The organism is Streptomyces sp. WMMC500 (assembly GCF_027497195.1).
GTDB lineage: Bacteria > Actinomycetota > Actinomycetes > Streptomycetales > Streptomycetaceae > Streptomyces.
On the sequence record NZ_CP114905.1, the window covers coordinates 5,071,994 to 5,298,086 of the forward strand.

The following is a 226,093-nucleotide window of genomic DNA, read 5'->3' on the forward strand; positions in this document are numbered from 1 at the left end:
AGGCGCAAACGCCTATCTGGCCCGCCAGTTGCGCACGATCGGCATCTTCGCCGTCGTGGTGTTCTTCCTGCTCATGCTGCTGCCCGCCGACGACTGGTCGGAGCGGGCCGGACGCTCGCTCTTCTTCCTGGTGGGCGCCGCCTTCTCGGCCGCGACCGGGTACATCGGCATGTGGCTCGCGGTCCGCAGCAACGTGCGCGTGGCCGCCGCCGCGCGCGCCGCCACTCCGCGCGAGGGCGAGCCCGCCAAGGACCTCACCGCGGTGAGCCACGAGGCGACCAAGCTCGCGTTCCGCACCGGCGGTGTCGTCGGCATGTTCACCGTCGGCCTCGGCCTGCTCGGCGCGTGCAGCGTCGTGCTCGTCTACGCGGCCGACGCGCCCAAGGTGCTGGAGGGCTTCGGCCTCGGCGCCGCGCTGATCGCGATGTTCATGCGTGTCGGCGGCGGCATCTTCACCAAGGCCGCCGACGTCGGTGCCGACCTCGTCGGCAAGGTCGAGCAGGGCATCCCCGAGGACGACCCGCGCAACGCCGCCACCATCGCCGACAACGTCGGCGACAACGTCGGGGACTGCGCCGGCATGGCGGCCGACCTCTTCGAGTCGTACGCCGTCACCCTGGTCGCCGCGCTCATCCTGGGCAAGGTCGCCCTGGGCGACGCCGGCCTGGCCTTCCCGCTGATCGTCCCCGCGATCGGCGTCGTCACCGCCATGATCGGCGTCTTCGTCGTGGCGCCCAAGGCCAGCGACCGCAGCGGCATGACCGCCATCAACCGCGGCTTCTTCATCTCCGCGGTGATCTCCCTGGTGATGGTCGCCATCGCCGTCTTCGCGTACCTCCCCTCGTCGTACGCGGACCTCGACGGCGTCGGCGCGGGCATCGCCGAGCACGACGGCAACCCGCAGGTGCTCGCGCTCGTCGCGGTCGCCATCGGCATCGTGCTCGCGGCGGTCATCCAGCAGCTCACCGGCTACTTCACCGAGACCAACCGCCGTCCCGTACGGGACATCGGCAAGACCTCGCTGACCGGCCCGGCCACCGTCGTCCTCTCCGGCATCTCCATCGGCCTGGAGTCCGCCGTCTACACCGCCGTCCTCATCGGCCTGAGCGTCTACGGCGCGTTCCTGCTCGGCGGTACGTCCGTCATGCTGGCGCTCTTCGCGGTCGCCCTGGCCGGCACCGGCCTGCTGACCACCGTCGGCGTCATCGTCGCGATGGACACCTTCGGCCCGGTCTCCGACAACGCCCAGGGCATCGCCGAGATGTCCGGCGACGTCGAGGGCGAGGGCGCCCAGGTCCTCACCAACCTGGACGCGGTCGGCAACACGACCAAAGCCATCACCAAGGGCATCGCCATCGCCACCGCGGTCCTCGCGGCGGCGGCGCTCTTCGGCTCGTACCGCGACGCGGTCAACGAGGCGGTGGCGGAAGCGACGAACGTCGGCAACCCACTGGGCCTCAGCCTGGACATCGGGCAGCCGAACAACCTCGTCGGCCTCATCCTCGGCGCCGCGGTCGTCTTCCTCTTCTCCGGCCTGGCGATCAACGCCGTCTCGCGCTCCGCGGGCGCGGTGGTCTACGAGGTCCGCCGGCAGTTCCGCGAGCGCCCGGGGATCATGGACTACTCGGAGGAGCCGGAGTACGGCAAGGTCGTCGACATCTGCACCCGGGACGCGCTGCGCGAGCTGCGTACGCCCGGTCTGCTCGCCGTCATGGCGCCGATCGCGGTCGGCTTCACGTTCGGCGTCGGCGCGCTGGCCTCGTTCCTCGCCGGCGCCATCGGCGCGGGCGTGCTGATGGCGGTCTTCCTGGCCAACTCGGGCGGCGCCTGGGACAACGCCAAGAAGCTCGTCGAGGACGGCCACCACGGCGGCAAGGGCAGCGAGGCCCACGCCGCCACGGTGATCGGCGACACGGTCGGCGACCCGTTCAAGGACACCGCGGGCCCGGCGATCAACCCGCTGCTGAAGGTGATGAACCTCGTGGCGCTGCTGATCGCGCCGGCGGTGGTGAAGTTCTCGTACGGCGACGACTCCAACGTCGGCGTGCGGATCGTCATCGCGGGCGCGGCCATCGCGGTCATCGCCGGCGCCGTGTACATCTCCAAGCGCCGCGACATCGCGGTCGGTGACGAGGAGGCGGAGCCCGCGGCGTCCACCGGTTCGCCGCCGAAGTCGTCGACCGATCCGGCGGTGGTCAACGGCTGAGACGGAGTTCTACGGCACCACACCCCGCCGGCCGGGAGGCGAGAGCGCTCCCGGCCGGCGGGGTGCGGTGTGAGCGGCGGGACCGCGGTCGGGAACGCTGCGGGGACTGTTACCGCTGTGACTGTCGTGGCAAATGGTGCATGACGCGGCGTGCGCGCCCGACCATTCGTCGTACCGGCGGGGCGCCGGTGTATGTTCCGGGTGTCTCAGTCTCGAAGGGATGACCCGGTGAACAAGAAGCATGCCGCCGCCCTGGCCGGCGCCGCCGTGACGCTGCTTGTGGCGACCGGCTGCGGCGAGGACAACGGCGCGGAGGTCCAGAAGTGGGCGGGCTCGCTCTGCGACCGGATCCAGCCGGAGTTGCAGAAGCGGGATCAGGCCAACCTCGCCATCAGCGAGGCGACGGCGGAGAAGGACCCGCGGAAGGTGCAGGAGGCGGACGCCCGGGCGTTCGGCGAGATCTCCGAGGCGTACACGGCCATGAGCAAGGCCGTGAACAAGGTGGGCGCGCCGCCGGTCGACGACGGCAAGAACACCCACGGCGGGGCCGTGACCGAGCTGCAGCAGGTGGCGGCCGCGTACGCGGACCTGCAGAAGCAGGTGCAGGACCTGGACGTCAAGGACCAGGCGGCGTTCGCGGAGGGCCTGCGGGAGCTGGCCGGCGAAGCGGACAAGATCAGCAAGAGTGGCGACGAGGCGCTGAACCAGTTGCAGGCGGGCGAGGTCGGCGAGGCGCTGGCCGAGCAGGAGGGCTGCCAGAAGTCGAAGGCCGAGCCGTCCCAGAAGGCGTAGCGGTCCGCGGCGGACCGGTCGGCGGGGCGGTGGCGGCGGCAGCACAATGGTGCCCGTGAGCGCGACCGACGACCTTCCCCGCCCGGACCTGACCCGACCGGATCCTCCCGGTCGGGACCTTCCCCGCCCCGACGGCGCCGCCGGACTGCGCGCGGCGCTGCTGGCGGCGGGCTTCACCGCCGACGGCCTGCTGGACCTCCTGGGCGCCCCCGCGTACGCGGCCCTGGCCCGCAGCGAGACCGTCCCCGCGGAGCGGGCGACCCGCTGGCCGCCCGGCGACACGCCGCCCGGACTCGCCACCCTGACCCGGCTCTTCCTCCTCCAGCACGCCGTCCCCCGCGCGCACGCCGCGGCGGTGCTGCCGCTGCCGGCGTGCCTCGCGGACGGCTGGGTGCGGGAGGACGGCGAGGCGGTACGGGCCGTGGTCGACGTCCGGCCGTACAGCGGCCCGGCGGGCCAGGACTGGTGGATCGTCTCCGACCTGGGCTGCGCGGTGGGCGGTGCTGCGGGGGCCCGCAGGACCGGCTCGTACGGTGCCGGGGGCGCCGGTTCGTACGACGCGGATCTCGTCCTCGGCGTCGGCGGCGCCTCGACCACGCTCGCCGGGCTCACCGTGCCCCTCGACGGCGGGCGCGTGCTCGACGTCGGCACCGGCTCCGGGATCCAGGCGCTGCACGCCGGTGCCCGCGCCGACGCCGTCACCGCCACCGACGTCAACCCCCGCGCCCTCGCCTGCGCCCGGCTCACGCTCGCCCTCTCCGGCGCGCCGGCCGCGGACCTGCGCGCCGGGTCCCTCTTCGAGCCGGTGGCCGGCGAGCGGTACGACCTGATCGTCTCCAACCCGCCGTTCGTCATCTCGCCCGCCGCCCGGCTGACGTACCGCGACGGCGGCATGGCCGGCGACGAGCTGTGCCGCACCCTCGTCCGCGAGGCGGCCGGCCACCTCGCCGAGGGCGGTTACTGCCAGCTCCTCGCCAACTGGCAGCACGTGGAGGGCGAGGACTGGCGCGAGCGGGTCGCGGACTGGGTGCCGCCCGGCTGCGACGCCTGGATCGTGCAGCGGGAGGTGCAGGACGTCACGCAGTACGCGGAGCTGTGGCTGCGCGACGCGGGCGACCACGCCGACCCCGCGGCCTACGCGGCCCGCTACGACGACTGGCTCGACGCCTTCGCCGCCGCCCGCACCCGGGCCGTCGGCTTCGGCTGGATCACCCTGCGCCGTACTGACGCGGCGGAGCCCGCGGTCACGGTCGAGGACTGGCCGCACGCCGTCGAGCAGCCCCTCGGCGAGGCCGTGGTGGAGCACTTCGCGCGGCAGGACTTCCTGCGCCGTACGGACGACGCGGCGCTGCTGGCGACGACGTTCCGGCTCGCGGAGGACGTGGTGCAGGAGCAGGTGGGCCGGCCGGGTGAGGAGGACCCGGAGCACGTGGTGCTGCGGCGGCAGCGGGGGATGCGGCGGGCGACGCGCGTGGACACGGTCGCGGCGGGGTTCGCCGGGGCGTGCGACGGCACGCTGCCGGCGGGGGTCATCCTGGACGCCATCGCGCAGGTGCTCCAGGAGGATCCGGCGATGCTGCGGGAGCGGACGCCGCGGGTGATCCGGCGGCTGGTGGAGGAGGGGTTCCTGGCACCGGCGGGCTGAGCGCGCGTGGGGGTCACGCAGCCGGCCCCGGCCGCCGCCGGGGCGGGGCTACGCCACGTTCCGTACGACGGCCCACACCAGGGCCACCCCCAGCACCGCCGCCGTGCCGAGCCGCCCGAAGGACGGCTGCCAGCGGCGCCCGCGCAGGCCCTCGTAGAGCCAGCGGCCGTAGAGCACCGTCGCGAGGGGCAGGCCGAGCAGCAGCAGCAGGGCGTTGCTGTGGAAGGCGGAGCCGAGGTCGCCGTGGAGGATGTCGTACGCCATACGGGTAGCGCCGCAGGCGGGACAGTCCAGGCCGGTGACCCAGTTGAACGGGCACCGGGGCAGCCAGTGCCCCGGCTCGTGGGGGTTCGTGCCGTAGAGGTACGCGGCGCCGGCCGCCCCCGCCACGGTGAGCGAGAGCGGCAGCGCGGCCGGATGGGCGCGCCCGAGGCGCCGCCGGGCCCACCGGCGGCTGCCGGCGGGCCCTTCGGCGGTCCTGCGGGCGGTCGGCCCGTCCTCAGTAGCGGAGAGGCCGGCCCTGCGCATCGGTCTTTTCCTTGCTCGTCAGCAGGATGATCCCGTCGATGAAGCTCCAGATGAACAGCCCGCCGCAGGTGAAGAGCTGGGCTATCGCCATGCCGGTGTGCCCGGTGTAGAAGCGCCCGGCCCCGATGTTGCCGAGGGTCATCTGGAGGACGCCGGCGACGATGGTCGACTTGTCGGAGAACGGACGGCCGTGGTGGTCGTAGCCGTACGGCGCGTTCGGGTCGGCCGTCGGCTGCCCCGTGTTCTGCGGCAGACCCGGGGCCTGCGGCAGGTTCGCCGGCGGCGCCGCGGGCTGGCCGTACGGGTTCTGCGAGGGGTCGACCTGCCCCTGCTGCGGATAGCCATAGCCCGGCGGCTGGCCGTAAGGATTCTGGTTCGGATCGGACACTGGTCGTCCCCCCGGTCGGATGTCTGAAGTGGTGGGCTCCGACCGGCCTCGCAGCGCGGTCGGAGGCCCATACTCCCACTTGTAGTACTGGCTGCTGTCAAGGGGCTGTGCGATAGAGACCGCCGCGACCGGAATGTGCCCTGTGCGGGAGCTAGGCGGCTTGTCGGGTTACCGTTCGAGTGGCGCCCCGGGTTTTGGCCGCTTGACACGGGGGCGGGTTGTACCGTCACACTCCGCAGCAACGCCCAGCACAGCGGCGTACCACCCGCACAGCCGTCCACAAGAGTGCCCACAAGGCCACCGATAACGACCACCGGCAAGATCGCCGCGAATCCCCCCACCAGATCGCTGCCAGCTTCCGACCGGAGAAGAGAGAGCCGAAGTTGTCCGCCACCAGCAAGACCCGCCGACTCGTCATCGTGGAGTCGCCTGCCAAGGCGAAGACGATCAAGGGCTATCTGGGCCCCGGCTACGAGGTCGAGTCGAGCGTCGGGCACATCCGCGATCTCCCGAACGGCGCCGCCGAGGTGCCGGCGAAATACAAGGGAGAGTCCTGGGCGCGGCTCGGGGTGAACGTCGATCATGACTTCGAGCCGCTCTATGTGGTGAACAGCGACAAAAAACAACAGGTCAGCAAGTTGAAGAAATTGCTGGCCGAGTCGGACGAGCTGTATCTCGCGACGGACGAGGACCGCGAGGGCGAGGCCATCGCCTGGCACCTGCTGGAGGTGCTGAAGCCCAAGGTGCCGGTGCACCGGATGGTCTTCCACGAGATCACCAAGGACGCGATCCGCCAGGCCGTCGCCAACCCGCGCCGGCTGAACCAGAAGCTGGTCGACGCCCAGGAGACCCGCCGCATCCTCGACCGGCTGTACGGGTACGAGGTCTCGCCGGTGCTGTGGAAGAAGGTCATGCCCCGGCTGTCCGCCGGCCGGGTGCAGTCCGTCGCCACCCGTCTGGTCGTCGAGCGGGAGCGCGAGCGCATCGCGTTCCGCTCCGCCGAGTACTGGGACCTGGCCGGCGTCTTCGCCACCGGCCGCGCGGGCGACGCCACCGACCCGCGCAGCTTCGGCGCCAAGCTCTCCGCGGTCGACGGCCGCCGGATCGCCCAGGGCCGCGACTTCGGTCAGGACGGGCAGCTCAAGAGCGGCTCCTCGGCCGACGTGCTGCACCTGAGCGAGGAGAGCGCCCGGGCGCTGGCCGCCGCGCTGCAGGACACGGCGTTCGCGGTACGCAGCGTCGAGGCGAAGCCGTACCGGCGCTCGCCCTCGGCCCCGTTCCGTACGACCACGCTGCAGCAGGAGGCGTCGCGCAAGCTGGGACTCGGCGCCAAGGCCACCATGCAGGTGGCCCAGCGGCTGTACGAGAACGGCTTCATCACCTACATGCGCACCGACTCCACGACGCTGTCGGAGACCGCGGTCGCCGCCGCGAGGGCGCAGGTCACCCAGTTGTACGGACGGGACTACCTGCCGGACCGGCCGCGGAACTACGCCGGCAAGGTGAAGAACGCCCAGGAGGCGCACGAGGCGATCCGGCCCTCCGGCGACCGCTTCCGCACGCCGGCGGACACGGGGCTGTCGGGCACGGAGTTCCGGCTGTACGAGCTGATCTGGATGCGTACGGTGGCGTCCCAGATGAAGGACGCCACCGGGCAGTCCGTGACGGTGAAGCTGGGCGGCACATCGGCCGCTGGAAGCGGGGAGTGGGCCGGCCGGGACGCCGAGTTCTCCGCGTCCGGCCGGGTCATCACGTTCCACGGCTTCATGAAGGCGTACGTCGAGGGTTCCGACGACCCCTCCGCCGACCTCGACAACCGTGACCGGCCGCTGCCGCAGCTCGCCGAGGGCGACCGGCTGAGCGCCGAGGAGATCACCGCGGACGGGCACGCCACCAAGCCGCCCGCCCGCTACACCGAGGCGACGCTGGTCAAGGAGCTGGAGGAGCGGGAGATCGGCCGCCCGTCCACGTACGCCTCGATCATCGGCACGATCCTGGACCGCGGGTACGTCTTCAAGAAGGGCACGGCCCTGGTGCCGTCCTTCCTCTCCTTCGCCGTCGTCGGCCTGATGGAGAAGCACTTCGGCCGTTACATCGACTACGACTTCACGGCCAAGATGGAGGACGACCTCGACCGCATCGCGCGCGGCGAGGCCGAGGCGGTGCCGTGGCTGCGGCGCTTCTACTTCGGTACGGACGACGTCGCCACGCCCGCCGAGGAGCGGGCCGGCGCCGCCGACCACCTCGCCGGGCTGAAGGAGCTGGTCACCGACCTGGGCGCGATCGACGCCCGGGAGGTCTCCACGTTCCCGGTGGGCGAGGGGATCGTGCTGCGCGTCGGGCGCTACGGGCCGTACGTGGAGCGCGGCGAGCGGGACACCGAGGAGCACCGGCGCGCGGACGTGCCGGACGAGCTGCCGCCGGACGAGCTGACCGTGGAACTGGCCGAGGAGCTGCTCGCCAAGCCCAGCGGGGCGTACGAGCTGGGCACCGACCCGGACAGCGGGCGCGAGATCGTCGCCAAGGACGGGCGCTACGGGCCGTACGTGACCGAGGTGCTGCCCGAGGGCACGCCGCAGTCCGGCAAGAACGCGGTGAAGCCGCGGACGGCGTCGCTGTTCAAGTCGATGTCGCTGGACACGGTGACGCTGGCGGACGCGCTGAAGCTGCTGTCGCTGCCGCGGGTCGTCGGCACCGACCCGGAGAGCGGCACGGAGATCACCGCGCAGAACGGGCGCTTCGGCCCGTATCTGAAGAAGGGCACCGACTCGCGCTCGCTGCAGAGCGAGGACCAGCTCTTCACGGTCACCCTGGAGGAGGCGCTCGCGCTCTACGCCCAGCCCAAGCAGCGCGGGCGGGCCGCGGCGAAGCCGCCGCTGAAGGAGCTGGGCGAGGACCCGGCGAGCGGGAAGCCGGTGGTGGTCAAGGACGGGCGCTTCGGGCCGTACGTGACGGACGGCGAGACGAACGCGACGCTGCGGCGCGGGGACGAGCCGGAGTCGATCACGCCGGAGCGCGGGTTCGAGCTGCTGGCGGAGAAGCGGGCGAAGGGGCCGGCGAAGAAGACCGCGAAGAAGGCGGCGAAGAAGGCTCCCGCGAAGAAGGCGCCGGCCAAGAAGGCGGCGGCGAAGAAGACCGCCGCGAAGAAGACGGCGACGAAGACCGCGGCGCAGAAGACGGCGGCGGCGAAGAAGGCGACGACGAAGAAGACGGTGTCGGCGAAGGCGGACGTGCCGGACGACGAGGCCTAGGGGGTACGGGGCGCGGTCGGGGGTCTGGGGGCAGAGCCCCCGGGCTCCTTCCCGCTCCCGGCCCGGCGGACCGGTCCGGGGGTGCACTCCCGTGGGTACGGCTTGTGGGCCCTGCCCGCCGCCCGGGCCCTGTGGCCGCCCACCGGCCCGGAGGGCGGTGCGCGGAGGCCGCGGACTGTCCACAACCGGCCGGTAATCCACAGAACCGGGCAAGTGTTCGTGCGGAGCTCGCCGGTCCGGTCCGTCCCGCTAGGCTGGCCGCATGCGAGCCGACCAGCCGACGACAGCGCCGGACCCCACCGAGAGCCTTGTCGCGGACTCGCGCGAGCGCGCCGTGCGGGCGCTGCTGCGCGTGCCGTCCCTGAGGCGGATGTGGGGCGCCCATCTCACGAGCGCCACAGCGGACGCGCTGGCGCTCCTCGTCCTCGTGCTGCTCGCGCTGCAGGCGGGGCTCGCGGCCGAGTCGTTCGGCGGCGGCTATCGCGGCGCGGCGGTCACGGTCAGCGTGGTCTTCGCGGTCCGGCTGCTGTCGACGGTCGTCTTCGGCGCCGTGCTGCTGGGCCCGGTCGGGTCGCTGCTTTCCGGCTCCGGGGCGCTGGACCGGCGCTGGACGATGGTCGGCGCGGACGTGGTGCGCGCGGGGCTGCTCATCGTCGCCCCGCTGTGGATCGACTGGACGCCGGACTCGGCGCTGACCTGGATCCTCGTCACCGTCTTCGTCGCCGGCGCGGCCGAGCGGGTGTGGATCGTCGCCAAGGACAGCGTCGCGCCCGCGCTGCTGCCCGGGCCGCCGCCCGAGGGCGCGGCGATCAGGCCGCTGCCCGACCACGGCGCCGCGCTGCGCCGGCTGTCGCTGCGCACGGGGTACGGGGCGCTGCCGCTCGGTGCCGCCGCGCTGCTGGTGACGGCGTGGATCGGCCGGCTGCTGGGCTCCGGGTTCGACTGGTTCGACGGGCACCCCGGCGCCGTGGGCTCGTATCTGGCCGCCGGGCTCTTCGCGGCGTCGGTCTCGGTGCTGCTCTTCATGGAGCTGCCCGACGGCGGGGCGCGGGCGCGCTCCCCGCTGGAGGGGCTGCGCCGGCCGCGGGGCGCGGACGGCGGCCCGGAGCGGGGGCGCACGGGCGCCGTGCCGCTGCTCGTCGGCGCCTGCGCGGCCGCGGCCGCGGCGCTCGCGGCCTCCGTGGCGCTCGCCGTCCTGCAGGCGCAGGAGGCGTACGACATCGACGGCACCATCGCGTACGCGCTGCTGGCGCTCGCCGCCACCGCCGGTCCTGTGCTCGGAGTGCGGACCGCGCCGCGGGTGCTGCCCGGGCTGTCGCGGCGCCGGCTGCTGGCGCTGGCCCTCGGCGTCGCCGGGATCGGGCTGCTGCTCGTCGGCCTGGTGGGCGACGCGGCGACCGGGGTGCTGTGCGTGCTGCTGGCCGGGACCGCCGCGGGCGTCGCCGCCGCCACCGGGCACGCGCTGCTGGAGCAGGAGACCGAGGACGCCCGCAGGCCCCGACTCGTCGACCATCTGCACGCCGTCTCCCGGGTCGCCGTCGCGCTCGCGCTGATCGGCGCGCCGCTGATGGCCGCGGCCATCGGCCGGCACCGCCTGGAGGCGGGCGACCTGGTCTTCGCGCACGGCGGCGCGGCGTTCACGTACATGCTGGCCGGTGCGCTGCTGCTGCCGGTGGCGGTGCTGGTGCTGGTGCGCACGGACGACCGGCAGGGCGTGCCGCTGCGCGTCGACCTGCGCGAGGCGCTGCGCGGCGGGGACCCGGACGAACGGCTGTCGGACAGCGGGTTCTTCATCGCCGTCGAGGGCGGCGACGGGGCCGGGAAGTCCACCCAGGTCGAAGCGCTCGCGCAGTGGATCAGGGACAAGGGGCACGAGGTCGTCGTCACCCGCGAGCCGGGTGCCACCTCCATCGGGCAGCGGCTGCGCTCCATCCTGCTCGACGTCTCCACCGCCGGGATCTCCCACCGCGCGGAGGCCCTGCTGTACGCGGCGGACCGCGCGGAGCACGTGGACGGCCTCGTCCGGCCCGCGCTGGAGCGCGGCGCGGTGGTCATCACCGACCGGTACATCGACTCCTCCGTCGCGTACCAGGGCGGTGGTCGTGAGCTGTCGCCGACCGAGGTGGCGCGCATCAACCGCTGGGCCACCGGCGGGCTCGTGCCGCATCTGACGGTGCTGCTGGACATCGCGCCGGAGACGGCGCGTGAGCGGTTCACCGAGGCGCCGGACCGGCTGGAGTCGGAGCCGCCGGAGTTCCACGAGCGGGTGCGCGCGGGGTTCCTGGCGCTGGCCGCCGCCGACCCGGGGCGCTACCTGGTGGTCGACGCCGGGCAGGACCCCGGGGTCGTCACCACCGCCGTGCGGCACCGCCTGGACCAGATCCTGCCGCTGTCGGAGCAGGAGGTGCGCGCCCAGGAGGAGGCCCGCCGCCAGGCGGAGGAGGAGCGCAAGCGCCGGGAGGCCGAGGAGGCCGCGCGCAGGGCCGAGGAAGAGCGGCTGGAGCGGGAGCGGCAGGAGCAGTTGGAGCGGCTGCGCCGCGAGGAGGAGGAGCGCAAGCGCCGCGAGATCGAGGAGGCCAAGCGGCTGGAGGCCGAGCGGGAGGCGGAGCTGGCCCGGCAGCGCGCCGAGGAGGCCCGCCGCCAGGCGGAGGAGGAGCGCAAGCGCCGCGAGGCCGAGGAGGCCGCCCGCCGCGCCGAGGAAGAGCGGATAAGGCGGCAGGCCGAGGAGGAGGCGCGGCTGCGCCGGGAGGCGGAGGAGCGCCGCAAGGAGAAGCAGCGCAAGGCGGAGGAGGCGCTGCTGCGCGCGGAGCAGGAGCGGCTGGCGGCGGAGGCCGCGGCAGCGGAGGCCGCCGCGGCGGGGTCCGCGGAGCAGGCGGGCGGCGCCGGGCCCGGCATGGGGAACGACACCACGCAGCAACTGCCGGTGGCCGGTGACCCGGATATACAGGACACGTCGCAACTGCCGCCGATCCGCCCGGACGACGGCCCGGACGCGTCGGAGACCCGCGTCATGCCGCAGGTGCCGGACCCGGACGTGGAGGAGACGCTCCAGGTGCCCCGGGTCCCGGCCCCGGAGGAAGGGGACCGCCGCCGTCCCCGCCCGGAGTGGGCGGAGGAAACCCCGATGGACGACCTCCCGACCCTGGCCGACGAACTCCTGGGCCCGCGCGGCGAAGACGACCGCGACGACCGCCGCTGACCCCCTGCGGAACGCCCTGCCGGGCAGGGCCCGCTGACGGCGAGCGCCGCGGAGCACCGGCGTACGCGGCGCTCCGCGCCGCGACGCCGCGGGCTGCGCCGCGGGCTGCGCCGCGGGCTGCGCCGCGGGCTGCGCCGCGGGCTGCGCCGCGGGCTGCGCCGCGGGCTGTCGGTGGCGCCGTACGCGCCCTTACGACGGTTCTCGCGTCCGCGGCGTAGGGCGCACTACGACGGGGTCGTGCCGACCGCTTACGCGCGTCGGCCTTACCGGCCCGGTTCCGGCGTAGACGCGTCGGCGGCGGACGCCCTGCTGCCCCGTGGCTCGCTCACCCCGTCCGCCGCCCTGCTTCACGAACCCGTCGTCACGGCCCGGCCGCCCGCCGGCCCGCGCAACCGACCCCCGCCTCAGCGGATGAACTGCTCCACGTAGTCCGCCCCCAGGCCGTTGCCGGCATAGTGCGCACGGGCCATGTCGATCTTGGTGAACACGTCCTCGTAGCCCGTGTTCCGGTTCTCCTCGTCCAGGTAGATCATCGCGCCGCTGATGTTGAAGAACGTGATCATCTCCGCGCAGTCCTCCGGCACCGCCAGCGTGTGGATCTCGCCCGGCGGCTCGTAGACGAAGTGGCCCTCCTCGGCCACCCACGGGTGCTCGTAGTAGTGCCACTTGCCCTTGATCACGTACCCGAAGACCGCGCCCGGGTGCCGGTGCCGGGAGACGATGCCGGCGGCGGTGACCTTCAACAGGTTGCACCACTGACCCGTGACCGTATTGAACAGCAGCGGCCGGAACCACACATCGGGCGCCTGCGGTACCCACACGCGATCGTCCTCCGGGACGGCGGCGACGGCGAGTTCGGGCGGCAGCGACGTGGTCGCGGCGATGACGGCGGGGGCTGCTTCATTGGCCATCCCCCCACGAAGCCACCTTGTCCGAATGCCGGTCAAGGGCCGTCTTTCGAATAGCGGCATTCGCCGGACGGATATCGCTGTCACGAGCATTACGCCGTGCACGACTGTTGCCCCCCGGTAGTCCGCAACTTAGCCTGAGGGCGGCTGTTGATCACTGGTGTCCTGGTGCTGATCGGGCTGGTCGGGCTGGTTTGGGCGGGAAAGACGCGCTCCTTGGGTGCGGGGTGAGGGCAGGATGTTGAACCCGGATGTCAGGCTGGAATGGTTCGTCTCGTTCCTTGCGGTCATCGAAACGGGGAGCTTCGTCGCCGCGGCCGAGTCCACCAAGCGCTCGCAGCCCCGCGTCAGCATGCATGTCGCCGCGCTGGAGCGCGAGATCGGCCTCCCCCTCTTCGACCGCCGCAAGCGCCCCGTGGAGCTGACCGAGGCCGGCGTCGTCCTCGCCGACCACGCCCACGAGATCCTGCGCGCGCTGGAGTCCGCCGAGGCCGCGATGGCCCCGTGGCGCAGCGGCGCCCGCGGCGTGGTGACGCTCGGGTCGTACCCGAGCGCGAGCGCCGCGTTCGTCCCGGCCCTGCTCCAGGGGCTGGCGCGGACGAGCCCCGAGGTGCGCGTGGTGCTGGTGGAGCGGTCGACGCTGGAGTTGGACGACGCCCTCACCTCCGGAGCCGTGGACGTCTATCTGCGCCCGATGTCGCCGCCGCCGTCCTCCGCGTCCGTGCGCAGCCGGCTGCTGTGGGGCGAGTCGCTGGTGGCGATCCACCCCAGCGAGCACCCGCTGTCCGACGTGCCCGACCCGCTGCCCGTCGACGCCGTCGCCGAGCACCCGATCGTCTCGATCGGCCGCCTCGACGCCCCGGAGACCCCCGACTTCGAGACGTACCGGACCTTCCGCGACTGCGGCCACGAGATCGAGCCCGTGCAGGCCACCAACCAGCCGCAGACGCTGGTGTCGATGGTCCGCCAGGGCCTCGGCATCGGCGTGACCAACTCGCTGGCCGCCCAGGTCGCCGACGTCGATGGCGTCCGCGTACGGCGACTGAAGGGGGCGCCCGAGCGGCGCGTGGCGGTCTGCTGGGACTCCTCGCGGCCGCTCACGCCCTCGGCCCGTACGCTGCTCCGCGCCATCGTCCGGGCCCGGATCCCGGCCGGCACCCACGCGGTGCCCGCCGCCGCGTGACCGGGCGTGCGTACGTGTCCGTCCGGTGCGCACCGGTATCCGTCCGGCCTGGCCCGGCACATCAGCTTTGCGAATACTGTCATTCGCAATTCAGTCTTAACGCCCTGGCAGTCCGCTTCTAATGTTTCCGTAGCCGGAACCATGCACGGCTGGGACCGAATGAAGGGAGAGGGGCGTTGACGGAGGAGTCCGATTCCCGGACCGGGGATCTGCGCGGCCGTCGTGCGCTCATTACGGGAGCGGGCAGCGGAATCGGGCGCGCAGTTGCGCTCGGACTCGCCGCCGTCGGCGCCGACTTGGTATTGCTGTCGGAGCGCGACAATCTCGACCCGGTGGCCAAAGAGGCCGCTGAATGGGGAGTTTCCGTCACTCGCGTGCACGTCGACCTGACCGATGCCGAGGCCCGCAGAGGTGAGATCAGACAACTGGTCGAGAGATTCGACCTGGACATTCTGGTCAACAATTCAGGACTCATTCGCAGAGCCCCGGCCGCGGAATTCCAGGACGCCGACTGGTATGACGTCGTGGAGTTGAACCTGCACGCCGCTTTCGAGCTGACCCGGGCCATCGGCGCGGGCATGCTGGAACGCGGTTACGGCAAGGTCATCAACATCGCGTCGGTGCTCAGCTTCCAGGGCGGGATGTACGTCCCGTCGTATACGTCGAGCAAGCACGCCCTCGTCGGGCTGACCCGCGCGCTGGCCAACGAATGGGCCGGCCGCGGCGTCAACGTCAACGCCGTGGCCCCCGGCTACATCGACACCGCCGTGACCTCGGAGCTGCGCGCCGACGGCGTCCGTAGCAGCGAGATCCTCGCCCGCATCCCCGCCGGCCGGTGGGGCCGCCCCGCCGACATCGCCGGACCCGTGGTGTTCCTCGCCTCGCCCGCCGCCGACTACGTCCACGGCCACGTCCTGGCCGTCGACGGCGGCTGGCTGTCGCGCTGAGCCCCCCGCCGCGGACACCGCACGCACGTACCAGATCGGAGCCAACACGAGATGACGACGACCATCCCGCCGGAGACCATCGCGGCCTTCCACGGCATAGCCACCGCGTCGGTGGCCGACGCCGTCGAGCAGAAGGGCGTACGGGGTTACCTCACCGGAGGCATCAAAGCGGTGCTGCCGGGCAAGCTGGTGGGCCCCGCGGTGACGGTGCAGGAGGTGCCCTCCCACGTGTCGGAGCCCCCCACGCACGCGCTGCGCGCCATCGACGAGTCGGCGCCGGGCAGCGTCATCTGCATCGCCGCGGGCGGCGCCGACGTCGCGGTGTGGGGCGGGCTGATGGCCGCGGGCGCCGTCACCAACCAGATCGCCGGCGCCGTCCTCGACGCGGGCGTCCGGGACGTCGAGGAGATCCGCCGCGACTACCCCGAACTCCCCATCTACGCCCGCGGCGCCGTCCCGGCCACCACCGTCGGCCGCTACCGGACCGTCTCGCTCAACGAGCCGGTCGAGGTCGGCGGCGTGTCCGTACGCCCCGGCGACCTCATCGTCGCCGACAGCGACGGCGTCGTCTGCGTGCCGCTGGAGCTGGTCGGCGAGGTGCTCGCCCTGGCCACGGACATCGAGGAGCGGGAGCGCGAGCAGACCCGGCTCATCCGCGAGTCCGGCTCGCTGCAGGGCGGGCTCGAGAAGTACCAGCGGATCTGAGCGGCGGCCGACATGGACAACGACATCCTCGCGATCGGCGAGCCCCTGCTGGAGTTCAACGCCCGCGCCGAGGGCCGGGAGCCGGTCGGTCCCGGCGACGACTTCGCCGTCGGCTACGGCGGCGACTCGTCGAACTTCGCGGTGGCCGCGCAGCGCTCCGGCGCGCGCGCCGGCTACGTCACCCGCATCGGCGACGACGACTTCGGCGACGCCCTGCTGCGGCTGTGGCGGCGCGAGGGTGTCGGCACCGAACACGTCGTCCGGGAGGCCGGCGGGCGCACCGGGATCTACTTCATCTCCCGTACGCCCGCGGCCAGCAGGTTCACGTACTACCGCGCGGACTCGCCGGCCAGCCGGCTCACCCCGGCCGACGTGCCGGCCGGGGCCATCGCCCGGGCGCGCATGCTGCACGTCACCGGGATCACCCAGGCCATCAGCCCGTCCGCCTGCGACGCGGCCTTCCACGCCATGGAGCTGGCCCGCGGCAGCGGCACGCTGATCGGCTACGACCCCAACTACCGCCCCGCGCTCTGGCCCGTCGAACGGGCCCGCGCGGTGGTCATGCGCAGCGTCGAGCTGTGCGACGTGGCACTGCCGAACCTGGAGGAGGGCAGGCTGCTCACCGGCCTGCACGAACCCGAGGAGGTCCTCGGCGCCTTCGTGCGCCGCGGCCCCGGCATCGTCGTGCTCAAGATGGGCGACCAGGGCGCCCTGCTGGCCCACGAGGGCACCGTGACCCGCATTCCGCCCCACCCGGTGCGGGCCGTCGACCCCTCCGGGGCCGGCGACACCTTCGACGGCGCGTTCGCGGCCCGGCTCCTGGAGGGTGCCGTACCGCTGGAGGCGGCCCGCTACGCGGCCGTCGCCGCCGCGCTCACCACCACCGGACCGGGAGCGGTCCTGCCGATTCCGCACCGGGCCGCGGTGGACGCGCTGCTCCCCGGCGCTCCCACACCAGCCCCGTAGCCGTACGGATCAGGAGAGACTCATGTTTCGCGCAACACGTCACACAGCAGTGGCGGCGGCTTGTTCGGGAGCCCTGCTGCTGGCCGCATGCGGCAGCGACTCGACAGTGGACGATGACGTCAGCGGTGCCGGTGGCGCCGGCGGCGCCGAGCCGACCAAGCTGTCCGCCGGCTACGTCTCCGCCATCGACCAGATCGGCCTGCCGGCCGGCGTCGAGGCGGGCTACTTCGACGAGCAGAACCTCAACGTGAAGCTGAAGGAGCCCTACCCGACCGGCGTGGACGCGCTCAACGCGCTCCAGGCCGGCGAGGTCGACGTGGTCCAGGTCGGCACCCCGGCCATCGCCGCCGCCCAGCAGGGCATCGACCTGGTGCTCGTCGGCAACTACACCGGCTCGTCCTCGCAGCTCAGCATCGACGAGACGATGGCCGTGGTGGCCGGCGCCGACTCCGGCGTCGACGGCAAGGACCTCTCGACGCTGCGCGGCAAGCGCATCGGCGTCTCCGAGGGCTCCATCAACCACCTGTACCTGCTGGGCCTGCTGGACGACGCCGGACTGAAGGCCGGCGACGTCGAGATCGTCAACACCGAGCCGCCGGACATGGCGGTCGCGCTGGAGACCGGCGGCATCGACGCGGGCATCGTCTGGGACCCGTGGCCGATCACCATGACCGAGCAGGTCGACGGGGCCGAGGAGGTGCTGCGCGGCGGCGGCTACATCCCGTTCATCGGCTACCTGGTCACCACGCGCCAGTACGCGGAGAAGAACCCCGACGTCGTCGAGCGGTTCCTCACCGCCCGCGCGCAGACCGACCAGTGGATGCGCGAGAACCCGGACGACGCGGCCGACTCGGCGACGCGCTGGCTGCCGGGCACCGAGAAGAACGTCGCGCAGCAGGCGATGAAGCACAACGTCAAGCAGCTCGACGGCCGCTTCTCCGCCTGCAACTACCTGGCGCTCGACACCCTCGCCGGCCTGCTGGCCGAGCAGGGCAACGTCGAGAAGGGCTTCGACGTCAACAAGTACTTCCAGCCCAAGCCGATCCTCAAGGTCATGAAGGACAACCCCGACCTCTTCGGCGACCTGCCGCCGGTCCCGGATGCCGCGGTGATCGACGGCGGGTACACCTTCGACCGCGACACGGCCGCCGAGGCCTGCCCGTCGTGACCACGCCCCGTACCGAGAAGCAGGCCACGGCCGCGACCGCCCCCGCCCGGGGACGGCCGCGGCCGGGCGGGCGACCGCCGGGGCGGCAGCGCAAGCGTGGCGCGGCCAACACGCCCGCCGCCCGCGCGATCTCCGCGCTGTGGTTCCTCACCCCGCTCGCGCTGCTCGTCGTGGTGTGGCTGGTGGTCGTCGCGATCACCGATCCGCCGCTGCGGGTCTTCCCCCAGGTCGGCGACGTGCTCTCGGCGCTGGGCGACATGTGGTCCAGCGGCGAGCTCGTCGACCACCTCGGCGCGAGCCTGCGCCGCATGGGCATCGGCTCGGCGATCGCCATCGCCACCGCCCTGCCCTTCGGCATCGCACTCGGCTCCAGCGCGGCGCTGTCGGCGTTCTTCTCCCCGCTGCTGCGGTTCTCCGTGGCGCTCGCGGGTATCGCCTGGATCCCCGTCGCCACGCTGTGGTTCGGCTACGGCGACCGGGCCGTGATCTTCATCGTGTGGAACGCGATGTTCTTCGCGATCACGTACAACGCGATGCTCGGCGTCCGGCAGATCCCGACCCAACTGCTGCGCGCCGCGCGCAGCATGGGGACGAGCAGGCTGCGGATGTTCTGGGAGGTGCTGCTGCCGGGCGCGCTGCCCAGCGTCGTCACCGGCCTGCGCGTCGGCCTCGGCTACGGCTGGCGCGGGCTGGTCGCCGCCGAGATCATCGCGAGCAACGCGGGCCTCGGCTACGCCCTGTTCCAGGCGCAGAAGTACTTCCAGACCGACGTGATCATCGCCTCGATGGTCATCATCGGCGTGCTCTGGCTGCTGATGGACCGGCTGATGCTGGCCCCGCTGGAGAAGCGCACGGTGGAGCGCTGGGGCATGACGGGAGGGAGGGGCTGATGGCGTCGGACACGACCGGCCCGGCCGGTTCGGCCGGGGCCGATACCGCGCGTACGGCCAAGCCCGTACGGCGCGCGCCCTCGGGGCGTACGCCGCGCAAGGGCGGCGCGAGCCCGGGCGTGGTACGCGCCCGGAAGGTCTGGCTCTGGCTCACCCGCCGCCCCACGTTCCGCACCCTCGGCCCGTTCGTGCCGGTCATCGCGCTGTGGTGGCTGGTCGCGGAGATGGGCGTGTTCGACGAGGCGTTCTTCGTCGGCCCGCCGCGGGTGGTCGAGGAGTTCGCCGACCTGATGGAGAAGGGCATCCTGCCCGGCTACCTGACGGACTCGCTGACCAGGCTGGCGTACGGCGTCGGCTTCGGCCTGGCCATCGGCCTGCCGATGGGCTTCGTGGTGGCGATGTTCGCCAAGGTCCGCCGGTTCTTCTGGCCGATCCTGCTGTTCTTCCAGGCCGTCGCCGACATCGCCTGGCTGCCGATCGTGATCGTCTGGTTCGGCTTCAGCCTCACCGCGGTCACCTTCGTGATCGTCTACACGATCGTCTTCCCGCTGATGCTGAGCGTCGTCGCGGGTGTGGAGCAGGTGCCGCGCGAGCTGCTGCGCGCCGCGCGCAGCCTCGGTGCGAGCAGGACGCGGGTGTTCTTCGAGGTCATCCTCCCGGGCGCGCTGCCGTCCGTGGCGGGCGGCGTGCGCACCGGCCTCGGCTACGGCTGGCGGGCTCTGGTCGCCGCCGAGATCATCGTCGGCACCAGCGGCGTCGGTTTCATGATGTTCGACGCCCGCCGGGTGGGCGACATCAGCCAGGTGTTCCTGGGCATGGCAGTGCTGGGAATCCTGTGGTACGCGCTCGACGCCATGGTCCTGGCGCCGTTCGAGCGAGCCACCGTCGAACGGTGGGGCATGGTACGGAGTTTGGAGGCCGACGGATGACGGCGCTGGAGATCACAGGACTGCACAAGAACTACGTCGACGCGTACAGCGGCGAGGAGGTCACCGCCATCGGCGACGTCTCGTTCAGCGTCGACGAGGGCGAGTTCGTCTCCGTGCTCGGCCCGAGCGGCTGCGGCAAGACGACCGTGCTGAACATCGTCGCCGGCTTCGTGAACCTCACGGAGGGCGAGGTCGTCGTCGACGGCCAGGCGGTCGGCGGGCCGGGACCGGACCGCGGCGTGGTGTTCCAGAGCCACGCGCTCTTCCCCTGGAAGACGGTCCTCGGCAACGTGGTCTTCGGGCTGCGGATGAAGGGCATGCCGCGCGCGGAACGGGACGCCAGGGGCAAGGAGTTCCTGGAGCTGGTCGGGCTCGGCGGCTTCGAGCACAAGTACCCGCACGAGCTGTCCGGCGGCATGCAGCAGCGCCTGGGCGTGGCCCGCGTGCTGGCCAACGAGCCGGCCGTGATGCTGATGGACGAGCCGTTCGCCAGCATCGACGCCCAGACGCGGCGCAAGCTGCAGGAGGACCTGACCCGTATCTTCGAGAAGCGGCGCCCGACGGTCTTCTTCGTCACCCACGACGTGGACGAGGCGGTGTTCCTCTCCGACCGGATCGTGGTGCTGTCCAAGCGGCCGAGCCGGGTGCGGGAGATCGTCACCGTCGACCTGCCGCGGCCGCGGGAGTGGCGTACGGCGCTGGAGCTGCCGGAGTTCCGGGAGATCGCGAACCGGGTGAACGAGCTGCTCGTCGACGACGAGGCCGCGAACGGCGGTCCGGGAGGTGAGACCGATGGCGACGGAACGGCAGTCGCTGGCGTTTAGGGCGCTTCGCAGCCCCACCATCCGCCGGCTGGCCATCCTGGTCCTGCTCATCGTCGCGTACCAGGTCTGGCTGAGCGTCCAGGCGAGCGGCAAGGTCGACCCGGCGGTCGGCGACGAGCGCGACGTGCGCGGGCGCTTCTCCGCCGACGTCGAACTGGGCTTCCCGCCGGAGCGCTACCACATCCTGCGGATGCAGAAGCACGGCCGCATCGCCGGCACGGACGGCAACGTCGTGCACCTGCGCGGCGTGGCGCCGGCGGGCGTGGACGCGCTGGCGCGGGAGTACTGGATCGAGCGCATCGTGCCGCCGGAGGACGAGACGCCGGCGGCGCGGTGAGCGCGCGGGCGGCGCGCTGACGCCGGGAGCCCGTACGCACCCCGCTGGTCGGGTGCGTACGGGCTCCACTGCTTCCGGGGCGCTGCGGGCTCAGCTCCAGGTGCGGTCCCAGGCCGGGTTCTCGTTCCACTCCTTGGTCGGCGCGAACAGCTTCTCGCCCTCGGCCAGGTGCTTGGCCATCTCCTTCTCGTCCAGTTCCACGCCGAGGCCGGGCGCGTCGGTCAGGTGGTAGAAGCCGTCCTTCAGCAGCGGCTCGCCGCCCGCCATGAGGTCGTTCCAGAACTTCACCTCCGTGGCGTGGTACTCCAGGCAGACGAAGTTCTCGGTGGCGGCGGCGATGTGCGCGCTGGCCATCGCGCCGATCGGCGAGCCCGCGTAGTGCAGCGGCATCGCCATGCCCTGCTCGCGCGCGTAGTCGCCGATGCGCTTGGTCTCCAGGATGCCGCCGGCGGTGGCCGGGTCGGGCTGGATGAGGTCGACGGCGCCGGCGTCGACGAGCGTACGGAACGACTCAAGACCGTACATGTCCTCGCCGGTCATGGTGGGCACGTTGACGGCCTTCGTGATCTCCTTCCAGTCCTCGGTGCGGAACCACGGCACCAGGTCCTCCAGCCAGGCGAGGTTGTAGCGCTCGAAGCGGTTCGCCAGCCGGATCGCGGTGTTGACGTCGAAGTGGCCGAAGTGGTCCATGCCCAGCGGGATGTCGTAGCCGACGGCGTCGCGCACCGCCTCCACGTACTCCGCCATGGCGTCCAGGCCCTTGTCGGTGATCTGCACCATGGTGAGCCCGTGTTCGGTCATGCCGTAGCCGCCGGGCGTGCCGTCGTACTGCTGGAGGTTGTCGTTCCACAGGCTCTTGCCGACGACCGCGCCCGGCAGGTCCTGCACGATTTCCAGGCCGAGGTCCATCTTGAGGAACGTGAAGCCCATCTCCACGCGCTCCTTCATGCGCTGCGCGTAGACCTTCGGGTCCTCGGACTCGGTGGTGTCGGTGTAGAGGCGTATCTTTCTGCGGTACGCGCCGCCGAGCATCTGGAACACCGGCACGCCGTACGCCTTGCCCGCCAGGTCCCACAGCGCCATCTCGACGCCGGAGACGCCGCCGCCGCGGCGGCCGTGGTTCCCGAACTGCTTGAGGCGCCTGAAGAGCATCTCGACGTTGCACGGATTCTCGCCGAGAAGCCTGCTCTTCAACTCCAGCGCGTAGCGCTTGTCGGCGTCGTCGCGGACCTCGCCCCAACCGGAGATGCCCTGGTTGGTGTCGATGCGGACGATCGGGCTGGTGAACGGCACGCCGTCCAGCACCGCCACCCGCATGTCCGTGATCTTCAGCTTGCTCGGCTTCGACGCCCTGCTGACTTTCTGGGTGAGGAACTCGACCTGTTCCTCGGCCGGTCGGAATGCGAGTGCGCCGAGCCCGAGGCCGCCCGTGGCGGCGGCAGCCCCGAGTCCCAGGACGGTGCGCCTGGAACGCGTGCCGGTGCCGTTCTCGGATTCCTGCATGTGGGGGCCCTCCGTAGGGATTCCGGAAATTCTGCGGGATCACCATAGGTGGGGGACCGAGGGCCCTGGGAGCGGTCCCGCAGAATGGTTTCCGTATGCATTTATCAGGAAAGCGAATGTGTGCAGGGAAGGCCGCTGGATTCGCTTCACGAATGGCTGTATACGCAACTCGCCCTTAACGGCGGGGGATCCCGGTACGTACGCTGCGCCCATCCCCGGGTCGCCCCACCCCGGCACGACGCAGTAGCTGTAAGCACCATGTACTGCGCACCACGTACGACGCGCCATGCGCGACGCACCACCGCGGCATCTGGCAGCCGGCAGAGCACAGAAAGCGAAGGTGACGTATGGAATCCCCAGCGCACGACGGCAGTTCGCGCCGCTCGTTCCTCAAACGCGGCTCGACCGCCGCCGCGGCGGCCGCGATCGGCGCCTCGGCGGGCGCCGCGGGTACGGCGTTCGCCGCCCCGGGCGGCCACGGAGGCGGCCACGGCCCCGGCGGCAACGCCCCGTTCCCGCAGCTCAACTGGCCCGACGAGGTCCGTGAAGGACCCGACACCCCCAGGCTCTGCCAGTGGATCGACCGCCGCCCCGACGAGGCGACGGTCCGCAAGTGGCGGCAGGCCGGCGTCACCGGAGTGGTCTCCGGCGCCCCCGACTCCCCGTGGACGGTCGAGGAGCTGACGGCGGACCGCGAGAACCTGGAGGCCAACGGCCTGCACGTGACCGCCTTCCTCATCAGCGCCCCCGACTCGGTCGTGCGTGGCGAGGACGGCCGCGACCAGGCCATCGAGGACATGAAGACGTCGCTGGTGGCCGCGGGCCGGGCCGGCATCCCGGTGGTCGAGTACAACTGGTACGTCCACCGGCTGAAGGAGGGCTACTACGAGGAGATCGACGAGACCGACCGCATCGGCGCCGGCTACACCGCCTTCGACCTCGACCACGAGGTGGACGGCGTCAAGGTCCGCGACCTCCCGCGCCCCGACGGCGTGCCCGCCTTCACCCGCGAGGAACTCTGGGAGCACTACGAGCACTTCCTGCGCGAGGTCATGCCGGTCGCCGAGGAGGCCGGCGTGCGGATGGCGGTCCACCCCAACGACCCGCCCGCCGCGATCAGCCGCGGCACCCCGCAGATCATGGGCTCGGTCCCGGACTGGAAGCGGATGGTCGACACCGTCGACAGCCCGGCGAACGGCATGACCGTGCACGCGGGTGTGACGGCGGAGGTCGGCTTCGACTCCGTCGACTTCCTGCGCTGGATGTGCCGCAAGGACCGGGTCAACCACATCCACTACCGCAACGTCCGGGTCGACAAGCCGCGCGTGAAGTACGCGGAGGTCTTCCCGGACAACGGCGAGACCGACATGTTCGGCTTCATGCGCCAGCTCATCCGGGCGGGCTACGCGCGGGGCATCCTCGCCGAGCACCCGCGGGCGAACGACTTCGACCGCGAGAACGGCTCCGACCAGAGCAACCAGTACAAGGACGTGGGCGGCGGCGGCCACGGCATGGAGCTGTACGACACCGGCTACGCGCGGGCGATGATGCAGGCCGCGCTGATCATGGAGCGGGGCCGGTTCGGGCACGGCGACGACGACCACGACGACGACCGCTAGGGAGACCGGTGAGCGGGCTGCTCTTCGAGGACGCCGCGCGGGCCGCCCTGCGCCGCGGCGTGGACGCGGTCGCGGACGCGGCGCGGGTCACGCTGGGGCCGCGGGGGCGGCTGGTGGTGCTGGGCGGCGGTACGGGACCGGGGTCGGCCGGCTCCCGGGGCGCGGGCCCGCGCCCCGACCGCTCCGGGGCGGGCCGCTCCGGTGCCGGCCGCTCCGGCGCCGGCTCCGACCGCTCCGGGGCCGGCGCCGGAGGCGCCGCTCCGGGGGCAGGGCGCGGGGCCGGGGGCGCGGGTACCGGCGGCGGGGCCGGCACCGCCTCCGGCCCCGTCGCCACCCGCGACGGGGCCACCGTCGCGTCCGCCGTCACCGAAGCCGTCCGGCTCTCCGACCCGTACGCGAACCTCGGCGCCTCCCTCGTCCGCCAGGCCGCCACCCGCACCCGCCGCGCCGCCGGCGACGGCACGACGACGACCATCGTGCTCACCCAGGCGCTGTACGCGGCCGGGCTGCGCGCGGTGACCGCCGGGGCCGATCCCGTCGCCGTTCGCCGCGGCCTCGACGCCGCGGCGGCGGCGGCCGTCGCGTACCTGACCGACACCGCCCGCCCCCTCGACGGCGAGCACGACGCCGCGCGGGTCGCCGCCGCGGCGGGCCGCGACCCCGCGCTCGGCGAGCTGGTCGCCGGCGCCTTCGCCAAGGCCGGGCGGAACGCGGCGATCTCCGTCGAGGAGGCGCACGTGGCGGGCGTGGAGCTGGAGTTCACCGACGGCCTGCGGCTGGACCGCGGCTTCCTCAGCCCGTTCATGATGACCCACCCCGAGCAGGGCACGGCGGTGCTGGAGGACCCGTACGTCCTGCTGCACCACGGCCGCATCGCCGGTCCCGACGACCTCCTGCCGGTCATGGAGCGGGTCGCGGCCACGGGCCGCCCGCTGCTGGTCGTCGCGGACTCCGTCCAGCAGGACGCGCTCGCGGCGCTGGTCGCCAACCGCCTGCGCGGCACGCTGCTCTCCGCGGCCGTCCCGGCGCCGGCGCTGGGCGCGCGGCGGCTCGCGCACCTGGAGGACCTGGCGGCGCTGACGGGCGCGGAGGTGGTGGTGCCGGAGAAGGGGATGCCGACCGGGGCGACGGAGCTGTCGTCGCTGGGGCGCGCGGAGCGGGTGGTGGTGACGAGGCGGACGACGACGGTGACGCGGGGCGCGGGGTCGCCCGAGGCGGTCGCGCGGCAGGTGGCGCACCTGGAGTACGCGCTCGCCGGGGCGGTGTCCGACTTCGACCGGGAGGTGCTGGAGCTGCGGCTGGCCCGGCTGACGGGCGGGGTGGCGGTGCTGCGGGTCGGCGGTGCCACGGACCCGGAGCGCGCGGAGCGGCGGGAGCGCGTCGCGGGCGCGGTGGCGGCGGTACGGGCGGCGCTGGCGGAGGGCGTCGTGCCGGGCGGCGGCACGGGGCTGGCGGGCGCGCGGGAGGCGGTGGACGGTCTGCTGAGCGGCGGTACGGGGCAGGGCGACGGGACCGGGCCGGGCGACGGGACGCCCGCACGCGCCCTGTCCCCCGACGAGCGGGCGGGCGCCCTGGCCGTACGGGCCGCCCTCACCGCCCCGCTGCGGCAGCTCGCCGACAACGCCGGCGCGGACGGCGCCCGCGTGGTCGCCGAGACGGCCGGCCTCCCGCCGGGCCACGGCTGGAACGCGGACACCGGCACGTACGGTGACCTGCCCGCGGCCGGCGTACTCGACCCGGTCCGCGTGCCCCGTACCGCCCTGGAGAACGCCGCCTCCGTGGCGGGGCTGATGCTCACCGCCGGCGCCCTGGTGGTCGACCGGAAGCCGCGCGACCCGGACGCGGTGAGCTGGCGCCGCAGAGGCCACGGCCACCACCACGGCTCGGGTCACAGCCACGGTCACAGTCACCACCACTGACCAGCCGAAAGGCTGAAAGTTGAGTCTGGACTTGTCAACTAACTTCCCCTTGAGCTATATACATTTGGCGTAGGGCATCGCACCAACGCAAGCCTCAAGGAGGGAGAGACCGTGATGCTCATGCGTACCGACCCCTTCCGGGAGTTCGACCGCCTCACCCAGCAGCTCTTCGGCACCGCCGAGCGCCCCGTAGCCATGCCGATGGACGCGTACCGCGCCGGTGACGACTTCGTGATCCACCTCGACCTGCCCGGCGTCGACCCCGAGACCATCGACCTCGGTGTCGAGCGCAACGTCCTCACCGTCCACGCCGAACGCAGGTCCGCGGCCCCGGACGGGACGGAGCTGGTCGTGGCGGAGCGCCCGCGCGGACGCTTCAGCCGCCAGGTCTTCCTCGGCGAGATGCTGGACACCGACCGCATCGAGGCGCGCTACGACGACGGAGTCCTCACCCTGCGCATCCCGGTCGCCGAGCAGGCGAAGCCGCGCAAGATCCGGATCGTGGGCGGCGACTCGAAGAAGCAGATCGCGAACTGAGGCGGGACGAGGCGGCCGAGCCGCCCACCGCACCCACCCGGAGAATCGCCCCCGTGCCGCTGCCCGGCGCCAGGGCATGCCCCACGCGGCGGCACGGGGACACGCACACCTCGAAAGGAGCAAGACGCGCCCATGCGATGGACGCAGTTCACAGCCCAGGTCAAGGACTTCGGTCAGTACCCGACGGCGCGCGAGGCAGAGCGCGTCACACGGGTCGTCCTCTCGGCGCTCGGCGGGCACCTGCCCCCGCCCGAACGCGCGGAGCTGGCCGCCCGCCTGCCGGTGGAGGCCGCCCGTACGCTCGCCGACCAGGTTCCCGCCACGCGGCGGCCGGCGGGGGCGGCGGAGTTCGTGGAGTCGGTGGCGCTCCGCATCGACGGCGCGACGACGGCCACGGCGCGGTGGGACGTCAGCTCGGTTCTGTGCGTGATCGCGGAGGCAGTGGGCGACGACGACCTCCTCACCCGCGTGCTCGCCACCCTCCCCCCGGGCTTCGCGCTGCTCTTCGGCCGCGCGGACCTGACGCAGGCCAGGGCAACGGCAGCCTGACGAAGCCGCCGCCTGCCGCCCCCGCCCGAGGCGGCGGCAGGCGGCCGGCCCCGTGGTGCACGCCCTCCGTGCGGGCGGTCGGCTGTCGGTGGCGTGCAGCACAATGGGCGGCGGATGACGGAAGGCGGCGCCATGACGGTGTGGGACGAGTTGGTCGGGCAGGAACGGGTCGGTGAGCAGTTGGCCGCCGCAGCCCGGGCGGCCGACGCACGGGTCACGGCGGAAGCAGGGCAACCCGCCTCGGCCTCAGCGCCGGGGGATGCCTCCGACCGCCCCTCCACCTCGGCGATGACGCACGCCTGGCTGTTCACCGGCCCGCCCGGCGCCGGCCTGGCGACGACCGCCCGCGCCTTCGCCGCCGCGCTCCAGTGCGTCAGCCCGGACCGCGCCGCCGCCGGTCCCGGATGCGGCTTCTGCGACGGCTGCCACACCGCCCTCGTCGGCACCCACGCCGACGTCACCGTCATCGCCACGGACCTCCTCACCATCGGCGTCAAGGAGACGCGCGACCTGGTCCGCCGCGCCCAGCTCGCCCCCTCCGGCGGACGCTGGCAGGTCATCGTCGTCGAGGACGCCGACCGCCTCACCGAGGGCGCCGGCAACGTCCTGCTGAAGGCCGTCGAGGAGCCCGCCCCGCGCACGGTCTGGCTGCTGTGCGCGCCGTCGCTGGAGGACGTGCTGCCCACGATCCGCTCCCGCTGCCGCCACCTCTCCCTCAGCACCCCCGCCGTCGCGGCGGTCGCCGCCGTCCTCGTCCATCGCGACGGCGTCACCCCCGCCGTCGCCGAGTCCGCCGCCCGCGCGGCCGGCGGCCACCTCGACCGCGCCCGCCGCCTGGCCACCGACGACCGCGCCCGCGCCCGCCGGGCGGCGGTGCTGCGGATACCGCTGCGGGTCGAGGACATCGGCGGCTGCCTGCGCGCGGCGCAGGAGCTGGTCGACGTCGCGGCGGACGCGGCGAAGGAACGGGCCGAGGAGCTGGACGAGCAGGAGACGGAGGAGATGCGCACGGCGCTCGGCGCGCAGCCGGGCGGCCGGATGCCGCGCGGTACGGCGGGCGTGATGAAGGACCTCCAGGAGCGCCAGAAGCGCCGGGCCACGCGCAGCCAGCGCGACAGCCTCGACCTGGCCCTCACCGACCTCGCCGGCTTCTACCGCGACGTGCTCGCGCTCCAACTGGGCGCGGTGGCCGACGCCTCGCTGCTGCCCTGCGCGGACGTGGGGGAGGGGCTCCGGCGGATCGCGGAGGACAGCGGTCCGGAGATGACGCTGCGGCGGATCGACGCGATCATGGAGTGCCGGGAGGCGCTGGAGCGGAACGTGGCCCCGCTGCTGGCGCTGGAGGCGATGACGGTGACGCTGCGCAAACCGTAGAAGAGCGGAAACGGCACCGCGCCCCGTCAACCCGTCACCCGTACGGGGAGAGGGTGACCGGGCGGCGGCCCCTCCCCCAGCGGCTACGCTCAGGCGCATGGACTTCCGCAGCCTGTTCCGCACGGCCGCACCCGTCACCGCACTGGCGGTGCTGGTCGCCGCCGCCGGGTGTGACTCCGCCGGCTCCGACGGCGGCGGCACGGGCACCGGCGGCAGCGGCGCCGACGCCGCCCGCGCCGGCAGCGTCAGCCGGGTGCTCGAACCGCTCCCGGTGCAGATCCCCGCGGACCTGAAGCCGTACTACGAGCAGAAGCTGCGCTGGACCGAGTGCGCCGCCCCCGGTTTCGAGTGCGCGACGCTGCGCGTACCGCTGGACTACGCCGCCCCGGGCGGCGAGGACGTGGAACTGGCGGTGGCCCGCAAGCCGGCCGAGAACCCCGCCGAGCGCCTGGGCTCACTGCAGGTGAACCCGGGCGGCCCGGGCGCCTCGGCGATCGAGTTCCTGCAGAACTTCGCGGGCGTCGGCTACCCGGAGGAGGTCCGGGCCGGGTACGACATCGTGGCGGTGGACCCGCGCGGCGTGGGCGGCAGCCAGCCGGTGCGGTGCCTGACGGACGCCGCGTTCGAGGCGCACACCCAGGTCGACCAGACACCCGACGACGAGCGCGAGGTCGAGGCGCTGACCGCGTCGTTCGACCGCTTCGCGCAGGGCTGCGCGGAGCGCGCGGGCAAGCTGCTGGGCCACGTCTCGACGGAGGAGGCGGCCCGGGACATGGACGTGCTCCGCGCCGTCCTCGGCGACAAGAAGCTGACCTACGTCGGCGCCTCGTACGGCACGATGCTCGGCGCCACCTACGCGGGCCTCTTCCCGCAGCGCTCCGGCCGCCTGGTCCTCGACGGCGCCATGGACCCGTCCCTCACCTCCCGCCAACTGAACCTCGACCAGAACGCGGGCTTCACCACGGCCTTCGACGCCTTCGCCGAGGACTGCGTCCAGCGCTCGGACTGCCCGCTCGGCACGGACAGCGCCGAGGACGCGGGCCGGCAGCTCCGCAGCTTCCTGGACCGCCTCGACGCGAAGCCGGTGCCCACCGGCGAGGAGCGCCGGCTGGGCGAGCCGCTGGCCACGATGGGCGTGCTGATGGCGATGTACCAGGAGGACTTCTGGCCGCAGCTTCGCGACTCGCTCACGGACGCCATGGAGCGCAAGGACGGCAGCGGGATGCTGGCGCTGGCGGACATGTACTTCGAACGGGAGCCGGACGGCTCGTACGGCAGCATGATGTACGGCTTCGCGGCCGTGAACTGCATCGACCAGCCGCCCCCCTTCGAGACCCCGGCGGACGTCGAGAAGCTGGTCCCTGCCTTCGAGGCGGACTCCCCGGTCTTCGGCCGCGACTTCGCCTGGGCGGCCCTGAACTGCGCCGACTGGCCGGTCCCCGCCACCGGCGAGGCCAACCGCATCGAGGCGTCGGGCACCCCCCCGATCCTGGTCGTCGGCACCACCCGCGACCCGGCGACCCCGTACGTCTGGGCGGAGAGCCTGGCGGCCCAGCTCGACGAGGGCGTGCTCCTCACGTACGAGGGCGACGGCCACACCGCGTACGCGCGGGGCAACACCTGCATCGACACCGCGGTCGACACCTACCTCCTGGAAGGCACCCCACCCCAGAACGGCAAACGCTGCCGCTGACCCGCCGGGGCCCCACCCGCAAACCGCGTGCGGAGGACCCCGGGGAACTGTGTAAACTTGTCGCCGTTGCCAGGGCCACGGCCCGCAACCTGCCGCCTTAGCTCAGTCGGCCAGAGCGACGCACTCGTAATGCGTAGGTCAAGGGTTCGATTCCCTTAGGCGGCTCCACCGAAGGCCAGGTCACGTAGCCCGTGACCTGGCCTTTTGCCTGAGTATCGCGCGTACCGGAGCCGGGGCTCCGGCCTCCGATGAGAGCGCGGCCCGGCGCATCGCTGTCCTTCCGGAGGGAGGGCCTGGTGGGGCGCCTGGGGGTCGGGCAGGGAGGGGTCCCGTGACGCTCGGCCTAGAGTCCGAGCATGCCGACAGCCCTCACCCGCAAGGCATCCTTACTCTTCAACCTCGCCGGACTTGCCACCGTCGCGGCGCTCGTCACCGGACTTTACTTCCTGCTCAACGACACGAAGGTCGACCACGATTCCAGTGACGGCACGTTCGTGATCTTCACCCGTGCGAATTGCGGGGACGCGTTCTCCGACGGGCACTATGCCGCTGAAGCCGATTCCAATCCCGACGACGCCTTCGCCGCCGAAGTGGGCGCCGCATGCGAGGACGCCAAGCGTCCCAAGTTGATCGTCGGCTGGTCCCTCACGGCCGTGGGCGCACTCGGTCTGCCTGCGGCCGCGGTCTACGCCCGCCGCCGTGCCGCCGACCTCCGCAGTGGATGATGTTCCACCAGACTGCGGCTGCCTATCGCAGATGTCCCCGGCCGACACGGTGCGCGATGTCGTAAAGGTCGTTGTACCCCGGAGTGTGCGTTGAAACGGGCCGAGGTGGGCGGAATGTGCGCTACCGGGACAAACTTGCGATGAGCCACCCCGAGAACCGGGTCAAATCGGGCGCGCAGCCTGACTTTTTCCCGTCGACACGCGCTCGCTGGTCAGGTGAGGAGTTTGGCGAGGTGGGTCATTTCGGTGGGTGGGTCGATTACCGGTTGGATGATGAGTTCGTCGATGCCGGCCTGTTCCAGGGTGGTGAGGCGGGCGCGGAGATCGTCGCCGGTGCCGACGAGGGCCACGGTGTTCATCAGGGAGGGGAGGATCAGGTCGCGGTCGTGGGGTGCGATGCGGCCGAGGTAGTTGGGGTAGATCTTGGTGTAGCGGTCCGGGGCGGTGGCGGTGGTGCCGCGGCGGTCCAGGAGTCGGCGTACCGCCTCGCGTTCGTCGGGGGCGAGTTGTGCGGCGAAGTCCGGGGTGTCGGCGGCGAAGTCCAGCAGCGACATGACGAGGTGGCCGGTCGCGTCGCGGGCCGCGTCGCCGGTGGCGTCCTCGTTCTCGTCGAGCAGGTGGAGCGGGGTGACCAGGTAGCAGTCCCCGTTGGCGTCGCCTGGGGCGGCCTCGCGGCGGGCCTCGCGCATGGCCTGCCAGGCGGCGGGGTCGAGGAGGCCGACCGAGATGAGGCCGGTGCCGCGGCGGCCGGCGACGGCGGCTGCCTTGGGGCCGTGCAGGGCGGCCACGACGAACTCGATCGGGTCGGTGGTGTTCACGTGTGCCCCACTGTGCAGGAACCGGATGTCGCGGACCCGGTCTCCTTCGCGGTACGTGGTCGGGCGTCCCGCGCAGAGGTCCTGTAGGGCGGCGACGAAGTTCTCCAGCTCGGCCACCTTGCTGGGCGGCATGCCCAGCGTGCGCCGGGCCGTGTTGCCGGTGCCGACGCCGCAGATGATCCGGCCCGGCGCCAGGGCGTTGAGGCTGGCGAACGCGCTCGCCGCGGCCGGGGCGGAGCGCAGCGCCGGTGAGGTCACGCCGATGCCGAGTCTGATGCCGCGGGTGGCCTTCGCGCAGAGGCTCAGGGCGACGAAGGGATCCCCGTGGACCATCGGGGTGTCGTACACCCAGAAACTGTCGAGGCCCAACTCCTCGGCCCGTAAGGCGAGATCTTCCACTCCGGGTTGTGCGGCGACCACGACACCTGCGCGCATGGCGACCTCCAGGCCGCGAGGTTGGATCTGACTCGCTCATAGTGGCAGCCGCCGGGCGGCAGTTCCTGCGGCTTCATCCCGAGGTCGGCGTGTGTACCGGCCAGCGTTTCCAGACCACGACGTGCAGGATCACCGCCGTGCTCGTCGCGTTCAGCATGACGTGCGTGGTCCAGCTCCACTCGCGCGCTTCCGGCACGTCGAGGGCGTGGGCGAGCTTCGGCAGGAGCCAGACCAGCAGGGCGGTGAGGGCCACCGCGGTCAGCACCGCGAGGGTACGGCCCGGGGCCGGGGTCAGGCGGATCGCCGGCCATGCCTCGAACAGCATCGACACCAGCAGGATGCAGCCGATGGCGGTGCCCGCGGTCGCGGTGATCCGGGGGTCCGGCCAGTCGAGGGCGTGGCGGGCGAGCAGGTAGGCGGCCCAGCCGCAGGCGACGACGACGACGTTGCCCAGCAGCAACCGCAGCCACGTCCGGTCGATCCGGGCGAACGGCCAGCCGCGTAGCGCGACCCAGAAGAACATCTGCCACGCGCCGATCGACGTGAACCAGGCGCCGTAGCTCTCCCCCTCGATCGCGTCCGAGTCCACCGCGGCGTACCAGGCGATCAGGCCGAGCACCCAGCACAGCCCCACGGCGGCGAGGCCGGCGGGGGCGGGGGCCAGGCGGCCCAGCGGGCGGCGTTCGCAGACGAGGGTGAGTTGCAGCACGAGGGTGAAGATGCTGCCGGCCAGGGAGTTCGCCGCCGGGTCGAGGCCGGGGTGGTCGGGGCCCGGGTCGAACACGCCGACCAGGTCCGAGCCGTTGACGACGAGTTGGCCGAGCACGGCCAGCACCGCGCCGCCGGCCACGACGAGCGCGGTGTCGGACAGGCCGGACCAGGGGCGGGGGAACAGCGTGCCGGGCCAGTCCTCCCACCAGAACGCGATCATCGCCATGATCGGCAGCGCGAACGTGGTGATCGGCCCGAGTACGACCACGGAGTGGAGGGCGCCGCCCGCGGCTGCGGACAGCAGTACGGCCACGGGGACGACGAAGGCCAGCCCGATCAGGCCGCGGACCGGCTGGTGCCGCCGGGCGTCGGCCAGCGCGGCCGGACTCAGTGCGTCCGGCCTGCTGACCGACGGCCGGGTGGGGTGGGAGCCGGGGGTTCCCGGGGTGCCTGCGGGGCGTGTGGTCTGCAGTCCTTCAGAGGACATGTTCCAGCCGGATCGGCAGCCGGCGTACGCGCCGGCCGGTCGCGTGGTGCACGGCGTTCGCGATCGCCGCGGCCACGCCGACCATGCAGACCTCGCCCGCGCCCTTCACCCCGGCCGCGTTGAACCGCAGGTCGGGTTCGTCGATGAAGTCGACGTCGATCTGCTGGATGTCCAGGTTGACGGGCACCGCGTAGTCCTCCAGCGTCGTGTTGAGGAAGCCGCCGAACCGGGTGTCCACCTCGCTCTCCTCGCGCAGCGCCTGCCCGATCCCCCACACCACGCCGCCGCGGACCTGGCTTTCCGCCGTGACCGGGCTGGCCACCCGGCCGCAGTCCACGACGCTGACCACGCGCGGCACCCGGATGCGCCGCGTGGTCCGTTCGACCCGGACCTCGACGAAGTGCGCGACCCAACTGAACGTGACGAACTCGGGGTAGACCGGTCCGCCGATGGCGAGGCCGCCCTTGTCGAGCTGCCCGCGGTCCTGCTCGCCCTGGCCGGGTGCGAGCGAGGTGGCCTCGACCGCCACCTCCGGCCTGTTCGTGGCACGGACCGCGGCCGGGACGTCCACGTCGCCGGAGTCGGGGACGCCGAGGGCCCGGCGCAGTTCGCCCAGGGCGGCCAGCACGGCGGGCAGCGCGCTTGCGGTGCCCCAGGAGCCGGCGGTGAGGTGCTGCGGCGCCACCCGCGTGTCGCCGGCCTGCACGATCACCGTGTTCACCGGTACGCCCAGGTCCCGCGCGACCAGCAGCGCGACGGCCGAGCGGATCCCCTGGCCCATCTCGTGTCCGCCGACGCCGACGACGATCGTGCCGTCGGACGCCGCGGACAGGTGCGCGACGACCGGCACCATGTCGCCGGGATAGCAGCCGGCCGCCACGCCCCAGCCGATGTTCGAACCGTCCTCTGCGGTCATCGATCCCGGCTCGGGGTCGCGTGCGTCCCAGCCGAACCGGGCCGCGCCGCGGCGCAGGCACTCGGCCAGGTGCCGGCCGGAGAACGGCAGGCCGGTGACCGGGTCGGTGGCGGCGTCGTTGGCCAGCCGCAGTTCCACCGGGTCGCGGCCCGTCGCGTAGGCGAGTTCGTCCATGGCCGACTCGAACGCGAACATGGACGGGCTCTCGTGCGGCGACCGCATGAAGCCGGGGGTCTGCACGTCGGTACGGACCAGGCGCTGCTCGCCGCGGAACGCGGGCGCCGCGTAGAGGCGGGACGAGACCGTGGTGATCTCCGTCGGGAACAGGTCGTGCCGCGAGGTCTGCTGGTCGACCTCGTGGATCGCGGCGAGGAGTTCGCCGTTCTCGGTCGCGCCGAGCCGCACGTGGTGCACCGTGTTCGGCCGGAACGCGCCGAGGTGGAAGACCTGCGGCCGGGGCAGCACCATCTTCACCGGCCTGCCGAGCCGGCGCGCGGCGAGGGCGATCGGCCCGAGGTGCAGATGCATGGAGTTCTTCTGGCCGAATCCGCCGCCGACGTACGGGGAGCGGACCTCGACGTCGGCCGGGTCGATGCCGAGCTGGGTGGCGAGCCCGAACCGTACCGCGTTCGAGTTCTGGGTGGTGTCGTCGACGATCAACCGGTCGCCGTCCCAGTGCACGACGCTCGCGTTCGGCTCCATCGGCATGGCGTGCTGGGCGGGGTTCTCATACGTGCCGTCGACCTGCACCGGGCTGGCCGCGAACGCCGCGTCCGCGTCGCCGACCTTGACGTCGGCCAGGAACGGCAGCGGGATCGCCTGCTCCTGGAGCACGGTGTCGGTGCCCTCACCGTCGATCTTCGCGGTGAACGGTTCGTCCTCGTACTCGGCGGTGACGAGCTGCGCCGCCTCGGTCGCGGCGACCAGGTCGTCCGCCAGGACCAGCGCGATCGGCTGGCCGCGGTAGGCGACATGGTCGTCGCGCAGCGGCACCAGGCTCTGCACGGCGTGCCCGCCGGCCATGACGAAACCGGGGTCGCCCAGTTCGTCCGGCCCGAACCGCGTGATCACCAGCCGGACGCCGGGCACGGTTTCCGCGGCGGAGGTGTCGACGCGCACGATGCGCCCCTTGCCGGTACGCGCGGTGGCCCACTGCCCGTACGCGACGTTGTCGGGTACGCGGTCGGCGGCGTAGCGAGCGCGGCCCGTGACCTTCTCGCGGGCGTCGACGCGGCGGGTGTCCAGCGACCGGGTACCGGTGGCGGGGGCCTGGGTGGCGGTCATCGGGTGGCTCGCTCTCCGGCGATGCGCAGCGCGTCGGCGACGGTGCGGATGCCCAGTTCGATACGGAATCCGTTCTCGGCGCCGGGGCGCGCCGCCGCGAAGGCGGCCTCCCCGGCCTCCCGGGCGGTCTGCGGGGTCAGCCGCCGGCCGAGCACGGTCTGCTCGGCCTCGGTGGCCCGCCACGGCCGGGTGGCGACGCCGCCCAGCCCGATGCGGCACTCCCCGACCGCGCCGTCCGCGTCGAGGGTCAGGCCGACGGCCGCGGCGGCGAGGGCGAAGGCGTAGGACTCGCGGTCGCGGATCTTGAGGTACGTGGACCCACGCCCGGCGGGGGTCGCGGGCACGCGGATGCGGACGACGAGTTCGTCCGGGGCGAGCACGTGTTCGCGGGTCGGGTCGTCGCCGGGCTCGACGTGCAGGTCGGCGAGCGGCACGGTGCGTTCCCCGCCGGGGCCGACGACGTCCACGACGGCGTCGAACGCGATCAGCGCGACGGCGAAGTCGCCGGCGTAGGTGGCGATGCACGCGTCACTGCCGCCGAGCAGCGCGTGCCCGCGGTCGTGGCCCCCGACGGCGGCGCAGCCGCTGCCCGGGTCGCGCTTGTTGCACGGGAACTCCGTGCCGTTGCGGAAGTACGCGCAGCGCGTGCGCTGCAGGAGGTTGCCGCCGACCGTCGCCATGTTCCGCAACTGCTGCGACGCGGCGCGCCACAGCGACTCCGACAGGCCGGGGTACGCGTCGCGGAGCGCCGGGTGGTCCGCCACGTCGGCCATACGTGCGCCGGCCCCGAGGACGAGTTCGCGCTCGCCGACGTCGATGGTGTCGAGCTCGGCGATCCGGTGCACGTCGACGACGGCGGGGGGTGTCTCGATCTCCAGCTTCATCAGGTCGTACAGGTTGGTGCCGCCGGCCAGGATCCTGGTGCCGGGCCGCGCGCCGCGCAGCGCGTCCAGGGCGGCGTCCACGGTGTCCGGCGCGGCGTAGGTGAAGGCACGCACGAGGTCACGCCCCCTTCGGCGCCGCGTCCGCGGTCTCGCGTACGGCGGCCACGATGCCCACGTAGGCGGCGCAGCGGCAGATGTTGCCGCTCAGGTACTCGCGGATCTCGTCGTCCGTCCCGCAGTGGCCCTCTTCGATGCACGCGATGCCGGACATGATCTGGCCGGGAGTGCAGTAGCCGCACTGCAGCGCGTCGTGGTCGATGAACGCCTGCTGCAACGGGTGCAGGGCGCCGTCCTTCCCGCCGACGCCCTCGATCGTGGTCACCGGCCGACCCGCGACCTGCACCGCGGGGGTCAGGCAGGACAGCACCCGGCGGCCGTCCACGTGCACCGTGCACGCGCCGCAGTGGCCCTGATCGCACCCCTTCTTCGTGCCGGTCAGTGCGAGCCGCTCACGCAGCGCGTCCAGGAGGGACTCCCGGGGATCCAGCGTGAGCGACACATCCTGGCCGTTGACCGTGCAGGCCAAGGGCACTTTCACATCATTTGTGGGCATACCTGGAGATTGTAGGGAAGCCGGATGATCCCGGAGCGGAGCAGCGGTTTCGGCGCGCCTCGCGGCGGAGGCCCCGTGGTCACTCCCGGTGGAAGACGTAGCCGCCGTGATGGAGGGTGTCGATGTCGACGAACTCGCCGTCGGCGGTGAAGCCGGTGTCGTCGCGGTAGTCGATGCGGGTGCCGTCCACCCGGTAGCTGCCGGTGTACGCGCTGCGGCGGTCGCCGCGTGCCTCGTCGTAGCGCCCGTCGGCACGCAGCTCCTGACGGATGTGCCCGTCGGCGGTCACCCACATCCCCACGTAGGGGTGAGGGCGGCCGGGGGAGCCGGCGGGCGGGGCGGTGCTGCTACGCGCCGGTCCCGGGCCGTCCGCCTGGGGGCCGGTACACGCGACCGAGGTGACCAGCCAGGCGAGCGCCAGCAGGGGAAGTCGTTTTCTCATGACTCGACGGTCGCCCCCGGGCCGGCCGGCAGCCAGTGCCCCGGCGCTCCTGGGAGTGGGACCCCCAGGCAGCAGCCGGGGACGGGCTCGGGGCGGGGTCGGGGGTGGTCAGACGATGCCGGCGCGGATCTCCTCGTACAGGCGGGTGGGGTCCTCGGCCAGGGACTTCTTGACGTGGGTGCTCCACTCGTCGGCGAGCACCTCGGCCGCGCCCGCCTCGATCCCGTCCAGGCCGGCGCGGACGACGGGGGCCGGGTCGCCCTTGGGGCCGTCGTAGGCGGCGCTGAAGTCGGTGTCCACGGCGCCGAGGTGGAGGGCGGTGACGAGGGTGCCCTGGCCGGCGAGTTCCATGCGGACGGCGTTGGTCAGCGCCCACTGGGCCGCCTTGCTGGAGTGGTAGCCGTTGGTGGCCGGGTAGGCGTGCCAGGACTGGGCGGACAGCACGTTGAGGATCGCTCCGCCCCCGTGGGCCGCGAGCGCCGGGGCGAAGGCCCGTACGACGTGGAGCGTGCCCCAGAAGTTCGTCTCCATCTCCGCGCGCACGGCGGCCAGGTCGCCGGTGACGAGGTCGGTCCAGTGGCTGACCCCCGCGTTGTTCACCACGAGGGTCACGTCGCCCGCGGCGTCGGCCGCGGCCCGTACCTGGTCGGGGTCCGTGACGTCCAGCCGCAGCGGTACGGCGCCGGGCAGGTCGATGGTCTCCGGGCGCCTGGCGGTCGCGTACACGCGGCGCGCGCCGCGGTCCAGGAGCTGCCGGGCGAAGTGGCGGCCCAGGCCCCGGTTGGCGCCGGTGACGAGCGCGACCGCGCCGTCGAGCGGGAGGCCGGGGGAGGGGTGGGTGGTCGGTGCCGAGTCGGGTGTGCTCATGCCGGTACGCTAGGACCTACCGTTGACGTCAGAGGCAAGTCCTCCGTCCGGACCTGCGGAAAGGGGAAGGCGCGTGCGTATCGGAGAGGTCGCCCGGCGCTCCGGAGTGAGCGTGCGGGCGCTGCGCTACTACGAGGAGCAGGGGCTCCTCACCCCCACGCGCACCCCCGGCGGTCAGCGCGAGTACGCCGACGACGCCGTCGGCCGGGTCGGCTTCATCCAGCAGCTCTACGCGGCCGGCCTGCCCAGCCGCCGCATCGCCGAACTGCTCCCCTGCGTCGACACCGGCACGACGACCGCGGAGCAGCGCGCCATGCTCGACGCCGAACGGGCCCGTATCAGCAAGCAGATCGAGGAGCACACCGCCGCGCTCGCCCGCCTCGACGAGATCGTCGAGGCAGCCGCCGAGCGCCGGGCCTGAGCGCCGCTCAGCCCCTGGCGCGGCGCTCGGTGTGGGTGGAGCGGGGAGCGGGCCAGGTCGCGGGGGGTTCCTGGGCCAGGCCCGTGAGGAGGGCCTCGACCACGCGCTCGGTCTGCCGGCCGGCGGCCTCGGGGGTGTCGAGGGTCATGAGGCCGTCGGCGAGGAGGGTGGCCACCCCGTGGACGGCGGCCCAGACGGTGAAGTCGGCCGCGGCGCGTGCCTCCGGGCCCAGTTCGCCCGCCGCGGCGAGGCGGTCAAGACCGGCGTCGACCACGTCGTGCGGGTGCGGGGAGATCGTGGTGTCGGGGTCGCGGGCGGGGGCGGCGAAGGCGAGGCGGGCCACGGCGGGGTCCGCCAGCGTCCAGCGGACGTAGGCGCGGCAGGCCGCGACGAGCCCGCGGCGGGCGTCCTCCTCCGCGGCGGTCGCCTCCGCCATCCGTTCGCCCAGCCCGGCAAGGACGCGTACGGACAGGGCGCGGACCAGTGCGTCGCGGGAGGAGAAGTGGTGGTACGCGGCGCTCGGGCTGACGCCGACGCGGGCCGACGCCTCCCGCAGCGACCAGCCCGCGACGCCGCGCTCGCGGACGAGTTCCTCGGCGGCGTCCAGCAGCGCGCCTCGCAGGTCCCCGTGGTGGTAGCGCCTCTTGCCCATGGCGAGGATCTTAACAGTGTTCAGATGCGTGGTACGGTCGGACGCGGAACCGGATCTCAACACCGTTCAGATCGGAGTGCCATGTCCCCCAGCGCGTCGCCCCCCGTCGTACGCGGTGAGCCGGTCCAGGTCGCCGACGGCGTCCACGTGATCCCGGACGGCCGGACGGAGCTCGTGCCGAACGTCGGCATCGTGGTCGGCGAGGAGGCCGCGCTCGTCGTCGACACGGGCCTGGGGCCGCGCAACGGCGCGTACGTCCTGGAACGGGCGCGCCGGCTGGCCGGCGGGCGGCGCCTGTACCTGACGCTCACCCACTTCCACCCCGAGCACGGCTACGGCGCGCAGGCGTTCAAGGGCGTGGCGACGATCGTCGCCCCCCGGGCGCAGCGCGACGAGCTGCGACGCAAGGGCGCCGCGTACCTCGACATGTTCCGGGGCCTCGGCCCGGCCGTCGCGGCCGAGCTGGAGGGCACCGAACTCGTCGCCCCCGACGTGGTCCACGACGGTGACGCCGCGATCGACCTCGGCGGGCACACCGCGGTGCTGCGCCCCGTCGGCCCGGCGCACACCGTGGGCGACCAGGTCGTGCTGGTCGACGACCGCGTGCTCTTCGGCGGCGACCTCCTGGAGACCCGGATCTTCCCGATCACGCCGTACTTCCCGCCGCACGACACCGACGTCGACCCGCGCCGCTGGATCGACGTCCTCGACCGCCTCGCCGCACTCGCCCCCGAGGTCGTCGTCCCCGGCCACGGGGAGGTCACTGACTCCTCGGTGATCGGCGACGTCCGCGACTACCTCACGTACGTCCGTACCGAAGCGGACCGCCTGCGCGCCGCCGGCGTCCCCGCCGACGAGGCGGCCACCGCGATCGACCGCTCCGCGCGCGACCGCTGGCCCACGTGGGAGCGCCCCGAGTGGATCACCCTGGCCGTCCGCGCCTTCTATGACGCCGCCCCCGGCCACTGAGCCCTCACGATCGCCTGGCTGTCGGCCTCAAATCCCCTACGCTGACCGGGACTTCAGTTCTCCGAGCGAGAGCGGGACGGTCTTCTATGACGGTGGGCCCCGAAGCGACAGTCGTCGCCAAGGCAGCAGGGAGCGTGCTGAAGAAGGTGTCGGACCACACTTCCGGCACACCGACATGGCCGAACATGCACGAAGCGCTGCTGGAGCTGCACGAGATCCTGAGCGACTGGTGCGAGGCCGCGAGACGGACCGGCGAGGCCCTCGGGCACCTCAGATCCCGGCACCTCACGCGCGTCACGGTGGAGCGTGAGGGAGGGACGTCCAACTCCGGGGTGCCGACGAGAATGTGGACGATGCTGGGGATCCCCGTGAAGCCGGGCTATATCGAGTCGGCGCGGCGGGACATCGACGCGGTCATGTCCCCGGCGGCCCCGCTGACCCAGCGGTGGAGCGTCACCAAGCGCCGCCAGGCCGCGCGTCGTTCGTTGCGCGGTCTGATGCGGATCTACTGCGCCGACCTTCTCGAAGAGTTCGAGGCCGCGGTGGAAGCCCGCTCCAGATGGGTGACGGATCATCGCCACAAGATCGACCGTGCCCTCAAGCAGGGGATCGACGCCGACGAGCTCGACCGCCTGATCCGTGAGACGGCCCGCAGCACTTCCCGGTTGGACGCCGTACGGGAGAAGCTGAAGCGACTGATCCAGGAGCGCTACCCGATGGGGAGCCCGGCCGGACAGAGCGGGTAGCGTCGATCACCTCGCTGATCCGGGGTTCTTGCGCTGGTTGGCATGAAAGCGTGCCTTCTTCTGGCGATTCCCGCACGTGTTCATCTCGCACCATCTGCGGGTGCGGCTCTGGCTCGTGTCGAAGAAGGCGGCCTGGCAGGTCGGTGAGGCGCACAGGGCCAGTCGTCCGGCCCGTTCACCCGAGATGATGTCGATGGCGTCGGCGGCGATCACGCTGAGGGCGTCTTCCACGCGGGAACCCGAGCTGAGCCGCCACTGCCGCGTGCCCTCGGGCGTGAGGATCGCGGCGGCCCGGCCGGCAGCGCTGCGGTCGTTGATGACGTGGACGGCCGACGCGGGCAGAGCCTCCTGGAGCGCGGCGGCCGTCGCGGCGGCGTGAATCGACTCCCTCAGTTCCCGGGCGCGGTCGAGCTGGGTGGTGGTGCAGTCGTCCACGGGGAGGCCGCTCACCGCCAGCCAGTCGACGAGTCGCTGGGGGGTGGGGATGCGCTCCACGGGGTTGCCGCGACGCTCCGTCAGGGTCGCCGTGAAGCTGGTCGCCAGCACGCTGCCGAGGCGGAATTCAGGGAACTCAACACGCATGGAACCACCTTAGCTGGTTGCATGCTGACATGATGACATGCTAGAACCGTCTTAGACGGTTCCATGATGGACAGGAGGTCTCATGCCCCCCTCGACCAGCGACGTGCACCCCTTCGAAGCCCACGCAACGGATGCCGACCTCGACGATCTGCGCGCGCGACTGGCCGCGGCGCGACTGCCGGAGGCCGAGACGGTCTCCGGCGCCGCACCCGGCCCTCGCCGGTGGGAACAGGGCGTTCCGCTCGCCGCCCTCGTCGATGTCGTGAACTACTGGCGCACCGGGTACGACTGGCGGCCGTTCGAGGAACAGCTCAACCGGATCGGCCAGTTCCGTACGACCATCGACGGTCTGGGTATCCACTTCCTGCACCGCCGATCCGCGCGCGCAGATGCCACTCCGCTGATCCTGACGCACGGCTGGCCGGACAGCGTCGTTCGCTTCATCGACATCGTGGACGAGCTGGCGGATCCGGATGACGCGGACGCGCCGGCGTTCCATGTCGTGGTCCCCTCGCTGCCGGGCTTCGGTTTCAGCGACAAGCCGACCGTCACCGGGTGGGGAACGGAAAAGATCGCGGCCGCCTGGGTGGAACTGATGGGAAGGCTCGGCTACGGCACGTTCGTCGCCCACGGCGGCGACTGGGGCGGCAACATCACCACGGTCCTCGCCGGCCGGTTCCCGGCACACGTTCTCGGCATCCACACGACGTTCGCGGAGGGGCCGCCCGGACTGACGACGGACGGGCTGACGGCGGTCGAGCGCGAGTGGGTCGAGGACACCCGCGATTTCTGGCGCCGGCGTGCGGCGTACGCGAAGCAGCAGGCGACCCGGCCGCAGACCATCGGCTACTCGCTCGTCGACTCACCGGTCGGGCTTCTCGCGTGGATCCTCGACAAGTTCGCGGAGTGGTCGGACACGGAGGACAGCCCGTTCGAGAGGATCTCTCTGGACCGCGTCCTGGACGACGTCACCCTGTACTGGCTGACCCGGACCGGTGCCTCGGCCGCCCGCCTCTATTACGAGAGTCACAACGCGCTCGACCCCGAACTCCGGGTCGACGTCCCGTCGGCACTCACCATGTATCCGCGCGACGTCGAGAAGTGCCCGCGCCCCTGGGCGCAGGAGCGGTACCGGCAGATCGTCCGGTGGGAGCTGCCCGAGAGCGGGGGACACTTCCCGTCGCTGGAGGTGCCCGAGTATTTCGTCAAAGACCTGCGAGAGGGCCTTGCGGCGGTGCTGGCCGCTCAACGTTGAGCTCTCCGCTCTTTACGGCCGAGCTCCGCCCTGCGCTTCCTGTCCGCCCGGCTGCGGGACCACCGCCGGCGACGCGGTACCCGCTGGAGGCGGCTGACCCCCGGTCGTCAGGCCCTGCTGACACTCGCGCACCTGCGGTGCGGACACACCTACGCCCAGCTCGCCGCCGGGTTCAGCGTCGGCACCACCACCGCCTACCGGCCCTCCTACTCCGGCAAACACAAGAAGCACGGCATGAACGTGCAGGTCATCACCGACCCCGCAGGGCGGCTGCTATGGGCATCCCCAGCGCTGCCCGGAGCCGTCCACGACATCAGGGCCGCGCGAACCCACGGCATCATCGACGCCCTGGACCAAACCGCCGTGGATAGCTGGGCCGACAAGGGCTACCGCGGCGCCGGCGGCACCCTCCGCCTGCCGTACTGGGGTCGGGGGGAACGCTCTCCGCAGGCCAGCAAGCCGTCAACCGCTCGCACGCGAAGATCCGCGCACTCGCCGAACAGGCGATGGCCACCCTCAAGACCTGGCGGCTTCTACGCAAACTGCGGTGCTCCACCACACGCATCACCGCACTCGTCCAAGCCATCCTCACCCTGCACCTGACCTGCCCAAACTGAGGTTGGAAAGGCTCACCGTCTAACGGCCGCCAGCTGGGCCGCGTCCCATTCCACGCCCTCCTGAAGGCGCGTGAGGGTAACCCGGGTAGCCCTGCCCCGACTGCGGATACGGAGCCGGACCGCCTGGACCGGTCCCGTAGCCGTACTGAGCGTATTGCCCTGACGGTGCGTGACCACCCGTATGCGAAGGCGGGCCGTACACGTAAGCCGTCGAATCGACGAGCGGCGGAGGAGCGGGAACCCCAGAGCCGTGTTCCGTGCCCGGGCTCCGATGGCTGTACGCAGCCACCTGACTCTGCGAATAGCCGGGCGGCCCTTGCACCGATGCAGGCACGTAAGGAACCGTTGGCCCCAGAGGTACCGGGTCCCTTGCGGCATTGAGGCCGTATGGCGTGGTGTAGTTGACGTGCCTGTCCTGGACACCTCCGGGAAAGGCGATCTCATGTTGGTCGGGATAGGACTGCCTGCCGAGTGATGCGGTTACGTCGATGCCGCCGGGCGCCGACGATTGGTAGCGAGTCACCGGAGCGTCGGGATCCCGGCTGGGGTCAAGACTGTGCGAGATGGACTGTGCACGTTCAATCATTTCGGTCGAAGGGTTCGGGTCCCGGGTAAAGCTGACCAACGAGGATTGCTGCGTGGTGTTCTGGTACGACTGCAAGCTCACCGGCAGCCTGTCGTTGTGCGGCCGAAATCCACCGGCTGCGGCGATCTGATGCGGCTCACGTCCGTCAATTCGGTAAAGCGGCTGGGAGTCTGCGCGGTATACGACTTGCCGCCCGGCGGCGGGACCGGTTCTGGCGACGATGATATCGCTCGGATGGGGTCCATACGTGCTGGATCCGTAGCCAACGGCTTGAGGTGGATTGTGACTGACGGCTCGAGGGAATCGCGAATATTGCTCAGCGAACTCCGCCGCGGAGACCACCCGGTCCATAGAGCCGTCACTGTCCTCAGGGTCGGACGCGTACCTCTGAGGGGAATAATCCCGACGATTCGACATGACCGCTTCCCTTCCATCTGTGACCGTGCGCCTGCTGACACTGCCGCGCGGGGACGTCTACCTCTGAGTACCCGCCCGGGTTACAACGGCCCCGCTGCGCGACCGGTTCACTGAGCGTTTTCCAACCTCAGTTTGGGCAGGTCAGGTGCAGGGTGAGGATGGCTTGGACGAGTGCGGTGAGGGTGGGTGCGAGGGCGGCCAGGACGTCGATGGCTTCGGCGATGTACCGGTAGGCGGTGGTGGTGCCGACGCTGAACCCGGCGGCGAGCTGGGCGTAGGTGTGTCCGCACCGCAGGTGCGCGAGTGTCAGCAGGGCCTGACGACCGGGGGTCAGCCGCCTCCAGCGGGTACCGCGTCGCCGGCGGTGGTCCCGCAGCCGGGCGGACAGGAAGCGCAGGGCGGAGCTGGACACGTCGATCCCGGACGGGTAGCAAGCACGCGAAGCCTCTGGCGGAGACGGTTCTCTTGGTCGAAAACCCATCTACCAGGGGCTTCACCGCGCTGTCAGCCCAACACCCCATCACCCACGCGAGGTTGGAAAAAGCTCAAGCCCTCGCTGTACGCCACCGGCGGCTGGTCCTCGAACCACATCAGCGTCAGCATGCTCTCCATGAGTGGATGAGACCCGAGGCCGAACGGCAGCACGTGCACGCGCACCCCTCGACCTCGGAAAGTCCGACGAGGTGCGTGATCTGATCGGCCATGGTGTCGGGGCCCGCCGACCGGGCGTCGCAGCACCGCCTCGTCCAGTAGCGCCCACACTACGGGGCTTGCCGGATCGTCGAGCAACTGCGCGCGGTTGATGCGATTCCCAGGCTCGCACGGGCGTATGCCTCTGTCCGGAGGATGCCCGGGACGAAACTCAGACCGAATTCCCGGATCATCGTTGCCTGTTTCTCGAGTTGCCGTGCCGCCTCGAAGAATTCGGCGACTGCCGCGTCCTCGTCCGGCAGGAAGCTGGTCAGCACGTCTCCCGTGCCCAGTACCTTGTCCAACCGCCGCGCGTCGTTTCTGGAGGGTGTGCGGCGGCCCGCTTCGATGTGGGCGATGTGCGAGCGGGTCATCAGCGCTATGTCCGCCTCCCGTCTCACTCTGTAAGCGGATCGCTACACAGCGACGTCCGTGCGGCTCGGCTGCACGAGAGACCCCAGGAGTTGACGACATGCGCGACCGTACGGCCTCCGTCATGCGGCTGTTGCCGTGGAACTCGCCGGAGGGCAAGCCCTGCTATCTCCTCGGGGGCGGGTCCGGCTACGTCTCCCGGGTTGCGGACGACATCGAGCGGGTGCAGCTCAAGATGGCGGTCGAACTTCTGGGCCACGCCGGCGGCATGCCCGATGACGACGCGACCACTCTCCCGGAGTTCCGCTACCTCGTGGCGCGCATGGCCGAGTCGTTGACCGACGTACACCGGGTCGCCGAGAGCCGCGGCGCCCGGATCCCCGCGCCCCACGACGACGACCAGTAGCACGCGCCCCGCTGGTGCGGTGACCACATACCCCGGTCAACCTGAGCTGTCACCGCACTACCCTGGTGCCGGAACGCGGACGGAGGCGCGGACTCAGATGAGCAAGACCGATCCGCACATTCACGTAGAGCAGAAGGTGGTGCAGGCCGGCTCCGACGTCCGCAACCTGATCGTGTCGACGTTGGGCCGCGTGCCCGACGCACCAAGCGTCGTCACCACCGGTTGCGGACAGCAGGTGCCCTACGCCATGACCTCTGCCCGTCCGGAACGTGTCACGTGCCTCGCCTGTCGGGAACATGCTCACCGGGAGTACCTGCGCTTTGCCGACCAGGTCGAGAGCCTGAGCCGGATGCCCGGTACGACCATCACCGGTGACCAGGCGGCCACGGCCGTGACACGGCTTCGGGACCTCGCGGTGAGGTTCTCTGCCTGAGGCGCTGTGAACGCATCGGTTCGCCGGGTTGTCACCGCATGTCCAACCGCCACGACCACCGACCCGGCGAACCTGCGCGGTCACCGCACTTAGCCGCACCGGGCCGGGGGTTTCGCGTCCTCCGCGGGCGTGCGGTACGCCCTCAGCGGGGAGTTGGCGGCGGCCGTCGCCGCTATCGCCGCCACCGCCGCCAGGCCGCCCGTCACCAGGGAGACCGTCGCGGAGGTGGCGGAGGCGACGAGGCCGCCGCGGAAGTTGCCGAGTTCCGGGCCCGCCACGCCTATGACGTGCTCGACCGACGAGACCCGGCCCCGGTAGGCGTCCGGGGTTTCGAGCTGGACCAGGGCGCTGCGGGTGATGACGGAGACCGTGTCGGCCGCGCCCGCGACGGCGAGGCAGGCGAGAGCCAGCCAGAGAGGGCCCGCCAGGCCGAAGGAGGCGAGGGCCAGGCCCCAGACGGTGGCTGCCGTCAGTTGGACCAGGCCGCCGCGGCGGACGCGGGTGACCGTGCCGGAGAGCAGGCCCGCCGTGATGCCGCCGACCGCGACGGCCGAGAGGAACAGGCCGAGGGTCTGCGGGTTGCCGCCGAAGCGGGCCTCGTTGACGAGGGGGAAGAGCGCGATGGGCATCGCGAGGAGGGTGGCGGACAGGTCGGTGGCCAGCGAGCCCCACAGCGTGGGGCGGGCGAGGACGATGCGCCAGCCGCCGCGTTCCGCCCGGCGTCTGCCGCCCTTGGCCCGTACGCCCTCGGGGGGCATCGCGGGGAGGCGGAGGACCGCGAGCATCGCGACGGCGATGGCGGCGGCCTGGGTGGCGTACGCGGCGGGCAGGCCCCACCGGGCGATGATCAGGCCGGCCGTGGCGGGTCCCGCGAGCATGGCCGCCTGGAAGGAGACGTTGTTCAGCGCGAGGCCCGCCGCGACCTGGTCGGCCGGGAGCAGGCGGACCGGGAAGGTGCGCCGGGCGGGGGCGCCGAGGGCGGCGAAGGCCGTGGCGCACGCCACCAGGGCGAGGAGGAGGACGACGTTGGTGTTGTCCGCCAGCGCCTGGGTGCACAGGGCGCCCGCGGCCAGCAACTGGCCCGCGGTCGTGGCCCGTACGAGCGCGCGGCGGTCGACGGTGTCCGCGAGGGTGCCGCCGAGGAGGCCGAACAGGATCATCGGCAGTCCGGTGGCCAGGCCGATGGCGCCGGTGCCGACGGGGCTGCCCGTCAGGTCCCAGACCTGGGCGAGGACGGCGACGAGGGTGATCTGCGCGCCGAGTTGGGAGGCCGAGGTGCCTGCCCACAGGGCGCGGAACGCAGGACTGCCGCGCAGCGGGCGGGTGTCGAGGAAGCGGACGCGCCGGCTCATCGGGGTGGCTCGGCGAGGTGCTGCTCGATGCGTGCGCGCATCGACCGGCGCGCCAGCGCCTGCTGGACGTCCTCCACGACCGCGGGCATCGCGTACGGCAGTTCGCCGTTCAGCTCGGTGACCGCCGCGTGGGTCGCGCGCCACTCCGCCTCCAGGAACGGCACGAGCGACCGGCCGCGCTCGGTGAGGTCGATCCGCCGGGTGCGGGCGTCGGGTCCCGGCTCGGAGGTGACCAGGTCCTCCTTGCGCATCGCGGCGACGGTCTGGCTGACCGCGGAGTGCGAGCGGTGCAGGGACTCCGCGAGCTCGCGGATGGTCAGGGGTCCGGTGTGGGCGAGCCGGATCAGCGGATACGCGAACCGGGGGCGTACGCCCTCGATGCCGCGGTCGGCGTAGACCTGCTCGATCTCGGCGTCGAGGGAGGCCAGCAGCGCGTGGAGGGATTGCCAGGGGTCGGGCAGCTTGGTGGGATCCGGAGATGTCACAGCGCTAATATAACAGCGCTGTCGTAATTAGTGAGGCGCGTGTCTGTCGCGGAAGGCGCCCGGGGGCAGGCCCACCCGGCGGGTGAACAGGCGGGTGAAGTGGCCCGGGTCGGCGTAGCCGACGCGGCGGGCGATGGCCGCCACCTTGAGGTCCGTGGTGGCGAGGAGGTTCTTGGCGGTGTTCAGGCGGGTGCCGAGGACGAAGTCCTTCGGGCTGCACCCGGCCGTGTACTGGATCTCCTCGCGCAGCTCGGCCGGCGGGAGCGACAGCCTGCGGGCGTGCTCGGTCACGGTGAGGGGGAGGTGGGCGGCGCGGGCCAGTTCCTCGGCGACGGGCGGCTGGGGCGGCGGGTCGGCGCGGGAGTGGCGCAGGGTGGCGAGGAGTTCGTGGAGGGCGGCGGCGGAGGTGGCGTCGTAGGCCGGCTCGGTCTCGTTGCAGACGGTGGCGAGCTTGCGGATCGTACGACGCGCGGGGGCGCCCGTGGTGAGGGGGACGACCGCCTCCTCCGGGGCGGGGACGAGGCCGCGCAGGGTGCAGGCGGCGACGGCGGGGCCCGTGAAGCCGGCGAAGGCCACCGTCCAGCCGGGCTTTCCGGGCCCGTAGCGGTGCGGGACGCCCGGCAGCAGCCACAGCAGCGTCGGGGCGCCCACGTGCACGCGCTCCCGCCCGCCCCCGGAGAACCAGCCGGAGCCCGCCAGCAGGACCAGCGCGACGTGGTGCTCCACCACCCGCGGCCCCACGGCGCGCGGCGGCACGTCCTGGACGCCGAGGTCCGTGCACCACAGGCCCGCGGGCCGCCCTGCCGCCGTCGGCACCGGCCGCCGCCGCCACCGCTCGCGGCGCTCTGACCCCGGGGCCCAGTCGGTGTTCCCGACGTCGAGCCGCGCAACGCTGCCCATGCCTCTCCCGTACGGACTCGGTGACCGGTTCCGCAGGGGAAGAGCGCGGGCGGGGCCGGCCGTCCCGCGGCTTTGCCGGTGCTTTACCAAGCCGCGGGCTGCCGTTCGTCAGTAGCCGAAGGCGGGGCCCCGGTAGAAGAAGCGGAGCGAGGGCGTGGCCTCGTAGTTCGCGGTCGTGCCGATGTCCGGGGCGTGCGGGCGGCCTTCGGCGGCGGCGCGCCAGTCGTCGAGGCCGAGGAACTGCCCGGAGGAGTCCCGCTGGGTGAAGACGACCTTGTCGTCGCCGTCGAGGAAGTACTTCCAGTGGGCGGTGGCGGCGTCGGACGCGCAGGCGCCCGGCTGCTGGCGGACCGGGGCGCCGTCGGCGTCGGTGCCGGAGTGGGTGAGGCACATGCCGGTCGCGTGGTTGCGGAGGCGTACCTCCTGGACGGGGGGCAGGGAGACGAGGAGTTCCCACTGCTGGCTGCGGGTGCCGTCGCAGTCGGCCTCGTACGGCTGGGCGCCCGCGGCGGCGGCGATGTCCATGCAGCGGCCTGTCGCGGCGACGGGCAGGGTGGTGCGGTCGTCGGCGGGCGGGGACCAGTCGGGCGGGGGGCCGGTCTCGGCGTCGCCGGCGGGCGGCGCGCCCGAGGCGGTCGGTTTGCGGTCCGGGTCGCCCTTCGCGTCGCCGTCGTCGGCCGCGCCGGCCTCGGGTCCGCCGGTGCGGTCGGCGGAGGCGGTGGGCGGCGGGTCGTCCGGGTCGTCCTCCCCGTCCTCGCGTGCCGGGTTGCTCCGCTCCGCGGTGGGGGTGGGGGCCGCGGTCGTCGCGGTGGGGACGGGCTGGGGCGGGGGGTCGCCGCCGCCCGGGAGGGTGGTGTAGCCGGTGACGACGACGGCGAGCACGGCGGCGCCGACGGAGGCGGCCTTGACGGCGGCGGCGAGCCCGCTGGACGCGGCGGCGCCGGATGCTCCGCCGGCGGAGACGGACGCGGAGGTGGAGGCGGAGGTGGAACCGAGGGTCGCGACGGCGCCGTGCGCACCGCCGGTGCCTGCGCCGCCCGCGGCCGCGCCCGCCTCGGCCACCTCGCCGCCGGGCGCCGCGGTGCCACCGGCGGCCCCCGCCGTCGCGGCGTCCGCGGTACCCGCCGCTCCCGCGGCCGTGGGGTCCGAGGCGCCGTTGGCGCCGGGCGTCCCCGCCCCCGTACCCGGCGTCGAACCCTCCGCGCCTGTACCCGGCGCTCCCGTATCCAGCGCCGCACCCGCCTCCCCCGAACCCGGCGCACCCTCCGGTCCGCCCACCCCGTACGACGCCCCCGCCCACAGCAGCAGGCTCGCCGGCAGCGCCGCGGCCAGCGAGCCGTTCAGCTCCCGCAGCTCCGCGCTCGTCCGCCGGCACCGCCGGCACACCGCCAAGTGGTGCTCCAGCCCCCGCTGTCCGCGCCGCCGGCCCCCGCGCCGTACCGACGCGGCCAGCAGCCCCGTGTAGTGCCGGCACTCCGCCGGCGCCCCGGCGTCCCCCGCGCGCTCCGCCAGGTACGCCTCGCGCAGCCCCTCCCGCGCCCGCGCCGTGAGCGACGCGACGCCGCTCGTCGTCAGGCCCAGCAGCGGCGCGATGCGGTCCGGCGACTCGCCCTCGACCGCCGAGTGCCACAGCGCCGTCTGCCACCGCTCCGGCAGGCTGCGGAACGCGCGCAGCACCAGGTTCGCGTCCTCCCTGCGCAGCGTGCCCTCCTCGCTGCTCTCCACCGTCGGCGCCCGCGTCAGCCAGCTCTCGAAGTCGGGGGACAGCTCGGTGCGCCGGGCCGTACGGGACCACGCGGCCGCGGTACGCCGGACGGTCGCCAGCAGGTACGGCCGCCACGGTCCGTCGGGCCCGCTGCCGCCGCGTACCGCCCGCAGGGCCCCGGCGAACGCCTCCGACGCGAGGTCCTCCGCGGTGTGCGGGTCGCGCGTGCAACTGCGCGCGTACGCGAGGACGGCGGCGCGGTGCCGCCGGTACAGCTCGTCGAGCGCCGCGTCGGCGGCGCCGGGCGGCGCGGCGCGGACCCGGGCGGTCAGGTCGGCGTCGGCGGTCGGGGTCTCGGACATGGCGGTCATTCCATGAGGGGGAGAAGGGCGGAGGAACGCTTGTCAGGCGGAGAGCGGGCTACGGGCGGCCCGTCCCGCGACGATGCGAATCCGTTATGCGGCCGGGGAGTTCACCGGGACAGAAGTGCAAGTGCCCGCGGTGACCGGGGACTTGGTCCGCCATGTGACGTGTGTAATTTTACATGGCACCAAAGTCTCGTGTGCATGACAGCACTCGGCACCCACTCGGAGGCTCACGTGATAGCCAAACCCCCCACGGCGAGAACGGGGTTCACCCTGCTGATCGCCGCCCTCGTCATGTGTCTGGGAGCGGCGTACGCCCTCGTCGTCCCCGCCGGCGCCACCGCGGCGCCGGACCGGGCCCCCGCGCCCGTATCGGCCCTCGCGCCCAGCCCGGCCACCCCCGACGCGATCGCCGCCGGCCTCGCGCCCGCCGACCCGGCGACGACCGCCGAGCCGAAGGCGGAGGCCACCCTCCTCCCGCCCGTGGCGGCCACCGCCGACGCCGCCGCGCGCAAGCTGGCCCGTACCGCGGCCGGGCCCGGGGAAGCTGCCTGCAACGTCGCCGATTTCACCTCCAAGACCGGCGCCGCGCTGGTCGACCAGATCAAGGCGTCGGAGACGGCCTGCGTCAACACGCTGTTCGGCGTCACCGGTGCCGACGCCCGCGCGCTCTTCCAGGAGTCGCAGATGGTCACGGTGGCCAACGCCTACCGCGACACCGCCTCGTCGTACCAGGGCGACAACAGCGCGTCGATCACCCAGATCGTGCTGTACCTGCGCGCCGGCTACTACGTGCAGTACGGCGATCCCGACGGCGTCGGCGAGTACGGCCCGGCGCTCAAGAGCGCCGTCCAGGGCGGCCTGGACGCCTTCTTCGCCTCGCCCCGCGCGTACGACGTGACGGAGGCCAACGGCGAGACGCTGTCCGAGTCGGTCGTCCTGATCGACAGCGCCGTGGAGAACGCCCGCTACCTCGACGTGGTCAAGAAGCTGCTGACCGGCTACGACTCCTCGTACGACGAGTTCTGGTGGATGGTCAACGCCGTCAACAGCACCTACACCGTGATCTTCCGCGGCAACTGGGTGCCCGAGTTCATCGACGCCGTGGCCGCCGACCAGAGCCTGCTCGCCCTTCTGCGGGACTTCGCCGTGAAACACAAGGACCTCGTCGGCACCGACAAGCAGTTCCTCGCCACCAACGCCGGCCGCGAACTGGGCCGCTTCCTCCAGCACGACCAGCTCCGCGAGGCGGTCCGCCCGCTGGCCAGGGAGCTGCTCGACGCCACCTCCCTCGACGACCCCGCCACCGCCGCGCTGTGGGTCGGCGTCGCCGAGATGACGGACGCCTTCGACAAGGAGAACTGCGACTTCTTCGGCACGTGCAACCTCCAGGAGCGCGTGCGTCAGGCGGTGCTGCCGGTCACGCACACGTGTGCCGACAGCCTGGAGATCGTGGCGCAGAAGCTGACCGACGAGCAGCTCGCGCAGTCCTGCACGAGCATGCTCGGGCAGGACGAGTTCTTCCACGGCGTGGCCAAGGACAGCGGGCCGGTGGCGGACGACCACAACACCAAACTGGAGGTCGTCGCCTTCGACTCCAGCCTCGACTACCGGACCTACGCCGGCGTCGTCTTCGGCATCGACACCAACAACGGCGGCATGTACCTGGAGGGCGACCCGGCGCAGGAAGGCAACCTGCCGCGCTTCATCGCCTACCGCGCGGAGTGGGCCGACGAGTTCGAGATATGGAACCTCAACCACGAGTACACGCACTACCTCGACGGCCGGTTCAACATGTACGGCGACTTCGCGGAGAACATGAAGACCCCGACCGTCATGTGGATCGAGGGCTTCGCCGAGTACGTCAGCTACGCGTACCGCGACCTCCCCAACGAGGACGCGATCGCCGAGGCGGGGAACAACACCTACGCCCTCAGCACGCTCTTCGGCACCACCTACGAGAACGCCGACTCCACCCGCATCTACCAGTGGGGTTACCTCGCGGTCCGCTACCTCCTCCAGTCCCACCCGGAGGACGTCGCCGCGCTGCTGGGCCACTACCGCACCGGTGACTGGGAGGCCGCGCGCACGCTGCTGACCGGCACCATCGGCAACCGCTACGACGCCGACTTCGCCGCCTGGCTGAGCAGGTGCGCGGCCGGCGACTGCGGCACAGCCGCGGCGCGCTAGCCCTCGATGATCCGATGCCCCGTCCGCGACCCGGCGGGCGGGGCACCGCCGCGCGTGGCTTCAGCGCCGGGAGCGGCGCAGGAACTGGTCGAGGGTGACGGCGGTGAGGATCAGCAGGCCCTCGATCGCCTGCTTGTACGTCGGGTTCCAGCCCAGCAGGTTGAAGCCGTTCGAGATCAGGCCCAGCAGCAACACCCCGATCAGCGTGCGCCAGATCGTGCCCTCGCCGCCGAGGATGCTCGTGCCGCCGATGATGACCGCGGCGATCGCGGTGAGTTCCAGCAGCGTCCCCGTGCTGGCCTGCGCCGAGCCGCTGCGGGTCGCCGTCACCAGGCCCGCGAGGCCCGCGCAGGTCCCGCTCAGCGCGAGGGTGACCACCCGCACGACGCCCGTTCTGACCCCCGACAGCCGGGCCGCCTCCGGGTTCCCGCCGACCGCGTAGATGCTGCGGCCCAGCGTCGTACGGGACTGGAGGAGCCAGCACGCCGCCGCCACCCCGAGGAACAGCAGCGAGGGTGCCGTCACGTCGGCGAGGACCGTGGGGCTGCTCAACTCGGCGAAGGAGTCGAGCTGGTCGGCGTGCGGGTACACGATCGCGCCGCCGGTGAGGATCACGGCCAGGCCGCGGTAGACGATGCTCAGCGCCAGCGTCGCGATGAACGAGTGCACCCGGGAGACGACGGTGACCAGCCCCGTCACCGTGCCCATCAGCGCGCCCGTGGCGACCGCCGCCGCGTAGCCCGCCGGGACGCCCGCGGCGCGCGTGGTCTCCACAGCGACGATCGCGCTGACGGCGAGGACCGCGCTGACCGACAGGTCGAACATCCCGCACGTGATGCAGAGGGTCAGCCCGCACGCCAACAGGCCGATCACCACCGCCTGGTCGAGGACGTTCACGAGGTTGCCCGAGGTCAGGAACGTGTCCGTGGAGAGCGAGAGGGCCGCCGCGAGCAGCAGCGGGGCGGCCACGATCCCGTAGTCGCGGATCTCCAGCCCGCCGCGGGGCGCGGGGGGACGGCTCATCGCAGGCCCGCCAGCGCCAGTACGTCCCGCGCGTCCGCCGTCCCCCGCGCGAACTCCCCCGCCACCCGTCCCTCCCGCATCACCAGCACCCGGTGCGCCAGCCCCAGCACCTCGTCGATGTCCGACGACGCGACGAGCACCGCCACCCCCTCCGCCGCCGACTCCGCCAGCAGCCGGTGGATCTGCGTGCGCGCCGCCACGTCCACGCCGCGGGTCGGCTCGTCCGCCAGCAGCAGCCGCGGGCGGCGGATCAGCCACTTGCCGAAGAGCGACTTCTGCTGGTTGCCCCCCGACAGCGTCCACGCCGGGCGGTCCAGTCCGGCCCCGCGGATGTCCAGTTGGTCCGCCGCCGCGCCGGTCGTCCGGCGCTCCGCGTCCCGTCGTACGAAGCCCAGCCGGCGCCTGTCCGCCAGGCTGGCCAGCGCCAGGTTCTCGGCGGTGGACCGGACGAGGACGAGCCCCTGGTCCGCGCGCGACGCCGGGATCAGGCCGGCGCCCAGCGCCATCGCGCCGGTGACGCCGGTGACGCGGCGGCCCCCGACCGTCACCTCGCCGCCGTCGCGGCGGTCCGCGCCGAAGACCGCGCGCAGCGTCTCCGTACGGCCGCTGCCCGCAAGCCCCGCCAGGCCGACGATCTCGCCCGCCCGCACCTCAAGGCTCACGTCGCGGACCGTGCGCCCGCGCGACAGCCCCCGCACGGCGAGCACCACCGGCGCGTCCGCGGGCACCGGCGCGGGCTCGGGGTAGAGGGTCGCGACTGGTGTGCCCACCATGTCGCGCAGCAGGTCCTGCGGCGTCGTCCCGGCCGCGGGCACGGTCGTCACGCGCCGCCCGTCGCGCAGCACGGTGACGGTGTCGCAGGTGGCGATCACCTCGTCCAGGCGGTGCGAGATGAGCACGAAGGCGATGCCCGCGTCGGCGGCCAGCCGCCGCACGGTGGCGAGCAGCCGGGCTGCGTCGGCCTCGGCGAGCGCGGCGGTCGGCTCGTCGAGGACGACGAGGCGGGCGTCGTGCGCGAGTGCGCGGAGGAACTCGACCTGCTGGCGGGCGGGGAACGGCAGGTCGCCGGCGCGGGTGTACGGATCCGGGGCGCGGGCGGCGTACGGGGCGGCGGTGTCGGCGCCCTGGGTGCTCGCGTCCTTGGCGCCGGCCTCGGCGGTGTCCGCCTGAGTGGTGCCTGCCTCAGTGGTGTCCGCCTCGGTGCTGCCCGCGACGGCGCCGTACGAGCCCGCGCCCTCCGCGCCGCCGCCGTCTCGACCCGCCGGGTCCCCCCACCCCGTACGCGCCACCAACTCCCCGTACCGGCGCCTCTCCGCGGCCCCGTCCCGCAGCCCGTACCGCCGGCTCGGCGTCCCCAGCAGCACGTTGTCCAGCACGCTCAGCCCCGGGACCACCGTCCCCTCCTGGGTGACCAGTACGATCCCCGCCCCCAGCGCGTCCCGGGGGCCGCGTATCCGGATCTCGCGCCCGTCCACCAGGACCCGCCCCCGGTCCGCCCGCGCCGCCCCGCACAGCACCCGGGCCAGCGTGCTCTTGCCCGCGCCGTTCTCGCCCACGAGCCCGTGCACCCGGCCCGCGCGCAGGCTCAGGGACACGTCGTGGAGGACCGGCGTCCCGCCGTAGCTCTTGCCGATCCGGTCGAGCGCGACGTGCATGCCGCGGGCCGCCCCCGTCAGTCGTCGTATTCGCCCTTGATGCCGAGGGAGGTGATGTCCTTCTTGGTGTACACGCCCTCCTTCTCGGCGAGCGACGCCATGTCCGTCGACGCCGGCACGTCCTCGCCCCGCGCGTGCGCCAGCCCCAGTTCCGCGGCCTTCGCGCCGGACGTCGTCACCGGCAGGTACGGAATGCCGTACCAGCGGCCCTCCTCGACCGCCGCCACCGCCTGTCGCGAGGCGCCGTTGCCGACGTACGCGATGTCCTTGCCGTCCGCCGCCGCCTCCGCGCCGAGCACCGCCTGCGAGGAGCCGATGACCACGTCCACGTCGGGGTGCGCCTGCATGATGTCCTGCATGGCCGTCCGGCCCGACTCGCGGGTGTAACCGCCCTCGACGCGCGCGACGACCTCGACCCCGGACTCCGCCTCCAGCGCGTCGACGACCGCGTCGGTGCGCGCGTTGTCCAGCGGGAGGGTCTTCAGCCCTTCCAGGTACGCGACCTGGCACGTGTCCGCGCCCCGGTCCGCGCACGCGCCCGCGCCCAGCTCGCCGAGCCTGCGGCCGTTCTCCACGGGGACGTCCACGAGCGAGATCGCCCCGTCGACCTGCGGCGCGGCGGTGTCGTACGCGGTACCGACCGGGGTGAACTCGACCACCACGGCGATGTCCTCGCGGAGCGCGGCGCGTACCGCCGGGACGACGGCGCCGCCGTCGACGGCCTGGACGACGAAGACGTCGAAGCGCTGCGACGTGACGGCGTCCTGGATCTGCTGCACCTGGGTCTGCGCGTCGAACTCGGCGTCGAAGAACTCCGCCTCCGTGCCCTCTTTGCGCGCCTGCTTCTCCACGCCCTCGAAGGTGGCGGCGGTGAAGGAGTTGGCCTTGGCGAAGCCGAAGAACGCGACCCCCTCGGGCGCCGCACCCCCGTTCTTGCCGCCGTCCTTACCGCCGGCCCCGCCGCCGTCGTCCTCGTCGGCGCATCCCGCCACGACCAGAGATAACAACAGTGCCGCGGCCGAAGCCCGCTTCCCGATCAACTCTTCCGCCCCATTCCCACGTAGAACCACTCTCCGCCCGGACGCCGCCGGTCCATGTCGTCTTCCGGCCGCCACTCGTTGACCTGCGTCACCCCCGGCTCCAGCACCTCGAAGCCCTCGAAGAACCGCGCGACGTCGGCGTGCGAGCGGTGGATGAGCGGTGCCGTCGCCTTGTCGTAGACCTCCCGCGCCGCCGCGCCCTCCTCGGGGTGGGCGTCGTCGGTGAGGTGCGAGACGGCGATCATGCTGCCCGGTACCAGCGGTCCGGTGAGGGTGCGCAGCACGCCCCACGGATCCTCCTCGTCGGTCAGGCAGTGCAGGATGGCGATGAACAGCACCGCCACCGGCTGGGAGAAGTCGATCGTGTTCTGGGCGTCCGGGTGGTTCAGCACCGCCTCGGGGTCCCGTACGTCCTGCTCGATGACGGTGACGGTCTCGTCCAGCATCCGCAGCGCCTGCGCGTGCGCGCGCACCACCGGGTCGTAGTCGACGTAGACGACCCGCGCCTCCGGGTCCTCCCGCTTGGCGACCTCGTGCACGTTCTCCTGCGTCGGCAGCCCCGTGCCCAGGTCGAGGAACTGCCGGATCCCCCGGGCCGACGCCTCCCGCACGGCCCGGCCGAGGAAGCGCCGGTTGGCCACGCAGATGTGCCTGCTCGGCCCGAGGGCCATGATCTTCTCGGCGGCCTCCCGGTCGACCTTGTAGTTGTTCTTGCCGCCCAGGTAGTAGTCGTACATGCGCGCGGCGTTGGGGACGGTGGTGTCGACGCGGAGGAGCGGGGAGTCGGGATCGGTCACTGCGAGCCTTCGGCAGGAGACAGAAGGGGTGGCGAGGTGCCAAGTGGGCGCACGATAGCAGGGGTTGAACCGGGCGCTCCAGGGTGCCCCCGGGTTCAGGCGGGCACCGTCCGCCCGGCGAGGAAGTCCTCCCACGTGCGGTGACCCACCGCGTGGCCCGGGGTCAGGTTGGCGCCCGCGCGGAACGCCGCCGCCGCCTTCCCGGGCAGGCGCACCGGCAGGACCGGGCGGCGGCGGCCGGTGGCCTTCAGATAGCCGCGCAGGAGGTCCTTCATGTCGTACGTGCGCGGGCCGCCCATCTCCGCCACGAGCCCCGCGGGCCCGGCGAGCGCCAGCTCCGCGAGGCGCTCGGCGACCTCGGCGGCGGCGATCGGCTGGATGCGGAAGCCGGCGGGGGCCGGGACCACCGGCAGGCGAGCCATCGCGCGGGCCGTCGTCAGCGTCAGCTCGTGGAACTGGGTGGCGCGCAGCGTCGTCCACGGCAGCCCGGACTCGGCGACGATGACCTCGGCGGCGCGCTTCGCGGCCACGTAGCCGAACATGGCGCGGTCCGGGCCGCTGACGACCGGGGTGCGGTCGGCGCCGACGACGGAGATGTAGACGAGGTGCGGCCTCCCGGCGGCGGTGGCGGCGTCGACCAGGTGCCGGGTCTTCACGTCGTCGCCCTTGGAGGTGCCCGCGCAGTGGACGATGACGTCCACACCGGCGACGGCCTCGGCGGCGCCCTCGCCGGTGGTGAGGTCGCCCGTCACGTACTCGATGCCGTCGGCGGACGCGCGGGCCTGCCGGCTGAGCACGCGCAGCGTCGTGGCGGCGGGCCGCAGGTGCGGTGCGACGAGCCGGCCCAGCGTGCCCGTACCGCCGGTGAGCAGAATGGCCGATGTCATGATCACTCCAGATGGTTCCGCGGTCGTGTACCTGCCCCCCGATCACAACCCGCAGGTCGGATGGGGTCTACTGCAGGGACCCCCCGCGAGTGAGGGATGTGACAGATGGACGAGCACCACGTGCCGGCCGAGCATCCGGACGACCGGCTGGCGGCGCGTTTCGAGGCCGAGCGGAGCAGGCTGCGGGCGGTCGCGTACCGGATGCTGGGCTCGGCGGCGGAGGCGGACGACGCCGTGCAGGAGACCTGGCTGCGGCTGAGCCGGTCCGACGCCGACGCGATCGAGGACCTGACGGCGTGGCTGGTCACCGTCGTCTCGCGGGTGTGCCTGAACATGCTGCGGTCCCGCGCGCGCCGGCGGGAGGAGCCGCTTGAGGTGCGCACGGAGTCGTACGGGGACGGGGGTGCCGCCGCGCCGGGGGGCGGCGGGGCCGGCTCCGGGGACCCCGAGGAAGAGGCGCTGCTCGCCGACTCGGTGGGCGTCGCCCTGCTCGTCGTGCTGGACACGCTGGCGCCCGCGGAGCGGCTCGCGTTCGTGCTGCACGACATGTTCGCCGTGCCCTTCGACGAGATCGGGCCGATGCTGGAGCGCACCCCGGCCGCCGCCCGCCAGCTCGCGAGCCGCGCCCGCCGCCGCGTGAAGGGCGGCACCCCGGCCGCCGCCGCGCCGGGCGAGGACCTGCGCCGCAGGCGGCGGATCGTCGCCGCCTTCCTCGCCGCGACCCGCGGCGGGGACTTCGAGGCGCTGGTGTCCCTCCTCCACCCCGACGTCGTGCTACGGGCCGACCGCGCGGCGACCCCCACGCCGGAACCGGTCGAGGTCCGCGGCGCGGCGCCGGTGGCCCGGGGCGCGATGGCCGCGGCGGGCCGGGCGCGGTTCACGGGCCCCGCGCTGATCGACGGGGTTGTGGGCCTCGTCATGGCGCCGCGGGCGCGGGTGCGGCTGCTGCTGAGCTTCACGGTGGCGGACGGGCTGATCACGGAGATCGACATCATCGCGGACGCGGACCGGCTGCGGGGGGTCGACGTGGGCGTACTGGAGGAATGATCCGCAGGCCCGCCGGCGGGCGGGCGGCCGGGGCTACGCTCGGCGGCATGAGCGAGACGTGGGAGCCCACTGGGGCGGGGGTGTTGCGGCTGCCGTCCGGGCGGTACGTGCGCGGGCGCGGCCTGCGCAAGCCGGCGCCCGCGGGCCCCGACCCGGAGCTGGGCGTGTACCTGCTGGGCCGGCCGGCGCCGGAGACGGCCTGGGACAGCCGCTGGGTCCGGTGGCCCGACTTCCGGCTCCCGGCCGACCGCCCGGCGGCGGAGGAGGCGCTGCGCGAGGCGTGGGAGCGGGCGGAGACGGAGCGGGTGGAGGTCGCGTGCGGCGGCGGGGTGGGCCGTACGGGCACGGCGCTGGCCTGCCTCGCGGTGCTGGACGGGGTGCCGGCGGGCCGGGCGGTGCGGTACGTACGGGAGCACTACAACCGCCGCGCGGTGGAGACGCCCTGGCAACGCCGGTACGTGACCCGCTTCCCGGAGAGCCGCGACGCGCGGGCCCGGTAGCCCGCGCGCGGTCGCGGCCGTTTCTGCCTACTCCAGCCCCGCCACCAGGATCTCGCCGTTCTCCTCCCGTACCTCGTACACCCTGATCGGCTTCACCGCCGGCGGTGACAGCGGCTCCCCCGTGGCGAAGTCGAAGACGCTGCCGTGGCACGAGCACAGCAGCCCGTCCTCCGTGACCTTGCCCGACGACAGATGGCAGGCCAGGTGCGTGCAGTAGTTGGCGCTCGCGTAGACCTCGCCCTCGAAGCGGGAGACCGCCAGCTCGGTGTCGCCGACGAAGAAGCGGCGCACCACTCCCTCCGGGACCTGACCGGAGCGGGCGACTCTCACATACGTCGTGTTCTCGGTGCCGGGCATCGTCACTTCCCTCCCGCCAGCGCCGGCTCCGCCGCCGCCTCGTCCACCAGCTCCATCAGGTCCACGTCGTCGTCCCCCAGCCGCACCGGATCCGGCGCGGCCCCGCGCGCGATCAGCTCCCTCGCCGCCGCCACCTCGTCCCCGCGCTCCGCCGCGAACGCGGCCCGCAGCACGCCGTCTTCGAGGTAGAACGCGGTGAAGTCGCGCTCCGCCACCGAGCCGCGGACCACCAGCCGGTCCCAGGCCCGCGCGTGCCCGCAGTGCTGGAGGTTGAGGCCGAACTGGTCCGACCAGAACCAGTGCGGGTCACCGTGTACGGCGCTGCGGCCCAGGATGTTCTTCGCCGCCGCCATTCCCTGCTTGTTCGCGTTGTCGAAGTGCTCCACCCGCACCCAACGCCCGTACAGCGGATGCCGGTGGTTGGCCACGTCGCCCGCGGCGAAGATGCCCGGGACGCTCGTACGGCAGTGTTCGTCGACGAGGACGCCGTTCTCCACCGCGACGCCCGAGGCCCGCGCGACCGCCGTGTTCGGCACCGCGCCGACCGCGACGACGACGGCGTCCCCCTCGACCCGCAGCCCGGACTCCGCGGTGACCACGACGCCCGCGGGCCCGGTGCGTACCGACGCGACGGTCTCGCCGGTGTGCAGTTCCACCCCCGCGGCGCGCTGGACGTCCGCGCAGAAGCGGCCCATCTCCTCGCCGAGCACGCGCGACTGCGGCACCGCGGCCTGCTCGACGACCACCGGCCGCACCCCGCGCGCCAGCGCCGTCGAGGCCACCTCCGCGCCGACGAAGCCCGCGCCGACGATCACCACCCTGCTGCCGGGGCGCAGCAGCGACCGCAGCCGCAGCGCGTCGTCCAGCCCGCGGAGGTGCACGATCCGCTCGTCGTCCGCCGGCACGCCCGGCAGCCGCCGGGCGCTCGCGCCGGTGGCGAGGAGGAACCGGTCGCCGGGCACGGTCGTGCCGTCGGCCAGCTCCAGGGCGCCCGCTGCGGTGTCGATGCGCCGCGCGGCGGTGCCGAGGTGCAGCTCGACGGCGTTGTCGCGGCACCACTGCGCGGACAGCAGCGCCGCGTCGGCGTCGTCGGCGGCGCCCTCCAGCAGTTCCTTGCTGAGCGGGGGCCGCTGGTACGGGGCGTGCGGCTCGTCGCCGACGAGGACGACGCGGCCGTCGAAGCCGCGGCGGCGCAGGGTGCGCGCGGCGACGGCCGCGGTCTGGCCGGCGCCGATCACGACGACGCTCCTGGGGGTGTCGGACATGGGGTCACTCCTGGGTGGCGGCGGTGGGTGGGACCGGGGAGGGGGCAGAGGGCGCGGTGGCAGGCCAGGCGGAGAGTCCGGTGGAGGATCCGGTGGCAGGAGCGGCGGGCCGGGTTGTGGAAGCCGCGCCTGGGCCCGGGGCCGCGCCTGGGCCCGGGGCCGCGCCTGGGCCCGGGGCCGCGCCTGGGCCCGGGGCCGCCGCCGACGCGGCGAGGGCCGCCGGGCGCAGCCACACGCCGCCGTCCGCGACCCGTACCTCGTACCGCGGCTGGCACTCCTCGCGGTCGTCCGCCTGCCCGGTGCGCAGGTCGAACGCCCACTGGTGCCCCGGGCAGACGACCCGGCCGTGCAGCACGGTGCCGCGCGCCAGCGACTTGCCCTTGTGCACGCAGGCGTCGCGGAACGCGAACACCTCGCCGTCGGCGTAGAAGAGCGCGACCCGCTCCTCGCCGAGCACCACCAGTTTCTTTCTGCGCCGGCTCACGTCGGTGAGTTCGGCGACCCGCGTCCACGCGGACATGTGCTCCTCCGGATATGAAGAGACGGCGGCGGCCGGAATGTCGCGTCCGGCCGCCGCCGTCTGCCGGCTCGCGGTCCTTTCAGGCGGCGGCCGCGGCCGGCTCCAGGTCCGGCCGGACGTAGTGGTCGTAGAGCGCCTGGGTGTACGAGAAGCGCATCTCCGCGCCCCAGCGCACGAACTGCAGGCACCGCTGCTGCAGCCGCGGGGTGTCGGCGTGGTCGAGCACGATCTGGTATCCGCGCTCGCCGTGCACCACGTCCGAGGTGATGTGCAGATCGAAGAACTCGATCTCGTCCTCGGTGAATCCGTAACTCTCCCGCAGCGGCACGATCTGCTTCTTGTAGATGCTCGGCACCTGCGACTCCAGGCCCACGACGAGCGCGGCGGTGGCGACCACGAAGTGCTCGCGCATGGCGACCGCGTAGCACCAGGACTGCAGTCCGCGGGTGACGGGGTTCATGTTCGAGGGGTCCTCGATGCGCTCCCTGGTGGTGCCGCACGCCTCCGCGAAGCGGATGAGGAGATCGGTGTGGCGGATGTCGGCCAGCTCCTCCTCGTACATGTTCTGGAGCGTGAAGTCCTTGGCGCCGGTGAATTCGTCGGGGGTGTTTCCGTAGATGTACCCCAGGTAGTCGGCGAACGGGCCGACGTAGTGGTAGTGGTTCTCCGCCCAGCGGGCGAAGTGCTCGCGCTTGAGCTGCCCTTCCGCCCACGCGGTGCTGAAGGAGGCGTTCTTCGCCTCGCGGCCCTTGATGGCCTCTTCGAGCGCGCTGCGGAATGCGTCCCTAGAGAGCAGTTCCGTCATCTGCTGCGTCCTTTCCGCGGTCCGTGTGCCACCAAAGTAGGCAGCGTGCGGGGGAGTCGAGGATGGTGTTTGTGCACAGGCCGGTGCGGAATCTCTGTGCACTGTGCCGGTACGCCGGCGGGTGTGAAACGGGTGCGCGTCAGAAGAGGACGGTCGCCAGCGCCGTGGCCGTCACCAGCCCGGCGACGACCGGCACGAAGCAGTGCCGTACGACCTCCTGCACCGGCACCCGCGCCACCCCCGCGACCGCCAGCAGCGAGGACCAGGCGATGAGCACCCCGCCGCCGGTCCACACCGAGCCCATCTGCCCCACGGCGGCCAGCGTCGCCGGGTCGACGTCCGCGGCCGGGCCGAGGGAGCCGGAGAGCGAGCCGGTCAGCGGCAGGCCGGCGAAGCCGGAGCCCTCCAGGCCGGTGATCATGCCGATGAGGAGGATGGCGAACGCCACGACGAAGCCGACGTCGGGGATGTACTGGTCGACGGCGGTGACGAGGTCGAAGAGCAGCGCCGGCGGGTCGTCGTCCTGCACGCCGGTGATCTGGGTGATGAAGTCGACGTTGCCGAGGAAGAAGAATCCGGCGATGGGCACGACGACGCCCATGGCCTTGAACGCGAAGACCAGCCCGTCGACGACGTGGTCGGCGGCGGTGGTCAGGCCGTCCTTGCCGTCGATGCTGAAGACGGCGGCGAAGAGCAGCAGCATCGCGACGCCGCCGACGAGCCCGGCGGCCTCGCCGCCCTGGACCTCGGTGACGGCGCCGGTGAACTTGCCGAGGAGCATGTAGCCGACGATGGCGGCGAAGGTCAGCGGCACGAGGACGGCGAACGCGCGGGAGCGGCGCACGGGTTCGCCGGTGGTGCCGTCGGGGCCTGGGCCCGGGTCTGGGTCGGGGGGAGGCGTACGGCCCGCACCCGAGCCGGCGTCCGGGCCCGTACCCGAGCCGCGGCCGTCCCCCGGCGGGCTGAGCAGCTTCGTCGCCGCGCCCGCGCCCCCGCCGGACGCCGCCGCCGTACGCGCCGCGCGCCCCGTCCCCGTACCCCCGAGGGACGCCGCCGAGCCCCCGCCCTCCGCCGGCAGCGACTCCGCGTCCGCCTCCGCCTCCCAGCGCAGCCGGTGCGCGTCGTCCACCGTGCCGAAGGAGCGCCGCGCCTTCAGATACACCAGCGTCAGCGCCACCACCCCCGTGATCACCGACAGCACCATCGCCCGGTCCGCCACCGCGGACGTCTCCACGCCCGCCGCCTTCGCGGACAGCCCCGGTGCCACCTGGATCACGTAGTCGCTGGACAGCGCCATGCCCTGCCCCGCGATGGCGATGGCCGCCGCGGCGCTCACCGCCGGCAGCCCGGCCCGTATCGCCGCGGGCAGCAGAATGGCGCCGATGAGCGGCACGGCGGGCGTCGGCCAGAAGAACAGGCTGATGAAGTACGTGACGCCGGCGATGGCCACGAACGCCATCCGCCCGTTGCGCATCAGCGCCCGGAACGGCACCACCATCCGCCGCTCCGCGCCCATCGCGCGCATCGCGCCGAGCAGCGCGGTGATGAGGGCGATGATGAGGAAGATGCTGAACAGCTCCCCGGCCGCCGTCAGGCTCGCGGAGAAGATCGAGGCCAGACCCTTCACCAGGCTGCCGCTGTAGAACCAGGCCGTGAGAAAGGTCGCGACGACCGCGGGAACGACGACGTTACGCCGCGCGATCATCACGCCGATGATGACGACGACCCCCGCGAGATACGTCCAGTGCGCAGCAGTCAGCTCCACGTCCGCACTCCCTACCCGGCGCCCGGCACCGCTGCCGGACGGCCGAAGTCCGATGGTTGTGCGGCACTCTGGCGACCGTTTCTGCCAGGCCACAGGGGGAGGGTGCACATTGTCCGGCACATTATTTGTGCACTGTGCGGGCGGGAAGACCTGGGAGTTTCCGCGCCGTTTCCCGGCGGGGTCCGGGCCGTTGCCCGGTGGCCGGAATGTGCGGTACGCACAAGGAGGTCGCCGGATCCGGGGGCAGATTGCACATGGATCTTCGGGTCGGCCGGACGGATACTCGCCGTATGGCCGAGTCGTACGAGTCGCAGCAACCGTCCGTCCAGGGGCAGCCCGGGCGGCAGCGCCCGCCCCGTGCCCCCGTGCTCGCCGCCGGCGGCATGGCCGCGAGCGCGCACCCCGCCGTCACCTTCGCCGGCGCCGCCGCGCTGCGCGACGGCGGCAACGCCGTGGACGCGGCGCTGGCGATGGCCGCGATGTCGTGGCTCGCGCTGCCCGGCCAGTGCGGCGTCGGCGGCGACGCCTTCGCCGTCGTACGGGAGCCGGACGGCCGGGTGTGGACGGTGTGCGGCAGCGGCTACGGGCCCGACGGCGGCGACCTCGACTTCTACACGTCCCGGGGGCACGGCGCCGTGCCGCTGGCCGGCCCGCTGGCCGTCGCCGTGCCCGGCGCGCCCGCCGCCCTCGCCGCCCTGCACGCCGAAGGCGCCACCCGTGAACTCGCCGAGCTGTGGGCCCCCGCCGCCCGCGCCGCCGAGGGCGGCCTGCCCTGCACGGCGAAGACCCGCCGCGACATCACCGAGGAGGAGCAGCTCCTCGCCGCCGACGCCGACGCGCTACGGAACCTGCTGCCCGCCGGCCGCCCGCCCGCCGTCGGCCACCGGCTGGCGCAGCCGGACCTGGCCGCGACGATACGCACCCTCGCCGCCGATCCCGCCGCCTTCTACACCGGCGCCTTCGCGGAGCGGGCCGTGGCCGCCCTGCGCGCGGCGGGCGCGCCGTTCAGCGGGGAGGAGTGGGCGCTGACCGGCGACGTGGCGCCGCAGCCGGCGATCAGCACCGGCTACCGGGGCCGTACCGTGCACCAGACCCCGCCGCCCACCCCCGGCTGGACGGCCCTCCAGCAACTCGCCCTCTGCGACGGCACCCTCGGCGCCCTCGCCCCGCTCGGCGCCGACGCCGTGCACCTGCTTGCGTCGGCCGCGCGGCTGTCGTTCGCGGACCGCGTGGAGCGCTGCGGGAGCGACACCGAGGTGTGGCGCGAGACGCTGACGGCCGACGCGATCGCCGCGGGCCGCGCACGCCTCGCGCGCGGCGGGGTGCCGGCGGGCGCGGCGGGTCCCGCGGACGGCGACACGACGTCGATGGTCGCCGTGGACGCGGACGGGCGGGCGGTGAGCTTCATCCACTCGCTGGCGTTCACCTTCGGCGCGAAGGTCACGGTCCCCGGCACCGGCGTGCTGCTCAACAACCGCCTGGGCCGCGGCGCGTACCTCATACCCGGCCACCCCAACGCGGTCCGGCCGCGCCGCCGGCCGCTGCACACGCTCAACGCCTGGGTCGTCACCGACGCGGCGGGCCGGCTGGAGCACGTCGGGAACACCCCGGGCGGCGACGGCCAGGTGCAGTGGAACACGCAGCTCGTCTCGCACCTGCTGGACCACGGGCTCGACCCGCAGGCGGCGGTGGAGGCCCCGCGCTTTTACATCCACCCGGGCAGCGACGCGGACGTCCTCGGGCAGCCGGAGGAACTGCGCTGCGAGTCGCGGCTGGGCGACACGGTGCTGGCGGGGCTGCGGGAGCGGGGGCACGAGGTGACCGACGCGGGGCCGTGGGGCGCGGGAGGCAGCGCGATGGTGATCTCGGTGGACGCGGAACGGGGCTGCCTGCTGGGCGGCGCGGACCCGCGGCAGGACGGGGTGGCGCTCGGTGTCTGAGGGGGGTGCGGAGTCCGGGGCTCCGGTGTCCGGGGGTGCGGTGCCGGCGGGGGATGCCGGTGGTACGGGAACGGGGTTGCGTAGGGCGGGCGTTGCGACGGAGGCAGGGACTGACGGCGCCGGGGGAGCCGCACCCGTGCCGCAGGGGGACTACCGGGCCGCCGTCGTCGACGGCGGGCTCGCGTTCAGCGCCGGGATGACGCCGCGGGCCGGCGGCCGGCTGACCGTCACCGGCCTCGTCGGCGGCGACGTCGACCCCGCGGTGGCCCGGGACGCCGCCGGTCTCGCGGCGCGTAACGCCGTCGCGGCGGTCGTCGCCGCGCTGGACGGCGACGCGGGGCGGCTGCGGCGGCTGCTGCGGATGATGGTCTACGTGGCGTGCGTCGACGGGTTCCACGACCTGTCGGCCGTCGCGGACGGCGCCACCGCCGGGCTCCGCGAGGCCGCACCCGCGGCGGGGCTGCCGGTCCGGTCGGCGATCGGGGTGCGGTCGCTGCCGTCGGGGGCGCCGGTGGAGGTCGAACTGACGGCGGCCGTACGCCCATGAAGCGGCTCCGCGCCTGGCGCCGCACCGCGCAAGCGCGCAAGCGCGCGGCGGGGTCCGGCCCAGAGCCCAGGTCAGCGCCCGAGCCCGCGGGCGGCGCGTCGTCCCGCGGCGCGCCCGCGCCTGGCGGCGCTTCCGCGCCTGGCGGCGCTTCCGCGCCTGGCGGCGCTTCCGCGCCTGGCGGCGCTTCCGCGCCTGGCGGCGCTTCCGCGCCTGGCGGCGCTTCCGCGCCTGGCGGCGCTTCCGCGCCTGGCGGCGCTTCCGCGCCTGGCGGCGCTTCCGCGCCTGCGGACAGATCCCCCCCCGCCAGATCCGCCCCCGCCACGTCCGATTCCGCCAATCCCGGGGCTGCCGAGTCCGCCCCCACCCAGCCCCCGGCCCCCCGCCGGCCCAGCCGGTGGGGGCTGCTGCCCGTGCTCGTCGCCACCGTGACCACGACGATGGCCAACACCGTCGTCAACGTCCCGATGACCTCCATCCTCGCCGACCTCGACGCTCCCCTCAGCCGCGGCGTGCTCGTCGCCACCGCCTTCCCCGTCACCCTCGCCGCCCTCATGCCCGTCTCCGGCTGGCTCGGCGACCGCTTCGGCCACCGCCGCGTCCTGTGCTGGGCGATGACCGGCGTGCTCGTCGGCTCCGCCGGGGCCGCGCTGGCGCCGAGTCTGCCGGTGCTCGTGGCCTTCCGTATGGTGCAGGGGCTCGCCGCCGCGCCCGTCCTGCCCGTGGTGATGGTGCTCGTGGTGCAGGTGCTCGGCGAGGAGCGACGCGGGCGGGCGCTGTCGCTGTGGGCGGCGGCCAACGGGGCAGGGCAGGCGCTCGGGCCGACGACCGGCGGGCTGCTCGCCGAGTTCCTGGGCTGGCGCGCGGTGTTCTGGCAGATCGTGCCGCTGTCCGCGCTCGTCGTCCTCGGCGGCCGGCTGCTACTGCCCGCCCCGGCCGCCGCCGCCGCGTCCGCGGCCCGTACCCGCCTGGACTGGCGCGGCGCGCTCACCGTCACCGGCGGCGCCGCGCTGCTGCTGACGGCGACCTCCGCGGTGCCGTCGCAGGGCGTCGGCTCGCCCGCGGTGTGGGGGCTCGCGGGCGGCGGGGTGCTGTGTCTCGCGGCGTTCCTGTGGGTGGAGCGGGGCCGGCCGGGGGCGTTCCTGCGGCCCCGGCACCTGGTCGAGGTGCGGTATCTGCGCTCGTCGTTCGCCGCCGCCGCGCAGATGTACGCGCTGGGGGCCACGCTCCTCGCGGCGCCCGTCTACCTGGTCGGGACGCACGGCCTGCCGGAGGGCACCACGGGTCTCGTCGTGCTGGCGCTGCCGCTGGCCATGGCGTCCCTCGCGCCGGTCGCCGGGCGGGCGACCGAGCGGTTCGGCGGCCGGGCCGCCATGCGCGGCGGGCTGCTGACGCTGCTGGCCGGGCTCGGCGCGCTGGCCGCCGTCGCCGGGTGGCGGGGTACGGCGGTGCCGCTGGTCGCGGCGCTGCTGGCGCTCGGCGCGGGGGTGGCGTTCGTCCAGACGCCGGCGGCGACCGGGGCGTCCCGGTCCCGGGCGGGGCGTACGGGCGCGGGGCTCGGCCTGTTCAACCTCGTACGGTTCGGCGCCACCGCCCTCGGCACCGCGTCCGTGGCGCTGCTGGGCACTGAACCGGAGCGCCTGGTCTGGGTCTTCGGCACCGGCGCGGCCCTGGCGGCGGCGGCGTTCGCCTTCTCCTTCGCCGGCCGGGACCCGCAGCCCGACGCCGCGACCGCGCCGGCGCGGCGGGACGGCGACCGGCCGCACGCCCCGGCGCGTACCCGCTGACCGGCTCCCGCCGACCGGCCCCCGCGGCTACGCCGGTGGCGACAGCTCCGCCTGGAGCACGCGCAGCGAGTCGTTCAGCGTCTGGATGCGGTGCGCCAGCCAGACCGTGAACTGCGTCTCCGCGGACCGTACGTCCATCTGGAGCGCCCGCGACGCCCGTTCGAGCTTGTAGAGCATCGTGTTGCGGTGCAGTTGCAGCCGCCGTGCCGCCGCGTTGAGGTTGCCCGACTCGGCGATGTAGGCGAGCACGACCTGCTCCAGGTTGCCCGTCTGGCCGTCCGCGCGGCGCAGCGGCTCCAGCACCTCGCGCGCGAACTCCCGCCCCTGCGCGCTCGCCGCCGCCTCCTCGACCGCCGCGAAGACGCGCAGCTCCGCGTACCCGCACACCTCCGGCACCTGGACGCGGCCGGACAGCTCCAGCGTGATCCGCGCCTCCCGGAAGCTCGCCGCGACCCCCGCCGCGCCCGTGGCCGCCCGGCCGTAAGCGATCTGCGCGGCGGAATCCGCGCGGCCCGCCACCAGCCGGTGCAGCCAGCGGCCGTACCGCTGCAGCGCGGTCTTCTCGGCCTGCGCGTCGAACGGCGCCGCGGCGTCGGCCGCCGCGAACTCGGCGACGACGACCAGCAGCCGGCCCATCAGCGTCGCCATGGTGAACCCCTTGCCGTGCCCCGGCGCGGCCCCTGCCGTCCCCGGGCCCGTACCGCCCGGGCTCTGCGCGCCCCCGCTCGCCGCGTCCGCCACCCCCGCGACCGCCCGCTGCACCGCCTGCGCCCGCGCCGCGCTCGCCGCGGGCATGGCGACGACGAAGACGGCGTGCCGCGCGTCCATGTCGAACCGGTAGTGCCGCGAACGCGCCTCCAGCTCGTGTGCGTCCGTGAACCGCCCGTGCACCAGCGTGTCCAGGAAGTCGTCCCGCGAGCGCTCCTCCGCCTCCGTGACCGACCGCTGCCGCAGGATCTCCGACGCGACCAGCGGCGCCCCCTGCTCCACGATCACCCGGTGCTGCGCGAGCGCGTGCGACTCCGGCGCGAGCACCGGCTCGACGACCGCCACCGTCCCGTACGGCTCGCCCGCCACGCCGACCGGCGCGCACACGACGTGCAGCCGCTCGCCCCACGGTGCGGCCACGTCGAGGTCGCGGGCCGGACCGACGTGCCGTCCGGAGTGCCCGGCGCCCGCCGCGTGCGGCCGGGCCTTCGCCGCCTTCGCGTGGACGGAGTCCGCCAGCTCCTGCCACTCCGCGTCGGAGGCCGCCCGGTCGCGCTCGGCACGGGCCAGCAGCTCGCCGCCGCGGTCCAGGATCAGCACCGAGCCGCCGGAGAGCGTCGCCATCGAGCGGGCCAGCGCGGGCAGTCCCGAGCCGGAGGCGAAGACCTCGCCGAGGGTGCGGTGGACGCGGACGCTGTACTCCAGCACGTGCGCCGTGTCGGCGATCGACTTCACCGCCACCAGCCGCCCGACGCGGTGGTAGTCCGCCTCGGGCGCCAGCCGGACCAGCGGCAGCCCGGCGGTGTCGGCCGCGCGCATCAGCGGGCCGAGGTCCGGTTCCGTGCCGGGCTGGAGCCGGGCGAGCACGGCGGCGGCGCCGCGGGCGGCGAGCCCGGAGAGCAGCCGGCGGGAGTCGGGGGCGGCGGCGAGTTCGGCGGCCGGGGCGTAGACCGCGATGCCCGCGAGGTCCTCGCCGGCCGCGGGGCGCTCGGCGCCGGGCGGCGGCGGCAGCTCGGCCAGCGGCAGGCACCAGGTCACCTCGCGGCGCAGCCCGGCCTTGCCGCCCAGCAGCCGCCCGCGCAACACGGGCTCGGCGAGCAGCGATTCCACCGTCATGGGTGGATTGTGCGATGTGTCGTGTGCCATCTGCCTACATCCTCCAGCGGCGATGGTGCGGATTGTACGAAGCCGCGTCGGCCGGAAACGCCGAAGCTAGGGACTGTCACGGGAACCACGACACGCTGCCCGGCCGATCAGGACGTGGAGGTCATCTTGTCGAGAAAACCACTTGCGCACCAGAGTCCGGGTAAACCGGTCTGGCGGAGGGCGCGGCGATGACGGTCCTCCGCTCGACCGATCCCGCCGCGCCCGGCGAGACCGTCACCGAGGTCGCCGCGGCCACTCCCGAGCAGGCCGCCGCCGCGGTACGCACCGCCCACCGGGCCTTCGACGGCTGGGCCGCCGCCCCCGCCGGGCGCCGCGCCGAGGCGCTGCACGGCGCCGCGGGCGAACTGGCCGCGGACGCCGAGGGGCTGGCGCTGCTGATCTGCCGCGAGGAGGGCAAGACGCTCGGCTCGGCCCGCGGCGAAGTGGCCAAGACCGTCGAGCAGTTCCGGCTGGCCGCGCAGCTCGCGTACCTGGTGGAGGGGGCGACGTACCCCGGTGAGAGCCCGGGCGTCGCGGCCTTCACGCTGCGCGTGCCGCTCGGCGTGGTCGTCGCCGTCACGCCGTGGAACTTCCCGGTCTCCCTCGCCGCCCGGAAGATCGCCCCCGCGCTCGCCGCCGGGAACACCGTCGTCTTCAAGCCATCGCCGGTCACGCCGGGCGCCGGCGAGCGGCTCGCCGCCGCCTGCCATCGCGGCGGGGTACCGGAGGATGTGCTGCGGGTCGTCCAGGGTGACGACCCGGCGGCGATGGCGGCACTGGCGGGCGCGCCGGAGGTACGGGCCGTGACGTTCACCGGCTCCGACCGGGTCGGCGCGGCGCTGCGCGGCACGGTCGGGCCCGCCGCCCGGGTCCAGTTGGAGCTGGGTGGGCACAACGCCGCCCTGGTCTGCGCCGACGCCGACCTGCCGCGCGCGGCGGCGGAGGTCGCGGCCGGGGCCTTCGGGCTCACCGGGCAGGTGTGCACGGCGACGGACCGGGTGCTCGTGGAGCGGCCGGTGGCGGCGGAGTTCACCGCGCTGCTGGCGGAGCGGGCCGCGAAGCTCACCGCCGGGCGCGGCGACGACCCGGGCGCCGACGTCGGCCCCGCCGCCACCGCGGGGCAGCGCACCCGCCTCGCGGGGCTGCTCGACTCGGCCGTCGCCGCGGGCGCCGTCGTCGCGGGGCGCGGCGCGCTGGCACCGGGGGCCGACCCCGCGGGGCACTGGGTGCTGCCGGCGGTGCTGACCGGCGTACCGGCGGACCATCCGGTGAACACCGGCGAGTTGTTCGGGCCGCTGCTGTCCGTGGTCCCCGTGGACGGCCCGGAGCAGGCGCTCGCCGAGATCAACGCGGACCCGCACCGGCTGGTCACCGCGATCCACACCCGCGACCTCGGCACCGCCGGCCGCTTCCTGCGGGCGGCGCGCTGCGGGGTCGTCAAGGTCAACGAACGGACGACGGGCAACGGCGTCGCCCCGCCCTTCGGCGGCTGGGGCGCGTCCAGCTCCGGGGCGTTCCCCGAAGGCGGGCGGACGGCGCTGGAGTTCGTCACGGACACGAAGACGGTCTACTGCGCGTACTGAGGAAGGAAACCCCATGCACATGATCCACCGGCTCACCCTCGAGGACGCCCTGGTCATGCTGGAGGCCGCCGAGGCCGAGGCCGCGAGGATCGGCGTCAGGCAGACCATCTGCATCGCCGACGACGGCGCGCACCCGATCGCCCTGCACCGCATGACGGGCGCGCGGCTGACGGGCGTGGAGATCGCCATCGCCAAGGCGTTCACGGCGGCGGGCCACCAGCGCGCGACGCACCTGTTCAACGAGGAGCCGAAGGGCCCGGCGCTGCCCGGGAACGAGGCGTTCGGGATCCAGCACATGCACCCGGGACGTTTCGCGGCGTTCGTGGGCGGGTTCCCGGTCGTGTACGAGGGCGAGGTCGTCGGCGCGGTGGGGGTGAGCGGCGGCAACGGCGACCAGGACAAGGCGGTCGGCGCGGCGGCGCTGGCGGCGTTCGAGCGGAAGGTGGCGACGCGGGGCGCGTGACGACGGCACAGACGACACAGGCGGCGCCGCGCCCGGCCGCGCGCGCGGACCGCGGCCGGGCACCGTACCGCACCGACGCGGCCCTGATCCTCCTCACCGTCACGGCGGGGATCACGGACGCGATCTCGTTCCTGGGCCTGGGCGGGGTGTTCACGGCGAACATGACGGGCAACCTGGTGCTCGTCGGCATGGCGGCCACGTCGCAGGAGTCGTGGCCGGAGGTGCTGCGGGGCGACGTCCTGCGCTGCACCGCCTCGTTCGCCGGCTTCGCCCTCGGCATGTTCGCGGGCTTCCGCCTGCTCCGCGCCCGCCCCGCCGGATCGGTCCGGGTACTCGGCTCCGGGCTCGCCCTGCACGCCGTGTTCCTCGCCGGCTGGGTGGCGGCGGACGCCGACCCCGGGACGGCCGCCGGCGCCGGGCTGATCGCCGCGTCGGCGACGGCCATGGGCGTGCAGACGGCGGCGGCCCGGGGCCTGGACCGGGCGGGCATCACGACGACGTTCGTCACCGGCACCCTGACGTCGCTGGTCTCCGGCCTGGCGCAGGGCGACCGCCGGCACGCCGCGCTGCGTACGGCGATCCTGACGGCGCTGCTGGCCGGGGGCCTGATCGGCGGGGTGCTGCTGGCGTACGCCCCGCGGGCGGCGGCGCTGCCGCCGCTGGTGGCGACGGCGGGGGCGATGGCGCTGTGCGTACGGCGGGGCCGGCCCGGTCGGGGGTCCGCGGGCGCGGGGTGAGCCGCCGGGTCAACGCGCGGGGTGCACCAGGTACTTGAGATGGGCCACGCCGTCCCCCTCGACGGCCCGGACCTGCTCAAGACGTACGCCCGTACCCGCGAGGTCGTCGAGGGGGCGGGAGCCGCCGCCGAGGAGCACCGGGACGACGTTCAGTTCGAGCACGTCCAGCAGCCCCGCCGCCAGGTACTGCCGCAGGATCTGCCCGCCGCCGTACAGCATCACGTCCTTGCCGCCCGCGGCCTCCTTCGCCCGGGCGAGCGCGGACTCGATGCCGTCGGTGACGAAGTGGAAGGTGGTCCCGCCCTCCATCTCCAGTGCTTCGCGCGGGTGGTGGGTGACGACGAACACCGGGTAGTGGTACGGCGGGTTGTCGCCCCACCAGCCCTTCCACTGCTCGTCGGCGGCCCAGGGCCCGCGGCCCACGGGGCCGAACATGCCGCGGCCCATCACCGCGGCGCCGATGTTCGCGATCATCTCCTCGAACACGGGCGAGCTGGCGCTGACGGTGCCGCCCTCCATGCCGTGCGACGCGCGCCAGCCGGCCAGCGGGACCACCCACTCGTGGAGGCCCTCACCGCCCGTCCCGAGGGGGTGCTCCTCGCTCTGGTCCGGCCCGGCGACGTAGCCGTCGAGGGAGATCGAGATGTGACACCTGAGCTTGCTCATCGTGCTCCTCGGGGATTCGGCCGAAGCGGCAGCGCCGTCCGGCACCGCACCGAGAGCATCGCCGGACCCGGGCAATGACGTCCAATGCCAATCTTTCGAAGATCACATCAATACTCTTGATATGTGCTGAACCTCGTCCATCTGAAGGTGCTCGCGGCGGTGGCGCGCCACGGATCCGTGACCGAGGCCGCGCGGGAGTTGCACTACTCGCAGCCGTCCGTGAGCCACCACCTGTCCCGGCTGGAGGCGGCCACGGGCGCGAAGCTCGTCCAGCGCGTCCACCGCGGCATCCGCCTCACCCCGGAAGGCGAACTCCTGGCCCGCCGCGCCACCGAGATCGTCGGCCGCGTCGACGCGGCCACCAGCGAACTCGCCGCCCAGGTCGGCCTGCGCGCCGGCCGCGTACGCCTCGCCGCCAACGCCTCCGTCCTCAGCACGATCGTCCCGAAGGCGGCTGTGGCGCTGGCCGAAGCCCACCCGGGCCTGGCGCTCGGCATCGTCGACCGGCACCCGGTCGAGGCGCTGCAGATGCTGCGCCAGGGCGACGTCGACGTGGCGCTCGTCTTCCGCTACGCGCACGCCCCGCTGGACGACGACGGATTCCGCCTGACCCACGTGGCGGACGACCCGATCCACCTGGTCAGCCGTCACCCGGACGACACCGTGGCCCACCACCGCCACACGCCGTGGATCGGCGGCTGCGAACGCTGCCGGGCCGAACTCACCGCGGTCTGCGCCCGCCACGGCTTCGCGCCCCGCATCGACTCGCTCTGCGACGACATGGTCGTGGTCCAGGCCCTCGTCGCCGCGGGCATCGGCGTCACGACCCTCCCCGGCCTGGCCCTGCGGGCCCACCGCGGCGCGGGGATCCACACGACGGAGATCCCGGACGCCCGACGCCGGATCTACACGGCGACGTACGGCGACCCGCCGGATCCCCCGGGAACGAGGGCCCTGATAGAGGCGATCCAGAAGGCGGCGACGGAGAACACCGTTCACTGAGGCCCGAAGAGACGTCCCGAGGGCGGGACTGTCACAGCACGATCCTAGGCTTGCCGCCCATGAGCGAACTCTCCCTCCTGCAGACCGCCGACGTACCCTTCGCGGCCCTCACGGACTTTCACCTCGTCACCACCGGCACGGGTCCGCTGCTGGTGGGCACGCATCCGGACGGGGCGTGCACGTGGGACCCGCTGCGGGACCGGTGGGCGGAGCACCGTCTCGACAGCCCGTGGCCGCCGGGGGAGGAGGACGGTCCCGCCGCTCCGTCGGCGTTGCGGGCCCTGGTCGTCGGCGGCCGGATCGTGGTCGGCGGCGGCTCGGAAGACCTGCGGTTCGCGCAGTGGGATCTGGCCAGCGGCGAGGTCCGCGCCTTCGCCGATGACGACGACTTCGACGTGGAAACGGTCGGCTCGCTCGAACTCCCCGGACGGTCACTGTTTCTCGTCTCCCCCGACGCGGAGGCCGTGGCCCTGTGGGACGTCGGCGGCGACGGCACCGCGGAACGCATAGCGGAACTCAACGCCAGGTGCGATCGCACCGCGGCGACGGGGATGCTCGGTCACCGGCCGGTCCTGGTCACCGCCGACGAAGACGGCGGCCCCCTCCAGGTGTGGGATCTGAACGACCGTGTGCCCCTGGTGGGGTTCGACAAGGACCTGGAGACCGCGGAGGGCGAGGAGAGTCTGCTGGCCGTCGGTCTGGCGGAGGTGGGCGGCCGCCCGCACGTGGTCGCGGCCGGCGGAGGCGGCAGCGTCGTCCTGGGGGACGTCGACAGCGGCGAGTGGGGCGCGCCGTTCGCCGGGTGCGTACCGCAGGACGAGACCGACATGCTGGTGGACACCGGCACCGCGAACGGTGTGCCGATCGCCGTGACCTGCACCTACGACCCCTACCCCGCCGAGGACTTCACCAGCGTGCTGCGGGCGTGGGACCTGGAAGGGGGCCACGCGCGGGGCGGCCCGGTGGCCGCGCACGAGGGCGGGGCGCTGGGGGTTCAGCTCACCGAGCTCGAGGGCCGCACCGTGGCCGTCACGGTGGGGCGTGGCGACGGGTTCGTACGGGTGTGGGCACTCGACGGGTGAACGGTGCCGGCTGCGGCGGCGGGTGCTGCGCGGTCGGTGACTCCATCGGGTGAACAACGCCCCCGGCCGGCATGGCCCTTGCTGAGGCGGGCACGCCCTCGGCACGGGAGTCTGCACGCAAGGCTCGACGTCCGGCGGTGAGCGTCGCCGTCCGTGTCGGGAAGCCCGCAGGGGGGCGACTGGATGACCGTCAGGGAACGGCGCCGGTTCCGGCGGGACCCGGTGGCGTACATCGAGAACCTCCGTCGCCGCAGCACCACCGGCCTGATCCGGCTGCCCGGAGGCGGCTGGTGTGTCAGCGACGCGGATCTGGCGCAGTCGCTGCTCCGCAGCCCGGAGTACCACACGGACAGGTCCGGCTTCTTCGGCGAACTGCTGCCCACCCGCGGCGCGCAGATCGACGTCGGCCACGCGGTACGGGACGTCCTGCGGGACGGGGTGCCGCACTACCGCGCGGCCCTGACCACGGCGGTGGCCGGGCTCCCCGCGGCCGGCCGGTGGCCCGCCGCCGGCACCCGGCTGGTGCACCACTGCCTGGAAGACCTGCTGTTGCACCCGGGCACCCCCGCCACGACGCGCAGACTGATGCGCCGGGCCGCCCTCGGCGGCGTGGCGCTGCGGGCACCGCACGTGTGGCAGCGGAGCCGGGCGGAGGTGCTGCGTGCGCGGCTGCTCGCCGCCGTGACCGTGGAGATCGCACACCGGCGGGAAGGCTTCGCCGGCGAACCGCGCGACGTGCTGGACGCCTTACTCGGCGCCTGTCCGCCCGGCGAGAGGGGCGACCGGGCGGTGGCCGAGCTGTACCTGATGATGTTCCGGGCGATCCTGGCCCCGCTCAGCGTCTCGCTGGCGTGGTCGCTGCTGCTGGGCTGCCTGCACCACACGGCACCTGCCCCCTGGCCGTGGCCCGTCGACCGGGTCGTACGCGAGGCGCTGCGCCACCGCCCGATGGCCTGGATGCTCGGCCGAGTCCTCCCGCACGCCGTCGAGTTCGGCGGCGTCGCCTTCCAGCCCGGCGACCTGCTGTCGGTCAGTCCGTATCTGCTGCACCACGACGCACGTCTCTGGAGCGACCCGCACGCCTTCCGGCCCGACCGCTGGGCGGGAACGGGCGTGCACGGCCCGTACATCCCCTTCGGCGCCGGTCCCTTCGTCTGCGCCGGCGCAGCGGTGGCGCACACCCTGGTCACCGAGGCGCTGGACGCTCTTTCCCGCGGCGCCCGCCTGACCGTCACCGGCGGCGACACCCGCCCGGCCATGGCCGAGGGAAACGTGCCCCGCCCGTTCACGCTCCATCGCCTGGCGCAGCCACCCGGGCCACCCGCCGGACACGAGAAGGGAAGGAGGTGAGCGGTCATGGCCGCGTCGATGCGCCGCATCTTCGGCAACAAGCCGTCCCGTCGCTGGTACTGGTACTAAGGCCGGCTACCGCCGACCGCCGTACGGAGACCGAGGTGCAAGGCCCGGATGTCGTCCCGGCGTCCGGGCCCGCCGAGGGCCCGCCGCGGAGACAGCGGTGCCCGTGCGCGTCAGCTCTTCGGCTTGATGTTCGGGTTGAGGTGGAAGAGGTTGGCGGGGTCGTATTCCGCCTTGACCGCTGAGAGCCGCTCGTAGTTCACGCCGTAGCCCTCACGCAGAAGCCGCTCGCCTTCCTCCAGGAAGCCGGGGAAGTTGAGGTAGACGCCCCCGGCGGAGAACGTGCGCAGGTCGGCGAAGGCGTCGCGCACCCAGGTCACGTTCTCGGCCGAGTCGGCCTCCGCCTCCCAGTTCGCCTCGATCCCGACCAGATAGGGGGCGTCGCGGTTGGCGAACGCGGTCTCCTGCTCGCCGACGCGGGCCATGGCGCCGCCCTGGTACCAGACGTCGATGGTGGACCGGGGCGAAGGCGCCGCAGCGGCGTGCGCGGCAATCCGCTCGATCAGCGCGTCGCTGAGCTCGGGCACGTTCATGGACTTCCAGTAGTAGCGCCAGCCGTCGGGGTAGTCCTCGTCCAGGATCGCCTGGGCCTCCTCGTACGGCATGGTGCCGCTGAGGTCGCGGATCGGGTCGGCGATCTCCCGCAGCGGCCGCAGGAGTCGCTCACCCTCTGCCGGGTCACCCGGGTACGGCGCGAGCACTGCCGCGCAGTCCTTCCCGTGCGCCTCGCGCGGGAAGTCCGCCGCCTCCGGGACCTTCCCGAGGAGCCCGATCGGGGCGAAGTCGTCCGGTCTCTCGGACAGGTAGCGCTCGCAGGCCCGCAGCACCTCGTTGGCGCGGGCCGCGGGGTAGAACACGAAGCAGACGAAGACCTCCGGTCCGACGGGATGCAGGCGGTACTCGAACGAGGTGACGACGCCGAAGTTGCCGCCACCGCCGCGGAGCGCCCAGAACAGGTCCCGGTGCCGGCTCCCGTCGGCGACCAGGAGACGCCCGTCGGCGGTGACCACCCGTGCGGACAGGAGATTGTCGCAGCTCAACCCGTGTTTACGCCGGAGCCAGCCCATTCCCCCGGACAAGGTCAGGCCGCCGATCCCGGTCTGCGTCACCACGCCGAGTGGAGTGGCGAGCCCGTGGCGCTGGGTCTCCCGGTCGACGTCCCCCAACGTGCAGCCACCCTGCGCGACCGCCCTGCGCCCCTCCGGGTCGACGTCGACCCGTCTCATCTCCGACAGATCGATGACCAGCCCGCCGTCACAGACCGCGTGGCCGGCGACGCCGTGCCCGCCTCCGTGCACGGCGACCGGCAGCCCGTTGTCTCGGGCGAAATGGACCGCGGCGACTACGTCCTCGTCGCCCGCACACCGGGCCACCAGTGCCGGGCGCCTGTCGATCATGCCGTTCCAGAGCTCTCGCGCCGACTCGTAGCCGGGCTCTCCCGGCCGTAGGAGTCGCCCCCGCAACCTGGAGGCGAACGCGTCCACGAGGGAGCTCGGCACGTCCGCCTCCCCACCGCGCCGCTCCCTCGTCGTCGGCGTGCCGCCACGGGGGCCGTGTCCTCCGCTCATGGGGATCACCTCGGTTTCAGCATCACGCCAAGCCGGGTGAGCCGCCATCCGAGCTCTCCGCGCGCCGTGTGACCCGGCGGGTGCCCTGGGTGAGGAGCCCGCACGAGCTGCGGTGATCAGGGGTTTCTCCGCGCTCGGTCAGCACCGCCAGGCGCGTGTCCCTCAGCCCACCGTCCCGGCCAGGGCCATGTCCACCTGCCGCGGGGACAGGGCGTGCTCGATCGCCAGGATCCCGGCCCCGATCGCCGCCGCGTTCTCGCCCGTCCGGCTCGGCTCGATCCGGAGCACGTGCGTCGCCAGCGGGTGCGACCTGCGGTACACCGCCTCGCGCACGCCCGCCAGCAACTGGTCGTGCACCGCCGCCAGCGCGCCGCCCACCACCACCGTCTCCGGGTTGAAGAAGTTCACCAGGCCCGCCAGGACCTCGCCCACCGCCCGGCCCGCCTCGCGGACCATGCGGACCGCCTCGCGGTTGCCCTCCTTCACCAGGCGTACGACGTCCAGGCCGGCCGACGCCTCCAGGCCCAGCTCCTTCAGCCGGACCGCCAGGGCCGCGCCGCCCGCGATGGCCTCCAGGCAGCCGGAGTTGCCGCAGCGGCAGAGGTCCTCGCGCTCGCCCACGCGGATGTGGCCGATGTCGCCCGCCGAGCCCTGCGCGCCCCGGTGCAGGCGGCCGTCGGCGATGATGCCGCAGCCGATGCCCGTGCCCACCTTCAGGTAGAGCAGGTACGACGTGTCCGGGAAGGCCCGGCGCTGTTCGGCCAGGGCCATGACGTTCACGTCGTTGTCCACCAGGGCGCGGACGCCGAAGCGCTCGTCGAAGAACTCCGGGATGGGGAACTGGTGCCAGCCCGGCATGATCGGCGGGTCCACCGGGCGGCCGGTGGAGAACTCGACCGGGCCCGGCACGCCCGCGCCGATGGAGCGGAGCGTCTTGGGGTCCCGGCCGGCCTCCTCCAGCAGCCGCTGCATGGTCCGTTCGACGTGGCCGAGAACCGCCTCCGGGCCGTCCGCGATCGTCAGCGGGTCCTCGCGGACCGCGAGCAGCGTGCCGCCGATGTCCAGCAGCGCGACCCGGCAGTGCGAGGCGCCCAGGTCGACGCCGGCGACGGCGTGCTCGCGGGTGCGCAGCGAGAGGCGGCGCGGGGGGCGGCCGCCGGTGGAGCCGGCTTCCGCGTCCTCGTCGACGAAGCCGTGCGCGATCAGCGCGTCGACGCGCTGGGAGACGGTGGAGCGGGCGAGGCCCGTGAGGCGGGCGATCTCGGCGCGGGTGGCGGCGGCGCCGGAGCTGATGAGGCCCAGCACCTCGCCGGGGGACTGGCCGGCGGGCGGGCTGTGCGGCGGGCTCTGCGGCGAGTGGGGGGACGAGCCGCGGGGCGGCATGCCGGCGGCCGACGGCGGCGGCGGTGGCGGCATCGGCGAAGAAGGTGAAGAAGCGGCTGTCACATCGACCACCTTAGAGACCACTGAGGACACCAACAAGCCCTTCTTTGTTCGACATCCGGCCAAAGTCTTTGCCAACTCATCAGGGAAAGCCCTTGCTTAGGCTCTTGACAGTCCAAAGAAGCCTGGGGACTCTGCCTTTCATGCTGACGATGCAGGACGTGTCCAAGAGCTTTCTGGGGGTGCGGGTGCTGCACGGGGTGTCGCTCGACCTCGAACCGGGTGAGGTCCACGCCCTGGTGGGGGAGAACGGCGCGGGCAAGTCGACGCTGATGAAGGTGCTCGCCGGGGAGTACGCCCCCGACGAGGGCACCATCACGCTCGACGGCACGGTGCACGCCTTCTCGCACCCCGTACAGGCCCAGGCCGCCGGGATCGGTCTCATCCACCAGGAGTTCGCGCTGCTCCCCCACCGCACCGTCGCGGAGAACGTCTTCCTCGGCCGCGAGCCGGTACGCCGCGGGCTCGTCGACCGGCGCGCCATGGAGCGCCGCACCGCGGAGCTGCTCGCCGAGCTGGACGAGACCGGAATCGCCCCCCACACCCAGGTCAAGGACCTGTCGGTGGCCCGCCAGCAGACGGTGGAGATCGTCAAGGCGCTGGCGGCGTCCGACGTCCGTGTGCTTGTCATGGACGAGCCGACCGCGCCCCTGGCCGACCACGAGGTCGAACTCCTCTACGCGCTCATCCGCCGCCTCGCCGCCCGCGGCATCGGCATCCTCTACATCAGCCACCGCCTCCGGGAGGTCTTCGACCTCTCCCGCCGCATCACCGTCCTCAAGGACGGCCGCAAGGTCGCCACCCTGACCACCGCTAAGACCACGCCGGACGACGTCGTCCGCGCCATGGTCGGCCGCGAACTCGGCTCGTACTACCCGCCCCGCGCCCGTCCCGAGGAACTGGGCGAGCCCCTGCTGACCGTCGCGGGCGCCGGCAACGAACGCCTGGCGGGGATCGACCTGACCCTGCGGGCGGGGGAGGTCACGGGCGTCGCCGGGCTCCAGGGTTCGGGCCGGACCTCCCTGGTACGGGCCCTCTTCGGCGCCGCGCCCTTCACCCGCGGCAGCATGACCGTCGCCGGCCGCGCGCTGCGCCCCGGCAGCCCGCGCCAGGCCATCCGCGGCGGCGTCGCCCTGGTCACCGAGGACCGCAAGGGCGAGGGGCTGGCGCTGCGCCAGTCCGTACACGACAACGCGCTGCTCGTCACCCGCGCCGTCCAGGGCAACGGCGCCCGGGCGGACGAGGTCTCCGGGCTCCTCGACCGCGTCAACCTCCGTTCCCGCGGCCACGACCAGGAGGTCCAGTACCTCTCGGGCGGCAACCAGCAGAAGGTGGTCATCGCCAAGTGGCTCGCCGCCCGGCCCCGCGTGCTGCTCTTCGACGAGCCCACCCGCGGCGTCGACGTCGGCGCCAAGGCCGCCATCCACACCCTGGTGCGCGAACTCGCCCGCGACGGCATGGCGGTGTTGATCGTCTCCTCGGAACTGCCCGAGCTGATCGGCATGAGCGACCGCATCCTCGTCATGGCCGACGGCACCTTCGCCGGTGAACTGCCCGCCGGTGCCGGCGAGGAGGACATCATGCGCCTGGCGACGGCCTCCGACGGCACCCCCGAGGGGAGCGCCGCATGACCGCCGTACGCACCGAGGCTCCCGTGTCGGCCGGCCCGCGCCGGTTCCCCGGGACGGGCCGCCTGAAGGTCACCGACCCCGTGGTCGGCGTCTGGCTGGCCGCCGCCGCGGTCACGCTCATCGGCTGGATCGTCGTCACCCTCGACGGCGGCCAGTTCATGACCCAGTCCAACGCGACCGGCATCCTGCAGAACTCCGTCGCCCTCGGTCTGGTCGCCGTCGGCCAGTCCGCGGTGATCCTCACCGGCTCGCTCGACCTGTCGGTGGCGTACCTCATCAGCATCGGCACGCTGGTCGCCGCCGAGACGATGGAGGGCGGCAGCGTCGTCACGGCGGTCCTCGCCGTGCTCGCGCTCTCGGCCGCGGTGGGACTCGCCAACGGCCTCATCGTCACCGGGCTGAAGGTCAACGCCTTCATCGCCACCCTCGGCATGGCGTTCATCCTGCGCGGCTACATCGAGGACAACTACACCGGACCCGCGGGCGACGTGCCCGCGTCCTTCCAGCGCCTGGGCTACGACCGCATCGGCTTCATCCCGGTCTCCGCCTTCCTGCTGATCGCCGTGGCCGCCGTGCTGTGGCTGATCACCAAACGCACCCGCCTGGGCCACCACATGTACGCCACCGGAGGCGACGAGCACGCCGCCCGCCTGTCCGGCGTACGCACCAGGCGCACCGTGATCTACGCGCACGTGCTGTGCAGCCTGTGCGTCGGTGCCGCCGCGCTGTTCCTCGCCTCCCGGCTCGGTGCCGGCGCCCCCTGGGCGGGCACCGAGGCGCGCTACGACCTGGACTCCATCGCCGCCGTCGTGCTCGGCGGCACGGCGCTGGCCGGCGGGCGCGGCGGGGTGGCGGGGACGCTCGGCGGGGTGCTGCTGCTGTCCGTGCTGGACAGCATCTTCAACCAGCTCTCGGTCGACCCGTTCTTCAAGAACGTCGTCCGCGGCGTCGTCATCATCGCCGCCGTCGCCCTCTATGCCAGGCGGTTCCGCCGCCGGGCGAAGGAACGCGACGAGGCGCGGGCCGAGGAGAAGGGAGCGCTCGCATGACGACGACCACACCCTCGTCCACCGCCGGGCCCGCGTCCGCCCTCGCCGGCATCGGCCGCCGGCTCGGTACGGGTGCCCCCGTCTACGTGCTCCTCGCCGTCCTGCTCGCCGCGCTGGCGATCACCGACCCCGGCTTCTACGAGCCCGACTCCTTCCTCGCCTTCGTCAAGCGGGCCGCGCCGCTGGTGATCCTCGCCGCCGGCCAGTACCTGGTCATCGTCTCCGGCGGGTTCGACCTCTCCGTCGGCGCGGTGGTCACCGCCGGGGTCGTCGCCGGGGCCGAGTTCTACGGTTCGTACCCGGACGCCCCCTGGCTGCTGGTCACCGCCGGGCTGCTGCTCGCCGGAGCGATCGTCGGCCTTGTCAACGGGCTCATCACCACCGTGCTGCTGGTGCCGTCGTTCATCACCACGCTCGGCATGATGCTGATCCTCGAAGGCGCCGTCTTCTACTGGACCGGCGGCTCCCCCCAGGGCGTACTGCCGGAGAGCTTCCGCGAGTTCGGCCGCGGCACCGCCGGCGGCTGGCTGCCGTGGGCGGTCCTCGCGTGCCTCGCGGTGGGCGCGATCGCCTGGTGGCTGATGCGCGCCGACTTCGGCCGTACGCTCCTGGCCACCGGCGACAACGAGCGCGCCGCCGCGCTCGCGGGCGTGCGCGTACCCCGCGTGCGCACCCTCGCGTTCGTGCTCTCCGGCACCGCCGCGGCGCTCGCCGCCGTGCTGGTCGCCGGCTTCTCCGGGGTTTCGGCGCAGGCCGGCCGGGGTCTTGAGTTCGAGGCCATCACCGCCGTCGTGCTCGGCGGGGTCATCCTCGGGGGCGGTCGCGGCTCGGTCGTCGCCGCCATGGCCGGGGCGTTCTCGCTCCAGGCGCTGTTCACGCTGCTCAACCTCCAGGGCGTCTCGGGCGCGCTGGAGTCCACGGTCCAGGGATTCATCGTCATCGCCGCCGTCGGCCTGGGTGCCGCCGACTTCTCCCGGCTGCGCCGACGCCGTTCACCGTCCTCGGAAGGGAAGTCCTCCTCATGAGCCGTACGCGCCGCACGACCCGCCCCGGCGCTCGAAACCGCTTGGCCGCCCCGGCCGCCGCGCTGCTGGCCGCCGCGCTGCTCGCCTCCTGTTCTTCGGACGCGCCGAAGGACGACCTGGCCGACGACGCCGCGGCCTCCGAGCAGGCGGAGGACGGTGACAAGCAGTCGGAGTTCTTCGACCAGGCGGACTACGACCGGCAGTTGCAGCTCACCGAGGCGACCCCGGAGGGGCCGGAGGGCAAGCCCTGGGAGCAGATGCTCGACCCGCAGGCGGCCGGCATGGTCGACACCTCCGAGTACGCCATGAAGGGCGGCGTCGACGGCGCCAAGCTGTGCTTCTCCAACGCCGGCGTCTTCAACCCCTGGCGGCAGGTCGGTTTGAAGACGATGAAGGCGGAGGTCGCGCAGCACGACGAGATCGCCGACTTCACCGTCCTGGACGCGCAGGGCAAGGACGACAAGCAGATCTCCGACATCCAGGAGCTGTCCGGCCAGGACTGCGACGCGCTGATCGTCTCGCCGAACACCACCGCCACCCTCACCCCCGCGGTCGAGGAGGCGTGCGGCAAGATCCCCGTGATCGTCTTCGACCGCGGCGTGGAGACCGACTGCGCGGTGACCTTCATCAGCCCCATCGGCGGGTACGCCTACGGCGCCGCCGCCGCGGACTTCCTGGTGGACGAGGTGGACAAGGGCGGCAAGATCGTGGCGCTGCGCATCTCGCCCGGCGTGGACGTGCTGGAGACCCGCTGGTCGGCCGCCGAGATCGCGTTCGAGAAGGCCGGACTCGACGTCGTCGAGGTGAAGTTCACCGACGGCGACCCGTCGAAGGCCAAGTCGATCGTCTCCGACGCCATCGCCCGCCACGGCTCGATCGACGGCGTGTGGATGGACTCCGGCGCCACCTCGGTGGCGGCGGTCGAGGCGTTCGAGGACGCGGGCGAGGACATCCCGCCGATCACCGGCGAGGACCAGCAGGACTTCCTCCAGGCGTGGAAGGACAAGGACCTCACCGCCATCGCGCCGGCGTACCCGACGTTCCAGTGGCGTACGCCCGTGATCGCCGCGCTGAAGATCCTGGCCGGCGAGGAGGTTCCCAAGGAGTGGACGCTGCCGCAGCCGGTCGTCACCGAGGAGAACTTCGACGAGTACTACAAGGAGGGCATGCCCCCGCTGCACTACGGCGCCTGCGGCTGCGAGGACCTGCCGGGCTACCCCGGTGACTGGGGCGGTGAGTGATGCCGGCCGGAAGACGGCTGATCGGCGCCAACCCGTGGATCTGGCACTCCCCGGTCACCGAACGCGCGCTGGAGGCGGTGCTGCCGCGGCTGGCGGGCTGGGGGTTCGACTGCGCGGAGCTGCCGCTGGAGCAGCCGGGTGACTGGCAGCCGGCCGTCGCGGCGAAGCTGCTGGACGACAACGGCCTGGCGCCGGCCGCGGTGGTCGCCGTGATGCCGCCGGAGCGCGGGCTCGTGCGCGCCGAGCCGCTGGCGGTCCGGACGACGCAGGACTATCTGCGCCGTTGTATCGACGCCGCACACGAGATCGGCGCGCCGGCCGTCGCCGGGCCGATGTACGCGGCGGTGGGCCGGGCCTGGCGGATGGACGCGGACGAGCGGGCGGCGGCGTACGCCGAGTGGCGGGACAACATCGCGCCGGTCGTCGCGCACGCCGCGGCCGCCGGGGTGCTGCTGGCCGTCGAGCCGCTCAACCGGTACGAGACCAGCCTGCTCAACACCGTCGCGCAGACCGTGACGGCGCTGGACGGGCTGCCCGGCGAGACGATCGGCGTGGCCCTCGACACGTACCACCAGAACATCGAGGAGCGGTCCCTGCCCGGCGCGGTGCGCGCCGCGGCGGGGCGGATCGCGCACGTCCAGGTGTGCGCCAACGACCGGGGCGCGCCCGGCGCGGACCACCTGGACTGGCCGGGCTTCCTCGGCGCGCTGGACGAGGCGGGCTACCGCGGCCCGCTGTGCATCGAGTCGTTCACGGCGCACAACGCGACCATCGCGGTGGCCGCGTCGGTGTGGCGGGCGCTGGCGCCGAGCCAGGACGCCATCGCCGTGGACGGCCTCGCGTTCCTGCGCCGCGTCTTACCGACCTGAGCCCCGGCCTCCCGCACCCGCCGCACCCGTACGCACCCTGACCGCGTACGCACCGCCGTACCGACGCACCGCAGTACCGCCCGAAGACGCCGCCGGGCCCGGAGAACCGCGACCCCGATCCGGGCCCGGCGGACCACCCCTGCGCGCGCACCGCGCGCCCCGGAGCCCCTCTCACCGACCGGTACGCCCGACCCATCCCGCACACCGAAGGAGAGGTACCTACACATGAGATGTCATGCCCGTGACATCCGAACGACGTTGGTCACCTTGCTGGCCGCCGTCCTGCTCGCGCTCACAGCGCTGCCGTCCAGCGCCGCGGAGAAGGCGCCCGCCTTCAAGGCGCTGCTGTTCACCAAGGCCGTGGGCTACGTCCACGGCTCCATCCCCGCGGGCATCCAGATGGTCCAGGAGGAGGCGGAGGAGAAGGGGTTCGAGGTCGAGCAGACCGACGACTCGACCGTCTTCAACGACGCCGCGCTCGCCGAGTACGACGTGATCATCATGCTGCAGAACTCCGGCATGGTCTGGGACACGGACGAGCAGCGCGCCGCCATGCAGACGTACGTGAACAACGGCGGCGGCGTCGCGGCCATCCACAACACGCTCGACATGGGGATCGAGAACGAGTTCCCGTGGTGGGACGAGCTGATCAACGGCGGCGCCCACATGCCCAGCCACTCGCCCGGCACGCTGCAGGGCACGGCCAAGGTCGCCGACACCGTGCACCCGTCGACCAAGGGACTGCCGGAGCGCTGGGAGCGCGCCGAGGAGTGGTACAACTTCGACCCCAACCCGCGCGGTGACGTGCACGTCCTGGTCACCGCCGACGAGACGACGTACGACCCGGGCGGCGACGCCATGGGCGCCGACCACCCGATCTCCTGGTGCCGCAACGCCGAGGGCGGCAAGGTCTGGGCCACGGCCATGGGCCACGAGTCCTCCGCCTACAGCGAGGAGCAGTTCCGCGACCACGTCGTCGGCGGCGTGAAGTGGGCCGCCGGCGCCGAGCCCGGCGACTGCGGCGGCACGGTGTGGAACGGCTACGAGAAGGTCACCCTCGACGACGACACCGCCGACCCGATGGAGCTGGACGTGGCCAAGGACGGCCGCGTCTACTACGTCCAGCGCGCCGGCGAGGTCCAGGTCTTCGACCCGGCCACCCACCAGACCACCACCGCCGGCAAGCTCGACGTCTACACCGGCGGCGAGGACGGCCTGGTCGGCATGGAGCTGGATCCGAACTTCACCAAGAACGGCTGGATCTACCTCTACTACGCCCCGGCCGGCAGCGCCGAGGACGTGAACCGGCTCTCCCGCTTCACGCTCAAGGACGGCAAGCTCGACACCGCCAGCGAGAAGAAGCTGCTGGACGTGCCGGCGTACCGGGACCGCACCTACCCCGAGCCCGGACACACCGGCGGCGCCGTCGAGTTCGGCCCCGACGGCACGCTGTACCTGGGCACCGGCGACGACGTGCCGCCGAACCTCAGCCCGGACTGGCAGGGCTACGCGCCGATCGACTGGCGCGAGGGCCAGGAGATGCTGGACGCCGCGCGGACCGCGGGCAACACCAACGACCTGCGCGGCAAGATTCTGCGGATCAAGCCCACGAAGAAGGGCACCTACACCATCCCGAAGGGCAACCTCTTCCAGAAGGGCCAGAAGAAGACCCGCCCCGAGGTCTACGCGATGGGCTTCCGCAACCCGTTCCGCTTCACCGTCGACCAGGAGACCGGCTACGTCCACGCCGCCGACTACGGCCCCGACCGCGGGCTGCCGACGACGGACCGCGGCCCCGAGGGCATGGTCGAGTACAACGTCATCAAGAAGCCCGGCAACTTCGGCTGGCCCTTCTGCCACGGTGACAACCAGCCCTACGCCCCGTACAACCCGGACACCGGCGAGGTCGGCGCGAAGTTCGACTGCGACAACCTGACCAACCCCTCGCCGAACAACACCGGCCTGACCGACCTGCCCCAGGTCCAGAAGCCGGACATCTGGTACGGCTACGGCCCCTCCGAGGCGTTCCCGGAGATGGGCGAGGGCGGCTCGGGCCCCATGGGCGGCCCGGTCTACAACTACGACGCGGACAACCCCTCCGAGACGAAGTTCCCCGAGTACTTCGACGGCGCGAGCTTCCTCTACGAGTGGACCCGCAACTACGTCAAGGAGGTCCGCTTCGACGACGACGAGAAGCTGCTGAAGATCAACGACTTCCTGTCCACGGCGACGTTCAACAAGCCCATGGACATGACCTTCGGCCCGGACGGCTCGCTCTACGTCCTGGAGTGGGGCAGCGAGTTCGGCGGCGGCAACAGCGACTCGGGGCTGTACCGCATCGACTACAGCCAGGGCAAGCGCTCCCCGGTCGCCAAGGCCACCGCCTCGGCGACCAACGGTGCCGTGCCGCTGGCGGTCGACTTCTCCAGCGAGGGGACGAACGACCCCGACGGCGACTCGCTCTCCTACGAGTGGGACTTCGACGGCGACGGCACCTTCGACTCCACCGAGGCGAACCCCGGCCACACCTACGACACGGCGGGCGACTTCACCGCCCAGCTCAAGGTCACCGACTCCACCGGCAAGACCGGCTTCGCCAACATCCCCATCACCGCGGGCAACACCGCGCCGAAGGTGACGATCGAGGCCCCGGTCCACGGCAAGCTCATCGAGTTCGGCGACCAGATCCCGTACAAGGTCACCGTGACCGACCCGGAGGACGGCGAGGTCGACTGCTCGAAGGTCTTCGTCAACCCGGCGCTCGGGCACGACGACCACGAGCACCCGACGACCGACCTGCCGGGCTGCGAGGGCACCGTCGACACCGGTGACCTCGGTGGCCATCCGGAGGGCGCGGACCTGACGTACGTCCTCAACGCGCACTACGAGGACGGCGGCGGCGACGGTGCGGGCGCGCTGACCGGGTACGCCAAGTCGGTCCTGCAGCCGAAGCACAAGCAGGCCGAGTACCGCGACGACCAGTCCGGCACCCGGATCATCGACCAGGCCGGGGCCGAGAACGGCAAGCGCATCGGCGACGTCTCCGACGGCGACTGGATCGCCTTCGACCCGATGTCCGTCGAGGGCATGAGCCAGGTCTCGTACAAGCTGTCGTCGCCGTACGGCGTGGGCGCCGTCGAGCTGCGCGCCGACGCCCCGGACGGGCAGTTGCTGGCGACGACGCCGGTGCCGAACACCGGGGGCTGGGACAACTACCAGGCCACGGAGGCCGTGCCGGTCGAGGCGCTGGCGGGGACGCACAAGCTGTATCTGAAGTTCACGTCGCCGCAGGACAACTCGTTCGACGTCGACTCGGTGACCTTCGGCTAGCACCCGGAAGTGACAGGACGGCGGCGCCCCGGGCGGTGAGCCCGGGGCGCCGCTGTGTCCGCCCGTGCCGGTCCGTCAGATCCGGATGCCGTACGTGGCGGCGTAGGCGACGGGGTCGACGTCCGTGCCGTAGTCGGTGCCCTTGCGCACCTCCAGGTGCAGGTGGGGGCCGGTGGCGTTGCCGGTGCTGCCGGCGTCGCCGATCCTGGTGCCGCCGGTCACGCGGTCGCCCGCGGCGACGGACATCCGGTCGAGGTGGGCGTAGAGGACGTAGTGGCCGTCGCTCATGCGGATCAGGATGTGGTTGCCGTACGCGCCCTCGGTGGAGGTGCTGTGGACCTCGCCGGGGCCGACGGAGTACACCGGGGTGCCGGTGGGGACGGCGAGGTCGACGCCGGTGTGGTAGCCGGCGATCCAGCCGTCGCCGGGGAGGCCGTAGCGCGCGGAGATCCGGTACTCGACGGTCACCGGCGGCGCCCAGCCCGGTGCCGGGGCGAGGAGGACCTGCCCGGGCCGCAGCACGTCCGGGTCGGCGCCGATCACCGACCGGTTGGCCTCGTACATGTGCTGCGTCGGCACCCCCATGCGGCGGGCGATCCCGGTGAGGTTGTCGCCTTCGCGTACGCGGTACGGGGTCGGCGCCGGATCCGCGGGCGCGGCGACGGCCCGGGGGGCGGGCGCGGGGGGAGCGCCGGCCGCGGTGACGCGCGCGGCGGCGCCGGTGCCCGCGGCGCCCGCGGCGCTCGCTCCGGTGAGCGCCGCGAGCAGGGCGGCGAGGACGACGGCGACCACGGTGCGCCGCTTTCGGGGGAAGTGGTGACGTCTCGTTGACACAGCGTCACGCTAGGTCCGCACCCGCCCCCGAACGGTGGCGGCGCGCCGTGATCACTCCACGACGAGCTGCACCGGGATGTTGCCGCGGGTGGCGTTCGAGTACGGGCACACCTGGTGGGTGGCCTCCAGCAGCTTCTTGCCCTGCTCGGCGGAGATGCTGTCGGGCATCTCCACCCGCAGCGTCACCTCCAGCCCGTAGCCGCCGGAGCCGTTGGGGCCGATCCCGACCTCGGCGGTGGTCGAGACGTCGGAGACGTCGAGGTCCATGCTCTTGGCCACGTGGCCCATGGCGCTGGTGAAGCAGGCGGCGTACCCGACGGCGAAGAGCTGCTCGGGGTTGGTGCCGTCGCCGCTGCCGCCCATCTCGGTCGGCGGGGCGAGCTTGACGTCGAGCTTGCCGTCGGAGGTGGCGCCGCGGCCGTCGCGGCCGTTGGCGGTGCCGACCGCGGTGTACAGAACGCTCATGGGAGGGCCTCTCCGGAAGTCGATAGCGTACAGACTGGTCTGTCTGCTTGCCCCCTCAGACTAGACAGATCTGTCTGGTACCGTCAAGGGGTGACCGCGCCACCGAAGTCTCCCGCCCGCAGCCGCGTCCTGGACGCCGCCACGCGGCTGTTCTACGCCGACGGCGTACACGCGGTCGGCGTCGACCGGATCATCGCCGAGGCGGGCGTGGCGAAGGCGACCTTCTACCACCACTTCCGTACCAAGGACGACCTGGTCGCGGCCTACCTGGCCGACCAGTGCCGGCGCCAGCAGGAGGCGGCCGCGGCCCTCGCGGGCGGCCCGCCGCGGGCCGCGGTGCTGGCCGTCTACGACTACCTGGCCGAGGCCGGCGCGGGCCCCGGATACCGCGGCTGCCCCTTCATCAACGCCGCCGCCGAGTACCCCGACCCGGACCACCCGGTGCGCCGGGCGGTGACGGACTACCGGCGGTGGTTCCGCGGCCTGATGCGGGACCTGCTGACCGCCGACGGGCACCCGGACGCGGCGCGCACGGCGGAGATCCTGCTGGTACTGCGCGACGGGCTCGTCGTGGGCAACGACCTGGACGACGCGGCGGAGCAGCGGAAGCTGACGCGCGAGGCGGTGGAGCGGGTGCTGACCCCGCGGGCCGCCTGACGCGCCGCGCTTGACGGCCCACGCCGCCGGCCGGTGCAGCAACACTGTGGACCCCTTGCGCGTCGGGTCGCACAAGGGGTCCGGGGGCGTAGCGCTCAGCTCTCGCCGGCCGCCGGGTCCTCGGCGTCCAGGAAGTCGCCGACGATGGCCGCCAGCCACGTGCCCCGGTGCATGACGGTGATGTGCGTCGCCCCCGGCAGCACCGCGAGCCGCGCCCGCGGCAGGCCCGCGACCCCGCCGCCGAGCAGCCGGAACATCTCCACCGCGTGCTCGGGCCGGATGATGTCGGAGTCGCCGATCACCAGCATCACCGGCGCGTCGATCCCGCTCACCTGCGCCTCGGTCCACTCCGCCGGCGCCGCGTCGAACTCCTTGACCCGCTCGATCAGCCGCGGCCAGTCCTCGACCCGGGGCGCCACCTCCGCGTACTCCGCCTCGAAGGGCGAGCCCGCCAGATGCTCCGGCTGCAGCTCCGCGATGCCGTCCAGCAGCCCCGGGTGGATCCCCGCGGTCGTGTACGACACGGAGGTCAGCACCAGCTTGCGGACCAGCTCCGGCCGGTCGAGCGCGACCTGGAGCGCGACGCCGGCGCCGAGGCTGTAGCCGAAGACGTCGGCCTTCGCCACGCCGAGGTGGCGCAGCAGCCCGGCGACGTCGGCGGCGAAGGCGGCGGTGGAGAAGGGCCGGTCGATGTCGGCGGTGCGGCCGTGGGCCTGCAGGTCGAGCGCGATGACCTGCCGCTGCTCGGCGAGCAGCGGCAGGACGGCACCGAAGGAGGTGCCGATGGCGGACAGCGCCCCGTGGATGAGCACGACGGGGACGTCGCCGGCGCCGGGGGTGCCGTGGATCTCGTAGTACATCTCCAGCTCGCCGACGGGCGCGAGGCCGCTGTCGACCAGGGTGGTGGCGGCGGGGGTGGCGGTGGCGGTCATCGTGGTGCTCCTCGTACGTTGCGTGAGTCGTCGTCTGCCGTGGTGTTTCGCGCGCGTCGAAGGATCAGACGGCACGGGCGTACGAAACTCATCGCGGCGTCGCCGGCTTCCGCCGGCGTCCGAGGAGCGCCCCGGCGCCGAGTGCCCCGGCGAGGACGAGCGCGGCGTTGACCCCGACCGCGGCCCTGACCCCGTCGAGCACCGCCCGCGGGCCGTCACCGCCGGCCGCGGTGATCCGGGCGGTGGCGACGGCGCTCATCACCGGGATGCCCATCGTGATGCCGACCTGCTGGGTCATCGTCGCGAGCCCCGTGGCCAGGCCCTGTTCGGAGTCGGGCAGCCCGGAGGTGGCGGCGACCATGAACCCGACGATCATCAGCATGTTGCCGACCCCGCCGGCGAACGTCGCCGCGTGCAGCAGCCAGATCCAGTCGCCGGAGGTGCCGAGCGCGAGCAGCGACGCGGTGGCGACGGCCTGGGCCACGCCTCCGTAGACGATGGCCGCACGGCTGCCCACGCGGCCGACGACGCGCCCGCCGAGGGTGCCGCCGAGGACGGTGCCCAGTCCCAGGACGCCGAAGGCGAGGCCGGTGGCGAGCGGGGTGTAGCCGAGCACTTCCTGCAGGTAGAGGGTGAGGAGGAAGACGAGGGAGGTCTCGGTGAGGAAGGCGACGAGGCCGGCGGCGTTGCCCCACACGACGGTGGGGCGCCGGAGGATGCGTACCGGCACCAGCGGCTTCTGTGCCCGCTGCTCGACAAACCAGAAAGCGGTGAGCAATACGGCGCCCCCGCCGAGCGCGGCGAGGGTGACCGGCTCGGTCCAGCCGGCCTCGCCGGCGTGGGTGAGCCCGTAGACGACCGCGAGCAGCCCGCCGGTGACGGTGACCGCGCCGGGGAGGTCGAGCCGGGGCCGGGCCCCGGGGCGGGAGTCGGCGATGACCGCGGGGGCGACGGCGAGGATCACGGCGGTCACGGGCACGTTGACGAGGAAGGCCCAGCGCCAGGAGAGCAGGTCCGTGAGGAGCCCGCCGAGTATCGCGCCCGCGGTGAACCCGGCGGACATCAGCGCCCCGTTGAGCCCGAGCGCCCGCTGCCGCAGCGGCCCCTCAGGGAAGGCCGTGGTGAGCAGGGACAGCCCGGCGGGAACGACGGCGGCGGTGGCCAGGCCCTGGAGCACGCGGGCGACGAGCAGCATTCCCGGGGAGGTGGCGACGCCGCCGAGTACGGAGGACAGGCCGAGCAGGGCCATGCCGCCGAGGAAGAGCCGCTTGCGGCCGAAGAGGAGGGTGAAGCCCGCGGCGGCGAGGGCGAAGGCGGTGGCGATCCACTGCAGGTGGGCGAGGGGGAAGCCGAGGCCGGCGCCGACGACGGGGAGGGCGACGTTGAGGATGGAGAAGTCCACCGCGACCAGGAACTGGGCGCCGAGGAGGAGGGTGAGCACGAGCTTCTGCCGGCCGGTCATGCGGAGTGCGGCGGGGGAGGGCGCGGTGGCGGCTTCGTCGAGCACGGACATGGAGGTTCCCTTCGAGCGGGCTAACGGGACCTGTGTTCCGTTAAGCTGGTGTCGAAGGTAGCAGGAGACCCGCTATTAATGAAACTGGAGTGCCGTTAATGAGTTCCGAGTCCGATCCCGGCACCCTGAGGCCCGGCGGCCGTACCGCCCGGGTCCGGGCGGCGGTCCTGCGGGCCGCCGGCGACGCACTGGCGGAACAGGGCTTCGCCCACCTCGACCTCGCCGACGTCGCCCGCCGCGCCGAGGTCGGCAAGACCACCGTCTACCGCCGCTGGGGCTCGGCCACCGGGCTCATCGCCGACCTGCTCGCGGACATGGCGGAGCAGTCCGTACCGCGCACCGAGACCGGCACCCTCCTCGGCGACCTGCGCGCCAACGCCCGCCTCGTCCTGGGCACCCTGACCGACCCGCGGCAGGGCGCGCTGTTCCGCGCCGTGATCGCGGCGGCCACGTGCGACGACCGCACGGCGGCGGCCCTGCACCGCTTCTACGCGATCCGCATCGCCGAGTGGGCCCCCTGCGTGGAACAGGCCGTGGCCCGCGGCGAACTCCCCGAAGGCACCGACCCCCGCGAAGTCGTCCGCGCCGTCTCCGCCCCCCTGTACTACCGCCTGCTCGCCAGCGGCGACCCCCTCGACGAAGCCGCCGCCGACCGCGCCGCGGAGGCGGCGGCGGTGGCGGCGCGGGCGGGGGCGTACGTGGGCGGATAAGCCGTTCGGCGGCGGCCGGCCGGGTGCAGGCACGGTGATCGCTGCGTGGTACCGCAGAGCGGGCGAGCGCCGGCTGGGGGCGGTGCGTCAGGCGTCGTGCTCGCGGAGGAAGGACTCCAGGCCCGGCAGGTCGTCGGTGTTGATCCAGTCCACGTTCGCGTCGAGCAGCGTGCGCCACAGGTTGTCGCGCGCCGGGCCCGGGGCGTCGGGCGTGGCCCAGAAGCGGATGGTCTGGCCCTGCCGGTGGGCGGTGTGGACGATCAGGTTCAGCCAGTTGCGCTCGGCGGCCGGCATCGTGCCGGTGCCCTGCCAGGTGAAGCTGGAGTTCCAGTTGCCGCTGACGAGCGGGATGAACGACGCGGGGACACCGGAGTTGATGTCGTCGTGGCGGCCGTCGTAGAAGGCGTAGCGGAGCTTCTCGGCCTCCATCGGCGCCCGGGCGCCGCGGTCGCCGGAGATCACGGCGGTCACCGCGCGGCGGCGGACCCGGCCGCCGGCGGCCGAGCTGAAGATCGAGCCGTAGCCGCGCAGCACCTCGGACAGCGCGCGGTAGGTGGGGTCGCCGGGGGTCTTGAGGTCGATGAGCAGTTGCAGGGTCAGCTTGTGGCCCTTGTAGACGCGGCCGCCGTTGGCGCGTATGCGGCGTGCGAGCGGGTCGAGGTAGAGCCGCTGGAGGGTGCGTTCGGGGTCGAGCTGCGACGCGTCGTGGGCGACGAGGAGTTGGCCGTCGACCAGCCAGATGTCCGACTCGACGCTGGCGAAGCCGTGGTCGAGCGCGTCGAGGAGCGGGCGCTCGTGGAGGTAGTCGTTGTGCGCGTGCGCCCGCCGCAGCGGCGCGGGCCCGCGGCCGCGGGCCCGGCCGCGGTCGGCGGCGTGGGCGGACGAGGCGAGCCCTCCGGCGAGCGCGCCGCCGGCGGCGGCGGACAGCGTGGCGACGGCGCGGCGTCTGGAGTAGGCGGACACGGGTCCCTCCCCTGGTACGGCGATCAGGATGGACCGAAGTATCGACGCCGCGGGGCGACTTGCACAGGGCGCCCGCGGTGAACGGGAGTTGACCCGTGTACGGCACGGGCGGCCGGCCCGGTGCGGACGCGCGGCAGGTCCGTGGGCGCACGAGGCCGCGTGGCGCGGGGCGCCTCCGGCTCCGTACCGTACGAGCCGCGCGGGCCGCGCTCCGTGCGGCTCGTCCGGTCCCGCCGCCTCAGCTCCCGCCGTACGAACCGCCCGACGGGCGCGCCCGGTCGAGGATCGCCGCCGTGTCCACCCCCGGCGGCAGCGTGCCGAACGCCAGCCCGCCGTCGCCGTCGAGGCGCGCCGCGCAGAAGGCGTCCGCCACCGCGGCGTTCCCGTGCCGGTGCAGCAGCGCGCCCTGGAGCACCAGCGCCATCGACTCGACCACGCGCCGCGCCCGGTACTCCACCGCCGTCACGTCCGCCAGGTCCTTGCGCAGCCGCACGACCGCCGCGTCGAGCCGCGCGTCGGCGCCCGCGACGGCGTCGACCTCGGCGAAGAACGCCGTCACCGTCTCCGGGCTGCGGGCCATCGCGCGCAGCGCGTCGAGCGCGGCGACGTTGCCGGATCCCTCCCAGATCGACGGCAGCGGCGCCTCCCGGTACAGCCGCGGCATGCCGGACTCCTCGACGTACCCGTTGCCGCCCAGGCACTCCAGCGCCTCCGCCGCGTGCGCGGGACCGCGCTTGCACACCCAGTACTTGGTCACCGCGAGCCCGATCCGGCGGAACAGCGTCTCCTGTTCATCGGCGGTGCCCGTCTCGCCGCGGTCCACGGCGGCGGCCAGCCGCATGCTCGCCACGGTCGCCGCCTCGGCCTCCACGGCGAGGTCGGCGAGCACGTTCGTCATCAGTGGCTGGTCCGCGAGCCGCGCGCCGAACGCCCGGCGGTGCGCGGCGTGGTGCAGGGCCTGGACGACGCCGAGGCGCATGCCGCCGGCGGTGGCCAGCGCGCAGTCCAGCCGCGTCATGTTGACCATCTTGATGATGGTCTTCACGCCCGCGCCCTCCTCGCCGACCAGGTGGCCGACCGCGCCCTCGTACTCGATCTCGGCGGAGGCGTTGGAGCGGTTGCCGAGCTTGTCCTTCAGGCGCATGAGGCGGAGGGCGTTGCGGGTGCCGTCCGGCAGCACGCGGGGGACGAGGAAGCAGGACAGCCCGCCGGGCGCCTGGGCGAGGGTGAGGAAGACGTCGGACATGGGCGCGGAGGTGAACCACTTGTGGCCGGTGAGCGCGTAGAGCCCGGCGCCGTCGCCGGCCGGCACGGCGCGGGTGGTGTTGGCGCGGACGTCGGAGCCGCCCTGCTTCTCCGTCATCGACATCCCGGCGATGAGGCCGGACTTGGCGGTGGGCGGGCGCAGCCCGAAGTCGTACGAGGCGGAGGTCAGCAGCGGCTCGTACGCGGCGGCGAGCTCCGGCGAGGTGCGCAGCGCGGGCACGGCGGCGTACGTCATGGAGACGGGGCACAGGTGGCCGGCGTCGGTCTGGCCCCAGACGAAGAGCTTCGCGGCGCGCGCGACGTGCGTGCCGGGGGTGCGCTCCCGCCAGGGCGCGGCGTGCAGGCCGTGCGCGACGGCGGTACGCATCAACTCGTGCCAGTGCGGGTGGAACTCGACCTCGTCGACGCGGTGCCCGTAGCGGTCGTGGGTACGCAGGACGGGCGGCTGCTCCTCGACGTCGCGGGCCCACTCCTGGGCCTGCGCGCCCCCGGCGAGCAGCCCCAGCTCGCGCACGCCGTCCTCGGCCCAGGCGGCGCCGTGGGCGCGGAGGGACTCCCGGAGGGCGGGGTAGGCGGCGACGTCGTAGGAGGTGAGCGGCGGGGGCTGGTTGGTGACCTCATGGGTCGTCGGCATGGGGGACTCCCAGGGCTCGCAGGGTGAAGGCGACGAGGTGCGCGGGGGTGTCGGCCCCGGCGCCGCCCGCGACCGCGCCGGACAGCGGTCCGATCAGCGCCTCCGCGCACGCACCGACGAGACCGGCCGCGGTCAGCAGCGGGTCCTGCCGGGGCAGCCGCCCGGCGGCGGTGCCCTCGGCGATGCGGGCGGCGAGCACGTCGCGGAACGCCCGCCGGAAGACGAGGCGTTCGGTCTCGACGGCGGTGTCGACGGGCTCGGCGAGCAGCGCGTACGCCAGCCGCGGACGGGCCAGCGCCCGGCGCGCGAACGTCTCCGCGGCGGCGGCGACACCCGCCGCGGGGTCGTCGGGCCGGCGGGCGGCGGCGGAGACGGCGTCGACCTCGGCGGTGACGACGCTGCGGAACAGCTCGACGGCGAGCACCGACTTGCTGGGGAAGTGCCGGTAGACGCTGCCGGTGGCGATGCCGGCCCGGGCGGCCACGGCGGCGACGGTGCAGCCGCCGTAGCCCTCGTCGGCGAGGAGCGCGCGGGCGGCGTCGAGGAGTGCGTGCCGCCGGTCGTCCATCCGCGCCTGGACGGCGGGGGTGCGGCGGTAGGGCATGGGAAGGATTGAAGCAGCGATTCAGAGCTTCAACAAGAGGCACGGAGCGATGTCAGTGGCGGGTGCCAGACTCGGGGCATGACGGATGAGCTGCGGCTGAGGGATGTGGTCGAGGCGGACCTGGAGGTCTTCCTCGCGCACGAGCACGACCCGGAGAACGTGCGGCGGTCGCACTTCCCGCCGCGCGAGCGGGAGCGTTTCCTGACGCACTGGCGGGAGCGGGTCCTGGGGGACCCGACGGGCCTGGTGCAGACCGTGGAGGTCGACGGCCGGGTCGCGGGGAACGTGGTGGCGTGGTGGGACGGCGACCGGCGGTTCCTGGGCTATGTCTTCGGCCGCGAGTTCTGGGGCCGGGGCATAGGCACGCGGGCGGTGGCCCGGTTCCTGGAGCTGGAGCGCCACCGGCCCCTGCACGCGGACCCGTACGTGGGGAACGAGGGCTCGGTCCGCCTGCTGGAGAAGCTCGGCTTCCGCCGGACGGGCAGCACGGAGTGGAACGGCGAGGACGAGCACGTGATGCTGGTCCTGGGAGGGCCCGACTCGGCGGCCTAGGCGGTCCGGGCCCGGTGGCCTGGCGGCATGGTCGGGCTCAGATCGGGGCCCGGGGGCTCGGCCGGCTCAGGTCGGGGGTCCCGCTCAGGTCCGGGGTCGGGCCCAGGTCCGGGGTCGGGCCAGGACCCGTCCACGCGCGTGGCCGGGCCGTCCCGGTCACCCGCGCGGCCCGTGCGGGCTACGCCGCGCCCTTGCCGCCGCGGACCACCAGCGAGTCCAGCAGCTCCTGCGTCACCGCCGCGATCTCCTCCACCGCCTTGTCGAACGCCTCGGCGTTGTGCGGCGCGGGGTGGCGGAAGCCGGAGATCTTCCGTACGTACTGCAGAGCTGCCGCCCGCATGTCGTCGTCCGTGACAGTGTCGGCGTACGGGGGGCGCAGGGTCTTGATGCTTCGGCACATATGTACGACGGTACGCCGTGCCGGTGACATCCGGCCGTGGCCGCCGGGGCAGGCACCGAGGGCTACCAGCTCGTGACCAGCAGGTGGTTGACGGCCAGCGCCACCGCGGCCTGCGCGGCCAGCCACGCGCGGTGGTCGCGGGCCGGGAGCAGGGCGGCGGCCGGCAGCAGCCAGAGGGTGAACGGCAGCCAGATCCGCTCCGTCTCCGCCTTGCTGAGCCCCGAGAGATCGGCCGCCACGATGCAGGCGAGCCCGGCGACCGCCATGGCCGCCAGGGCGTACGCGGCGGGGGGCGCGGCACGCCGCGGCCAGGCGGTGCGCACCGCGCGCCGGGCGCCCGCCACCGCCGCCAGGCCGGCGCTGAGCGCCGCGACGGCCAGATTCGCCCACACCCAGTAGCTGTACGGGCGCTCTCCGCCGAAGCCCTGGTAGTAGCGCTCGTGCAGCCGCGTGTACCCCTCCCACCACCAGAAGCCCGCGGCCGTGAAGGCCACCGCGACCGGCAGCGCACCCAGCACCACCCACGGCAGCGTGCGCAGCACCGCGGGCCCGCGGCCGCCGCGGGCGGCGCACCACAGGACCGCCGCCATCGGCAGCACCAGCAGCGTCAGCCCGTACGAGAGGTACACCGTCCACCCCAGCAGCAGCCCCGCGCCCGTCGCCGCCACCGCCGGGCGCCGCGCCGTCCGCGTCGCGGCCAGCGCCAGCAGCGCCAGGCCCCACGCGGCCACCGCCGCGAAGTAGCCGTCCGCCGACACGCCCGCCCAGACCGCCCACGGGCCCAGCACCAGGAACGGTGCCGCGCGCCGCGTACGGTCCTCGCCGCCCAGCGCCCGCAGCGCCACCAGCACCCCGACCGCCGCGGACCCGCCCACCGTGATGCAGAAGGCCGCCGCCCAGGCCCCGCCGTCCAGCCCCGCGCGGTCCAGGCCGACGAACGTGAGGACCGCGCCGGGCGGGTGCCCGGCGATGTGCGCGGGCCAGTTGTCCGGGGTCTGGATGAGGATGTGGTCGGTGAACGTGCGGACGGCGTGCCCCAGGTCGGCGAAGCGGGCGACGGTCTCGGGCCGGGCGTACTCGTTCGTCCGCGTCAACTGCTCGGTGACGCCGTCCCGCCACCCGTCGACCAGCGCCAGGGACCAGATCCACGCCATCGACGCCGCCCACGTGGTGAGGAGCAGGCGCCGCCACGGCAGGCGGTCGGCGAGCCCCGGCCCGTACGCGACGACGGCGACGGCGACGGTGAGCGCCGCGAGGGTGGCGGGCCCCAGGTGCGGGTCCCAGGAGGCGGACAGAGGCGGCCAGCGTACGTGCAGGATGTCGTCGCCGTTGACGGCACGTCCGACGAGGACGGCCGCCGTGATCAGCGCGGCGGCGAGGCCGGCGGCCAGGAGGTCCCGGCGGCGGCCGGCGGTGCTGCGGGCCGGCGGGGAGGCGGCGGGCACGGCACCGGCCTCCGCCGCTGCCGCGGTTCCGGGCCGGGTCGCGGCTCCGGCTCCGGCTCCGGCTTCGGCGTCGGCTCCGTGCGCGGGCTGCGCGCCGGATCCCGTCGCGGTCTCGGTTCCGGTGTCTGTCTCCGTACCGGCGCCGGGCGGCCGGGTGGGTGAGGAGGTCACGTCGCCACGCTAGGCAGCGGCGGGGCGCTCGCGCCCGGAACGCGCGGCGACGTCACGCTTTCGTCAGGAGTCGGTGCCGTGATACGGGTGTATCCGCGGCCTACGGTCGGTTCATGTCCGCCGCACGCCCGCCGGCACCCGACCGGGACGCCGCCGCCGGCCCCCGCTCCGACCCCGCCACCGGCCCGGGGTCCGCCCTCCCGCCGCCCGGCCCCTTCCGGCCCGCCTTCTGGCGCAGCCCGCTGCGCGGCCCGTGGTTCACCTCGCTCCTCGGCACGGTCCTCCTCGTCGGCCTTCCGGTGATGCTGCTGACCGGCCTGCTGTCGTACGCCGCCTACAACCCCGGCCTCCACGGCAACGACCGCACCCCCGGCAAGGGCCTCCTCGGCTTCTACCTCTTCGCCTGGCCCACCGACCCCCACTGGCTCTACCGCCTCAACCAGGGCGTCCACGTCACCCTCGGCGTCGCCCTCGTCCCCGTCCTGCTCGCGAAGCTCTGGTCCGTGGTGCCCCGCCTCTTCGCCTGGCCGCCGCTGCGCTCCGCCCGGCACGCGCTGGAGCGCGGCTCGATCCTGCTCCTGGTGGCCAGCGGGCTCTTCGAGTTCGTGACCGGCATCATCAACATGCAGCTCTTCTACGTCTTCCCCGGCTCCTTCTACACCCTCCACTTCTACGGCGCGTGGGTGTTCCTCGCCGCCCTCGTCGTCCACCTCGCCACCCGCATCCCCAAGCTGCGCCGCGGGCTGCGCGACCAGGGCATGCACGAACTGCGCGCGCCCGACCCCGCGCCGCCGACGATCTCGCGGCGCGGTGCCGTGGCGCTGGTGGGCGCGGGTTCGCTGGGCCTGGTCGCGGTCACCGCGGGGCAGAGCATCGGCGGCCCGCTGCGCCGCACCGCGCTCCTCGCCCCGCACGGCGGCGGCGACCCGGGCGAAGGACCGAACGGCTTCCAGATCAACAAGACCGCCGCCGCCCTCGGCATCGAGCCGGCCGACATCGGCGAGCGCTGGCGGCTGGTCGTACGCGCCGGGAACGGCCGCCGCGCGGTGTTCACCCGGGCGGAGCTGCTGGAACTGCCGCAGCACACGGCGTCGCTGCCGATCGCATGTGTCGAGGGCTGGTCGACGGACGACCAACTGTGGCGCGGGGTCCGGCTCGCGGACCTCGCCGCGCTGGTGGGGGCGGAGGAGGAGGGGGTGTTTGCGGAGTCGGTGCAGGAGAAGGGGACGTTCAAGGCGGCGTCGCTGCGGGACAACCAGGTGCGCGATCCGCGGTCGTTGCTGGCGCTCCACGTCAACGGCGCGCCGCTGTCCCGCGATCACGGGTACCCGGCGCGGATCATCGTCCCGGCCAACCCCGGGGTGCACAACACGAAGTGGGTCACCCGGCTGACGTTCGGAGAGCTGCCGTGAGCGGGGAAGGAGCGCCGGACGGCGCGCGGAAGCCGGACGAGGGGCAGGGGCCCGACGAGGTGCGTAAGCCGGACGGCGCGCGGAAGCCGGACGAGGGGCAAGGGACCGACGAGGTGCGTAAGCCGGACGGTGCGCGGGAGCCGGACGGTGCGCAAGAGCCTGGCGGCGCGCGGGAGCCGGACGGTGTGCGGCAGCCTGCCGACGGACAGGAACCGGACCGCGCACCGCGGCCGGACGGCCGCGGCGGGCCCGGCGGCGGGGGCTCGGGCCCGGCCGGGGAGCCCGCGCCGCCCACGCGGCCCGGCGGTGGTGACGGCGGCGGTGGCGGTGATCGTGGCGGTGACGGTGACGGTGGCGGTGTCCCTACGGGATCCGCCGCCCGGTCCGCGCGTCACCTCTCCGGTCTCGCCCGCGACGCCCTCACCCCCGCGACCGTACGCCGCCTGCTCGCGCCCGGGCCGCTCCCCACCCTCGTCCTCCTCCTCGCCTCCTTCGCGCTCACCGGCTACGCCGCCGTCCGCCTCTTCGACAAGCACCCCCTCGCCGTCGCCCTGTGGCTGGTCGCCGCGGCGATCCTGCACGACCTCGCGCTGGTGCCCCTGTACTCGCTCGCCGACCGCGGCGCACGGCGCGTACTGGGGCCGCGGCTGGTGAACTACGTCCGCTTCCCGGCCGTCGTCTCCGGGCTGCTGCTGCTCGTCTACTTCCCGCTCATCCTCCGCCAGGTGGGGCGCTACGAGCGCGTCACCGGCCTGCCCGCCGACGCCTACCTGTACCGCTGGCTGCTGATCACCGCCGGCCTGTTCGCGGCGTCGGCTCTGGTGCTCGCAGCGCGGCGAACCGTCGCCCGACCGCGGTCCAGCGGTCCTCCTCCTGCCAGCGGCCCGCCGCCGCGTACCTGAGCAGGGCGGGCAGCCCGACCCGGGCCCACGGGAAGCCGTGGTGGGCGCGATCGGGGCGGCGGCCCGCGGGGTCGCCGCGGACCCCGTCGGTGACGTGCACGTGCACGCGCTCGTCCACGTCGTCGTCGGCGGCGACCTCCACGACCAGCCGCCCCCCGGGCCGCAGCAGCACCGCGGCGCGGGCCAGGAGGGCGGCGGGGTCGCCGCCGATGCCGACGTTGCCGTCGATGAGCAGCGCGGTGCCCCAGCGGCCCTCGCCGGGCAGCGGCTCGAACACCGACCGCCGCAGCGCGGCGGCACCGCGCGACCGCGCGTGCGCGACGGCCTCGGAGCTGACGTCGACGCCGAGCGCGGGACGCCCCAGCGCGGCGAGCGCGGCCACGAGCCGCCCGGGCCCGCAGCCGATGTCCAGCACGGGCCCGGTACACCGCCGCAGCACGGTCACGTCGGCGCCCTCGGCCGCCCCGCACCACCGCTCCACGTCGAGCGGCAGCAGCCACCCGTCACGCCGCCGCAGGAAGAGCGGCCCGGCGCCGCTGCGCAGGGCGTGCGCGTAGGGGTCGGCGCGGTCCCAGGCGGCGTCGTCGGCGATGTCGGGGACGTCGTGGCGGGGCGGCCCGGGCGCGACGGGCGCGGTGGGGTGGCCAGGGGACCGCGGCAGGGCGGCGGGCCGGGGCGGGGGAGTCGTGAGGTGAGACACGGGTTGCGGGGCGCCGGGGCGGGAGGCCGCGGGGTGGCGCGTCGCGGGCGGGGTGTCCGCCGGCCGGCTTGCGCCGGGCAGTGCGGTCTCCGTCCGGGTGTGGGGGCGCGGCGACGGGGAGGGCTGCGGGTCGTACGGTCCGGGCGCCGGTTGCCGGGCGGGCAGGGTGTCCGCGGGCCGGCTCGTGCCGGGTACGGCGGTCTCCGCCGGCGTGCCGGCGCCGGCGGTGGGTTCCGGCCGGGGGCCGGGTGACGGAGCGGACCGGGCGTCGTACGGGTCGGCCGCTGGCTGCGCGGCGGGCCGGGCGGCGGGCGCACGGCTCGTCTCGCCCGCGGCCGTCCCGGACCGCGGGTCGGATCCGGCAGGCGTGACGGGGTACGGGGAGGGGCCGGAGGGGCGGCGGCGTGGGGTCGATGTCATCCGGCGGCTCGGCCGAGTGCGGTGCCGTCGAGCGCCGTGCCGCCGGCCGCCGATGCGTCCGGTGCCGAGGCGTCCGGTGCCGCGGGCTCCGGTGCCGCGGCGTCGGCCGCCGCGCCGTCGAGGGCCGCCCGGTCCCGGGCGCCCAGGCGGTGTGCCGTGGCGGCGAACCGGCCGCCCGGGGCGGCGGCTTCGGCGACCGGCGGGACGTCCGCCGCGGTGTCCACGTCGCGCAGCGGCGGCAACTCCCGTACGCGCAGGCCCGCCGCGAGCAGCCGGCGCTGCTGCGCGGCGCCCGTGTACGCCGTCGACATCGGTACGCCGCGCAGCAGTTCGGGGTCCGGCCGCGCCAGGCCCAGCGCCCAGAAGCCGCCGTCCAGCGCCGGGCCGAGGTAGGCGTCGCAGGCCGACCAGGCGTCGTCGGCCAGGGCGGGCGCCAGCAGGCCGGCGGTGAGTTGCGGGGTGTCCATGCCGACGAGCAGCGCAGGACCCGTACAGCCGCCGAACGCGGCGGCCAGCCGCTCGTCGAGGCCGCCCGCGGCCTGCGGCACGACGGTGAAGCCGGGCGGCAGCCAGTCGCCGGGCGCGCCGTCGAGGACGAGTACGCGGCGCCGGGCGGGCAGGTCCCGTACGACGGCGAGCGTGTCGGCGAGCGCGGCCTCCGCGAGCTGCGCCGCCTCGGCGGGGGTGTACGCGGGGGTGAGCCGGGTCTTCACCCGGCCCGGCCGGGGCTCCTTGGCGACGACGAGTACGGTGACGTCCCCGCCGGTCACCGCCCCGCCTCCGCGCCGGAACCTCCGGTGGAACCACCCGTGGGTCCGGCCGGCCGCGAGCCGCCACCGCCGCCCCGGCCGCCCGGGGCGCGCCCCGCGGCTGCGCCGGCACCCGCACGCGCCCGCGAGCCGGCACCCGCACCTGAGCCTGACCCGGCGCCGGCAGCCGTACGCGCCTGCGACCCCGCGCCCGCACGGGGCCCCGAGCCAACGCCCGCACCTGCGCCCGAATCCGCCCCGGCAGCCGTACCCTGCCCCGAGCCCGCACCCGAGCCCGCACGCGCCTCCGAGCCCGCACGCGCCTCCGAGCCCGCACCCGAGCCCACACGCGCCTCCGAGCCCGCACGCGCCTCCGAGCCCGCACCCGAGCCCACACGCGCCTCCGAGTCCGCGCCCGCGCCTGCACGTGGCCCCAGGGCGGGGCCTGTTCCGGCACCTGAACCCGCCCCGGCAGCCGAACCCGCTCCGCGCCCGCCGACGCCTCCCGTGCCCTCCCCCGGTGCCGTCCGCAGGACGCCCCGCATGTCGTGGACCGCGTGCCACGTGCCCCGCCACGTCCCCGTCACCTTCGACTTCCCCGTCCGCGGCGCGTACGGCACCGGCAGCTCCTCGATCCGCCACCCCGCGTCCGCGGCCCGTACCACCATCTCCAGCGGGTATCCGCTGCGCCGGTCCGCCACCTCCAGACCCAGCAGTGCCGTCCGCCGGGCGGCCCGCATCGGCCCCAGGTCGTGCACGCGCACCCCCGTGCGGCGGTACAGCATGCGCGCCAGCGCCACGTTGCCCGCCCGGGCGTGCAGGGGCCACGCCCCGCGCGTGGTCGGGCGGCGCCGGCCGAGGACGAGGTCCGCGGTGCCCGCCGTGATCCGGGCGGTGAGCAGGGGCAGCAGGCCGGGGTCCAGGGAGCCGTCGCAGTCGCAGAAGCAGACCAGCTCGGCCGTGGCCGCCCGCAGGCCCGCCGCGCAGGCGGCGCCGAAGCCGCGCCGCGGCTCGTGCACGACGGTGGCGCCGAGTTCACGGGCGAGGTCGCCGGAGCCGTCCGTGGAGCCGTTGTCGACCACGATCGCGCGCCAGCCTGCGGGGATACGGGCCAGGACCCGGGGCAGCGCGGCGGCTTCGTCCAGACAGGGGAGTACGACGTCGGTCATGGCCAATACCCTACGAGCGCAAAAGCCGCATAGCGGACACACGGTTCTTACGAATCACGGACATCGCCCGTCGCCATCCGTTCGGCCCCCGCCGGTCCGTCGCCGACCATGCCACGCTGGCGTCATGGACCCCGCCCCGCCGGCCCGGCCCCGGCCCTCCGGCCACCCGGCCCGCGTGCTCGTCGTCGACGACGACCCCACCGTCGCCGAGGTCGTCGCCGGCTACCTCGACCGCGCCGGCTACGCCGTCGACCGCGCCGCCGACGGCCCGCAGGCGCTGGCCGCCGCCGAGACCGCGCGCCCCGACCTCGTCGTGCTCGACCTGATGCTGCCCGGCATGGACGGCCTGGAGGTCTGCGCGAAGCTGCGCGACACCGGCCCCGTACCGGTGATCATGCTCACCGCCCGCGGCGACGAGGACGACCGCATCCTCGGCCTCGAACTGGGCGCCGACGACTACGTCACCAAGCCGTTCAGCCCCCGCGAGCTGGTGCTGCGCGTCGAGTCCGTGCTCCGCCGCAGCCGCGTCGCGGCGCCCGCCGGCGGCGGACTGAGCGGCGCCGGGCTCACCGTGGACCCGGCCGCGCGCCGGGCCGCCAAGAACGGGGCCGAGCTGGCGCTGACCCTGCGGGAGTTCGACCTGCTCGCGCACTTCCTGCGGCACCCGGGGCGGGTGTTCGGGCGGGAGGAGCTGATGCGGGAGGTGTGGGGCTGGGAGTTCGGCGACCTGTCGACGGTGACCGTGCACGTGCGGCGGCTGCGCGGCAAGGTCGAGGACGACCCGGCCCGGCCGCGGCTGATCACCACGGTCTGGGGGGTCGGCTACCGTTTCGACGCGTCGGCCGCGCCCGGTGCGGTAAGGGAGGGCGCGTACGATCGCGACGCAGACCCGGACCCACGGACCGATCCCCGCAGCGGCCCCGGCCGCGAGAACGATCCGGCACGCGAGACACCCAGAGGCGACCTCCCGTGAACGACATCCTCCTCATGGCCGCGTTCGCCTTCCTCGGCGCCGCCGTCGCCGGCGTCCTCGGCGCCGTCGCCCTGCGCCTGCTGCGCAACCGCTCCCTCGTCGTCTCCGTCTCCGTCGTCGCCGCGACCGCCGTCACCGCGATGCTGCTCGGCACCCTCGCGGTGGCCCGGGAGATGTTCCTCTCCGGGCACGACCTCACCGTCGTCAGCATCGTCTGCCTCATGGCCGCGGTCGTCTCCCTCGCCACCGCCGTGCTGCTCGGCCGCTGGGTCGTCGCCCGCAGCAACGCGCTGGCGGCGGCGACCCGTTCGTTCGGGCACGCCTTCGCCGAGGGCGGCTCCTTCGCGCCCCCCGCCGGCGACGCGACCGCCGAACTGGCGGGGCTGAGCCGGGAGCTGGCGGCCACCGCCGAGCGGCTGGCGCAGTCGCGGCAGCGCGAGCGGGCGCTGGACGCCTCCCGGCGCGAGCTGGTCGCGTGGATCTCGCACGACCTGCGGACGCCGCTGGCGGGGCTGCGCGCCATGGCGGAGGCGCTGGAGGACGGCATGGCCGCCGACCCCGGCCGCTACCACCGGCAGATCCGGGCCGAGACCGAGCGCCTCGACGCCATGGTCGGCGACCTCTTCGAGCTCTCCCGCATCCACGCGGGCGCCCTCGCGCTGGCGCCCACGCGGATGTCGGTGTACGACCTCGTCGGCGACGCGCTCGCGGGCGCGGATCCGCTCGCGCGCGAGCACGGCGTCCGGCTCGTGGGCGAGCCCCCGGAGCCGGCGGCGGCGGTGCCCGTGGAGGTCGACGGCAAGGAGATGACCCGGGTGCTGGGCAACCTCCTCGTCAACGCCATCCGCCGCACCCCCGCCGACGGCACCGTCGCCGTGACGGTCGCCGTGACGGAACAGGAGGGCGCGGCGGTGGTCGTCTCGGTGACCGACCAGTGCGGCGGCATACCGGAGGAGGACCTGACGCGGGTCTTCGACACGGGCTGGCGGGGCAACCACGCCCGTACGCCCGTGCCGCCCGCGGGGGCGGGGCTGGGGCTGGCGATCGTGCGGGGGATCGTCGAGGCGCACCGCGGGCGCGCGGAGGTGCGCAACGTGCCGGGGGGCTGCCGCTTCGAGGTCACCCTCCCCGCGGCGACGGGCTGACGCGCGCCGTACGCCGCCGGGTCCCCGCCGCTACCGCTGCCCCACCCCCAGCGGCGACTTCGCGAACTCCGTCACCCCCTCCTCGAACCCCACCGCCGGCCGCCACCCCAGCTCGGCCCGCAGCCGCGCCGAGTCCGCCGTGATGTGCCGGACGTCCCCGAGGCGGTACTCGCCGGTGACCCGCGGCGCCGGCCCGCCGTACGCCGCGGCCAGCGCCGTCGCCAGCTCGCCGACGGTGTGGACGTCCCCGCTGCCGGCGTTGTACGCGGTGAGCGTCCCCGCCTCCGCGACTCCGGCTGCCTCCCCGGCTTCGGCTGCCCCCCCGACTTCGTCTCGGTACACCGCCTCCAGCGCCCGCACGTTGGCCTCCGCGATGTCCCGTACGTGGACGAAGTCCCGCCGCTGCGCCCCGTCCTCGTACACCCGCGGCGCCTCGCCCCGCTCCAGCGCCGAGCGGAAGAAGGAGGCGACGCCCGCGTACGGGGTGTCGCGCGGCATGCCGGGGCCGTACACGTTGTGGTAGCGCAGCGACACGGCACGCGCGCCCGTGACGCGCGCCCACACGCCCGCGATGTGCTCCTGCGCCAGCTTCGTCGCCGCGTACACGCTCCGCGGGTCCACCGGCGCGTCCTCCGCCACCAGCCCCGGCCGCAACTCCGCGCCGCAGCGCGGGCACCGCGGCTCGAAGCGCCCGCCCGCGAGGTCCGCCTCCGCCCGCGGCCGGGGCCGTACGGCGCCGTGCGCGGCGCAGTCGTAGCGCCCTTCCCCGTACACGACCATCGACCCCGCCAGCACCAGCCGCCGCACCCCCGCGTCCGCCATCGCGGTCAGCAGCACGGCGGTGCCGAGGTCGTTGGCGCCGACGTACGCGGGTGCGTCCGCGAAGTCCTCCGTGAGGCCGACCATCGCGGCCTGGTGGCAGACCGCGTCGGCCCCGGCGAGCGCCGCCGCGACGGCGTCGCGGTCCCGTACGTCGCCGTGGACGTACGCCTCGTACGCCCCGCGCCGCTCGCCGGGCGGGCCCGCGTCCCGTACGTCCAGTACCACCGCCTCGTGCCCCCGCTCCGCGAAGGCGGAGACCACGTGCGATCCGATGAACCCGGCGCCGCCGGTGACGAGTACGCGCATGCCGGCGAGCCTAGGGTCGCCGGCCGCGGCCGGCGGGCACTGCCACGCCCGCCGTCACACTCCGGTAAGGGACCGGGCAGGACTCCCGTAGGCGGGGACTCCGGTAAGAGGGCAGACCTATCCAGGAATCAAGACAGATATTCCTACTCTTTCGAGCGATTGGCGCCGCTTTGCCCGAAGTCTAGCTTCGTGCCATGACGACCTCGCCTGAAGAAACGTCCGCGTCCGTCGAACCCCCCGCCCGTCTCAGCCTCGACACCGCCGCCGCGCGGAACCTCACGACCACCACCAAGACACCCCCGCAGATGCAGGGGATCTCCTCCCGCTGGCTGCTCAAGGTGCTGCCGTGGACGGAGGTCAAGGGCGGTGCGTACCGGGTGAACCGGCGCCTGACCCACACGCTCGGCGACGGACAGGTCGAGTTCACCACGGTCGGCGACGAGGTGCGCGTCATCCCGCAGGAGCTGCGCGAGCTGCCGCAGTTGCGCGCCTTCGAGGACGAGGAGGTGCTGACGGCCCTGGCCGACCGGTTCGAGCAGCGGGAGATCGCGCCGGGGGACGCGGTCGTGTCCGCCGGGGCCGCGGCGGACCGGGTGGTGCTGGTCGCGCACGGGCGGCTGGAGCGGGTCGGCACCGGGAAGTACGGGGACGAGACCGTCCTCGGCGTCCTCGCCGACGGCGACTACGTCGGCGACGAGGTGCTCCTCACCGCCGACGGCACGTGGCCGTTCACCGTGCGGGCGACGACCCGCGGCACGGTGCTCGTCCTCCCGCGCTCCGCTCTCGACGAGTTGCTGGAGCAGTCGGCGGGGCTGCGCGAGCACCTGGAGGCGTTCGGCTCCCTCCCGCGGCAGCGGCAGAACAGCAAGGGCGAGGCCGAGATCGAGCTGGCCTCCGGCCACCGCGGCGAGCAGGCGCTCCCGGGCACCTTCGTGGACTACGAGCTGACGCCCAGAGAGTACGAGCTGGAGGTCGCGCAGACCGTGCTGCGCGTCCACAGCCGGGTCGCCGACCTGTACAACGACCCGATGAACCAGGTCGAGCAGCAACTGAGGCTGACTGTCGAGGCGCTGCGCGAGCGCCAGGAGCACGAGCTGGTGAACAACCGCTCCTTCGGCCTGCTGCACAACGCCGACCTCAAGCAGCGCATCCACACCCGCTCCGGCCCGCCCACGCCGGACGATCTGGACGAGCTGATCTCCCGGCGGCGGTCGACGCACGTGCTGCTGGCGCACCCGCGTGCCATCGCGGCCATCGGCCGGGAGTGGAACGCGCGCGGTATCTACCCGCCGCGTACGGAGTACCTCGGGAGCGAGGTGAACAACTGGCGGGGCATCCCGCTGCTGCCGTGCAACAAGATCCCCATCACCCCGGAGGGGACCAGCTCGGTCATCGCGATGCGGCTCGGCGAGGCGGACCAGGGCGTGGTGGGGCTGCACCAGACGGGGCTGCCGGACGAGATCCGGCCGGGCATGAACGTCCGGTTCATGGGGATCAGCGACCAGGCGATCATCTCCTACCTGGTGAGCACGTACTTCTCCGCGGCGGTGCTCGTCCCCGACGCGCTCGGCATCCTGGAGGACGTACAGATCGGCGCCAACTGACCGGCGCGTGAGGGTGCCCGGCCGGCCCGGCGGAAACAAGCGCCGGCCGGGCGCCGTCCTCAGCCCGGCCACGTCCAGTCGGCCACCTCCGGCAGGTCCGTGCCGTGCTCGCGGATCCAGGCGTGGTGCCTGCCCCGTACGTCCTCCATCCGCTGCCGCACCGCCGCCGCCCGCACGGCCAGGCCCGGGACGCGGTCGACGACGTCCATCACCAGCCGGTAGCGGTCGAGGTCGTTGCGTACGACCATGTCGAAGGGCGTGGTCGTGGTGCCCATCTCCTTGTAGCCGCGCACGTGCAACTGGTCGTGCCCCGCGTGCCGGTAGGCGAGCCGGTGGATCAGCCACGGATAGCCGTGGTACGCGAAGATGACCGGTGTGTCGCGGGTGAAGACCGCGTCGAACTCCCGGTCCGTCATCCCGTGCGGGTGCTCCTCATGGGGCATCAGCCGGGCGAGGTCGACGACGTTGACGACCCGGACCGCCAGCTCCGGCAGGTGCTCGCGCAGCAGCGCCGCCGCGGCCAGCACCTCCTGCGTCGGCACGTCACCGGCGCAGGCCAGCACGACGTCCGGCGCCTCACCGGGGCGCTCGGTGCCGGCCCACTCCCAGATGCCCACCCCGCGCAGGCAGTGCGAGCGTGCCTGCTCCAGGGTCAGCCAGTCGAACGACGGCTGCTTGCCGGCGACGACGACGTTGACGACCCCGCGGGTCCGCAGCACGTGGTCGGCCACACACAGCAGGGTGTTGGCGTCCGGCGGCAGGTAGGCCCGGACGACGCCGGGGCTCTTGTTGAGGATGTGGTCGACGAAGCCGGGGTCCTGGTGGCTGAAGCCGTTGTGGTCCTGCCGCCAGACGTGCGAGGTCAGCAGGTAGTTGAGGCCGGCGACCGGCGCGCGCCAGGGCTCGTCCTGCGCGGTCTGGATCCACTTGATGTGCTGCGCGGCCATGCTCGCGACGATGTGCGCGAACGCCTCGTACGACGAGAACAGCCCGTGCCGGCCGGTGAGGACGTACCCCTCCAGCCAGCCCTGGCACAGGTGCTCGGAGAGCACCTCCATGACCCGGCCGTGCGGCCCGTGGTGCTCGTCGGTCGGCTCCGCCTCCGCCTCCCACGCCCGGTCCGTGACCTCGAACAGCTCCTGCAGCCGGTTGGACGCGGTCTCGTCCGGGCCGAAGACGCGGAAGTCGCGGCGCTCCGCGGTGTCGGCCATCACCTGCCGCAGCATGGCGCCGAGCACCCGGGTCGGCTCGTGGAGCCGGGTGCCGGGCCGGTCGACGGCGACGGCGTACGTGTCCGGCCCCGGCAGCGGCAGCGCGCGCAGCAGCCGGCCGCCGTTGGCGTGCGGGTTGGCGCCGAGGCGGCGGTCGCCGCGCGGTACGCAGGCGAGCACCTGCGCGCTCGGCCGGCCGTCGGCGCCGAAGAGCCGCTCCGGTTCGTAGCTGCGCAGCCACCGCTCCAGCTCCGCCAGGTGCTCGGGGTTCTCCCGCACCTCGGGCAGGGGCACCTGGTGGGAGCGCCAGGTGCCCTCGACCGGTGCGCCGTCGACGGCCTTCGGCCCGGTCCAGCCCTTGGGGGTGCGCAGCACGATCGCCGGCCAGCGGGGCCGGTCCGCCCGGCCGCGCCGGCCCGCGGTCCTGGCGGCGTGCTGGAGGGCGGCGATCCGGTCCAGCGCGGTGTCCATCGCCTCGGCCATGTCCCGGTGCACCTGCGCCGGATCGTCCCCGGTGACGTGCAGGGGCTCGTGGCCGTAGCCGCGCAGCAGCTCGTCCAGCTCGACCCGCGGGATGCGGGAGAGCACGGTCGGGCCGGCGATCTTGTAGCCGTTGAGGTGCAGGATGGGCAGCACGGCGCCGTCGTGCACGGGGTCGAGGAACTTGTTGGCGTGCCACGACCCGGCCAGCGGCCCGGTCTCCGCCTCGCCGTCGCCGATGACGCAGGCCGCGAGGAGCCCGGGGTTGTCGAACGCGGCGCCGTAGGCGTGCGCCAGTGAGTAGCCCAGCTCGCCGCCCTCGTGGAACGACCCGGGGATCACGGGCGCCACGTGGCTCGGTGTCCCGCCGGGGAAGGAGAACTGCCGGAACAGCCGCGCCATCCCGGCGGCGTCGCGCGAGACGTCGGGGTGCACCTCCCCGTACGAGCCGTCGAGCCACGCGCCGGCGTAGACCGCGGGGCCGCCGTGGCCGGGTCCCCAGACGCAGACGGCGTCGAGGTCGCGGGCGCCGATGACGCGGTTGAGGTGGGTGTAGACGAGGTTGAGGCCCGGGCAGGTGCCCCAGTGGCCGAGCAGCCGCGGCTTGATGTCACCGGGCGTCAGCGGCTCGGTGAGCAGCGGGTTGCGGGTGAGGTAGATCTGGCCCGCGGCCAGGTAGTTGAGTGCGCGCCAGTGGGCGTCGAGGTCGGCCAGCTCCTGCTTCTTCATCGTCGTCCCATCGACGAAGGGGGCGGTGGGCGGTACGGGCAAGTCTGACGGCCCGGGGGCGGCACCCACCACCCGACGGGGCGCGCCGCGCGCCCGCCGGCCCCGGACAGCCCCGCTATCACCCGGATGGCGGGCACGGCTCGCGCGGGACGGCGGGTACGGGTGGGACAGACTGCCACTTATGTGGACGGCGAACCCGGGGACCGGTGATCAGATGGCCGTGTCGGTGTCGGTCGTGCTGCTGCTGTTGGTGCTGGCCGTGGTGTTTCTGCGCAGCGGCACGCTGAAGACCTCGCACGCGGTGGTCTGCGTCCTGCTCGGCTTCTATCTGTCCGGGACCACCGTGGCGCCCACGATCCAGTCCGGCCTGGAGGCGACGGCGAACGTGGTGAGCAGCATCCGGCCGTGAATGTGGCGGAGCCGGGAACTATTCGGTACCGCCTTGGGCGTTGAACTCCCGGGGGATGACCTTGGTGGACGCCTGATCGGAATCAAGCGCGCACGCTGTGTGCACGTGCATTTGCGCGTGCACGTAGCCACCAACACAGCTATGATCCCCGACAGTTGACATTGGCAACCACCTTGGAGAAGCGCTGTGGCCCACGCATACAACGGCATTGCGGCCAGGGATCTTCACGGCGCCGCCTGGCAGAAGAGCCGGCACAGCAACTCGCAGGGTTCCTGTGTGGAGTTCGCCAGACTTCCCGGCGGCGAGATAGCCGTTCGCAATTCCCGATTTCCCGAAGGACCAGCCCTCGTCTACACCCGTGCCGAGGTAGAGGCGATGCTGCTGGGCGTCAAGGACGGAGAGTTCGACCACCTCATAGTTGACTGACACCCCCCTATTCCCGGCTGCACCGCCCGCTTCCGTCATCGGCAGGGTCACGTTGCAGCCGGTTGTCATCCGGATCCCGGCCGAATATCGCCCGCAGCAGGCGTCGATCGCGGTAGGTCAGCGATCCGCACGGAATGCGACCGCTTCCTTTCCGTCCGCGAACGGTCCCGGAGCGTGAATCACCCCGTATCCAGGGCGCCGCGAGGAGTAGTCGTCGCTGCGCAGAGGTTCCGCCACGGCACTTCGGCCCGGACGTTCGCGGGCCCGCCAGCGCGGCGTACGGGGGGCGGCGCGGGCGCGGCGATGCCGGTGTCGGTGGGCACGGCGGGCGCGTGCGGCTCACCCGGGTGCAGCAAGGATGTACGCGGCCCTGACGCCGCGGCGGTGCATCCCGGCGGCGGGAAGGACGATCAGGCGGCTCTGCGCGCCGTACGGGCCGTACGCGCCCCACAGGCCGTACGCGCCGTACGGGCCCTGCGCACGCGGCTCCTCAGTCCTCCGCCGGCTTCGGCAGGTGGAACACCGCCCACACCACCTTGCCGCGCAGCGCGCCGTCCAGCGGATGCCAGCCCCAACTGTCGCTGAAGGAGTCGACCAGGTACAGCCCCCGCCCCGACTCCGCGCCCACGTCGGCCACCCCGGCCACCGGGCTCGCGGTACTCGGGTCGCGTACGGCGCACACCAGCCGGGACGCCCAGCGCATCAGATGGAGCCGTACCGCCGCGTCCTGGGCGGTGCGGCCGCCCAGGGCGTGTCTGAGCGCGTTAGTGACCAGCTCCGAGACGACCAGCGCGACGTCGTCGCTGAGGTCGGTCAGCTCCCAGTGCCGCAACGTGGTGTGCGTGAAGGCGCGCGCGCCGCTTACGGACTCATGGCTGCCGGATATCGCACAGGACGCGGCGCCGTCGACCGAGGCGGAGTCCAGCGGGGGCAGCCCTCGCCATAAGGGCGCGAGCACGGCTGCTGCTTCGGTCCCCATGCGCGGCACTCCCCAGTCGCGTGCGTGTCTGTCGTCACCGTGCGGATGCCCATGGTTCCGAATGCTTTTGGCAGATGCAAGGGCAGATGCACGTGCACGGGGGAGGAATGTCTAGCAACTTACTGGTTCATGGGCATTAGCTGGCAAGATTTTCTCGGTTGGGTAACCGATCGGGCACGCAATGATACGGAGTGATGGCAGTATGGGCCGGTGGCGCCGGGGGCGCGCTCGTAGTGCCATGCCGTGTAAGTGCCATATCGCCGAGGTGGGTGGAGGGCTCCGATGGCCGTGGACGGATCAAGCGGATCGGTCGTGCGCCGTATCCTGCTGGGCTCCCAGCTCAGACGGCTGCGGGAGGAACAGGGGATCTCGCGCGACGCCGCCGGATACGCGATCAGGGCCTCGGAATCCAAGATCAGCCGGATGGAGCTGGGCCGGGTGAGTTTCAAGAGCCGAGACGTGGAGGACCTGCTCACGCTGTACGGCGTGACCGATCAGACCGAGCGCGACGCCCTCGTCGGCCTCGTCAGCGAGGCGAACACCGCCGGGTGGTGGCACAGCTACAGCGACGTGCTGCCGGGCTGGTTCCCCACCTACGTGGGACTGGAGTCGGCCGCCTCCGGCATCGACGTGTACGAGGTCCAGTTCGTGCACGGCCTGCTGCAGACCGAGGAGTACGCGCACGCCGTCGTCACCGCCGGCCTGCCGATCTCGTCGGCCGAGGCGGACAAGCGCGTCGGCGCCCGGCTGGAGCGGCAGAAGCGGCTGTACGCCGAGCATCCCGCCCAGCTCAGGGCGGTGCTCGACGAGGCCGCGCTCAGCCGCCCGTACGGCGGCAGACAGGTGATGCGCAAGCAGTTGCAGCACCTGCTCGACGCCTCCGAGATGTCGAACCTGTCGCTGCGGATCATCCCGCTGGCGCAGCACGGCCACACCCCCGACTCCGGCGCCTTCACGATCCTGAGCTTCCCGGAGGAGGACCTCTCCGACGTCGTGTACGTGGAGCATCTGACGAGCGCGCTCTACCTGGACAAGCCGGAGGACGTCGCGACGTACACGAAGGCCATGGACCTGCTGCGCGTCGCCGCCCAGGACGAGGCGGAGTCACGGGAGTTGTTGCACAGGCTCATCCGGGAGGTGTAGGGAGGCGCACTTCGCGCACTTGTACGATGGCGTGTCAGCGGTCACAGCCGTGCCCGCCGTCCGCCGTGCGCAGGGGTGCAGCCTCGCTCATGTCTCTCTTCTCCGACCTCGCCCTGCAGTACATCGACGGCAAGTGGTGCCCCGGCGCGGGCTCGTGGGACGTCATCGACCTCGACCCGTACAGCGGTGAGCAGCTCGCGGCGGTCACCGTCGCGACCGCCGCGGAGGTGGACGCCGCGTACCGCGCGGCGGAGCGGGCGCAGCGGCTCTGGGCGGAGCGCTCGCCGTACGAGCGGCGGCTGGTCTTCGAGCGCGCGCTGCGCCTGGTGGAGGAGCGCGAGGAGGAGATCACCCGCGCGATCGTGGCGGAGCTGGGCGGCACGCGGCTGAAGGCGGCGTTCGAGATCGCCCTCACCAAGGAGGTGCTGCGCGAGTCCGTGTCGTACGCGCTGCGCGCCGAGGGCCGGCTGCTGCCGTCGCCGACGCCCGGCAAGGAGAACCGCGTCTACCGGCTGCCCGTGGGCGTCGTCGGCGTCATCGGCTCGTACACCTTCCCCCTCCTGGTGGCCGCGAAGTCCGTGGCGCCCGCCCTCGCGCTCGGCAACGGCGTGGTGCTCAAGCCCCACGGCTACTCGCCCGTCGTCGGCGGCACGCTGCTGGCGTGGCTGCTCCAGGACGCCGGGCTGCCGCCCGGCCTGCTGAACGTCGTGATCACCGACACGGCCGAGATCGGCGACGCCTTCATCGAGCACCCCGTGCCGCGCGTGCTGTCCTTCACCGGCTCCACCGAGGCCGGCCGGCACGTCGCGAGTGTCGCCGCCCGGCACTTCAAGCGGACCGTGCTGGAGATGAGCGGCAACTCCGCGCTCGTCGTGCTCGCCGACGCCGACGTCGACTACGCCGTGGACGCCGCCGTCTTCAGCCGCTTCGCCCACCAGGGGCAGGTCTGCATGGCCGCCAACCGGGTGCTGGTCGACCGGGCGGTGCTGGCGGAGTTCGCGGAGAAGTTCGTCGCCAAGGCGGGCGCCCTGACCGTCGGCGACCCGGCCGACCCCGCGACCCAGCTCGGCCCGCTCATCAACGCCCGCGAGGCCGCCGACCTCACCGCCCAGGTCGACGCGGCCCTCGCCGCCGGCGCCACCGCGCTGCTGCGCGGGCGTACGGACGGCACGCTCGTGGAGCCCACGGTGCTGACCGGGCTGCCGGCGGACAGCGAGCTGCTGCGGCGGGAGTTCTACGGTCCGGTGGCGTTCCTGCTGCCGTTCACGGGCGAGGACGAGGCGGTGCGGATCGTCAACGACACCCCGTTCGGGCTGAGCGGCGCGGTGCACACCCGCGACCTGGAGCGGGGCGTACGTCTCGCGGGGCGGATCGACTCGGGGATGGTGCACGTCAACGACGGCACGATCCAGGACGAGCCGCTGGTGCCGTTCGGCGGCGAGAAGTGCTCGGGGATGGGGCGGCTGAACGGCGAGTCGACGGTCGACGCCTTCACCACGCTGAAGTGGATCTCCGTGCAGCACGGCCGGACGCAGTTCCCCTTCTGAGCGCCCGTACGGCCTCGTTTCCGCACCGGTCACCCGTTCGGCGGCGCGCATGTCGCCCGGCCGGTCGAGGGCCCGGAACATGGCGGTGGACGGAACCCCCTTCCCGTACCCCCTCCGGACCTCTCGACATCAAGGACAGGAGACCCGCGATGACCGCTCCCACCACCGCCCGGACCGCCCGCGACCTCATGCACGAAGGCGCCGAGTGCATCGACTCGACCGAGTCGGTCGCCACCGCCGCCGCGAAGATGCGCTCCATGGACGTCGGCTGCCTGCCGGTGTGCGGCCAGGACGGCAAGCTCGCCGGGATGATCACCGACCGCGACATCGTCGTGGAGTGCGTCGCCCAGGGCCGGGACATGACGACCTGCATGACCGGTGAACTGGCGGCCGGCCGGCCGGTGTACGTCGACGCCGGTGCCCCGGTCGAGGAGGTGCTGCGCACGATGGAGCAGAACCGCGTGCGCCGCGTCCCGGTCATCGAGGACCACCGGCTCGTCGGCATGATCACCGAGGCGGACCTGACCCAGGGGCTGTCGGACGAGCAGATCGCGTCCTTCTGCCGCAGCGTGTACGCGGGCGGTCACCACTGACCTGCCGTACCGCCGCACCGGACCGCGCAGGGCCGGGCTCCCGCGCGGGGAGCCCGGCCCTGCGCCACCGGCGGCGCGGGGCGCCCCCGCGTACCGTGCTAGTCAAGGTTGACTAGGCTGGGAGGCCACACTTCCCCGCGGAAGACAAGGGGTTCAGTTGTCCGCGACCCGCCTTCTGGTCCTGGGTGCCGTCCGCCGGCACGGCCGTACGCACGGCTACCAGGTCCGGGCCGACCTGGAGTACTGGGGCGCCCACGAGTGGTCCAGCGTCAAGCCCGGCTCGATCTACCACGCGCTCAAGCAGATGGCCAAACAGGGGCTGCTGGTCGCCCACGAGGTGGCGCCCAGCACGGCCGGCGGCCCGCCGCGTACCGAGTACGAGATGACGGCCGAGGGCGACGCCGAGTACTTCCGGCTGCTGCGCGAGGCGCTGCGCCGCTACGACGAGAAGATCGACTTCCTCACCGCGGGCGTCGGCTTCCTCGTCGACCTGCCCCGCGCCGAGGCCGTCACGCTGCTCAAGGAGCGGGTCGCGGCGATGGAGGAGTGGCGCGCCCAGGTGCTGCGGCACTACTCGCCGCAGCAGGACGAGGACTTCGGGCACATCGGCGAGATCATGCGGCTCTGGCTGCACACCGCCGAGGCCGGCGCCGAGTGGACCCGCGCCCTGATCGGGCGGCTGGAGGCCGGCGCGTACGTGATGGCCGACGAGGGCGACCCGTGGGCCGGGGTGGCGACGAGCCCGGAGGGTCCCGGCGCCCCGGACGACCGCTAATCAAGTTTGACTAATCGCGGGACGGGGGATACCTTCGCGGGGCGGTGGTCAAATTTGACTACCGGAGGAGCGGAGGAGGCGTATGACGGCGATCCTCGCCGAAGGACTGCGCAAGACGTACGGGAGGAAGGGCGCCGCGAAGGCGGCGCTCGCGGGCCTGGACCTCGCGGTCCCCGCGGGCACGGTGCACGCCGTGCTCGGCCCCAACGGCGCGGGCAAGACCACGGCCGTACGGATCCTGGCCACCCTGCTGCGCCCGGACGCCGGCACCGCGCGCGTCGCGGGCCACGACGCCGTACGGGAGCCGGACGAGGTCCGCTACCGCATCGGGCTGCTCGGCCAGCACGCCGCCGTCGACGAGGTGCTCAGCGGGCGGCAGAACCTGGAGCTGTTCGGAAGGCTCTACCACCTCGGCCGCGCCGGCGCTCGGCGGCGGGCGGCGACGCTGCTGGCGCGGTTCGGCCTCGACGACACCGGCGACAAGCCCGTCGGCCAGTACAGCGGCGGCATGCGGCGGCGGCTCGACCTGGCCGCGAGCCTGCTCATGCGGCCGCAGGTGCTCTTCCTGGACGAGCCGACGACGGGCCTCGACCCCCGCGGCCGTACGGAGGTGTGGCAGGCGGTCCGCTCGCTCGTCGGCGACGGCACCACCGTGCTGCTCACCACCCAGTACCTGGAGGAGGCCGACCAACTCGCCGACCGGGTCTCGGTGGTCGACCACGGCCGCGTCGTCGCCGACGGCACGTCCGACGAACTGAAGGCCCTGCTCGGCGGCGACCGCATCGACGTCGTCGTCCGGGACGCGGACCGGCTCGACGCCGCGGCGGCCGTCATCGGCATGGCCGCGCGCGCCGGGGAGGCCGACATCGAGGTCGACGCCGACGCGCGGCGGATCAGCGCCCCGGTCGCCGACCGTATGGCGGCGCTGGCCGAGACCGTGGCGGGGCTCGGCGCGGCCGGGGTGGCGGCGGAGGACGTGTCGCTGCGCCGGCCGACGCTGGACGAGGTGTTCCTCCACCTCACCGGCCGCAGACAGGAGCAGGAGCAGCCGCAGGAGCGGGAGCAGGGACGGGCACAGGGACAGACAGGACACGCCGCGGGCGGCGCCGGTGACGCGCGCGCCGCGGCGGAAGGGAGCGCCGTATGACCGCCACCACCCTCGCACCCCCGCCGCCGGCCCGTACCGCGGGCGCCCGGCTGAAGTGGGCCGTCGTCGACGGACTGACGATGACCGGCCGCGGCTTCGCGCACTGGGCCCGCCGGCCGGGCGCGGCCGTGGTGAGCCTGGTCTTCCCGGTGATGATGCTGGTGGTCTTCACCTACCTGCTCGGCGGCGGCATGGCCGTGCCGGGCGGCGGCAGCTACCGCGAGTACCTGGTGCCCGGCATGCTCGCGCTCGCGATGTCCTTCGGCCTGGAGGCCACGATGGTCTCCCTCACCTCCGATCTCGGCAAGGGCGTCGTCGACCGCTTCCGGACCATGCCGATGGCCCCGTCCGCCGTCCTCGTCGGCCGGTCGCTCACCGACATGGCCGAGTCGGTCGCCGGGCTTGCCGTGATGGCCGGCGCGGGGCTCGCGGTCGGCTGGCGCTGGCACGGTTCGTGGGCGGAGGCGCTGGCCGCGTTCGGGCTGCTGCTGCTCCTGCGGTTCGCGATGCTGTGGGCCGGGATCTTCCTCGGCCTGGTGGCGGGCAAGCCGGAGATGGTGCAGGCGGTGCAGATCCTGGTGTGGCCGGTGGCGTTCCTGTCCAGCGCGTTCACCTCGCCGGAGACGATGCCCGGCTGGCTGGGCGCCGTCGCGGAGTGGAACCCGATGTCGGCGACGGCGGGCGCGATCCGGGAGCTGTTCGGCAACCCCGGCTGGACAGGCGACTCGTGGGCGGCGCAGCATCCGGTGCTGCTCGCGGTGGTCTGGCCGCTGGTGCTGCTCGCGGTGTTCTTCCCGCTGGCGGTGCGCCGGTATCTGCGCCTGGGGCGCTGAAGGCGCGTACGGGCAGGTGGCGGGCGGCGCCCGCGGGCGTGGGCGACGGCGCCCTCGACGCGGGTGGCGCCCCCGCTGCACACCAGTGGCGCCCCGTTTGTACGACTTGATCTGATGTGCCGCCGTGCCTCCGTACCCTTCCGACCCCCCGGGGGCGTTCTTCATGCGCCCGACTTATGCTCGCGGGCGTAAACCTTTCGGCACGTCCGCGGGGGGTGATGGTCCAGTGGGTCAGGAGCCCGAACCGGATAACGGCGAAGACAAGCCGCAGTCCGACGAGGCGCACAGCGCGTTCACGCCGCCCTTCGGCGTGCCTCTCCCCCCGGCGCCCGAAGACGGCCAGACGACCTCGGAGTTCGCGCGCCCCGCGGGCATCGGCGAGCCCGCCGCCGAGGACCACGGCGCGGGGTCCGGCTTCCGGCCCCCGCACGGCGGCCCCTCGGCCGCCGCCGGAGTCGCGCCGCCGCCCCCGCCGGCCACCGGTCCGCTGTCGCGATCCACGCCCTGGCAGGACCGGATGCGTGTCATGCTCCGTACGCCCATGACGGAACGCCCCACGCCCGAACGGACGCTGTCGCCCACCGAGGAGACCGCGCTGCCGGTGCCGCGCGTCCTCGACCTCACCCTGCGCATCGGCGAACTGCTGCTCGCCGGCGGCGAGGGCGCGGAGGACGTCGAGGCCGCGATGTTCGCCATCGCCCACGCCTTCGGCCTGGACCGCTGCGAGCCGACCGTCACGTTCACCCTCCTGACGGTCACGTACCAGCCCTCCCTGGTCGAGGACCCCATCACGCTCAACCGGACGGTGCGCCGCCGCGGCACCGACTACAACCGGCTCGCGGCCGTCTACCGCCTCGTCGACGCCATCGTGGACGAGGAGGCCGCGGTCAGCCTGGAGGAGGCGTACCGCGGCCTCGCCGAGATCCGCCGCAACCGCCACCCGTACTCCAAGTGGGCGCTCACCCTCGCCAGCGGCGGGCTGTCGGGCGCCGCGGCGACCCTGGTGGGCGGCGGGCCGCTGGTGTTCTGCGCGGCGGCGATCGGCGCGATGCTCGGCGACCGGCTCGCGTGGCTGGCGGCCGGGCGCGGGCTGCCGGAGTTCTACCAGTTCGTGGCTGCCGCCATGGCCCCGGCGGCGGTCGGCGTCACGCTCAACATCGCCGACATCGACGCCCAGTCCTCCGCCGTCATCACCGGCGGGCTCTTCGCGCTGATCCCCGGGCGGGCCCTGGTCGCCGCCGTCCAGGACGGGCTGACGGGGTATTACATCACCGCCTCCGCGCGGCTGCTCGAGGTGCTCTACCTCGTCGTCGGCATCGTCGTCGGCGTGCTCATCGTGCTCTACGTCGGCGTGCAGCTCGGCGCCGAGCTGAGCCCGGACGCCGCGCTGCACCGCCAGGAGCGGCCGGTGGTCTCCCTGCTCGCGGCGATGCTGCTGACGCTGGCGTTCGCCGTCCTGCTCCAGCAGGAGCGTTCCACCGTGATCGCCGTGACCCTCAACGGAGGCGTCGCCTGGCTGATCTACGCGGTCATCGCCCACCAGGCGAACAAGTCGCCGGTCCTGGCCACCGCGCTGGCCGCCGGCCTCGTCGGGCTCTTCGGCCAGCTCTTCTCGCGCTACCGGTTCATCTCCGCGCTGCCGTACGTCACGGCCGCCATCGGCCCGCTGCTGCCGGGCAGCGCCACGTACTTCGGCCTGCTGGGCTTCGCCCAGAACGAGCTGAACGCCGGCGCCCGCTCGCTGCTGACCGCCGCCGCGCTGGCGCTGGCGATCGCGATCGGGGTGAACCTGGGCGGCGAGATGGCCCGGCTCTTCATGAAACGCCCGGGCGAGAAAACGACCCCCGCCCGGCGGGGCGCGAAGCGCACCCGCGGGTTCTAGGGGCCGTCCCCGGCGTCCGTGCCGGCACGCGTCGCCGCGTACCGCTCGTACGGCCGCGTACCGCTCGTATCGCTGCGTACCGCGCGTCAGCGGGGCCCGCCGGTCAGTGGTGGCCGCCCGCCGCCTCCAGGCGCTTCTTGGACGCCTCGATCTCGGCCTCCGCGTCCTGCCGGCCCACCCAACTGGCGCCCTCCACGGACTTGCCGGGCTCCAGGTCCTTGTACACCTCGAAGAAGTGCTGGATCTCCAGCCGGTCGAACTCCGACACGTGGTGGATGTCCCGCAGGTGCTCCACCCGCGGGTCGTGCGCCGGCACGCACAGCACCTTGTCGTCGCCGCCGGCCTCGTCGGTCATGCGGAACATGCCGATCGTGCGGCAGGCGATGAGGCATCCGGGGAACGTCGGCTCGTCCAGAAGGACCAGCGCGTCCAGCGGGTCGCCGTCCTCTCCGAGCGTGCCTTCGATAAAGCCGTAGTCTGCCGGGTAGCTGGTCGAGGTGAAGAGCCGCCGGTCCAGGCGGATCCGGCCCGTCTCGTGATCCACTTCGTACTTGTTCCGCGAACCCTTCGGGATCTCGATGGTGACGTCGAACTCCACGGGTGGCTCTCCTTCAAGATCAGCATGGTTCAGATGATTAAGTGTCCCCCACGCAGCGGGGTGGTGGCGAAAGGGGCTGGTCCCTGGTGAGGGTCGGGGTCGGGGTCGCGGTGGCACGGCGGAAGGCCGCCCGCTGGGCACGGCACTGGACCCGGCGGTGGGAGGCACAGCCCCTGCACACCCGTCGTACGGTGCGGCTGGTGGCCGCGTCCGGCGCGCTGGGCGGCGTCCTCGCCGCCGGTGTGATCACCGTGGCGGGGCCCTGGGACTCGGGTCAGCGTACGGCGGAGAGGCGGACCGCCGCGCGTGCCGACGCCGCCGATGGCCGTACAGGTGACAGGGATCACGGCGCCGCCGACGGCGTACCGGGCGACGGCGCCCCCGGCGACGGCCTGCAGGGCGCCCGCGCGGGCGCCCCGCGGGTGCTGACCCCGCTGGGCCCGCAGGACGGCACCCGGCCCGCCGGCACCCCGCGGCCGACCGGGGCCGGACTCGCCAAGGAACTGGCGCCGCTGCTGAAGGATCCCGCGCTCGGCTCGCCGACCACCGCGGCCGTGTGGGACGTGACCACGGGCCGCGAACTGTACGGCGAGCGCGAGACCGCCGGCGTCGTGCCCGCCTCCACGGTCAAGCTGGCCACCGGCGCCGCCGCCCTCGCGGCCCTCGGCCCCGACCACCGCATCCCGACCGCGTCGCTCGCCGAGGGCGGCGAGGTCTTCCTCGTCGGCGGCGGTGACCCCACGCTGACCGCGAAGCGGCTGGCGCGCCTGGCGCGGGACACGGCGCGGGAGCTGAAGGCGGACGGGGTGCGGAAGGTGGCCGTACGGTACGACGCCACCGCGTACGCCGGTGACGTCCTGCACGAGATCGGGCTCAACGAGAACATCGCGCCCGTCACCCCGCTGATGGTCGACGAGGCCCGCCTGGACGACTCCTGGCACGGCCCGGCCCCGCGCGCGACGGACCCGGCGCGGGACGCGGCGGACGCCTTCGCCGGGGAGCTGCGCGAGGCGGGCGTACGGGTCGCGGGCGAGCCGCGCGCGGAGCGGGTGCCGGAGAAGGCGGACGAGCTGGCGGCGACGTACTCGGCGCCGCTGGCGGAGCTGACCGAGCGGATGCTGACGTACAGCGACAACGACCTCGGCGAGGCGCTCGCCCGGCAGACGGCCCTCGCGACGGGCCGCGAGGCGAGCTTCGCGGGGGCGGGGAAGGCGGTCGCGGGGCAACTGAAGAAGCTGGGACTGCCGGTGCGCGGGGCGCGGTTCGCCGACGGCAGCGGCATCAGCCGGGGCAACCGGGTCTCGGCGGACCTGCTGGCCCGGCTGCTGGTGACGGCGGCGGACCAGGACCGCCCGGAGCTGCGGCCGCTGCTGACGGGGCTGCCGGTGGCGGGGTTCAACGGCACGCTGCGGGACCGCTACGGGGACGAGGGCGGCGGCGCGGGGGCGGCGCGGGGCGTGGTGCGGGCGAAGACGGGGACGCTGACGGGGGTCAACTCGCTGGCGGGGACCGTGGTGGACGCGGACGGGCGGCTGCTGGCGTTCGCGTTCTTCACGATGGGCGCGACGGACCGCACGGGGGCGGGGGACGCGCTGGACCGGATGGCGGCGGCGGTGGCGGGCTGCGGCTGCCGCTGAGCCGGCGGCTCACCTCCGGCCTCTCGAACCACCCCGTGTCGCAGGTGTGTTGCAGGTCCTCGTCCGGTTATCCACAGGTCTGTGGAGGAGGGCTGCGGGAGTTGCGGCCGGTATGGCAGCATCCGAGGCATGTGATCGCCCGGGGCTGGCCAGAGTCCCGGGGCGGGCCCGCCGAGTCGGGCCCGTGGGAGCACGATCGGGGGAGTGTGGGAGACGCATGCGCGAAATCGGGGGATCGCCGCAGGCAGAAGCAGGGCCGGTGGAAACGGGGCCGGAGGGAACGGGGCCGGCGGGAACGGGGCCGGCGGGAGCGCGTCGGCGCAGGGGCGTCGCCCTGGCCGTGACCGGGCTGCTGGCGCTGCTCGTGCCGCTGACCGGGCCCGCGGCCGAGGCGGAGCCGAAGCCGACGGTCGAGGAGGTGCACGCCCGCGTGGAGCGGCTGTACCGCGAGGCGGAGGCCGCCACCGACGCGTACAACGACGCGGAGGAGAAGGCGAAGAAGCAGCGCGAGGAGGTCGAGCGGCTCGACCGCGCCGAGGCCGCCGCGAGCCGGCGGCTGGCCGGGCTGAAGGACGAGGCGGGCGCGCTGGCCCGGGCGCAGTATCGCGGCGGCGGGGTGCCGATGGAGGCGCAGTTGCTGCTCAGCGACGACCCGGAGGAGTTCGTCGACGACCTGCGGCTGGCCCGCAAGGGGCAGCATGCGCAGCGGCGGCTGATCACCGAGGTGACCGGCACGCAGAGGCGGTTGGACGGGTACGCGAGGAAGGCCGCGGGGACGTACGAGCGGCTGGAGCGCAGCCGCGAGGCCAGGGCCGCGGCGAAGGAGAAGATAGAAGAGCGGCTGGCCGAGGCGAAGGAGCTGGAGCGGAAGCTCAAGGCCGAGGAGCGGGAGCGGCTGCGCCGGCTGGAGCGGCAGCGGGCCCGCGAGGCGCAGGCGCGCTGGCTGGACTCCGGAATCCTGGACGAGATCGACGCGGCGGCGACGCCCGCGGGCAAGAAGGCCATCGCGTACGCCACGGACCAGCTCGGCAAGGACTACGTGTGGGGCGCCGAGGGGCCGGACACGTTCGACTGCTCGGGGCTGACGATGCGCGCCTGGGAGGCGGCCGGGGTGGCGATCCCGCGGACCTCGCAGACCCAGTTGGCGGGGCTGCCGCGGATCGACGTGCGCGAGATGCGCCCGGGCGACCTGATCATTTATCACTCCGACGCCAGCCACGTCGGCATATATGTCGGTGACGGCGCGATCGTGCACGCGCCGCGGCCCGGCCGGCAGGTGACCGTGGCCGGCGCGGGCACCATGCCGATCAAGGGCGTCGTACGTCCCGACGCGTGATCTGCGTCATGTGGCCGACGCGCCGGATACGGGGCGCCGGGGCCCGGCGTGACCCCTCCCAGCAGGGCAAAGGGCCCGGGGAGCGGTCGCGTTCCGGGCCGCGTCACCCGTTCCGTACCGGCGGGTGATCACGCTAGGGTCCCTCCTTGGCGGTTTTGCTGCATAGGGCACGAGCCGCCGCACACGGCCGCGAGCGCGCTCGCGCCCGGCCGTCACCCTCGGGGGGAGGGAAGGAAGAGCGATGCCCGCACCCGGGCGTTCCCCGGCCTCCGGACCGTCCGGCGGACCTGACCAGTCCGCCGCAGGTGCCGGGGTGACCGATGCGCAGGCCGCACCGCGGCGGCGGCACCCGCAGCCGTCGGCCGTGTACGCGCCGTCGCCGCTGCCGCACGCGCCGTTGCCGGCGCAGCGTTCGGGCCACGGCGCCGTGCCCGGGCAGCCGCACGCGCGCGAGCGCGTGGTCCCGGAGCCGCTGACGCTGCTGCTGATAGAGGCGGAGCCGGGCAGCGGACCCGGCGTCGCGCGGATGCTGGAGCAGGCCGGCGCCGGCCGGCACGGCGAGCGGATCCGGGTGCGCACGGCGCGTAACCTCACCGAGGCGGAGCGGCTGCTCGGCCCCGACGTGCACTGCATCCTGCTGGACCTCAGCGTGACCGACGAGCCGGTCCCCGCTGACGACGCCGGCCCCGTGGGGGGCGGCGACGAGCTGGAGGCGCTGTACGAGGTGCTGGCCATGGCCCCGATGCACGCGGTGCTGACGCTCACCGACGAGGACGACGTCGAGCTGGCCGCCGAGGCGGTCCGCGTCGGCGCGCAGGACTACCTCTTCCGCGGCGAGCTGGACGGCCGGGTGCTCGGCCGCGCCATCCGGTACGCGGTCGAGCGCAAGCGGGCCGACCTGGCGCAGAGCAGGCTGACGGCCTCGCGGCTGCGGGCACAGGAGAACGCCCGGCTGGAGCGCGGGCTGCTGCCCACGCCGCTGCTCGCCGGCTCCGGCCTCGGCTTCGCGGCCTGCTACCGACCCGGCCTCCCGCCGCCCGCCGCCGGCGCCACCCCGACCCGGGCGCTGCTCGGCGGCGACTTCTACGACGCGGTGCGCACCCCCGACGGCGCGGTGCACGCCATGATCGGTGACGTCTGCGGCCACGGCCCGGACGAGGCCGCGCTCGGCGTGGAGCTGCGCATCGCCTGGCGGGCGCTGACCTTCGCGGGCCTCGTCGGCGACGAGCTGCTGGCCACGCTGCAGCAGGTGCTGGAGAACGAGCGGGCGGACGACGAGATATTCGCCACGATGTGCACCGTCGACATCTCCCCCGACGCCCGTCGCGCCGGCCTCTACCTGGCGGGCCACCCGGCGCCGCTGGTCGTCGTCCCGGGCGGCCGGCCGCGGTTGATGCCGCAGGAGCTGGGCGGCCCGGCGCTCGGCCTGCTGCCGCGCGCCCGCTGGCCGCGCCAGCAGGTGGAGCTGGGCGGCGCGTGGAGCCTGATGCTCTACACCGACGGCCTCATCGAGGGGCGCACGGGCCCGGGCCGCGCCCGGCTCGGCCAGGACGGCATGCTCGCGCTGCTCGGCAGGCTGCTGGACCAGGGTCTGGGCGGCGACGACCTGCTGCACGGCGCGGTCACCGAGGCACGGGCCCTCAACGGCGGCGACCTGAACGACGACGTGGCGGTCCTGCTCCTGGATCGGCCCCCGGGCCCGTGCGGACCCGGGGACCGGAGGTCGTGAGCGCGTGGCGCGTGCGCGCCGCGCGGGTCAGCGCCCGTTGAACGGGCCGTAGGGCCCGTCGGAGCTGCTGCCCCCGCTGCGCCGGCCGCCGCCGACCTGCTTGAGCGCGGGCCGGACGTCCACCATGAAGACGATGGCCGCGATCAGCGCGATGATCGGCAGGAACGACATGATCGGGAAGATGACCATCACGGCGAAGCCGACGCCGAGGATGATCAGCCAGAACTGCTTGGTGTTCTTGTCGGCGGCGCGGTACGCGTCCTCGCGGGCCACGGCCGCCAGGAACAGCGCCGCCCCGGCGAAGACCGTCAGGGCCAGGCTGAGCAGCCCGAGCAACGAGTAGAAGCCAGAGATGAGCACGCGGTCCACCGCCTATTAGTCCGACTCAGTGTTCAGGGATCCGGCGCAGACACCGTACCCGCATAACGCCCCGGGCACGCGAGGTGTGCCCGGGGCGTACTTTTCAGGAGTCCGTCTTGGGGGTCGTCTTCTTGGCGGCGGACTTCTTGGCGGTGCCGTTGGCGCCGGTCCTGGGGGTGCGCTTGCGGGGAGCGGCCTTCTTGGCGGCGGGCTTTTCAGCCGCGGGCCCGGCGGCGGCGGGCCCGGCCTCGTCGACGCCCTCGTCGGCGGCGCCCTTGTCCTTGTCGTCCGCGCCGGGCCGGATGATCTCGGTGGTCACCTGAACCGCGTCGGCGGTGTCGCCGCGCCACTCCGCGACCGCACCGCGGCCGCGCTCGGCCAGCTCGTCGTAGGTCTCGCGGGCCTTCACCGCGTACTCGGCGGCGCGGCCCACGCCCTGCAGCGCGAGATCCTGCGCCGACTCGCGCAGCTTCTTGATGTCGGTGTCCAGGTCGCCGAGCCGCTCGGCGACCTTCGCCTGCGCGTCCTTGGCCTGCTTCGACACCCGCTCCTGCACCTCACGCGGGTCGGTCTCGCGCATCGCGGACAGCCGCTCGGGCGCCTCGGCCCGCAGCCGCTCCACCAGCGCGGGCACCTCACGCAGCTTCTCCAGAGCCAGGTCGGCGGTGCCGGCGACGGCGTAGAGGGGCGTCGGGTCCTTGAGCGTCTTGCGTACGTCGTCGGTGATGGTCATGGCGTTCTCCTCCGGTCGCTGGCGGGCTTCACGTCGCCCTCACCCCGCCCGGCACCCGGCCGCGGGGCGTCCCCGTTCGTCTGTCCCTCCTCCGCGTCCTCGCCCGCTTCGCGGGCGTTCTCCTTGCGGAAGGAGTCGTAGATCTGCAGCAGCACCTGCTTCTGCCGCTCAGTGATCGCGGGATCGGTGAGTATCGCGGTGTGCACCGCCATCCCGTCGACCCCGTCACCCCGGCGTTCGTCGAGGATCCCCGCCTGTACGTACAGGGTCTCGGCGGAGATCCGCAGCGCCTTCGCGAGCTGCTGCAGGATCTCGGCGCTGGGCTTGCGCAGCCCGCGCTCGATCTGGCTGAGGTACGGATTCGACACCCCGGCGGCGTCGGCGAGCTGCCGCAGACTGAGCCGCGCGCTGCGGCGCTGCTCCCGCAGGAACTCCCCGAGGTTGCCGACGTGTATCGAACCCATGCCCCGATGCTGCCGCACCCCTGCTAACTATTGCAAGCACCTGCTTGCAAGTGTGTCGCACACCACATATCGCGATACTATCGCGATTCTCACGGGGTGTGGGAGCAGGGGTAGGGGCGAGGTGGCCCGGCGGCGGTTGACCTTCACCCTCGGGGAAGCCGCAGCATCGGTGGGGCCGGGCAGCCGCCCGGCAGGAGGAGGGACGGCATGGGGTTGCTGACCATCGGGGCGTTCGCGAAGGCGTCGCGGCTGTCGCCCAAGGCGCTGCGGCTCTACGACGAGCTCGGCCTGCTGGTCCCCGCCCGCGTCGACCCGGTGACCGGCTACCGCCTCTACGCACCGGCGCAACTGGAGCGGGCCCGGCTGGTCGCCTGGCTGCGGCGGCTCGGGATGCCCCTGGCCCGGATCCGGCACGTCTGCGCGCTGGACGCCGGGCCGGCCGCGGAGGAGATCCGGGCGTTCTGGGCGCAGGTCGAGGCCGACACCGCCGCGCGGCGGGAGCTGGCCGCCTTCCTCCTCACTCACCTGTCGTGGAAGGAACCCGCCATGCCCCTGGGAATCCGTTACGCCGCACTCTCCGAAACCGGCCTCGTACGCGAGCACAACCAGGACACCGCCTACGCCGGGGACCGGCTGCTCGCCGTCGCCGACGGGTACGGGAGGCAGGGAGCCACCGCGAGCGCGGCTGCGGTCGACGCGCTCAAGCGCCTGGAGACCGACGGCATCCCGGCGGGCGGGCTCCTCAACGTCCTGCAAGACGCGATGGAAGAAGCCGAGCGGGCCGTGCGCGGCGTCGGCCAGGCCGGGTCACCAGGCGGCTCCCCGGCCGGGGACGCCGGGACCACGCTCACCGCGATGCTCTGGACGGGGTCGCAACTCGCCCTCGTCCACATCGGCGACTCCCGCGCGTACCTCCTGCGCGACGGCGGGCTGTTCCGGATCACCCACGACCACACCCTCGTGCAGTCGATGGTCGACGAAGGACGCCTCACCCCGGCGGAAGCCGCCTCCCACCCCGAGCGCTCGCTGCTGGTACGCGCCCTGGGCGAGGGAGCCGACACCACCGCGGACCTGCGCCTGCACGACGCCCGGCGGGCGGACCGGTACCTGCTGTGCTCCGACGGGCTGTCGGCCGTCGTGCCGGACGACGAGATCCGCCGGGTGCTCTCCGGGGGCGGTGCGCCCGAGCAGACGGTCCGGGCCTTCGTCGCTCTCGCCAACGGCTCCGGCGGTCCCGACAACGTGAGCTGCGTGGTGGCCGACGTCGTGGAGGTGCCGGGGTAGGAGGCGGGCCGCCGGATCCGCTGTGCGCGGCGGGTGCGCGCCCGCGGCTAGGCGAACGTGTACGTCGTCCAGTCGGAGTGCACCCCGTAGCCGAGGCGCTGGTACAGCGCGTTGCTCGTCGGGTTGGTCGCGTCGGTGAACAGGGCCGCCTCCGTGGCGCCCGCGGCGAGCGTCGCGCGGGTCACCGCCGCCGTCACCGCGGCGGCGTAGCCGTGGCCGCGGTGGGCGGCCGGGGTGTAGACCGGGTCGACCTGGGCCAGCCCCGCGACCGGCGGGTTGACGCCGGCCATGGAGACCGGCGTGCCGTCCGGGGTCTCCCAGAAGGTGTAGCGCTTGTCGGCGTAGCGGGTCGTGGGCCAGGTGCCCGCGTCGATGGTGACGTCCTCGCCGACGTCGGCGGCGAAGCCGCGGCAGAAGTCCATGAGCTGCTCCCGGTCCCCCTCGCCCGCCTCCCGCGCCCGCCCCGGCGGGGCGGGGTCCGGCGGCGTGAGCGTACCGAGGCGGCGCAGCCGGAGGCGGACGGCGGGGGTGGGCGTCGCGCCCGTGTGGTGCTGCCAGGCCGTCGCGAAGGCCGTGGCGGTGTCGTGGTCGCCGCCGACGGACGGGACGGGGTGGCCGAGCGCCGCGAGGCGGGCGGCGAGGGAGCCGGCCTGGTCCGCGGTGAGCGGGGTGAGGCCGAGGCCGCGGCCCGGCAGTTGGTGGCAGGTGCCGTGGACCGACCCCGCCTGCGCCAGCCGCCCCAGCAGCGGGCGCCCGCCGCCGTACGGTCCCGTCCCCCGCTCCCGCAGCCTTGCCGCCCAGGTCAGCGCCATGATGTGCGGTACGGGCCGGGCGCGCAGGAACTCCCCCGCCGCGGCCAGGAATTCGTCGAGGTCCCCGGTGAGCTGCCAGCCGTCCGCGCGCATTGCCTCATGATCCCCCGGCGGCCCGCCGGGGGAAAGCCCCGCGATCAGTCCGGGCGGCGGGCGGCGATCAGCGCCTCGACGCCGTCGAGTACGCGCTCCAGGCCGAACGCGAACTCGTCGTAGTCCGAGGGGTTCTGCGGCGCCTGCACGTCCGGCTCGTCGAAGGCGCCGCCCTCGACCGCTGTGCGCAGGTGCGGCAGGCGGCCGGTGTCGGAGACCCGGAGCAGGAAGGTGCTGTACTCGTTCATCAGCCGCTCCATCTCCGGCCTCCCGCCCATCGCCAGGGCGATCGTCACCTCCGCGCGCACCTGGTTGCTCACCAGCAGCGCCGTGGCCACCTTCTCGAACTCCGTGAGCGGGGTGTCGCGGAGGATGTACAGGGCCTGGTCGAGGGCCGCGAGCTGGTTCGGCGTGACCGGCGGGCCGCCGCTCGGGATGTGCGCCACGGCCCACGGGTGCGCGAACATCGCGGTGCCGATGGCCTGGTACCAGTGGCGCAGCCCCGCCCGCCAGTCGCCCTCGACGTCCCGCGGCAGCGGCGGCGGCGGGCCGAAGGCGCCGTCGACCATGAGCGTGACCAGCTCGTCCTTCGTGGCCACGTACCGGTACAGCGCCATCGTCGAGACGCCCAGCTCCTTGGCCACCCGGCCCATCGACGCGGCCTCCAGGCCCTCCGCGTCCGCGACCGCGACGGCCGCCGCCACGATCCCGTCCAGCGTCAGCCCCCGCTTCGGCCCCTTCTGCGGCCGGGGCCGCAGGCCCCAGGCGGCTTCCACGCTGGCGGGGACGGCTCCGCTGCCGCGCTGCTCGTCTTCGCCGTCCTTGTGAGCGGTGTCCCTGGCGTCCATGAAGGAAGTTTACGCCATACGCAGTGCCGTGTATGCTCTACGCAGTAGTGTGTAAGGTATACGCAGAAAGCCACGGAGAAAGGGGGAGCCGTGCCTCAGCCCACCCGCCCCGCCGTCGAGGCCGCCGGCCTCACCAAGGCGTACGGCGGCACGACCGTGCTCGACGGCGTCGGCCTGAGCGTCCCGCCCGGCAGCGTCTTCGCCCTCCTCGGGCCCAACGGCGCCGGGAAGACCACCACGGTCCGGATCCTCGCGACGCTGCTGCGCGCGGACGCGGGCACGGCGAGCGTCGCCGGGTTCGACGTGGTCGCGGACCGCTCCCGGGTCCGCCGGGCCATCAGCCTCACCGGCCAGTACGCCGCGCTCGACGAGCAGCAGACCGGCGCCGAGAACCTCCGCATGGTCGCCCGCCTCACCGGCCTGTCCCGGCCCGCCGCCGCCCGCCGGGCGGACGAGCTGCTGGAGCGGTTCAGCCTCGCGGGCGACGCCGCGGCCCGCCGCGTCGGCACGTACTCGGGAGGCATGCGCCGCCGTCTCGACCTCGCCGCCGGCCTGGTCGGCGACCCCTCCGTGATCTTCCTCGACGAGCCCACCACCGGCCTCGACCCCCGCAGCCGCCAGGCCGTCTGGGACGAGGTGCGCCGCCTGGCCGGCGCCGGCGTCACGGTCTTCCTCACCACGCAGTATCTGGAGGAGGCCGACCGCCTCGCCGACCGCATAGCGCTCCTCGACGGCGGCCGGCTCGTCGCCGAGGGCACGGCGGCGGAGCTGAAACAGCAGGTCTCCGGGGAGCGGCTGGACCTCACGCTGGTCTCCCCGGAGGCGTACGAGAAGGCGGCCCACGCGCTGGACCACCTCGCCGTGCGCCGCGACCCGGACACCCGCACCCTGGGCGTCACCACCGACGGCCGCGCCGCGCACATCCGCGACCTGCTCGACGCCGTCGATCCCGACCGCACCCTGATCGAGCGCTTCGCCGTGCACTCCGCCACGCTCGACGACGTCTTCATGAAGGTGACCCGCGATGGCTGACGCCCTGGCCCACTCGGCGACGATGGTCGGCCGCTCCGTGCGGCTCAGCTCCCGCAACCCCGATGCCGTGATCACCGCGCTGGCGCTGCCCGTGCTGCTGATGCTCGTCTTCGTCTACCTCTTCGGAGGTGCGATCGACACCGGCGGGGGCTACGGGCGTTACGTCGACTACGTCGCCCCCGGCGTCCTCGTCCTGTGCGCCGGCTTCGGCGCCGGCACGACGGCGATGAGCGTCGCCGACGACATGAAGGGCGCCGTCATCGACCGCTTCCGCTCCCTCGACGTCGGCGGCACCGCGATCCTCGCCGGCCACGTCGCCGCCAGCGTCGTGCGGAACCTGGCCGCCACGGTGCTGGTCTTCGGGGTCGCCTTCGCCATCGGCTTCCGCCCGGAGGCCGGCGTCGGCGGCTGGCTGGCGTCGGCGGGCATCCTGCTGGCGGTGATCACGGCCATATCGTGGGTCGCGGCGGCGGTCGGCCTGCTGGCCAACTCCCCGGAGGCGGCGGGCGGCTTCACGTTCTTCCTGGCCTTCCTGCCGTACCCGTCGAGCGCCTTCGTCCCGGTCGACTCGATGCCGGGCTGGCTGCACGGCTTCGCCGAGCACCAGCCGCTGACACCGGTGATCGAGTCGCTGCGGGGACTGTTGCTCGGGCAGCCGGTGGGCGGCAGCCCGTGGGAGGCGCTGGCGTGGTGCGCGGCGCTGGCGGCGGCGTCGGTGGCGGCAGCGGCGGTGCTGTTCAGGAGGCGGATGACGTGAGGCGGGCGAGGGCCCCGGTCCTTTGGACCCTCACACGCCGCCGAACAGCTCCAGCAGCTCCGTCCGGCCGGCCACCCGCGCCGCCGCGACCGCCGACGGCGATCCGGCCTGCGGATCCGCCCCGTGCCGCAGCAGCACCCGCACGACCTCGTCGGCCCCGACCCGCACCGCCGCCGCCAGCGGCGTCGCACCCACGGCCCCGACCTGGTCCGCGTCGGCCCCCCGCTGCAGCAGCGCGGCGACGGTCCCGGGGTGCCCGTGCACCGCGGCGAGCATGACGAGGCTGTCCCCGCCGTCGTCGCGCAAACCGGCCGGCACGCCTGCGTCCACGTAGGCGGCCAGCGTGTCGGTCTGCCCCTGCCGGGCCAGCTCGAAAGCCTTGGTGGCCAGCTCGAACACGGCGGGATCGTGCGCGGGCTCGTCGGCTCCGTTCATGCCGTCACCCTACGACGCGCATGCCTCCGCGCTACGTGACCGCCACCCGCCCGGCCGGTGCCAGCTCCGCCAGCGCGGCGACGGCGGGCGGCGCGCCCGGCAGTTCGCGCAGCAGCCGCCGCTTCTCCGGCTCGCGGTGGTAGCCGCAGAAGGCGACGCCGGCCGCGGCGGCGGCAGCGGCGTCCGCGGGGGAGTCGCCGACGAGTACGCAGGCGTCGGGCCGGACCGGCCAGTACGCGAGCGCGCCCTGCAGCACGGTCGGGTCCGGCTTCATCAGTCCCGCGTCGTCGGGGCGGCCGACGACCGGGCCGTCCTCGAACCAGCGGGCCAGCCGGGCGCGTTCGAGGAACACCCGGATGGCCGGTTCGGAGTTGTTGGACGCGACGCCGAGGAGCACGCCGCGGTCCGCGAGCCGGGCGAGCAGGCCGGCGGCGCCGGGAGTGGGCACGGCGGTGGCGCCGGCGGCGGCGAGTTCGAGCTCGTCCAGCCGCTTGCGCATGGCGGCGACGACGGGGTGCTCCGGCTGGCCGCCGTGGCGCAGCGCGGCGGTGGTGCGGCGGTACACCTCGTGCGGGTCGGGCAGCGGCGCGAGCCGGGCGCGCAGGTCGGGCAGCTCGTCGAGCAGGGTGCGCAGTTCGTCGGCGAAGCCGGGGGCGAGGCTGGCGGGCCCGCCGGGCGGCCCGGCGAAGAACCGGCACAGCGGCCCGTCGAAGTCGAGCAGGACGCAGCGCGCCCCGGCCAGCGGATCCACCCGCGCGGGCGCGGGGCGGGCCACGGGAGCCGGGCGATCCGCCGCGCCGTCCGCGGCGGGGTCGCGGCGGTCGGCGCGGCTTTCGGGAACGGCGAAACGGCCGTTGTCAGGGCGTGTCATGGGCGGCTTCGGGGTCGCGTACGGGAAGGGCGGGACGAAAGCGTCAGCGGTCCTGCGGGTCCTGCGGCTCCCGCGGGACCGGCGGTGCCGGAGGCCCGGGCGGGGCGGGCGGGGTCTGTGCGCCCGGCGGATCCGGCCAGCCCGACGAGCCGGGTGGGAACGGCGGGCCGTGCGGAGCCGACGCGTCCGGTGGACCCTGCGGATCCGGAGATCCCGGCGGGGACGGTGGTGCGGCCCCGTTCATCAGCTCCCCCAACCCGTGGACGACGAGGTCGGCGCGCCCCGTCCCGAAGGCGGTGGCCTGGGGCGAGGGGACGAAGCCGACGAAGGAGACGCGGGCGGTGCGGGCGGCCTGGAGGTCGGCGGCGGTGTCGCCGATCATGACCGTGTCCTCGGGCGCGGCTCTCGTGGAGGCCAGCGCCCGGTGCAGGCAGTGCGGGTCGGGCTTGAGGTGCTTGGCGTCGGCGGTCCGGCCGTGTATGTGGGGGCCGAAGTGCTCGGCGAGGCCGATCCGGTGGAGGTAGGCGCGTACGGACCGCTCGGAGTTGTTCGTCGTCACCGCTATCTGGCGGCCGGACCTCACCAGCCGGGTGACCAGTTCGTACGCCCCGGGCGTCGCCCGCGCGGTGACCACCGCCGTCAGCTCCTCCTCGGTCAGCAACTGCTCCAGTGCCACCGCCGCCCCGTCCCTCCCCGGCGCGTGCGCGACGTGGCCGAGCACCCGGTAGGGGTCGGTCTGCCCCGCCACCGCGGCCCACAGGTCCGTCTCGCCCAGCTCCGCGAGCCGCCGCCGCATCCGGTCGGCCACCGCCGCGGGCGGGTGTCCGTGGAAGAGCCGGCAGACGGGCCCGTCGAAGTCGAACAGAACGCACTTCGCGGACTGCAGGAGCGCGTGGAGATCGGCCACATCTCTCCATAAGTCGGTTGCCCCGGGGCGTGGTCAGGGCGGTGGGGGCAGCGCCCCGGCCGAGTAGCGGCGTTTCAGACGCTGGCGACGACGATACCCCGACTGGTCCGCGAGCCAGTCGGCGAGCGCCGCCATGACCTCCTCTTCCTCCGGGACCCGTGCCAGTCCCGCGGCCTTCACGGCGCTGTCCAGCGACCGCAGGACGCGCCGGGCCCCGCGCCGCAACTCCGCCCGGTCGGCGTCCGGGGAGAGGCTCAGCGCCGTGCGCATGGTGTCCGGGTAGAGCGACTGCGCGCGTTCGAAGTCGAGGTAGACCTCCAGGTCCTCGAAGCCGCGGACGGCGTCCGCCAGGCCGTGCCCGGTCATCTCCTCGTACCAGAGCTCCTTCATCCGCTCCGCCTCCCGCGGCCCGTAGCCCATTCGCACCAGGTGCGTGGCCAGCTCGTGCAGCGGGTCGCCGAAGAGGGCGATCTCCCAGTCGACGACGAAGAGGTCGCCCGCCTCGCCCGGCAGCCGCAGGACGTTGTCGCGGTGCAGGTCGGTGTGGAGGAGCCGGAAGGGCCGGCGGGTCAGGTCGTCGGCGCGCCCGTAGAAGCGGCGGGCGGCGGCGCCGGTGATGCCGAGCGCCTCGAAGAGCGTGCCGAAGTCCTCGTGGTACGTGAGGAAGACGCGGGTCTCCGCGAAGTCGACCAGCGTCCGCAGGAAGGCCGGGGTGTCGTTGCCCACCGGCCACTCGGACGGCAGCGGCGGCAGCTCGGCGGCGGGCACCTCGGCGATGCGCCGCATCACCTCGGCGAGCTTGCGCAGCGTCGGCTCGCCGACGGGCTCCTCCGCCGGATGGTCGGCGGACAGCGGCGTGCCCTCGGTGAAGGTGTGCAGCGCGTGGCTGCCGCGGGTGAGCAGGCAGGTGGGCACCGCGGGCAGGTGCGGCCGGACGGCGGCGAGCACGTCGGCCTCGCTCCGCCAGGTGCGCGGGAGCACCTCGACGGTCTTCATCGGCGTACGGATCTTCCCGCTCGCGCCCGGCTCGGCGTGCACTATCGCGGCGAAGGTCTCGTCCAGCGGCACCACGTAGTTGGTGTTGTGCTGGCCGCGCAGCAGGATGCCGCCGGGGCGGCGGCGGTGTCGCCAGAAGTGCCAGCGCAGCCGCAGCTCGTGCAGCAGTCGCGGCGGGCCGCCCCGGGATGCGGGCGCTTCGGTGGACATGGGCGGTGGCAGACCGTTCACGAGCAGGTCGGATGGGAGCAGCCGCCCTGCGGAGGGCGGCTGATGAGGGCTGAGAGTACCGCAGGTCGGTTGCCGCGGCGTGACGTCGGCGGTCACAGTGTCGGGGGAATCCCGGGATACGGCTTCGCAATTTTCTGCCATGCCGATTCGAACCACCGTTTGGCGCTGTCCACGTACGCGGCCTCGTGGCGGTCGCGGGCGTCGTGGGCCGAGGAGTGGCGGAACAGGGAGGTGTCGACGCCGAGGACGTCGTAGATGTCCATGTTCTCGTCGCCTGTCGGGGCGGGGACGCGGTTGGGGACGACCTCGTAGAAGCCGGTGAGGGCCTCGGTGCCGTTGAGGACGTAGAGCTTCGTGGTCGGGGTGAGGGGCACGCCGCGGACCTCGATGGAGAGCTCCTCCACGCCGCCGCGTTCGCGCAGGTACTGCAGGGCGTGCGCGAAGGAGCGCGCGTGCAGTTCGACGAGGCGGTCCAGGCGCCTGAGCGGGCGCGGGTCGGTCGGGTCGTCGACCAGCAGGGGGAGCGCCAGGTGGGCGTCCGGGCTGGGGACCATGACGCGGCAGGTGACCGAGCGGGGCGCGGGGCGGCCGGCGGCGATGGCCATCAGGGTGGGCGCGATCGCCTGGTTGAGGGTCTCGGTGGTCAGGCTGAAGGCGTCGAGGGTCACGTGGGTGGCCTGAAATGCCGTGTCGAGCCGTTCGGCCAACTCCACCCCCGCGGTGAGCGGCGGGGCCTCCTCGCGGTGGGCGGTCGGCTCCGCGACGGTCGGCGGTGAGCCTCTGCCGACGTCGGCGAGCAACTGCTCGCGCTTGAGCAGGTCGAGTGCCTTGCGCACGACGCCGCGCTCGACGTCGAACTCGTCCATCAGGGCTTTCTGGGTCGGCAGGCTGTCGCCCGGCTGCAGTTCGCCGGAGGCGATGCGTGCGCGCAGTGCGTCGGCGACGCGGTCGCGCGCGATCCGGCCGCCGTTTGCCGAAGGCTGGTCCCTGCTCACCCCGCCAACCTTACAACTTCCGGCCAACCGGCGTGGGTTGTCTCAGAAATGTTTTGAGTTGGTCACCAACTGGGCACAAGTTAAGCAGAGTTGGTCACCAACTCTGCGACCCTGGCGGCAACTGACGGAAGTTGGCGGTGATGGTCGTCGCCCGGGGCTCGCGCTCTCCCGCTGTCCGAAGGCGCATGGGGGGAGGGGGGACCACTGCGTACGCAGAAGGGAGGGACCCACCATGCCGGTAGGAATCACTCTGGCGATGTCGGCGCTGCTCGTCGGCTTCGAGCGCTTCGTCGAATGGCGCTTCGGCGCGGTGGGAGCGATCGGGCTCACCACCTTGCTCGTGGGGCTCAAGGCGCAGAACGTCACGTGCATGACCATCGGCGGCCTCGCGCTCGCTCTGCTCCTGCTCCAGTCCGCCGGGCCCGGCCGCGCCGCGGCCGGGCAGTGAGACAGGTCACAGCAGAACGGCACAACGGCAGAACCGCAGAACCGCAGAACCGCAGAACCGCAGAACGGAAAAACGGAAGAACGGGAGCAGGAATCTAGAACATGTCGGGACACCACGGTCGGCGCGAGGTGCGCAGCAGGGCGTCCGCCCGCGCGGCGGCGCCCGGGCGCTCCTCGTCGACCACGCCCAGCGCGGCGAGCCGCACCGCGGACTCGTCGCCGAGGCAGAGCCGCGCGAGCTCCGCCACGCTCAGGGCGAGGTCGGCCGGCCGGTCCGTGGGAGTACAGCCGGTGCCGTCCGGGCCACCGGCGTCCAGCAGGAAGCGCCCGCCGGCCAGGCCGGCCGGGTCGTGCACGTCGAGCACCAGAGAGCCGGAGGCCGCGTACGCGCGGGCCTCCAGAAGACGCGGGACGTCCAGTGGCCGCAGCCACAGGTAGTCCGCGTGCGTGGTCACCCGGGCCGCCCGAGGGTCACCTAGGTAGAGGGGGAGGAGATCGTCGGGCGCCCGGTGGCCCGTATGGATGGTCGTGATCCAGTCGAAGGAGACCAGGTAGCGCCACAGGGCCCGCTCCGCGGCCGGCGTGACGGCGATGAGGTCGGTCACCGTCAGCTCGTCGTCGGAGAGCTTGCCGGGCCAGTCGCCCCACTTGGTGCGGTACGTGACGAGGCCCTCGGGCTCGCCCGCCGCCGAGCGGTACGCCGCGTAGAAGGGCTCGTGCCACGGCTCGTCGACGCTGAAGCGGGCGGCGCCCGTGTGCGTCTTCCAGCGGAACGCGCTCCGGTCCACCGCGCCCGGCACCAGCCGGCGGAAGCGGTCGTGCAGCGCCGGGCCGATCTCCCTCACCTCGGCGGCGTCGAGGAGTTCGACGGTGCCGCCGTCGTCCGGCCCCGCGTAGCGCGGGTCGAGCTGGGCGCGCCGGGTGGTCACGTCGTAGGCGGTCGTCCAGGTGGCGGGGCCGAAGCCGTGGCGGCCGTAGATGGGGTACTCCGCGGCGATCAGGCTGGCGACCACGTCGCCGCGCTCCTTCGCCGCCGCCAGGTCCTCCCGCAGCATCCGGCTCAGCAGCCCCCGCCTGCGGTGCGTCGGCAGGACCGTGACGGAGGAGACCGCGCACGAGGGCACCGCGGCCCCGCCCGGAACCGTCAGCTCCTGGGCGAAGCTGCGGTACGTGCCCACCCAGCGCCTGCCGTCGTACGCGCCCCGCACCCGGTCGAGGTCGCGCTCCTCCAGGAACAGCGCCACGTCCGCCTCGGTGACCGAGGGGGCGCGGAGGAAGCCGGTGTGGCACGCGCGCAGCCAGTCGGCGATGTCGCCTTCGGCGAGCGTACGGATCTCGGTGCCTTCGCTCATGCCCGCGCTCCGGCCCGCGGGAACAGCCCTGCCGAATATTGGATCATCCGCCCACGCTAGGCGGCGGGCGTCAGAACGTCGCGCGAATTTCCCCGACCTGCTCCCCGCCGCCCAGCAGCGGCGCCGCCCCGATCCTGGCCAGCACCGGCGAGCGCACGCCCAGCAGCGCCAGCGCCCGTGCCAGCACCGGCCCCACGGCCCGCAGCGCCCCGTCGTCGACCTTGAACGCCAGCGCCCGCCCGTCCGGCAGCGCCACCGCCTGCACGCCCTCCGCGCCGACCTTCGCCAGCGCCCCCGGCACGCCCCGCATCAGCCAGGTGTCCCACCGCCGGGTGCCCGCGACGTACTCCGGGTGCGCCCGCATCGCGTCCGCCACCCGCCGCTCCGGCGTGCGCTCCGCGGCCAGCACCAGCCGCCGGAAGCCGCGCGCCAGCGCCGTCAGCGACAGCGACATCAGCGGCGCGCCGCAGCCGTCGACGCCGACGTGCCGCACCTCCTCGCCCGCCGTCTCCTCCACCACCTGCCGCACCAGCCGCTGCACCGGGTGGTCGGCGGCGAGGTACGACTCCCGCGGCCAGCCGTTCGCGACGCAGGCCGCGAGCATCGCGGCGTGCTTGCCGGAGCAGTTCATGGCCACCCGGTCGCGGGGCCGCCCCGCGGCGAGGTACTTCTCCCGCTCCTCGGGGTCCAGCGGCAGGTCGGGAGGGGTCTGCAGCGCGTCCTCGGGCAGCCCGGCCCCGGCGAGCATCTTGCGTACGAGATCAAGGTGGAACGATTCGCCCGAGTGGCTGGCCGCGGCCAGCGCCAGCCGCTCACCCGCCAGCGGCCCCGCGTCCGTACGCGCCCCCGCCCGCAGCACGGCGACCGCCTGGAACGGCTTGTTCGACGAGCGCGGGAACATCTGCCCGGTCACGTCCCCCCACGCCCGCTCCACGCGGCCGTCCGGTGCCAGCAGCACCAGCGACCCGCGGTGCCGCCCCTCGGCGAAGCCCGAGCGGACCACCTCCGCGAGCACGGGCGCGGGACCGGTGTACTCGCCCTCCTCGGCCGGGACGGGAGCGGGGACCGGCGGCGGGGATATCCAACTGCTGTCGTGCATGGGCGGGCGCCTTCCGTGCCGGGACGGCCTCGGGCCACAGGTTCCGTCGCTCCGTCAGACCTCAGGACAGCAGGTCGTCGACCTGCGCCTCCCCTTCACGATAGCGGCGCGCGATCTCCGCGCTGCACTCGTCCGCCGTCCGCTGGAGCCGCCGCCTGCGGCCGGAGATCCGCGCCTCGTAGCCGGCCAGCCGGGCCAGCCCCTGGTCCAGTTCCTCGTCCGTACGGGCCGACAGGTCGGACAGGGCGACCTCCGCGAGCATCTCCTCCGCCAGCTCCCGGTACTCCTCGCGCAGCGGCGTACCCAGCGTGACGTGCCGGGCCGAGGCGGGTCGTGGCGAGGGGCCGTCGGTGAGGATCTCGGGCAGCCGGTCCAGCACCGGCGAGCGCGGGCTCGACCGGCGGCCCAGCTCGGCGCTGAGGATGTCGATCCGGCCGTGCAGCAGCCGGCGTACGTAGCTGAGGTCGGCCTCCTCCTGCTGCGCCGAGCGGCGCAGCAGGCGCAGCTCGTGCAGGCCCAGCGCGTCGAGCGGCGCGGGCGGCACCGCCGCCGGGTCGGGGGCGGCGACGAGCGAGGCCACGGTGGCCGCGGGGCCCGCCGGCGCGGGCGCCGCGGAGTGCGCCCCCGCCTTCGCGGTCTGACCGGTCTGTGCCGCCTGGGCGGTCGGCGCGGCCCCGCCGTCCGGGGAGCGCGGCCCGGGCGTGCGGGGCCGGCGGTCGGCGGCCGGGCTGCTGCGCGCGGTCGGTACGGGCGGCGTGGGCCGCCCGGCTCCGGGAGAGCTCATGCGAGTGTCAGTCCCCTTCGTCCGAAGATGCCGCGTCGGCGTGGCGACCTGCCGGACACCGAAGGCAATCGTGCCATCGCACAGGGTCGTGCCGCAGGGAGACTGCGCCCGTTCGGCCCCGCGCACGCTGCGGCGCCCGGGGGCACGGCGGCGCACGTCGCGCCGCCGGGATAATGCGACGCATGCGAGCGGTGGTGCAGCGGGTGGACGGCGCGCGGGTGGAGGTCGGCGGCGAGACGGTCGGGGAGGTGGTCGGCGAGGGGCTGTGCGTGCTCGTGGGCGTCACCCACGACGACACCCCCGCGAAGGCCGCGCAACTGGCCCGCAAGCTGTGGACGCTGCGGGTGCTCCAGGACGAGAGGTCCTGCTCGGACATCTCGGCGCCGCTGCTCGTGATCAGCCAGTTCACGCTGTACGGCGACCCCCGCAAGGGGCGCCGGCCGACCTGGCAGGCGGCGGCGCCGGGGGAGGTCGCGGAGCCGCTGGTCGACGAGGTCGTGGCCCGGCTGCGGGAGCTGGGCGCCCAGGTCGCGACGGGGGTGTTCGGCGCGCCGATGCGGGTGACGCTGACGAACGACGGCCCGTTCACGGTGCTGGTCGAGGTCTGAGCCGTACGCACTTCCGGGCGGCGTTCGACGCCTGCGCGCGGAGTTCGTACGCACCCGGTGGGCTAGTGGGGGCGTGCGTGACATCCGAGGCGCACGGGAGCACGCCCGCGCACCCTGGGCGCCGCCCCGCGGCCTCAGGGCTCGACCACGGTCTCCTGCGCCGCCGCCGTCTCGTCCGCCAGCAGCGCCGCGTCCGCGGGAACGTTCCGCTTCACCAGCGCCAGCGCGATCGGCCCCAGCTCGTGGTGGCGTACCGAGGTGGTGACGAAGCCCAGCTTGCGCCCCTCCTCCTCGGCCGCCAGCCTGATCACCGCCCCGTGCGGGGGCAGCGTCACCTCGCTGCCGTCCAGGTGCAGGAACACCAGCCGGCGCGGCGGCCGGCCCAGGTTCTGCACCCGCGCGACCGTCTCCTGCCCCCGGTAGCACCCCTTCTCCAGGTGCACCGCCGTGCCTATCCAGCCCACCTCGTGCGGGATCGTGCGGTGGTCCGTCTCCAGCCCCAGCCGCGGCCGGTGCGCCGCCACCCGCAGCGCCTCGTACGCCAGCACCCCGGCCGGCGGGCCCGCGGCGGCGGCGAAGTCCGCCAGCTTCCCGCGCGGCAGGAAGAGGTCCCGCCCGTACGCCGTCTCGCGCACGGTCACGCCCTCGGGCACCTCCGCGATGGAGCCCGCCGGCAGATGGACGACGGCGAGGTCGTCCGTACGGTCCGCGATCTCCACCCGGTAGAAGAACTTCATGCTCTCCAGGTACGCGATGAGGTCCTTCTGCGTACCCGGCTCCACGTGCGCCCACGTCGTCTCGCCGTCGTCGACGAGGTACAGCGCGTGCTCGATGTGCCCGTGGGCGGACAGCACGAGCGCCTCGGTGGCGTGCCCCGGCGCGAGCGCTTCCACGTGCTGCGTCAGCAGCAGGTGCAGCCAGCTCAGCCGGTCCTCGCCGGTGACCGACACGACGCCGCGGTGGGAGAGGTCGACGAAGCCCTCGCCGGCGTCCAGGGCTCGCTGCTCCCGGAAGAGATCGCCGTAGTGCGCGGCGACGCCCTCGTCGGGAGCCTCGGCGGCGACCGCCCCGGGCAGGGAGAGGAGGGGAGAAGGCGCGTTCATCCTTCAAGAGTACGTCCGGGCGGCCACCCGGGGTCACGGCCCGGATTCGGCCGCGCGCCACGGACTTCGGAGCCTGCCGCGCCCCGGAGCGTGAGCCGTCAGGGGCGGGACGAGGGGGAGTTCCCCGACGTGCCCGGCGTGCCGGACTCGGCGCACGTCGCGCACCGGCCGAGGATCGCGAAGTGCCGCACGTCGCTCTCGAACCCGAACCGCTGCCGCAGCGTCTCCGCGAACGGCTCCGCCACCGCGTTCTCCGCCTCGATCACCCGGTCGCAGTCGCGGCACACGAGGTGCAGATGGTGGTGGCGTTCGGCGATGTGGTACGTCGGCGGGCCGTGGTTGAGGTGCGCGTGGCTGACGAGGCCCAGCTCCTCCAGCAGCTCCAGCGTGCGGTAGACCGTGGAGATGTTGACGCTGGCGGCGGTCTTGCGGACCTCGCAGAGGATGCCGTCGGGCGTCGCGTGCTCCAGGGAGTCGACGGCCTCCAGCACGAGCTGGCGCTGCGGCGTCAGTCGGTAGCCACGTTCGCGCAGGTCGCGCTTCCAGTCGGTGGTCTCCACGGCTCAAGTGTATGAGTGCCGCGCCGGAACCCCGGCCGGTTGCCGGAAAGCGCACCGGACGAGCGTCAACGGAAGAACGCGATCCCGTCGTCCGGGAGGTCCGTCAGATCCCTCGCCCACTCCCGGGGGTTCACCACCTTCTTGAGCTGTGCCGACATGTACGGCCGCAGCTCCACCTCCGGCGTGGCCTTCTCGCCGACCCACATCAGGTCGCCGTTCACGTACCCGTAGAGCCGCTTGCCGCCCGCGTACGGCGGGGAGGCGGCGCTGCGCGCGACCGCGTCCGTGGCCAGGTCGAGCTGCGGCTTGCCCTCGGCCATCTCGCCGTACCAGACCTCGGCGACGCCCTGGTCGCGCACCATCACGACGTCGAGCTGCCGGTCGGGCCGGATCCGCCAGTACCCGCTCTCGCTCTCCAGCGGGCGCACCTTCTCGCCGTTCTCGTCGAGCACCCAGGTGTACGACGTGTACGCCAGGAAGTCCCGGCCGTCGTGGCCGAAACGCAGCTCCTGGCCGAAGTTGCACTTCTCGCTGCCGGGGAAGTCGAAGACGCCCGCACCCTGCCAGTCGCCGAGGAGGAACGCCAGCGGGACCAGGTCCTTGTGCAGGTCCGAGGGGATTTCGATCGGCATCGTCAGCGCTGGCCCTGGTACAGCTTCTTCACGACCAGGCCGGCGAAGGCCAGGGTGCCCACGCAGACCAGCACGAGCAGGATGTCGAAGGTGACGACAAGCACGGGAGCGCTCCGTAACGATGAGGGACGTACCGCCGCCGAGTCTAACCGCCGCGCCCGGCACCGGCCCGGCGGGCGTCAGCCGCCTCCGTGACCCCCGGCCCGCCCCCGCGCCCCGGCTCCGGCAGTCAGGCAGTCGGGGGTCGCAGTTCGCCGGTGCCCCGGGGGACGAGCCGGACCGGCACCGTCTGGCGCGTCGCCCCCCGGCGGTCGCCGTCGAGCCTGCGCAGCGCCAGTTCGGCAGCCGCGGTGCCGATGGCCCGCGGGTCCTGGGTCACCACCGTGAGCCCCGGGCGCAGCACGTCCGCCAGCGGGAGGTCGTCGAAGCCGACGAGCGCGACGTCCTGCCGCGCGTCCGCGGTCAGTGCCTGCACCGCGCCCAGGGTGGCGAAGTTGTTGCCGGTGAAGACCGCGGTCGGCGGCGGGTCGAGAGCCAGCAGCCGGCGTACCGCCGTGGCCGCCGCGGCCGGGTCGTGGGCGTCGGCGGCCAGGGTCCGGTCGTAGGGGATGCCGGCCTCGGCCAGCGCGTCGCGGTACCCGCGGAAGCGCTCCTGACGGGTGAAGAGCGAGGCGGGCAGGTCCCTGACGAAGCCGATCCGGCGGTGCCCGTGCGCGATCAGGTGGGCGGTGCCCTCCTTGGCGCCCTGCCGGTTGGCGCTGACCACGCAGTCCGCGGCCAGGCCGGCCGCCGGCCGGTCGAGGAAGACCAGCGGCAGCCCGCTCTCCCGCTCCCGGCGCAGGTGGCGGTGATCGCCGCCGGCGGCCGGCACGATCATCAGGGCGCTGATACGGCGCGCCAGGAAGGTGGTGACGAGCGTGTTCTCCCGCTCCACCGACTCGCCGGAGGAGCCGATGAGCAGGGTGAGCCCGCGGTTGCCCACCGCCTCCTCGATGCCGCTGGCGACCGTGCCGAAGAAGGGGTTGCCCATGTCCGGCACGACCAGCCCGACGGTGGAGTCACGCGAGCCGATGCGCATGTTGCGCGCCATCAGGTTCGGCTGGAAGCCGAGTTCCTCGACCACCGCCATGATCTTCGCCCGGGTCTCGTCGGCGACCGGTCCGTCGCCGTTGAGGACGCGCGAGACGGTCTTGGCGCTCACCCCGACCCGCTGGGCCACGTCCGTGAGCGTCGGCCGCCGATGGCTCGGCATCTGCTTCGCCTCTTCCTCCGTCTGCGCAGGTCGTCCGGGCGAGGCAGCGAGCGGCAAGCCGTCAGCGCGAGCGCAGCCCGGCGGCCCGCACCGCCTTCTCGTCGGCTACGACCGTACCTCCGCTCCCCGCTCCGGGCGTCAGGGCCCCGGTCATGATCGCGACCACCTCGGCCATGGTGTGGTCGGCCGGGCTGAGCTGCGCGACCCGGCGGCCGAGCCGCTGGACGTGGATGCGGTCGGCGATCTCGAAGACGTGCGGCATGTTGTGGCTGATGAGTACGACGGGCAGGCCGCGGTCGCGGACCCGGCGGATCATGTCGAGGACCTGTCCGGACTCCTTCACGCCCAGGGCGGCGGTCGGCTCGTCCATCACCACCACGTGCCGCGCCCAGGCCACCGCGCGGGCCACCGCCACGCCCTGCCGCTGGCCGCCGGAGAGCGACTCGACGGCCTGCGTGAGCGAGGTCAGCCCGATCTTGAGTTCGGCCATGTGCGCGGCGGACTCCTCGCGCATGCGCCGGGTGTCCAGCATCCGGAAGACCCGGCCCAGCACGCCCTTCCTGCGCAGTTCGCGGCCGAGGAACATGTTGGTGGCGATGTCCAGCGAGGCGGCGACGGCCAGGTCCTGGTAGACGGTCTCGATGCCGTGCCTGCGGGCGTCGAGCGGGTCGCGCAGGCGCACGGGCGCGCCGTCCAGCTCGATGGTGCCCTCGTCCGGGTGCAGCGCACCGGTGAGCGCCTTGATGAGGCTGGACTTGCCCGCTCCGTTGTCGCCGACGACGGCGAGCACCTCGCCGGGCAGCAGGTCGAAGTCGCAGCCGTCCAGGGCGGTGACGTGGCCGTAGCGCTTGACCAGGTCGCGGGCCCGGAGCACGGGGGTGACGTCCGGCCGCGGCTTCGTCGTCTCGTCCGGTGTCATCGGCCGGCCCTCCTGCGGGAGATCTGGTCCACGGTGACGGCGAGGATCACCAGGCCGCCGGTGATGAGGGTCTGGTAGATCGAGCCGACGCCCATCAGTTGCAGCCCGTTGCGGAACACGCCGACGATCAGCGCGCCGATGAGGGTGCCGAGGACCATGCCCCGGCCGCCGAAGAGGCTGGTGCCGCCGAGCACCACGGCGGTGATGGAGTTGAGGTTGTCGTCGGTGCCCGCCTTGGGGTCGCCGACGCCGGTGCGGGAGACGAGCAGCAGGGCGGCGATGCCGTAGATGAGCCCGGCGAGGGTGAAGATGCCCAGCCGCAGCCGGTCGACCCGGATGCCGGTCAGCCGGGCCACCTCGGGGCTGTTGCCGAGGGCGTAGGTGTGCTTGCCCCAGGCGGTGCGGCCCAGCAGGTAGGCGAAGACGAGGAAGAGGACGACGGTGAGGACCGATCCGTACGTCACGTCGGTGCGGCCCATCGGGAACGTCTCGCCGAGCGCGGTCAGCTCGTCCGGGAGGTCGGTGATGGTCTGGTCGTCCGAGTAGATGTGGGTGAGCGCGAAGGCGATGTTGAGCATGCCGAGCGTGACGATGAACGGCGGCAGCCTGATGAACGTGACGAGCGCGCCGTTGGTGAAGCCGAGCAGCGCGCAGACGGTGAGCCCGGCGGCGATGGCGAGCAGCGGCGGCAGGCCGCTGTCGGTGGCCAGCTTCGTCATGACGATGCTGCCGAACGCCATGATCATGCCGCAGGACAGGTCGATGCCCGCGGTGAGGATGATGAGGGTCTGGCCGAGGGCCAGGGTGCCGACCACCATCACCTGCTGCATGACGAGCGAGAGGTTGCCGCCGGAGAGGAACTGCTCGCTCTGGAAGGAGAAGAAGACGCAGGCGGCCAGGAGGGCGGCCAGCGGGCCGGTGGTGGGGTGGGTGGCGGCGCTGCGCCAGGTGGGCGGCGCGGTGAGCGGTGGCGGGGCCGGGGGCTGCGGGGCGGTGGTCGTACTCAAGGCGGTGGCTCCTCGGACGGGTGGTGTGACGTGCTGACGGGTCGGTCTGCGGGCGGGCCGGCCGGGGCGGTCAGCCCCAGCAGTGCGCGAGCCCGTAGCCGGTGTCCTCGGCCTCGACGCCCTGGGCGGGGGTGTCGCTGATCAGGGTGACGCCGGTGTCGGTGTAGCCGGAGACGTCCTTGTCCTTGCGCACGTGGTCGGCCACGGCGCGGACGCCCTCGCTGGCCATCTTCAGCGGGTACTGCTGCGAAGTCGCCGCGATCTTCCCGGACTTGACCGCCTCGGTGCCGGTGCAGCCGCCGTCGACGGAGACGATCAGCACGTCGTCCTCGCGGCCCTTGGCCTTCAGCGCGGTGTACGCGCCGAGCGCGGCCGGCTCGTTGATGGTGTAGACGACGTTGATGTCCGGCGCCTTCTGCAGGCAGTTCTCCATCGCCGTCTGCCCCTTGGCCTGGTCGCCCTGGGTGTCCTGGGCGCAGACGAGCGAGTCGTCGCCCTCCTCGATCCCGTAGCCCTTGAGGAAGCCGTCGTGGCGCAACTGCCCGACGGAGATGCCGGGCGCGAGGTCGAGCATGGCGATCCTGGCGTCCTTGCCGGCCATCCGCTCCTTGGCGTACGCGCCGATGAGTTCGCCGGCCTTGAGGTTGTCGGTGGCGAAGAGCGCGTCGGTGGCGTCCTGCGGTTCGGTGGGGGTGTCCAGCGCGATGACGACGACGCCCTTGTCGCGGGCCTGCTCGATGGCCGGGACGATCGCCTCGGAGTCGTTGGGTGTGATGAGGATGCCGTCGACGCCCGCGGCGACCATGTTCTCGATGGCGGTGACCTGGCCCTCGTTGTCGCCGTCGAACTTTCCGGCGGCCGTGGAGAGTTCGACCTTGTTCCGGCCGGCGGACTCCTCCGCGCCCTCCTTCATCTTGACGAAGAACGGGTTGGTGTCGGTCTTGGTGATCAGGCCGACCCGGATCTCGTCGTCGGACCCGGACCCCTGGGCTCCCTCGCCGCACCCGGCCAGCAGCAGCGCTGCTGCGGCACATGCGGTGACCCTGACGGCGGTGGTGCTGCGGACTGCTCCCTGCATGGACCTGCTCCTTCTCGGGTGCGCGGACAGCACGTGTCATCGTTGACATATGTCAACGTTGACACCGGCTGTCGAAGATGGTGGACTCCGCGGCGAGCAACGTCAATGCCCTTGACTCGAAACGAGTCGGCAACGGAGGTCATCCAGATGAGCCGCTGGAGAACACCCGCACTGACAGCGACCGCGGCGGTCCTCGCCGCCACGCTCACCCCCGCCGCGCAGGCCGGGCCGCGCGCCACCGGACCCGTCAACCCCGGTTTCGAGACCGGGGACCTCACCGGCTGGACCGTCGTCTCCGGCGACGCGTTCGCCGACTCCGCCGTCAGCACCGCGAAGGACTACTGGGGAGGCCCGTTCCACCATCGCGGCGACCACCACCTCTGGGGCTACGCCGCCGCGCAGGACGACGCCGTCGGCGAGCTGCGCTCCTCGACGTTCACGGCGGGCCGCGCGCTCAGCTTCCTGGTCGCCGGCGGCTGGGACCCCGACCGGCTGTACGTCGCGCTCGTCCGCGACCGCGACGGCAGGGAACTGGCCCGGCAGACCGGCATGGACGACGAGGCGTACGCCCGCGTCGTGTGGGACACCTCCGCCTGGGCCGGCGAACAGGTCCACCTCCGCGTCGTCGACGACAAGAAGGGCGGCTGGGGACACCTCAACCTCGACGACGTCCGCACCGAGCGCCCGCGGAAAGACGACAACGGCCTGACCTTCAACCGGCTGGGCCAGGCCAACCAGCCCGCCGACCGCGACTACGCCGCCGACCCGCTGCGCCCGCAGTTCCACTACACGCCGTACCAGGGCTGGATCAACGACCCCAACGGCCTCGTCCACTACGGCGGCAGACACCACCTGTTCAGCCAGCACCACCCCGACGCGCCCAAGTGGGGCCCGATGCACTGGGCGCACGCCGAGAGCACCGACGCCGTCCGCTGGCGCGAGCTGCCCGTCGCGCTCACCCCGCCGCCGCGCGCCACGCCCACCGACAACTCCGGCATCTTCAGCGGCAGCGCCGTCGACGACGACGGCACCCTGACGGTCGCGTACACCCGCTTCACCGACACCGCGGCGCACCCCGGCGCCACCCCCGAGACCGTCGAGATCGCCACCAGCACCGACGGCATGACGTTCACGCCCGTCGCGCAGAACCCGGTCGTCGCCGGGCCCCCGCCCGGCTCCGCGGCCGGCTTCCGCGACCCCAAGGTCTTCCGGGACCCACTCGACGGCCGCTGGAAGATGGTCGTCGGCTCCGGTCACGACGGCCGCGGCAAGGTGCAGTCGTACGCCTCCGACGACCTGCGGGAGTGGGAGTACACCGGCGTGCTCGCCGAGGGGGACGGGACCGACGGGGCGATGTGGGAGTGCCCGGACCTCTTCCCCCTGGACGGCAGGTGGGTGCTGCTCTACGCCACCAACGAGGGCGGCGAGTCGCTGCAGCGGTACGCCGTCGGCTCGTACGACGGGCGGACCTTCACGCCCGAGCGCCGCGGCGTCCTCGACGGCGGCGGCGACACGTACGCCGCGCAGAGCTACGAAGACGACCGCGGGCGCCGGCTGATGACCGCGTGGATGAGCGACTGGAACGCCAAGGAGCCCACCCGGCTGAACGGCTGGGCCGGCGCCCAGACCGTCCACCGCGAGCTGTTCGTGCGCGCGGACGGCGGCCTCGGCGCACGCCCGGTCGCCGAGGTGGCGGGTCTCGCCGCGGGCCCGCCCGTCACCGTGACGGACAAGCGGGTCCGGGGCACCTGGCGGCTCGGCCGCGGCGACACCGCGCGGCTGCGGGCCGAGCTGGACCTCGGCGCCACCACCGCCCGCACCGTCACCCTCCGGCTGCACGCCTCCGCCGCCGAGGCGACCGAGCTGCGCTACGACACCGCGACCGGCGAACTGGCCCTGGACACCGGCCGGTCCGGCTATGGCACCCGGGACGTCTTCACCACCCGTACCCGCCCGGACGCCGACGGCGTGCTGCGGCTCGACGTGCTGATCGACCGGTCGTCGGTGGAGGTGTTCGCCGGCGACGGAGAGACGCTGACCGCCCGGGTGTACCCCCGCTACGCGGAGTCCGACGCGGTGGAGTTCGCCGCGGACGGCGGGAGCCTGCGGCTGCGCCGCGCCGAGCTGACGCCGCTGGGCAGTGCCTGGTCGTAGCACCGCCTGGTCGTAGCACCTGGTCGTAGCACCGCCGGAGGCCCGGCGTGGCAGGCCGGCCTCCACCTCTGCGGGCGGCCCGCCCGGGGCGCATCCCCGGGCGGGCCGCCCCTCCCCGTGCCCTCGCGAGAAAGGCCGCAGCATGCAGCCGAGCACACCCGTCGCCGTCCTCGGCGAATGCGTCGCCGACGCCTTCGCCGCGCCCGCCCCGGCTCTCTCCGGCGGAACCTCCGGAGCCGGCCGGGAGCCGGCCGCGCTCGGCCTGGAGGTCCGTCCGGGCGGCGGGCCCGCCAACACGGCGGTCGCGCTCGCCCGCCTCGGCACCCCGACGCGGTTCCTCGGCCGGCTGTCGGCGGACGTCTTCGGCCGGCTCTCCCGCGCCCGCCTCGCCGGCTCCGGCGTCGACGTGTCCCGCTGTCCGCAGGCCGCGGAGCCCAGCACCCTGGCCGTCGCCGACCTCGACGGCCAGGGCCGGGCCGGCTACGCCTTCCACGCCGAGCGGACCGCCGACTGGCAGTGGACCCGGGCCGAACTGCGCGCCGGCGTCGAGGGCGGGCTCGCCTGCCTGCACACCGGGTCGCTCGCGCTGGTCCGCGATCCGGGCGCCGCCCGCATCGAGCAGGTGCTGCATGAGGTACGCCCGCGGGCCACCGTCAGCATCGACCCCAACGTCCGCGCCCCGCTGGTCGACCCGCGCCGCTACCGCGAGCGGCTGCGCGACTGGTGCCGTACCGCCGACGTCCTGCGGGTCAGCGACGACGACCTGGCCGAGCTCGCGCCGGGCGCGACACCGGCCGCCGCCGCGGACGCCTGGCACACGCACGGCGTCCGCCTCGTCGTCGTCACCCTCGGCGCGCGGGGCGTCTTCGCCTCCCTCGACGGCAGCCCGCTGCACGTGCCCGCGCCGCGCACGGCGGTGGTCGACACCGTCGGCGCGGGCGACGCCTTCACCGCGGGGCTGCTGCACGCGCTGCACGCGGCGGGCGTGCTGGGCGGCCGGCTCGCCGGACTGACCCCCGAGCTGCTGGCCGAGGCGGTGTCCCTGGGCGTCCGGGTGGCGGCGGCGACCTGCGCGGTACGGGGCGCGAACCCGCCGTGGGCGGCGGAGCTGGACACCGTGGCGTGACCCGTACGCCCGGCCCCGCCCCGCACCGCGAACCCGGCGCGTCAGCCGGCCGCCTCCCCCATCCGCCAGACCTGCAGGGACTCCACGACGGCACCGCCGCCGAACACCTGGAGCCCGAGGGCGTCGGTGCGGTTGCTGTACGCGCGGGTGGTGATCGACTTGTGGCCGCCCGCGTACGCCTCGACCATGGAGCGGTCCAGGAAGACGTCGAGGCCCAGCCGGCCGCCGTCGAGCGCCAGCGGGCCGCTGTGCACCCCGAGCTGCCCGCCGAGGCCGGAGTTGTTGCCCGTGCGGGTACGGTCCACGCCGAACTCCCCGGCGCCGTCGTCGTAGAAGAGGCGGGTGTACTCCTCGGCGCCCGGGCTGCGCAGCACGTCGATGCCGAAGCGGGGGTCGGCGCCCGGCGCCATGGCCAGCCGGACGTGCAGCATGTCGCCGCGGGCGCTGCCCAGGTGCCCGTTGGCCTCGGCGACGCTCAGCGGCCCGGTCACGTCCACCAGCGGCGGGCCGTCGTGGAGCCGGGCGGTCTCGGCCACCGGGCGCACGCCCAGGTCGCCGTCGGGCCGCATCGTCACTTCGACCGGGAGGCCGGCGTTGTGGGCCCAGCCGGCGTCGAAGTGCGCCTGCTCGGTGCGCCGGTCCTGGGCGATGGAGAAGACCAGCGACCGCCCGGAGCCGTCCACGAAGCCGCTCGGGCCGGTGAAGTGGTCGCCGTAGTCGAGCAGCCGGGGCTCGGCCGTGTCCGGCGTCCAGGTGCGCGAGGCCGCGTCCCAGACGCCGACCCAGTAGTACGTGAACCTGCTGGAGTACTCGCCCGGTCCTTCGGGGAAAGCCGGGTTGACCAGCAGGACGTTGCGCTGCCGCCCGCCGGGGTCCGTTCCGATGGGCAGGAACACCGGCAGCTCCCAGACCTGGCCCGTCCGGGGGTACGCCCGCACGTCGCCGGTCATCAGCGGTCCGGCGTACGTCCAGTCCTCAAGGTCCGCGGAGGTGTACAGCAGCGCGGTGCCGCCGACGGCGCCGCCGTCGTCGGCGAGCACGCCCGAGCCCACGAGCTGGAAGTAGGTGCCGTCCTCCTGCCAGGCGAACGGGTCGCGGAAGTCCCCGAACCGCACCTTCCGTCCCGCACCCACGTCCAGGTCCCGCGTCTGCCGGGTCACCAGCGCGGGGTGCATCTCCCACGCGGCCAGGTCGGGGTCCGCGGGGTCGGCGGGGCGGGCCAGGCCGACGGCCTGGTTGGGGACCTGCGCGTCGTCGCCGGCGGTGAAGAGCAGCGCCGGAGTGCCGTCCGGAGCGAGGACCGCGTCGCCGGACCAGACCCCGTCCGGCGCGACGCTGCCCGCCGTCGGCCGCAGGGCGACCGGCAGGTCGCGCCAGCGCACGAGGTCGTCGCTCACGGCGTGGCCCCAACTGATGTTGTGCCAGTACGGGCCGTGGACGTTGTGCTGGTAGAACAGGTGGTACCGGCCGTCCACCTCGATGGGGGCGTGCGGTTCGTTCATCCAGTGGTTCGGCGCGGTGAAGTGGTAGCCGGGGCGGTACCGGTCGCCCAGGTAGCGGGAGCGCGCCATCGCGAGGTCGGGTACGGGCACGGTCCCGCCCGCGAAGGTGTCGAGATCCGCCCGGTACTCCGCGGCCACCTCGGCGGCGCCGAGCGCCACGTTGCGGATCCTCACCTCGTCGATCAGCCCCGCGAACATGTTGACCGCGAAGACGCCGTTCACGATCTCCGGCGTGCTGTGCCGCCCGATCAGCAGGGGCACGCCGGCGGGCGCGAAGAGGGCTCCGCCGGGAACGGGCGCGGAGGCGACCTCGCGGCCGTTGAGGTACAGGCGCAGCGCACCCGCGGCCGGATCGAAGGTGCCCGCGATGTGGGCCCACGCGCCGGGCGCCAGGGCGGCGTTCTGGTCCACGGTCGCCTGGTGCCAGGCGGCGCCGTCGCCGACGCCGAAGAGCCAGCGGCCGTGCCGGCCCACGCCGAGCGAGAAGCCGCGGTTGCCTGCCCGCTCCTGCTGGTTGACGACGGCGGACTCCTTGCCGCCGTCGCCCCACTCGAAGGCGCTCGGCGCGACCCACGCCGCGGCCGTCAGCGCGCCGGTGCCCGGGTCCAGCGGGGCGTCCCGGGTGACGTAGGTGGAGTAGCCGTCGAAGAGCAGCGCCGCCGACAGCGTGCCGGCAGCCGCGTCCGCCGGCTCCCACAACGGGTCGCTGTCGGGCTTGTGGACGGCGTCGGTGAAGACGTACGCGATCGGGTCGCCCCGGCCGCTGACCTGATCCGTCGTCGTGACGCCGCGGCCCTCGCGGAAGCTCCAGTGGGCCACGAGCCCGTCGTCCCGCCGCGGCGCCCCGGCCGCGGTGCGTACGCCGTGGGCGGCGCCGCCCAGCGCGGCGGTACCGGCCAGCGACCCGGCGACGGCCAGGAGCGTACGTCGTCCGAGTACGGCCTTCCGCGGCACCTCTCGCGGTGTGTCGCTCATCTGTGTCCTCCTCGTTCCGCTCCCGGCGGACTGTATTCCTAACTCGTTAAAGGTCAACCCCTTCTGCCCTCTTGACGGTGCCTTACCAGGATCCAGAGCGTCTGACCGCCGCGTTCGTCTAATACGAGTTAGCCCCTCACGCCTAGTTGAGCGTGTCGGGGTGCGGGCCGGTGCGCAGGTCGCGGTCGAGACCGGCGATCGCGGTCATCTCGTCGTCGGCGAGGGCGAAGTCGAAGACGTCGAGGTTCTCGCGGATGCGGGCGGGCGTCACCGACTTGGGGATGACGACGTTGCCGAGTTGGAGGTGCCAGCGCAGGACGACCTGCGCGGGGGACCTGCCGTGCCGGGCCGCGATCGTGGTGAGCGCCTCGTCCTTGAGCACGGCGCCCTGCGCGAGCGGGCTCCAGGCCTCGGTGGCGATGCCGAGCCTGGCGTGTGCGGCGCGCAGCTCGCCCTGCTGGAGGCCGGGGTGGAGCTCGACCTGGTTCACGGCGGGGACGAGATCGGAGCCGGCGATGAGGCGGTCGAGGTGCGCGGGCTGGAAGTTGGAGACGCCCGCGGCGCGGATCCGGCCGTCGGCGACGAGCCTCTCGATGGCCTTCCAGGACTCGCGGTACAGGTCGCGGGCCGGGGTGGGCCAGTGGATCAGGTAGAGGTCGACGTAGTCGATGCCGAGCTTGGCCGCGCTGGTGTCGAAGGCCCTGAGGGTGGCGTCGTAGCCCTGGTCGGGGTTCCACAGCTTGGTGGTGACGAAGAGGTCGCCGCGGGCGAGGCCGGAGCCGGCGAGGGCGCGGCCGACGCCGGTCTCGTTGCCGTAGACCGCGGCGGTGTCGATGCTGCGGTAGCCGGCCTCCAGGGCGGCGCCGACGGCGGCGGTGGTCTCGGCGTCGGGGACCTGGAAGACGCCGAAGCCGAGCTGGGGGATCTCGACGCCGTTGTTGAGCCTGATGGTGGGGATGACGGGGGTCATATGCGATTCCTTGCTTCGAACAGGGGGTTCGGTGGGTGCGAGTGATGGGGCCCGGTCAGTGGTGGACGGAGACCGGAACCGCTTCCGCCGCCGGGGACCCCGCGACGACGTGTCCGGCCGCCCGGGTGCGGCGGTCGAGGGAGGCGGCGACGAAGGCGAGGATCAGGGCGGTGCCGGAGAGCAGGGCGCCGACCCAGTTGGGCGAGGTGTAGCCCAGGTCCGCTGCGATGACGACGCCGCCGAGCCAGGCCGCCAGGGCGTTGCCCAGGTTGAAGGCGCCGATGTTGGCGGCCGACGCCAGGGTGGGCGCGGCCGCGGCCTGGTCGAGGACCCACTTCTGCAGCGGGGGCACGGTCGCGAAGCCCAGCGCACCGATCAGCGCGAGGGTGACCGCGGCCAGGACCTTGTGGTGCGCGGTCGCGGTGAACAGCAGCAGGGCCGCGCTCAGACCCGCGAGGGCGGTGAAGAGCATCGGCATCAGGCGGCGGTCGGCGAAGCGGCCGCCGATCAGGTTGCCGAGGAACATCCCGATCCCGAACAGGACGAGCAGCAGGGTCACGGCGCCCTCGGTGTAGCCCGCGACGTCGGTCATCATCGGCGTGATGTAGGTGATCGCGGCGAAGACACCCCCGTACCCGAGGACCGTCATCGCCATGGCGAGCCACACCTGGACGTTCCGGAACGCCGCGAACTCGCGCCGGACGCTCACCGATTCCGGCCGGCCGGTCTCGGGCACGAGCTTGGCGACGCCGAGGAATCCGATGACGCCGAGCAGGGCGACGATCACGAACGTGACGCGCCATCCGGCGGCCTGGCCGAGGGCGGTACCGCCGGGGACGCCGACGACGTTGGCCACGGTCAGGCCCATGAACATCAGGGAGATGGCCGACGCCTTCTTCTCGGGCGCCACGAGGCCGGCGGCGACCACCGAGCCGATGCCGAAGAACGCGCCGTGCGCGAGGGAGGCGACGATCCGGCCGGTGAGCATGAGCCCGAAGGTCGGGGCGAGGGCGGACAGGGTGTTCCCGACGACGAACAGCGCCATCAGGAACATCAGCATCTTCTTGCGGGACACCTTCGTGCCCAGGACGGTCAGCAGCGGTGCGCCGACGACGACGCCGAGCGCGTAGCCGGAGACCAGCCAGCCGGCCGTGGGGATGGTGACGCCGAAATCACCTGCGACCTGGGGCAGCACGCCCATGATCACGAATTCGGTGGTGCCGATCCCGAAGGCCCCGATGGCCAGGGCCAGGAGCGCGAGAGGCATGGGAGCTACCTTCCAGGTGGTTGCGCGTGACGCTTACGCTCCCTGACAATAGTTGCAGACGCGGGGCAATGCAAACGCAGGTAAAGCCGAAGTAAATTAACCGGCGTGCGCAACTATATGCCCGTGCCCGTGCCGGATCCGTGAGGGCAGGAGACGCCCTGCCCCGTGGTCAGGCGGGTACGGTCCCGGATTCCACGACCTTGACGAGCGGCGCCAGCTCGGGGTGTGTGAGGGCCTCGTCCAGCGCTTCACGCAGAGCGGCGTCGTTCGTGGGCCTCGCCTCTTCGAGGAGCTTGAGGCCGGCGTCGGTGACGTTGGTGTAGATGCCGCGGCGGTCGGTGGGGCACAGGTAGCGCTCCAGCAGACCCCGGTCCTCAAGGCGGGTGACGAGGCGGGTGGTGGCGCTCTGGCTGAGCACGACGGCGTCGGCGACCTGCTTCATCTGCAGGTGGCCGCCCTCGCCGTCGTGCTGGCGGCTCAGCACGTCGAGCAGGGAGTACTCGCGCACGCTCAGGCCGTGGCCGGACTGGAGGGCGCGCTCGATGTGCGCCTCGATCTTCCCGTGCAGCAGCGACAGCGCGCACCAGCCCTGGGCCAGGGCGGTGAGGGCCGGGTCTGTGGCGGTCATGGGTCTCAGGCCTCCGTGGGAGCGACTGAAACCCACGATAGGGCATGCGCGAAATAATCTGCGTGTGCACGTAGACCGCGCCTGCATGCTCTAGCCGGCGAACCCGCCCTTGGGCTCGATGATCTCCAGGTTCGTGCCGTCGGGGTCGTTGAAGTACGCGACCTTCGTGCCGAGCGCTGCTTCGGGGGTGACCTCGCCCGCGAGGAAGGTGTAGTCGTCGCCGAGGAAGTCGTAGCCGGCGTCCTTCATGCGCTGGTACACCGCGTCGAGGTCGTCGACCCTGAGGCACAGGTGCATGGAGCCGGGTCGGTTCGCCATGCCGTTGGTCTTCTCCCCGACCGGGTCCTGGAACTGGATGAGGTCGATGCCCAGGCCCTCGATGTTGATCGTCGCGTACCGCAGTCCGGCGACGGGCAGCCCCTGGGATCTGCCGAAGGGCACGCTGTTCATCGTGCCCTGGGCGACGGGATCGCGTCCGGTGAGTGCCGAGTAGAACGCGAGGGAGGCGTCCAGGTCCGACACCGAGATTCCGACGTGCGCGGGACGGTCGAGGTTCATCGGGGTGCTGGCGACAGCCATAAGGGCCCCCTTCGTTCGATCCTCGCCATGGGTGCCTTATGTCACAATTTTATCCTATTGACCTTGCCGTGCCCGGTTCCGGAACTGCGCGGGCGACGAGCCGACCACCCGGCGGAACGCGGTGCTGAACGCGCTCTCGGACAGGTAGCCCGTGGCCCGTGCGAGCTCGGAGATCGACAGGGTGTCGCGGGTGAGAGCGTCGCGCGCGAGGCTCATGCGCCACTGGATCAGGTACTCCAACGGCGGGACTCCGACGTGGTTCTTGAACGCCTGGGCGAACGCGGAACGCGACATGTGGCTGATCTCGGCGAGCTCCTGGAGGCTCCAGGAGTGGGCCACGTCCGCGTGTACGGCGCGCAGGGCGGCGCCGATGCCGTCCTCGTTCAGGGCGCCGAGCCAGCCGGTGGGCCGGTCCGTCTGGCCGGCGTGCGCGCGCAGCATGTGCACGAGCAGGATCTGGGCGAGGTGGTTCTGCACCAGCGGGCCGCCGGCGGCGGTGATGCCGACCTCGGTGGCCAGGAGATCGATGAGTGTCGCGAGCCGGCTGCCGTGAGGATCGGCCACGCGGACGACCACGAGCGGCGGCAGGAGATCGGTCAGGAGGGCCGCGTTCCTGTCGTCGAACGCGATGTGCCCGACGCAGAGGTAGAGGTCCTCCTCGGACTCCGGGCCGATCCGCACGACCCCGTCCTCGGCGCCCGCCCACAGCGGCTCCGCGGGGCGCGGGTGTGCGTCGAGCGTGCTGGCCAGCACGTAGGGCGGAGGGTTGCCCAGCATGAAGGTGTCCCCCTCCTCAAGGAGCACCGGCTCGTGCCCGTCGAGGACCAGCCGGCATGTGCCGCGCACGAGGCCCCCGACCCGCACGTGCAGGAACGGGCCGAAGCGCACGGCCCACTCTCCCGCGGCCCGGAGGTTGGGCCCGACCACCGTGCGGGGCCGGAGCAGGCCGATCGCGTCGGCCACCGGATCCCCGAATCCGAGCACCGACGCCACCTCCCTGGACGATACGTAAAGAACTCTGGACCCTGCATTATGGATGGTATCTCCGATCTCCCGCACTCTCGAAGTCGAACGGATCGGCTTCGAGAGAGCGATGGAGACACCCTGATGGGACAGTTGGAAGGCAAGACCGCGGTGGTCACCGGGGGCAGCACCGGTATCGGTCTGGCCACCGCCGTACGGCTGGCCGACGAGGGCGCGTACGTGTTCGTCACCGGCCGCCGGGAGTCCGAACTGGAGGCCGCGGTCAAGACGATCGGAGCGGACCGGGCCACCGCGGTCGTCGGCGACATCGCGAAGCCGGCGGACCTGGACCGGCTCTACGACGCGGTCCGGGCGCGCGGCCGGGGTGTGGACGTGCTCGTGGCGAACGCGGGGGTCGGCGCGTTCGTGACGCTGGAGCAGACGACCGAGGAGCACTTCGACCAGACCTTCGGGGTCAACGTCCGGGGCACGCTGTTCACCGTGCAGAAGGCTTTGCCGCTGCTCAACGACGGTGCCTCGATCGTCCTGGTCGGTTCGACGGCCGGTGACCGCGGAGTGGAGGCGTTCGGCGCGTACGCGGCGTCGAAGGCGGCCGTCCGGTCCTTCGCGCGGACGTGGTCCAACGAGCTCAAGGGCCGCGGCATCCGGGTCAACGCGGTCTCGCCGGCATGGATCGAGACTCCCGGGGGCACCGCCGCCTTCGGCGACGAGGAGACCGCCCGGGCCGTCAGGGAGAACGTCGCGGCGACCGTGGCCAAGGGCCGCATGGGTCAGCCCGAGGAGGCCGCCGCGGTCGTGGCGTTCCTGGCGTCGGAACAGAGCAGCTACGTCGTCGGCGCGAACATCTACGTCGACGGCGGCACGAACCAGATCTGAGCGGGCGGCACACGGTGGGGTGGCGTCTGCGGGCGCCCCTCACACCAGAGCCGTGCCCCGCCTCACGGTCGAGCCTCTCGCCGAGCCGATGACCCGCCCTCAACCGGTCGGACAGCCGGTCCGGGGGGTGGGTCGGCCCGCACGGGCATCTCGCGGCCCCGCCACCGGCGGCGCAGCCAGCGGTCGTGGCTGGCGACGACGATCGCGCCCGGCCCGGTCGCCAGCGCGTCCTCCAGTTCGTCGCACAGCCGGGGGGAGAGGTGGTTCGTCGGCTCGTCCAGCAGCAGCAACTGCGGCGGGCGGGCGACCAGCAGCGCCAGCGCCAGGCGGCGGCGCTGCCCCACCGACAGCCGCCCGACCGGCTTGTCCAGGTCGGCCTCGTGCAGCAGGCCCAGCGATGCCAGCGGCACCCGCTCCGCGCGGGCCGGGCCCAGCGCCGCCTCGTAGGTGTCGCGGGCCGCGCGCTCGGGCCGCGCGAAGACGGTGTCCTGGGTGAGCAGCCCCACGGACAGCCGGCGCCGCCTGCGCACCTCGCCCTCGGCGACCGGCAGCCGCCCGGCGAGTACGGCCAGCAGCGTCGACTTGCCCGTCCCGTTGCCGCCCGTGACCAGCAGCCGGTCGGTGGCGGCCACCTCCAGCTCGTCCAGCCTGAGCCGCCCGGGGACCCGTATGCCGCGCAGGGCGATCAGCGGCTGCGGTCCTTCGGCCGCCCGGGCGGCCAGGTCGCCGGCGGCGAACCTCAGGGGGCGCGGTGGCTCGGCGACCTGGACGCGCTCCAGCTCCCCAAGCCGCTGGGCGGCGTTGCGCACCCGCCGGGAGATCGAGTTCTGGACGCGGCCGGCCCGGTGGCCGTAGCCCATCTTCTCGTTGTCGGTGGGGCCCCGGTCGGGGGCCACCCGGCGGGCGGTCACCCCCACCGAGACGCGCAGCCCCGCCAACTCCTCCTGCTCCTCGGCGTACTGACGCTCCCAGCGCGCCCGCGCCGCGCGCTTCTCGGACAGGTAGGCGCTGTAGTTCCCGCCGTAGCGGACGGGTCCTGCCGCCGCCGGGTCGAGGTCGATCAGGTCGGTGCAGACGGCGTCGAGGAAGGCCCGGTCGTGGCTGGCGAGCACGACGGCGCCGGGCAGGGCCCTGACCTGTTCCTCCAGGAAGGCGGCGGCACCGTCGTCGAGGTGGTTGGTCGGCTCGTCCAGGAGCAGGGCGGCGGGCCGCCGGACGAGCAGCGCCGCCAGGGCGAGCCGGCCGCGCTGCCCGCCGGAGAGCGAGCCGAGCGTGCGGCCGTGGTCCACGGCGCCGAGGCCCAGGCCCGCCAGGACCAGGGCGGCGCGGCGGTCGGCGTCCCAGGACTCCCGGTCCTGGGCCTGTTCGAGGCGCCTGCCGTAGGCGTCGAGGACGTCCCGGTGGGCGGGGTCGTCCTCGGCGACCCGGGCCAGCTCCCCGCTGAGCCGGTCCAGCTCGGCGAGGTCCTCGCGGGCCTCGGCCAGCGCCTCGTCCAGGACGGCGGCGACGGTCGTGTCCCCGTCGAAGGGCATCTCCTGGTGCAGGAAGCCGAGGTCGGCGACGCGGGTGACGCTGCCGGCGTCGGGTTCGTCGACGCCGGCGAGCACCCGCAGCAGCGTGGACTTGCCGACGCCGTTCTCCCCGATCAGGCCGATGCGGTGACCGGGGGAGGCGGTCAGACAGACGCCGTCGAGGACGCGGCGCCCACCCAGGTTGCGGACGAGGTCGTGGGCGAGAAGTGCGGGCTGGGGCACAGGTCGGTCCGTCTTCCGTGAGGGGGGCCGGCCCGCCGGGCGCGGGGCCTCGGACGCGGGCCACGTCACACGCCGGCGGCTCACACCGCCGGAGCGCCCGTCTCCCGCAGCGTGCCGTCGGCCAGGCGCAGCCAGCGGTTGATCCCGATCTCCGCGAGGAACCGCTCGTCGTGGCTGACCACCATGAAGGCGCCCTGGTAGGAGTTGAGCGCGCTTTCCAGTTGGCCCGCGTTGACGAGGTCGAGGTTGTTGGTCGGCTCGTCGAGCAGCAACAGATGCGGCGCCGGCTCCGCGCACAGGACGCAGGCCAGGGTGGCGCGCAGCAGCTCGCCGCCGGACAGCACACGGACCGGCAGGTGGGCGCGCGGACCGCGGAAGAGGAACCGGGCAAGCAGGTTCATCCGCTCCGCCTCGGGCCGCTCCGGGGCGAACCCGGCGAAGTTCTCCGCCACCGTCCGGTCCGGGTCCAGCAGGTCAAGGCGCTGCGAGAGGTAGGCGATCCGGCCGTCGTTGCGTTTGATCCCGCCGCCGTCCGGAACGAGGTCGCCGGTGATCAGCCGCATCAGGGTGGTCTTCCCGGCACCGTTGGGGCCGGTCAGCGCGATCCGCTCCGGGCCCCGGACGGTCAGGTCGACGCCGCCCGCGGCGAACACCTCCGCGTCACCGAGACGCACCCGCATCGCCTCGCCGAGGAACAGGTTGCGTCCGGCGGGCACCCGGGTGCCGGGCAGGTCCAGGGTGAGCCGGGCCTCGTCGCGCACCGCGCGGCCGGCCTCGTCGAGACGGGCCTGGGCGTCGCTGACGCGGGAGGCGTGCATGGTGCCCGACCTGCCCGCGGCCTCCTGCGCGCTCCGCTTCAGGTTGCCGGCGACGATCTTGGGCAGGCCGGCGTTCTTCAGGTTCTTCGCGGCGTTGCTCGCGCGCCGCTCGGCGCGCTCGCGGGCCTGCTGCGCCTCCCGCTTCTCCCGCTTGAGTTCCTGCTCGGCGCTGCGGACGTTCTTCTCGGCGACCTCCTGCTCGGCGCGGACCGCCTCCTCGTACGCGGTGAAACCGCCGCCGTACAGGCGCAGTTCCGCGCTGCCGAGTTCCGCGATGCGGTCCATGCGGTCCAGCAGTGCGCGGTCGTGACTGACCAGCAGCAGGCTGCCGCTGAAGTCCGACAGGGCGTCGTACAGCTTGTGCCGGGCCTCGGCGTCGAGGTTGTTGGTGGGCTCGTCGAGGAGGAGGACGTCGGGCTGCTTGAGCAGGTGCGCGGCGAGGCCGAGGGAGACGATCTGGCCGCCGCTGAGCGTGGCGAGGCGGCGGTCCAGCGTGAGGTCGTCCAGGCCCAGCCGGTCGAGTTGGGCGCGGGTGCGCTCCTCGACGTCCCAGTCGTCGCCGATGGCGGCGAAGTGCTTCTCGTCGACGTCGCCGGACTCCACGGCGTCCAGCGCGCGGATCACCTCGGCGACGCCGACGACCTCGGCGACCGTGAGGTCCGCCGTGAGCGGCAGGTTCTGCGGGAGGTAACCGAGGGTGCCGCTGACGGACACCGAGCCCGTGACGGGCGTGAGTTCACCGGCGATCAGCCTGAGCAGGGTGGACTTGCCGGAGCCGTTGGGGGCGACCAGGCCGGTGCGGCCCGGCGTCACGGAGAAGGACAGGTCGTGGAAGACGGGGGTGTCGTCGGGCCAGGCGAAGGAGAGATGCGAGCAGACGACGGCGGCGTCGGACATGGGAGAGACCTCGGAGGAAAAGCGGGCAGAACCCGAGCGGAAACGGTCCTGTGCCCTGGGTGACGTGAGAAGAGGGGGAACGACGAAACGGACCACCTCGGCAGCGCTCCGCGCGCCGGCCGGTGGCCGTCAGATCCGGATCTCACCCGGAGATGTCGTCTTCACCCACCACGTCTGTGACTCCTCAGTCGACGATCTACGTCACCGTCCACGGTAACAGGCACGCTGGGCCCCCCGCCTTACAGTTGGCGCATGGCCAAGAAGCTAGTGATCAAGGTGACCGCGGGAACGGATGCGCCGGAGCGCTGCTCGCAGGCGTTCACGGTGGCGGCCGTCGCCGCCGCCAGCGGGGTGGAGGTGTCGCTCTGGCTGACCGGCGAGTCCGCGTGGTTCGCCCTGCCCGGCCGGGCCGCGGAGTTCGAGCTGCCGCACGCCGCGCCGCTGCCGGAGCTGCTCGACGGGGTGCTGGCGGGCGGGCGGGTCACGCTGTGCACGCAGTGCGCCGCGCGCCGCGGGATCGGGGAGAAGGACGTGCTGGAGGGCGTACGGATCGCCGGCGCGCAGGTCTTCGTCAGCGAGGCGATGGCCGACGGCACCCAGGCCCTCGTCTACTGAACGCCCGCCCGCCGTCTCATTTCTCGTCCCACCACGTGTCGTCCTCTTCCCGCCGGTTGCCGATGATCACCGCGACCGGCGGGAGGGCGGCCGCGACCACGCACATCGCGATGGCGGCGGTCGCGGAGAAGGGGTAGACGACGGCGCCGGCGAGGACGAACAGCAGCACCGCCGTGCCCATCAGCAGGAAGTACCGCCTCCGGCGCCGCGGCTGACTCGGCGGCACCCGGGGGTCCGACTGGACGCCCTCGTGGCGGAAGCCCCGCATGCCTCCACGGTACGCCCGGGAGGCGGTGCGGGGCTTCCGCGCGGACTGCGGGCCGCTCAGACCGCGATCGCGACCTCCGAGAGGCCGCCCCGCGTGGCGACCACGGTGCGGTCGGCGGTGCCGCCGGGCACCAGGGCCCGTACGGTCCAGGTGCCCTCCGCGGCGTAGAACCGGAACTGGCCGGTGGCCGACGTGGGCACCTCGGCGGTGAACTCGCCGGAGGCGTCCAGCAGCCGCACGTAACCGGTGACGGGCTCGCCGTCGCGGGTCACGGAGCCCTGGATGGTGGTCTCGCCGGCCTTGACGGTGGCGGCGTCGGGGCCGCCTGCCTTGGCTCCGCACATGGGGTCGTGTCCTTTCTCGGGGTGTGACCGGGCTGTCGGCGCGCTGCCGTCAGTCGTTGGCGCCGAGCTCGATCGGCACGCCGACGAGCGAGCCGTACTCGGTCCAGGAGCCGTCGTAGTTCTTGACGTTCTCCTGGCCCAGCAGCTCGTGCAGCACGAACCAGGTGTGCGCCGAGCGCTCGCCGATGCGGCAGTAGGCGATGGTGTCCTTGGACAGGTCCACGCCCTCGCCCTCGTACAGCTCCTTCAGCTCGTCGTCCGACCGGAAGGTGCCGTCGTCGTTGGCCGACTTCGACCACGGGATGTTCCGCGCGGTGGGCACGTGGCCCGGCCGCTGCGACTGCTCCTGCGGCAGGTGCGCCGGGGCCAGCAGCTTGCCGGAGAACTCGTCGGGGGAGCGGACGTCGACCAGGTTGAGGGTGCCGATCGCGGCCACGACGTCGTCGCGGAAGGCGCGGATGGCGGTGTCCTGCGGCTTGGCCTTGTACGCGGTGGCCGCGCGCTGCGGCACCTCGGCGACCAGGTCGCGCGAGTCCAGCTCCCACTTCTTGCGGCCGCCGTCGAGGAGCTTGACGTCGCCGTGGCCGTAGAGCTTGAAGTACCAGTAGGCGTACGCGGCGAACCAGTTGTTGTTGCCGCCGTAGAGGACGACCGTGTCGTCGTTGGCGATGCCGCGCTCGGACAGCAGCTTCTCGAAGCCGGCCTGGTCCACGAAGTCGCGGCGCACCGGGTCCTGGAGGTCGGTCTTCCAGTCGATGCGGACGGCGTTCTTGATGTGGTTCTTGTCGTACGCGGCGGTGTCCTCGTCGACCTCGACGAGGACGACCTTCGGGTTGTCGAGGTTGGCCTCGACCCAGTCGGCGTCCACCAGGACGTCACTGCGGCTCATCTGCTTCTCTCCTCCGGAGCGCTGAGACGGGGGTACGGGCGGGTGTGCACCCGGCGACGCGCGGCAGGCAGGGCGGAGCGCCGGGGGCGGAGTGTGCGGACAGCCGGGCTGGCGGTGCGGGGAGGCACGGGCCCGGCTGGGGGCGGGAGCTGCGGACCCGGACCCCGGTCAGGCGGTGCGACAGAGCATGGCGGCGACGCGGCACAGGTCGACGGCGCGCCGCTGGGTCAGGTGATCTGCCTGTCCCCGGGGGCGGGGACCGCTCATCGAGCACAGCATGCGGTCGATCGTACGGAGGGACGCGCGCCTGTGTCACCGGCGTGTCGGATGATGAGACGGCTTCGTCCGGCATATGAGACCTGGGGGGAGGCGGGGGTGGCGCGCGGCGGCCCGCACGGGGGATGGCGGGGGCGGGCCTTCTGCGGTACGGACTCAACGGTCTCAGCTTACGGACGGGTGGCCCGTGGCGGGCGGCGGGCGCGCCGCCTCAGTTGCCGGCCGAGCGCTCGTCGCCCAGCTCCACGTCCCTGCCGCTGCCCGTGATGACGATGCCGTCCTTCGTCACGTCGACGTCCGTCAGACGTATCCCCGGCGGCAGGTCCTCGATCGTCCAGTTGTAGTCCATGCGGTCGCGTACGAAGTCCTCCAGGCCGGGGACGCCCCTGAGGTTGTCGACGTCGGTCGCGCGCAGCCGGATCGTGTCCCCGTCGACCACGCTGACCTTGCCGAGCAGCGACTCCTCCAGCCGCTGCCCGAGGAACGACGTCCCGACCGTCGCCTTCACCTTGTTCTCGCCGGCCGCGCCCTTCCCGCCGTACGCGACCTCGATCACCGGCAGCGCCGCGGAGATGTCCGCGTACGTGATCGTCACCTTGCCGTCGGCCTTGTCCGCCGTCGCCCGGTCCCAGTCGTCGCCCTCGATCCGCACGCCCTCCAGCTCGCCGCGCACGCCGTCCAGGCGCAGGGACCGGCCGTCGCTGCCGACGGCGTCGATGCCGTCGATCCGTACGTCCACGGCCTCGAACTCCCGCGACATGACCTGGGTGAGGAAGGGGAACCCCTTGATGTCGATGTCGGGCCGCTGGGAGAGCCCGTACTCCTTCTCGATGCGGTCTGCCGCGTTCGACTCGGCGAACCTGAGCGCGATGCGGTCGGCGGCCACGGCGAGCACGCCGAGCACGACCAGCACCACCCCTGTGATCTTCAACGCGCGCATCGGTTCTCCGCCCCCCGGTCGGTCGTGCCTGAGAGCTTAGATGAGGTGTACGGCCCCGTACCCGCAGGTTGGCGGGAGCGGCTGCCTGCGGGAGCGGGGCTGCTCCGTCAGAGGAGCGCCAGCCCGAGCAGGTGGACCGCGGGGACCGAGAGCGTGAGCGGCAGGGACACCCCGGCCGTCATGTGCACGAACCGCGAGGGGTAGTCGTAGCTGGCCACCCGGACCGCGACGAGCACGCACACCCCGGCCGCCAGCCCCAGCAGCCCGCCGGCGGCGCCCATGTCGGTGCCGAGCCCCGCCGCGAGACCGCCGGCTCCGGCCGCGGCGACGGCGGCGACGGGCGAGACGTTCGGCGGCAGCGGCACCGCGCGCCCCAGCGTCCCGGCCGCCACGGCGACGGCGCCGACGACGACGGCGTGCCGCTCGGCGGCGAGGTAGCCGGCGGCCAGGACGGCGAGGGCCGCGGCGGCGAGGGCGACGTTGAGCGCGGTGAGGCGCTCCTTGGGGGCCTGGGTGCTGCGGAGCTGGACGAGGGCGATGAGGAGGAACCAGCCGCCGAGGGAGCCGACCGCGGCGATCACCGCGTCCTCCTCGTCGACGGCGAGGACGGTGCCGGTCGCGGTGAGACCGGCCGCCGCGGCCAGCGCGATGCCCTCGCGGGCGGGCCACATGCCGTTCAGCCGGAACCAGCCGGCGGCGGTGACGCCCTGGAGCAGGGCGACGGCGACGGCGAGCCCGGGCCGCACGTCGAGCGCGGCGGTGACGGCGAGGAGGCCGGCGAGGACGGCGGTGAGCGCGGCCGGCTGCGGGCCGGGCGCTATGAGGACGGAGGTGCCCTCCTCGCGGAGCACCTCGGCGGGGGGCTTGGGGCGGCGGGGGGTGGGGGCGCCGTAGAGGGTCCCGGTCTCGGGGCCGCCGGGACCGGGGAAGCCGGCTGCGGCGACCCCGAGGGCGGGGGCGCGGCCGGCGGGGGGAACGTCGGGGTGGGGGTCCCGGGGGGCGGGGTGGGCGGCTGGAGTGCCGGGGTGGACGGGGGCGCCGGGATGGCTGCCTGTCGCGCCGGGGTGCCCGGTGGCGGTGCCGGGGTGGCCGCCTGCGGCACCCGGGTGGGCTGCGGTGCCGGGGTGTCCCGGGCCCGGGGCGGCGACCCCGGCGCCGCCGCGGTCCCAGCCGCCGGGCCACTGCGCGCCGTCCCCGGCGGCCGGGCCGTGGTCGGTGACCGGCGGCAGGTAGGCGGTCTGCCCGACGTCTGCCCCGCCGCCGGGGCCGCCGTGCGGCGAGGGGCCGCCGGCTCCGGTGCCGCCGTAGCGGGCGGCCCCGTCGTCCGGTGCCGGCGGGAGGTACGCGGTCTCGTCGGCCGCCGCCCCCGCCGCCTGCTGCGGCGGATACGCCGCCTGCCCGGCCGGCCGGCCGCCGGGCCCGCCGCCACCGGGCGAGCCGCCGCCATGTCCCGGACCGGGCCCGCCCAGCGAACCGGCGCCGTACGCCGCGCCGTGCCCGCCGGGCTGCCCCGCGCCCGCGGAGTCCTGGCCGCCGCCGTACGGCGCCACGTGCCCGTCTCCGTACGGACCGGTGCCATGCCCGCCGCCGTACGCACCGCCGTAGGCAGCCCCGTACGGGCCCGCGTCCGTCACCGGCGGCAGGTACGCCGTCTGCTGGGCCGCCGCCGACTCCTCGTGCAGCGCCATCCCCAACTGCGTCTCCGGGGCGGCGTAGCCGTCGTCGCCCTGGCCCGCCGCCGGCGGGAACTGCGTCTGCCCGCCCGGCGCGCCGTCGCCTTCGCTCTCCTCGTACGGGCCCCAGCCCGCCTGCGCCGGCGGGGGCGCCGACCACGGCTCGGGGTCGTGTCTCTGGTCGCTCATCGTGCGCCTAGCCTCCCGCGAACGGGGGCAGGACCTCAACCGTCCCCCCGTCCGCCAGCGCCACCCCCGCGTGGTCGCGCGCGCCCACCGCCCGCCCGTCCACCAGGAACGAGCAGCGCGCCAGCACCCGGGCAAGACCCTCCCCGTGCCGCCCCCGCGCCGCGGCCAGCGCCTCGGCCAGGGTGTCCGCCGCGTAGGGCTCCTCCGCGGTACCGGCCGCGGCCTTGGCCGCCGCCCAGTACCGGATGGTGCCGTGTGCCGTCATGGCGTGCCGCCCCTTCCCGTCCTCTTCGCCGTCGTCGGTCCCGCTCGCGCACCGCGTCCGCCCCCATCATGCCCCTGGCGAAATTCTCGTCGCCCCGGGCAACCTTCGACGTACGCTGCGGACGTGCTCGTCCGCATACTCCGCGCCCACCTGCGCCCGTACCGCCGGGACCTCGGCTGGGTCGTGGCGCTGCAGCTCGTGGCGACCCTGACGACGCTCTACCTGCCCACGCTCAACGCCGACATCATCGACCACGGCGTCATCCCCGGCGACGACGGCTACATCCTGCGCACCGGCGGCTGGATGGTCGCCGTCAGCGTGCTGCAGCTCTGCGCGGCCGGCGGCGCCGTGTTCTTCGGCGCCCGTACGGCCAACGCCCTCGGCCGCGACCTGCGCGCCTCCGTCTTCGGCCGCGTGCAGTCCTTCTCCGCCCGCGAGATGGCCCGCTTCGGCGCCCCGTCCCTGATCACCCGCACCACCAACGACGTGCAGCAGATCCAGATGCTCGCCCTGATGACGTTCACGATGATGGTCGCGGCGCCGATCATGTGCGTCGGCGGCGTCGTCATGGCGCTCAACCAGGACGTGCCCCTGACGTCCCTGCTGCTCGTCGTCGTGCCCGCGGTGGGCGTCGTCGTGACGCTGATCGTGCGCCGCATGCGCCCGCTGTTCCGCAGCATGCAGAAGCGCATCGACGAGGTGAACCGCATCCTGCGCGAGCAGATCACCGGCATCCGCGTCATCCGCGCCTTCGTCCGCGACGAGCACGAGCGGCGCCGCTTCGGCAGGGCGAACGACGAGCTGATGGACGTGGGGGTACGGGCCGGCCGGCTGCTGGCGCTGCTGTTCCCGACCCCGATGCTCGCGGTCAACCTGTCGAGCGTCGCCGTCGTCTGGTTCGCCGCCGGGCGGATCGACAGCGGCGCCATGGACGTCGGCGCGCTGACGGCGTTCCTGTCCTACCTCATGTACATCCTCATGAGCGTCATGATGGCCACCTTCATGTTCATGATGATCCCGCGCGCGGAGGTCTGCGCCGAGCGGATCCAGGAGGTGCTGGACACCGAGTCGTCCGTCGTGCCGCCCGCGGACCCGCGGCCCGCCGCGGCCGAGCCGCGCGAGCGCGGCCGGCTCGACGTCCGCGGCGTCGAGTTCCGCTACCCGGGCGCCGAGGAGCCGGTGCTCAAGGACGTCGGCCTGGTGGCACGCCCGGGGCGTACGACGGCGGTCATCGGCAGCACGGGCAGCGGCAAGTCGACGCTGCTGGCCCTGGTGCCGCGGCTCTTCGACGCCACGGCGGGCAGCGTCGAGGTCGGCGGCGTGGACGTACGGGACCTGGATCCGGCGGCGCTGGCGCTGGCCATCGGCTACGTACCGCAGAAGCCGTACCTCTTCAGCGGCACCGTCGCGTCAAACCTCCGCTACGGAAAACCCGACGCCACCGAGGACGAGCTGTGGGACGCCCTGCGCACCGCGCAGGCGGCGGACTTCGTGCGCGCCATGGACGGCGGCCTCGACGCGTCGATCGCGCAGGGCGGCGCGAACGTCTCCGGCGGCCAGCGGCAGCGCCTCGCCATCGCCCGCGCGCTGGTGCACCGGCCGGACATCTACCTCTTCGACGACTCCTTCTCCGCCCTCGACTACGCCACGGACGCCGCCCTGCGCGCGGCCCTCGCGCGCCGGCTCGGGGACGCGACGGTCGTGATCGTCGCCCAGCGGGTCGCCACGATCAGGGACGCGGACCGGATCGTGGTCCTGGACGAGGGCCGGGTCGCGGGCACGGGGACGCACGCGGAGCTGATGGCGGCGAACGAGACGTACCGGGAGATCGTGCTCTCCCAGTTGACCGAGACGGAGGCCGCGGCATGAGCGCGCCGCAGCGGGAACCGGAGAAGGCGCGGCCGGAACCGGTGGCGCCCCAGCGCCCGCCGGGCCCGCGCCCCGCCGGCGGCGGGCCGATGCGCATGTTCAGCGGCCCGCCCGTCGAGCGCTCCATCGACTTCCGCGGCTCCGCCGTCCGCCTCCTGCGCACCCTGCGCCCCGACCGCACCCTGATCCGCGCCATCCTCCTCCTCGGCGCCGCCAGCGTCGCGCTCACCGTCGCCGGCCCGAAGCTCCTCGGCCACGCCACCGACCTCGTCGTCGCCGGCGTCTACGGCGGCGAGGTCGACACCGGCTCCGCCCGCCCCACCGACGGCATCGACTTCGGCGCCGTCGGCGTGACGCTGCTGTGGGCGGCCCTCGTCTACGTCGCCGCCTGGGGGCTCGGCCTCGCGCAGGCGCGGCTGACGGCCGTGGTCGTCCAGCGGGCGGTCTTCCGGCTGCGCGCGGAGGTGGAGGCCAAGCTGTCGCGGCTGCCGCTGTCGTACTTCGACCGCAACCAGCGCGGCGAGATCCTCTCCCGCACGACCAACGACATCGACAACGTCGGGCAGTCGCTCCAGCAGACCATGAGCCAGATCGTCACGTCGCTGCTGACGATCGCCGGGGTGCTGGCGGTGATGTTCTGGATCTCGCCGCTGCTGGCGCTGGTCGCGCTGGTGACCGTGCCCCTGTCGATCACCGTCGCGACCCGGGTCGGCAAGCGGGCGCAGCCGCAGTTCGTGGCGCAGTGGGCGTCCACGGGCAAGCTGAACGCGCACATCGAGGAGATGTACACCGGCCACTCGCTGGTCCAGGTCTTCGGCCGCCGCGAGGAGGCGGCGGAGACCTTCCGCGAGGAGAACGACGCGCTGTTCCGGGCCGGCTACCGGGCGCAGTTCGTCTCCGGGCTGATCCAGCCGGCGATGATGTTCATCGGCAACCTCAACTACGTGCTGGTCGCCGTCGTCGGCGGCCTGCGGGTCGCCTCCGGCGCCCTGTCGATCGGCGACGTGCAGGCGTTCGTGCAGTACTCGCGGCAGTTCAGCCAGCCGCTGGGGCAGATCGCGTCGATGGCCAACCTGGTGCAGTCGGGCGTCGCGTCGGCGGAGCGGGTCTTCGAGCTGCTGGACGCGGACGAGCAGGAGCCGGACGCCGAGCAGCCGGCCCGGCCGGCGGTGCCGGTGCGGGGCGAGGTGGCGTTCGAGGGCGTCTCGTTCTCGTACGACCCGGAGAAACCGCTGATCGAGGACCTGTCCCTGAGGGTGCGCCCGGGCCAGACGGTGGCGATCGTCGGCCCGACGGGGGCGGGGAAGACGACGCTGGTGAACCTGCTGATGCGGTTCTACGAGGTGGCCGGCGGCCGGATACTGCTCGACGGCGTGAACGTGGCGGAGATGAGCCGCGAGGAGCTGCGGGCGCAGATCGGAATGGTGCTCCAGGACACGTGGCTGTTCGGCGGCACGATCGCGGAGAACATCGCGTACGGCGCCCCGGCGGGCACGCCGCAGGAGAAGATCGTCGCCGCCGCGAAGGCCACCCACGTCGACCGCTTCGTACGCACCCTCCCCGACGGCTACGACACGGTGATCGACGACGAGGGCACGGGCGTCTCGGCGGGTGAGAAGCAGCTCGTCACGATCGCCCGCGCGTTCCTCGCGGAACCGGCGATCCTGGTCCTGGACGAGGCGACCAGCTCGGTGGACACCCGCACGGAGGTCCTGATCCAGCACGCGATGGCGGAACTCCGCACGGGCCGCACGAGCTTCGTGATCGCCCACCGGCTGTCCACGATCCGCGACGCGGACGTGATCCTGGTGATGGAGGCGGGGAGCATCGTGGAACAGGGCACGCACGGGGAGCTGCTGGCGGCGGAGGGCGCGTATGCGCGGCTGTACCAGGCGCAGTTCGCGGAACCCGTTGCAGAAACGATCTAGGTCACCCGTGCGGGTGGACTCCGTCCCGGACCGATGATCTGCCTGGCGCGAGCGGGAGAGACTGGCAGCGGCCCGGAAGGGGGTGCACCATGACGGTTATGGCAGAGCGCACGGCACACACACCGCAGATGACGGTCGAGGAATTCGAGGAGATCGCCAAGGCTGCCGAGAAGCTGAACGACGCCGTCAGGTTCGAGTTCATCGACGGACGGATCGGAGTCAAGGGCGTGCCGGACGGGGACCACAACGAGATCGTCGGGTGGCTACTGGAAGAGTGCGTGCAGAGCGGGAACGGCCTGCGGCCGTACACGAGCGACCTCGGTCTCGAAGTCGAAAAGTACCGCACCGGCCGCGCAAAGCCGGACCTTGCGTTCGCGCCGAAACGCAGCTTCACCGGCCAGGGCGACTGGGCCGATCCCGCGCCCCTCGCGATGGTCGTCGAGGTGACCTCGTACGACTCGGACACCAACCGGCGGGACCGTCAGGACAAGCCTGCCGCGTACGCGGCCGCCGGCATTCCGGTGTTCCTGCTGATCGACCGGGATGCGTGCACTCTCACCGCGTACAGTGAGCCGTCATCGGAGGGCTACCACCTCACACGCACGGCGAAGTTCGGCGAGAAACTCGCCCTCCCCAAGCCGGTGGGGATCGAACTCGACACCGAGGAACTCAAGGACTACATCCGCTGACGGCCTCCGCCGCCCACGTGGCGATCCGCTCCAGCAACCCGTCGCTCGCCGCGTTCTCCGCGTGGCCGAAGTCCTCCTCCAGCCACAGTTCCGCCCCGCCCGGCTCCGCCGCGGCGGCGAGGGCGTGGGGGTGGTCCAGGGGGAAGTAGCCGTCCTGGGTGCCGTGGACGATCAGCAGCGGGGCCGGGGCGATCAGGGGGACCGCCGCGGTGGGGGAGAGCGGTACGGGGTTCCAGCGGCGGTGGTGGATGCGGGTCTTCAGGACGAGCCGGGAGACCGCGCGGCCCGTACGGCGCTCCACCACCCAGTGCAGCCGCCGCATCGGCGCCGTGCCGCGGTAGTACCAGCGGGCCGGGGAGCTGACGGACACGACGGCGTCCGCGTACGGGACCGTGCCCGTGGGGACCGCGCCGGCGCCGAGCGCGTCGGCGCCGAGCGCCACCGAGCCGTCCGTGCCCGAGCCGAGGGCCACCGGACCGTCTGCCCCCGGACCGTCCGCCCCCAGGCCGAGCGCCGGACCGTCTGCCCCCGGACCCTCCGTGCCCCACCCCCCGGCACCCGCACCGCGCCCCGCGACGGCGTTCCCGTACGCCCCCGTGCGCCCCTCGCGCCCCCCGCGCTCCCGTCCGTCCCCCCGCGCTCCCCCGCGATACAGCGCGCCGTGTCGCAGCACCACCGAGCCGCCCATCGAGAACCCCACCGTGGCCACCCGCCCGTGCCCCAGCGACCGTGCCCACGCCACCGCCGCCGCCAGGTCCAGCACCTCCCGGTCCCCGACCGTCGACCGCCCGCCCGAGCCGCCGTGCCCGCGGAACGAGAACGTGACCACCCCCGCACGCTGCGCGAACACCGCCGCCGCCCGCCGGATCGCCGGCCGCTCCAGTGCGCCCGTGAAACCGTGCGCGACGACGATCGCGGGGGCGCCGGGGCCGGGCCCCGGGACGTACGCGGCCTCGATCGGCACGCCGTCCGCGGCCCGCAGGAGTGCCGTGCGAGAACCCGGCTGGGCGGGGGCGGCGGGACCGGGTACGGTGTCTCGCGAGCCGGACGAGGCCATGGGAATGGAGCTCATGTGGGCTATTCTGACGTCTGAAGGACCCGGGCAAGGTTGCCCCCGGGTCCTTTCGTGCTTTCATGCCACCTTCTGAGGAGGCCGACCACATGGGCAAACGCAGAGGCAGAGCCGAGACCCCGACGACCGACGCGAGCGCGAGCGCCGCCACCGCCGCGCACCGGGAGGTGCGCCCGTGAGTTCCCTGCTGCTTCTGACCAACGCCCTGCAGCCCTCCGCCGAGGTGCTCCCCGCGCTCGGCCTGCTGCTCCACAACGTCCGGGTGGCCCCCGCCGAGGGTCCCGCGCTGATCGACACCCCCGGCGCCGACGTCATCCTCGTCGACGGCCGCCGCGACCTGCCGCAGGTGCGCAGCCTGTGTCAGTTGCTGCACTCCACGGGCCCCGGCTGTCCGCTGATCCTCGTCGTGACCGAGGGCGGGCTGGCCGCCGTCACCGCCGAGTGGGGCGTGGACGACGTCCTGCTGGACACCGCGGGACCGGCCGAGGTGGAGGCGCGGCTGCGGCTGGCGCTGGGCCGGCAGCAACTGCCCGCGGACGACAGCCCCACCGAGATCCGCAACGGCGACCTGACGGTGGACGAGGCCACGTACAGCGCGAAGCTCAAGGGGCGGGTGCTGGACCTGACCTTCAAGGAGTTCGAGCTGCTGAAGTACCTCGCGCAGCATCCGGGGCGGGTGTTCACCCGGGCCCAGTTGCTGCAGGAGGTCTGGGGGTACGACTACTTCGGCGGCACCCGCACCGTGGACGTCCACGTGCGGCGGCTGCGGGCGAAGCTCGGCCCCGAGCACGAGTCGCTGATCGGCACGGTACGCAACGTGGGTTACCGCTTCGTGGTGCCGGACAAGGCGGAGAAGAAGGCCGAGAAGCACGCCGAGAGGCAGGAGCAGAGCGGCGCGGCGCAGGAGGCACGCCACCGGGCTTAGCGGGTCCCGGGCCCGTGGCCGGGGCTGTACGGGGCGGGGTAGTGCGGCGAGTCATCACGCGTAGACTTGCGCCGTGGCCAAGGTGACGCGGGACGACGTGGCACGACTGGCGGGGACCTCGACCGCGGTCGTGAGCTACGTCATCAACAACGGACCCCGGCCGGTCGCCCCGGCCACCCGGGAGCGGGTGCTCACGGCGATAAAGGAGTTGGGCTACCGCCCGGACCGCGTGGCCCAGGCCATGGCCTCGCGGCGTACGGACCTCATCGGCATGATCATCCCGGACGCGCGGCAGCCGTTCTTCGGCGAGATGGCGCACGCGGTGGAGCAGGCGGCGTCCGAGCGCGGAAAGATGGTCCTCGTCGGCAACTCCGACTATCTCGACGACCGCGAGGTCCACTATCTGCGGGCCTTCCTCGGCATGCGCGTCTCCGGCCTGATCCTCGTCAGCCAGGGCCCGAGCCCGGCCGCGGCGGCGGAGATCGACGCGTGGGACGCGCGGGTGGTGCTCATGCACGAGCGCCGGGACCAGCCGGAGGACCTGGTCGTCGTCACGGACGACGTCGGCGGCGCGCGGCTGGCGACGAGCCACCTGCTGGAGCACGGCCACGCGTACGTGGCCTGCCTGGGCGGCGTCGAGACCACCCCGACCACGGGCGACCCGGTCACGGACCACGTGGAGGGCTGGCGCCTCGCGATGCGGGCGGCGGGCCGGCCGACGGAGGGCCGTCTCTTCCAGTCCCCGTACAACCGCTACGACGCCTACCAGGTCGGCCTCAAACTCCTCGCGGGACCCGACAGGCCCCCGGCCATCTTCTGCGCCACCGACGACCAGGCCATCGGCCTCCTGCGCGCGGCCCGCGAGCTGCGCATCGACGTCCCCGGCGAACTCGCGGTGGCGGCGTTCGACAACGTCAAGGAGGCGGGCCTCACGGACCCGCCCCTGACGACGGTCGCCTCGGACCGGCCGGCGATGGCCCGCGCGGCGGTGGACCTGGTCCTGGACGAAACCCCCCTGGCCACCCGCCGGGAACGCCTGAAGCAGTTCCCGTCGCACCTGGTCGTCCGCCGCTCCTGCGGCTGCGCGTAGCGGTACGGGACGTCGGCTCGGGGCCGGCCTGCGGCCAGGGCCGAATGCAGGAGCCCGTACGTCAGAACCCGGCGCGCCTTCGTACGGAACGCCGCCAGCGATGCCAGGCCGATGTGCAGTTCCGCGCCCGCCGGGTTAGATCCCGTCAAGGTTTCGTCCCAGCGAGTGTCGTTATGGTCTCCGATGTGCTGTGCAAAGAACGGGTGGTCAATTGACCAGGACCATCCCACAGTCCAGCGCAAAGGAAGGCGGGAAAGCTTGCTCGGAAATAAGAAGTTCCGGACCAGCGGCATGTCGGGGATGACGATTTTACCGCTCGCCGCATGAGTGTGACGTGCAAGGGGAACGAGGATCTGCGGCAGGAAGCGCGGATAATAGAGATCGGTGCCGCACGGATCTGGCTGATGACACTGCGGATGAAGCGAGAAAAAAGCACGTGCGGGCTGACTGTGCCGGCCGATCCCGAACTCTTCCGGTTAGTCCTTTCCTTGAAGGGCGCCATCGGGATCCGTCAGGATGGACGTGAGACGCCGATCGTCCCAGGCGAGATGTGCATCATCGACACGTCGATTCCCTGGGACTGTGTCGTGGAGGCCGACAGTGTCACGAAGGCGATCTGTCTTGAGATCCCGAAGAACACGCTTTCCCTGCAGACGGATCAAAGCGCCTTGACACTGGCAGGGCGGATTTCCGGGAAGGCGGGTGTGGGCGCTCTGCTGGCGCGGTTCCTGAGCACTCTGGCGGAGGAGTCCGACACCTTCCGGGAGCATGACGGCCTGCGATTGGGGAGGGCTGTCACCGATCTCACGTCCGCGACGCTGGTGCACCACCTGGACGCCCAGGACGAGCATCCTCCTGAAAACCGCGCCCAGGTGCTGACACGGCGCATCCGCGCGTTCATCCACCGCCGCCTCCACGACCCCGAGCTGGCCCCGCCCCTCATCGCCGCCGCACACCACATCTCGGTCAGCTACCTGCACCGCCTCTTCCAGGTGGAAGGCGACACCGTCTCCGGATGGATCCGCCACCAGCGCCTCGAACGCGCCCGCAGCGACCTGGCCGACTCCGCCCTTGGCCACCTGCCCATCCACCGCGTCGGGGCCCGCGTGGGATTCGTCGAACCAGCGGTCTTCGTCCGCACCTTCCGCTCCACCTACGGCGTCACGCCGGGGGAATACCGCCGCCGGGCCCTGAGTCAGGCGTAGCGTCCGGGTCAACCGACCACGCCGGCGTTCAGCTCGGCGATGTCGCGCTCGGCCGGGCTGCGCAGCCCGGCCGGTGCGGTGCCGACCCGTCGTTCCCAGGCGTTGAGTCCCGTGCTTCAGGCCGCTTGACCGGGGTGCACACGCTTGCGCTCTCGGCGATCCGTACCTGTAGAGCCTCGGTCAATGAACAGTCCACTTGCCGTCAATGACGCTTCCCGACCGTCCAGGCACGCTGGAACGAGAACGGATGAGGACGGGATTTGGGGATCGGGACCGAGGGGGCCGAGGAATGAAACTGAACTACATCGAGTACTGCCTCGCCGACCGGAATTTCTATGACGAGCCTGATGGGAGAGCTACGGAGGATGGCGCATACCAGCAGGCGGTGAAACCCGTTCCTCATGGCTGGCGGACCCTCCGGAAGGGGCCGTGGTTCAACTACCTCTGCGAGGCGTTCCCGCTTCGCAAGCAGGGCTGGAAGATTCACGTGTCGGCGCGCCTGGAAAACGCCCAGGAGGTCCTGGACGTCACGTCGGGCTACTGCCTGGACAAGCAGATATCCTTCAAGTTCCTGGTCAACAGGACCGCGTTCGTCAGACGCAATCTGAAGTACGCCGACCGTGGCGGCAGCGGAAAGTTCATCACGATATACCCGGCCTCAGACGAGCAGTGTGAGGAATTGCTGCGGGATCTCGACCCGAAGCTCCAGGGCATGGGGGGCGCGTACATCCTCAGCGACCTGCGCTGGCAGGACGGTCCGCTTTATCTGCGCTACGGCGGATTCGTGGAGTGGTATACGCGCAACGAGTTCGGCGAGCCCGTCCCCGCGATCGAGGGGCCGGACGGGACGCCCGAGGTCGATCGTCGGGATCCCGTCTTCACCGTTCCCGACTGGGTCGAGCCGCCGGCCTTCCTGCGCGAGCATCTGCACGCGCGGGAGGACAACGCGCCACCGCCCGGGTTCGACTACGAGATCGAATCCGCCCTCCACTTCTCCAACGGCGGCGGCGTCTATCTGGCCACGCAGAAGTCGACGGGCCGCAAGGTCGTGCTGAAGGAGGCGCGCCCCAACGCCGGGCTCGACCAGCTCGGCCGCGACTCGGTGGCCCGGCTCGGGCGCGAGCACGACTTCCTGACCAGGCTCGCCGATCTGGACGCCACCGTGAACTGCTACGACTACTTCACGCTCTGGGAGCACCACTTCCTGGTGCAGGAGCACGTCGAGGGAACCACGCTCAACAAGCGTCTGGTTGCCGAGAACCCCCTCATCAGGACCGACCCGAGTGAGGAGACGGTCGCCGAGTACACGATATGGGCGGTGGACATGGCCGACCAGATCGACGCCGTCGTCGCGGACCTGCACAGCAGGGGCGTCGCCTTCGGCGACCTGCACCCGAACAACATCATGGTCACCGAGGACGGCGCCGTGCGCCTCGTCGACTTCGAGCTGGCGACCATCGCCGGCGAGGAGCAGCGCATCGGCATGGGCGCCCCCGGCTACGTGCCGCCCGACCGCCGGGACAGCGTCGCCGCCGACCTCTTCGCGCTGGGCTGTATCAAGATCTCCCTCTTCCTTCCGCTCACCACGCTCTTCTCGTTGGACAGCACCAAGGCCCGGATGCTGGTCGACGTCATCGAGGAGCGCTTCCCGGTGCCGGCCGGCTGGGGCGCGACCGTGCTCCGGCAGCTCGACCTCGGGCCCTGTGACTGGGCGGGCACCGCGGAGCAGATGGCACGGACCGCCGCGCTGATCGCCGGCGCCGGCGAGCAGGAGCCCGGCGAGCGGGAGCCCGACGGTCCGGAGATCGACTGGCCGCGGATCGAGGCGTCCATGGCGCGGGCCGTCTGGGACAGCGCCACGCCCGACCGCACCGACCGGCTCTTCCCCGGCGACGTCGAGCAGTTCTCCCTCACCGGCCTCGGCTTCGGCTACGGCGCGGCCGGTGTCCTCTACGCGCTGGCCTTCGGCGGCCACGGGCGCGAGGAGCGGTATGAGCGGTGGCTGCTCGACCGCGTACGCGACCACACCGCTCCGCACCGTCTCGGCTTCTACGACGGCCTGCACGGCATCGCCTACGCCTTCGAGGAGATCGGCCGGCGCGACGCCGCGCTCGAAGTCCTGGAACTCGCCGCTCAGGCGGGCGACGTCTCGCTGGCCGACGAGCTGCTGACCGGGCGCAGCGGTGTCGCGCTCAACCAGCTCTTCTTCGCCCGGCGGCTGGGCGACCGGGAGCTGCGCCAGGCGGCCGTCGACGGGGCAGAGCGGCTCGCGGAGCGGCTCGCCGTCCAGCCGCCGCAGCCGGAGGACGAGCGCGGGCGGCGCCGCCGGGCGGGCCTGCTGCACGGCACCTCGGGCACGGCGCTGCTGTTCGTCCGGCTCTTCGAGGAGACCGGCGAGAGCACCTACCTGGACCTGGCCGAGCGTGCCCTGCGGTACGACCTGGACTGCTGTGTCCACGTCGAGGAGCAGGACGTCCTCTATGTGGACGAGGGCTGGCGCAGCATGCCGTACATCGGCACCGGCAGCGCGGGCATCGGCCTCGTACTCAGTGAGCTGCTGCGGTACCGGGACGACGAGGAGCTGCGGATCGCCCTCAACCGCATCCGCCGCGTGGCGTATCCGGAGTTCCACATCTGCCCGATGGTCTTCAACGGGACGGCCGGCCAGATGGGCTTTCTCCACCACCTCCGCGAATTCGACACCGACACCCGGGAGATCGACCGGCGGATCGCCATCAAGCGCGACTGGCTGCGGATGCACATGGTGGGACTCCGCGGCGACGTCGCGATCCCCGGCGACCAGCTCATGCGGCTGTCCATGGACTTCGGGACCGGAAGCGCGGGTGTGCTGCACGCCCTGCACACGATCCGCGACGACTCCCGGGAGATTCTTCCCTTCCTCAAGCCCTTCTCCCTCGCCGAGGGCGAACCCGGGCGCTGAAGGGAAAGCAGGAAAACTCAGGAAACAACCAAGTAAGGAGAGAGATCATGCAGTTCGTTCTCGGCCTGCAGGCCAACGAGGTCGACGCGACGGCGGGCAATGACGCGCCGGCCGCCCCGAGCACCCTCAGCCCCTCGCTCTGCTTCAGCGGCGCGTCGGCGGTGCTCTGCTGACGCAGGGTCCTGCTCGCCGTATTCGAGAGGAGAAAACCGTGCAGTTCATCCTTCAGTTGCAGGGGGTCCAGACGGCCGGGCCGGCCGGCGAGGACGCCCACGACCTGGTCCGCAGTGGGAGCACACTCAGCGCTTTCACCTGCGTGAGCACCGGTAGCTACGCCTTCTGCTGAAGACCACGACTCACCCCGGAAGGGACCCCTTCATGGCCTTTGTACTCGAACTCCAGGCATCCGCGGTCGACGGCCCGGATGCGCAGGACGACCCCGCGTCGCGGACCCCCAGCGCGCTCAGCACCTCGACCTGCATTGCCACCAGCACTGCCAGCGTCTTCGCCTGCCTCTGAGCGGCTGAAAGAACAGAGCGGGCTCCGGGGCTTCTTCCCCCGGAGCCCGCGCTCTCTCATCGTGACGAAGGGAGACGCATGAGCCTGTCGGACGCCGACCGGCTGCTGGCCCACACCGTGCGGCGGGCATGGGGGTGGAACACCCTGCTGCTGCTGGCCGAGCTGGTGGGAGCCGGCGGCGCACTGCTGCTCCCCGCCCTGCTGGCCGCGGCCGTGGACGAGCGCCTCACCGGGTCCGGCACCGGCGCCACGTACGCCCTGGCCGGACTGGCGGCCCTGCTGGCGCTGTCCGAGGCTGCCGTCGTGCTCCTCACCCCCTGGTGCACGGCCACCGCCACCCTCCACCTCCGCCGCGGAATGCTCTCCCACCTGCTGTCGCTGGGCGTGAACGACCGGGACGCCCACTCCCACGGCGACCTCACGACCCGCCTGCTGACGAACGCCGCCGAGACCGCGTCGGCCGTTCCCCTCCTCGGCTCCTGGCTCTCGTCCCTGCTTGTCTCGGGTGGTGCGCTGGTGGCGCTCGGCCTGATCGAGATCCGGCTGGCGCTGATCTTCCTCGCCGGCCTCCCGGTGGCCGCCGTACTGATCGGTGCGTTCGTCCGCCGCATCTCACCGCTGCTCACCGACTACCTCGCGGTGCAGGGCCGGATATCCGGCCGGTTGCTCGAGGTCCTCACCGGCATCCGCACCGTCCGCGCCGCGGGGACCGAGCGGCGCGAGGCGGGCCGCATCCTGGCCGACATGCCGGAACTGCACCGTATCGGGCGGGAGTCCTGGCGACTCCAGGGCCGGATGAACGCCCACACCACCCTGGTCATGGCGGCGATGCAGGTCGCCGTCCTCGGTGCCGCCGGACACGCGCTGATCGGCGACCGGATCACGCCCGGACAACTCGTCGCGTCCGTCACGTACACCGGTATGGCGCTGGGACTGCTGCGGCAGGCCGACGCCTTCATGGCGCTGGCCCGCGCCCGCGCCGGAGCCCGGCGGCTCGCCGGGCCGGCCGCGCTCCCCCCGCTGCGGCAGGGCGACCGCGACCTGCCCGAGGGTCCGGGGACGCTGACGCTCCGCTCGGTCACCGTCCACGGGCCGGGAGGTCCGCTGCTGCAGGATGTCGACCTGACCGTACCCGGCGGCAGCACCGTCGCCGTCGTCGGGCGCTCCGGGGCGGGGAAGTCCACCTTGGCCGCGGTCGCCGGCCGGCTCATCGAGCCCGACCGCGGTGACGTGACCCTCGACGGAGTGCCCTTGGCGGAGCTGAGCGCATCGGCGCTGCGCGCCGCGGTCGGATGGGCGTTCGAGCGCCCCACGTTCCTCGGGGCCAGTCTCCGCGAGGCCATCGGCTTCGGCACCCCGGGGCTGACCGACGGGCAGATCCGGGATGCCGCGGCTGCCGCCCGCGCTGACGCATTCATCCGGCGACTGCCCGCGGGATACGACACCCCCGCCGGCCGGGCGCCGCTGTCGGGAGGAGAACTCCAGCGGATCGGGCTGGCACGCGCCCTGGCGCACGGTGGCCGCCTGCTCGTTCTCGACGACGCCACTTCCAGCCTGGACACCGTGACCGAGATGCAGATCACCGAGGTGCTCAACGGCGCCCTGGGACACACCACCCAACTCGTCCTGGCCCACCGCATCTCCACCGCCGCCCACGCCGACCTCGTCGCCTGGGTCGACGAGGGATGCGTCCGCGGGCTCGCGCCCCACGGCGAACTGTGGCACGACCCGGACTACCAGGCACTGTTCCGGCCGGTGAACCAGCGAGAGCGGAGGTTGAGCCATGCCCGGTGAGTCCCCCGCCCCCGATCCGCCCGGCTGGCGGCTCATCGGCCGCGGCCTGCGGCGGCGGCGCGGCCGGCTCGGGACGCTGGCCGCGTGGTCCGTGCTGGAGGCGCTGCCCACGACGCTCTCCGGCCTGCTGGTGACCCGCGCCGTCGACGACGGCTTCCTCAGTGGCAGCGCGGTGACCGGCCTGGCGTGGCTGGCGGCGCTGTTGGCCGCGTACGGCGCGGGCGCGCTCGCGTCCCGCTTCACCTTCCCCGCCGTCGGCTCCCTCGTCGAGCCGCTCCGGGACGACCTGCTGCGCGGCGTCGTGGACGGTGCCGTGCGAACAGGCTCGGTCCGGGGCCCGGGCCGGGGCCGGATCCCGGACGGCGCGTCCGTCTCGCAGGTCTCCCAGCAGGTCGAGACCGTGCGCCGGACCAGCGCCGCGATGCTCAACGGGCTGCGCCGGTTCGCGTTCACCGTCGGCGCGACCGCCCTCGGCCTCGCGGCGCTCGACCCCCGGATCCTGTGGCTCGTGCTCCCGCCCCTTCTGGCCTCCGTCGCGCTGTTCGGGCTTCTGCTGGTCACCCTGGTGCGCCGCCAGCGGGAGGCGATCGAACGGAACGAGGCCACCGCCGGCGCCATCGGTGACGCGCTGGCCGGCGGGCGCGACATCACCGCCTTCCGTGCGCGGCACCGGGTGGTCGACGACGTCACCGTCACGCTGCGGGAGGAGCGCGCGGCGCAGCTACGGCTGGCCGCCGCCACGGCCGTCCGCAGCCTCATCGTCGCCGCCGGCACCTATCTGCCGCTGCTGTTCGTCCTTCTGGCCACGCCGGGGCTCCTGGACGACGGTGTCTCCGCCGGCACGGTCCTTGGCGCGATCACGTACCTCGGCGTGAACATCGAGCCGGCCATGCGCATGCTCACCGACGTCCTCGGCGGCTCCGGCCTCCAACTGGCCGTCACCCTGCGGCGGCTGGCCGACGCCCACCCCGGCCCGGAGCCGCCCGCGTCGCCGGAGCCGCCCGCCCCCGGCGGCGGCGAGCTGCACCTGGAAGGCGTCGGCTACGCCTACGGGGCCGACGCCGAACCGGTCATCCACGACCTGAGCCTGACCATCCGGGACGGCAGCCACCTCGCGGTCGTCGGGCCCAGCGGAATCGGCAAGTCGACGCTGGCGGAGCTGTTGTCCGGAGGGCTCGGGCCCGCACGTGGCAGGATCCACGTGGGCGGACTGCCACCGGACACGCTGTCCAGGCGACAGCGTGCGGCGCTCGTCGCGCTGATGCCGCAGGAGGCATACGTGTTCTCCGGCAGCGTCCGGTGCAACCTGAACTATCTGCGCCCGGACGGAGCCGGCGCCGAAGGCGGCGAGGCCACCGAAAACGGCGAGGACGCCGAAGACGCCGCCCTGCGCCGGGCCGTCCGGGAGGTCGGGGCCGCGGACCTGGTCCGCAGGCTCGGCGGCCTCGACGCCCCCGTCGACCCGGCGGCCCTCTCCCAGGGGGAACGGCAGCTCCTCGCCCTCGCCCGCGTCTACGCGGGACCGGCACGGATCACGATTCTGGACGAAGCCACGTGCCACCTCGACCCCGCGGCCGAAGCGCGTGCGGAGCACGCTTTCCGGCGCCGGCCCGGCACGCTGATCGTCGTCGCCCACCGGCTGAGTTCCGCGCTGCGCGCCGACCGCGTACTCGTACTGGACGGTCCCCGCTCCCATGCCGGCACTCATGAGCAACTGCTCGCAGCCTCGGCCTTGTATGTCGATCTCGTCGGGCACTGGAACGTCAGCACGGCAGAGGGCCCGGCACAAGCCGGCCGCTGAGGTCGCAGGCTCCGGCTTTATATCGGGCAAACGCGGTTTTACTCCACTTCTTACATCTGTCTCAGACGTCTCTCAGAATCCCCGGGGATCGTCGGGGACATGACGGAGCACACGTACAGCACCAGCATCCAGGCCGCCGACGGGGCCGCCGCGGGCCACCCCCAGACCCTCGCCGGCGGGCAGGGCGCGCACGGCGGGTTCGCCGGGTTCGGCGCCCCGCCGCCGCCCCCCGCGGGGCCACCGCGGCGCCGCCGGGCCAAGGGCCCCCTCGGGCTGCTCGCCGCCGCGGCGCTCGTCGCCGCCATCGTCGGGGGCGGCAGCGCCGCGCTCGTCGGGGAGCTGACCGATTCGTCCGGTACGAGCAGCAGCAGCAGCGCCGCCGGCGCCGCCAGCGGGACGCAGGTGTCCGCCGGGAGCAACGGCACCGTCGCCGGCGTCGCCGCCGCCGTGAGCCCCAGCGTCGTGGAGATCCAGGCGTCCTCGAGCGCCGGGCAGTCGACCGGGTCCGGGGTCGTCGTCAGCGAGAGCGGCGAGATCCTCACCAACAACCACGTCGTCTCCGGCGCCCAGCAGGTACAGGTCACCTTCAGCGACGGGTCCACCGCGTCCGCCGAGGTCGTCGGCACCGACCCCGACCTCGACATGGCCCTCGTCAAGGTGTCGGGCAAGAGCGGCCTCAAGCCCGCCGTCCTCGGCGACTCCGACTCCCTGAAGGTCGGCGACCAGGTCGTGGCCATCGGCTCGCCCGAGGGCCTGAGCGGCACCGTCACCAGCGGCATCGTCTCCGCGCTCGACCGCGACGTGACCGTCGAGAAGGAGCCGGAGCAGCAGCAGCCGCGGGGCGGCGGCCAGTGGCCGTTCGGCTTCGGCGGCGGCCAGTACAACGGGGAGCTCGGCTCGGAGACGACCACGTACCAGGCCATCCAGACCGACGCCTCGCTCAACCACGGCAACTCCGGCGGTGCGCTCGTCGACATGCAGGGCCGGATCGTCGGCATCAACTCGGCCATGTACACCCCGCCGGAGGACTCCTCCTCGGGCAGCGTCGGGCTCGGTTTCGCCATCCCCATCAACGATGTCAAGCACATCCTCGACGACCTCAGGAACAATTGAGGCCGTGACCGAGCAGCAGCAGCGCATCCTGATCGTCGACGACGAGCCGGCCGTGCGCGAGGCGCTGGAGCGCAGCCTCGCCTTCGAGGGCTACGGGACCGAACTCGCCGTCGACGGCCTGGACGCCCTCGACAAAGCCGTGTCGTACCGGCCCGACCTCGTCGTCCTCGACGTGCTCATGCCCCGCATGGACGGGCTGACCGCCGCCCGCCGGCTGCGGGCCGGCGGCGACCGGGTGCCCATCCTCATGCTCACCGCCCGCGACACCGTCGGCGACCGCGTGACGGGGCTCGACGCGGGCGCCGACGACTACCTCGTCAAGCCGTTCGAGCTGGACGAGCTCTTCGCCCGCATCCGCGCGCTGCTGCGCCGCCGCGCGTACGCCGACGGCGGCGGCGCGGAGCCGCCCGACGCCTCCGAGACGCTGGAGTTCGGCGACCTGCGGATGGACCTCGCCGCCCGCGAGGTCACCCGCGGCGGCCGGCCGGTGGAGCTGACCCGCACCGAGTTCACGCTGCTGGAACTCTTCCTCCAGCACCCGCGGCAGGTGCTCACGCGCGAGCAGATCCTCAAGGCCGTCTGGGGCTTCGACTTCGAGCCCAGCTCCAACTCCCTCGACGTGTACGTCATGTACCTGCGCCGCAAGACGGAGGCCGGCGGCGCGCCCCGGCTGGTGCACACGGTGCGCGGCGTCGGCTACGTCCTGCGCGCCCCGGAGGGGAAGAGCCGGGCGGGCGGCAGGTGACCTCCCGCTTCGGCCGGCTCCCGCTGCGCTCGCGGCTGGCCCTGCTCACCGCGGCCGCGGTGGCGGTGGCGGTGGCGGCGTGCGCGGTGGCGGCGTGGTTCCTGGTGCGCTCGCAGCTCCTGTCGTCGCTCGACGAGGAGTTGACCAAGACGGAGCCGGCGTCCGGGATCCAGATCGAGAACGGCAGGCTCCAGTGCCGCCAGTCGGTGCCGGACGCCACCGGACCGTTCACGCCGAGCGGCCCGACGGTGCAGCTTGTGCTGGAAGACGGCCAGCGGTGCTACCAGAACGGCGAACGGCTCGTCGAGGTCCGGGGGCAGGACACCCGGGTCGCCGGCGGAGAGCTGGACTGGGCGGCCCACGACACGACTGCCGACGACGGCACCGAGTACCGCGTGCTCACGCGCCCCTGGCCCCGGGTCCCGGGCGTCGCCTATACCGTCGGCCGTCCCCTCAGCGAGGTCACCGACCCTCTCGACACCCTCGCCCTCGTCCTCACTCTGCTCGCCGCCGGCGGCGTCGTCGCCTCCGGCGTCGCCGGGGTGGCGCTCGCCCGCGCGGGCCTGCGCCCCGTGGAGCGGCTGACGCACACCGTCGAGCACATCGCCCGTACCGAGGACCTCGCCGTCGAGATCCCCGTCGAGGGCGACGACGAGATCGCCCGGCTGTCCCGCTCCTTCAACGCCATGACCGCCGCCCTCGCCACCTCCCAGGAGCGGCAGCAGCAGCTCATCGCCGACGCCGGGCACGAGCTGCGGACGCCGCTGACCTCGCTGCGTACGAACATCGAGCTGCTCGCCCGCAGCGAGGAGTCCGGCCGCGAGCTGCCGCCGCGGCAGCGCAGGGAGCTGCTGGAGTCCGTCACCGCGCAGATGACCGAGCTGGCCGCGCTCATCGGCGACCTCCAGGAGCTGTCCCGGCCCGACGCGGCGCCGGACCGGGCGCAGCTCGAAGTCGTCGCGCTGGACGGGATCGCCGAGCGGGCGGTGCGGCGGGTGCGGCTGCGGGCGCCGGAGGTGCGGATCGAGGCGGAGCTGGCGCCCTGGTTCGTCCGGGCCGAGCCCGCGGCGCTGGAGCGGGCCGTGGTCAACGTGCTCGACAACGCCGTGAAGTTCTCGCCCGCCGGCGGTCGGGTCGGGGTCCGGCTCGGCGGCGACGGGCTGCTGCGGGTGCGCGACCACGGCCCCGGCATCCCGGAGGCGGAGCTGCCGCACGTCTTCGAGCGGTTCTGGCGCTCGCCGTCCGCGCGCAGCCGGCCGGGCAGCGGGCTCGGTCTTTCGATCGTGGCCCGTACGGTCCAGCAGGCCGGCGGCACCGTGGAGCTGCGGCCGGCGGCCGGCGGCGGGACGGAGGCGCTGCTGCGGCTGCCGGGGGCGCCGGAGCCGCCGCCGGGGTCCTTAGCCGCGATCCGGGGGCGGGAGCCGGGGCGGCCGGGGTAGCCCGGGCGCGGGCGTTCGGCCTGGACAGGAGGCGGGCGCGGGGCCGTTCGGCGCGGGGCCGTTCGGCGCAGTGGGCGCGGAGCCGCGTCACCGGCGACGGCACCCGTACGGGGCAGGGCAACGGAATCGAAGGACATGCCTCCTTCGGGTGACGGTGCCGCGCGCTGCTGACCGACTGGGGTATCTCTGACTGCCAGACGCCGTACGCCCACGCCCGCCGAGGAGAAACCCCCCATGACCGTCCGGCCCCTCGCCGCCGTCCTGGCCGCCACCGCCGCCGCCGTGCTGCTGCCGCTGACCGCCGCCTCCACCGCCTCCGCCGAGCGCCCGCTGCCCGAGCCGTTCGACGCCACGCACCTGCGGCTGACGACGCAGTACGTCGCCGATCGCGCCAAGGGCGGCTTCACGTACCTGAACTGCGAACCCGTCGGCGGCACGCACCCCGCGGCGGAGTCGGCCTGCACGGACCTGGCGAAGGTCGACGGACGGTTCGAGGACCTGACCGACAAGCAGGGCGCGTGCACGATGCAGTACGAGCCGGTCGAGCTGCGCGCCACCGGCACCTGGCGCGGCAAGACCGTCGACTACGTCTCCGAGGTCTTCCCCAACCCCTGCACGGCGGACCTCGCGACCGGCGGGAACGTCTTCCACTTCTAGGGCCCGTTCCAGGGCCCGTCCACGTCCCCGCCGGTCCGGACGGCGCGGCGGCCCGCCGCCGGGCGGCCCGCCGCGCTACGGCTTGCGCCCCACCGCGCCGTACGCGTCGATCGGCCGGGGCGCGTCCGCGCCCGCCGCGTCCGCCGCCCCCGCGCCCGCCGCCGGCTCTTCCGGCCGCCAGAGCGTGATCGGCACCATGCCCGGTTCCACCAGCTCCAGCCCCTCGAAGCACCGGCCCAGCTCGTCCGGGCCGCGCAGGTGGTACGGGACGCCGCCGGCCTCGATGAGCTTCTCGCCGCCCTCGACGACGGCCTCGCCCGTGTCGGTGCCGTCCCACATCACCAGGTGGCTGCCCGACGGCAGGGCCGCCAGGACCCGGCCCACGATGCGGCGCAGCTCGGTCAGCTCCGGCTCGTAGCCCAGCACGCCCATGAACATCACCGTCACCGGCTCGGTGAGGTCCAGGGTGTCCGCCGCGCCGGCGAGGATCCGCTCCGGGTCGTGGTAGTCGGCGTGCACGTAGGAGGTCGCGCCCTCGGCGCTGGTGTTGACCAGCAGGGCGCGGGCGTGCGTCAGCACCAGCGGGTCGTTGTCGACGTACACGATGCGGGACTCGGGCGCGATCCGCTGCGCCACCTCGTGGGTGTTCTGCATCGTGGGCAGGCCGGTGCCGATGTCCAGGAACTGCCGGATCCCCACCTCCCGCGCCAGGTGGGACACGACGCGTATGAGGAACCGGCGGGACTCCCGGGCCATGGTGACGATGTCCGGGTACACCTGCGCCACCGCGTCGCCCGCGGCGACGTCCGACTCGTAGTTGTCCTTGCCGCCCATCCAGTAGTTCCAGATCCGTGCCGCGTGCGGCACGGTGGGGTCGACCACCGGAGGTGCGGCGTCCTCGCTGCTGCTCATCGTGACCATCCTGCCGGGAGGGGGCTGCGCCGGGGGACCATCACAGCAGAAGGGGGTGAGCGGCGCAGCCGTTCCGACGGCCCCGCCGCTCACCCCGTCGCTCAGCCCGGAGGGCTGCTACTGCCCCACCACCGTGATCCGGTCGGCGGCCGGCGGCGCCAGCGGCCCCTCCGCGCTGGAGTTCGCGGTCAGGTAGCTCTCCAGGGCCGCCAGGTCGTCCCCGCCGACCAGCGGGTCCGTGCCCTCGGCGAGGGTGGGGAAGCCGTCGCCGCCGCCAGCGAGGAAGGAGTTGACGGCGACCCGGTACGTGGCCGCCGGGTCCAGCGGCTGCCCGTCGAGCCGGACCGAGTCGGCGACGACGCGGTCGGCGCCGGACTTCGTGAGGTCCAGGGTGTAGGTCAGCCCGGCGGACGGCTGCAGGACCTTCGGCGACGCCTCGTTGGCGCCGCTGACCTGCTCGCGGAGCACCTGGAGAAGCTGCTCGCCGGTGAGGCTGGTCAGGTTCACGGTGTTCGAGAACGGCTGGACCGTGAAGCCCTCGCCGTACGTGACGACCCCGTCGCCCTCGCCGCCGGACGCCGCGTACGTGAGGTCCGCGCGGATCCCGCCGGGGTTCATCAGCGCCAGTTGCGCGCCCTCGTCGAGGGTCTCGGCGTGGGCGAGCTGCGCGTCGGCGATGAGGTCGCCGAGCGGGGACTCGGTGCCGGCGCGCGGGACGTCGCCGGAGATGTAGCCGACGGGCTTGGCCGCGATCGGCGCGGCGAGCGCGTTCCACTCCTCGACCAGCGAGGTCATGTCCGGCGCCTTCGGCTGCTCGCGGTCGACCACGTGGTTCCGGGCGTGCGGCAGCCTGGTCGCGGTGCGGACGATGTCGCCGCTGCGGCGGTCGTACGTCAGCGTGGTGTCGGTGTAGAGGCGGCCGAAGGACGACGCGGAGGTGACGCTGCGCGGCTTGCCCTCCGGGTCGGGGATGGTGCAGGCGTACGGCTGGTGGGTGTGGCCGGTGACGAAGGCGTCGACGCTCGCCGTCGTCCCCTTGGCGATCTCGGCGACCGGCCCCGAGATGCCGGCGCCCGGGCCGGGGGTGTCGCAGTCGTAGTTGTACGCGCCGCCCGCCGAGGCCGCGGGGAAGCCGCCCTCGTGGACGAGCGCGACGATGGACTCCACGCCCTGGCTGCGCAGTTGCTTCGCGTACGTGTCGAGCGTCTCGATCTCGTCGTGGAACTCCAGGCCCTTGATGCCCTCGGCCGAGACGATGTCGGGGGTGCCCTCCAGCGTCACGCCGATGAAGCCGATCTTCACGCCCTTTTTCTTCCAGACGTACACCGGGTCGAGGACCGGCTCGCCGGTCTTCTCGTCGGTGACGTTGGCGGCGAGGTAGGGGAAGTCGGCGCCCTCGTAGGTGCGGCCGTCGGTGTAGCAGCCGTCCTCGGGGTGGCAGCCGCCGTCCGCCAGGCGCCGCAGCTCGGCGAGGCCCTCGTCGAACTCGTGGTTGCCGACGCCCGCGACGTCGAGGCCGAGGCCGTTCATGGCCTCGACGGTGGGCTCGTCGTGGAAGAGGCCGGAGATCAGCGGGCTGGCGCCGACGAGGTCGCCGGCGGCGGCGGTGACGGAGTACGGGTTGCCCGCGCGGGCGTCGCGCAGGGAGGAGGCGAGGTACTCGACGCCGCCGGCGGCGATGGTCTTCTTCGAGCCGTCCGGCTGGAGCTCCGTGACCTGCCCCGAGGAGCCCTGCGGGGGTTCGAGGTTGCCGTGGAAGTCGTTGAAGGACAGCAGTTGGACGTCGACCGTGCGGCCGTAGCCGTGGTCCCGGTCCGGCCGGTCCGTGCCGTCCGCGCCCGCCGGCTGCGCGGCGGCGAAGAGGCTCCCGGCCACCGCGAGCGCGGCCCCGGCTGCCGCCGCCCGGCGCCCCCTTCGTCCCGTACCGCCTGTCGTACGAACCCAGCCTGCCCGCTGTGCTCTTCGAGACCTCACCATGAACGCCCCCTCGGCGCGACGCGGAAACACCGCTCGGCAGCATAGGGTCGACGCGCGTAGCACGTCCCCAACAAACACTGAACGATTCCCCAAGCCTGTCGGACGTTCGGCTGGCCTTAGGCTTTCTCCATGACGGAGTCCGGTACGACCGACACGGGGAAGCCGCGCGGCAGGCGCATCGACGTGCTCGACGAGCTCACGCCGTCCCAGTCCCACGCCGTGCTCGGCATCATCGACGCCGCCGCCGAAACCGACGGCCGGCAGGCCGTCTCCGAGCAGGGCCGGCTCACCCTCCGAAGAGGTCACCGCGACGGCGTCAAGCACCTCCTCCTCCACGAGGGCACGGAGCCGGCCGGCTACGCGCAACTGGAGGAGACCGACCCCGTCGAGCCGCCCGCCGCGGAACTGGTCGTCCACCCCGCGTACCGCCGCCGCGGCCATGGCCGGGCGCTGGGGCGCGCGCTGCTCACCGAGTCCGGCCAGCGGATGCGGCTGTGGGCCCACGGCGGCGGTCCCGCGGCCCGGCACCTGGCGCAGTTGCTCGGCCTCACCCTCTTCCGCGAGCTGCGCCAGTTGCGCATGCCGCTCGCCGGGTACGCCGGCGAGGGCGCGCCCGAGGCGCGGCTGCCCGCGGGGATCACGGTGCGGACGTTCCGGCCCGGCGAGGACGACGCGGAGTGGCTCGCCGTCAACGCCGCCGCCTTCGCCCACCACCCGGAGCAGGGCTCGCTCACCCAGGCCGACCTGGACGACCGGATGGCGGAGCCGTGGTTCGACCCGCGCGGCTTCTTCCTCGCCGAGCGGTCCGGCAAGGTCGTCGGCTTCCACTGGACGAAGGTGCACAGCGCGGAGCAGCTCGGCGAGGTGTACGTCCTGGGGGTGCACCCCGACGCGCAGGGCAGCGGGCTCGGCAAGGCGCTGACCACGATCGGGCTGCGCCATCTGGCGTACGAGCGCAGCATGCCGACGGCCATGCTCTATGTGGACGCCGACAACGCCCCGGCGGTCGCCGTCTACGAGGGCATGGGCTTCCGCACCCACGAGACCGACCTGATGTACCGCACGGAGGGCTAGGGGGCCTGTCGGACCCGGGGCGCGCAGCCACTGTCACCCGAGGGTTAGTCGCGTCGTTACCGTCGGTTCAACCTCGGTTGCGAGCATCGATGGATGCAGCGCTCCGCCGCGAACCTCTCCACCGTGCCGGGTCAGGCCCAGGCGCGGGAGAATGGGGACATGGACGACAGCTCGCCCCTGGTCACCTCCGCCCAGCCCGCGCAGCCGGCCCAGCCGTCGGTGGGCTCGATCGCCGCCCGCCGCCCGCACGCGGTGGCCCCCGCCATGCAGCGGGCCGCCCAGCAGATCGACCCGGACATCGACGCCGACGCCGACGACTACGCCGAGCGGGAGGCGGACGAGGAGCTGCCCCAGGGCCGCTTCCTGGACCGCGAGCGAAGCTGGCTGGCGTTCAACGAGCGCGTGCTGGAGCTGGCCGAGGACCCGGCCACCCCGCTGCTGGAGCGCGCGAACTTCCTGGCGATCTTCGCCAGCAACCTGGACGAGTTCTTCATGGTGCGCGTCGCCGGCCTCAAGCGCCGCATCGCCACCGGCGTCGCCACCCGCTCCGCCTCCGGGCTGCAGCCGCGCGAGGTGCTGGACCTGATCTGGAACCGCTCGCGGGAGCTGATGGCGCGGCACGCCGCCTGCTTCCAGCAGGACGTGCAGCCGGCGCTGGCCGACGAGGGCATCCAGTTGATCCGCTGGGCCGACCTGGGCGAGAAGGAGCAGGCCCGGCTCTTCACCCTCTTCCGGCAGCAGATCTACCCGGTGCTGACCCCGCTGGCCGTCGACCCGGCGCACCCGTTCCCGTACATATCGGGACTGTCCCTGAACCTCGCGGTCGTCGTCCGCAACCCCGTCAGCGGCCACCGCCACTTCGCCCGCGTGAAGGTGCCGCCGCTGCTGCCGCGGTTCCTGGAGACCGCCACGGTCGGCGGCGCGCAGCGGTTCGTCCCGCTGGAGGACGTCATCGCCGCGCACCTCGAAGACCTCTTCCCGGGGATGGAGGTCCTCGCCCACCACACCTTCCGGGTGACGCGCAACGAGGACCTGGAGGTCGAGGAGGACGACGCGGAGAACCTGCTGAAGGCGCTGGAGAAGGAGCTGATGCGGCGCCGCTTCGGGCCGCCGGTGCGGCTGGAGGTGGAGGAGTCCATCGACCCGTACGTGCTGGACCTGCTGGTGCGCGAGCTGAAGATCTCCGAGGCCGAGGTCTACCCGCTGCCGGGACCGCTCGACCTCACCGGGCTCTTCGGCATCGCGACGCAGGAACGGCCGGAGCTGAGGTACCCGAAGTTCATCGCGGGCACGCACCGGGATCTGGCCGAGGTCGAGTCGGCGTCCGCGCCCGACATCTTCGCGGCGCTGCGCGAGCGCGACGTGCTGCTGCACCACCCGTACGACTCCTTCTCCACCTCCGTGCAGGCGTTCCTGGAGCAGGCCGCGGCCGACCCGGACGTGCTGGCCATCAAGCAGACGCTGTACCGCACCTCCGGCGACTCGCCGATCGTCGACGCCCTCATCGACGCGGCGGAGAGCGGCAAGCAGGTGCTGGTGCTGGTGGAGCTGAAGGCGCGCTTCGACGAGCAGGCGAACATCAAGTGGGCGCGGAAGCTGGAGGAGTCGGGCTGCCACGTCGTGTACGGGCTCGTCGGGCTGAAGACGCACTGCAAGCTGTCGCTCGTCGTCCGGCAGGAGGGCGAGAACCTGCGCCGCTACAGCCACGTCGGCACCGGCAACTACCACCCGAAGACCGCCCGGCTGTACGAGGACCTGGGCCTGCTGACGGCCGATCCGCAGGTCGGCGCCGACCTCTCCGACCTCTTCAACCGGCTCTCCGGCTACTCGCGGCGGGAGAACTACCGCCGGCTGCTGGTCGCGCCGACGTCGGTGCGCGAGGGTCTGGTCCAGCGCATCCACCGCGAGATCACGCACCACCGGGCCGGCCAGCCCGCGTACGTGCGCATCAAGGTCAACTCGATCGTCGACGAGGCGGTCATCGACGCCTGCTACCGGGCGTCGATGGCGGGCGTGCCGGTCGACATCTGGGTCCGCGGCATCTGCGCGGTGCGGCCGGGGGTCGCGGGTCTGTCGGAGAACATCCGGGTACGCAGCATCCTGGGCCGGTTCCTGGAGCACTCCCGGATCTTCGCCTTCGGCAACGGGGGCGAGCCGGAGGTGTGGATCGGCAGCGCGGACATGATGCACCGCAACCTCGACCGGCGCATCGAGGCGCTGGTCCGGGTCGCGGACCCGGCGCACCGGGAGGCGCTGAACCGGCTGGTGGAGACGGGGATGTCGGACACCGTCGACTCCTGGCACCTGGACTCGAACGGCGACTGGACGCGCAACTCGGTGGACGACGCCGGCGGCAGGCTGGCGAACGTACAGGAAATGCTCATCGACGCCCGGAGGCGCCGGCGTGTCATCGCGGCATGAGACATCCGTGACGGCCACGGCGGCGCGCGGCGGCGCGGTCGCCGCGGGCGAAGTGCTCGCGCGGTACCTGAGCACGCAGGCGACGGAGCTGCTCCGCGGCCTGCGGGACCTCCCCGCGCAGGAGGCGGGCGCCGAGGAGGGCGCCGCCGCCGTGGCGGGCGCGGTCCACGACGCGGCGTTCCGCATCGCGGACACGCTGGGGAGCTTCGGCACTTTGCTGGACCCGGAGTGGGCGCAGCGGCTGGAGGGCGAGCTGTACTGGCTGGGCGCCACGGTCATGCGTGAGCACGTGTACGCGGCCCGGCGCGACCGGCTGGTCGGGGCGCTGCGCAGGCTGTCGGGCGAGGACGAGCCGGACCCGGCGGCCGGGGCGGAGCGAGGCCCGGGGCTGCGTAACGGGGCCGCGGACGCGGCCGGTGCCCTGCGCGCCGGCGGCGCGGTGCCCGGGGCGCGGGGCGACGGCGAAGCCGCGCCCGCGAACGCAGGCGTCGGTACGGACGCCGCCGCCCGCGACACCCGGGCCGGTACCGCCGCGGAACGGCGGCCGGTCGGCGGTGCGCGCACCGCGCCCGCGTACGCGACCCGCGGCGGCCGGCCGCGGGACAGGTCCGCCGGCCACGCCCCCGACGCGTCCGCCGCGTCCGCGTCCGCGGCCCCCTCGGCGCGCGGGGCAGCGGCCTCCGGCGCTCCGCGGGCGGTGGGAGCCGCCCGGGCCGGGGCGTTGCTGGAGCGGCGGCTCGGGCTCGCGCGGAGCCGGGCGCACTCCGAGGCGCTGGACGCGCTGACCTCCGCGCGCTACCACGCGCTCGCCGACGCCGTCGCCCTGCTCGTCTCCGACGCGCCGCTGACCGGCGCCGCCCGGCGGCCCGTCGTCGCGCTGCCCGAGCACCACGACGAGCTGCGCCGCGTGCTGGCCGCCGCCGTCGCCGCGCTGCCGCTGGCCCGCGCCGGCCGCCCGTACAACGCCGCGGCCCTCGCCCGCGGTCTCGCCGCCCCCCGCAGGGCCGGTGCCTCCGTCGCGGACGACGACCGCGACGACGCCCCCTGGCGGCACGTGCACGCGCTCGTCCGGCGTGCCCGGCACGCCGCCGAACTGCTCGCGGCGTGCCCGCCCGGCACCGTCCCCGTACGCCCCGCGGGCCCGCCGCTGCCCGCCGCCGGCGCCGCGCTCGACCGCGACCGCGAGGCCGTCGAGGCCGCCGCCGCTGCCGCCTCCGCCGCCGCGACCCCGAGGATCGCCCCCGCCACCGCCTACGCGCTCGGCGTCCTGCACGCCGACCAGCGTCACGAGGTGGAAGCCGCGCGCTTCACCTTCGGCACGCTCTGGCAGACGAGAGGGGAGCAGGAGTGAAGGAGCACCGGACCGATCTGATCCGCGCCGCGGGCTGCGTCCTGTGGCGTACCGCACCCCGGGTGCCCGGCGGGCTGGAGATCGCCCTCGTCCACCGCCCCAAGTACGACGACTGGTCCCACCCCAAGGGCAAGCTGAAGCAGGGCGAGGAGCCCCTGGCGGCGGCGCTCCGCGAGGTCGCCGAGGAGACCGGCATGGCCTGCGAGCCCGGGGTACCGCTGCCCACGACCCACTACCGGGTCGCCGACGGCCGGCCCAAGGAGGTCCGCTACTGGGCCGCGCGGACCCGCGGCGGCGCGTTCGTCCCCAACGACGAGGTGGACCGCGTCGTCTGGCTGCCGCCGGACGCGGCCCGGCGCAGGCTGAGCCACGGCCACGACCGTGCCCTCGTCGACGCGCTGCTGGCGGCGCTGCCGTCCGAGGCGGCCTGAGGGATCCCTGCGGCCGGGGGGCTCCTACGGCGCCGCGTACTGCCCGGCGAACTCCCCGCTCGGCGGGATCGGCGTGATCACGTCGAGGAGGATCCCGTTCGGGTCCGCGACGATGAAGTGCCGCTGCCCGAAGTCCTCGCTGCGCAGCTCCAGCTCGGGCCGCAGCCCCTCGCGTCCGACGAGCCGCTCCCACTCCGCGTCCACGTCCGCGACCTCGAAGTTGAGCAGCAGCCCGCGTGCGGACACGCGGTGGCCCTCGGGGACCGTGGGGTGCGCGGGGTCGAGCAGGGCCAGCTCGTACGGCGGGTCACCCGGCCGGCGCAGGCTCACGTACCAGTCCGCCTCGAAGGTCACCTCGAAGCCCATCAGCCGGACGTAGAAGTCCCGGGACTCGGTCAGTCGGCGCGTGCCGATCACGGGATAGAAGCTGGTCAGCTCCATGGCCGACTCCTTTCGCGTACCATCGGTATGTGAAGACCGTAGTTCGCGTACCATCGGTACGTCAAATGGGGACGGGGTGCGCATGACCGGGCGCGGAGGCGGCGGCGTGAGGGCGGAGCAGCGGGCGCAGACCAGGCGGGCGCTGCTGCGCGAGAGCAGGCGGCTGTTCGCGAGCCGCGGCTACGGTGCCGTGGGGCTGGCCGGGATCGTGCGCGCGTCCGGCGTGACGAAGGGCGCGCTGTACCACCACTTCGACGGCAAGGCGGACCTCTTCCGCGCCGTGCTGGAGGAGGTGCAGCAGGAGGTCGGCCGGCGGGTCGCGGAGGCCGCGGAGCGGCACGCGGACCCGTGGGAGCAACTGATCGCGGGCTGCCGCGAGTTCCTCGCCGCGAGCACGGACCCCGAGCTGCAGCGGATCATGCTCGTCGACGGGCCCGCGGTGCTGGGGTGGAGCGAGTGGCGGGCGATGGACGAGGCGGCGTCGGCGCGGCATCTGACGGAGGCGCTGACGGAGCTGGTCGCGGCGGGGGTCGTGGCGCCGCAGCCGGTGGCGCCGCTGGCGCACCTGCTCTCGGGCGCGATGAACGAGGCCGCGCTGTGGCTGGCGGCCGACGCCGGCCCGGACGACCTCGCCGACACCTGGGCGGCGCTGGCGCGGATGCTGGACTCGCTCCGTACGGCTCCGGGCGTCACGGCTCCGGGCGTGACCGCGCCGGGCGCTACTGCTGCGCGCCCTCGCCCGTCAGGTGCGTGAACGCCTCCAGGTTCCGCGTCGACTCCCCGCGCGCCGTACGCCACGCGTACTCCTTGCGGATCGCCGTCGCGAACCCAAGCTCCAGCAGCGTGTTGAAGCTGCCGTCCGCCGTCTCCAGCACCGTGCCCAGCACCCGGTCCAGCTCCTGCGGCGTCACCGCGGCCAGCGGCAGCCGCCCGACGAGGTAGACGTCGCCGAGCCGGTCGACGGCGAAGCTCACCCCGTACAGCCGCGTGTTGCGCTCCAGCAGCCAGCGGTGGACACCGGCCTCGTTCTCGTCCGGGTGGCGGATCACGAAGGCGTTAACCGACAGGGAGTGCCGGCCGACGATGAGCTGGCAGGTCGTCGAGAGCTTCCGGGTGCCGGGCAGGGAGGCGACGTACGTCCCCTCCGCGGGCGACTCGTAGTCGATCCCGGCCTCGCGGAGGGTGTCCTCGACGATCTTGCTCACCGCGGTCGTGTCCGTGTGCGCTGCCTCAGCCATGCGGCGATCGTAGGCGAGGTCGTACGCCGCCGGGGTGCCCGGCGATCGCGGCGGCGTACACGTCGGCCGTCGCGCGTGCCGCGGCGTCCCAGCCGAAGCCCGCCGCGTGCCCCGCCGCCGCCGCGCCCATCCGGCCGGCCAGCGCCGGGTCGGCGGCGAGCCGCCCGAGCGCGGCGGCGAAGTCCGCCGGGTCGTGGCCGTCGACCAGCAGCCCGGTGACGCCGTGGCGGACCGCGACCGGCAGCCCGCCGACCGCCGCCGCCACCACCGGCGTCCCGCACGCCTGCGCCTCCAGCGCGACCAGCCCGAACGACTCGCTGTACGACGGCATCACGAGCACCGAAGCGGCCCGGAACCAGCGCGCCAGCGACTCCTGCGCCACCGGCGGCGTAAACCGTACGACGTGGGAGATTCCCAGCCGCGCCGCCAGCTTCTGCAGCGCCTCCGGCTTGGCCAGCCCGCTCCCGCTCGGCCCGCCCACCACCGGCACCACCAGCCGCTCGCGCAGCGCCGGCTCCCGGTCGAGGAGCAGCGCCACCGCGCGGAGCAGCACGTCGGGCGCCTTGAGCGGCTGGATGCGGCCGGCGAACAGCGGCACGAAGGCGTCCTGCGGGAGCCCGAGCGCGGCGCGGGCCGCCGCGCGGGACTCGCCCGCGCCGCCGGGGCGGAAGACGTCGAGGTTCACGCCGGGGCGCACGATGGCGACGCGGGCGGGGTCGGCGTCGTAGTGGTGGATCAGGTCGTGGGCCTCGTCGTCGGTGTTGGCGACGAGCCGGTCCGCGGCCCGAACCACCTGGCTCTCGCCGATGACCCGGGCGGGCGGCTCGGCGCGGTCGCCCGCGGCGAGGGCGGCGTTCTTGACCTTGGCCATGGTGTGCATCGCGTGCACGAGCGGCACGCCCCAGCGCTCGGCGGCGAGCCAGCCGACGTGGCCGGAGAGCCAGTAGTGGGAGTGCACGAGGTCGTAGTAGCCGGGCCGGTGACCCGCCTCGGCCTGCATGACGCCGTGCGTGAACGCGCAGAGCTGCGCGGGCAGGTCCTCCTTGGCGAGCCCCTCGTACGGCCCGGCGTCCACGTGCCGCACGAGCACCCCGGGCGCCAGCTCGACGGCCGGCGGGAGGGCGGCGGTGGTGGCGCGGGTGAAGACCTCGACCTCGACGCCGATCTCGGCGAGCCGGCGGGCCAGCTCGACGATGTAGACGTTCATGCCCCCGGCATCGCCCGTGCCGGGCTGATGGAGGGGCGAGGTGTGCACGGAGAGCATGGCGACGCGACGCGGCCTCCGGTGCCGCGCGAGCGCGCGGAACCGGGACAGGTGGTGGCTCACGGCTGCTGGTTCCTCCTCGGAATCGCCGTCCTCCCCGCCGTGGAGCGACAACACCCGGGCCGGCGCGTTCATTCCCCGCGGAGCAGCCCGCCGGGTACCCGCGGCAGGCGCTACGACACCCACCCCCGCGGCGCCACCGCCGGCCACGCCACCGTCAGCTCGCCCTGGCGCCAGCGGCCGGGCCCGTCCGCCAGGGGCCAGTCCGCCGAGAGCGCACTGGCGGTGCGGATCCAGCGCTGCCGCGCGCCCAGCGGCGCGTACGGGGCGGCCGTCGCCCACGCGCGGTCGAAGTCCCGGAGGAACGCGCGCACCGGCTCCCCGGCGACGTTGCGGTGAATCAGCGCCTTCGGCAGCCGCTCCGCCAGGTCCGAGGGCGCGTCGAGGGTCGCCAGGTGCGCGGCGAACGTGACGGTGCGGGGGCCCTCGGGGCCCAGCGCCACCCACACGTGCCGCCGCCCCGCCTCGTCGCACGTGCCCTCGACCAGCAGCCCCTCGGGTCCGAGCCGGTCCGTGAGCCGCGCCCACGCCGCCGGGACCTCCTCCTCGGCGTACTGCCGCAGCACGTTGGCCGCCCGGATCAGCGCGGGGCGGGCGCCGCCGGGGAGCGGGACCTCGAAGCCGCCGCGCACGAACGTCAGCCCCTCGCGCGCGTACGGCCGCGCCGCCGCGACCCGCTCCGGGTCGATCTCCACGCCGGCGACCTCGGCCCGGGGGCAGGCCGTACGGAGCCGCTCCAGCAGTTCGACGGCGGTCCAGGGGGCGGCCCCGTAGCCGAGGTCGACGGCGACGGCCCGGCCCGTGGCGCGCGCGGTGCGGCGCAGGGCGCCGCCGTGGGCGGCGGCGATCCAGCGGTCCATGCGGCGCAGCCGGTTGGGGTTGGTCGTCCCGCGGGTCACGGCCCCGACCGGCCGCGCGGAGCGCGCGCCGGGCGCACCGGAGACGGGTCGCCGGGGCCGCTGCTGAGAGGCCATGGGTTCCAGCGTACGAGCAGCCCGCCGCCCGGCCGCCGGCCGCGCGCGACGAGCTCCGCCGTCCCGCTACCCCGCGGCCCCGTGCGCCTCGGACGCCTCCGCCGCCTCGTCCACGAACACCGACCGGCCCGCGATCACCGCCACCAGACCCGCCAGCTCCCCCGCCTGCAGCGGGTTCAGGCTCGTACCGACGACCAGCAGCCCCAGCCCGCCGCCGACCGGCGTGGCCAGCGCCCCCGCGAGCCCCACCTGCACGGGATCGGCGGCCGCCTCCTCGCCCACCTCCGCCACCGCCGCCGGCGGCAGCGCCGGCTGCGCCACGAAGCCGAACCCCATCCCCATGTCCGTCGCGTACGCCTCCGTGTACGCCGGCGCCGCGTCGTAGTGCTCCGCGAACACGGACGTCATCAGCTCGCCCAGGTCCAGGTCCGACGGGCTCTCCGGCACCTCGACCACGCCCGCGAACACCAGCCACGCGGCCTGCTCGCCGCTGCTCGGCAGCGGCGCCGTGACGATGCCGTTCATCAGCACGCCGTCCGCGTACAGCACGTCGTGCCACGCCACCAGCGCGTCGGTGAACTGCTCCCGGCGCTCCGCCGCCGTCCGCGGGTACGTCAGCCGCACCAGCTCCGCGCAGCGGGCCCGCGTCGCCTCCCGGTCGCCGCCGTCGGCCATCAGGTCGAACCAGTCGGCCGGCGCGTACAACCGGATCCGGCCGGGGGTCAGCGTGCCCATGGCGCCACCGTGTCCCTGTTCGTCAGCGCGCCGAAGTCCCAGGTGAGGAGCTTCCCGGCGGTGTCGATGGTGTCGTGCGAGCCCTCGGCGGTGAACGCGTTGCCGGTCCAGGTGGTGAAGTACTGGCCGGTGCGCATGCCGAACTCGCGCACGCTCATGCTGTACGAGGCGCCGCGCGCGAGCTGGAAGTAGCCCTGCGGCAGCTCCATGGCCGGCAGCCGGCCGCCGAGCTGGGCGACCATCCGCGTCGGCTGGTTGCTCGCCTTCGCGGCGGCCAGGATCTCGTCGCCGAAGCGCGCGCCGAGCTTGCCGAGGCCGAAGCCGACCGCGTCCAGGATGACGTCCTTGGTGGCGAGGGCCTTGAGGAAGCTGCCGGTGGTGCCGACCGCGGAGAGGTAGTGCGCGACGAGCGCCACACCCGCGAGCGCGAGCGAGGCGGCGCCGAGGAACTGCAGCCCGGGGACGAGCGCGAGCAGTCCGGTGACGGTACTGAGCAGGCCGGCGATGTCGCCGAGCGTCTTGAAGAGCGGGGCCAGCTCCTTGAGCGTGCCCATCGGGTCCATCACGGCCTGGCCGATGGCCTCCAGCGCCCCGCCGACCGCGTCGCCGAGCTTGTCCCAGAAGCCGGGCTCGTTCGGGGCGATGTCGAGGGCCTTCTGCAGCCGTCCTGCGGCCTCGCGGCCCTCCTGCTCGTAGTCGTCCGCGAGGCTGCGCGCCCGGCGGCGTACGTCGGCGAGCGGATCCTCGTCGGACCCGCCGGACCCGCCGGACCCGCCGGACTCCTGGTCCGCGCCGCGTTCCCCGCCCTCGTCCCGCTTCTCCTCCTCCTTCTTCGCCTCCGCGTCCGCCGTCCGCTCCAGCTCGGCGGCCTCCTCCTCCAGCCGCGCCGCCGCGCGCTGCTGGCGGTCGATGTTCTCGGCCCAGTCGGTGAGCACCGTACGGGCCGTGGAGAAGGCGCTGTACGCGTCCTTGACCTTCGGGCGGAAGTCGTCGGCGAGCAGCGCGCGGAAGGCGTCGGCGGCCTTGCCGCGCCAGTCGCCCTCGTCGGCGCCCTCCAGGACCCGGCATATCTCGCCCAGCGCGTCGGAGGTGCGCCGGACCGTGGCGGCGGTGTCCTTGGCCGTCTCGTAGTCGCCGGGGCAGGGCACGAAGCCCAGCGTGGGGTAGTCCGCGGCGGTGGGGGCGCTCACTTCCGCGCCGCCTCGGACAGGGCGGCCGCCAGGTCCTTGTCGAGGTCGGCGAAGCCCTTCTCGATCTGGTCGAGCGCCTCGACGGCGCCCTTGGCGAACTTACGCAACTGGCCGAAACCGTACGACCACTCGTCGCCGAACTCGTCCATGCGCCGCTCCAGCGCCACGGCCCCCATGGCCTTCGCGTCCACGTCAGCCATGGCCCGGGCCGGCTTGTCCAGGACTTCGCCGATGTGGGCCAGGTTGTGGCGGACGCGTTTCAGCATGTCGTTGTCGATGTACAGGTCGGACACGTGCGTCCCCCTCGGACCGGAACGGCGGGCTCTTCCGAGGGGCTGACGCTACCCGTGTGACGCGTGAGGCTGCTACGCGGGTGTGCCGGAGGATTCCGGGGCGGCCTTTTCGGCCGGTCCGGCCGATCCGGCGCGCGCCTCCGTGGCCGGATCCGTCACCTGCTCCGCGACGCGATCCGGCACCGGCTTCCCGGCCGGATCCCCCACCGGCTCTCCCGCCGGCTCCGGAACCGGGTCCTGTGCCGGCAGCCCGCGCATCAGCAGCGCGTACCCCGCCGCCGCCACCGTGCCCACCCCCGCGCACCCCGCCCACAGCCACCCCGCCCCGGCCGCGTCGATGACCCACCCGCCCAGCAGCGGGGCGGCCAGCGACGCGACGGCCCAGGACGTGGTGTACATCCCCTGGTACCGCCCGCGGCCGTGCACGGGGGAGAGGCGGACGACGATGCTGGTCTGCGTCGGCGCGTTGACGATCTCGCCGAGCGTCCAGACGCAGACGACGAGCGCGTACACGGCGACCGACCCGGCGAAGACGTTGAGCCCGAACCCGTACCCGGCCAGCAGCGAGGAGACGACCAGCAGCATCCGCGGGTCGCGGTGCTCGATGACCCGGGTCACGGGTATCTGCATCACGACGATCAGCACGCCGTTCACGGCGATGGCGACCCCGAAGTCCGAGCTGGAGAAGCCCTGGTCGCCCATCGCCACCGGCAGCGAGACGTACGCCTGCATGAAGATGAGCGCGATCAGGAACGACAGCCCGACGACCCCCATGAAGCGCCCGTCGCGCACCACCGTGCCCAGGCGCACGGAGTCCGCCGCCTCGCCCGCGGCGCCCGCGGGGCGTTCCGGCCGGGACTCCGGGAGCTTGACGTAGACGAGGATCGCGCAGACGAGGGTCAGGGCCCCCTCGATCAGGAAGCCGGCCCGGTAGCTGTACTCGGCGATGAAGCCGGCGCCGGCCGACGAGATCGCGAACCCCAGGTTGATCGCCCAGTAGTTGAGCGAGAAGGCCCGTACGCGATCCTTCGGCGGCACGATGTCCGCCATCATCGCCTGCACCGCGGGCCGGGAGGCGTTGGACGCCATGCCGACGGCGAAGGCGACGGCGGGGATGGCCACGGGGTGGGTGGTGAAGCCGAGCACCGCGACGGTCACGGCGGTCGAGGACTGGGCGAGCATCAGCGTCGGGCGGCGCCCGAGGCGGTCGGTGAGTACGCCGCCGCCGAGCGAGGAGATCACGCCGCCCAGCCCGTACAGCGCGGCGACGAGGCCGGCGTACGAGGCGGAGTGGCCGCGCTCCTGCGTGAGGTAGAGGGCCATGAAGGTGGCGACGAAGCCGCCGAGCCGGTTGACGAGCGTGGACGTCCACAGCCACCAGAACTCGCGGGGCAGGCCGGAGACGGTCTCGCGGGTGGCACGTCCGATGCGGGTGACGGGCACGGCGGAACCCCCGGATGTAAGCGGCGCGGCAAGTGACTGGATATTACGAAGCGGGGGCGCCGTTCCGCCACCGAATTGACGGCTGCCGTCAATCCGGGCCCGCGGCAGCCGGGGAAGGCCGCTCTATTAGGCTCGGAGCCATGGCCGACGCACCGTACAAGCTGATCCTCCTCCGCCACGGAGAGAGCGACTGGAACGCCAAGAACCTGTTCACCGGCTGGGTGGACGTGAACCTCACCGACAAGGGCGAGAAGGAGGCGGTGCGCGGCGGGGAACTGCTGCGCGAGGCCGGCTGGCTGCCGGACGTCGTCCACACGTCGCTGCTCAAGCGCGCCATCCGGACCGCCAACCTGTCCCTGACCGCCTGCGACCGGCACTGGATCCCGGTGGCGCGCTCCTGGCGGCTCAACGAGCGGCACTACGGCGCGCTGCAGGGCAAGGACAAGGCCCAGACGCTCGCCGAGTTCGGCGAGGAGCAGTTCATGACCTGGCGCCGCTCGTACGACACCCCCCCGCCGCCGCTCGCCGACGACAGCGAGTTCTCGCAGGCGCACGACGCGCGCTACGCGCACGTCCCCAGCGAGCTGCGCCCGCGGACCGAGTGCCTGAAGGACGTGCTGGAGCGGGCTCTGCCGTACTGGTACGACAGCATCGTGCCGGACCTCCAGGCCGGCCGGACGGTGCTCGTCGCGGCGCACGGCAACAGCCTGCGGGCGGTGGTCAAGCACCTCGACGGCATCTCCGACGAGGAGATCCCGGGCCTGAACATCCCCACCGGCATCCCGCTGGCGTACGAGCTGGACGCCGACCTCCGCCCGGTCGGCAGCGGCGGCACCTACCTCGACCCGGAGGCGGCGGCCTCGGCGATCCAGGCCGTGGCGAACCAGGGCAAGAAGTAACGGCCCCGCCGCCCGCACACCGCCCGCGCGCACACACCGCAGCCCCTGCCCGGCGTCGTCAGGGCAGGGGCTGCGGGAGTCTCGTCGCAGGCGTCGTCCGGGGGCTCAGCCCGTCCGGGGGGCTCAGCCGCAGCTCCCGCCGCAGTTGCACGACCCGCCGGACTGGCACCCGCAGGAGCAGCCGGAGCCGCAACCGCAGGAGCTGAGCCTCGGCAGCGGGGTCATCTTCGGGCGCATCCGCGGCGGCCGTGCCGTGGTGCGGGGGGCGGCACGGGCGCGGGAGGTGGGTTCGTCCGGCATGCGGGACCTCCTAGCAGGGTGTTCCCTTCCTTCAGGAGGCTGCCCCGGCGGGCGGGGCGCACATGCGGGCGCGCGGATGCATCCGCGGCCTTCGTACGGCCGTACGCCCCGGATGCCGCGCCCGGCGCGCGAGCCGCCTCCGAGCGCGCCCGGCGCGCGCGGGGGCCGTGCCCCGTGCTCCGGGCGCCTACGCCCCTTCGACCGGCGCCGTGGGGCTCAGCTCGTCGACGTGCTCGCCTGTCACCAGATACACCACGCGGCCCGCGCACGAAACGGCGTGATCGGCGAAGCGCTCGTAGTAGCGGCCGATCAGCGTCACGTCCACCGCGGTCTCGATGCCGTGCTTCCAGCGGTCGTCCATCAGGTGCTGGAAGATCTTGCGGTGCAGGTAGTCCATCCTGTCGTCGTCCTGCTCCAGCTCCAGCGCCAGGTCGACGTTCTTGGTGGTGATGACCTCCGCGGTCTTCGCCATCAGCCGCTGCGCGAGCTGCCCCATCTCCAGGACGGTGGCGTGCAGGTCGTCGGGGATGCAGCGGCCGGGGTAGCGCAGCCGGGCGAGCTTGGCGACGTGCTTGGCCAGGTCGCCGGCGCGCTCCAGGTCCGCGCTCATCCGCAGCGACGTCACCACGATGCGCAGGTCCGTGGCCACGGGCTGCTGCCGGGCGAGCAACTGGATGGCCCGCGTCTCCAGCTCGCGCTGCAGGTCGTCCACCTTCTCGTCGCCCGCGATCACGCTCTCGGCGAGCTGCAGGTCGGCGTCGAGCAGCGCCGCGGTGGCACGGCCCATCGCGGAGCCGACCATCCGGGCCATGTCGACGAGGCCCTCGCCGATCGAGTCGAGCTCCTCGTGGTAAGAGTCCCGCATCCCAGTGTCCGTCCATCCTCTTTGCCGATTTATGCAGCATCCACCATGCAGGGGAGGATGCGCTACTCAGTGAATCGAGACCGACCTGAGAGTGAACTCTTGGCGACCAGTCCTCGAGACCGCACCCGGATGGCTGTGGAAGGGGTTGGCGAGGTGCCTAACCTGGAGTCATGGACGTGAACGCGGCGGTCGCCGCGGCGGCGGCGCTGGCCGGGCTGTGCACCGGCGTCATCGCCGTGCTCGCGTTCCGGTGGAGCGAGCGTGAGCAGGCCCGGCCGACGCGCACCTCGCTGCACACGGCCGCGGTGCTGCCGCCCGGTGTGGACACCGTGCTCTCCGTCCTGCGCTCGTCCGCCGTCGTCCTCGACGAGGACGACGCCGTGGTCAAGGCCAGCTCCGCGGCGTACGCCCTGGGGCTCGTCCGCGGCGGCCGGCTGGCCGTCGAGCCGATGCTGGCCATGGCCCGCGACACGCGCCGCGACGGCGAGATACGGCAGGTCGAGCTGGACCTGCCCCGGCGCGGCGGGCGCATCGCGTCCGGGGGAGGCGCGCTGGCGGTCTCCGCCCGCGTCGCGCCGCTCGGCTCCCGGCTCGTGCTGCTGCTGGTCGAGGACATGACCGAGGCCCGCCGCATCGAGGCCGTCCGCCGCGACTTCGTCGCGAACGTCAGCCACGAGCTGAAGACCCCGGTCGGCGCGCTGTCCCTGCTCTCCGAGGCGGTCATGGACGCCGCCGACGACCCCGAGGCGGTGGAGCGGTTCGCCGGCCGGATGCAGGGCGAGGCGACGCGGCTGACCAGCCTCGTACAGGAGCTGATCGACCTCTCCCGGGTGCAGAACGACGACCCGCTGGAGGACGCCGAGCCGGTACGGGTCGACGAACTGGTCGGCGAGGCCATGGAGCGGTGCCGGCAGCAGGCCGGCGCCAAGCAGATAACCATCGCCAGCGGCGGCAGCGACGGACTCCACGTCTGGGGCAACCGCGGCCAGCTCGCCGCGGCCCTGGGCAACCTGGTGGAGAACGCCGTGAACTACAGCCCGGCCCGTACCAGGGTCGGCATCGCGGCCCGCAAGCTGCCCGCCACGGGCGGCGACCTGATCGAGATCGCGGTCACCGACCAGGGGATCGGCATCTCCGAGAAGGACCGCGAGCGGGTCTTCGAGCGCTTCTACCGGGTCGACCCGGCGCGCTCGCGGGCCACCGGCGGGACCGGCCTCGGTCTCGCCATCGTCAAGCACGTGGCCGCCTCGCACGGCGGGGAGGTCACGGTGTGGAGCGCTGAGGGCCAGGGCTCCACCTTCACCCTGCGGCTGCCCGAGGCCGCACGTCCGAAGATCGGCCGGCCCGACACCGACCGCAGCGGAGCTCTCATCGGGCCGGAGGACCTCGACGGCGAGGACCGGCTACGGCTCGACGGGACCGACGCGTCAGACACAGCTCCGGAGGTCATCCCGTGACCCGCGTGCCCACCGCCCGGCGCGGCGTCGTCCGTCGCCGCCCGGCTCCCCCAACCCCGTGCTGTCCATCCACCTCGGAGGTCAGAGCGTGACCCGGGTTCTCGTCGTCGAGGACGAAGAATCGTTCAGCGACGCACTGTCGTACATGCTCCGCAAGGAGGGCTTCGAGGTAGCCGTGGCCACCACGGGCCCCGAGGCGCTCGACGACTTCGACCGCAACGGCGCCGACCTGGTGCTGCTGGACCTCATGCTGCCGGGGCTGCCCGGCACGGAGGTGTGCCGCCAGTTGCGCGGCCGGTCCAACGTTCCGGTCATCATGGTGACCGCCAAGGACAGCGAGATCGACAAGGTCGTCGGGCTGGAGATAGGAGCCGACGACTACGTGACGAAACCCTTCTCCTCCCGGGAGCTGGTCGCCCGGATCCGCGCGGTCCTGCGCCGCCGCGGCGAACCGGAGGAGGCCGAGCCGGCGGCCCTGGAGGTCGGCCCGGTGCGGATGGACGTCGACCGGCACGTCGTCACGGTCGCCGGCGACAAGGTCGACCTCCCGCTGAAGGAGTTCGACCTGCTGGAGATGCTGCTGCGCAACGCCGGCCGGGTGCTGACCCGGATGCAGCTCATCGACCGGGTCTGGGGCGCCGACTACGTCGGCGACACCAAGACCCTCGACGTCCACGTCAAGCGGCTGCGGGCGAAGATCGAGCCGGACCCCGGCGCGCCGCGGTATCTGGTGACGGTCCGCGGCCTGGGCTACAAGTTCGAGCCGTAACCGGCCCCGTACGGCGGAAGCGCGTGCGCGCGTGCGCCGTACGAAACGGCGCTTGCGCCGTACGGAACGGAGGGGCACCCGGCCCCGGCGCGCGGCAGCGCCGGGGCGCCGGGGCCCGTTCGTTCAGTGCTCGCTGACCGGGGTGTCCGAGGAAGCCGCCTCGTCCTCCGTGCCCGCGGTGCCGTCGGTGGCGCTCTCCGTGGCGTCCGCGTCCGGCGGCGTCGAGGCGTCGCCGGTGCCGTCCGTGCCCTCGGTGCTCTCCGTGCCCTCGGCGGCGTCCGTGCCCGTGCCCGCGTCCTCGCCGGGCTCTCCGGTCTCACCCGTCTCGCCCGGCTCGGCGTCGGGGGAGGAGGTCCCGGTCTCCACCGGGCTCGGCGACTCGGTCGCGGCCCAGGGCGCGTACTCACCCTCGTCCGCGACGACGAACGCGGAGAGCCGTACCTCGCCCTCCCCGCTGAACTCGAAGGAGAGCTTCTTCGTCGTGCCCTGCCCGGCGTCGTGCCCGTCGGGCAGCACCGCCGAGGCGTTACCCTCGCCGCCCAGCATCACCGAGCCGCCGGCCGGCACCACGACGCCGCCCTGCGCGTTCTCGCCGGACAGCTCCAGCTCCTCCCCGTTGTCCGCGAGCGTCAGCCGGTCCAGCGTCTGGTCGCGGGCGCCGCTGTTGAAGATGCGCGCGGAGACCGCGGCCGGCCCTTCGGCCTCCCGCGGGGTGATGACCACCGCGTTCTGGATCCTGATGTCGCCCGCGGTGACACGCGCGTTGTCCGGGTTGATCTTCAGGGTCTCGGCGTTGTTGCCCGCCCCGCACGCGGTCAGGGCGGCGAGCGAGAGAGCGAGGGCGGTCGCGGCGAGCGTGCCGCGTCGAATGCTGCTGCTCACGGGGCGGCATCTCCTTGGACGTGAAGGCCGGTTCGGCTTGGCTGCGGTGACGTTGGTGCTGGGGGGAACAGTACCGACCCCCTTCCGGGGGCACGGACCCGACCCGCCCTCTCGCGCCCCCGGCGCCGTCGCTCACGTCCGCGCGTACGGCAGTGCTAATGCCCGGCAATATCTGCGCGGGATGCGGTGTTGGAAGAAGCAGGGGAACGCCGGCGGAGGGAGAACGCGGATATCGATCACAGCCCGCGTGATCAATTCCGGGAATCCGGCCGGATTCGTGCGTGATCGGCCGAACGGAGCAGTGTGACTTCACCGGTCGACTCCGACAAATCGGGACGATCGTAGCCGTGCCGAGCCTTCCGGCGGCACGTGACCTTCGCGTTTCCGGTTTCGGGCAGAGGCCATCCCACCTGCGGAAACCATGATTCCGGCGCGGGGCGAAGCACGTTCCAGGGTCGCTTGTCAAGCCCCGAGACGGGCCCTGACCTGCGAAAACGCCATTCAGAAGCGGCCTGTGCCGTGTTACCCTGGATAGCCACGGAAGGGGTACCTGTCACATGACGTTCAAGGTTGGCGACACCGTGGTCTATCCCCATCACGGGGCCGCGCTGATCGAGGCCATCGAAACTCGCCAGATCAAAGGTGTGGACAAGACCTACTTGGTGCTGAAAGTCGCGCAGGGCGACTTGACGGTGCGCGTGCCGGCGGACAATGCCGAGTTCGTCGGGGTACGCGATGTGGTTGGCCAGGAAGGGTTGGAGCGGGTCTTCGAGGTGCTGCGTGCGCCGTATGCGGAGGAGCCCACCAACTGGTCCCGGCGGTACAAGGCGAACCTGGAGAAGCTCGCTTCGGGTGACGTGATCAAGGTCGCGGAGGTCGTCCGGGATCTGTGGCGCCGGGAGCGCGAGCGCGGTCTCTCCGCCGGAGAGAAGCGGATGCTCGCCAAGGCCCGCCAGATCCTGGTGAGCGAGCTGGCGCTGTGTGAGAGCACGAACGAGGACAAGGCGGAAGCGCTGCTCGACGAGGTGCTGGCGTCCTGAACGGCGCCTGACGGCGCCTCATGTCACGTCGGCGGTGCCCCTCGGGGCGCCGTGGCCGTGACGGCTGCGGCAATCGCCCGGTCCCCCGGGTGCCGCCGTGGCTGCCCGGTGAGGTCGCCTGAGGTGCCTGTGGGCTGTGTCCGCTCGGGTGCGGCCGCTCGGCTGTGTACGGGCCGGCTCTGTGGCCGGATCTCTGCGGCGCCGGTGGTCCGGTGTCGCCGCTCGGTGCCGGTGTGTGTCGCTGTTCGGCGCCGCTGCCGGGTGCCGGCCGTCGGCTGTTCGCCGGGTGCGTGTCGTAAAGGCGCTCGCTCTCCGTCGGTCGCTGGTCTCGGTCGTCCGTCTGTCCCCGCTCGTCCTTTCATGTCCGTCCGAAGGCTGAAAGCGTCCCGGGATTCGGGGGCAGCCGTAGGCTCCCGCGCCGCGCGTGCGTATGCTCGCATGCGGCGCGCCGGGCCGACGGCTGTCCCGCTTTCATGCGGACACGCCGTGCCGGGCCCGGGTAGCTACTGCGACCATGTGCGTCACGGAAGGGGGTCGGCAGCGAGCTCCGCGGTGGGGGCACGAAGCACGTGCCCGGCACGCTTTTGGCCATACCCATGTCGTCCAAGGACACAAACCTGAACACCGCAATGTCTCCGTCAGGCTCGTCCGACCCGCCCGCCGCGTCCGTACGGACCCGGCCCGGCCGATCGGACCCCTCCGGTCCGCGCAGATGCGCCGCGGTGATCCCCGCCGCCGGCCGCGGCGTGCGGCTCGGCCCGGGCGCGCCGAAGGCCCTGCGCGCTCTCGGCGGCACCCCGATGCTCGTGCACGCCGTACGCGCACTCGCCCGCGCCCGCGCGGTGTCCATGGTCGTCGTCGTCGGCCCGCCCGGTGAGGCGGCGCAGGTGCGCACGCTGCTCGACGACCACCTGGAGTACCTCGACTCGACCGAGGTCGCCGTCGTCCCCGGCGGCGACACCCGGCAGGACTCCGTACGCCTCGGCCTGGCAGCCCTCCCCGACGACATCGGCATCGTGCTCGTCCACGACGCCGCCCGCCCGCTGGTCCCGGTGGACACCGTGGAGGCCGTCGCCGCCGCGGTACGGGCCGGGGCGCCCGCCGTCGTACCGGCGCTGCCCGTCACCGACACCGTCAAGCAGGTCGTGCCCGGCGGCGAGCCGGGCAGCCCGGAGCCGGTCGTCGCCACCCCCGAGCGGGCGGCGCTGCGCGCCGTGCAGACCCCGCAGGGGTTCGACCGCCGGGTGCTGACGGAGGCCCACGAGAAGGTCCCGGCCGCGGGGGAGGGCGCGACCGACGACGCGGGCATGGTGGAGCGGCTGGGCGTGGAGGTCGTGCTCGTACCCGGGCACGAGGAGGCGTTCAAGGTGACCCGGCCGCTGGACATGGTGCTGGCCGAGGCCGTACTCGCGCGCCGGAGGGCGACGGATGCCTTCTGACCCGCCGCCGCCGGGTTCCGGTGCGCCCGGTGCGTACGGCGTGCTGCCGCGCGTCGGTGTCGGCACCGACGTGCACGCCTTCGCCCAGGGGCGCGAGCTGTGGTGCGCGGGGCTGCTCTGGGAGGGCGAGAGCCACGGTCTCGACGGTCACTCCGACGGCGACGTCGCCGCGCACGCCGCCTGCGACGCGCTCTTCTCCGCCGCCGGCCTCGGCGACCTCGGCGCGCACTTCGGCACCGACCGCCCGGAGTGGTCCGGCGCCGCCGGCGTCGCGCTGCTGGGCGAGGCGGCCCGTATCGTCCGGGCGTCCGGCTTCCGCATCGGCAACGTCGCGATCCAGGTGATCGGCGTCCGGCCGAAGATCGGCAAGCGGCGCGGAGAGGCGCAGGAGGCGCTGTCCGCCGCGGCCGGGGCGCCGGTGTCGGTCTCCGGCACGACGACCGACGGCCTCGGGCTCACCGGCCGCGGCGAGGGCCTGGCGGCGGTCGCCACCGCGCTCGTCCTGCCTTCGCCCGGGTGACGCGGACTCCGCGCCGCCGCGCGGAAGGTCGCGTGCGCGCTGGAGAAGTCCCGTGCAGAAGTCCCGCACATGAAGTCCCCCACGCACCCGCCCAAGGGTAGGCCGCTCCACTGACAGCCGGGCACGAGCCGGGGTGCCGGGACCGGTCGCCCGGCGCCTGTGCGCGGGCTGTGGCCCTCGGGGCGTCCCGGCCCTACTACCCTTGAGGCGTGACCATTCGCCTGTACGACACCAGCACCCGGCAGATCCGTGACTTCACCCCGATCACCCCGGGTTGCGTCTCGATCTACCTGTGCGGAGCCACCGTGCAGGCCGCCCCGCACATCGGGCACATCCGGTCGGGGCTCAACTTCGACATCCTGCGCCGCTGGCTGCTGCACCGCGGCTACGAGGTGACGTTCATCCGCAACGTCACCGACATCGACGACAAGATCATCTCCAAGTCCGCCGAGCAGGGCCGCCCCTGGTGGGCCATCGGGTACGAGAACGAGCGCGCCTTCGACGCCGGCTACGCGGCGCTCGGCTGCCTCCCGCCGACGTACGAGCCCCGCGCCACCGGACACGTGCCCGAGATGATCGAGATGATGGCCGCGCTCATCGACTCCGGCCACGCCTACGCCGCCGACGGCAACGTCTACTTCGACGTGCGCGCGTACCCCGACTACCTCGCCCTGTCCAACCAGGAGCTGGACAACCTCCGTCAGCCCGAGGGCGAGGGCGAGACCGGCAAGCGCGACCAGCGGGACTTCGCCATGTGGAAGGCCGCCAAGCCCGGCGAGCCGTCCTGGGAGACCCCCTGGGGCCGCGGCCGGCCCGGCTGGCACCTGGAGTGCTCGGCGATGGCCCACAAGTACCTGGGCTCCCGCTTCGACATCCACGGCGGCGGCATCGACCTCGTCTTCCCGCACCACGAGAACGAGATCGCGCAGTCCAAGACGTTCGGCGACGACTTCGCCGACTACTGGCTGCACAACGCCTGGGTGACCATGAGCGGCGAGAAGATGAGCAAGTCGCTCGGCAACTCGGTGCTCGTCTCCGAGATGGTCAAGCGCTGGCGCCCCGTCGTCCTGCGCTACTACCTGGGCACCCCGCACTACCGCTCCACCATCGAGTACAGCGAGGAGGCCCTGCGCGAGGCCGAGTCGGCGTTCGCGCGCATCGAGGGCTTCGTCCAGCGTGTGGTCGAGAAAGCAGGGGAGGCGGGCGTCGCCCCCGCCGCGGACGTGCCGCCCGCGTTCGCCGAGGCGATGGACGACGACCTCGGGGTGCCGCAGGCGCTCGCCGTCGTGCACACCACAGTCCGGCAGGGCAACGCCGCCCTGTCCGCCGACGACAAGGAAGCCGCCGTCGCCCGCCTCGCCGAGGTACGCGCCATGCTGGGCGTGCTGGGCCTCGACCCGCTCGACGACCACTGGACGGGCACGGACGGCGTCGAGCGGGGCGCGGATCTGCACGGGGCCGTCGACACGCTCGTACGGCTGGTGCTGGAGCAGCGCGAGGCGGCGCGGGCGCGCAAGGACTACGCCGCGGCGGACGCCATCCGCGACCAGCTCCAGCAGTCGGGCCTCGCCATCGAGGACACCCCGGACGGGCCGCGCTGGACGCTGAGCTGACCGGGCGGAGCTGACAAGCGGAGCGGGGCGTTCGGGCCCCGCGCGCCGTCCGGCGGACCGGGCGGCACACTCATGACGTAGAGAACGACGATCGCAGAAGCAGGTGGAGTCCCCATGGCCGGGAACAGTCAGCGCCGAGGCCGCAGAACGGCGAGCAAGAAGGGCGCGACCAAGGGCAGCGGCGGCAAGGGCCGCCGGTCCCTCCAGGGCAAGGGCCCCACGCCGCCCGCCGAGCACCGCCCCGGGCACGCCAAGCAGCGCGCCGCCCAGGCGCGGTCGAGGAGGGCCGGAGCCCGCCCCGCGGCGCGCCGCGGCGGCAAGGGCAGCAGCGAGCTGGTCGTCGGGCGCAACTCGGTGTACGAGGCGCTGCGCGACGGCGTGCCGGCCACGACGCTGTACGTCCAGCAGTACGTCGACGGCGACGACCGCGTGCGCGCCGCCCTCCAGCTCGTCGCCGACCGCGGCGACGTCCACCTGATGGAGGCGCCGCGCCCCGAGCTGGACCGGATGACGGACGGCCTGAACCACCAGGGCCTGGTGCTCCAGGTCCCGCCGTACGAGTACGCCCACCCCGACGACCTCCTCGACGCCGCCGCCGACGACGCCGCGGACCTGCTGGCCGTCGCCCTCGACGGGGTCACCGACCCGCGGAACCTGGGCGCCGTCGTCCGCTCCGTCGCCGCCTTCGGCGGGCACGGCGTCGTCATCCCGGAGCGCCGCGCGGCGGGGATGACGGCCGGCGCGTGGAAGTCCTCGGCGGGCACGGCGGCCCGCACCCCGGTGGCGCGGGCGACGAATCTGACCCGGGCCCTGGAGGCGTACCAGAAGGCCGGCGTGATGGTCGTCGGCCTCGCCGCCGACGGCGACACCGAGCTGCCGGATCTCGACCTGCTGGACGGCCCGGTGTGCATCGTGGTCGGCAGCGAGGGCAAGGGCCTGTCGCGGCTGGTCGGGGAGACGTGCGACGTACGCGTACGGATCCCGATGCCGGGCGGCGCGGAGTCCCTGAACGCGGGCGTCGCGGCCGGTGTGGTGCTGTACGAGGCGGCACGCAGGCGGGCGTGAACACCGCACGCGACGGCGCGCGGCGAATCGGAACGAGCCCCCACGAACGGTGTGTTTGACGGGCCTCTGACACAAAAGGGCTGTGTCAGGCGGTGTCAGCCAGTGTCCAAACGGCGTGTCACTCGGTTAGTGGAGCGTGGACACCAGAACACCGCCCACCCCCACGGGTGGTAGCGCCCAGGAGCCCGAGGACACCGGCCGGCTGACGATGGTGCGGGTGCCGAGCGAGCCCACCCGGATCAGCGTCGACAACCCCAGTTTCCGGGTGCGGCTCGGGCCCTCGTCCCGCCGGGCGCTCGCCGCGGCGGGCGCGTCGGCGTACGGGGGCGGCGGGCTTGCGCCGGCCCTGGTGGGTGCGGGTGTGGGCGCGGCCGCCGGGGGCGTGGGCGCGGCTGCCGGCGCGGGGCGGCGGCGGGTGCCCGTGGTATGGACGGGGCGCGTCGACGACACCGCCGCGGGGCGGCTGTTGCAGGCCATCCCCCGGGGCGACGCCGGCCGGCAGTCGGTGCCCGGCGCCGACGCGACGTCGACGCAGCTCCTGCCCCGCATCGACGACGCGACGCAGGTGTTCCCGCCCGTCGAGGACGACGCCACCCAGCGCCTGCCCCGCATCGACGGCTCGGGCACCCCGCTCGTCCGCCCGCGCCTGCCGGGGGACGCCACGCAGGTGCTCCCGCGCGTCCCGCAGTACGCCGGTCCCTACGGGCCGGGAGCGCCCGGGGCGTACGGGCCGGGGGACGGTCCGTACGACGACGGGCGGGGCGGCGACGACACACCGCACGACCTGTACGCCGAGCCGGGCGGCCCCGACGCCGGCCCCGGCGGCGGCCGGGACGCCGGCCGCACCCGGCGCCACGGCGCCGACCCCGTGCGGCACGCCTACTACCCCGGTCGCCGGATGAACCTCGGCGTCGTCCTGCTGCCCCTGCGCATCGTCCTCGGCCTCGTCTCCCTCTACGCCGGCATGGGCAAGCTCAGCGACCCGCTCTTCTTCGACGGCGGCGAGCACGGCTCGATGCGGAGCTGGCTGGACCGGATGGACCCGTGGTTCGTCGCCGAGCCGCTGTACGCTTTCGGGCTCGCGCACCCCGTCGGCACCGGGCTGACGGTCGCGTTCCTCCAGATCATCGTCGGCGTGCTGACGATCTGCGGGCTCTGGCAGCGGCTCGCGGCCGCCGTCGGCGGGCTGCTCGCGCTCGGGCTGCTGGTGACGGTGGCATGGCAGACCTCGTCCGCGTACGACGCGACGGACGCCCTGTTCCTCGCCGCCTGGTCCCCCCTCGTGATCGCCGGCGCGCCCGTCTACTCCCTCGACGCGCGCCTCGCCGGCGAGGCGTGGCGGACGCTGGGGCCGCGCTCGGAGCTCTGGGAGCTGCGCCGCCGGGTGCTGCGCCGCGGGACGGTGCTGGCCACGGTGATCGTGGGGCTCGCGCTGCTCATCGGGTCGATGCTGGGTGCCGCGGTGCGGTCGTCGACCACGGTACGGGTGCCGGGCCCCGACGAGCCGCCCGTCAACCACCTGCCGGGTACCCCGCTGCCGGCCACGCCCGGCGGCAAGGCCCGGGGCGGCGACGCGGGCTCGGCGACTCCGTCGCGGGACGGCTCCGCGGAGCCGGGCGGCGCGGCGTCCTCCCCCGGCGCGGGTGCCGCGACGGGTACGGAGGCGGGTCCGGCCACGGAGTCGGGCAGCGTGCCCCCGGAGCAGCAGCCCGCGGCTCCGCCGGCTTCGCAGCAGGCGCCGCCGCCCCCGTCCGCCGAGAACCCGCCGCCGCCCTCCGACACCGGGTCCGGCACGGACCCGGGGGCGGGCGCGGGCCGCGCGGAGTCGGGTGCCGACGGTGCGGGGAGCACGGGCGGCGGCGGTCCGTCGGGCGGTGGCCCGTCGGGCGAGGGCGAGAAGGAGAAGCCGCGAGGGCTGGTCGGCGGACTGCTGGGCTAGCCGCGGGCGGCACGGGCCGGGGCGCGGTGCAGGCCGCCCCGGTCCGTACCGCGCGAGTCCCGTACGGCCCGGGCCGTACCGCCCTGGTCCGTACCGCGCCCGGTCTACCGGGGCCTCATCCCCGGCGCAGTTCCTTCGCCGCCTCCGTGAGGTCCTTCGCCGTGTCGATGGCCCGCCAGTACGCCCCCTGCGGCAGCGGGAAGCCCGCCAGCCGCCGCTGCCGCGCCAGCCTCGGGAACGTCGCGCGCTCGTGGTCGCCGCGCTCCGGCAGCAGGTCGCGGAAGGCGGCGGAGAAGACGTACACCCCCGCGTTGATCAGATACGGCGACGGCGGCGCCTCGATGAAGTCGATGACGTGCCCGAACTGGTCCGTCTCCACCGCGCCCCACGGCATGTGCGGCCGCGCCAGCGCCAGCGTCGCGTCCGCGCCCCGCTCCTGGTGGAACGCGGCCATCGCGGGCAGCGAGAACCGGGTCCAGATGTCGCCGTTCGTCGCATACCACGGCTCGTCGGGCCGCGGCAGCGACGCCGCCGCGAACTTCAGCCCGCCGCCCCGCCCCAGCGGCTCCTTCTCGACCACGCAGCTCACCTTCAGCGGCAGCTCCGTGGCGTCCAGCCACTCCTGCAGCACCTCGGCGAGGTGCCCGCACGACACCACCGCGTCGGTGACGCCCTCCGCCGCCAGCCACGCCAGTTGGTGCCCGATGATGGGCACGCCGGTGCCGGGGATCTCGACCATCGGCTTGGGGCGGTCGTCCGTGTACGGACGAAGCCGTGACCCCTGCCCCCCGGCAAGGACCACGGCTTGAGTGGGTAGTGCTGCTGCGGCTGCGGTCATACCCCGCACCCTAACCGGCCGGTAGGAAACGGCCGCGGGTGCGGGGTCCTCCGCCGCCCTGCGCTATTGGGCGGTCCCTACTGGGCCGTGACGACCCCGGACGCGAACGCGGTGTCGCACACCGGGCGCGAGAACGACTGCGCGCGGATGACCCCGTACTTGGCCACCGCGGCCTCCCCCAGCGCGCGGGCGATCCCGGCGCAGTGCCGTGCGAGCGACGGCCGGGCGTGCACCTCGCGCTGCAACTGCGTGAGCGCCGCGCCCGGGTCCTTCTCCTGCAACTCGGCGATGAGGCGGTCCCGGAGCACCTCCTGCGGGGCGCGGGCGCCGGACGCGCCGACGGCGCTCTCCGCGGAGGCGCTGAGCATCCGGGAGTCGGTCGAGGGCGACGCCCAGGGGACGGTGGCGACCGCGAGCGTACCCGACAGCACGAGTACGACGGGGAGGACGAATGCGATGGTTCTGCCGATACGGCGGGCTACCTGCTTCACGCAGGCGATCGTAGCGAGCGGTAGTGATTTGGCGACATTGAGTCACCCCTACGAGCGCGGTTGGCCGGAAAATTCGAATTCCGTGTTGACGTGGACGTCGAACGAGGTGGCGGACTTTCCGACGCACTTGCCGATACGCGGCCGTTTCCGTACCTCGTTCTGACGGAAGGCGTGACGTCCCGGAAACGCGCAACGGCGCCGCACCCCGGCCGGGGCGCGGCGCCGTTCCGAAGGAGCCGCCGGGCTGTGTCGGTTCAGTCGGTCAGTCGCTGAGCCGCTCGCCGGAGGAGGTGGAGAACACGTGCGTCTCGCCGGAGCGCGGGACGATGTGCAGCGTGGCGCCCTTGTCCGGCACGGCGCGGCCGGAGACGCGGACGACCAGGTCCTTGTCCTCGCCACCGACGTTCGCGGAGCCGTAGACGTAGGCGTCGGCGCCCAGTTCCTCGACGACGTTGACGGTGACGGGCAGACCGGCGGGGGCGCTGTCCGCCTCCTTCGACAGGGTCTTGTCCGCGGGGGTGTCGCCGTTGGCGATGTCGAAGTGCTCGGGCCGGACGCCGACCGTGACGGTGCGGTCGCCCTTCTCGGTCGCGGCGGCGAGGGCCTCGCGGCTGACGGGCACGACGCTGTTGCCGAACTTGACGCCGCCGTCGGTGATCGGGACCTCGACGAGGTTCATCGCCGGGGAGCCGATGAAGCCCGCGACGAAGAGGTTCTCCGGCTTGTCGTACATCTCGCGCGGCGTGGCGACCTGCTGGAGCAGGCCGTCCTTGAGCACGGCCACCCGGTCACCCATGGTCATGGCCTCGACCTGGTCGTGGGTGACGTACACGGTGGTGACGCCGAGGCGCCGCTGCAGGCCGGCGATCTGCGTACGGGTCTGGACGCGGAGCTTGGCGTCGAGGTTCGACAGCGGCTCGTCCATGAGGAACACCTGCGGCTCACGGACGATCGCGCGGCCCATCGCGACACGCTGCCGCTGACCGCCGGAGAGGGCCTTCGGCTTGCGGCCGAGGTACTCGGTGAGGTCGAGGATCTTGGCGGCGTCCTCCACCTTCTGCCGGATCTCGGTCTTCGGCACGCCGGCGATCTTGAGCGCGAAGCCCATGTTGTCGGCGACGGTCATGTGCGGGTAGAGCGCGTAGTTCTGGAACACCATGGCGATGTCCCGGTCCTTCGGGGGCAGGTGGGTGACGTCACGGTCGCCGATGTGGATCGTGCCGGAGTTCACGTCCTCCAGACCCGCGAGCATGCGCAGGGAGGTCGACTTGCCACAGCCGGACGGGCCGACGAGGACGAGGAACTCGCCGTCCTCGATGGAGATCTCCAGGTCGCTGACCGCGGGCTTCTCGGAGCCCGGGTAGATCCGGGTGGCCTTGTCGAACGAAACGGTTGCCATGGTGTTTCCCTTCACCGGCAGGAACGTGCCGGACGATCCGAGTAAAGGATGTGGTGTAGTCCACTGCTGTGGACCATGGCGCTGACCGTACCTGCCGGTCAGCCCCTTGTCATCACCTCGAAGGTCCCGAAAACGCATCACCCCGCCACCCGGTGACCCGGTTACACTGCAGGGCGCGCCTCCTTAGCTCAGCTGGTCAGAGCAACGCTCTTGTAAAGCGTAGGTCGTCGGTTCGAATCCGACAGGGGGCTCCGGTGGCCCCAGCCCAGACGCACTCTGAGCTGGGGTTTTCGCTATCGGATGCGGCGTCGGCGGCGGGCGCGGGCCGCCCGCGTGTTCCTGGTCTCAGTCGTGGTCTCAGTACGGGTCTCAGAGCGGGGCATGAAGGCGTCGCCCATGCGCCGCATGGCGTCCTTCGACAGGTGCGACCGACCCTTCACGTACCGCCGGGTCTGGGTGATCTGTGTGTGCCGGAGGATCTCCATGATCGTGGGCATGTCCACCCCCAGCTCGTTCAGGATGGTGCCGGCCGTGTGGCGGCTGCCGTCGTAGAGGCGCCGGTCGTCGATGCCCGCTTCGGCAAGCAGCTCCTTGAATTCCTCCCAGTCCGCCCGCGGGTCCAGCGGACGCCCGTCCGGCCGTGTGAATACCGCGTCGTGCTCCTGCCACAGCTCGCCCGCGGCGGCCCGCATCGCGTTCTGCCGTTCCTTGTGCTCGCGGAGGTAGGGGATGAACGGCGGCGGGATGGGCACGGGGTTCGTGCTCTTCTTCGTCTTGGGGCGAGTGAAGACCAGCCCGCCTTCTTCACGCTGCGGGCACGTGCTCGCGTGCCGTGTGCAGCCCTTCGGACACGGCTTAGGGCAACCACGCTTGTACGACTTGTGGCGTGTGCAGTTCTCAGGGCATGACTCGAAGCGGTGCAGCCGGGCTCCGCAGGCATGAGGGTCTTCGCAGCCGTGACGCCAATTGAGTCGCTGAAGCTGCCATTGCGGGTGGAACAGCTCGTTTTCCAGGTCCACGTACGGCCACCGCCAACCCAACGTCTCGCCTTGCCGTAACCCCATCCCGACCCCGACGCACCACCGCAGGAAGGTGGGCCGCTTCGCCGCTGCTTCGAGGAACGCCTTGGCTTCCTCGGTGGTGAAGGGATGCGCTTCGGTCTCCTCCACGGTGGGTGGGTCCACGAGCGTGGCGACGTTCTCCACGATGATGCGGCGGCGGTGGGCAATCTTCAGAGCGCGGGACAAGATGCGGTGCACCTTGAGCACATGGGACGGCGCGTGCCCCTCGGCGAGCATGGCGGCGTACATCTTCTCCAGATGCTCGGGGGCGAGCTTGTCCAGGCGGTGCCTGCCAACTCCGGGAACGATGTCGTTGCGAGTCTTGGACCAGTAGTCGTCCAGGGAGCGGGGCCGGAGTTTCAGGCTCGCGATGGTGGTGAGGTAGGTCTCCATCCACTGCTCCACGGTCGGCACCCGTCCGGCCTTGGGCGCCCGGCCGCCGTCACGGAGCCGTTCCAGCTCTCTGACCTTGCGGCGCACCTCCTTCTCGGTGCGGGCGCGGCGGTGCCGGCGGTCGGGGCTGCCATCGTCCTTCACGCCCATCGTGACGCGGCCGTGCCACCACCCGTCACTGCCGAGATAGACGGATGAAGTCATGTTGGGATTGCGAGGGCTCATGCACTCCTCCATGCAGAAAGGCGGCCCCGGGCCGAAGTCCGGAGCCGCCTTGATGTGGGACGCGGTCAGCTAGAAAGCGGGACGAGATGTGCCACGTAGGTTTCGAGATCCGAACGACGGATTCGGCGGCAGCGGCCCAGCTTGATGTACTTCACGGCGCCCGCGGCCATCAGCTCGTAGAGCGTTGAGCGGCCGATAGCAAGCGCGGCGGCAGCTTCCTCGGGGGTGTAGAGGAGCCGGTCAGCAGCAGGGGCGGTCGTGCTCATGCGGTGCAACCTCCTCGGGGGCGTCGGCGGCCCTGTCCTGTCAGGTCCGCTACTTCCGCTACCTCCGCTACCGCCCTGGTCAGGGGCATGATTGAGGTAGCGGATTGGGTAGCGGTAGCGGATTGGAGCGCTGCCGGCCCCGGCCGGGTGGCCGCGGGGCCGGTAGCGGTTCGGCGGGGCAGGTAGCGGATGGCGCAGGGCTTTCCGCTACCTGATCTAGGGCTCTGACCTGCGCGGTAGCGGAGGTAGCGGAAGTAGCGGATTCTCAGGGGGCGGGGGGCAGTACCGCTCCCAGGCGTCCCGGAGGTCCGCGGCGTAGTAGCCCTTCATCACGCTTCCGCTGGTTTTGATGTTGCGGGCGGCAATCGGGGCGTTCTCCGCGGTCATGTACTCCCGCAGCATCCGCGACAGCCCGCGGGCATTCAGCGGCTTGCCGCTCATGTCCGCCCACGGCGCCTCTTCGAGGCTGTGCAGCCGGTCGAGAATGGCCACGGTGGGCAAGCGGTCGATGCCGCTGAACACGTAGTCCCGCAGGTCGGTGAGCAGCCGGATTCCGATGCTGCCCTTGTCGCTGCTCTGGGCTGCGGCCACCAGTTCCACGCAGGCGGTGCGGGCCCGCTTGGGCCAGTCACGGCCTGCCGCGTCCGCCACGGCGAGCAGGGGTTCCCACACGTCCGCGGGCCGGTCGGTGATGCCCTCCGGAAGCTCCGGAAAGACGCCGTCGACTCGCTCGCGTACCGTCTCAGCCCATGCGGCGAGCCGGTCCCTGAGCGCGTGCCCTTGCTTCTCGTGGATGCGCTGGCGGAAGGGCTGCACGTGCTCGTTCGGGGCGCGGCGGCGCATGCGGATGATGACCGAGCGGGTCAGGATCGTGTCCGGCAGGGAGCCGAGTCCGGCGACGGCTACTGCGCAGTAGGAGGGAAACTCCTGCACCTGCTGGTTGGCTCCGTCGCCGACGCAGCGCCACATCACACCCGAACGGCGGTGGCCGGCGTTGAGGAAGCCGCGAAGCTGTTCGTTGTCCCCGGCCTTGGGACCGAAGACGGTGTCAATCTCATCGAACAGGATCGTGGGGCGCCCCTCCATGCCACCTACGGCACGGAACAGCGCGGAGGCGGAGGCGTTGACCGCCACCATCGGCTGCGGCACCAGGGTCTCTACGATCTCCAGCGCTCGCGACTTCCCCGAGCCGGGCTCGGGGGAGAGGAACGCCAGCCGGGGAGTGGAGTCGAAGCAATCCAGCAGGTGCGCATGTGCGTCCCACAACGTGACGGCGACGTATGCGGCGTCGAGGGGGAAGATGTTGAAGCGACGATGGAAGGCTTCCACCTCATCGAGCAAGGCGGCTCCGTCGAGGGTGCTCATGCGGCCTTCCTCCCTTCCGGCGAGCGGAGCGGACAGGCGTCCCGGTGGGCCGTGTGTGCCTCGATGAGCGCCAGCACCTTCGCGCGGCCGGCGGCGCGGCAGTCGCGCCCGCACCGGCACGTCGAGGTGGCGGTGGGGGTGGCGCCGTAGGGGGCGTGGATGCGTAGCCACGCCACGATGACGCGCCTGTCACCTGTGGCCGGGCCGGTGCGCTGGGAGGCGGCGGGAAGGGCTGAAAGGACGGCCTGGCGGCCGTCGTCCTTCATGCCACAGCCCTGATCGGTGCCGGGTGTCGGCGGGCGCGTACGGGCCGCTGAGAAGCCCGTGAGAGGCGTTTCAGGCGGAGAGGCGGGCGATGTCATGCCGCCTCCCGGGGCCGAGCGTTGCGGATGGACCAATCCAGGGCGCTGCGCAAGGTGGAACGGCACTCGTACGGCTTGAGCCCCGCCGCCTCCCCCGCCGCCTGAAACGCCTCCTCGACCTGGTGCCGGGTGAGGTCGCCCCAGGCGATGAAGCGGCCCATAGCGCGTGCGGCGATGAACAGCGTCCGTTCCCGTGCGCCCACGGGTGCGGCCGTAATCGCGGCCTGCTCGCGCTCGAACGCCACCTGAGCGCGGCGGGTTGCGTTGCGCGGTGGCGCGATTGTCGGTGCGGTGGAGGGCTCCGGTACCGGCCGCAGCGCGGACAGCAGCCACGACGGCAGCGGCGTTACCGGCGCCGGACTGGTCGCCTGGTAGGCGGTGCCGCCCCGAAGGCTGCCGGCGGCGACGACGTACCCGCCCCACGCCCGGGTATCGACCAGTGGCGCGAGGGTGCCCGCGCTGTTGGTCAGGCGGGTGCCGGGCGGGGAGGTGAAGTACAGGTGCGTGCCGCCGCTGGGCGTCCGCACCCTGTACGTGGCTGGCACCGGCTGTCCGGCGCGCTCGCAGAGCGCCAGGAAGGACGCCGCG

At 73.5% G+C, this 226,093-nt stretch carries 204 protein-coding genes, 2 tRNA genes and 4 pseudogenes (2 of these 210 cut by a window edge); 106 read left to right on the forward strand and 104 right to left on the reverse strand.

The genetic code is table 11. The features are described 5' to 3' along the window. From O7599_RS21840 to O7599_RS21850, 3 genes are all read left to right on the forward strand, one after another. A protein-coding gene (locus O7599_RS21840) for a sodium-translocating pyrophosphatase (RefSeq protein WP_281617290.1) crosses the window boundary here: on the forward strand, positions 1-2,206 show its 3' portion. The gene continues 197 nt to the left of window position 1, outside the view; only the last 2,206 of its 2,403 coding nucleotides appear in the window; the start codon falls outside the window, past its left edge; its stop codon occupies positions 2,204-2,206. A gap of 228 nt (positions 2,207-2,434) precedes the next feature. Next, complete coding sequence (locus O7599_RS21845) at positions 2,435-2,998, forward strand: small secreted protein (protein ID WP_281617291.1); 564 nt, start codon at positions 2,435-2,437, stop codon at positions 2,996-2,998. Between the two features lie 46 nt (positions 2,999-3,044). After that, the gene (locus O7599_RS21850; protein WP_281617292.1) at positions 3,045-4,643 is read left to right on the forward strand and encodes a methyltransferase; all 1,599 of its coding nucleotides are present in this window, start codon (positions 3,045-3,047) and stop codon (positions 4,641-4,643) included. Positions 4,644-4,691: 48 nt separating this feature from the next. Here the strand turns inward: O7599_RS21850 and O7599_RS21855 are convergent, their stop codons facing one another. Both O7599_RS21855 and O7599_RS21860 read right to left on the reverse strand, forming a co-directional pair. Next, positions 4,692-5,171, reverse strand: coding sequence for a DUF2752 domain-containing protein (locus tag O7599_RS21855; RefSeq protein ID WP_281617293.1), 480 nt, complete (start codon positions 5,169-5,171; stop codon positions 4,692-4,694). Then, positions 5,143-5,559 carry an NINE protein gene (locus O7599_RS21860; RefSeq protein ID WP_281617294.1) on the reverse strand — a complete coding sequence of 139 codons (417 nt, stop codon included), beginning with the start codon at positions 5,557-5,559 and terminating at the stop codon, positions 5,143-5,145. The genes O7599_RS21855 and O7599_RS21860 overlap by 29 nt, the downstream gene beginning before the upstream one ends. Before the next feature lie 383 nt (positions 5,560-5,942). Between O7599_RS21860 and topA the strand changes: the two genes are divergently transcribed. Continuing rightward, entirely contained in the window at positions 5,943-8,810 is a 2,868-nt protein-coding gene (topA, locus tag O7599_RS21865) for a type I DNA topoisomerase (protein ID WP_281617295.1), read from the forward strand. Positions 8,811-9,072: 262 nt separating this feature from the next. After that, complete coding sequence (gene tmk / locus O7599_RS21870) at positions 9,073-12,009, forward strand: dTMP kinase (RefSeq protein ID WP_281617296.1); 2,937 nt, start codon at positions 9,073-9,075, stop codon at positions 12,007-12,009. A 404-nt stretch (positions 12,010-12,413) separates the two neighbouring features. Here the strand turns inward: tmk and O7599_RS21875 are convergent, their stop codons facing one another. Next, the gene (locus tag O7599_RS21875) at positions 12,414-12,920 is read right to left on the reverse strand and encodes a 2,4'-dihydroxyacetophenone dioxygenase family protein (RefSeq protein ID WP_281617297.1); all 507 of its coding nucleotides are present in this window, start codon (positions 12,918-12,920) and stop codon (positions 12,414-12,416) included. Between the two features lie 235 nt (positions 12,921-13,155). Between O7599_RS21875 and O7599_RS21880 the strand changes: the two genes are divergently transcribed. The 9 genes from O7599_RS21880 (at position 13,156) to O7599_RS21920 (ending at position 20,866) form a co-directional block, all read left to right on the forward strand. Then, a complete protein-coding gene (locus O7599_RS21880) occupies positions 13,156-14,100 on the forward strand; it encodes a LysR family transcriptional regulator (RefSeq protein ID WP_281617298.1) in 945 nt (314 codons plus the stop codon). Between the two features lie 176 nt (positions 14,101-14,276). Beyond that, a complete protein-coding gene (locus tag O7599_RS21885; RefSeq protein WP_281617299.1) occupies positions 14,277-15,047 on the forward strand; it encodes an SDR family oxidoreductase in 771 nt (256 codons plus the stop codon). A 51-nt stretch (positions 15,048-15,098) separates the two neighbouring features. Beyond that, positions 15,099-15,752, forward strand: coding sequence for an RraA family protein (locus tag O7599_RS21890; RefSeq protein WP_281617300.1), 654 nt, complete (start codon positions 15,099-15,101; stop codon positions 15,750-15,752). A 12-nt stretch (positions 15,753-15,764) separates the two neighbouring features. Further along, the gene (locus tag O7599_RS21895) at positions 15,765-16,718 is read left to right on the forward strand and encodes a sugar kinase (RefSeq protein WP_281617301.1); all 954 of its coding nucleotides are present in this window, start codon (positions 15,765-15,767) and stop codon (positions 16,716-16,718) included. Between the two features lie 22 nt (positions 16,719-16,740). After that, a complete protein-coding gene (locus tag O7599_RS21900; RefSeq protein WP_281617302.1) occupies positions 16,741-17,886 on the forward strand; it encodes an ABC transporter substrate-binding protein in 1,146 nt (381 codons plus the stop codon). Beyond that, positions 17,883-18,776, forward strand: coding sequence for an ABC transporter permease (locus O7599_RS21905; protein ID WP_281617303.1), 894 nt, complete (start codon positions 17,883-17,885; stop codon positions 18,774-18,776). Before O7599_RS21900 ends, O7599_RS21905 begins: the two co-directional genes overlap by 4 nt. Beyond that, positions 18,776-19,705 (forward strand): ABC transporter permease, encoded by a 930-nt coding sequence (locus O7599_RS21910; protein ID WP_281617304.1) that lies wholly within the window; start codon positions 18,776-18,778, stop codon positions 19,703-19,705. The genes O7599_RS21905 and O7599_RS21910 overlap by 1 nt, the downstream gene beginning before the upstream one ends. Next, positions 19,702-20,529, forward strand: coding sequence for an ABC transporter ATP-binding protein (locus O7599_RS21915; RefSeq protein WP_281617305.1), 828 nt, complete (start codon positions 19,702-19,704; stop codon positions 20,527-20,529). The genes O7599_RS21910 and O7599_RS21915 overlap by 4 nt, the downstream gene beginning before the upstream one ends. Beyond that, positions 20,498-20,866, forward strand: coding sequence for a hypothetical protein (locus O7599_RS21920; RefSeq protein WP_281617306.1), 369 nt, complete (start codon positions 20,498-20,500; stop codon positions 20,864-20,866). Before O7599_RS21915 ends, O7599_RS21920 begins: the two co-directional genes overlap by 32 nt. A 90-nt stretch (positions 20,867-20,956) precedes the next feature. Here the strand turns inward: O7599_RS21920 and O7599_RS21925 are convergent, their stop codons facing one another. After that, on the reverse strand, positions 20,957-22,369 hold the full coding sequence (locus O7599_RS21925; RefSeq protein WP_281617307.1) for a mandelate racemase/muconate lactonizing enzyme family protein: 1,413 nt from the start codon (positions 22,367-22,369) through the stop codon (positions 20,957-20,959). Positions 22,370-22,716: 347 nt separating this feature from the next. On the opposite strand from O7599_RS21925, the gene O7599_RS21930 reads away from it, so the two are divergent. From O7599_RS21930 to O7599_RS21965, 8 genes are all read left to right on the forward strand, one after another. Continuing rightward, positions 22,717-23,988: a mannonate dehydratase gene (locus O7599_RS21930; protein WP_281617308.1), complete on the forward strand. Its 1,272-nt coding sequence runs from the start codon at positions 22,717-22,719 to the stop codon at positions 23,986-23,988. A gap of 8 nt (positions 23,989-23,996) precedes the next feature. Continuing rightward, positions 23,997-25,907 carry a chaperonin GroEL gene (gene groEL, locus O7599_RS21935; protein ID WP_281617309.1) on the forward strand — a complete coding sequence of 637 codons (1,911 nt, stop codon included), beginning with the start codon at positions 23,997-23,999 and terminating at the stop codon, positions 25,905-25,907. A gap of 114 nt (positions 25,908-26,021) precedes the next feature. Then, a complete protein-coding gene (locus O7599_RS21940) occupies positions 26,022-26,444 on the forward strand; it encodes an Hsp20/alpha crystallin family protein (protein ID WP_281617310.1) in 423 nt (140 codons plus the stop codon). A 132-nt stretch (positions 26,445-26,576) separates the two neighbouring features. Continuing rightward, on the forward strand, positions 26,577-26,993 hold the full coding sequence (locus O7599_RS21945) for a DUF2267 domain-containing protein (protein WP_281617311.1): 417 nt from the start codon (positions 26,577-26,579) through the stop codon (positions 26,991-26,993). A 132-nt stretch (positions 26,994-27,125) separates the two neighbouring features. After that, positions 27,126-28,367, forward strand: a complete 1,242-nt coding sequence (locus tag O7599_RS21950) for a DNA polymerase III subunit delta' (protein WP_281617312.1) — start codon at positions 27,126-27,128, stop codon at positions 28,365-28,367. Between the two features lie 97 nt (positions 28,368-28,464). Next, positions 28,465-30,060: an alpha/beta hydrolase gene (locus O7599_RS21955; RefSeq protein ID WP_281617313.1), complete on the forward strand. Its 1,596-nt coding sequence runs from the start codon at positions 28,465-28,467 to the stop codon at positions 30,058-30,060. Between the two features lie 91 nt (positions 30,061-30,151). After that, positions 30,152-30,228, forward strand: a tRNA-Thr gene (locus O7599_RS21960). 188 nt (positions 30,229-30,416) lie between these two features. Continuing rightward, the gene (locus tag O7599_RS21965; RefSeq protein ID WP_281617314.1) at positions 30,417-30,785 is read left to right on the forward strand and encodes a hypothetical protein; all 369 of its coding nucleotides are present in this window, start codon (positions 30,417-30,419) and stop codon (positions 30,783-30,785) included. Between the two features lie 212 nt (positions 30,786-30,997). Here O7599_RS21965 and O7599_RS21970 read toward each other — a convergent pair whose 3' ends face one another. The 7 genes from O7599_RS21970 to O7599_RS22000 form a co-directional block, all read right to left on the reverse strand. Then, complete coding sequence (locus O7599_RS21970; protein ID WP_281617315.1) at positions 30,998-32,038, reverse strand: LLM class flavin-dependent oxidoreductase; 1,041 nt, start codon at positions 32,036-32,038, stop codon at positions 30,998-31,000. 73 nt (positions 32,039-32,111) lie between these two features. Then, complete coding sequence (locus O7599_RS21975; RefSeq protein ID WP_281617316.1) at positions 32,112-33,236, reverse strand: hypothetical protein; 1,125 nt, start codon at positions 33,234-33,236, stop codon at positions 32,112-32,114. After that, a complete protein-coding gene (locus tag O7599_RS21980; RefSeq protein WP_281617317.1) occupies positions 33,226-35,436 on the reverse strand; it encodes a xanthine dehydrogenase family protein molybdopterin-binding subunit in 2,211 nt (736 codons plus the stop codon). The genes O7599_RS21975 and O7599_RS21980 overlap by 11 nt, the downstream gene beginning before the upstream one ends. Continuing rightward, a complete protein-coding gene (locus tag O7599_RS21985; RefSeq protein WP_281617318.1) occupies positions 35,433-36,434 on the reverse strand; it encodes a xanthine dehydrogenase family protein subunit M in 1,002 nt (333 codons plus the stop codon). The genes O7599_RS21980 and O7599_RS21985 overlap by 4 nt, the downstream gene beginning before the upstream one ends. 4 nt (positions 36,435-36,438) lie before the next feature. Further along, positions 36,439-36,933: a (2Fe-2S)-binding protein gene (locus O7599_RS21990; RefSeq protein ID WP_281617319.1), complete on the reverse strand. Its 495-nt coding sequence runs from the start codon at positions 36,931-36,933 to the stop codon at positions 36,439-36,441. Positions 36,934-37,012: 79 nt separating this feature from the next. After that, a complete protein-coding gene (locus O7599_RS21995) occupies positions 37,013-37,228 on the reverse strand; it encodes an Atu4866 domain-containing protein (RefSeq protein ID WP_281623470.1) in 216 nt (71 codons plus the stop codon). A 255-nt stretch (positions 37,229-37,483) separates the two neighbouring features. Then, on the reverse strand, positions 37,484-38,242 hold the full coding sequence (locus O7599_RS22000) for an SDR family oxidoreductase (RefSeq protein WP_281617320.1): 759 nt from the start codon (positions 38,240-38,242) through the stop codon (positions 37,484-37,486). Between the two features lie 73 nt (positions 38,243-38,315). On the opposite strand from O7599_RS22000, the gene O7599_RS22005 reads away from it, so the two are divergent. Beyond that, positions 38,316-38,663 carry a MerR family transcriptional regulator gene (locus O7599_RS22005; protein WP_281617321.1) on the forward strand — a complete coding sequence of 116 codons (348 nt, stop codon included), beginning with the start codon at positions 38,316-38,318 and terminating at the stop codon, positions 38,661-38,663. Between the two features lie 7 nt (positions 38,664-38,670). Here O7599_RS22005 and O7599_RS22010 read toward each other — a convergent pair whose 3' ends face one another. After that, the gene (locus O7599_RS22010; RefSeq protein ID WP_281617322.1) at positions 38,671-39,315 is read right to left on the reverse strand and encodes a TetR/AcrR family transcriptional regulator; all 645 of its coding nucleotides are present in this window, start codon (positions 39,313-39,315) and stop codon (positions 38,671-38,673) included. 81 nt (positions 39,316-39,396) lie between these two features. On the opposite strand from O7599_RS22010, the gene O7599_RS22015 reads away from it, so the two are divergent. Together O7599_RS22015 and O7599_RS22020 are read left to right on the forward strand one after the other, a co-directional pair. After that, entirely contained in the window at positions 39,397-40,284 is an 888-nt protein-coding gene (locus O7599_RS22015; protein ID WP_281617323.1) for an MBL fold metallo-hydrolase, read from the forward strand. Between the two features lie 86 nt (positions 40,285-40,370). Beyond that, the gene (locus tag O7599_RS22020; RefSeq protein WP_281617324.1) at positions 40,371-41,030 is read left to right on the forward strand and encodes a hypothetical protein; all 660 of its coding nucleotides are present in this window, start codon (positions 40,371-40,373) and stop codon (positions 41,028-41,030) included. Between the two features lie 6 nt (positions 41,031-41,036). Here O7599_RS22020 and O7599_RS22025 read toward each other — a convergent pair whose 3' ends face one another. Beyond that, a complete protein-coding gene (locus tag O7599_RS22025; RefSeq protein WP_281617325.1) occupies positions 41,037-41,612 on the reverse strand; it encodes a CGNR zinc finger domain-containing protein in 576 nt (191 codons plus the stop codon). 82 nt (positions 41,613-41,694) lie between these two features. On the opposite strand from O7599_RS22025, the gene O7599_RS22030 reads away from it, so the two are divergent. Both O7599_RS22030 and O7599_RS22035 read left to right on the forward strand, forming a co-directional pair. Beyond that, positions 41,695-42,867: an epoxide hydrolase gene (locus O7599_RS22030; RefSeq protein WP_281617326.1), complete on the forward strand. Its 1,173-nt coding sequence runs from the start codon at positions 41,695-41,697 to the stop codon at positions 42,865-42,867. Positions 42,868-42,897: 30 nt separating this feature from the next. Then, positions 42,898-43,484 (forward strand): annotated as a pseudogene (locus O7599_RS22035) (transposase family protein). A 1,181-nt stretch (positions 43,485-44,665) separates the two neighbouring features. Here O7599_RS22035 and O7599_RS22040 read toward each other — a convergent pair. Together O7599_RS22040 and O7599_RS36915 are read right to left on the reverse strand one after the other, a co-directional pair. Beyond that, positions 44,666-44,968, reverse strand: a pseudogene (locus tag O7599_RS22040) (transposase family protein); the annotation flags it as partial. Between the two features lie 115 nt (positions 44,969-45,083). Continuing rightward, a pseudogene (locus O7599_RS36915) lies at positions 45,084-45,551 on the reverse strand (Scr1 family TA system antitoxin-like transcriptional regulator). A 98-nt stretch (positions 45,552-45,649) separates the two neighbouring features. Here O7599_RS36915 and O7599_RS22050 point away from each other — a divergent pair. Both O7599_RS22050 and O7599_RS22055 read left to right on the forward strand, forming a co-directional pair. After that, positions 45,650-45,955, forward strand: a complete 306-nt coding sequence (locus O7599_RS22050; protein WP_281617327.1) for a hypothetical protein — start codon at positions 45,650-45,652, stop codon at positions 45,953-45,955. A gap of 97 nt (positions 45,956-46,052) precedes the next feature. Next, positions 46,053-46,388, forward strand: a complete 336-nt coding sequence (locus O7599_RS22055; protein ID WP_281617328.1) for a hypothetical protein — start codon at positions 46,053-46,055, stop codon at positions 46,386-46,388. Between the two features lie 89 nt (positions 46,389-46,477). On the opposite strand, the gene O7599_RS22060 is transcribed toward O7599_RS22055, so the two are convergent. From O7599_RS22060 to O7599_RS22075, 4 genes are all read right to left on the reverse strand, one after another. Beyond that, positions 46,478-47,740: an MFS transporter gene (locus tag O7599_RS22060; RefSeq protein WP_281617329.1), complete on the reverse strand. Its 1,263-nt coding sequence runs from the start codon at positions 47,738-47,740 to the stop codon at positions 46,478-46,480. Further along, positions 47,737-48,225, reverse strand: a complete 489-nt coding sequence (locus tag O7599_RS22065; protein ID WP_281617330.1) for a MarR family transcriptional regulator — start codon at positions 48,223-48,225, stop codon at positions 47,737-47,739. Before O7599_RS22065 ends, O7599_RS22060 begins: the two co-directional genes overlap by 4 nt. A gap of 27 nt (positions 48,226-48,252) precedes the next feature. Next, entirely contained in the window at positions 48,253-49,125 is an 873-nt protein-coding gene (locus tag O7599_RS22070) for an AraC family transcriptional regulator (RefSeq protein ID WP_281617331.1), read from the reverse strand. A gap of 108 nt (positions 49,126-49,233) precedes the next feature. Then, positions 49,234-51,192: a sigma-70 family RNA polymerase sigma factor gene (locus O7599_RS22075; protein WP_281617332.1), complete on the reverse strand. Its 1,959-nt coding sequence runs from the start codon at positions 51,190-51,192 to the stop codon at positions 49,234-49,236. 297 nt (positions 51,193-51,489) lie between these two features. On the opposite strand from O7599_RS22075, the gene O7599_RS22080 reads away from it, so the two are divergent. Then, positions 51,490-53,385: a collagenase gene (locus O7599_RS22080; protein ID WP_281623471.1), complete on the forward strand. Its 1,896-nt coding sequence runs from the start codon at positions 51,490-51,492 to the stop codon at positions 53,383-53,385. Between the two features lie 60 nt (positions 53,386-53,445). Here the strand turns inward: O7599_RS22080 and O7599_RS22085 are convergent, their stop codons facing one another. From O7599_RS22085 to O7599_RS22105, 5 genes are all read right to left on the reverse strand, one after another. Continuing rightward, a complete protein-coding gene (locus O7599_RS22085) occupies positions 53,446-54,408 on the reverse strand; it encodes an ABC transporter permease (RefSeq protein ID WP_281617333.1) in 963 nt (320 codons plus the stop codon). Beyond that, a complete protein-coding gene (locus O7599_RS22090; protein ID WP_281617334.1) occupies positions 54,405-56,063 on the reverse strand; it encodes a sugar ABC transporter ATP-binding protein in 1,659 nt (552 codons plus the stop codon). Before O7599_RS22090 ends, O7599_RS22085 begins: the two co-directional genes overlap by 4 nt. 17 nt (positions 56,064-56,080) lie before the next feature. Continuing rightward, the gene (locus tag O7599_RS22095) at positions 56,081-57,055 is read right to left on the reverse strand and encodes a sugar ABC transporter substrate-binding protein (RefSeq protein WP_281617335.1); all 975 of its coding nucleotides are present in this window, start codon (positions 57,053-57,055) and stop codon (positions 56,081-56,083) included. Positions 57,056-57,099: 44 nt separating this feature from the next. Then, on the reverse strand, positions 57,100-57,900 hold the full coding sequence (locus O7599_RS22100) for an SAM-dependent methyltransferase (RefSeq protein WP_281617336.1): 801 nt from the start codon (positions 57,898-57,900) through the stop codon (positions 57,100-57,102). A gap of 95 nt (positions 57,901-57,995) precedes the next feature. Further along, positions 57,996-58,787 (reverse strand): NAD(P)H-binding protein, encoded by a 792-nt coding sequence (locus tag O7599_RS22105; protein ID WP_281617337.1) that lies wholly within the window; start codon positions 58,785-58,787, stop codon positions 57,996-57,998. Between the two features lie 105 nt (positions 58,788-58,892). Between O7599_RS22105 and O7599_RS22110 the strand changes: the two genes are divergently transcribed. Both O7599_RS22110 and O7599_RS22115 read left to right on the forward strand, forming a co-directional pair. Beyond that, positions 58,893-59,834: a sigma-70 family RNA polymerase sigma factor gene (locus tag O7599_RS22110; RefSeq protein WP_281617338.1), complete on the forward strand. Its 942-nt coding sequence runs from the start codon at positions 58,893-58,895 to the stop codon at positions 59,832-59,834. A 47-nt stretch (positions 59,835-59,881) separates the two neighbouring features. Continuing rightward, positions 59,882-60,334, forward strand: a complete 453-nt coding sequence (locus O7599_RS22115; RefSeq protein ID WP_281617339.1) for a protein-tyrosine phosphatase family protein — start codon at positions 59,882-59,884, stop codon at positions 60,332-60,334. A gap of 27 nt (positions 60,335-60,361) precedes the next feature. Here O7599_RS22115 and O7599_RS22120 read toward each other — a convergent pair whose 3' ends face one another. The 5 genes from O7599_RS22120 to O7599_RS22140 form a co-directional block, all read right to left on the reverse strand. Continuing rightward, positions 60,362-60,691 carry a non-heme iron oxygenase ferredoxin subunit gene (locus tag O7599_RS22120; protein ID WP_281617340.1) on the reverse strand — a complete coding sequence of 110 codons (330 nt, stop codon included), beginning with the start codon at positions 60,689-60,691 and terminating at the stop codon, positions 60,362-60,364. A gap of 2 nt (positions 60,692-60,693) precedes the next feature. Next, entirely contained in the window at positions 60,694-61,956 is a 1,263-nt protein-coding gene (locus O7599_RS22125; protein WP_281617341.1) for an FAD-dependent oxidoreductase, read from the reverse strand. Positions 61,957-61,960: 4 nt separating this feature from the next. After that, on the reverse strand, positions 61,961-62,476 hold the full coding sequence (locus O7599_RS22130) for a Rieske 2Fe-2S domain-containing protein (protein ID WP_281617342.1): 516 nt from the start codon (positions 62,474-62,476) through the stop codon (positions 61,961-61,963). Between the two features lie 79 nt (positions 62,477-62,555). Further along, positions 62,556-63,281 carry an iron-containing redox enzyme family protein gene (locus O7599_RS22135; protein ID WP_281617343.1) on the reverse strand — a complete coding sequence of 242 codons (726 nt, stop codon included), beginning with the start codon at positions 63,279-63,281 and terminating at the stop codon, positions 62,556-62,558. Between the two features lie 139 nt (positions 63,282-63,420). Further along, positions 63,421-65,046 (reverse strand): hypothetical protein, encoded by a 1,626-nt coding sequence (locus O7599_RS22140; protein WP_281617344.1) that lies wholly within the window; start codon positions 65,044-65,046, stop codon positions 63,421-63,423. A gap of 290 nt (positions 65,047-65,336) precedes the next feature. Between O7599_RS22140 and O7599_RS22145 the strand changes: the two genes are divergently transcribed. The 3 genes from O7599_RS22145 to O7599_RS22155 all read left to right on the forward strand — a co-directional run bounded on the left by O7599_RS22145 (position 65,337) and on the right by O7599_RS22155 (position 69,317). Next, positions 65,337-66,986 carry a gamma-glutamyltransferase gene (locus O7599_RS22145; RefSeq protein WP_281617345.1) on the forward strand — a complete coding sequence of 550 codons (1,650 nt, stop codon included), beginning with the start codon at positions 65,337-65,339 and terminating at the stop codon, positions 66,984-66,986. Positions 66,987-67,122: 136 nt separating this feature from the next. Beyond that, entirely contained in the window at positions 67,123-67,533 is a 411-nt protein-coding gene (locus O7599_RS22150) for a RidA family protein (RefSeq protein ID WP_281617346.1), read from the forward strand. 410 nt (positions 67,534-67,943) lie between these two features. Further along, positions 67,944-69,317, forward strand: coding sequence for an MFS transporter (locus O7599_RS22155; RefSeq protein WP_281617347.1), 1,374 nt, complete (start codon positions 67,944-67,946; stop codon positions 69,315-69,317). Positions 69,318-69,344: 27 nt separating this feature from the next. Here the strand turns inward: O7599_RS22155 and O7599_RS22160 are convergent, their stop codons facing one another. Then, on the reverse strand, positions 69,345-71,141 hold the full coding sequence (locus O7599_RS22160) for a helix-turn-helix domain-containing protein (protein ID WP_281617348.1): 1,797 nt from the start codon (positions 71,139-71,141) through the stop codon (positions 69,345-69,347). A 218-nt stretch (positions 71,142-71,359) separates the two neighbouring features. On the opposite strand from O7599_RS22160, the gene O7599_RS22165 reads away from it, so the two are divergent. The 3 genes from O7599_RS22165 to O7599_RS22175 are packed head-to-tail and all read left to right on the forward strand — an operon-like array spanning position 71,360 to position 73,954. Then, entirely contained in the window at positions 71,360-72,754 is a 1,395-nt protein-coding gene (locus O7599_RS22165) for an aldehyde dehydrogenase family protein (RefSeq protein WP_281617349.1), read from the forward strand. A gap of 13 nt (positions 72,755-72,767) precedes the next feature. After that, complete coding sequence (locus O7599_RS22170) at positions 72,768-73,217, forward strand: heme-binding protein (protein WP_281617350.1); 450 nt, start codon at positions 72,768-72,770, stop codon at positions 73,215-73,217. Next, positions 73,214-73,954 (forward strand): YoaK family protein, encoded by a 741-nt coding sequence (locus tag O7599_RS22175; protein ID WP_281617351.1) that lies wholly within the window; start codon positions 73,214-73,216, stop codon positions 73,952-73,954. The genes O7599_RS22170 and O7599_RS22175 overlap by 4 nt, the downstream gene beginning before the upstream one ends. Positions 73,955-73,963: 9 nt before the next feature. Here O7599_RS22175 and O7599_RS22180 read toward each other — a convergent pair whose 3' ends face one another. Continuing rightward, entirely contained in the window at positions 73,964-74,620 is a 657-nt protein-coding gene (locus O7599_RS22180) for a dihydrofolate reductase family protein (protein ID WP_281617352.1), read from the reverse strand. 123 nt (positions 74,621-74,743) lie between these two features. Here O7599_RS22180 and O7599_RS22185 point away from each other — a divergent pair, with 123 nt between their 5' ends. From O7599_RS22185 to O7599_RS22195, 3 genes are all read left to right on the forward strand, one after another. Next, entirely contained in the window at positions 74,744-75,622 is an 879-nt protein-coding gene (locus O7599_RS22185) for a LysR family transcriptional regulator (protein ID WP_281617353.1), read from the forward strand. 59 nt (positions 75,623-75,681) lie between these two features. Next, the gene (locus O7599_RS22190) at positions 75,682-76,704 is read left to right on the forward strand and encodes a hypothetical protein (RefSeq protein ID WP_281617354.1); all 1,023 of its coding nucleotides are present in this window, start codon (positions 75,682-75,684) and stop codon (positions 76,702-76,704) included. Between the two features lie 183 nt (positions 76,705-76,887). Then, entirely contained in the window at positions 76,888-78,054 is a 1,167-nt protein-coding gene (locus tag O7599_RS22195; RefSeq protein ID WP_281617355.1) for a cytochrome P450, read from the forward strand. 179 nt (positions 78,055-78,233) lie between these two features. Here O7599_RS22195 and O7599_RS22200 read toward each other — a convergent pair whose 3' ends face one another. Together O7599_RS22200 and O7599_RS22205 are read right to left on the reverse strand one after the other, a co-directional pair. Next, positions 78,234-79,688 (reverse strand): FAD-binding oxidoreductase, encoded by a 1,455-nt coding sequence (locus O7599_RS22200; protein WP_281617356.1) that lies wholly within the window; start codon positions 79,686-79,688, stop codon positions 78,234-78,236. A gap of 162 nt (positions 79,689-79,850) precedes the next feature. Beyond that, complete coding sequence (locus O7599_RS22205; RefSeq protein ID WP_281617357.1) at positions 79,851-81,104, reverse strand: ROK family transcriptional regulator; 1,254 nt, start codon at positions 81,102-81,104, stop codon at positions 79,851-79,853. A 170-nt stretch (positions 81,105-81,274) separates the two neighbouring features. Here O7599_RS22205 and O7599_RS22210 point away from each other — a divergent pair, with 170 nt between their 5' ends. The 6 genes from O7599_RS22210 (at position 81,275) to O7599_RS22235 (ending at position 90,276) form a co-directional block, all read left to right on the forward strand. After that, entirely contained in the window at positions 81,275-82,762 is a 1,488-nt protein-coding gene (locus O7599_RS22210; RefSeq protein WP_281617358.1) for a sugar ABC transporter ATP-binding protein, read from the forward strand. Continuing rightward, complete coding sequence (locus O7599_RS22215; protein WP_281617359.1) at positions 82,759-83,811, forward strand: ABC transporter permease; 1,053 nt, start codon at positions 82,759-82,761, stop codon at positions 83,809-83,811. Before O7599_RS22210 ends, O7599_RS22215 begins: the two co-directional genes overlap by 4 nt. Next, positions 83,808-84,836, forward strand: coding sequence for an ABC transporter permease (locus tag O7599_RS22220; protein ID WP_281617360.1), 1,029 nt, complete (start codon positions 83,808-83,810; stop codon positions 84,834-84,836). Before O7599_RS22215 ends, O7599_RS22220 begins: the two co-directional genes overlap by 4 nt. After that, a complete protein-coding gene (locus tag O7599_RS22225) occupies positions 84,833-86,077 on the forward strand; it encodes a substrate-binding domain-containing protein (protein WP_281617361.1) in 1,245 nt (414 codons plus the stop codon). The genes O7599_RS22220 and O7599_RS22225 overlap by 4 nt, the downstream gene beginning before the upstream one ends. Next, positions 86,077-86,946: a sugar phosphate isomerase/epimerase gene (locus tag O7599_RS22230; protein ID WP_281617362.1), complete on the forward strand. Its 870-nt coding sequence runs from the start codon at positions 86,077-86,079 to the stop codon at positions 86,944-86,946. The genes O7599_RS22225 and O7599_RS22230 overlap by 1 nt, the downstream gene beginning before the upstream one ends. A gap of 225 nt (positions 86,947-87,171) precedes the next feature. Continuing rightward, positions 87,172-90,276, forward strand: a complete 3,105-nt coding sequence (locus O7599_RS22235) for a ThuA domain-containing protein (protein WP_281617363.1) — start codon at positions 87,172-87,174, stop codon at positions 90,274-90,276. A 75-nt stretch (positions 90,277-90,351) separates the two neighbouring features. Here O7599_RS22235 and O7599_RS22240 read toward each other — a convergent pair whose 3' ends face one another. Continuing rightward, positions 90,352-91,110 carry a LysM peptidoglycan-binding domain-containing M23 family metallopeptidase gene (locus O7599_RS22240; RefSeq protein WP_281617364.1) on the reverse strand — a complete coding sequence of 253 codons (759 nt, stop codon included), beginning with the start codon at positions 91,108-91,110 and terminating at the stop codon, positions 90,352-90,354. A 51-nt stretch (positions 91,111-91,161) separates the two neighbouring features. Continuing rightward, positions 91,162-91,575, reverse strand: coding sequence for an organic hydroperoxide resistance protein (locus O7599_RS22245; protein ID WP_281617365.1), 414 nt, complete (start codon positions 91,573-91,575; stop codon positions 91,162-91,164). Between the two features lie 90 nt (positions 91,576-91,665). On the opposite strand from O7599_RS22245, the gene O7599_RS22250 reads away from it, so the two are divergent. Further along, on the forward strand, positions 91,666-92,232 hold the full coding sequence (locus tag O7599_RS22250) for a TetR/AcrR family transcriptional regulator (RefSeq protein WP_281617366.1): 567 nt from the start codon (positions 91,666-91,668) through the stop codon (positions 92,230-92,232). Positions 92,233-92,327: 95 nt separating this feature from the next. On the opposite strand, the gene O7599_RS22255 is transcribed toward O7599_RS22250, so the two are convergent. Both O7599_RS22255 and O7599_RS22260 read right to left on the reverse strand, forming a co-directional pair. Beyond that, positions 92,328-93,164 (reverse strand): alpha/beta hydrolase, encoded by an 837-nt coding sequence (locus O7599_RS22255; protein WP_281617367.1) that lies wholly within the window; start codon positions 93,162-93,164, stop codon positions 92,328-92,330. An 88-nt stretch (positions 93,165-93,252) separates the two neighbouring features. Further along, positions 93,253-94,677, reverse strand: a complete 1,425-nt coding sequence (locus O7599_RS22260; RefSeq protein ID WP_281617368.1) for an MFS transporter — start codon at positions 94,675-94,677, stop codon at positions 93,253-93,255. A gap of 98 nt (positions 94,678-94,775) precedes the next feature. Here O7599_RS22260 and O7599_RS22265 point away from each other — a divergent pair, with 98 nt between their 5' ends. Further along, positions 94,776-95,387, forward strand: coding sequence for a TetR/AcrR family transcriptional regulator (locus O7599_RS22265; protein ID WP_281617369.1), 612 nt, complete (start codon positions 94,776-94,778; stop codon positions 95,385-95,387). 87 nt (positions 95,388-95,474) lie between these two features. Here the strand turns inward: O7599_RS22265 and O7599_RS22270 are convergent, their stop codons facing one another. The 3 genes from O7599_RS22270 to O7599_RS22280 form a co-directional block, all read right to left on the reverse strand. Next, on the reverse strand, positions 95,475-96,350 hold the full coding sequence (locus O7599_RS22270) for a phosphatidylinositol-specific phospholipase C/glycerophosphodiester phosphodiesterase family protein (protein WP_281617370.1): 876 nt from the start codon (positions 96,348-96,350) through the stop codon (positions 95,475-95,477). A 238-nt stretch (positions 96,351-96,588) separates the two neighbouring features. Then, on the reverse strand, positions 96,589-98,250 hold the full coding sequence (locus O7599_RS22275) for an acyl-CoA dehydrogenase family protein (protein WP_281617371.1): 1,662 nt from the start codon (positions 98,248-98,250) through the stop codon (positions 96,589-96,591). Further along, positions 98,234-98,854: a TetR/AcrR family transcriptional regulator gene (locus tag O7599_RS22280; RefSeq protein WP_281617372.1), complete on the reverse strand. Its 621-nt coding sequence runs from the start codon at positions 98,852-98,854 to the stop codon at positions 98,234-98,236. Before O7599_RS22280 ends, O7599_RS22275 begins: the two co-directional genes overlap by 17 nt. Before the next feature lie 78 nt (positions 98,855-98,932). On the opposite strand from O7599_RS22280, the gene O7599_RS22285 reads away from it, so the two are divergent. Further along, positions 98,933-99,406 carry a GNAT family N-acetyltransferase gene (locus O7599_RS22285; RefSeq protein ID WP_281617373.1) on the forward strand — a complete coding sequence of 158 codons (474 nt, stop codon included), beginning with the start codon at positions 98,933-98,935 and terminating at the stop codon, positions 99,404-99,406. Positions 99,407-99,584: 178 nt separating this feature from the next. Here the strand turns inward: O7599_RS22285 and O7599_RS22290 are convergent, their stop codons facing one another. After that, positions 99,585-99,806, reverse strand: a complete 222-nt coding sequence (locus tag O7599_RS22290; protein ID WP_047016475.1) for a DUF2277 domain-containing protein — start codon at positions 99,804-99,806, stop codon at positions 99,585-99,587. Between the two features lie 62 nt (positions 99,807-99,868). Further along, positions 99,869-101,251 (reverse strand): hypothetical protein, encoded by a 1,383-nt coding sequence (locus O7599_RS22295; RefSeq protein ID WP_281623472.1) that lies wholly within the window; start codon positions 101,249-101,251, stop codon positions 99,869-99,871. Positions 101,252-101,535: 284 nt separating this feature from the next. Here O7599_RS22295 and O7599_RS22300 point away from each other — a divergent pair, with 284 nt between their 5' ends. After that, positions 101,536-102,834, forward strand: coding sequence for a molybdopterin-dependent oxidoreductase (locus tag O7599_RS22300; protein ID WP_281617374.1), 1,299 nt, complete (start codon positions 101,536-101,538; stop codon positions 102,832-102,834). A 443-nt stretch (positions 102,835-103,277) separates the two neighbouring features. Further along, positions 103,278-103,736, forward strand: coding sequence for a hypothetical protein (locus O7599_RS22305; RefSeq protein ID WP_281623473.1), 459 nt, complete (start codon positions 103,278-103,280; stop codon positions 103,734-103,736). Here the strand turns inward: O7599_RS22305 and O7599_RS22310 are convergent. The 3 genes and pseudogenes from O7599_RS22310 to O7599_RS22320 form a co-directional block, all read right to left on the reverse strand. Beyond that, entirely contained in the window at positions 103,624-104,436 is an 813-nt protein-coding gene (locus O7599_RS22310) for a class I SAM-dependent methyltransferase (protein WP_348652631.1), read from the reverse strand. The two genes, O7599_RS22305 and O7599_RS22310, sit on opposite strands and share 113 nt — an antisense overlap. A gap of 416 nt (positions 104,437-104,852) precedes the next feature. Then, a complete protein-coding gene (locus O7599_RS22315; protein ID WP_281617375.1) occupies positions 104,853-105,626 on the reverse strand; it encodes a DUF2064 domain-containing protein in 774 nt (257 codons plus the stop codon). A gap of 506 nt (positions 105,627-106,132) precedes the next feature. Then, positions 106,133-106,774 (reverse strand): annotated as a pseudogene (locus O7599_RS22320) (glycosyltransferase family 2 protein); the annotation flags it as partial. A gap of 124 nt (positions 106,775-106,898) precedes the next feature. On the opposite strand from O7599_RS22320, the gene O7599_RS22325 reads away from it, so the two are divergent. Both O7599_RS22325 and O7599_RS22330 read left to right on the forward strand, forming a co-directional pair. Further along, a complete protein-coding gene (locus O7599_RS22325) occupies positions 106,899-107,747 on the forward strand; it encodes a response regulator transcription factor (protein WP_281617376.1) in 849 nt (282 codons plus the stop codon). Then, complete coding sequence (locus O7599_RS22330) at positions 107,744-108,892, forward strand: HAMP domain-containing sensor histidine kinase (protein ID WP_281617377.1); 1,149 nt, start codon at positions 107,744-107,746, stop codon at positions 108,890-108,892. The genes O7599_RS22325 and O7599_RS22330 overlap by 4 nt, the downstream gene beginning before the upstream one ends. Before the next feature lie 30 nt (positions 108,893-108,922). Here O7599_RS22330 and O7599_RS22335 read toward each other — a convergent pair whose 3' ends face one another. Beyond that, on the reverse strand, positions 108,923-110,020 hold the full coding sequence (locus tag O7599_RS22335; protein WP_281617378.1) for an NAD-dependent epimerase/dehydratase family protein: 1,098 nt from the start codon (positions 110,018-110,020) through the stop codon (positions 108,923-108,925). Between the two features lie 194 nt (positions 110,021-110,214). On the opposite strand from O7599_RS22335, the gene O7599_RS22340 reads away from it, so the two are divergent. After that, complete coding sequence (locus O7599_RS22340) at positions 110,215-111,624, forward strand: family 2B encapsulin nanocompartment shell protein (RefSeq protein WP_281617379.1); 1,410 nt, start codon at positions 110,215-110,217, stop codon at positions 111,622-111,624. A 59-nt stretch (positions 111,625-111,683) separates the two neighbouring features. Here the strand turns inward: O7599_RS22340 and O7599_RS22345 are convergent, their stop codons facing one another. Beyond that, a complete protein-coding gene (locus tag O7599_RS22345; RefSeq protein WP_281617380.1) occupies positions 111,684-114,086 on the reverse strand; it encodes a phosphoketolase family protein in 2,403 nt (800 codons plus the stop codon). 172 nt (positions 114,087-114,258) lie between these two features. On the opposite strand from O7599_RS22345, the gene O7599_RS22350 reads away from it, so the two are divergent. Together O7599_RS22350 and O7599_RS22355 are read left to right on the forward strand one after the other, a co-directional pair. After that, positions 114,259-114,453 carry a hypothetical protein gene (locus tag O7599_RS22350; RefSeq protein ID WP_281623475.1) on the forward strand — a complete coding sequence of 65 codons (195 nt, stop codon included), beginning with the start codon at positions 114,259-114,261 and terminating at the stop codon, positions 114,451-114,453. A 186-nt stretch (positions 114,454-114,639) separates the two neighbouring features. Continuing rightward, entirely contained in the window at positions 114,640-114,879 is a 240-nt protein-coding gene (locus tag O7599_RS22355; protein ID WP_018835984.1) for a DUF397 domain-containing protein, read from the forward strand. Between the two features lie 490 nt (positions 114,880-115,369). On the opposite strand, the gene O7599_RS22360 is transcribed toward O7599_RS22355, so the two are convergent. Continuing rightward, positions 115,370-115,858, reverse strand: a complete 489-nt coding sequence (locus O7599_RS22360; RefSeq protein ID WP_281617381.1) for an ATP-binding protein — start codon at positions 115,856-115,858, stop codon at positions 115,370-115,372. Positions 115,859-116,140: 282 nt separating this feature from the next. Between O7599_RS22360 and O7599_RS22365 the strand changes: the two genes are divergently transcribed. From O7599_RS22365 to O7599_RS22395, 7 genes are all read left to right on the forward strand, one after another. After that, a complete protein-coding gene (locus O7599_RS22365) occupies positions 116,141-117,001 on the forward strand; it encodes a helix-turn-helix transcriptional regulator (RefSeq protein WP_281617382.1) in 861 nt (286 codons plus the stop codon). A gap of 89 nt (positions 117,002-117,090) precedes the next feature. Next, on the forward strand, positions 117,091-118,548 hold the full coding sequence (locus tag O7599_RS22370) for an aldehyde dehydrogenase family protein (protein ID WP_281617383.1): 1,458 nt from the start codon (positions 117,091-117,093) through the stop codon (positions 118,546-118,548). Between the two features lie 149 nt (positions 118,549-118,697). Further along, on the forward strand, positions 118,698-119,141 hold the full coding sequence (locus tag O7599_RS22375) for a CBS domain-containing protein (protein WP_281617384.1): 444 nt from the start codon (positions 118,698-118,700) through the stop codon (positions 119,139-119,141). 157 nt (positions 119,142-119,298) lie between these two features. Further along, on the forward strand, positions 119,299-119,916 hold the full coding sequence (locus O7599_RS22380) for a PadR family transcriptional regulator (protein ID WP_281617385.1): 618 nt from the start codon (positions 119,299-119,301) through the stop codon (positions 119,914-119,916). An 82-nt stretch (positions 119,917-119,998) separates the two neighbouring features. Beyond that, positions 119,999-121,063 (forward strand): ATP-binding cassette domain-containing protein, encoded by a 1,065-nt coding sequence (locus O7599_RS22385; RefSeq protein ID WP_281617386.1) that lies wholly within the window; start codon positions 119,999-120,001, stop codon positions 121,061-121,063. Beyond that, entirely contained in the window at positions 121,060-121,896 is an 837-nt protein-coding gene (locus O7599_RS22390) for an ABC transporter permease (RefSeq protein WP_281617387.1), read from the forward strand. The genes O7599_RS22385 and O7599_RS22390 overlap by 4 nt, the downstream gene beginning before the upstream one ends. A 226-nt stretch (positions 121,897-122,122) precedes the next feature. Then, entirely contained in the window at positions 122,123-123,778 is a 1,656-nt protein-coding gene (locus O7599_RS22395) for a threonine/serine exporter family protein (protein WP_281617388.1), read from the forward strand. A 103-nt stretch (positions 123,779-123,881) separates the two neighbouring features. On the opposite strand, the gene O7599_RS22400 is transcribed toward O7599_RS22395, so the two are convergent. Next, a complete protein-coding gene (locus O7599_RS22400) occupies positions 123,882-124,376 on the reverse strand; it encodes an inorganic diphosphatase (protein ID WP_018835994.1) in 495 nt (164 codons plus the stop codon). 86 nt (positions 124,377-124,462) lie between these two features. Between O7599_RS22400 and dacB the strand changes: the two genes are divergently transcribed. The 3 genes from dacB (at position 124,463) to O7599_RS22415 (ending at position 129,078) form a co-directional block, all read left to right on the forward strand. Further along, positions 124,463-126,013 carry a D-alanyl-D-alanine carboxypeptidase/D-alanyl-D-alanine-endopeptidase gene (gene dacB / locus O7599_RS22405; protein ID WP_281617389.1) on the forward strand — a complete coding sequence of 517 codons (1,551 nt, stop codon included), beginning with the start codon at positions 124,463-124,465 and terminating at the stop codon, positions 126,011-126,013. A 349-nt stretch (positions 126,014-126,362) separates the two neighbouring features. Next, positions 126,363-127,349 (forward strand): C40 family peptidase, encoded by a 987-nt coding sequence (locus O7599_RS22410; protein ID WP_281623476.1) that lies wholly within the window; start codon positions 126,363-126,365, stop codon positions 127,347-127,349. Positions 127,350-127,662: 313 nt separating this feature from the next. Beyond that, positions 127,663-129,078, forward strand: coding sequence for a response regulator (locus O7599_RS22415; RefSeq protein WP_281617390.1), 1,416 nt, complete (start codon positions 127,663-127,665; stop codon positions 129,076-129,078). Between the two features lie 27 nt (positions 129,079-129,105). Here the strand turns inward: O7599_RS22415 and O7599_RS22420 are convergent, their stop codons facing one another. From O7599_RS22420 to O7599_RS22430, 3 genes are all read right to left on the reverse strand, one after another. Beyond that, positions 129,106-129,438 carry a DUF2516 family protein gene (locus O7599_RS22420; RefSeq protein ID WP_281617391.1) on the reverse strand — a complete coding sequence of 111 codons (333 nt, stop codon included), beginning with the start codon at positions 129,436-129,438 and terminating at the stop codon, positions 129,106-129,108. A gap of 103 nt (positions 129,439-129,541) precedes the next feature. After that, positions 129,542-130,171 (reverse strand): hypothetical protein, encoded by a 630-nt coding sequence (locus O7599_RS22425; protein WP_281617392.1) that lies wholly within the window; start codon positions 130,169-130,171, stop codon positions 129,542-129,544. After that, the gene (locus O7599_RS22430; RefSeq protein WP_281617393.1) at positions 130,168-130,635 is read right to left on the reverse strand and encodes a helix-turn-helix transcriptional regulator; all 468 of its coding nucleotides are present in this window, start codon (positions 130,633-130,635) and stop codon (positions 130,168-130,170) included. Before O7599_RS22430 ends, O7599_RS22425 begins: the two co-directional genes overlap by 4 nt. 207 nt (positions 130,636-130,842) lie before the next feature. Between O7599_RS22430 and O7599_RS22435 the strand changes: the two genes are divergently transcribed. After that, positions 130,843-131,919 (forward strand): MerR family transcriptional regulator, encoded by a 1,077-nt coding sequence (locus O7599_RS22435; RefSeq protein WP_281617394.1) that lies wholly within the window; start codon positions 130,843-130,845, stop codon positions 131,917-131,919. Positions 131,920-131,966: 47 nt separating this feature from the next. Here the strand turns inward: O7599_RS22435 and O7599_RS22440 are convergent, their stop codons facing one another. Together O7599_RS22440 and O7599_RS22445 are read right to left on the reverse strand one after the other, a co-directional pair. After that, positions 131,967-132,824, reverse strand: coding sequence for a GNAT family N-acetyltransferase (locus O7599_RS22440; protein ID WP_281617395.1), 858 nt, complete (start codon positions 132,822-132,824; stop codon positions 131,967-131,969). A 44-nt stretch (positions 132,825-132,868) separates the two neighbouring features. After that, the gene (locus O7599_RS22445; RefSeq protein WP_281617396.1) at positions 132,869-133,672 is read right to left on the reverse strand and encodes a TetR/AcrR family transcriptional regulator; all 804 of its coding nucleotides are present in this window, start codon (positions 133,670-133,672) and stop codon (positions 132,869-132,871) included. Between the two features lie 90 nt (positions 133,673-133,762). Between O7599_RS22445 and O7599_RS22450 the strand changes: the two genes are divergently transcribed. Both O7599_RS22450 and O7599_RS22455 read left to right on the forward strand, forming a co-directional pair. Next, positions 133,763-134,704, forward strand: a complete 942-nt coding sequence (locus O7599_RS22450; RefSeq protein ID WP_281617397.1) for an ATP-binding cassette domain-containing protein — start codon at positions 133,763-133,765, stop codon at positions 134,702-134,704. Further along, entirely contained in the window at positions 134,697-135,461 is a 765-nt protein-coding gene (locus O7599_RS22455; protein WP_281617398.1) for an ABC transporter permease, read from the forward strand. The genes O7599_RS22450 and O7599_RS22455 overlap by 8 nt, the downstream gene beginning before the upstream one ends. A 30-nt stretch (positions 135,462-135,491) precedes the next feature. Here O7599_RS22455 and O7599_RS22460 read toward each other — a convergent pair whose 3' ends face one another. From O7599_RS22460 to O7599_RS22480, 5 genes are all read right to left on the reverse strand, one after another. Beyond that, a complete protein-coding gene (locus tag O7599_RS22460; RefSeq protein ID WP_281617399.1) occupies positions 135,492-135,896 on the reverse strand; it encodes an ankyrin repeat domain-containing protein in 405 nt (134 codons plus the stop codon). A gap of 31 nt (positions 135,897-135,927) precedes the next feature. Further along, positions 135,928-136,767 carry an HAD-IA family hydrolase gene (locus O7599_RS22465; protein ID WP_281617400.1) on the reverse strand — a complete coding sequence of 280 codons (840 nt, stop codon included), beginning with the start codon at positions 136,765-136,767 and terminating at the stop codon, positions 135,928-135,930. 43 nt (positions 136,768-136,810) lie between these two features. Further along, positions 136,811-137,674 (reverse strand): HAD family hydrolase, encoded by an 864-nt coding sequence (locus O7599_RS22470; protein ID WP_281617401.1) that lies wholly within the window; start codon positions 137,672-137,674, stop codon positions 136,811-136,813. 33 nt (positions 137,675-137,707) lie between these two features. After that, positions 137,708-138,880 carry an aminoglycoside phosphotransferase family protein gene (locus tag O7599_RS22475; RefSeq protein ID WP_281617402.1) on the reverse strand — a complete coding sequence of 391 codons (1,173 nt, stop codon included), beginning with the start codon at positions 138,878-138,880 and terminating at the stop codon, positions 137,708-137,710. A gap of 113 nt (positions 138,881-138,993) precedes the next feature. Then, complete coding sequence (locus O7599_RS22480) at positions 138,994-139,896, reverse strand: GntR family transcriptional regulator (protein WP_281617403.1); 903 nt, start codon at positions 139,894-139,896, stop codon at positions 138,994-138,996. 232 nt (positions 139,897-140,128) lie between these two features. Between O7599_RS22480 and O7599_RS22485 the strand changes: the two genes are divergently transcribed. After that, a complete protein-coding gene (locus O7599_RS22485) occupies positions 140,129-140,344 on the forward strand; it encodes a hypothetical protein (RefSeq protein WP_281617404.1) in 216 nt (71 codons plus the stop codon). Between the two features lie 94 nt (positions 140,345-140,438). Here O7599_RS22485 and O7599_RS22490 read toward each other — a convergent pair whose 3' ends face one another. From O7599_RS22490 to O7599_RS22500, 3 genes are all read right to left on the reverse strand, one after another. Continuing rightward, positions 140,439-141,695 (reverse strand): GNAT family N-acetyltransferase, encoded by a 1,257-nt coding sequence (locus tag O7599_RS22490; protein WP_281617405.1) that lies wholly within the window; start codon positions 141,693-141,695, stop codon positions 140,439-140,441. Between the two features lie 70 nt (positions 141,696-141,765). Next, the gene (locus O7599_RS22495; RefSeq protein ID WP_281617406.1) at positions 141,766-142,794 is read right to left on the reverse strand and encodes an asparaginase; all 1,029 of its coding nucleotides are present in this window, start codon (positions 142,792-142,794) and stop codon (positions 141,766-141,768) included. A gap of 61 nt (positions 142,795-142,855) precedes the next feature. Next, positions 142,856-143,578, reverse strand: coding sequence for an ABC transporter substrate-binding protein (locus O7599_RS22500; protein ID WP_281617407.1), 723 nt, complete (start codon positions 143,576-143,578; stop codon positions 142,856-142,858). A gap of 182 nt (positions 143,579-143,760) precedes the next feature. Between O7599_RS22500 and dtd the strand changes: the two genes are divergently transcribed. Continuing rightward, positions 143,761-144,186, forward strand: coding sequence for a D-aminoacyl-tRNA deacylase (gene dtd, locus O7599_RS22505; protein ID WP_281617408.1), 426 nt, complete (start codon positions 143,761-143,763; stop codon positions 144,184-144,186). Between the two features lie 134 nt (positions 144,187-144,320). Here dtd and O7599_RS22510 read toward each other — a convergent pair whose 3' ends face one another. From O7599_RS22510 to O7599_RS22540, 7 genes are all read right to left on the reverse strand, one after another. Then, the gene (locus O7599_RS22510; RefSeq protein ID WP_281617409.1) at positions 144,321-145,289 is read right to left on the reverse strand and encodes a folate-binding protein; all 969 of its coding nucleotides are present in this window, start codon (positions 145,287-145,289) and stop codon (positions 144,321-144,323) included. A gap of 98 nt (positions 145,290-145,387) precedes the next feature. Further along, positions 145,388-145,849 (reverse strand): transcriptional repressor, encoded by a 462-nt coding sequence (locus O7599_RS22515; RefSeq protein WP_281617410.1) that lies wholly within the window; start codon positions 145,847-145,849, stop codon positions 145,388-145,390. Positions 145,850-145,914: 65 nt separating this feature from the next. Beyond that, positions 145,915-146,481 carry an FABP family protein gene (locus tag O7599_RS22520; RefSeq protein ID WP_281617411.1) on the reverse strand — a complete coding sequence of 189 codons (567 nt, stop codon included), beginning with the start codon at positions 146,479-146,481 and terminating at the stop codon, positions 145,915-145,917. Positions 146,482-146,710: 229 nt separating this feature from the next. After that, a complete protein-coding gene (locus tag O7599_RS22525; protein WP_281617412.1) occupies positions 146,711-147,733 on the reverse strand; it encodes a LacI family DNA-binding transcriptional regulator in 1,023 nt (340 codons plus the stop codon). A gap of 61 nt (positions 147,734-147,794) precedes the next feature. Further along, positions 147,795-148,652, reverse strand: coding sequence for an ATP-binding cassette domain-containing protein (locus O7599_RS22530; protein WP_281617413.1), 858 nt, complete (start codon positions 148,650-148,652; stop codon positions 147,795-147,797). Continuing rightward, on the reverse strand, positions 148,649-149,659 hold the full coding sequence (locus tag O7599_RS22535) for an ABC transporter permease (protein WP_281617414.1): 1,011 nt from the start codon (positions 149,657-149,659) through the stop codon (positions 148,649-148,651). Before O7599_RS22535 ends, O7599_RS22530 begins: the two co-directional genes overlap by 4 nt. 70 nt (positions 149,660-149,729) lie before the next feature. Next, positions 149,730-150,737 carry a sugar ABC transporter substrate-binding protein gene (locus O7599_RS22540; RefSeq protein WP_281617415.1) on the reverse strand — a complete coding sequence of 336 codons (1,008 nt, stop codon included), beginning with the start codon at positions 150,735-150,737 and terminating at the stop codon, positions 149,730-149,732. A 147-nt stretch (positions 150,738-150,884) separates the two neighbouring features. Here O7599_RS22540 and O7599_RS22545 point away from each other — a divergent pair, with 147 nt between their 5' ends. Together O7599_RS22545 and O7599_RS22550 are read left to right on the forward strand one after the other, a co-directional pair. Next, the gene (locus O7599_RS22545) at positions 150,885-152,891 is read left to right on the forward strand and encodes a GH32 C-terminal domain-containing protein (RefSeq protein WP_281617416.1); all 2,007 of its coding nucleotides are present in this window, start codon (positions 150,885-150,887) and stop codon (positions 152,889-152,891) included. 142 nt (positions 152,892-153,033) lie between these two features. Then, on the forward strand, positions 153,034-154,017 hold the full coding sequence (locus O7599_RS22550) for a carbohydrate kinase (protein WP_281617417.1): 984 nt from the start codon (positions 153,034-153,036) through the stop codon (positions 154,015-154,017). 41 nt (positions 154,018-154,058) lie between these two features. Here the strand turns inward: O7599_RS22550 and O7599_RS22555 are convergent, their stop codons facing one another. The 6 genes from O7599_RS22555 to O7599_RS22580 form a co-directional block, all read right to left on the reverse strand. Further along, a complete protein-coding gene (locus tag O7599_RS22555; RefSeq protein WP_281617418.1) occupies positions 154,059-156,494 on the reverse strand; it encodes a LamG-like jellyroll fold domain-containing protein in 2,436 nt (811 codons plus the stop codon). Positions 156,495-156,636: 142 nt separating this feature from the next. Beyond that, on the reverse strand, positions 156,637-157,464 hold the full coding sequence (locus tag O7599_RS22560; RefSeq protein WP_281617419.1) for an aldo/keto reductase: 828 nt from the start codon (positions 157,462-157,464) through the stop codon (positions 156,637-156,639). Between the two features lie 55 nt (positions 157,465-157,519). Beyond that, positions 157,520-158,731 carry an MFS transporter gene (locus O7599_RS22565; protein WP_281617420.1) on the reverse strand — a complete coding sequence of 404 codons (1,212 nt, stop codon included), beginning with the start codon at positions 158,729-158,731 and terminating at the stop codon, positions 157,520-157,522. Between the two features lie 169 nt (positions 158,732-158,900). Continuing rightward, complete coding sequence (locus O7599_RS22570; protein WP_281617421.1) at positions 158,901-159,359, reverse strand: MarR family transcriptional regulator; 459 nt, start codon at positions 159,357-159,359, stop codon at positions 158,901-158,903. Positions 159,360-159,449: 90 nt separating this feature from the next. Next, positions 159,450-159,938, reverse strand: a complete 489-nt coding sequence (locus tag O7599_RS22575) for a VOC family protein (protein WP_281617422.1) — start codon at positions 159,936-159,938, stop codon at positions 159,450-159,452. A 54-nt stretch (positions 159,939-159,992) separates the two neighbouring features. Next, positions 159,993-160,931 (reverse strand): AraC family transcriptional regulator, encoded by a 939-nt coding sequence (locus tag O7599_RS22580; RefSeq protein ID WP_281617423.1) that lies wholly within the window; start codon positions 160,929-160,931, stop codon positions 159,993-159,995. A 114-nt stretch (positions 160,932-161,045) separates the two neighbouring features. Between O7599_RS22580 and O7599_RS22585 the strand changes: the two genes are divergently transcribed. Further along, on the forward strand, positions 161,046-161,798 hold the full coding sequence (locus tag O7599_RS22585; RefSeq protein WP_281617424.1) for an SDR family oxidoreductase: 753 nt from the start codon (positions 161,046-161,048) through the stop codon (positions 161,796-161,798). 62 nt (positions 161,799-161,860) lie between these two features. On the opposite strand, the gene O7599_RS22590 is transcribed toward O7599_RS22585, so the two are convergent. Next, positions 161,861-163,552, reverse strand: a complete 1,692-nt coding sequence (locus O7599_RS22590) for an ABC-F family ATP-binding cassette domain-containing protein (protein WP_281617425.1) — start codon at positions 163,550-163,552, stop codon at positions 161,861-161,863. Positions 163,553-163,632: 80 nt separating this feature from the next. Then, on the reverse strand, positions 163,633-165,267 hold the full coding sequence (locus O7599_RS22595; RefSeq protein WP_281617426.1) for an ABC-F family ATP-binding cassette domain-containing protein: 1,635 nt from the start codon (positions 165,265-165,267) through the stop codon (positions 163,633-163,635). Between the two features lie 252 nt (positions 165,268-165,519). On the opposite strand from O7599_RS22595, the gene O7599_RS22600 reads away from it, so the two are divergent. After that, positions 165,520-165,882: a DsrE family protein gene (locus O7599_RS22600; RefSeq protein WP_281617427.1), complete on the forward strand. Its 363-nt coding sequence runs from the start codon at positions 165,520-165,522 to the stop codon at positions 165,880-165,882. Positions 165,883-165,898: 16 nt separating this feature from the next. Here O7599_RS22600 and O7599_RS22605 read toward each other — a convergent pair whose 3' ends face one another. The 6 genes from O7599_RS22605 to O7599_RS22630 form a co-directional block, all read right to left on the reverse strand. Next, the gene (locus O7599_RS22605) at positions 165,899-166,150 is read right to left on the reverse strand and encodes a DUF3099 domain-containing protein (protein WP_281617428.1); all 252 of its coding nucleotides are present in this window, start codon (positions 166,148-166,150) and stop codon (positions 165,899-165,901) included. A 56-nt stretch (positions 166,151-166,206) separates the two neighbouring features. Further along, complete coding sequence (locus tag O7599_RS22610) at positions 166,207-166,494, reverse strand: DUF1416 domain-containing protein (protein ID WP_281617429.1); 288 nt, start codon at positions 166,492-166,494, stop codon at positions 166,207-166,209. 49 nt (positions 166,495-166,543) lie between these two features. Continuing rightward, on the reverse strand, positions 166,544-167,383 hold the full coding sequence (locus O7599_RS22615) for a sulfurtransferase (RefSeq protein ID WP_281617430.1): 840 nt from the start codon (positions 167,381-167,383) through the stop codon (positions 166,544-166,546). Positions 167,384-167,870: 487 nt separating this feature from the next. After that, positions 167,871-168,599, reverse strand: coding sequence for a DUF2993 domain-containing protein (locus O7599_RS22620; RefSeq protein ID WP_281617431.1), 729 nt, complete (start codon positions 168,597-168,599; stop codon positions 167,871-167,873). Positions 168,600-168,706: 107 nt separating this feature from the next. Continuing rightward, the gene (locus tag O7599_RS22625; RefSeq protein ID WP_281617432.1) at positions 168,707-170,461 is read right to left on the reverse strand and encodes a hypothetical protein; all 1,755 of its coding nucleotides are present in this window, start codon (positions 170,459-170,461) and stop codon (positions 168,707-168,709) included. Positions 170,462-170,468: 7 nt separating this feature from the next. Continuing rightward, complete coding sequence (locus O7599_RS22630) at positions 170,469-170,726, reverse strand: MoaD/ThiS family protein (RefSeq protein WP_281617433.1); 258 nt, start codon at positions 170,724-170,726, stop codon at positions 170,469-170,471. A gap of 123 nt (positions 170,727-170,849) precedes the next feature. On the opposite strand from O7599_RS22630, the gene O7599_RS22635 reads away from it, so the two are divergent. From O7599_RS22635 to O7599_RS22645, 3 genes are all read left to right on the forward strand, one after another. Beyond that, positions 170,850-172,595 carry an ABC transporter ATP-binding protein gene (locus O7599_RS22635; RefSeq protein ID WP_281617434.1) on the forward strand — a complete coding sequence of 582 codons (1,746 nt, stop codon included), beginning with the start codon at positions 170,850-170,852 and terminating at the stop codon, positions 172,593-172,595. Between the two features lie 89 nt (positions 172,596-172,684). Then, positions 172,685-174,523, forward strand: a complete 1,839-nt coding sequence (locus O7599_RS22640; protein WP_281623477.1) for an ABC transporter ATP-binding protein — start codon at positions 172,685-172,687, stop codon at positions 174,521-174,523. An 89-nt stretch (positions 174,524-174,612) separates the two neighbouring features. After that, positions 174,613-175,212 (forward strand): Uma2 family endonuclease, encoded by a 600-nt coding sequence (locus O7599_RS22645; protein WP_281617435.1) that lies wholly within the window; start codon positions 174,613-174,615, stop codon positions 175,210-175,212. Here O7599_RS22645 and O7599_RS22650 read toward each other — a convergent pair. Continuing rightward, a complete protein-coding gene (locus tag O7599_RS22650; protein WP_281617436.1) occupies positions 175,193-176,284 on the reverse strand; it encodes an alpha/beta fold hydrolase in 1,092 nt (363 codons plus the stop codon). The genes O7599_RS22645 and O7599_RS22650 overlap by 20 nt on opposite strands. A 175-nt stretch (positions 176,285-176,459) precedes the next feature. Between O7599_RS22650 and O7599_RS22655 the strand changes: the two genes are divergently transcribed. From O7599_RS22655 to O7599_RS22710, 12 genes are all read left to right on the forward strand, one after another. Further along, positions 176,460-177,209 carry a response regulator transcription factor gene (locus O7599_RS22655; protein WP_281617437.1) on the forward strand — a complete coding sequence of 250 codons (750 nt, stop codon included), beginning with the start codon at positions 176,460-176,462 and terminating at the stop codon, positions 177,207-177,209. Positions 177,210-177,282: 73 nt separating this feature from the next. Next, positions 177,283-178,299 carry a LacI family DNA-binding transcriptional regulator gene (locus O7599_RS22660; RefSeq protein WP_281617438.1) on the forward strand — a complete coding sequence of 339 codons (1,017 nt, stop codon included), beginning with the start codon at positions 177,283-177,285 and terminating at the stop codon, positions 178,297-178,299. Positions 178,300-178,622: 323 nt separating this feature from the next. Beyond that, positions 178,623-179,504, forward strand: a complete 882-nt coding sequence (locus tag O7599_RS22665; RefSeq protein WP_281617439.1) for a helix-turn-helix domain-containing protein — start codon at positions 178,623-178,625, stop codon at positions 179,502-179,504. A gap of 289 nt (positions 179,505-179,793) precedes the next feature. Continuing rightward, on the forward strand, positions 179,794-182,445 hold the full coding sequence (gene lanKC, locus O7599_RS22670) for a class III lanthionine synthetase LanKC (protein ID WP_281617440.1): 2,652 nt from the start codon (positions 179,794-179,796) through the stop codon (positions 182,443-182,445). A gap of 47 nt (positions 182,446-182,492) precedes the next feature. Continuing rightward, a complete protein-coding gene (locus O7599_RS22675) occupies positions 182,493-182,618 on the forward strand; it encodes a SapB/AmfS family lanthipeptide (RefSeq protein WP_281617441.1) in 126 nt (41 codons plus the stop codon). A 38-nt stretch (positions 182,619-182,656) separates the two neighbouring features. Next, the gene (locus tag O7599_RS22680) at positions 182,657-182,791 is read left to right on the forward strand and encodes a SapB/AmfS family lanthipeptide (RefSeq protein ID WP_281617442.1); all 135 of its coding nucleotides are present in this window, start codon (positions 182,657-182,659) and stop codon (positions 182,789-182,791) included. Positions 182,792-183,042: 251 nt separating this feature from the next. Beyond that, complete coding sequence (locus tag O7599_RS22685; protein ID WP_281617443.1) at positions 183,043-184,758, forward strand: ABC transporter ATP-binding protein; 1,716 nt, start codon at positions 183,043-183,045, stop codon at positions 184,756-184,758. Further along, positions 184,748-186,559, forward strand: coding sequence for an ABC transporter ATP-binding protein (locus O7599_RS22690; RefSeq protein ID WP_281617444.1), 1,812 nt, complete (start codon positions 184,748-184,750; stop codon positions 186,557-186,559). The genes O7599_RS22685 and O7599_RS22690 overlap by 11 nt, the downstream gene beginning before the upstream one ends. Positions 186,560-186,658: 99 nt before the next feature. Next, on the forward strand, positions 186,659-187,672 hold the full coding sequence (locus tag O7599_RS22695; protein ID WP_281617445.1) for a trypsin-like peptidase domain-containing protein: 1,014 nt from the start codon (positions 186,659-186,661) through the stop codon (positions 187,670-187,672). Further along, the gene (locus O7599_RS22700) at positions 187,635-188,417 is read left to right on the forward strand and encodes a response regulator transcription factor (protein WP_281617446.1); all 783 of its coding nucleotides are present in this window, start codon (positions 187,635-187,637) and stop codon (positions 188,415-188,417) included. Before O7599_RS22695 ends, O7599_RS22700 begins: the two co-directional genes overlap by 38 nt. Further along, positions 188,414-189,856, forward strand: coding sequence for a HAMP domain-containing sensor histidine kinase (locus tag O7599_RS22705; protein ID WP_281617447.1), 1,443 nt, complete (start codon positions 188,414-188,416; stop codon positions 189,854-189,856). Before O7599_RS22700 ends, O7599_RS22705 begins: the two co-directional genes overlap by 4 nt. 234 nt (positions 189,857-190,090) lie before the next feature. Then, positions 190,091-190,513 carry an SSI family serine proteinase inhibitor gene (locus O7599_RS22710; protein ID WP_281617448.1) on the forward strand — a complete coding sequence of 141 codons (423 nt, stop codon included), beginning with the start codon at positions 190,091-190,093 and terminating at the stop codon, positions 190,511-190,513. A 75-nt stretch (positions 190,514-190,588) separates the two neighbouring features. On the opposite strand, the gene O7599_RS22715 is transcribed toward O7599_RS22710, so the two are convergent. Both O7599_RS22715 and O7599_RS22720 read right to left on the reverse strand, forming a co-directional pair. Next, the gene (locus O7599_RS22715; protein WP_281617449.1) at positions 190,589-191,425 is read right to left on the reverse strand and encodes an SAM-dependent methyltransferase; all 837 of its coding nucleotides are present in this window, start codon (positions 191,423-191,425) and stop codon (positions 190,589-190,591) included. 117 nt (positions 191,426-191,542) lie between these two features. Next, complete coding sequence (locus O7599_RS22720; protein WP_281617450.1) at positions 191,543-193,300, reverse strand: bifunctional metallophosphatase/5'-nucleotidase; 1,758 nt, start codon at positions 193,298-193,300, stop codon at positions 191,543-191,545. Between the two features lie 231 nt (positions 193,301-193,531). On the opposite strand from O7599_RS22720, the gene mshD reads away from it, so the two are divergent. From mshD to O7599_RS22740, 4 genes are all read left to right on the forward strand, one after another. Next, positions 193,532-194,476 (forward strand): mycothiol synthase, encoded by a 945-nt coding sequence (mshD, locus tag O7599_RS22725; RefSeq protein ID WP_281617451.1) that lies wholly within the window; start codon positions 193,532-193,534, stop codon positions 194,474-194,476. Between the two features lie 159 nt (positions 194,477-194,635). Next, complete coding sequence (locus tag O7599_RS22730; RefSeq protein WP_281623478.1) at positions 194,636-196,897, forward strand: RNA degradosome polyphosphate kinase; 2,262 nt, start codon at positions 194,636-194,638, stop codon at positions 196,895-196,897. A gap of 7 nt (positions 196,898-196,904) precedes the next feature. After that, the gene (locus tag O7599_RS22735) at positions 196,905-198,248 is read left to right on the forward strand and encodes a hypothetical protein (RefSeq protein WP_281617452.1); all 1,344 of its coding nucleotides are present in this window, start codon (positions 196,905-196,907) and stop codon (positions 198,246-198,248) included. Then, entirely contained in the window at positions 198,245-198,679 is a 435-nt protein-coding gene (locus O7599_RS22740) for an NUDIX hydrolase (protein WP_281617453.1), read from the forward strand. The genes O7599_RS22735 and O7599_RS22740 overlap by 4 nt, the downstream gene beginning before the upstream one ends. Positions 198,680-198,703: 24 nt before the next feature. On the opposite strand, the gene O7599_RS22745 is transcribed toward O7599_RS22740, so the two are convergent. Next, positions 198,704-199,120, reverse strand: coding sequence for a VOC family protein (locus tag O7599_RS22745; RefSeq protein WP_281617454.1), 417 nt, complete (start codon positions 199,118-199,120; stop codon positions 198,704-198,706). An 82-nt stretch (positions 199,121-199,202) separates the two neighbouring features. On the opposite strand from O7599_RS22745, the gene O7599_RS22750 reads away from it, so the two are divergent. Next, a complete protein-coding gene (locus tag O7599_RS22750) occupies positions 199,203-199,874 on the forward strand; it encodes a TetR/AcrR family transcriptional regulator (RefSeq protein ID WP_281617455.1) in 672 nt (223 codons plus the stop codon). Here the strand turns inward: O7599_RS22750 and O7599_RS22755 are convergent. The 7 genes from O7599_RS22755 to O7599_RS22785 form a co-directional block, all read right to left on the reverse strand. Then, positions 199,840-200,358: a YbjN domain-containing protein gene (locus O7599_RS22755; protein WP_281617456.1), complete on the reverse strand. Its 519-nt coding sequence runs from the start codon at positions 200,356-200,358 to the stop codon at positions 199,840-199,842. The two genes, O7599_RS22750 and O7599_RS22755, sit on opposite strands and share 35 nt — an antisense overlap. Further along, positions 200,351-201,685 carry a D-inositol-3-phosphate glycosyltransferase gene (gene mshA / locus O7599_RS22760; protein ID WP_281617457.1) on the reverse strand — a complete coding sequence of 445 codons (1,335 nt, stop codon included), beginning with the start codon at positions 201,683-201,685 and terminating at the stop codon, positions 200,351-200,353. The genes O7599_RS22755 and mshA overlap by 8 nt, the downstream gene beginning before the upstream one ends. A gap of 110 nt (positions 201,686-201,795) precedes the next feature. Next, positions 201,796-202,656 (reverse strand): class I SAM-dependent methyltransferase, encoded by an 861-nt coding sequence (locus O7599_RS22765; protein WP_281617458.1) that lies wholly within the window; start codon positions 202,654-202,656, stop codon positions 201,796-201,798. Between the two features lie 66 nt (positions 202,657-202,722). Next, the gene (locus O7599_RS22770) at positions 202,723-203,391 is read right to left on the reverse strand and encodes a hypothetical protein (RefSeq protein ID WP_281617459.1); all 669 of its coding nucleotides are present in this window, start codon (positions 203,389-203,391) and stop codon (positions 202,723-202,725) included. Then, positions 203,379-204,581 carry a putative T7SS-secreted protein gene (locus O7599_RS22775; protein WP_281617460.1) on the reverse strand — a complete coding sequence of 401 codons (1,203 nt, stop codon included), beginning with the start codon at positions 204,579-204,581 and terminating at the stop codon, positions 203,379-203,381. The genes O7599_RS22770 and O7599_RS22775 overlap by 13 nt, the downstream gene beginning before the upstream one ends. Beyond that, positions 204,578-204,874 carry a hypothetical protein gene (locus tag O7599_RS22780; RefSeq protein ID WP_281617461.1) on the reverse strand — a complete coding sequence of 99 codons (297 nt, stop codon included), beginning with the start codon at positions 204,872-204,874 and terminating at the stop codon, positions 204,578-204,580. The genes O7599_RS22775 and O7599_RS22780 overlap by 4 nt, the downstream gene beginning before the upstream one ends. 72 nt (positions 204,875-204,946) lie before the next feature. Next, positions 204,947-206,317 (reverse strand): MFS transporter, encoded by a 1,371-nt coding sequence (locus O7599_RS22785; protein WP_281617462.1) that lies wholly within the window; start codon positions 206,315-206,317, stop codon positions 204,947-204,949. Between the two features lie 140 nt (positions 206,318-206,457). Here O7599_RS22785 and O7599_RS22790 point away from each other — a divergent pair, with 140 nt between their 5' ends. Beyond that, positions 206,458-207,216: a phosphoglyceromutase gene (locus tag O7599_RS22790; RefSeq protein ID WP_281617463.1), complete on the forward strand. Its 759-nt coding sequence runs from the start codon at positions 206,458-206,460 to the stop codon at positions 207,214-207,216. A gap of 487 nt (positions 207,217-207,703) precedes the next feature. Here O7599_RS22790 and phoU read toward each other — a convergent pair whose 3' ends face one another. After that, positions 207,704-208,381 (reverse strand): phosphate signaling complex protein PhoU, encoded by a 678-nt coding sequence (gene phoU, locus O7599_RS22795; RefSeq protein WP_281617464.1) that lies wholly within the window; start codon positions 208,379-208,381, stop codon positions 207,704-207,706. Positions 208,382-208,551: 170 nt separating this feature from the next. On the opposite strand from phoU, the gene O7599_RS22800 reads away from it, so the two are divergent. Further along, the gene (locus tag O7599_RS22800; protein WP_281617465.1) at positions 208,552-209,838 is read left to right on the forward strand and encodes an ATP-binding protein; all 1,287 of its coding nucleotides are present in this window, start codon (positions 208,552-208,554) and stop codon (positions 209,836-209,838) included. Between the two features lie 88 nt (positions 209,839-209,926). After that, on the forward strand, positions 209,927-210,607 hold the full coding sequence (locus O7599_RS22805) for a response regulator transcription factor (RefSeq protein ID WP_047016404.1): 681 nt from the start codon (positions 209,927-209,929) through the stop codon (positions 210,605-210,607). Positions 210,608-210,730: 123 nt separating this feature from the next. Here the strand turns inward: O7599_RS22805 and O7599_RS22810 are convergent, their stop codons facing one another. Beyond that, positions 210,731-211,489, reverse strand: coding sequence for a hypothetical protein (locus tag O7599_RS22810; protein ID WP_281617466.1), 759 nt, complete (start codon positions 211,487-211,489; stop codon positions 210,731-210,733). Between the two features lie 557 nt (positions 211,490-212,046). On the opposite strand from O7599_RS22810, the gene O7599_RS22815 reads away from it, so the two are divergent. From O7599_RS22815 to O7599_RS22840, 6 genes are all read left to right on the forward strand, one after another. After that, positions 212,047-212,529 carry a CarD family transcriptional regulator gene (locus O7599_RS22815; protein WP_018836077.1) on the forward strand — a complete coding sequence of 161 codons (483 nt, stop codon included), beginning with the start codon at positions 212,047-212,049 and terminating at the stop codon, positions 212,527-212,529. Positions 212,530-213,158: 629 nt separating this feature from the next. Further along, complete coding sequence (gene ispD / locus O7599_RS22820) at positions 213,159-213,968, forward strand: 2-C-methyl-D-erythritol 4-phosphate cytidylyltransferase (RefSeq protein WP_281617467.1); 810 nt, start codon at positions 213,159-213,161, stop codon at positions 213,966-213,968. Next, positions 213,958-214,488: a 2-C-methyl-D-erythritol 2,4-cyclodiphosphate synthase gene (gene ispF, locus O7599_RS22825; protein ID WP_281617468.1), complete on the forward strand. Its 531-nt coding sequence runs from the start codon at positions 213,958-213,960 to the stop codon at positions 214,486-214,488. Before ispD ends, ispF begins: the two co-directional genes overlap by 11 nt. Positions 214,489-214,697: 209 nt before the next feature. Next, the gene (gene cysS, locus O7599_RS22830; RefSeq protein WP_281617469.1) at positions 214,698-216,101 is read left to right on the forward strand and encodes a cysteine--tRNA ligase; all 1,404 of its coding nucleotides are present in this window, start codon (positions 214,698-214,700) and stop codon (positions 216,099-216,101) included. A gap of 114 nt (positions 216,102-216,215) precedes the next feature. Next, positions 216,216-217,166 (forward strand): 23S rRNA (guanosine(2251)-2'-O)-methyltransferase RlmB, encoded by a 951-nt coding sequence (rlmB, locus tag O7599_RS22835; protein ID WP_281617470.1) that lies wholly within the window; start codon positions 216,216-216,218, stop codon positions 217,164-217,166. A 208-nt stretch (positions 217,167-217,374) separates the two neighbouring features. Next, positions 217,375-219,105, forward strand: a complete 1,731-nt coding sequence (locus O7599_RS22840; protein WP_281623479.1) for a DoxX family membrane protein — start codon at positions 217,375-217,377, stop codon at positions 219,103-219,105. Positions 219,106-219,220: 115 nt separating this feature from the next. Here the strand turns inward: O7599_RS22840 and O7599_RS22845 are convergent, their stop codons facing one another. The 3 genes from O7599_RS22845 to ugpC all read right to left on the reverse strand — a co-directional run bounded on the left by O7599_RS22845 (position 219,221) and on the right by ugpC (position 221,833). Next, positions 219,221-219,943 carry a nucleotidyltransferase family protein gene (locus tag O7599_RS22845; RefSeq protein WP_281617471.1) on the reverse strand — a complete coding sequence of 241 codons (723 nt, stop codon included), beginning with the start codon at positions 219,941-219,943 and terminating at the stop codon, positions 219,221-219,223. Between the two features lie 77 nt (positions 219,944-220,020). After that, on the reverse strand, positions 220,021-220,434 hold the full coding sequence (locus O7599_RS22850) for a hypothetical protein (protein WP_281617472.1): 414 nt from the start codon (positions 220,432-220,434) through the stop codon (positions 220,021-220,023). Positions 220,435-220,696: 262 nt separating this feature from the next. Beyond that, a complete protein-coding gene (gene ugpC / locus O7599_RS22855) occupies positions 220,697-221,833 on the reverse strand; it encodes a sn-glycerol-3-phosphate ABC transporter ATP-binding protein UgpC (RefSeq protein ID WP_281617473.1) in 1,137 nt (378 codons plus the stop codon). Positions 221,834-222,010: 177 nt separating this feature from the next. On the opposite strand from ugpC, the gene O7599_RS22860 reads away from it, so the two are divergent. Further along, positions 222,011-222,084: transfer RNA gene (locus O7599_RS22860), tRNA-Thr, on the forward strand. A 42-nt stretch (positions 222,085-222,126) separates the two neighbouring features. On the opposite strand, the gene O7599_RS22865 is transcribed toward O7599_RS22860, so the two are convergent. The 5 genes from O7599_RS22865 to O7599_RS22885 all read right to left on the reverse strand — a co-directional run. Then, positions 222,127-223,512 (reverse strand): tyrosine-type recombinase/integrase, encoded by a 1,386-nt coding sequence (locus O7599_RS22865; protein ID WP_281617474.1) that lies wholly within the window; start codon positions 223,510-223,512, stop codon positions 222,127-222,129. 65 nt (positions 223,513-223,577) lie between these two features. Continuing rightward, positions 223,578-223,778, reverse strand: coding sequence for a helix-turn-helix domain-containing protein (locus O7599_RS22870; protein WP_281617475.1), 201 nt, complete (start codon positions 223,776-223,778; stop codon positions 223,578-223,580). A gap of 216 nt (positions 223,779-223,994) precedes the next feature. Further along, on the reverse strand, positions 223,995-225,143 hold the full coding sequence (locus tag O7599_RS22875) for a DUF3631 domain-containing protein (protein WP_281617476.1): 1,149 nt from the start codon (positions 225,141-225,143) through the stop codon (positions 223,995-223,997). Then, positions 225,140-225,409, reverse strand: a complete 270-nt coding sequence (locus O7599_RS22880; protein WP_281617477.1) for a hypothetical protein — start codon at positions 225,407-225,409, stop codon at positions 225,140-225,142. The genes O7599_RS22875 and O7599_RS22880 overlap by 4 nt, the downstream gene beginning before the upstream one ends. Before the next feature lie 92 nt (positions 225,410-225,501). Beyond that, on the reverse strand, positions 225,502-226,093 hold the 3' portion of the coding sequence (locus O7599_RS22885; protein WP_281617478.1) for a bifunctional DNA primase/polymerase. Its footprint extends 305 nt past the window's final position; only the last 592 of its 897 coding nucleotides appear in the window; its start codon lies beyond the right edge, outside the window; its stop codon occupies positions 225,502-225,504.

Coding starts and splice junctions, on each gene's coding strand:
- O7599_RS21850 (WP_281617292.1), top strand. CDS start 3,045: ATGGTGCCCGTGAGCGCGACCGACGACCTTCCCCGCCCGGACCTGACC.
- O7599_RS21855 (WP_281617293.1), bottom strand. CDS start 5,171: ATGCGCAGGGCCGGCCTCTCCGCTACTGAGGACGGGCCGACCGCCCGC.
- tmk (WP_281617296.1), top strand. CDS start 9,073: ATGCGAGCCGACCAGCCGACGACAGCGCCGGACCCCACCGAGAGCCTT.
- O7599_RS21875 (WP_281617297.1), bottom strand. CDS start 12,920: ATGGCCAATGAAGCAGCCCCCGCCGTCATCGCCGCGACCACGTCGCTG.
- O7599_RS21880 (WP_281617298.1), top strand. CDS start 13,156: ATGTTGAACCCGGATGTCAGGCTGGAATGGTTCGTCTCGTTCCTTGCG.
- O7599_RS21890 (WP_281617300.1), top strand. CDS start 15,099: ATGACGACGACCATCCCGCCGGAGACCATCGCGGCCTTCCACGGCATA.
- O7599_RS21895 (WP_281617301.1), top strand. CDS start 15,765: ATGGACAACGACATCCTCGCGATCGGCGAGCCCCTGCTGGAGTTCAAC.
- O7599_RS21900 (WP_281617302.1), top strand. CDS start 16,741: ATGTTTCGCGCAACACGTCACACAGCAGTGGCGGCGGCTTGTTCGGGA.
- O7599_RS21910 (WP_281617304.1), top strand. CDS start 18,776: ATGGCGTCGGACACGACCGGCCCGGCCGGTTCGGCCGGGGCCGATACC.
- O7599_RS21915 (WP_281617305.1), top strand. CDS start 19,702: ATGACGGCGCTGGAGATCACAGGACTGCACAAGAACTACGTCGACGCG.
- O7599_RS21920 (WP_281617306.1), top strand. CDS start 20,498: ATGGCGACGGAACGGCAGTCGCTGGCGTTTAGGGCGCTTCGCAGCCCC.
- O7599_RS21925 (WP_281617307.1), bottom strand. CDS start 22,369: ATGCAGGAATCCGAGAACGGCACCGGCACGCGTTCCAGGCGCACCGTC.
- O7599_RS21930 (WP_281617308.1), top strand. CDS start 22,717: ATGGAATCCCCAGCGCACGACGGCAGTTCGCGCCGCTCGTTCCTCAAA.
- O7599_RS21940 (WP_281617310.1), top strand. CDS start 26,022: ATGCTCATGCGTACCGACCCCTTCCGGGAGTTCGACCGCCTCACCCAG.
- O7599_RS21945 (WP_281617311.1), top strand. CDS start 26,577: ATGCGATGGACGCAGTTCACAGCCCAGGTCAAGGACTTCGGTCAGTAC.
- O7599_RS21950 (WP_281617312.1), top strand. CDS start 27,126: ATGACGGTGTGGGACGAGTTGGTCGGGCAGGAACGGGTCGGTGAGCAG.
- O7599_RS21955 (WP_281617313.1), top strand. CDS start 28,465: ATGGACTTCCGCAGCCTGTTCCGCACGGCCGCACCCGTCACCGCACTG.
- O7599_RS21965 (WP_281617314.1), top strand. CDS start 30,417: ATGCCGACAGCCCTCACCCGCAAGGCATCCTTACTCTTCAACCTCGCC.
- O7599_RS21970 (WP_281617315.1), bottom strand. CDS start 32,038: ATGCGCGCAGGTGTCGTGGTCGCCGCACAACCCGGAGTGGAAGATCTC.
- O7599_RS21975 (WP_281617316.1), bottom strand. CDS start 33,236: ATGTCCTCTGAAGGACTGCAGACCACACGCCCCGCAGGCACCCCGGGA.
- O7599_RS21980 (WP_281617317.1), bottom strand. CDS start 35,436: ATGACCGCCACCCAGGCCCCCGCCACCGGTACCCGGTCGCTGGACACC.
- O7599_RS21990 (WP_281617319.1), bottom strand. CDS start 36,933: ATGCCCACAAATGATGTGAAAGTGCCCTTGGCCTGCACGGTCAACGGC.
- O7599_RS21995 (WP_281623470.1), bottom strand. CDS start 37,228: ATGTGGGTGACCGCCGACGGGCACATCCGTCAGGAGCTGCGTGCCGAC.
- O7599_RS22000 (WP_281617320.1), bottom strand. CDS start 38,242: ATGAGCACACCCGACTCGGCACCGACCACCCACCCCTCCCCCGGCCTC.
- O7599_RS22010 (WP_281617322.1), bottom strand. CDS start 39,315: ATGGGCAAGAGGCGCTACCACCACGGGGACCTGCGAGGCGCGCTGCTG.
- O7599_RS22015 (WP_281617323.1), top strand. CDS start 39,397: ATGTCCCCCAGCGCGTCGCCCCCCGTCGTACGCGGTGAGCCGGTCCAG.
- O7599_RS22020 (WP_281617324.1), top strand. CDS start 40,371: ATGACGGTGGGCCCCGAAGCGACAGTCGTCGCCAAGGCAGCAGGGAGC.
- O7599_RS22025 (WP_281617325.1), bottom strand. CDS start 41,612: ATGCGTGTTGAGTTCCCTGAATTCCGCCTCGGCAGCGTGCTGGCGACC.
- O7599_RS22030 (WP_281617326.1), top strand. CDS start 41,695: ATGCCCCCCTCGACCAGCGACGTGCACCCCTTCGAAGCCCACGCAACG.
- O7599_RS22050 (WP_281617327.1), top strand. CDS start 45,650: ATGCGCGACCGTACGGCCTCCGTCATGCGGCTGTTGCCGTGGAACTCG.
- O7599_RS22055 (WP_281617328.1), top strand. CDS start 46,053: ATGAGCAAGACCGATCCGCACATTCACGTAGAGCAGAAGGTGGTGCAG.
- O7599_RS22060 (WP_281617329.1), bottom strand. CDS start 47,740: ATGAGCCGGCGCGTCCGCTTCCTCGACACCCGCCCGCTGCGCGGCAGT.
- O7599_RS22070 (WP_281617331.1), bottom strand. CDS start 49,125: ATGGGCAGCGTTGCGCGGCTCGACGTCGGGAACACCGACTGGGCCCCG.
- O7599_RS22075 (WP_281617332.1), bottom strand. CDS start 51,192: ATGTCCGAGACCCCGACCGCCGACGCCGACCTGACCGCCCGGGTCCGC.
- O7599_RS22080 (WP_281623471.1), top strand. CDS start 51,490: ATGTGTCTGGGAGCGGCGTACGCCCTCGTCGTCCCCGCCGGCGCCACC.
- O7599_RS22085 (WP_281617333.1), bottom strand. CDS start 54,408: ATGAGCCGTCCCCCCGCGCCCCGCGGCGGGCTGGAGATCCGCGACTAC.
- O7599_RS22090 (WP_281617334.1), bottom strand. CDS start 56,063: ATGCACGTCGCGCTCGACCGGATCGGCAAGAGCTACGGCGGGACGCCG.
- O7599_RS22105 (WP_281617337.1), bottom strand. CDS start 58,787: ATGACATCGGCCATTCTGCTCACCGGCGGTACGGGCACGCTGGGCCGG.
- O7599_RS22110 (WP_281617338.1), top strand. CDS start 58,893: ATGGACGAGCACCACGTGCCGGCCGAGCATCCGGACGACCGGCTGGCG.
- O7599_RS22115 (WP_281617339.1), top strand. CDS start 59,882: ATGAGCGAGACGTGGGAGCCCACTGGGGCGGGGGTGTTGCGGCTGCCG.
- O7599_RS22120 (WP_281617340.1), bottom strand. CDS start 60,691: ATGCCCGGCACCGAGAACACGACGTATGTGAGAGTCGCCCGCTCCGGT.
- O7599_RS22125 (WP_281617341.1), bottom strand. CDS start 61,956: ATGTCCGACACCCCCAGGAGCGTCGTCGTGATCGGCGCCGGCCAGACC.
- O7599_RS22130 (WP_281617342.1), bottom strand. CDS start 62,476: ATGTCCGCGTGGACGCGGGTCGCCGAACTCACCGACGTGAGCCGGCGC.
- O7599_RS22135 (WP_281617343.1), bottom strand. CDS start 63,281: ATGACGGAACTGCTCTCTAGGGACGCATTCCGCAGCGCGCTCGAAGAG.
- O7599_RS22145 (WP_281617345.1), top strand. CDS start 65,337: ATGGCCGAGTCGTACGAGTCGCAGCAACCGTCCGTCCAGGGGCAGCCC.
- O7599_RS22160 (WP_281617348.1), bottom strand. CDS start 71,141: ATGACGGTGGAATCGCTGCTCGCCGAGCCCGTGTTGCGCGGGCGGCTG.
- O7599_RS22165 (WP_281617349.1), top strand. CDS start 71,360: ATGACGGTCCTCCGCTCGACCGATCCCGCCGCGCCCGGCGAGACCGTC.
- O7599_RS22170 (WP_281617350.1), top strand. CDS start 72,768: ATGCACATGATCCACCGGCTCACCCTCGAGGACGCCCTGGTCATGCTG.
- O7599_RS22180 (WP_281617352.1), bottom strand. CDS start 74,620: ATGAGCAAGCTCAGGTGTCACATCTCGATCTCCCTCGACGGCTACGTC.
- O7599_RS22190 (WP_281617354.1), top strand. CDS start 75,682: ATGAGCGAACTCTCCCTCCTGCAGACCGCCGACGTACCCTTCGCGGCC.
- O7599_RS22195 (WP_281617355.1), top strand. CDS start 76,888: ATGACCGTCAGGGAACGGCGCCGGTTCCGGCGGGACCCGGTGGCGTAC.
- O7599_RS22200 (WP_281617356.1), bottom strand. CDS start 79,688: ATGAGCGGAGGACACGGCCCCCGTGGCGGCACGCCGACGACGAGGGAG.
- O7599_RS22205 (WP_281617357.1), bottom strand. CDS start 81,104: ATGCCGCCACCGCCGCCGCCGTCGGCCGCCGGCATGCCGCCCCGCGGC.
- O7599_RS22210 (WP_281617358.1), top strand. CDS start 81,275: ATGCTGACGATGCAGGACGTGTCCAAGAGCTTTCTGGGGGTGCGGGTG.
- O7599_RS22215 (WP_281617359.1), top strand. CDS start 82,759: ATGACCGCCGTACGCACCGAGGCTCCCGTGTCGGCCGGCCCGCGCCGG.
- O7599_RS22220 (WP_281617360.1), top strand. CDS start 83,808: ATGACGACGACCACACCCTCGTCCACCGCCGGGCCCGCGTCCGCCCTC.
- O7599_RS22225 (WP_281617361.1), top strand. CDS start 84,833: ATGAGCCGTACGCGCCGCACGACCCGCCCCGGCGCTCGAAACCGCTTG.
- O7599_RS22230 (WP_281617362.1), top strand. CDS start 86,077: ATGCCGGCCGGAAGACGGCTGATCGGCGCCAACCCGTGGATCTGGCAC.
- O7599_RS22235 (WP_281617363.1), top strand. CDS start 87,172: ATGAGATGTCATGCCCGTGACATCCGAACGACGTTGGTCACCTTGCTG.
- O7599_RS22245 (WP_281617365.1), bottom strand. CDS start 91,575: ATGAGCGTTCTGTACACCGCGGTCGGCACCGCCAACGGCCGCGACGGC.
- O7599_RS22255 (WP_281617367.1), bottom strand. CDS start 93,164: ATGACCGCCACCGCCACCCCCGCCGCCACCACCCTGGTCGACAGCGGC.
- O7599_RS22260 (WP_281617368.1), bottom strand. CDS start 94,677: ATGTCCGTGCTCGACGAAGCCGCCACCGCGCCCTCCCCCGCCGCACTC.
- O7599_RS22265 (WP_281617369.1), top strand. CDS start 94,776: ATGAGTTCCGAGTCCGATCCCGGCACCCTGAGGCCCGGCGGCCGTACC.
- O7599_RS22275 (WP_281617371.1), bottom strand. CDS start 98,250: ATGCCGACGACCCATGAGGTCACCAACCAGCCCCCGCCGCTCACCTCC.
- O7599_RS22280 (WP_281617372.1), bottom strand. CDS start 98,854: ATGCCCTACCGCCGCACCCCCGCCGTCCAGGCGCGGATGGACGACCGG.
- O7599_RS22285 (WP_281617373.1), top strand. CDS start 98,933: ATGACGGATGAGCTGCGGCTGAGGGATGTGGTCGAGGCGGACCTGGAG.
- O7599_RS22290 (WP_047016475.1), bottom strand. CDS start 99,806: ATGTGCCGAAGCATCAAGACCCTGCGCCCCCCGTACGCCGACACTGTC.
- O7599_RS22300 (WP_281617374.1), top strand. CDS start 101,536: ATGTCCGCCGCACGCCCGCCGGCACCCGACCGGGACGCCGCCGCCGGC.
- O7599_RS22325 (WP_281617376.1), top strand. CDS start 106,899: ATGGACCCCGCCCCGCCGGCCCGGCCCCGGCCCTCCGGCCACCCGGCC.
- O7599_RS22335 (WP_281617378.1), bottom strand. CDS start 110,020: ATGCGCGTACTCGTCACCGGCGGCGCCGGGTTCATCGGATCGCACGTG.
- O7599_RS22340 (WP_281617379.1), top strand. CDS start 110,215: ATGACGACCTCGCCTGAAGAAACGTCCGCGTCCGTCGAACCCCCCGCC.
- O7599_RS22350 (WP_281623475.1), top strand. CDS start 114,259: ATGGCCGTGTCGGTGTCGGTCGTGCTGCTGCTGTTGGTGCTGGCCGTG.
- O7599_RS22360 (WP_281617381.1), bottom strand. CDS start 115,858: ATGGGGACCGAAGCAGCAGCCGTGCTCGCGCCCTTATGGCGAGGGCTG.
- O7599_RS22365 (WP_281617382.1), top strand. CDS start 116,141: ATGGCCGTGGACGGATCAAGCGGATCGGTCGTGCGCCGTATCCTGCTG.
- O7599_RS22370 (WP_281617383.1), top strand. CDS start 117,091: ATGTCTCTCTTCTCCGACCTCGCCCTGCAGTACATCGACGGCAAGTGG.
- O7599_RS22375 (WP_281617384.1), top strand. CDS start 118,698: ATGACCGCTCCCACCACCGCCCGGACCGCCCGCGACCTCATGCACGAA.
- O7599_RS22385 (WP_281617386.1), top strand. CDS start 119,999: ATGACGGCGATCCTCGCCGAAGGACTGCGCAAGACGTACGGGAGGAAG.
- O7599_RS22390 (WP_281617387.1), top strand. CDS start 121,060: ATGACCGCCACCACCCTCGCACCCCCGCCGCCGGCCCGTACCGCGGGC.
- O7599_RS22425 (WP_281617392.1), bottom strand. CDS start 130,171: ATGACCATCACCGACGACGTACGCAAGACGCTCAAGGACCCGACGCCC.
- O7599_RS22430 (WP_281617393.1), bottom strand. CDS start 130,635: ATGGGTTCGATACACGTCGGCAACCTCGGGGAGTTCCTGCGGGAGCAG.
- O7599_RS22435 (WP_281617394.1), top strand. CDS start 130,843: ATGGGGTTGCTGACCATCGGGGCGTTCGCGAAGGCGTCGCGGCTGTCG.
- O7599_RS22440 (WP_281617395.1), bottom strand. CDS start 132,824: ATGCGCGCGGACGGCTGGCAGCTCACCGGGGACCTCGACGAATTCCTG.
- O7599_RS22445 (WP_281617396.1), bottom strand. CDS start 133,672: ATGGACGCCAGGGACACCGCTCACAAGGACGGCGAAGACGAGCAGCGC.
- O7599_RS22455 (WP_281617398.1), top strand. CDS start 134,697: ATGGCTGACGCCCTGGCCCACTCGGCGACGATGGTCGGCCGCTCCGTG.
- O7599_RS22460 (WP_281617399.1), bottom strand. CDS start 135,896: ATGAACGGAGCCGACGAGCCCGCGCACGATCCCGCCGTGTTCGAGCTG.
- O7599_RS22465 (WP_281617400.1), bottom strand. CDS start 136,767: ATGACACGCCCTGACAACGGCCGTTTCGCCGTTCCCGAAAGCCGCGCC.
- O7599_RS22475 (WP_281617402.1), bottom strand. CDS start 138,880: ATGTCCACCGAAGCGCCCGCATCCCGGGGCGGCCCGCCGCGACTGCTG.
- O7599_RS22485 (WP_281617404.1), top strand. CDS start 140,129: ATGCCGGTAGGAATCACTCTGGCGATGTCGGCGCTGCTCGTCGGCTTC.
- O7599_RS22490 (WP_281617405.1), bottom strand. CDS start 141,695: ATGAGCGAAGGCACCGAGATCCGTACGCTCGCCGAAGGCGACATCGCC.
- O7599_RS22495 (WP_281617406.1), bottom strand. CDS start 142,794: ATGCACGACAGCAGTTGGATATCCCCGCCGCCGGTCCCCGCTCCCGTC.
- O7599_RS22500 (WP_281617407.1), bottom strand. CDS start 143,578: ATGAGCTCTCCCGGAGCCGGGCGGCCCACGCCGCCCGTACCGACCGCG.
- dtd (WP_281617408.1), top strand. CDS start 143,761: ATGCGAGCGGTGGTGCAGCGGGTGGACGGCGCGCGGGTGGAGGTCGGC.
- O7599_RS22510 (WP_281617409.1), bottom strand. CDS start 145,289: ATGAACGCGCCTTCTCCCCTCCTCTCCCTGCCCGGGGCGGTCGCCGCC.
- O7599_RS22520 (WP_281617411.1), bottom strand. CDS start 146,481: ATGCCGATCGAAATCCCCTCGGACCTGCACAAGGACCTGGTCCCGCTG.
- O7599_RS22525 (WP_281617412.1), bottom strand. CDS start 147,733: ATGCCGAGCCATCGGCGGCCGACGCTCACGGACGTGGCCCAGCGGGTC.
- O7599_RS22530 (WP_281617413.1), bottom strand. CDS start 148,652: ATGACACCGGACGAGACGACGAAGCCGCGGCCGGACGTCACCCCCGTG.
- O7599_RS22540 (WP_281617415.1), bottom strand. CDS start 150,737: ATGCAGGGAGCAGTCCGCAGCACCACCGCCGTCAGGGTCACCGCATGT.
- O7599_RS22545 (WP_281617416.1), top strand. CDS start 150,885: ATGAGCCGCTGGAGAACACCCGCACTGACAGCGACCGCGGCGGTCCTC.
- O7599_RS22550 (WP_281617417.1), top strand. CDS start 153,034: ATGCAGCCGAGCACACCCGTCGCCGTCCTCGGCGAATGCGTCGCCGAC.
- O7599_RS22555 (WP_281617418.1), bottom strand. CDS start 156,494: ATGAGCGACACACCGCGAGAGGTGCCGCGGAAGGCCGTACTCGGACGA.
- O7599_RS22560 (WP_281617419.1), bottom strand. CDS start 157,464: ATGACCCCCGTCATCCCCACCATCAGGCTCAACAACGGCGTCGAGATC.
- O7599_RS22565 (WP_281617420.1), bottom strand. CDS start 158,731: ATGCCTCTCGCGCTCCTGGCCCTGGCCATCGGGGCCTTCGGGATCGGC.
- O7599_RS22570 (WP_281617421.1), bottom strand. CDS start 159,359: ATGACCGCCACAGACCCGGCCCTCACCGCCCTGGCCCAGGGCTGGTGC.
- O7599_RS22575 (WP_281617422.1), bottom strand. CDS start 159,938: ATGGCTGTCGCCAGCACCCCGATGAACCTCGACCGTCCCGCGCACGTC.
- O7599_RS22585 (WP_281617424.1), top strand. CDS start 161,046: ATGGGACAGTTGGAAGGCAAGACCGCGGTGGTCACCGGGGGCAGCACC.
- O7599_RS22595 (WP_281617426.1), bottom strand. CDS start 165,267: ATGTCCGACGCCGCCGTCGTCTGCTCGCATCTCTCCTTCGCCTGGCCC.
- O7599_RS22600 (WP_281617427.1), top strand. CDS start 165,520: ATGGCCAAGAAGCTAGTGATCAAGGTGACCGCGGGAACGGATGCGCCG.
- O7599_RS22605 (WP_281617428.1), bottom strand. CDS start 166,150: ATGCGGGGCTTCCGCCACGAGGGCGTCCAGTCGGACCCCCGGGTGCCG.
- O7599_RS22610 (WP_281617429.1), bottom strand. CDS start 166,494: ATGTGCGGAGCCAAGGCAGGCGGCCCCGACGCCGCCACCGTCAAGGCC.
- O7599_RS22615 (WP_281617430.1), bottom strand. CDS start 167,383: ATGAGCCGCAGTGACGTCCTGGTGGACGCCGACTGGGTCGAGGCCAAC.
- O7599_RS22620 (WP_281617431.1), bottom strand. CDS start 168,599: ATGCGCGCGTTGAAGATCACAGGGGTGGTGCTGGTCGTGCTCGGCGTG.
- O7599_RS22625 (WP_281617432.1), bottom strand. CDS start 170,461: ATGAGCGACCAGAGACACGACCCCGAGCCGTGGTCGGCGCCCCCGCCG.
- O7599_RS22630 (WP_281617433.1), bottom strand. CDS start 170,726: ATGACGGCACACGGCACCATCCGGTACTGGGCGGCGGCCAAGGCCGCG.
- O7599_RS22640 (WP_281623477.1), top strand. CDS start 172,685: ATGCGCATGTTCAGCGGCCCGCCCGTCGAGCGCTCCATCGACTTCCGC.
- O7599_RS22645 (WP_281617435.1), top strand. CDS start 174,613: ATGACGGTTATGGCAGAGCGCACGGCACACACACCGCAGATGACGGTC.
- O7599_RS22650 (WP_281617436.1), bottom strand. CDS start 176,284: ATGAGCTCCATTCCCATGGCCTCGTCCGGCTCGCGAGACACCGTACCC.
- O7599_RS22665 (WP_281617439.1), top strand. CDS start 178,623: ATGAGTGTGACGTGCAAGGGGAACGAGGATCTGCGGCAGGAAGCGCGG.
- lanKC (WP_281617440.1), top strand. CDS start 179,794: ATGAAACTGAACTACATCGAGTACTGCCTCGCCGACCGGAATTTCTAT.
- O7599_RS22675 (WP_281617441.1), top strand. CDS start 182,493: ATGCAGTTCGTTCTCGGCCTGCAGGCCAACGAGGTCGACGCGACGGCG.
- O7599_RS22685 (WP_281617443.1), top strand. CDS start 183,043: ATGAGCCTGTCGGACGCCGACCGGCTGCTGGCCCACACCGTGCGGCGG.
- O7599_RS22690 (WP_281617444.1), top strand. CDS start 184,748: ATGCCCGGTGAGTCCCCCGCCCCCGATCCGCCCGGCTGGCGGCTCATC.
- O7599_RS22695 (WP_281617445.1), top strand. CDS start 186,659: ATGACGGAGCACACGTACAGCACCAGCATCCAGGCCGCCGACGGGGCC.
- O7599_RS22700 (WP_281617446.1), top strand. CDS start 187,635: ATGTCAAGCACATCCTCGACGACCTCAGGAACAATTGAGGCCGTGACC.
- O7599_RS22710 (WP_281617448.1), top strand. CDS start 190,091: ATGACCGTCCGGCCCCTCGCCGCCGTCCTGGCCGCCACCGCCGCCGCC.
- O7599_RS22715 (WP_281617449.1), bottom strand. CDS start 191,425: ATGAGCAGCAGCGAGGACGCCGCACCTCCGGTGGTCGACCCCACCGTG.
- mshD (WP_281617451.1), top strand. CDS start 193,532: ATGACGGAGTCCGGTACGACCGACACGGGGAAGCCGCGCGGCAGGCGC.
- O7599_RS22730 (WP_281623478.1), top strand. CDS start 194,636: ATGGACGACAGCTCGCCCCTGGTCACCTCCGCCCAGCCCGCGCAGCCG.
- O7599_RS22745 (WP_281617454.1), bottom strand. CDS start 199,120: ATGGAGCTGACCAGCTTCTATCCCGTGATCGGCACGCGCCGACTGACC.
- O7599_RS22750 (WP_281617455.1), top strand. CDS start 199,203: ATGACCGGGCGCGGAGGCGGCGGCGTGAGGGCGGAGCAGCGGGCGCAG.
- O7599_RS22755 (WP_281617456.1), bottom strand. CDS start 200,358: ATGGCTGAGGCAGCGCACACGGACACGACCGCGGTGAGCAAGATCGTC.
- O7599_RS22765 (WP_281617458.1), bottom strand. CDS start 202,656: ATGGCCTCTCAGCAGCGGCCCCGGCGACCCGTCTCCGGTGCGCCCGGC.
- O7599_RS22770 (WP_281617459.1), bottom strand. CDS start 203,391: ATGGGCACGCTGACCCCCGGCCGGATCCGGTTGTACGCGCCGGCCGAC.
- O7599_RS22790 (WP_281617463.1), top strand. CDS start 206,458: ATGGCCGACGCACCGTACAAGCTGATCCTCCTCCGCCACGGAGAGAGC.
- phoU (WP_281617464.1), bottom strand. CDS start 208,381: ATGCGGGACTCTTACCACGAGGAGCTCGACTCGATCGGCGAGGGCCTC.
- O7599_RS22800 (WP_281617465.1), top strand. CDS start 208,552: ATGGACGTGAACGCGGCGGTCGCCGCGGCGGCGGCGCTGGCCGGGCTG.
- O7599_RS22815 (WP_018836077.1), top strand. CDS start 212,047: ATGACGTTCAAGGTTGGCGACACCGTGGTCTATCCCCATCACGGGGCC.
- ispD (WP_281617467.1), top strand. CDS start 213,159: ATGTCTCCGTCAGGCTCGTCCGACCCGCCCGCCGCGTCCGTACGGACC.
- ispF (WP_281617468.1), top strand. CDS start 213,958: ATGCCTTCTGACCCGCCGCCGCCGGGTTCCGGTGCGCCCGGTGCGTAC.
- rlmB (WP_281617470.1), top strand. CDS start 216,216: ATGGCCGGGAACAGTCAGCGCCGAGGCCGCAGAACGGCGAGCAAGAAG.
- O7599_RS22840 (WP_281623479.1), top strand. CDS start 217,375: ATGGTGCGGGTGCCGAGCGAGCCCACCCGGATCAGCGTCGACAACCCC.
- O7599_RS22845 (WP_281617471.1), bottom strand. CDS start 219,943: ATGACCGCAGCCGCAGCAGCACTACCCACTCAAGCCGTGGTCCTTGCC.
- ugpC (WP_281617473.1), bottom strand. CDS start 221,833: ATGGCAACCGTTTCGTTCGACAAGGCCACCCGGATCTACCCGGGCTCC.
- O7599_RS22865 (WP_281617474.1), bottom strand. CDS start 223,512: ATGAGCCCTCGCAATCCCAACATGACTTCATCCGTCTATCTCGGCAGT.
- O7599_RS22870 (WP_281617475.1), bottom strand. CDS start 223,778: ATGAGCACGACCGCCCCTGCTGCTGACCGGCTCCTCTACACCCCCGAG.
- O7599_RS22875 (WP_281617476.1), bottom strand. CDS start 225,143: ATGAGCACCCTCGACGGAGCCGCCTTGCTCGATGAGGTGGAAGCCTTC.
- O7599_RS22880 (WP_281617477.1), bottom strand. CDS start 225,409: ATGAAGGACGACGGCCGCCAGGCCGTCCTTTCAGCCCTTCCCGCCGCC.